Below are 227,711 nucleotides of genomic sequence, written 5' to 3'. Positions count from 1 at the left end.
CTCTGAACCCACCCTTCGATCGCCCGGCGCACCGCGATCACGCGCAGGGCCATCCTTGTCGGTCAGCCTCTCGCCGAGCTCCCGCCGACGTCGCGGCCGACTTCAGAGAAGGATCTGTGCGATGAGCCAGCTGGTGAATGTGCGGCCCAACGAGGCCGGCGCGGGCGATCGCAAGGCGCAGAGCAGTGCAGCCGATCACGGCATGCGGCTGCTTGGTGCTATCGGCGCGGCGGCCCTGGAGCCGCAGTCGCCGACCGACGCCTGGGCGTTCTCGACGAGCGAAGCGCTCGGCACGGGATCGGTGGTCGAGCCGTTGCAGGACGTGCTCGGCAGTCTGACCGAGATCATTCGGGCCGAGGGCTCCCCGGCGGAGCGGCAGCCGGATCATCCATTCGCCGACGATCATGGCTTCGCGCTCGACCAGGAGGAGCTGGCGGGTCTGCCGGGCGTGGTGCTCAATACCTTCGATGTTGACGGCCCGGTGTGGCTCGCCGTCGAGGCGCTTGCTGCGACGCAGCCCCCCGCCATCGACTACGATCTCAAGATCTGGGTCGAGCCGTCGTCCGAGCCCGACCGTCGTCCATCGCCGTACGAGAGCATCGTGGTGACGGTCGATGAGATCGAGAAGAACCGCCTCACCTTCGCCCGCCACGCACGGCCCGAGGATTTTTCGCCCGCCCCGGCGCTGGGCGCCTGGACCGGACGGCTGCGTCTGGAGCAGCGTCCTGACCTCGTGCAGCGGATCGAGCGCTATATCAGCGGGCCATGGACCGCCTGGGCCGACACCGAGCGCATGCGCCGCCGGACCATGGCGATCCATCAGCGGCTGCGCGACATGGCGGCCACGGCCCGCGACGATCAGGCGATCGAGGTCATGTGGGGCATCGCGCTGTCATCGTGGCGGCAGGGCGGGCGCGAATTCGAGTTGCCGCTGTTCGAGCGCGCGGTCGAGATCGAGATCATTGCGCGTCCGGATGCCGAGGTCAGGGTCCGGCCGCGCTTCGTCGGCGCAACCGTCAATTTGAGGGCGCTCGATGCCGTGGCGCCGGACGTGGCGCTTGCTGTGCGCGACAAGCCGGATCGCCTGGTCGAGGCGCTCGAGCAGCGCGCAGAGCTGTCGCCGTTCACGCCGATCGGCCTCGATCAGATCCTGAGCGCCGCAGGCGCGCAATCCGGTTACAAGACGTCGCGCAAATTCGCGTCTTCGGACGATGCGCCGGCCATGGAGGCCTCGGAGGCCGCGCTCACGTCGGGACGCTGGGTCATATCCGCGCGGCGGCGGCCGGAGAGCCTCGCCCTGCGCGACATCGACCGTCTCAAGAACGCGATCGAGCATGCGCCGCAGAGTGAGTGCTGCCTGTCGGGAGCCGTGAGCGCGCTGCTCTCGCAGCCGGATGGACGTGGCCACGCCAATGCGCGCCGGCACCTGTCCGGCATCGTCGGCGGCCCGATCGACCTTGCGCCTGCGCCCAAGCCTGCTGCGGTCGAGCAGGGCGATCTGTTCTTCCCGCTGCCCGCTGTCGCGGAGGATGTCGAGGTCGTACGCGAACTGTCGCGGTCGGATGGCCTGATGGTCCAGTCTGTCGAACGCGACGATCGGATTACGGCGCTCGTCAACGTCGTCTGCCATCACCTCGCGCTCGGCTCGCGCGTCCTCGTCGTGTCCAGGGACGAGGCTGCACTTTCGCTGCTGCATCAGAAGCTGCCGCCGGCCATTCGCGAGCTGACCGTCAGCTCGACCGGCTCCGACAAGGACGTGCTCAGGAAGGCCGAAGCCCTGGCGGGCCGGCTGCAATCGATCCTGGATACGCCAAATCTGCGCGATCAGGTCGGTCAGATCGGCCGGCTCGAACGCGACATCATCTCGAAGCGCACGCAGATCGCATCGCTCGACGACGAGATCGCCGAGATCGTCCGGCGCAATCTGCGGCTCGCCGGCGGCTTGCCGGAGCTGCCGTTCGATCTGTTCAAGGCGCTGATCGGCGAGCAGGACGCGCATGCCTGGTTCACCGACCGGCCGAAGCACCTGCTCGCGGCCACCGACTCGCTCGTGACGGCGATCGACAAGGCACGCGAGGCGCGGCTGCGGCTTGCCGCTGATCTCAAGCACATCGATGTCGAGTTGCCGGAGCTCGCGGCGCTTCCCGACACCGCCGCTATCCTGCGTCTGCACGCGGAGCTGCAGCACCAGGCAGGGCTGACGTCGGACGCTGGCCGCGACGAGGATCTCGCGCTCGACGCCATCGCGACCTTCGGGCTCGACGCAACCAACCGTCTGGCGGCCGATCTCGATGCGCTGGTGGCTGGCCATCGCGCCATCGCCGAGGAGACCTGGCTTGCACGGCTGTCGCCGCTCGGCACCGCCAAGGCCGACGCTCCCGCGGGTCTCGACAAGGTCGTGGGGTGGGCGCGTGATGCGTCGTTCCAGCTGTCCCGAAGCGCCGAATTCACGAGGCGCCAGGTGCAGGCGCCGGCCGAGGCGTTCACCAGGAGGGACGCGATCCGCGTGGTCGAGCGGCTTGCGGCCGGCGAGAAGCCGTTCGCGCGGTTCTCGCCTTCGCGCCGCGCGCTGAAGGCCGCCGTCGAGGCCATCACGGTGGAGGGGGCCGAGCCGTCGAAGCCGGCGGATTGGCAATATGTCGGGCGCTTCCTGCTGTGGCGTCACGACCTGCATGCATTGCGCGCGCGCTGGACGTCGATCGCAACGCAGATCGATGCACCCGCGCTTCCATTGGAATCGGCGCGGGCGTTCGATGACCTCGAGCACATCGTCAAGAGCGTCGAGGCCGCCATCGTGACGGCCGCGCTCGCCGTCCGCAACGTGGCCGATGCCTGCTCCAAGCTGTCCATGCCGGACGGTGACGTCAGGGCGATGCTGGCCGATGCACAGCGGCTGGCCGCGTTCGGCGCGGCGATTCGGACCGTCATGACGCGCGTATCGGGACCGCTGATCGAACTCGCTCGCCTCGGCGAATTGTTCGCCCGGGCGGGAGAACTCGCCGTCTCCGTTCAGGATGACGTGCTGTCGCGGGTCGGTGACGCCGAGACGGAGCCGCAGGAGCTCGAAACGCGGTGGACAGGCATTCTCGCGACCATGGAGAAGATCCGCGAGGCCAGCCCGGACTACGAACTCGTCAGGACCGCCTGCCGGATGGCGACTGCGGCGGGCGCGCCGAGTCTGGCGCAGCGGCTGCGGTCCGCGCCGGGCGCGGGCGAGGCGAAGGATGCGGCGACGCTCGCGGAATGGGTGGCGGCCTGGAATTGGGCCGTGCTGATGCGGATCGAAAGTCCGGAGGAGCGGCAGCTGCTGCATGACCTTGCGGCTCAGCGCGCGCGGCTGGAGACGCGGTCGCTGGCCTTGTTCGAAGCGGTGATCGGCGCCCGCATGTCGCTGGGCATCGCGCAGAATGCGGGCGTCGCCGTCAGGCAAGCGGTGAAGCGGTTCAGGGACTCGATGCAGAAGATGGCGTCGGCCTGCTCCGGTCCGACCGCACGCCGACTTCGGCTTGCTGCGCGCAGGTCTCTCGACGGCTGGCTCGAGGAGATTCCCTGTCACGTGATGCCGGCCTGGCGTGTCGCCGAGTTGCTGCCGGCCCGGATCGGCACCTTCGATCTTCTGGTCGTCGACCACGCCTCGCGCTCCGATCTGCGCGAACTGACGGCGATGCTGCGGGCCCGCAAGGTTCTGATCAGCGACGAGCGTCACGACGACGGAGCCTTGGTCGAAGCCGGCCGCAACGATCCTGTTGTCAAACGCACCGAGACGAACACGCTGCGCCGCGTTCCACCAGCGCTGCGGCGGCTGCTGATGCCGGGTGCCTCGCTGCGCGATCTCGCCGCGATCCTGTTTCCCGATCGCATGATCGAGCTGCGCGCGCGCCCTGCCGGCGTCGAGACAGCCTCGGTCACAGCTGCGCTGCTGCCCGCCGATACGTCCAGACCGGCCGATGCACCAGCCGCCGACCTGCCGCGGCCGGCCCGCGCGGCAGCGCCCGCGCCGAAGCAGCGGCCGCAGCCACGGCAGGTCTTCACGACGCACTCGCTCGAAGAGGAGATCGCCACCGTCGCGAAATATCTCTCGATGGCTCGCCGCTCGGGGACGGACATCGTCACGGCTGCCGCCGGCAAGCCGGGCGCGCCCGCTATAGCGCAGCGTGCCGAGAGCCGCGCGGCTGCGCCCAAGCCCTCGCCGGAGATTCGCGTGCTGCGCCGGCGTCCGCCGCGCGATCCGGCCGCGGACATCGTGACGCCGGTTGTGACTCCGGCTCCGCCTGCGCTGCCGACCGTCGCGCAGCCAGCCACGGTCGAGCCGACCCAGCCGAGCGCGGCCGCCGTCGCTGAAGCGCCGGTCATCGTCGCCGATCGGGCTGCGGTGCCGCAGCGCCCCGCCGAAAAAAAGGTGGTTACGGCGGAGATCGAGGCGGAGTCCACGGGCGCCGCGCCGGCAGAGCCCGTGAAGCCTGCCGTCGTTGCGACACCCGCTGCGGCAGCGGCTTCTGCCACCACTGAGCCCGCTGCCGCTGCTGCGGCTACAGCCTCTGCTGCGACTTCTGCAGCGCCGGCGACCGAGATCAAGATTCATCCCTCCCTCGTCGCGATGGCGTTCAAGGCGACGGAGAACGCCGCGGCACCGCACCGCCGCCGGCCGAGCCGGCGGGTGATGGCGTTTGCCGCGGCCGGATTGCTGGCAGTCGTCGGTGCGGCAGTGTCCTGGGAGCGCGCGTCGGAATGGATCCAGCTGTCCCTGAGCGGCGCGACGGCAGCGTCGGCTCTGCCGAGCGAACCGGGCGCCCATAAGGTCAGTGCAGAGCGGATCACGCCCGAGGCCAAGCCGGTGGTTGAGGCCAAGCCGGTGGTTGTCGCCGCGGCAGAGGAGCATGCCACGGTCGGCATGAGCGTGCCGGTCAGCACGCCGGCGCAGGCGTTCCTCTATCATGAGGATCCGCAGGATCCGAAGGGCAAGCGTTATCCTGGCAAGGTCACCTGGTCGATCGAGCAGACCAAGGGGCCGCGACTCGATACGGCGCCGGCGATCAAGGGTGAGATCGAGATCGAGAACGGCACCAAGGCCACGATCTCGCTGCGGCGGAACGCCGACATGGAGATGCCGGCGAGTCACATCATGGAGCTCAAGTTCGACTGGCCGGATCAGTCGGTCAGCGGCCTGACCAGCCTGAGGGGCATCGGCCTGAAGGGCGAGGAGGCCGAGCGCGGGACGGCGCTGGTGACCCAGACCGCCCGGGTGACACCGAAATACTTCATGGTCGCGCTGTCGGCCAACGAGGTCGATACCAAGCGCAACCTGATGCTTCTCAAGGGCAAGCAGTGGTTCGACATTCCGATCGTCTACGAGGGCGGCAACCGGGCGCTGCTGTCGATCGAGAAGGGATCCGACGGCGACCGCGTGTTCAAGGACGTGTTCGCCAGCTGGGGTCAGTGACGGGGTTGGCGGGCATCACGAGCGAGGACAGCATGAGCGAGAGTTCAGCGTTGCAATGGCTGCGGGCTCCCAAGCTCGCCGAGGATGCGCTGCCGGAGGATTCCCGCGCGGTGGCCTGCCGGCGCTGCGGCCGCACGGTGCAGGTCTCGCTCAGCCCGATGCGTCCGCCAAGCTTCCTGCGCGTCGAGGATCAGGTCGAGTGTCCCGAGGTGCAGGAGCGCTGGACCGGCAAGAGCGAAGGCGGGCTGTTGCTGATGATGTGCGGCGCGCTCGAGCAGTCGCTCGATGCCGAATGGGAGATCGCAGAGCCGGAGAGTGCGGCTCGACGAGAACCTGCACCAGTCTCTCCGGTGCGCCCGTCACCCGCGCCGGCGGCGTCCCTTCCAGACAGATGGGACGACGGCAGCGACGGTGATCAGGAGGAGGCGGGTGAGGGCGGCCGGCTGAAGGCCGTGTTCGCACCGGCGGCAGGTGCGCGCAAGAAGCTGATCCGCGGAGCGCTCGGCGTCGTGGTCCTCGGCATCGTCTTCCTCGGCGGCGTGCTGTTGCCGTTACGCGAGATCAGGCTGCTGATTCAGGCGCCGCCTGGGTCGGCCGGATCGTCGAGCTCGCAGCAGGAGGCGCAGTCCGCCGCGCCGCTGCCTCCGCCGCGCCGGATCCTGCTGGAAGCCGCCGGCGCGCGCCAGGACGCCGCGCGATCGCCGTCCAGCGCCTTCATCGCGCCGCGCCAGGATGCTCCGGCACTCGAGGCGACGCTGGCGCGATCATCCGACACGGCAGCCATTCCGCGGCCCGCGCCGGCGCCGGAAGCCGGGCCGAAGCTACGCTTGCCTGAGCTGGTTGCGATCGCCGGTGGCAGTTTTGCGATGGGCGGCGACGACGAGTCCGAGCAGCCGGCGCATCAGGTCAGCGTGCGACCGTTCTCGCTCGGCAAGCATCCCGTGACGATCGGCGAGTGGAAGCAGTGTGTCGCCGCGGCAAGCTGCGCCGACATCGCGGCCGGTGCGGATGATCGTCCGGTCACCAACCTGAGCTACGACGACACGCAGGCCTATCTCGCCTGGCTGTCGAAGGCGACCGGCAAGTCGTTCCGGCTGCCGACCGAGGCCGAGTGGGAATATGCCGCGCGCGGCGGCCAGCGCACCCGCTATTGGTGGGGCGATCGCATGCGCCCCGGCATGGCCAGTTGCAAGGGCTGCAACGGCACGGGCGACGCCGAGACCGACCAGCCGCCGAAGATCGGCAGCGTCCAGGCCAATCCTTACGGCCTGTTCGACATGGGCGGCGGCGTCGGCCAGTGGGTCGCCGACAGCTGGCACAAGAACTACAAGGGCGCGCCGGCGGATGGATCGGCCTGGCTCGAGGAAGGCAGCTATGCCCGTGTCATCCGCTCGGGATCGTGGAAGAACGGCGCCGCCGATGCGCGGGCCGGCAGCCGCGACCGCTATGACGGCCGCATCCGGCATCCGACCCTGGGTTTCCGCATCGCGCTCTCACCATAGGGGATTTGCATGCTGCCGAGGTCTGCGCGACTCTGCCTCATCCTGACCGCATCGCTCGTGCTCGCGCCGTCATTGGCGCCGGCCAAGGGAACGAAGGCTGCGAAGGATGCCCGCGTCTATTTCATCTCTCCTGCGGACGGGGAGACGGTGACCGGGCCCTTCATCGCTCGCTTCGGACTGCGCAACATGGGCGTTACCCATGCGGGCGACGATTTCGCCGGCAGTGGCCATCATCATCTTCTGGTCGACGTCGACGAGACGATGCAGGCCGGCGAGGAGATTCCGCGCGACAAGAAACACGTTCATTACGCAGCGGGGGAGACGGAGGCGCGGATCGAATTGTCGCCCGGCAAGCACACGCTGCAGCTCGTGCTGGGCGACACCAGGCATCTCAACTTCGATCCGCCCTTGATCTCCGAGAAGATCATGATCACGGTGAGCAAGCCGAACGGAGGCGAGCAGGAGGCGCGCGCGACGCGCAGCGTCACCGTCCGAAGCCGACCGCAGATCCGATCCGTACCAACCGAGCCGCCGGCCCAGCCCGAGCCGTCGCCGGAGATGACGAAGTCGCCCGAGAGCTCCGACTTCATCAGCCGCGTCTTCTCCGGAACGAAGTGACGAGCCTTCCATTCCCGACGGCCGGGCGCGTGATGCGCGTCGCCTTGCGCGCGACCGTGGGACGCAAGCTCGCTCGCTCCTCGCGGATCCATCGCTGAGGGCGGCGCTTGTCGCTTGATGGCGGCAAGGACGATCCACCATCGTCCTGCCCCTGCCGCAGCGATGGAATGATGCATGTCGAAATCCGCGCCAGGGCTCGCGAGGCATGCGCCGCACTGGGCGGCGCAAGCGCAGCTCACCCGGCAATGGCCGCTCGTCCTGGCGCGCGTCCATGGCAGATCCCGACGCAAGCGGGGACGTCGTTGCCGAGGCATCCGACACGTCGTTTTCCTGCAACGACTCGCCATCCTGGTCGGCAGTCAGTGTCGGCAAGGGCATCGCCCGCGCCCAGGATCAGGATGGCTGCGCCGCTGTCCGCACGGATGTGCGTTTGACGGCCGGACGATGCGTGCGCAAGCAGCCGCATCGTCATCATCCACCATCGATCTCGATCCGGTCGTGCGAACGATGGCGACGCTCAAAAAAAAATTTCTGAGGCTTAAGGTCGCAGCCTTGTAGCTGTCGGTTCCTTTCTCGCCTCACCATGGTCACAGCGGCAATCGGGCAGGAGTGTGGTCCCGCACACAGCGCCGTCCACGCCTTGTGCGGGAGCAAAGCGCATGCGCCTCGCGATGATGCTGCTACATCCTTGCGAATCAATATCAGTTGCAATGCGCGGGGAACCGCGCGCGTTGTCGAGTCCTGAAAAGATCAGCGGCCTGCCGACACGGTTCAATCCTGACGGGACCGCATGTGAGTTCGCATCTCAGCGACATTGCGGCCGGATGCGGAACGTTTCGAGCCGCGCCTGCGTGATCGAGGCCATCCGCCGCGGATGATGATGTCCAAGTTTCGTTGAAATCTCCTCCCCTTTGTAGCCTGCGCATCGAGCGCTGTTGGCGCCGATGGCGCAGTCTTCGAGGAGGGATTTGATTATGAAGGTCATCAAGCTGATGGGCGTGGTCTTGGCGGCGGGTCTGGCGTCGGGCTCCGCAGCGCTCGCCGACGGCTACAAGGATTGCACCAAGCTCGACAAGGCGTCGTGGAAGACCACCGCCGAGGCCGAGGCAAAGGCGAAGGCCGCGGGCTACGAGGTTCGACAGACCAAGATCGAGGGCACCTGCTACGAGGTCTACGGCGTCAAGGGCGGTAAGCTCTATGAGCTGTTCTACAGCCCCGAAGACCTCGCGCTGAAGCACACCAAGGCGAAGTGATCTGATGGTCATGCGTGACGCAGGCCAGGCACAGCGGAGCGTCTTCTCCGAGACGCCGGCGAACTCGGGTTCGGGGACCGTAGCGGTCTGGGATTTTCCGCTGCGCGTCTGGCACTGGTCGCTCGCGGCCTTCGTGCTCGTCGCCTGCGTCACGCCCAACACGTTCGATCGCCTGCATCGCCTGGCGGGCTATGCCGTCATCGGTCTTCTCGCCTTCAGGCTGATCTGGGGACTGATCGGCAGCCGTCATTCGCTGTTTGCGCGGATCAGCCTCAAGCTGCGGGCGGCGCCTCAGTACATCGTGGGCATGTTGCGCGGAGAGACGGGACGCTATCTGGGCCTGAACCCGGCAGGGGCCGCGATGCTGGTCGTGATGCTTGCGCTTCTGATCGTCTCGACCATCAGCGGCGTCATGCAGGTCTCGATCCGGTTCTTCGGCGTCGGCTGGATCGAGCAGGCGCATGCGCTGTCGTCCAATGCCATCATCGCCCTGATCGCCGTGCATGTGCTCGGCACGGTGTGGATGAGCGTGCTGCAGCGGGAGAATTTGATGCGCGCGATGGTGACGGGACGCAAGCGCGTGCCTGGCATCATGCGCGCCGCGCCTGCGGTGGCGCGCAGCGTCGCACGCCAGAGCCCGGAGCCCGAGCCGATGGCGGACGAGGAGCACGTATCCGTTGTACCCGATCTGCCGCCCCTGCGCGTGAATCCGGCCCCCGGCGCCGCGAAGCCTGCGCGTATGCCGCGATCCCTCAGCATTCACGACAGGCGGCTGGGGGTCGGCAGGTGAGACGGCGGGCATCGGTCGTGTGCGCTCGCCGGCGATATGTGCGTGCAGGCCCGCGCCTGATTTCATTTCTAGTGCGCGCAAGGCTTGTCCGCGCACGGCTCGAGCTGGATGGACGCACACGCATATTGCGGTCCATGCCGCGTGAGACCAGCACGAGCGTGTCCCTTCGTGCATCTCGCTCGCACTCGTCTCGATGAGCGGGCGCATGAGGATCATGCATGTGCTGTGCGCAGCGTAGGCGGTCGATCGTGAGTCTCGTGTGGTTCGCGGCGCGCGACGGCGCTGCATGACCTGTCGTGTCTCATATCAGCACAGATGCGAACTAAGGCGATTGTGCTGCTACCGACCGCAGTGACCGCTGATTTTCGTCGTTGTCATTCGGCGACGCGCATCGGCGATGCTCGAGCCCACGCGTCTGCGCGGCGACTTGACGCCGTACAACTAATAAATTCGCGCGCTTTGTCGCACACACAGATGTTGTCAAATTTCGACACGGCAAATTGCCGCATTCGGGACTTTATAGTCGTTCTATGAAGTGTCGAAGACTCGTCGAAACAGGCGAGCGCGGGAAGACGTTCGGCACATTCGGGTGAATTCGGGACAGGGACATACAGCATGAATCTCTTTGGGAAGGTACAGGCAGCAGGAGCCGCCGTGTTGATCGCGGCGTTCGCGCTGCCGGCAGGGGCGGCTGAGACGACCATCGAGATATCGGTCAAGGACAACAAGTTTCAGCCGGCGGAGATGAAGGCGCCGGCCAACACGCCGATCGTGTTCAAGGTCAAGAATCTGGATGGCGCGCCGGTCGAGTTCGAGAGCGAGCCCCTGGAGTTCGAGACGGTGATCAAGCCCAACATGGAAGGCGTCGTGAAGGTCAAGGCGCAGAAGCCGGGACGCTACGAATTCTTCGACGACTTCCATCAGGGCAACAAGGGCGCGCTGATCATCGAGTGATCCGACCTTCGACGCCGTGATGCCGGGATGCGTCACGCCGCGGGCGCCGCGCTTCGCGGGTTGCCGAACTCGACGGAGACGAGGCTCTTTGGAACGGGCAGCACGAGAGACGGTCGCTTCCAGACGTGGCATCGGTCGCGACGTCTCACGGTGCCAGGAGGAGACGGTTGCGATCACCGTGCTGCTCGTGACGCTGTTCGGAGTCGCGCCGTCCTACGGTCAGACCGTCACGCCGGGGAGCCAGGTCAGGGCCTATGCAGATCCGGCGACCACCGACGCCGGACCGGTGGTGGTCGTACCCAATCGCCGCCGCCAGCCGGTGAGGCCGGCGAACAGCAATGGACCGCTGGTCATTCCGCAGGTGATCGTTTCGCCGGGCGGGGTCGAGCCGGAGCCGAAGGCGGCCACGCAGGTGGACGAGGCTCCACCGCCGCGGCCGCGGTCTCCGATCGATGCGGGCGCGGGCGCGCTCCCGCAGGCCGCGCGCCGCGAGCCGGCGCCGCGTCTGGCTCCGGTTCGAAACGGCTTTTTCGGTGCACCGTCCGCCGGTCTCCTGGTCGGCGGCTGCCTGTCGACGCCGGGCCGGCTGTCGGTCACGAACGTGCCCAATCGCTGCCTGGACGCGCTGGCGTTCGCCGTCAGTCCGCCGCCGGCGACGCGTGGCGTGCTGCCGCGCAACCTGCCGCCGATTCCGCGACAGGATGCGCAGCCGATTCCGCCCGTTCTGGCGGACAAGCCCAAGATGCGGCTGCCGCCGGTGAACAAGGGGCAGAAGCCGCAGGAGCAGCCGCAGCCGCCGATGATGGCGGAAGACCCCTATGAGCCCAAGGGCATCACGGTGGGAAACTTCATCCTGAAGCCTGCGTTCGAAATGTCCTCAGGCTTCGACAGCAATCCCGGCCGTGTGCCGCAAGGCAAGGGCTCGGCCTTCGTCAGCGTTGCGCCGGTCCTGCTCGTGCGCTCTCAGTTCGAGCGGCATCTGCTCAACGCCGATGTGCGCGTCGGCTACATCGACTATGCGAAGCTCCGGCAGCTCAGCAGGCCTACCGTCGACGCCAAGGTGAATGGGCGCTACGACATCACCGATACGTTTGCGCTCAACGGCGAGGGCCACGTTGCCGTCGATGCCGATGATCCCGGCACGCCGCGCTTCGCCGGCCGGTTCGCCAGGATTCCGCTCGCCTCCACCGTCGGCGGCTCGGCGGGCGTCACCAAGCGGTTCGAGGAGGTCGAGGTCTCGACCAAGGCCGCCATCGACCGCGTCGCGTTCCAGAACGCGCCGCTCGTCGACGGCCAGATCGTCAGCAATGCCGATCGCAACTTCGTCCAATACGGCTCGCAGAGCCGCATCACCTACAATCTGACGCCGGAGATCCGTCCCTTCGTCGACGTCGCCGTCGATCGCCGCGTTCACGACATCGCGGTCGATGCCGAAGGCTTCCGCCGCGACTCCACCGGGACGGCGGTCGAGGCCGGCGTGACCTTCAACTACGCCGACAAGCTGACAGGCGACGTCGCCGTCGGCTATCTGACGCGCCGCTATCAGGATCCGATGCTCAAGCCGGTCAACGGCTTCATTGCCGACGCCAATCTGACATGGCAGTTCGCCAAGGAGACGGCGATCGCGCTGGGGGCCAAGTCGCAGGTGGTGGAGATCACCGAGCCCGGCATTTCCGGCGTGCTCAAGCGCGACGTCACCGTCGGCATCGAGCATCAGTTCGAGCCCTGGCTCGTCGGCACGTTCCTCGCCGGCTATGGCGAGGACGCGTTCACCGGCACGACGCGGGTCGACAACCGCTATCTGGTCGAGCTCGGCATGCTCTACAAGTTCTCACGCCTGCTGCAGCTCAGGGCCAGCGTCCGGCGCGAGGAGACGCGCTCCAACTTCCGCGAAAACAATCTGTCGGCGACCGTGGTGCAGGTCGGCGCGCGGGTACAGTACTAGACGAACGTTTCCATCCAATCGGCATGCGTGGTGGGCTGAGCCCCCCGCAGTCTCCAACGCTGTCGTGCCTCGCGAAAGCGGGGCATCCAGTACTTCCGTGGCGGCAGATGCCGAACCGAAACGTCACGGCGTACTGGATCGTCCGCCTTCGGACGATGACAGCGAGGGATACCCATCTCCGTAGGAATATGAGAGGGGACTTTGGAAAAGGTCGTCTCGCGGGGATTCCGGCCGGATACGGAAAGGTCTCGCGTTCCTTCGTCCGCGCGACCTAGGCCCAGCAGACGCAAAAAGCAGCGCTCGCGCCATTGCGAACGCTGCCAAGTCTTCAAGATACACGCGTCGAACGACGCACGGTCTACTTCTTCTGGTTGAAGTTCACGTCGAGGCTGAAGCTGAACTGATCGTCCGTCAGTCCGGACGGCGGCGCAGGCACAGGGTCGGAGCGGCGGATCATCGCCAGCGCGGCATCGTCGAACATCGAGTCGCCGGACGACTGCATGACGGACGCAGACACCACCTTGCCGGCCCGGCTCAGCACGAGCGCCACCTTGACCGTGCCATTGTGCTTCTTGCCTTCCGGATAGCGCTTGTGCAGCTCGAAATAGGCGCTGATCTTTCGGCCCCAATCGTTGGTCAGCTTCTGCTTGTCCTTGCCCATTCCCGGATTGGGGGCCTTGGCCGTCTCGGCCGGCGGCGCGGCCTCGTCCAGCGCCTTGCGGGCCGATTCTTCCTGCGCAGCAGATGCGACCGACGCCTCGGCCTGCTGGGTTGCCTGCTGCTGTTCCTCCTTCTCCGGCTTCTTGGGATCGTTCTGCGTGACGACCCGATCGGCCTCCTCCTCTGTCTCGGTCGGCTTGTCCTTGACGGCGTCGGACTCCTTGACTTCGGCGGTCTGCTGCATCTGCTCCGGCGCAGCTTCGGCCGCGTCGCTGTCGGGACCCGGCGGAAGATCGTTGTCCTCGACCTGGGGCGAGGCGATCTCGAGCGCGAATTCGGCGCCGGCCGCGCCGAGACCGCCGTCCGCGTCATTGCCGCTGAGATGGACGACCGCGAGCGCGGCGCCGCCACCGTGCAGCATGAGGGCGCCGATCGCGGCTGAGATCCACAAGCGGCGCGACGCTCCCTGATACTTGTGTTCGACCATTCTTCAGTTCCGTCGTTTCACTGGTTTCAATGTGCAGCCTGGGCGGCGGCCTGTGAGACGCCTTCGACAGTCACGAGCTTGATCTTCGGATAGCCGCCGGTCCGCAGCAGCTCCATCACGTCCATCAGCTCTCCATACGCCACGCCCCGGTCGGCGCGCAGGAAGATGAACTTGTCCTTCGCCGCCTCGGGGATGTGCTCGAGCGTGCTCACCAGGCTCGCCCGTTTCACCGGCTCCTCGCCGACGAACAGCGTCAGATCCGGCTTGATGCTGACATAGATCGGCTTGTCCGGCTTCTTCTGCGGCGTGGCCGTCGATGTCGGGAGATCGACCGGCACGTCGACCGTCGACAGCGGTGCCGCCACCATGAAGATGATCAGCAGCACCAGGATCACGTCGATGAAGGGCGTGACGTTGATGTCGCTCGTCTCGCCGAGATCATCGTCGCCATCGCCTTCCGAGAGAGAGACGGCCATGGAGCTACTCCGCCGCCAGCGCCATCGGAGGCGCAGAGTGGACGTGGATGGGCTCGAAGCGCTCGCCGTGATGGCTGCTGTGGTGGCTCTGGCCGCGATCCAGATCGCGCGACAACATCCGGGCGGTGGCGCCGGAGGACCGGTTCACGAGCTCCATGTAGCCCTTCGTCACCCGTGTGAAGTGATTGTAGATGATCACGGCCGGGATCGCGGCGACGAGGCCGATGGCGGTTGCGAGAAGCGCTTCGGCGATGCCGGGCGCGACGACGGCGAGGTTCGTGGTCTGCGACTTCGAGATGCCGATGAAGCTGTTCATGATGCCCCAGACCGTGCCGAACAGGCCGACGAAGGGCGAGATCGAGCCGATCGTGGCGAGCAGGCCCATGCCGGTCCGGCAACGCCTGCCCTCGGCACGTACGATCTCGGAGAAGCTCGACGCGGCGCGCTCGTTGACGCCGTGAGACGGCAGTTCGGACGACATTCTGATCTCGTGCATGGCGGCGTCGATCAGAGCCGTCAGCACGTTCTGGCGTGATCCCAGCGCGAGCTTGGCTTCCGACAGCCAGCGTACGTCGTCGACCTTGCGCAGCGCGCCGCTCAGCTTCCGGCGCAGGATGGAGAACTCGATGGTCTTGGCGATGAAGACGGTCCAGGTCGCAAGCGAGGCGAGCGCGAGCCCCATCATGACCGACTTCACGAGAATGTCGGCGGCCAGGAACATCGACCATGGCGACAGATCATGCGGCACGTGTGATGCCGCTTGCGCACCGCCTTGTGCCGCGCCCTGGGCCGGCTTCTCTGCCTGGTCCTTCGCCTTGTCGCCCGCTGCCGTGTCCGTGACGGCTTCGGTCGCGCTCGACGGCTGGGTGTCGTTCGTTGTGGCGGCCGGTGCCTGGTTCGTTGCACCAGCTTGCGGCGTGGTCGCGCCCGGAGCCGGCGAAGGCGCGGCCGTCGTCGCGACGCCGTTGGTCGTCGGAGCCGCTGCCGTGGGCGCGGGCTGGGCAACGGCGGGGGCTGTCTGCGCCTGTCCGACGGTCATCGGCTTCGGAGCCGCGCCCTGAGCTTGAGCTGCGTGCGCGACGGGAGCCGGCGCACTGGCCGCGGCGGCGTTGGCGGGCGCAGCTGCAGGCGCCTGCGTGGCGGCCGCCGTCGTCGGAGCCTGAACGGATTTCGCGCCGGTCGGAGTCGTCGGACTCGGTGCTGTGGTCTGCGGGGCGGTGGCAGCCTGGCCAGGTCTCGGCGACGTGGCCGGCTGCTCGGCATGCGCCATGGCGCCGGCCGAAACGGCTGCGATCACCGCTCCTACATGAAGAACGATCCTGAACATGTTGCTGCGTACCCCTTGGTAGTTATCTTCTCTGTAATGCTTCTAGTCGTAACCCGGCTGTTTTGAGACGGCGCGTTGACTCAAAGCGGGAACATCAATGTCGGCAGTCACTCCGGTGAGTGCGATGCCAGATGAAAAATCGAATCGTTTGATCTGCGTAAGAGCTCGCGATGCTGCCCATCGCGTCATAACTCCCTGAAAGTCCTGACCTGGGGCGCGACGAGCCGTGCACGGTTCCGCCAACGCGGCTGCCTGTCACGCAAATGCCGCCGTTCGGTCTTCCATCAATTCTAATTAGTCGGCGCCGGCGTGATGGTCCCGTTCGGTGGGCGCGAGGGCATCACGCGCGTTCTTCGAGACGTGATGCCGCCGGAAACGGCTCGAAAGCGTCGAGATCCGAATCAGGGGGCGGTGGAATCAGGTTTGTTTGAAAAACGGGCCCCGCGCGATCTGGTCAAGCCGCGAGCGGTGGCTGAAGTTCGCGAATCGCACACGCTTGCCGGCGTAGAAAGATCGTGCTGCTCGCAAGCGGCGGTCTGCCGGCAGTCAAGGACGTGTGACAGCTCAAGGAAGGACAGCCGGCCGCTTGTGAGATTGGACGGTGGTCCATCGCGAAGGCTGAGAACGGCTCCGCAGCGATGCGGTCATCGTCCGAACGAATGAGCCGGGCTGCATGTGTGCAACCCGGCTCGTAGACGATCGAACTCAACGTGAGCATGGCGACCGAAGGCGGATATTGAGACGCACGTTTCCTTGGAAACAGCGGTCGATGCCGGGTCTATCGCTTGCCATCTCGACCGCTGTCATGCTCCGCGAAGGCAGTGCATCCAGCAATCCGCGATGATGATGAACCGAGATGTCACGGCGTACCAGATCGTCCGCGTTCGCGGACGATGACAGTGAGGGTCTACATATCTGCATCAATAGGGCTGGAACGTTGAAAACGGTCGTCTAGTTCTCGGCCCAGTAGCGGATCAGGTTGTGATAGAGGCCGGTCAGCCGCACCATCTCCGGATCGTCGCGTCCCATCCGCTGCGACAATCCCTGGATCGTCGTGTCGAGATCGAAGATCATGCTGCGCGCGAGGGGATCGCGGATCATGCTCTGCAGCCAGAAGAACGAGGCGACGCGGACGCCGCGCGTCACCGGGGTGACCATGTGCAGGCTCGAGGCGGGATACAGCACGAGGTCGCCGGCCGGCAGCTTGACCTCGTGCGAGCCGTACAGATCCTCGATCACCAGCTCGCCGCCGTCGTAATCCTCCGGCTCGGACAGAAACAGCGTGACCGAAAGGTCGGTGCGAATGCGCAGGCCGGTGAGCTTGTCGCCGCGGACCGCGTTGTCGACGTGGATGCCGAAATGGTGGCCCGACTCCGCGCTGTAGCGGTTGAACAGCGGCGGGAAGATCTGCTGCGGGATGGCGGCGGCGAGAAAGCGCGGATTGGCGGTCATCGCCGAAATGATGCGGTGGCCGAGCTTGCGCGCCACCTCGCTGTCGGGCGGCAACTGCTCGTTGCGCTTGACCATGGCCGACTGGGCGCCGGCCGTCGAGCGACCGTCCTCCCAGTCGCTGTCGTCCATGATGTGGCGGAAGTCCGCCACATCGTCTTTGCTCAAAACTCCGGGGACACAGATCAGCATGAACTCATCACTTGATGTATGCCCAGGTTTGGGTGTGCGATCAGAACCGCCCGGACAGGACGATCGACGCGCTTCGTCCCGGACCGACGAGCACGAACGGGGTGGCACTCTGATAGAGAGCGTCGTAGTAGAGCTTGTCGAAGATGTTGGCAACAAACAGCTTCGCCGTCCAGTTCTTGTCGAGCTTGGCTTCCGCGAACGCATCGAAGCGCCAGTAGCTCGGCAGCTCCGTGCCCTGGTTCGCCGCCAGCCAGGTGCCGCCGAAGATCTTCGAGCGGTAAACCGCCTGGCCGCCGATCTCCCAGGTGTCGTTGATCTGGTACTTCGTCAGCAGGCTGAACGACTGGTGCGCGGTGTTGGCGAGCTGCAGCCCGACATTGCTGGTGAACAGCGCGGTGTTGGCTGGCGGGATGTTCGACTTCGTCACCTCGGACTGCATCAGCACGATGCCGCCGAAGATGCTCCATTTGTCGGTCAGCTTGCCGCCCGCCTGCAGGTCGATGCCGCGGATGCGGTAGGCGGCACCGGCCGAGAGACACGGCACGGAGCCGATGGTGCCTGCCGGATACGGGCAGTCCGCGGTGGCCTGCGCGGCGCTGGTGATGTTGCGTGACTCGCGGGCGTTCTCCTTCTCGGTCTGGAACAGCGCTCCGGTGACCAGCAGGCGACCGTCGAGCAGCTCCCACTTGGTGCCGATCTCGATCGAGGTGTTCTTCTCGGGCCCGAAGATCTGGTTGGCGCCGCCATTGGTGACCGCCGACAGGCCGCCATATTGCGGGCTGAGGCCGTCGAACTCCGCGCCGACCGGATTCGACGAGGTGGCGTAGGCCGCATAGAAGCTGGCGTAGGGCACCGGCTTCAAGGTCATGCCGACGTTGAAGTTCGGCATGCCGCTGGAGGCCGCCGTCGAACCCGGCGTGTTGGCGACGCCGTTGACGGTGCCGAAGCCGTCGACCCGGACGTCGTATTTGTCGTAGCGCACGCCGCCGTTGAGGATGACGAGATCGCGGTAGTTGACGCTGTCGAGCGCGTAGACGCTCGCCGAGTCGATCTTCACGTTCGTCGGGAATTGTCCCAGCGACGGAATGCCGAACGGTAGGTTGGTGAACTGCGGGTTGAACACGCTCACGCCCGAGAGCGAGCCGCTGCCCGCGAACGCCAGGCCCTGCTGCTCGGATGTCAACCCGGTGTAGCTGTTGATGCGCGCCTTTTCCTGCGAGACTTCGAGCCCCGCGAGCACGGTGTGCCTGAAGTTGCCGGTATCGAACTTGTAGGTCGCCTCGAGCTGGTTGGCGAGCACGTCGGTCTGCTGGAAGCGGCTCTGCGGATTGGCCCGGATCGTCGAATTCGACAGCGGGTTGGTGAGCGTCGGGCCTTCCGGCAGCGTGCCGATGTAGTTCAGGGTCGAGCGCGACACCCGGATCTTGTCGGAGATAGTCAGGTCTGGAGTGACCTTCACCTCGGCATTGAACGTACCGATGTCCTGTCCGACACGCGAGAAGTCGCGGTTGACGAAGCCATACCAGGCGTTGCGCGGCGAGCCGACCTCGGGGAATGGCGCGCCGGCGGTGAGCGTGCTCGGCCGATAGTAGGGAACGCCGAAGTCCGGACGGCCGGTCGCCTCGTTGTGGATGTAGTTGGCGGACAGGGTCACGGTGTCCAGCGGCGTCCACTTGGTGGCGATGAAGCCGCCGTTGCGGTTGTCGGTGACGTAGTCGCGGCCGGCCACGCCGGCATCCTGGAACAGGCCGCCGACGCGGGCAGCGAAGGTCGGCGTGATCTTCTGGTTGACGTCGATCACCACGCGCTTGGTCCTGTCGGTGCCGAGCGTGGTGTCCATGTTGTAGAAGCTGTTCTCGGTCGTGGCCTGCTTGGTCACGATGTTGATCGCGCCGCCGGTGGTGCCGCGGCCGGCGAAGGACGACGCCGGGCCGCGCAGGATCTCGACCTGCTCGGTGAAGAAGTTCTCGCGCACGGAGACGCCGGCGTCACGCACGCCGTCGATGAAGACGTCGTTGCGGGCGTCGAAGCCGCGGATGAAGAAGCGGTCGCCGAACGCGTTGCCGCCTTCGCCGGTGCCGAGCGTCACGCCGGCGGTGGAGAGCACCGCGGATTTGAGGCTGGTGGAGTTCTTGTCCGCCAGGATCTCCTTGCTCAGGACGGTGACGGTCTTCGGCGTGTTGAGCAGCTTCTCCGGAAACTTGCCGGAGGCCTGCAGCCGCTCGCCCTTGTAGTCGGAGGCGGGGCTGGAATAGGGGTTGCGGTCGGGCGGCAGATTGCTCTTCGGCGCCGCGGCCTGTTGTTGTTGTTGCTGGCGGGCGGCGCGGCGCATCGCGTCGCGGGCGCGGACCTGGTCCGCGGTCGGGCGCGAGGCGGCCGGCTTGGGGCGCGCCACCGGGGCTTCGACGGTGACGGACGGCAGCGGCGCCTGTTGGGCTTCGGCACCGGAGAACGAGGCAACCGCGATCAGGCTCGCGACTGCCGAGACTTTCACACCGGAAATCTCGGGAGATGGATCCCACTCGTGTCCGCTTGCCCCTCGCAAGCTCCTTGGAAAGATTGCCTTACCCATACTCGACCACCCCATTCGTTACGCAAAACTTTGACTTGGGTTCGCTTGAACGCCCGCAACCGGCGCGTGCTTGTTGCGAATGCAAGTCAAGAAGCGGGGGAAAGCGGCCCAAAGCTGGTTCCGCCGGTGGCCGGAATGCGAAAAGTTTCCATCCATTTCTGAGAATGAGAGTTGTTCGCAGACAGTTGCCCCGTAGCAACAGTTGAAACCTCCTGGTTGAACCGATCTCCGTCATTCAATTGCTGATGAGAGAATTGGTGGTCTTTCACGTCGTCTCGCGAGGTGGATCGTTCGCTTGACGATCACTTCGGTCGATCTTCGGTTCGAGCTGCTCCCCGCCGCGTCGCGAGATGCGGCGGGAATCTGGCAAATCTGTTGCCTGATCGGGGCGCGTGTGCGGCTCGGAACTTCGCCGTGGTGATCAGGTAGAACGCGGCGCCCGGAGCGATCTGGGTGAACGGGACGTTGCCGCGGTGGCAGGTGTCGGAATGGAGCGGTTGGTGAGGTTCCGAGCGTAGACCTTCATGCCGGGGGCCGGCATCTGCAGCGGTCTCGACCGTGAGATCAGCGGCGCTCGGCGATGATCGCGACCGGCCCGCCGCCGTCGGGACCCTGATGCTCGGCGCCGCCCGAGACGAACAGGTCGGTGAAGCCGAACAGCCCGGCCAGCGCGCCGCCGACGAAGGCGCGGGCATGGCGGGTGGAGGAGACGTCGCTGTCATCCAGCATGGTATGCCGCTGGCCGCGCAGCCGGCCGCTCTGCGCCGCCTCCGCCTTGGCGAGCACCGCGGCGATGCGGCTGCGATCGGCCGCCGCGACCTGGCCCGGCACGTTGAGGCCGAGCCGGGCGAGCGCCTGCCGGGCCGGCTCGATGTCGATGGCATCGCCCATGACGGCATGATCGATCGCGAGCGGCCCGCTCCAGGTGGCCGACATGCCGGCCACCATGATCTCGTGGTCGAGCAGCTCGACGCCGCCCGAGGTGGCCGCGCGCCCGCTGTAGCGCGAGACGTCGGCGCAGATCGTCGCGTCGGAGAGATCGGCGGCGGCGAGCTCGCCGAGCGCGATCGCGACACCCAGCGCCGAGGCGCCGCGCGAGAAGCCCATCGATTTCAGCGTATCGCGCACGGCGGTGCGCTGTCCCCGGGCCTCGACCGCCTCGATGCGCTCCATCGTCAGCAGCGGACATTTCACCTGCACATAATGGACGTCGGCGGGATCGCTGATGCCGGCGTCGGTCATTGCCGCGCGCACGCCGGCGGCCACGAGCTCGACCTGCGGCATGCGGCCGAGATGCTCGCCCGGCAGCGCCGGCGTGCGCGCGCGCCCCAGCGCCAGCGATGCCGGGAAAGCGCGCGGCGCCGCGGCGTCACCCCCGTCGCGTGCCTCGAACACGATCATGTGCGGCGACAGCGCGCCCTCGGTGCCGCCCGACATCACCATCGCGATCTGCCGCACGGCGTCGGCTGCGAGATAGCGGCCGAGCAGCGCCTCCAGCGAGCGCACGGCGAAGGCGCGGGTGAAGTCGTTGACGCAGCCATTGCCTTCGGTCTTGCCGAGAATGGCGACGATGCCGGCGGGATCGATCGCGCCTTGCGCGATTCCGGTCTCGAGCGCGCCGACATCGTCCGGGCTCCGCATCGGCAGGCGGTGAACGTAGGCGCGGCGCAGCGTGGTCGGCATGTCGAGAACTCCTGTCGTGCGGTCCGGCGACACTAGGCAATCGCAAAGCCGCGCGCGACGGTGTTCCGGGATGGTCCGCGTGCTATCCTTCGCAATCCCATCTCGACGACCGGTGATCCATGCCTCTCTGGACCTGCTTTCAATGCGGCGCGCAGTTTCCCGATACGGCAGCGCCGCCCGGCCATTGCGCCGTCTGCGAGGACGAGCGGCAATATGTGAACTGGAAGGGACAAAGCTTCCTCAGCCGCGACGACCTCGCCGAACGGCATCAGGTCGTTTGGCGCGACGATGACGGCCTGAGCGGGCTCGCTCTGGATCCCAGCTTTGCGATCGGCCAGCGCGCGCTGCTCGTTCCCGGGCCGGATGGCTGCGTGATGTGGGACTGCATTCCCCTGGCGACAGAGGCAGCCATTGCCCACGTGCGCTCGCTCGGCGGCCTGAAGGCCATCGCGGTATCGCATCCGCACTATTATGGCGCGGTCGCTGATTGGAGCGCCGCGTTCGGCAACGCGCCGGTCTATCTCCATGGCGACGACCGCGCCTTCGTCACCCGGCCGCATCCGGCGATCGTGCCATGGACGGGCGATCGCCTCGCCATCTCGGATGACGTCGTGCTGCTGCGGACCGGCGGGCATTTTGCCGGCGCCACCATCCTGCATTGGCGCAAAGGTGCCGGTGGCAAGGGCGCGCTGTTGACCGGTGACATCGCGATGGTGGCGATGGATCGCCGCCACGTCAGCTTCATGTATTCCTATCCGAACTACATCCCGCTCGGCGCGGCCGCCGTGCGCCGCATCGCCGATGCGGTCGCGCCGCTGGCCTTCGATCGCATCTACGGCGCCTGGTGGCAGAAGAACATCGCCGACGATGCGAAGGCGGCGTTCGATCGCTCGGTGCGGCGTTATCTTCAGGCGATCGCTTGAGCCGCCGGCTTTGCGGAATCCCCGTAAAGTAACGGGGCATTAGGCACAACCAGAAGGTTGTTTCAGGGCATCTTGCAGTCTTTGGTCGGATGGTATCGAAGTATCCCGGGCGGAATGGGGTACCTCAATGCATTTGCCATCGTGCTCGTCGGCGACCGGCGCCATCGTGCCGGCCGGGCTCCTCGTGCATTCAGACCTCCGATCAGCTCCCCATCATCCGGTGTCCGCCTCCAGCGCCGGCGACCTGTCCTGGCGCTGGATTCTGTTGGCGCTGGTGCTCGCCATCGTGCTCGCGGTGCCGTTCCTGCTGGTCGATGTCCCGCCGGTGCTCGACTATCCCAACCACCTCGCGCGGCTGTTCGTGCTGGCGCATCCCGACGATCCCGTGCTGTCGCAGATATACGCGCCGAATTGGCGCATCCTGCCCAATCTCGGCATGGACGTGATCGGCGTCGCGCTGCTGCGCGTCACCGACGTTCATGTCGGCGGCCGCATCCTGCTCGCGCTCAGCCTGTTCGCGCCGCTCGTCGGCGTCGTCACCTATCACCGCGCGGTGTTCGGCCGGCTGTCGTTGTGGCCGCTGGCGGCCGGCATCGTCGCCTATGACGGCGTCTTCCTGCTCGGCTTCATGAATTTCCAGCTCTCGCTCGGCCTGGCCCTCGGCGGCGCCGCCGGCTGGGTGGCGCTGCGCCGTCGGGGCGGCTGGCTGCCCGCGATCGCCTGGGGCGCCATCGCCGCGGCGGCCGCCTTCCTCTGCCACATCTTCGGCCTGCTGTTCTTCGCGGTCCTGATCGGCGCCGGAGAGGCCGACCGGCTGTGGCGGCTGCGCCGGTCGCCGGTCCTGGCGCGGGAGTTCGCTGTCGCTGCCTGTGCGCTCGGAGTCACGCTCAGCCCGGCCGTGCTGCTCTATGGGCTCTGTCCGCTGGGCGAGGGTGGATTGCAACTCGGCGACTGGGACGGACCGCCGAAGCTGTGGCGCATCATGACGCCGTTCCTGACAACCAGCGCCGAGCTGACGATCATCACGACGGTCGTGGTGATGTCTGTGTTGGTCCTCGTCCGGCGCCAGCTCGTCGTCGCGCCGGGCGTTCCGCTGGCGCTGGCGGCGCTGTTCGTCGCCTTCGTCGCCGCGCCGTGGACGGCGCTGGGAGGAACGTTGATCGACATGCGCTTTGCCGCGATGTGCGGCCTGCTGCTGTTCGCCGGCTTGCAGCCGGTCGTGTCCGGCAGGAAGGCGGTGCTCGTCGGCATCGTCCTCTCGGGGCTGATGTTGATTCGGACCGCGGATATCGCATCGGCATGGATCGATCACAGAGTGGACCTCGCCGAACTGCGCGCGGCGATCGCGCATGTGCAGCCCGGCGCGCGCGTCATCGCCGCGCATGGCCACGAGCAGCCCGTCTCCAGCCGGCGCGAGCGGATCCTGCCCGGATTCCGCTACGTCGATTCCCATATGGCGGCGCTGCTCGTGATCGAGCGGCGGGCGTTCTGGCCGCTGATGTTCGCCCATCCGAACCAGCAGCCCATCACGGTCCGTCCCTCTTTCGCTCGTCTTGCGCAGCCGCTGGCCGAGCCCGCCGCGTGGCGCTGGCTGCAACCTGACACGCCGCCCGCCGACGTGTTGCCGCTCGCGCGCTATCTGGCCGGCTGGCGGTCGAACTTCGATGCTGTCCTGCTGCTCGACCCGCCAGTCCCTGAGCAGCCGGTCGCCGGACTCACGCCGCTCTATCTCGGCAGCTACATCCAACTGTTCCGCATCGGGCAGGGCACCGGCACCACCGCTGTGCAGGAGCCTCAGCCCGCTCCGCCGGCGGCCTCACCTTCGTGAAGCCGGAACGACGGCCGCCGCTCCCCATCCGTCTCCGGTGATCCCTTGTCGCCGTTCGGCCGTTGCCTTGCGCTGGCCGGGCGCTAGGCGCGGTCGGTGGCGCCACAACGGAGAAGCGACATGCAACGCATCGTGCCGGGGCCGGGCCAGGAATCGGTGTGGGACTATCCGCGGCCGCCGCGGCTGGAGCGCTGCACGGCGCGGCTGCGCGTCGCATTTGCCGGCGTCACCATCGCCGACACGCAGGATGGCCATCGCGTGCTCGAGACCAGCCATCCTCCGGTCTACTACATCCCGCCGCAGCATGTCGCGATGCAGTGGCTGCGGCGCGCGCCCGGCCGGTCGTTCTGCGAGTTCAAGGGCGTCGCCGGCTACTGGACGCTGGAGGTCGGCGGCCGCGTGTCCGAGCAGGCCGCCTGGAGCTACGAGCAGCCGACGGCGCCATTCGCACCGATCGCGGGCCATCTGGCGTTCTATGCCTCGCGGGTCGAGGCCTGCTTCGTCGGCGACGAGCGCGTTGCCGCGCAACAGGGCGATTTCTACGGCGGCTGGATCACCTCTCGTGTCGTCGGACCGTTCAAGGGCGGGCCGGGTACGCGGCACTGGTAGACAGGCTCCCGTCCCGATGCATGATCCGGTCGCCGATCCTGATCGTAGGGATGAATGGTGACGGCAGCCTGCGCATGCAGCGCGGCCTGACTTGGCTGGGGCCGCAATCCCTGCCGGACCAGATCTCATCTTCACGACGCCGGGGGAATGCCATGCGACGGTTGATGAAGTTTCTGCACACGATGGGCGCGATCGGCATGATGGGCGCGATGGCCTGCCTCGTCGTGCTGCTCGGCCTCATCCCGCAGCCGTCGGTGTCGCTTGCGCACTATGCCGAGATGCGCGCGGCGATGGGCGCCATCGTGCGCTACGTGTTCTTCCCCTCGCTCGGCCTGACCCTGGTCGCCGGCCTGCTGGCGATCGCGATCAACCGCGCGCTGCACAGCGCCGGCTGGGCGCTCGCCAAGCTCGCTTCCGGCATCCTCGTCTTCGAATGGGGCTTTGCCGCCGTGCAGGGACCGATGCAGGAAGCCGCCGAGGAGGCCGCGCGCGCCGTCGCCGGCCAGATCGATCCGGCGACGCTTGCGCCCAACTTCGGCACCGAGCAGGGCGCCATCTGGGTCACGCTCGGCGTCGCCACCGTGAACGTCATCCTGGGCGTCTGGCGGCCGAAGTTTACGAATTTGCCGGATTGAACGGCGACGAGATTGTCCGACGTCGGTTGCGGTCAGCTTCCAGCATTCTGCGCCGCGAGTGCCGCTCTCGCGTCTCCCCTCCCCCTTGCGGGGAGGGGTCGGGGGTGGGGGTCCCCACGGGCGGTGTCTCGATAGCTCGGATCGATTGGCCGCTGTTGGGCTGACCAGCCCGAACGAAACTCCGCGCCCGCGGACCCCCACCCCCAACCCCTCCCCGCAAGGGGGAGGGGAGCGCACCGCCGCCGCCGCGTGATCTGCGGATTTTGCGAAATTGCTCTTGCTATTTTTCCGAAATCATGTTTTTCTCTCCCCATCCCGCCTCGTGCAGAGGGACGTACGCGTCGTCACGAACGTGGAGGTGGGCTGCGATGGACGTGACGGCTGCGCCAGACGAGCGCAGTTCGGCGCGGACGGCGAAGTCGTGTGGTCCTGGCCTCTCGACGCTGAGGTCAAGTTCGCTTTCGATGCTGTGACGGCTCGGGGCGGGCGATGGGGGCAAGAACGCCGATCCCCAGGGAGAGCGCGAAGGACACCGTTAAAACCGATCGCGCGGGGGAGGCCGGTTGTCAGGCCCGACCTGTGGTGACTGCCGCCTGCTTTCTTGTTGCAGGCGGGCCATGGGCCGCGGTCAGCACCCGGCCTTCCCCGCGCCCTCTCATTTTCAGAGGGACGACTGCCGCATCACTCGGGCACCGATCGTGCCGCGGGATCGCGAACACGCATGCAAGATCACATGTTCAGGATGTCATCAGGGGGCGGGCCCGCAGCCTCCGACGACGCGCATTGTCTTCAGCTGGTCATGCCCGACGCCAGCGCCGCCGCGGCGCTGACGCCGGCCATGTCGACGTTTTCAGAGCTGCGTCGCCCGCAGCTCGATCGTGAGCGGTACGGTCGTGCGCTTGGCGGCCGGATCGGCCGGCATCTGCAGCACGCGGGCGCGCTGGCCGGTGGCGAGGTCGGTGACCTTGACGATTCGGCCATTGGAGAATTCGAGCGCATCGTGATGTTCGGTCGGCTTGTTGGTGTCGACCTGCCGGAAGCGGGCGAGATGGGCGCCGACCTTGCGCCGGAAGAAGAAGCCCTTGATGCGGACATCGTCTTCGAAGGCGAGCTCCGTGCCCGGCCGCAGGCAGACGGCGGTCAACGGGTCGTCCTTGGTGCAGAAGCCGCGGGTCTCCGTGCCGGGAAATCGACAGGAGACCAGCACGTCGGCAGTTTTGGCATCGCGGGAAGCAACAGTATGGAGGCTGTAGTCACACATGGGGAGCTCCTGAAGGCCGCCAGCACTGAGGCCGCAACGGCGCAGCAGGAGAGTTGTTCCATGTTGTTGCAGCCCGTCTGCTCAAGGACTCCCGCCGCGGGACCGGCCGGCGGCGGGAACTCGCGATCAGGTGAGATGCGCAGCTTCTTCGGCCTCGTCCTCGGCGGCGCCCCAATGCGAGGCGTCCTTGATGGTCGGATCGATCAGCTCGCCGCGCAGCAGCGCCAGCGGCGACTTCCAATACAGCGCGATGTTGTGGAACGGGTCGGTCAGCACCTTGAAGGCCCAGATCAGGCCCGTCGAGACATCCTGCATTGCAAACAGCTGGATGACGCGAAACAGGCCGCCGCCGATGCCGACCGCGAGCCAGAGCAGGCCGACGTGGCGGACGAAGTCCATCCGGCCGGTCGGCTCGGCGAACAGGCCGAACAGCGTCGGAAACGCGAACAGCGCCACCGGCACCAGGCCCCACACCGTCAGCAGCACGATCTTGCGGGTCTGATTGTAGCCGACCTTGACCGCTTCCTTGTAGTCGTTGCTGACGCCGTTGACGTGGTCATAGCCGTTCGGTTCGAAGAAGAAGTGCCCGGTCTGCCGCGTCAGCATCGCGAGCCAGCCGACCAGGCCGGCCATCGCCGGATCCTTGAACAGGAGCGCATAGCACACGAGGAAGATCACGGCGCTGACCAGGTGCAGCGTCTGATTGATCCGGCTCTGATGATAGTAGCGATAGTCGTCGAAGCGCTGCGTCTGCAGCGTCTTGTAGTAGCGCGACATGCGAATCCCCGTGCCGTTGTGGAACGAGGCGAAGACGTAGAGGGCCTCGGTGAAGGTGGCGTGACATTATGATGTTGTCACAATGAAACCGACCGGGATCGGATCGGGAGCCGCAATGTGCGCAAGCGAGCGGACTCTGCGCCGGCGCACGACTCGCCGGCTGGTCTCTCTGTCTGCCGCAAAATGCGGAGAAACGGCTTTGATCCGGATCAAAGCCGGCTGCCGATGTGACGTGTTGCGGCCTGCGTCAGCCGGCGGGCGACCTTGCCAGCCGGATCGCCTCGCTCAGGATCGCCCGGTCACCGATATGGTTGGCGAGCAGCAGCACCAGCCTGGCGTTCATGCGCAGCGCCTCGTCCTCGCCGAGGTCGCGCTGGCCGCCGATCAGCTCGGCATAGAAGTCGTCGGGATCGCTGATGTTCGGGGTGAGGGTCAGGCTCATGCTGCAAGCTCCTGCTGGACCGCGCCGCGCCTGCCGCAGGCGCGCCGGACCGCGTCCGTGATCGCGTCCCCGTCGAACTGCGGCCAGCGGGCGGTGACATATTGATCGGGACGGAACAGATAGGTCGTGCCGGGCGAGGCGCCGTATCGTGCCGCGAGCAGGCCCGTGGCATCGGCGATGTCGCGACCGACGACGATCACCTGCGCCGTGATGCCGTCGATGGTGAGCTGCTCGGCCGTCACGGCGGGGTCGAACGTGACCACGGTGAAGCTGGAGCCGAGACAGTTCAGCAACCAGCCGGGCTCGCCCGCGATCGTCACCGGTGCATCGGCGGCATTGGTGCCAGGCGTCATCGCGCCGGGGACGTTGCCGCCGTCAGGCGTATTCAACGACGACGCGACATAGGGCGTCGGCGTCGACAGCCGGCCGCTGTTGACCAGCGGCCGCGCAAAGCTGTGGTTCTGTGCGAGGTCGAGCACGGCGTCGCGGTAAAGACGACTGGCTTGCGTCTTCGGCGTGATGAAGTCGGTCGCGCGCGTCGAGTTCAGGATGTTGTCGTCGGCGGCAAAGGCGCGCTCCTCGTGATAGCTGTCGATCAGGCTCTCCGGCGCCTCGCCGCGCAGCACCATTGCCAGCTTCCAGGCGAGGTTGTCGATGTCCTGCACGCCGGTGTTGGCGCCGCGGGCGCCGAACGGCGACACCTGGTGCGCCGCGTCGCCCGCGAAGAGGACGCGGCCGTGACGGAAATTGTCGATCCGGCGGCAGGCGAACTGATAGATCGACACCCATTCGAGCTCAAATTCGGTGCTCTCGCCGAGCATGGCCCGGATGCGTGGGATCACGCGCTCGGGCTTCTTCTCCTCGTCCGGATTGGCGTCCCAGCCGAGCTGGAAGTCGATGCGCCAGATGTTGTCGGACTGGCGATGCAGCAGCACCGACTGTCCCGGATGAAACGGCGGATCGAACCAGAACCAGCGCTCGGTCGGATACTCCGCCTTCATCCTGACGTCGGCGATCAGGAAGCGGTCCTGAAAGAACTGACCCGTGAACTCGGCGCCGACCATGCGCCGCGTATCGGAATTGGCGCCGTCGCAGGCGATCACCCACTGCGCCTCCATGGTGAAGATGCCGTCCGGCGTCTCCACCGCGAGCTGCGCGAAGTCGTCGGTCTGCTTGAGGCTGACGAGCCGATGCTTCCAGCGCAGATCGATCAGCGGAGTCCTGTTGCAGGCATCGACCAGAATCTCCTCGAGATAGTATTGTTGCAGGTTGATCATTGCCGGCCAGCGATGGTCGGGCTCGGGCAGCAAATCGAATTGATAAGAGAGCTGGTCGCGGAAGAACACCTTGCCGATGTTCCAGCTCACGCCCTTTTCCACCATCGGCGCGGCGCAGCCGAGCCGATCCAAGATCTCGAGCGGGCGCTTGGCGTAGCACACGGCGCGGGAGCCGATGCTGACGGTATCGTTGTCGTCGAGCACGACCACGGGCTGGCCGCGGGCGGCGAGATCGAGCGCCGCTGTCAGGCCGATCGGCCCGGCGCCGATCACGACGATCGGATGGCGGCGGGTCTCGCCGCTGCGCTGCTCCGCCGAGCAGACATAGGGAAATCGCGGATAGACATAGTTGCTCATGGCTGCCTCGCCTGGCGCGTTGCGGTCGGGACTGTCGGGACGAGCAATCGCTCAGTCGCTGCCTGCGAATTCCTTCTCGTGCATCCAGGCGGTGTGCCGCGGCGGCTTCTTGGTGGTCGCCCATTCGTCGACCATGGCGTGGGCGACCGACTTCATCCGCGCGATCTGCTCGGGCGTTGCAGTCCAGGCCGCGATCTCCAGCCGATGGCCGCTCGGATCATGGAAATAGATCGACTTGAAGATGGTGTGGTCGGTGATCCCGACGACGTCGAGGCCGGCGGCCTCGGCGCGCGCCTTGGCTTCTTCCAGCTCCTCCATGTCCTTGACCTGGAAGGCGATGTGCTGGGTCCATTCCGGGGTGTTCGGATCGCGCCCCATCGGCGGCGAGTTCGGCAGCTCGAAGAAGGCGAGGATGTTGCCGTTTCCCGCATCCAGGAAGATGTGCATGTACGGATCGGGCGCCTTGGTCGAGGGCACCTTGTCCTCGGCGATGGCGCCGAGCAGGTCCATGTTGAGGACCTTCTTGTAGAACTCGACCGTGGCCTTGGCGTCGACGCAGCGATAGGCGACGTGATGGATCTTCTCGATCTGCATGATTGTCCTCCCGTTGTTGCCAGGATAGTAACGAATGATACGATTGTGCGGCATTGATCCAGATCAACCCGACCGGGATCGGATCGAGGTCGCCAGGGGCTGGAAGGACGAGGACCGAGACGCAATGACGAAGCCGGCCACCGACATGCGCGACCGCAAGCAGGGCGAGGCGGCCACGGAGCGCGAGCTCAGATTGCAGCGCTATTTTCCCTACCGGCTGGCCCGGCTCGCCGAACAGGTGTCGCTGGCGGTGGCGGAGGTCTATGCCGACCGCTTCGCGCTGTCGCGCCAGGAATGGCGGATCCTCGCGGCGCTCGGCGAGCAGCCGCGGCTGCCGACCAAGGAGATCGGCCGGCTGACGACGCTCGACAAGATGAACGTCAGCCGCGCCATGCAGAGCCTGGAGGCACGCGGGATCGTCAGCCGCAGCCGCGATCCGGAGGACGGCCGCGAGCGGATCGTGGCGCTGACGGCCGCCGGGCGGGCGCTGTACCGCAGGATCGTGCCTCATGCGCTGGCGCGCGAGGCCGATCTGCTCAGCGTGCTTTCGGCCGCCGAGATCGCGACCCTCGACACGGTCATCGACAAGCTGCTCGCGGCCGCCGAACGATCGCTCGATGATCCCCCCGGCCGAAAGGCTTGATCGGTGCCGCCGCCGCGCTATATCGACGGTCTCTCTCCACCCCTGATAGCATGGGCCAACGTACGACGATGACCGACACCGCCACCGTTAGCCATTCCTTCCAGGCCGAAGTCTCCGAGCTGCTCCATCTGATGGTGCATTCGGTCTATTCCGAGACCGATATTTTCCTGCGCGAGCTGATTTCGAACGCCTCGGACGCCTGTGACAAGCTGCGTTACGAGGCGATCGCCAGACCCGATCTGATCGGCGACGGCGAGGCGCCGCAGATCCGCATCATCCCGAACAAGGCCGCTGATACGCTGACCATCGCCGACAGCGGCATCGGCATGGAGCGCCAGGAACTGATCGACCATCTCGGCACCATCGCCCGCTCCGGCACCAAGGCGTTCGTGCAGAAGTTGGCCGAGGCCAAGGACGGCACCGGCCTGATCGGCCAGTTCGGCGTCGGCTTCTACTCGGCCTTCATGGTCGCCGACCGCATCGTCGTGATCAGCCGCCGTGCCGGCGGCAGCGAGGTCTGGACCTGGACCTCGTCGGGCGGCGCGGGCTTCGAGGTGGCGCCCGCGTCCGAGGAGGATGCCAAGCGGGTGACGCGCGGCACCGAGATCGTGCTGCACCTCAAGGACGACGCCAAGAAATATCTCGAAACCTATGAGATCGAGCGCATTGTCACCGCCTATTCCGACAACATCCAGTTTCCGATCATGCTGGTGCCGGAGGAGGGCGAGCCGCGCCAGATCAACTCCGCCAGCGCGCTGTGGCAGCGCTCGAAGTCCGAGCTGACGTCCGACGACTACAGCAAGGCCTACAAGTCGATTGCGCACGCGTTCGACGAGCCGGCGATGACGCTGCACTACCGGGCCGAGGGCCGCTATTCCTACGCGGTGCTGCTGTTCGCGCCGTCGACCAAGCCGTTCGACCTGTTCGAGCCGGCGCGCAAGGGCAAGGTCAAGCTCTATGTCCGCCGCGTCTTCATCACCGATGACGCCGACCTGATGCCGGCCTATCTGCGCTTCATCCGCGGCGTGATCGACAGCGAGGACCTGCCGCTCAATTTGTCGCGCGAGATGCTGCAGAACAATCCGCAGCTGGCGCAGATCCGCAAGGCCGTGACCACGCGCGTGATCGGCGAGCTGGAGCAGCTCGCCGACAAGGATGCCGAAAACTTCGATAAGATCTGGGATTCGTTCGGCGCCGTGATCAAGGAAGGCCTGTACGAGGATTTCGAGCGCCGCGACAAGCTGCTGGCGCTGTCGCGCTTCACCACGACATCGGGCGAGCGGCGCTCGCTGAAGCAATATGTCGAAGGTCTCAAGGAGAACCAGACCGAGATCTATTTCCTGGTTGGTGACAGCATCGAGCGGCTGAAGTCCAATCCGCGGCTCGAGGCCGCCAAGGCGCGCGGCGTCGAGGTGCTGCTGCTCACCGATCCGGTCGATGCGTTCTGGACCTCGGCACGGCTGGAGTTCGACGGCAAGCCGCTGAAGTCGCTGAGCCAGGGCGACATCAACTTCGACCCGATCCCGGTGACCGAGCCGAAGCCCGAGGACGAGGCACAGCCGGCGGCCGACGAGGCCAATACGATCGCGCTGATCAAGGCAAGTCTCGGCGACCACGTCACCGACGTGAAGGTCTCGACCCGGCTTACCACCAGCGCGTCGTGCCTGGTGGCCGGCAGCCATGGTCCGGATCGCGAGCTGGAGCGCATCCTGTCGCAGCAGGCGCGCGGGGCGCGCACCAAGCCGATCCTCGAGATCAATCTGCGCCATCCGCTGGTCGTCGCGGTCGCCAAGGCCGCCGCCGACAAGGCCAAGGTCGACGATCTGTCGTTCCTGCTGCTCGAGCAGGCGCAGATCCTCGACGGCGAACTGCCGGAGGATCCGGCCGCCTTCGCGGCCCGTCTCAACCGGCTGGTGCTGCTGGGCGTCGCGGGGGCCTGAGGCAGGCGGGTCGCCGGGCGCGGAGGTCAGTTCTTCGCGCTCACCTGCGGGACCAGCTTGCGCCAGTGCATGATCTCGGCGCGGTAGGTCGCGGCATAGACGCCGACGTCGCCGGTGAGCGGCGTGGCGCCGACCTCGGCGAACTGCCTGCTGATGTCGGGATCGGCCAGCGCGGCGTTGATCTCGCGGTTGAGCAGCTCGACGATGGCTTTCGGCGTGCCGTGCGGCACCGCGACGCCATAGAAGCCGGAGGTTTCGAACGCCGGCAGCACGTCGGCGACCGGCGGCAGATCGGGGAAGGCGGCGGCATGCTCGCGCGTCGTGACGGCCAGCGCCCGGACCTTGCCGGTGCGCAGGAGGTCGGCGGCGGAAGCGGCGTTGTCGAACATCGCGTGGATATGGCCGGAGGCGAGGTCGGTCAGGGCCGGCCCCGAGCCACGATAATGCACGACGGACCAGGTGATGCCGCCGAGCGTCCGGAACAGCTCGGCCGACAGCAGCTGGACGGTGCCAGGACCGGCGGAGCCGACGCTGAGCTTGCCCGGGTTGGCCTTGGCATAGGCCAGGAATTCGGGCAGCGTCTCGACCGGCAGCTGCCGGCTGACCAGCAGCAGCAGCGGCATGCGCGCCATGCCGGCGACGGGGATGAGATCGCCCTCGGCGCCGGGCGAGCGGTCGGTCGAGGCCGTAATGACGTTGGCGGTCGAGGTCGCAAGGATCGTGTAGCCGTCCGGCGCGGCGCTCGCGACGCTCTTGGTGGCGGTCGCGCCGCCCGCACCCGGCCGGTGATCGAGCACGAAGGGCTGGCCCAGTCGGCGGGTCAGCCGATCGCAGATCAGGAGCGACAGCCGGCCGGTGGCTCCGCCCGGGGCAAACGGAATGACCCAGGTGACGGGCTGAGCCGGATAGGGCGCATCAACTCCGGCGAACGCCGTGGTCGAGGTCACGGCTGCAACGCTGCTCCAGGCGGCGCAGCGCAGCAATGCGCGTCGTGTCATCGTGTCCTTGGGCATGCCGGCCTTCGCGTTGGCATGTTCTGGGAGCGGTAGGATAACCGGCATTTCCGAGAACTTCGTAAAGGATCGCATTCGCATCAACAGCGACGCACTCTCGGCCGGTTAACCCTCCCGCTTAACGGCCGGTCAGGCCACCCGGCCTATAAGCACGCCGAATTGGGGTGAGGGCGTTCATGAACTCCGGGCAGTCGGATCGATCTGTGGAACTCAGCACGGCCCCTCGGAAGCCGTCGGCGGCGAAAATCTGGCTGAAGGCGATCGAGCTGACCTCGCGCATCGAGGCAGAGCCGGCGCGGCTGTTCGCCGACGTGGTGGACGACTGGGCCGCGAAGCAGCCCGAACGGCCGGCGCTGATCTCCGATCGCGAGACGCTGAGCTATTCCGCCCTGTCTGGGCGCATCAACCGATACGCCCGCTGGGCGCTGGCCAATGGCATCGGGCCTGGCCACACGATCGCTTTGATGATGCCGAGCCGGCCCGACTACCTGGCCGCCTGGCTCGGGATCAGTCGCGTCGGCGGTGTGGTTGCGCTCATCAATGCCAATCTCATCGGCCCGTCGCTTGCGCATTGCATCAATGTGGCTCGGCCAGTCCATGTGATCGTCTCCAAGGACTTCCATGAAGCCTATACGGAGGTTGCGCCGTTGATCGCGGGCGGGCCGCGTGTCTGGATTGCCGGCGGCGGCGATCTCGACGTCGCGATCGCCGCGATGGATACGCACGCGCTCGACGCGACTGAGCGCCGCGCCGTGACGATTAACGACCGCGCGCTGCTGATCTACACCTCCGGCACGACGGGCCTGCCCAAGGCCGCCAGTATCAGCCATCGCCGCATCATGAACTGGGGCGGCTGGTTTGCCGGCCTCACCGGCGCAGGTCCCGACGATCGCCTCTATGACTGTCTGCCGGTCTATCATTCCGTCGGCGGCATCGTCGCGCCCTGTAGCATGCTGCGCGCCGGCGGTGCGGCGGTGCTCGCGGAGAAATTCTCGGCGAGCAATTTCTGGCGCGACATCGTCCGTCACGATTGCACGCTGGTGCAATATATCGGCGAGCTCTGCCGCTATCTGCTGGCCGCCGCGCCATCCGATTTCGACCGCGCCCATCGGCTGCGGCTCGCCTGCGGCAACGGAATGCGCGGCGACGTCTGGGAGGCGTTCCAGGCGCGCTTCGCCATCCCCCAGGTGCTGGAATTCTATGCCGCGACCGAAGGCAACTTCTCACTCTACAATGTCGAGGGCAGGGTGGGATCGATCGGGCGCGTGCCGTCGCTGCTTGCGCATCGCTTTCCCGCCGAAATCATCAAGCTGGATGCCGACCAGCGCGCACCCTTGCGCGGACCCGACGGGCGGTGCCTGGTCTGCGCGCGCGGCGAGATCGGCGAGGCCATTGGCCGCATCGGTACGGCGGACCAGGGAGGCGGCCGCTTCGAAGGCTATACCGATACGGGCGAGACCGAGAAGAAGATCCTGCGCGACGTCTTCGCCAAGGGCGATGCCTGGTTCCGCACCGGTGACCTGATGCGCCAGGACGACCAGGGCTTCTTCTATTTCGTCGATCGTCTCGGCGACACCTTCCGCTGGAAGGGCGAGAACGTCGCGACCAGCGAGGTGAACGAGGCGATCCTGCAATGTCCCGGCGTGTTGGAAGCATCGACCTATGGTGTCGTCGTGCCCGGCAGGGACGGACGCGCCGGCATGGCTGCGCTCGTCGTCGGCGACAGCTTCGATCTCGATCGCCTCTCTCTAGAACTTGCCCGCCGATTGCCGCCCTATGCTCGGCCGGTGGCGCTCCGCATCACGTCGTCGCTGCAGTCGACCGAAACATTCAAGCAGAAGAAGCAGGCGCTGATGCGCGACGGCTTCGATCCGTCGATCGTGCATGAGCCGCTCTACGTGCGCGACGCCGGGACGGGTGCCTATTGCCTGCTCGATCGGGATCTCCATGCGCGGATCCTCGCCGGCGAGGTTCGTTTGTAGATGATTTTAATCATAGGCCATGATGGGTATTTACCAACGGTCCCGAAAGATGGCTGGCAAGTCCGGCTTCCTTCACCTTCTCGTCCTATGGTCGGTTTCATCGTTTGAACAGTGAGCGGATTGGCCCATGTCGGTACGGTTAAGAATCATTGCAGCGATCAAGCAGATTGCGGACGAGCAGAAGGTCAAGCTGCCGCCGCTGACCGACGAGCTGACGTTGCACGAGACCGGCTTCGACTCGCTCGCTTTCGCCATCCTGGTCGCCCGTCTCGAGGACGATCTCGGCGTCGATCCGTTCACCCTGTCCGAGGATGTGACGTTCCCCAACACGATAGGCGACTTCATCGGGGCCTATGAGAATGTCCCCGCGTGAGATCTTCGCCCTTCGCGACCATCTCGGGGCGGCGCTGACCGAACGGACGATCTCCGATCCGCGTCACGTCATATCGCTCGCCGAGCTGTCGCGCGGAAGCTGCCTCGGCGGCCGCGCCGCAGAGCTCAACGGACGTTCGGTGCTGCTGGCGACCTCCGGCCAGCTCCTCGCCGGCCTCGCGCTGATCGAGATCGACGGCGTCGCACGACGCATCCTGTTGTGTCCGCCGGATCTCAAGGGCGAGCATCTCGCCAGCATCATCGCCGATGCTGAAATCGACGTCATCGTGACCGATGAGGTCCAGCGTTTCGGCGCTTGCGGCGTCGATCTCGTGATCGAGGTCGCCCTGCCGCGGCCTTCTGCCGTGGTCGTGCAGACGGTGTGCGCCACCGAATGGCTGATGCTGACATCAGGCACGTCGGGCGTGCCGAAGATTGTCGGGCATACTCTGGATGGCCTGTGCGGCGCGATCATCGGCGACCGTCCGGGTCCTGGCGAAGCCATGCCGGTGTGGGCGACCTTCTACGACATCCGCCGCTATGGCGGCCTGCAGATCTTCCTGCGCGCCATCGTCGGCGGCGGCTCGATGGTGCTGTCGGATCCCGGCGAGGGGCTCGCGGACCAGATCGCGCGTCTCAACGCGCGCGGCGTCACTCACATGTCCGGAACGCCGTCGCATTGGCGCAAGCTGCTGATGAGCGGATCGGTCGAAGGCTTTGCGCCGCGCTATGTGCGTCTCTCCGGCGAGATCGCCGACCAGGCCGTGCTCGACGGATTGAAGCAGGCATTTCCCGACGCTTCGATCGGTCATGCCTACGCCTCGACGGAGGCCGGCGTCGGCTTCGCGGTCAATGATGGGCTGGAGGGTTTTCCTGCGACGCTGCTCGGCGAGGGCCGCGGGGCCGTCGACATGAAGGTCGTCGACGGCTCGCTGCGCATCCGCTCCAAGCGTGCCGCGCACGCCTATGTCGGACGCTCTGCCGCCGCCCTGACCGACACGGATGGCTATGTCGACACCGGTGACATGGTCGAGCTGCGCGGCGATCGCTACTACTTCGTCGGACGCCGCAACGGCATCATCAATGTCGGCGGGCTCAAGGTCCATCCCGAAGAGATCGAAGCCGTGATCAATGGCCATCCCGAGGTGCGGATGTCGCGCGCCAAGTCGCGGCGCAGCCCGATCACCGGGGGCATCGTCGTCGCCGAGGTCGTGCTGACGGCGGATGCCGATCCGGTACGGAGTGAGACGGTCCGCAATGAGATCCTGGCCGCGTGTCGCGCGCGTCTCGCGGCCCACAAGGTGCCGGCGATGATCCGCGTCGTGCCAGCGCTCGACGTCACTCCGGCCGGCAAGCTGGCGCGCGCCGATGCATAATGTTCTCGTCACCGGCGGCAGCCGTGGCATCGGGCTCGCCATCGCGCGCAGGCTCGCGGGAGCGGGCTATGACGTCATCGCGGTGGCCCGCCGGGAGAGCGACGAGCTGCGCGCCGCGATGGCCGAGTTCAGCGCCAGCAGCGCCGGCATTCATTTCCGCGCCTGCGACCTCAGCATCGTTGATGAACTACCGGCCTTCGTGAAGTCGGTGCGCGACGAGTTCGGTCCGCTCTATGGTCTCGTCAACAATGCCGGTCTCGGCACCGAGGGCCTGCTCGCGACCATGCATAATTCGGAGATCGAGGCACTGGTGCGGCTGAACGTGCTGGCGCCGATGATCCTGACGAAATACGTCGTTCGTCACATGATGGCCGCGGGCGAAGGCCGGGTGATCAACATCTCCTCGATCATCGCCTCTACCGGCTACAAGGGCCTGTCCGTCTACGGAGCGACCAAGGCGGCCGCCAACGGCTTCACGCGCTCGCTGGCGCGCGAGGTCGGCAAGGTCGGCATCACCGTGAACGCGATCGCGCCGGGCTTCATCGCCACCGAGCTGACGCAGAGCATGGACGAGGAGCAGCAGCGACGCATCGCCGGCCGCAGCGCGTTGCGGCGGCTGCCGGAAACGGATGACGTGGCCGCGATGGTTGAATTCCTGCTCAGCGACGGCGGGCGCAATGTCACCGGTACCGTGCTGACGGTCGACGCAGGCAATACCGCCTGAGGCCATTTGCGGCGATCGGTCGCTCTCGCCGTTGATTTCGCTCAAGCGTCCGACGCGCGGCAGCAGCGATAGTGCCGGCGCAATCCGGAACCGGTATCCATGTTCGAGCGCATTCTGCGGTGGACCCTCGTCGTGATCGCAATCGCGGGCCTCGCCGCGGGCGGCCTCGCGCATGTGCTCGGTCGCCCCGATCTTGCCGGGATCGCGTTCACGGCCTCGACCGTTCCTGTCATCCTGGGGCTGATCGTCTCGATCGTCCGCGATTTCCTGGCCGGCCGCATCGGCGTCGACGCGATCGCGCTGGTGTCGATGAGCGCGGCGATCATCCTCGGCGAGCCGCTGGCCGGCGCTGTCGTGGCGCTGATGTATTCCGGAGGCAACGTGCTGGAGGACATTGCCGTCGCCCGCGCCGAGCACGATCTGCGCGCGTTGGTCGATCGCGCGCCGCGTGAGGCGCATCGCCGCCGTGGCGACGAGATCGACAACGTTCCGATCGCCAGCGTCGCGGTCGGTGATCGCCTGATGGTCCGCGCCGGCGAGATCGTCCCGGTCGACGGCATGGTCGAAACAACCATCGCCGTCGTCGACGAGTCGGCGCTCACGGGCGAGCCCATCCCGGTGATGAAGACGCGCGGGATGGCGATCCTGTCGGGATCGGTGAACGCCGGCGACACGTTCGAAATGGCGGTCACGGCGACCGCGGGCGAAAGCACCTATGCCGGCATCGTCAAGCTGGTGACGACGGCCCAGACCGCGAAAGCGCCGTTCGTGCGGCTTGCCGACCGCTACGCGCTGATCTTCCTGCCCGTAAGCCTCGCTATTGCGGGGGCCGCCTATTTGGCCTCGGGCGATCTGATCCGGAGTCTTGCCGTGCTGGTGGCGGCAACGCCGTGCCCGCTGATTCTCGCCGCACCCGTCGCTTTCATTGCGGGCGTGGCGCAGGCGGCCCGAAGCGGCATTCTGGTCAAAGGCGGCGGCAAGCTCGAGGCGCTCGCGCGTGCCCATACCGTGCTGTTCGACAAGACGGGCACGCTGACCGTCGGCGGCGCGCGGCTGCTCTCGGTCGACGCCGCACCGGGCGAGGACGCCGATGCGGTCCTGCTGCTCTGCGCATCGCTCGAGCAGGCCTCGCACCACGTGGTGGCGCACGCGATCGTTCAGGCCGGCCAGGCCCGCGGGCTGAAGCTGAAGGTGCCCGAACAGGTCAGGGAAACCATGGGCTCGGGCCTCGAAGGTCTGATCGATGGCCGCCCTGTGATGGCCGGCTCGCGCGACCTCGTGCTCGGCAGCCGCACGCCGCCGGCTTGGGCGGCGCGCGCGATCCGCCGGGCGTCGTGGCGTTCGGCCCTGATCGTCTTCGTTGCCGTCGAGGGGCGCCCGATCGGGGCGCTGCTGCTGGCCGACGAGTTGCGCGCGGATACGCCGCGGGCGATCCGCTGGCTGCGCGAGGCCGGCATCGCGCGCATGGTCATGGTGACCGGGGATCGCGCCGCGGCCGCCCAGGCGATCGGCGCGGCGCTCGACCTCGACGCCGTGCTGGCGGACCGTGTCCCCTCCGACAAGGTGGAGGCGGTCAAGAGCGAGCAGCGGCTGCATCCCACCATCATGGTCGGCGACGGCATCAACGATGCCCCGGCGCTGGCCTCTGCCGACGTCGGCATCGCGCTCGGCGCCCGTGGTGCCAGCGCCTCGTCGGAAGCCGCCGACGTGGTTATTCTCGCCGATCGGCTCGATCGCGTCGGCGAGGCGATCGTGATCGCGCAGCGCGCCCGACGCATCGCCCTGGAGAGCATCTTCGTCGGCATGGGCCTGTCGTTCGTGGCGATGGGCGCAGCGGCCTTCGGCCTGCTGCAGCCGGTGCCTGCGGCCCTGGTCCAGGAGGCCATCGACGTCGCCGTCATCCTGAACGCGCTCCGCGCTCTGTTCCCGGCCAGGCGCGGCAAGGCCGGCCGGATCACGGCCGAAGACGGCCGAGGGCTCAGGCATGATCACCAGGCGCTGCTGCGCGGCCTCGACCGCCTGCGCTCGATCGTCGATGCGCTCGACGAAGCCTCGCCGGACGGCGCCGTGGCGCTGATCATGGAGGCAAACGGCTTGGTGCAGGACAAGGTCGTGGCGCATGAGCGCGACGACGAAGGATCGGTCTATCCGAAGCTCGCGCGGCTCCTGCAGGAGAGCCATGGCCTGTCGGCGATGAGCCGGGCGCATCGCGAGATCCTGCATCTGGCGCGCCTGCTCGGCCGGCTGGTCGAGGATCTGCCGTCCGAGCATGTGGACCGCTATCTGATCCGCGATGCGCAACGGGTGATCGAGGCGATCGAGACGCTGGTGCGCATGCACACGGCGCAGGAGGACGACATCTATGAGGCCGTGGTGGCGCGCTCGGCCGCCTGAACCGTTCGCGTCAGCCCGGATGCCGCGGCAGGTCGATCCGTTCGTTGGCGAATTCCGCAGGACCTTCGATCAGGCGGCGGATCCGCCGCTGGCGCTCCTCGGCCGACAGACTCGGATCGAGCATCCGATCGATCAGCCGGATCGCATTCTGCTCGATGGCGACGGGATCCCGCGACGTGGGCTGCCCGGCTGCTGCCGGCCGCGATGCATGCAGGCCGATCGTGAGCAACTGGCCGATGGCGTCGGAGCGTGTCATCTGGTGAGCCTCCGCCCAGGCGTCGATCTCGGCGGTGAGCTCCTGGGACAGCTTCACCGCACTCACCGCATCATGTCCCAGCCGGACGGCCGGGCTGTGATCCCTGCGGACGTCGGAGAATGGCGTCATGTGTTTGCCGGACGTCATCTGCCTGTTGATCATATCAGCCTAAAGTATGCGGGAGGGACTGGGATTTGATTTCGATCAAGGACGTCCTAAGAAAGCGGCCTCTCGCGGCGGTTCCGCCGCCGGATGCCACGCGTGTCGCTGCTGCCAGGCAGGCCACGGAGCTTAATACTGCAGACAGTCAGCAAGCCCATGCGATTCCTCCACACTTTCCAAGTCTATGATTTCCTCGACACGCTCGTCAGCCTGTTCGCAGCTTTCGTGCTGGGGACGCTGATCGGCGCCGAGCGGCAATACCGGCAGCGCAGCGCCGGCCTGCGCACCAACGTGCTGGTCGCCGTCGGCGCGGCCGCCTTCGTCGATCTCGGCAACCGCCTGACCGGCGCCGACGGCGCGGTGCGGATCATCGCCTATGTGGTGTCGGGCATCGGCTTCCTCGGCGCCGGCACGATCATGAAGGAGGGCATGAACGTCCGCGGGCTCAACACCGCGGCGACGCTGTGGGCGTCCGCCGCGGTCGGCGCCTGCGCCGGCGCCGACCTGATCGCGCAATCGGTGGCGCTGACCGTGTTCGTGCTGGCCGGCAACACGCTGCTGCGGCCGCTGGTCAACGCGATCGATCGCATCCCGCTCAATGCGCAGACGTCGGAGGCGCACTACGAGATCGTCCTGACCACCGACGGGCTGCGCGCCGCCGAGCTGCGCGAGGCGCTCGACGAGCGGCTGGAGGCGGCCAAATACCCGGTGCGGGAGACCGAGGTCGTCTATCGCTCCGAGGACATCGTCGAGATCGTCGCGACGCTGGTGCCGCTCGCGGTCGATACGGTCGATCTCGACCGCGTCGTGTCCGAGCTGGCGAAGCTCGCCGGGGTCCGTCATGCGACCTGGAACGTCAGGGCGCTGGTGTGACGGCATTGCCCGACCAGCATCGCCGCACCGGCGGCGGGGCGCTCGCCACACCTCGTGGCTGCCGGCCGCCGGCGGCCGTGGCAAGCTCCCCACCCACGTCATGGTTCGATATCCCCTGCATCGCTCATCGCGCCCATGCGAAAGTTCCATGTCGCGCCTGAACCATCGCTGAATGCAGCGCCGTCAGTCGTCAGGCGTGCGGCAGCTCCATCGTCAGTGCCCGCCGCGGGCGAAGATCTCATAGAAGCCGAGCACGATCTCGCAGGCGATCAGGATGACGACGATGACCTCGAGCCGCAGCGAGCGCTTGGTGTCGATGATGTCGGCGAGCGTGGTCGCCGTCTCGGCGATCACCGCGAGCTTGCGGTTGAGGGTGTCCTCGCGCTCTTTCAGCTCATACTCGTCCTCGAGCCGCGCATAGAGCCGCTCCAGATCTGGCCGGTCCCACAACACGTCCGGCTTTTCGCCGACGGCCACGCGGCCGGAGACGCGGTGCTGCACCAGCAGCGCCTCGCCGAGCAGCTTGAGCATCGCCACCCGGCTCTTCGATGTTCGTCCCAGCATCGCCAGCTCGCGCGCGAACGGCTCGATGGTGTCGAACACGTTGGCGATCTCGCGCTCGCTGCGGCCGAGCACGACGCTCTTCGCCAGCGCATCGGCGACGATGAGCAGTCGCTCCAGCGACAATTCCTTGACCAGGACCGGGCCGCCGACCGGGATCGGCTCGTCGGATTCGCGCGCGACCTGGACCTTGGCCGTCTCTTCCTCGTGGGGCGCGATCGGGCCGAACAGCCGCGCGCTCAGCCGGTCGAGGAAGTTGATCTCCTCGGCCACCGACAGGCCGATGAAGACGACGACGCCGTAGCGGAAGACCACGGCAACTCCCGTCTCGCCGATGCGGACCGCAAGCGGCGTCGCCGACAGCACCTGGCCTTCGAAGCCGGCGGTATTGATGCGGTCCGCGATCTGGAGCGCGCGGGCGGCGAGTTGTGGAACGGGGGAGGAGTCGGCCATGATGGTGAAAGGCTAGCACGTCGAGCCCGACAGAACGATAACGCGGCGCAAGCCTGGCGACACGTCCGTTGCCGAATATCGCTGCCTGAACCCGCTTGACAGGAAGGAACGTAGCTCCTCATTGGACGCGCACCCCGGATGGATGCCTCTCGATGTCGAAGACCAGTGCTGCGGACTACTATGCCTCGATCCCGGTGTTTCGCGGCTTCGCGCGCCTGATGGAGCCGCAGCTCTACCAGCCGGTGCCGGACGACTGGCTGATCGGCACGGCCGACATCGTCGAGTCGACCAAGGCGATCGCCGACAGGCGCTACAAGGCGGTCAACATGGCCGGGGCGGCGGTCATCGCCGCGGTCACCAATGCCTTGGAGGGGCGCGAATTCCCGTTCGTGTTCGGCGGTGACGGCGCCAGCTTCGCCGTCAGCCCGGATGACGAAGCGGCCGCGCGCGAAGCCCTTGCCGCCACCGCGACCTGGGTCAGGGAGGATCTCGCTCTCGCGATGCGCGTCGCGCTGGTGCCCGTGACGGCGATCCGCGCGCAGGGGCTCGATGTCCGCGTGGCGCGCTACGGTCCGTCGGCCAATCTGTCCTATGCGATGTTCGCGGGCGGCGGAGTGGGCTGGGCCGAGGCCGCGATGAAGCGGGGCGAGTTCGCGATTCCCCCGGCGCCGTCCGGTGCGCAGCCCGATCTGTCCGGACTCTCGTGCCGCTTCGAGGAGATTCCGGCGGCGCGCGGGGTCATCCTGTCGGTGCTGGTGCTGCCGGCTCCCGGCGCTGATGCGCAGGCCTATCGCAAGGTGATCGAGGAGATCATCACCCTCACCGAGCGCAGCCCCGATGCCGGGCGGCCGGTGCCGGCCGGCGCGCCGGCGTTGCGATGGCCGCCGCAGGGATTTGGCTACGAGGTCCGCGCCGCGCGCGGACCGCTGTTGTCGCGCTGGGCCCGCGTGCTCGGACGTACGCTGTTCGTCTATGCCGTGATGCGGTTCAACATCAGCATCGGCGGCTTCGTGCCGGATCTCTACAAGCAGCAGGTGGTCGAGAATTCCGACTTCCGCAAATATGACGATGCGCTGCGCATGATCCTCGACTGCACCGACGAGCTCGCGCAGGAGCTGGAGCGCCGGCTCGGCGCGGCGGCTTCGCGCGGCATCGTCCGCTACGGGCTGCATCGGCAAGATGCCGCGATGATGACCTGCTTCACGCCGTCCGCGATCCGGCCGGATCACGTCCACTTCATCGACGGCGCGCGAGGCGGCTACGCATCGGCTGCGACCGCGCTGAAGGCCGCGGTCGCCTGAGAGTGATCAGCGCGCGCGGGTCCAGGTCTCGCCGCCGCACAGCGATCCGACGCAGCCTTCCACCTTCAGCGTATCCGGGCCGGAGACGGAGATGTGGCTGGTGTAGCTCTGGCCGTCATCGGCGTTGTAGATCTTGCCGGACCATTTGTTCGGCCCCTCCGAGTGAACGCCTTCGAACAATTGCAGGCCGATGATCGGGCGGTTGGCCAGCGCGCGATTGGGATTCTTGTTGTCGACGGCCGGCTTGCCGGTGTCGGTGTCCATCGGCTCCTTCAGCCACACGACGGTGCCGCAGAGATTGGCGCCGCATTTGGCGACCTTGATCCTGGCGTCGCCCGCCTGGGTCAGCCAGGTGCCGGTCGGATCATCGGCGGCCAAAGCGGGCTGCGCCATCACGACGGTCGCCAGCGCAAGACCAGCCAAACGCAATTTCCAAATCATCTTACCCCCCGTTGAAGCCGCGTTTCCATAACAGCAAACGGCGCAGTTGCAATCGCAGAGGAGCGGTTGTCCAAAGCGGGATCATCACGATCAGGTGCATGGCTGCCGAGCCGTCTCAATTCCTTGTTCGGTTGTCTCATGCATGTGCCGGGAAATGGTTTTGATTGCGGCAACAAACTCGGCTGTCGTCCCGGCCCTTGAGCCGGAATCCATACCCCCAGGGAGCGGTTCGAGACGCGCCGGCGATTGGCTTTTCGCATCTCGCGTCGCCGCCGCGTATGGGTCCTGGATCGGCGCCATGCCGCGCTGGCGCGCGTCACGGCTTGTCCGGGACGACGACGGCGGGTGAGGCGGTTTCACGGTTCAAACAGCGATGGACATGGCTTTGCAGTCTCGCGGCGCATCGCGCCCGAGGTCTGCGATCAGTTCGTCCCTCTCGAAATGCAGAGGGCGCAGGGAATGCCGGGTGAAGGCCTCACCCATGGCCCGCCTGCGAAAAGAATGCAGGCGGCAGGTACCACAGGCAAAGCCGATTCAACCGGCATTCCCTGCGCGACGGTCTTCACGCTTATACGCAGTCTCCCTGGTGCGCCGGGCTTGTTGGCCACCATCCCCAGCGCCATGCGTGAGCATTGCGCCAGGTTGACACCAGCTTCGGGGTGTCAGGACGCTGCGACTTCACGTCCGCGTGCTACCGTTCGTCCGCACGCCGATAAGCATGCTGCGGCAGCAACGCGGCCATCGCATCCCCACCTCGCGTGTCGTGACGATCGCGCGCTACGCCCCTCTGCGGTGAGGCGGGATGCCGGGATACAAGCATGATTTCTTGAAAAACGCAAGCGAATTATTTTTTTCGGAATACGGGCCATGTGCTCCGCTGTCGTCCCGGCCTCGAGCGGGGACCCATCCTCCGCAGCGGACATCATGGGCAAAGTGCCATGACCAGCGTGCCTCAAACGTCTGCCTGGGGGTAGGTCGTCCCGGATCTGCGCGCGCGTACCGCGCGCTTGTCCGGGACGACAGGGGAGAGCGGCCTCACCACGGCAATCCGCAGAGGTCGATGGTGCCGCGGGTCGGCGCAGTGCGCTTGACGTCGTGCACGAGCGCAGACAGCGTGTCGAAGCGGATGCGGCCCTGGTCGGGCTGCTCGGCGTAGACGTCGCCGTCGAACGGGATGAAGCCCCTTGCGCCGTAGAAGGCGATGCGATCCGGCGCGCAGAACAGCACGGCGTAGTTGATCGAGTCTTCGTGCCGCAGGGTCTGGATCGCGGCGTTGAGTCCCACGGTGGCCAGGCCACGATTGCGCACGTCCGCGCGCGTCAAAACGCCGCCGATGCCGCCGATGTTGACGTTCTGCCCGTTCCATTTCACCAGGCGGCGATAGATGCCGACGTGGCAGAGCAGGTCGCCGCTCTCGTCTTGCACCAGCACGCGCAGATCGGCATGCGCAAAAGTGATACCTGCCCAGGGTAGGCTCGCGACCACCTCGGGCGGCCAGATCGCGTCATACAGCGGCTTCGCCAGCGGCCAGGACGTGTCTCCATTCAGGACCTCGATCTCGATGCTCATCAAATCGGCTCGCTTTTTCCAGAATCACGGTGTTTTACGGCGTCGGAACCTTCTATAAGGAGGTCCCGTTAAATCCCGTCTTCTCACAAGTTGCGGAACCGATCCCATGACCTTTACGCTCCCCCCTCTGCCCTACGCCTACGAAGCCCTCGGCCCCTACATGTCCAAGGAGACGCTCGAGTACCACCACGACAAGCATCACCAGGCCTATGTGACCAACGGCAACAATGCGATCAAGGGGACCGAATTCGAAGGCAAGTCCCTCGAGGAGATCGTCAAGGGCTCGTTCGGCAAGAACCCCGCCGTGTTCAACAATGCCGGCCAGCATTTCAACCACATCCATTTCTGGTCCTGGATGAAGCCGAACGGCGGCGGCTCCAAGCTGCCCGGCCGGCTCGAGAAGAAGATCGACGAGGATCTCGGCGGCTTCGAGAAGTTCAAGGCCGACTTCGCGGCCGCCGGCGTCGGCCAGTTCGGCTCTGGCTGGTGCTGGCTCTCGGTCAAGAACGGCAAGCTCGAAATCTCCAAGACCCCGAACGGCGAGAACCCGCTGGTGCACGGCGCGACCCCGATCCTCGGCTGCGACGTCTGGGAGCACTCCTACTACATCGACTATCGCAACCGCCGTCCCGACTATCTGAAGGCGTTCGTCGAGAACCTGATCAACTGGGATTACGTCGACGAGCTCTACGGCAAGGCGATCTGATCGCTGACGCAAGCAAGTGACCAGGGCGGCGGCTTCGGCTCGCCGCCCTTTTTCATGGCAAGGCTTTTGACGAGGGCGATCCTTGCAAGAGCGGCGCCCTTGCGGCAAGAGTTTTGCTCCATTCGCGACGAGGGCAGGGCATTCCGTCTCTCGATGCGGTCTGCAGGTAAGGTCCCGTGAATCAACTGATCGGATTCTTTCTCGTCTTCTTTGGCGGCGGCTGCGGCGCCTCGCTACGGCACGCGATCAACATGGCCAGCGCCAAGGCATTCGGGACGGACTTCCCGTACGGCACCTTCATCATCAACATCACCGGCTCCACCGTGATGGGTCTGATCGCCGGGTATCTCGCCTTCAAGGGCGGCGCGCCCCAGCATTGGCGGCTGTTCCTGATGACCGGCATTCTTGGCGGCTACACCACGTTCTCGGCGTTTTCGCTCGACACCGCGCTGCTGTATGAGCGGGGCGCGTTGGGACTGGCTGCGGTCTACGTGCTGGGGTCGGTGGGGATCTCGATCGCCGGCCTGTTCGCCGGCCTGGCGCTGGTGCGGTATTTCAGCTGACGCGCTGGTTGACGGGAGGCGGTCTGTCTCCGCCGTCATTGCGAGCGCAGCGAAGCAATCCAGAATCCCTCCGCTTGGGCAGCCTGGATTGCTTCGCTGCGCTCGCAATGACGGGGTGAGAACCACGACCTCCGATGCCACAAACGCCCCGCCTGCGGTGGACAGCGGTGATGTTATAATGTAACATCATGACGAAATGACGCAGTCTGCCCTCGATAGCCACGGCCATTCGCATGCGCACGCGCACGGGCATGGTCACGGCCATGCCCACAGCCACGGTCCCGCGGCGCCGCATCCGGCGCAGCCCGCGCCGTGGTCGATCCTGCGCATGCCGGTGACGACGCGGCTCGGCGCGGCGCTCGCGGCGAGCGCGGTGCTCTGGCTGATCGTCTGGCTGGCGATGCGGTGATGACGGTCATGGCCCAGCTGCAATTCCGCGACGTGACCCTGGGCTACGACCGCCACCCCGCCGTGCATCACCTTACCGGTGAGGTCGCGACAGGGGCGCTGCTCGCCGTGGTCGGCCCCAACGGCGCCGGCAAGTCGACGCTGTTTCGCGGCATCGTCGGGCTGTTGAAGCCGCTCGCCGGCACCATCGCCGCGGCCGGCCTGAAGCCGCGCGAAATCGCCTATCTGCCGCAGATCGCCGATATCGACCGCTCCTTCCCGATCTCGGTGTTCGATTTCGTCAGCACCGGACTGTGGCGCAGCACCGGCATGTTCGGCGGCATCGGCGCGGCCGCGCGCGAGAAGATCGCGCAGGCGATCGCGGCCGTCGGCCTCACCGGCTTCGAGGGTCGCGGCATTGGCACGCTCTCGGGCGGCCAGATGCAGCGCATGCTGTTCGCGCGCGTGCTGCTGCAGGATGCCCGCGTGATCGTGCTCGACGAGCCGTTCAATGCGATGGACACGAAGACCTCGGCCGACCTTCTGCAACTGATCGAGCACTGGCATGGCGAGCGGCGCACCGTGCTGGCGGCGCTGCACGACATGGACATGGTGCGCGCGCATTTCCCGCAGACCCTGCTGCTGGCGCGCGAGGCCGTGGCCTGGGGACCGACGGCGGAGGTGCTGACCGCCGACAATCTGTCGCAGGCGCGTCGGATGTGCGAGGCGTTCGACGATGCCGCCGCGCCCTGCGTGCCGGCGCAAGCCTCCAAGGCGGCATGATGCTGCGCGAGGTGCTGTTCGCTCCATTCTCGGATTTCGAGTTCATGCGCCGCGCGCTCGCCGCGGTCATCGCGCTGTCGCTCGGCTCCGGACCGATCGGCGTCTTCCTGATGCTCAGGCGCATGAGCCTGGTCGGCGACGCCATGGCACATGCGATTCTTCCCGGCGCGGCGATCGGTTTCCTGCTGTCGGGTCTCAATTTGTTTGCGATGACGACCGGCGGCCTGATCGCCGGCTTTGCCGTGGCGCTGCTATCGGGCCTCGTCTCGCGCTCGACCGGGTTGAAGGAGGACGCGTCGCTCGCGACCTTCTATCTGGCGTCACTGGCGATCGGCGTCACCATCGTCTCGGTCAAGGGCACCAACGTCGATCTCTTGCACGTGCTGTTCGGCAACATCCTGGCGATGGACGACCCGACCTTGCTGATGGTCGCGACCAACGCCACCATCACGCTCGTCGTGCTCGCCGTGATCTACCGCCCGCTGGTCGTCGAGAGCGTCGATCCCTTGTTCCTGCGCACCGTGAGCCGCGCCGGTGCGCCGGCGCATCTGATCTTCCTCGCCCTGATCGTCGTCAACCTCGTCAACGGCTTCCAGGCGCTCGGCACCTTGCTTGCGGTCGGCCTGATGATCCTGCCGGCGGGGATCGCCCGGTTCTGGTCGCGCGACGTCACGCCGATGATCTGCATCGCGGTCGCCTCTGCGATCGTCTCCGGCTATGTCGGGCTGGTGCTGTCGTTCCAGACCCGCATTCCCTCGGGGCCTGCGATCATCCTGGTCGCGTCCTTGCTCTATCTCGCCTCGGTGCTGTTCGGACGCGTGGGCGGCGTGCTTCCGCAACTGTTTCCGGGACGCCACCTCGAAGCCTGAAGTCGATGCCCATGAAACGCCTGTTGTCCGCGCTGAGCCTGTTGTTTGGCCTTGTTCTGATTGTCCCCGCATCGGCCGAGACCCGGCTGAACGTCGTCACCAGCTTCTCGATCCTCGCTGACTTCGTCCGCCAGGTCGGCGGCGACAAGGTCAATGTCGCCTCGCTGGTCGGGCCGGACAGCGACGTGCACGTCTACACGCCGACGCCGCACGATGCGAAGGATGTCGGCGCCGCGCAGCTCCTGATCGTCAACGGCCTCGGGCTGGAGGGCTGGCTGCCGCGGCTGCAGCAGGCCTCCGGCAGCAAGGCGCCGATCGTCGTCGCCACTCAGGGCATTACCCCACGCAAGCGCGGCTCGGATGCCGATCCGCATGCCTGGCAGTCGGTCGGCAATGCCAAGGTCTATGTGAAGAACATCCGCGATGCGCTGGTCGCGGCCGCCCCCGCAGACGCGGAGGTCTTCAAGGCCAATGCGGAGCGCTATCTCGGCGAGCTCGATGCACTCGACCGCGAGGTCCGCGCCGAGATCGACAAGATCCCGGTCGAGCGGCGCAAGGTGATCTCGACCCATGACGCCTTCGGTTATTTCGCCGATGCCTATGGCGTCGCCTTCATCGCCCCGCTCGGCGTCTCCACCGAGACCGAGCCGTCGGCCCGCGACGTCGCCGAGATCATCCGCCAAGTGAAAAAAGCGGGGATTCCGGCCGTCTTCCTGGAGAATTTCAACGACGACCGGCTGGTCGGCCGGATCGCCGCCGAGACCGGCGCGAAGATCGGCGGCACGCTGTATTCCGATGCCCTGAGCGAGGAAAAGGGCCCCGTTCCCACTTACATTGCCATGGTCCGGCACAATATAAGGGCTCTGACGAGCGCGCTGGTCCGTTAGGGTTCTCGAGCCCTCGCGGTAGTGCGCTTTTGAGCCATTTTCGACGCGATCTGAGGTTTTCGGAGTGAGCATGTCCGACGCGAGCAAGACACCAGTGACGGTCCTGACCGGCTATCTCGGGGCCGGCAAGACCACGCTTCTGAACCGCATCCTCTCGGAAGACCACGGCAAGAAGTACGCCGTCATCGTCAACGAATTCGGCGAGATCGGCATCGACAACGACCTCATCGTCGGCGCCGACGAGGAAGTGTTCGAGATGAACAATGGCTGCATCTGCTGCACCGTGCGCGGCGATCTCGTGCGCATCATCTCCGGCCTGATGCGCCGCAAGGGCAAGTTCGACGCGATCATCGTCGAGACCACGGGGCTCGCCGATCCGGCGCCGGTGGCGCAGACCTTCTTCGTCGACGAGGACGTGCAGAAGAACGCGCGGCTCGACGCGGTCGTGACGGTGGCCGACGCGAAGTGGCTCTCGGACCGGCTCAAGGATGCGCCGGAGGCGAAGAACCAGATCGCGTTTGCCGACGTCATCGTGCTCAACAAGACAGACCTCGTCACCAAGCCGGAGCTCGCCGAGGTCGAGGCGCGCATCCGCGCCATCAACCCCTACGCAAAGCTGCATCGCACCGAGCGCTGCCAGATCGCGATCGCGGATGTGCTGGAGCGCGGCGCGTTCGATCTCGACCGCATTCTCGAGATCGAGCCGCAATTCCTCGAAGCGGGCGACGATCACGATCATCACCACCATGATCACGACCACGGCCATGATCACCATCATCATCACGATCACGGCCTGAAGCACTATCACGACGAGGAGATGCAGTCGCTGTCGCTGCGCTCCGACAAGCCGCTCGATCCGTCGAAATTCATGCCGTGGCTGCAGAACCTGGTGCAGACCGAGGGCGGCAAGATCCTGCGCTCCAAGGGCATCCTGTCGTTCCAGGACGATGACGACCGCTACGTCTTCCAGGGCGTGCACATGATGCTCGAAGGCGATCATCAGCGGAAGTGGAAGCCCGACGAGGCGCGCCAGAGCCGCGTCGTCTTCATCGGCCGCGAGCTGCCGGAAGACGCCATCCGCGAAGGCTTCGAACGCTGCATCGTGACCTGATGACGTCGTTCGACCAGGGCGGCGAGGCCGCATCGATCGTCTCCGTCACCGACAAGGTGAAGCCGGTCTCGCTCGGCATGGCCGTCACGGCCGTGCACTATCTCGGCGATCGCGCCGCCTTCGTCGGCACCGAGGAGAGTGTCGCTGTCGTCGACGGCGACGGCGAGATCAGCAAGGTGGATGTCACCGGCGGCGGCATCCTGTCGGCGGTGTCGGACGGATCGCGCATCCTGATCGGCGGCGATGACGGCAAGGTCTCGTCGCTCGACAAGGCGGGCAGCGTCAGCGTGCTCGTGACCGATCCGAAGCGGCGCTGGATCGACAACGTCGCGCTTCATCCGGATGGTGCGATCGCCTGGTCGGTGGGCAAGACCGCGTTCGTGCGTCAGCCCAAGGGCGAGGAGAAGTCGCTCGAGGTGCCCTCGACCGCGGGCGGACTTGCGTTCGCGCCGAAGGGCCTGCGGCTTGCGATCGCGCACTACAACGGCGCCACCTTGTGGTTTCCCAACATGGCGGGCGAGCCGGAATTTTTAGGCTGGGCCGGCTCGCATCACGCCGTCACCTTCAGCCCGGACAACAAGTTCCTGGTCACCGCGATGCACGAGCCGGCGCTGCATGGCTGGCGGCTCGCTGATAGCAGGCACATGCGGATGACCGGCTACCCCTCGCGGGTGAAGTCGATGTCCTGGGGCAGCGGCGGCCGTTTCCTGGCGACCTCGGGTGCCGACATGGTCATCCTCTGGCCGTTCGTCGGCAAGGACGGCCCGATGGGCAAGGAGCCGGCGATGCTGGCGCCGATGAAGGCCAAGGTCACCGCGGTCGCCTGCCATCCCAAGCAGGACATCCTGGCCTGCGGCTACGAGGACGGCACCGTGCTGATGGTGCGGATGCAGGACGGCGCCGAGATCCTGGTGCGGCGGAACGAGACGCCGCCGATCGTGGCGCTGGGCTGGAATGCTGCGGGAACGTGGCTCGCTTTCTCCGATGAAAGCGGCGAGGCCGGGCTGCTGCGGCTCTGATGAGGCACTGGGGCGCAGACCCCGATGGAACCTCGCAGGCGCGTGACCGTTGTTCCGCACACATAGGATGCGGATGACAAGCCATGGCCTCGATCAACAGTAAACAGACGTTGCGCCGGGACATGCTGCTGGCGGCGGGCCTGTTCGTCCTCGGCGTGCTCGTGGCCGTGGTCTCGCTGACCGAGATCAAGGCCAATCACCTCGACCAGGTTGCGCAGGCGACGCCCTCGGCCTCGCCTGAACCGTCAGCGACCCCGGCCGAGTCCAAGCCCGGCGGCACGCGCCCGACGACGCCGGCGCCAGAGCCCGCGCGCCCTGACGTGGAAGCTCAAAAGGAAGGCGCCAAGCCGGCGCTGCCGCCGGCCCCGGCCGAGAAGATCGCGCCGACGATGGAGCGGAAGTAGCTCGCTGTAGCAACGGCAGAGCGCGAGAGAGTTCGCGTGCTGCTTCCACGTCGTCATGCCCGGGCTTGTCCCGGGCATCCACGTCGTTCAACTGCGCGGCTTCGTGGATGGCCGGGTCAAGCCCGGCCATGACGGAGGAGAGAGTGCGGCCCAGCCAGTCATCGCACCAGGATGTTCCGGAACTGCCACGGATCGGACGTGTCGATATCCTCCGGGAAAAGCCCCGGGCGGTCGTTCAGCGGGGTCCAATCCGTGTAGTAGCCCTTCACCGGGCCGAGATAGGGCGACTGGATCTCGAGGCAGCGGCGGAAGTCCATCTCGTCGGCCTCGACGATGCCGGCGGTCGGGTTTTCCAGCGCCCACACCATGCCGGCGAGCACGGCGGATGACACCTGCATGCCGGTCGCGTTCTGGTACGGCGCGATGCGGCGGGTCTCCTCGATCGAGAGCTGCGAGCCGTACCAATAGGCGTTCTTGCCGTGGCCGTAGAGCAGCACGCCGAGCTCGTCGATGCCGTCGACGATCTCGTTCTCGTCGAGGATGTGCCACTTCCCCTGCATCTTGCCGGTGGCGCCGAAGATCTCGTGCAGCGACAGCACCGCGTCATTGGCCGGGTGATAGGCGTAGTGGCAGGTCGGGCGGTACACCACCTTGTCGCCGTCGCGCACGGTGTAGTAGTCGGCGATCGAGATCGACTCGTTGTGGGTCACCAGGAAGCCGTATTGCGCGCCCGGCGTCGGACACCACGAGCGCACGCGGGTGTTGGCGCCCGGCTGCAGCAGATAGATCGCGGCACCGCAGCCTTCGCTGTGGCGGCGGCCGTTCTCCGGCATCCATGTCTCGTGCGTGCCCCAGCCGAGCTCGGCCGGCTGCATACCCTCCGAGACGAAGCCCTCGACCGACCAGGTGTTGACGAACACGTCCATCGGCTTCGGATTCCTGGAGCGCTGCGTGTCACGCTCCGCGATGTGGACGCCCTTGACGCCGAGCTTCTGCATCAGCTGCGCCCAGCCCTCGCGGCTCTTCGGCTCGACGATCTCGGTCTTGGTGTCCTTGGCGATGTCGAGCAGCGCCTGCTTGACGAACCAGGACACCATGCCGGGATTGGCGCCGCAGGTCGAGACGGCGGTGGTGCCGCCGGGGCTCTTGCGGCGGGCGGCGAGCAGCGTCTCGCGCAGCGCGTAGTTGGAGCGCTGCTCGACCCCCATCTGCTTGTCGAAATAGAAGCCGGCCCACGGCTCGACGACGGTGTCGATGTAGAGCGCGCCGATCTCGCGGCACATCGTCATGAGGTCGACCGAGGAGGTGTCGACCGACAGGTTCACGCAGAAGCCCTGGCCGCCGCCTTCGGTGAGCAGCGGCACCAGCAGCTCGCGGTAATTGTCGCGGGTCACGCCCTGCTGGATGAAGCGGACGCCGTGCTTCTTCGCCAGCGCGCCGTCGTCATGCGGATCGATGATGACGAAGCGGCTCTTGTCGTAGTCGAAATGGCGTTCGATCAGGGGCAGGGTGCCCTTGCCGATCGAGCCGAAGCCGATCATCACGATGGGGCCGGTGATCTTCGCGTGGATCTGCGAGCTCATGAATGGTTCTCCGCGAAAGGTGCGTGGGATGGATGGATTCAGGCGGCGCGCCGCCCTCGGATGCCGCGCCGCGTTAGCGGCTGCGGCGCTTGGCGGTGACTTCGATTTCCACCTTCATCTCCGGCTTGAGCAGCGCCGCGACGACCAGCAGCGTTGCGGCGGGGCGGATGTCGCCGAGGACTTCGCCGCAGACCGCAAAATGGGCATCGGCGTCGTTGACGTCGGTCAGGTAGTAGGTCGCGCGGACGATATCGGCCATCTCGAAGCCGCCCTCCTGCAGGGCAGCGGCGATGGTCTTGAAGCAGTTGCGTGACTGGCTCGTGACATCGGCCGGCATCGTCATGGTGGTGTAGTCATAGCCGGTGGTGCCGGCGACGAAGGCGAAGTCGCCATCGATGACGGCGCGGCTGTAGCCGGCGGTCTTCTCGAACGGTGATCCGGTAGAGATCAGGCGGCGGGACATGGCGGACCTCGTGGGGGGATTTTCGGGGGTTAAAGAGCTTTTGCTGCACCTGCGCAACCCCTGGCGGGGCGGGCAGGATGCGGCCTGCCGGCATGCCTAACGCGGGCGGGTGACGTCAGGTCCGGCGGGCGGCGTGCTGGACCAGCGCCTGACCACGATGTCGCGGACGATCATGATCCCGAGCAGGATCAGCAGGAGCGTCGGCAGCAGTGTCCGCCGCTGCGGCGCCGTCGCCCTGGCCTTCACGCTGCGCATCGCAGCGGCCGCTCGCGACGCGAGCGGCGGGCCTTGCGTTCGGCAGCGCCGGTCGCGACGATCATGCCCGACGCGCCGTCCAGCGCGCCTTCGACCAGCTCGAGCCCGAGCAGGCGCTCGCGCGCGAACGCGCCGGGCAGCTCCAGCGCGGCGGTCTGCGCGACCGAGAAGCCGAAGCGGGCGTAATAGGGCGCATCGCCGAGCAGGATCACGGCGCCATGGCCGCGCGACGCCGCGATCATCAGCGCGGCATTCATCAGTGCAGCGCCAACGCCGAGACGGCGCGCCTCGGCCGCGACCGCCAGCGGCCCCAGCATCAGCGCGTCGCGTCCGCCGGCGCTGACGTGCCACAACCGCAGCGTTCCTACCAGCGCGCCGCCGCGCACCGCCGACAAAGCGAGGCCCGCGGCGGGCGCGCGTCCGTCGCGCAGGCGCTGGCAGGTGCGCTCATGGCGATTCTCGCCAAAGCACAGGTCGAGCAGCGTCTCGCGCGCTGCGACGTCGGAGGCCCGTTCGCTGCGGATCACGAACGGAGCGGCAGTCCGAGAGGGCGCAGTCGAAGGGATGCGAAAAGCGGTCATGGCACGTCAGTCCTCGGCCTGCGCGGCAAGCCTTCGCCCGCGCGCAAACACGTGATGTCAGGTTGAAGGTGACGGTCTATCGCTCCCTCCCCCGCTTGCGGGGGAGGGTCGGGGTGGGGGAACGCCCCACCCGAGCCTCTTGCCGGTCTCACCCGCGCTCGGGTGGCGAGGGCAGCCAGGTCAGATGTGATAGGTCTTCAGTGGGGGGATGCCGTTGAAGGCCACCGACGCGTAGGTCGACGTATAGGCCCCGGTCCCCTCGATCAGCACCTTGTCGCCGATCGAGAGCGTCACCGGCAGCGGATACGGCAGCTTCTCGTACATCACGTCGGCCGAATCGCAGGTCGGGCCGGCGAGCACGCACGGGGTCATCTCCGCGCCCTCATGCGGGGTGCGGATCGCGTAGCGGATCGACTCGTCCATCGTCTCGGCGAGGCCGCCGAACTTGCCGATGTCGAGATAGACCCAGCGCAGCTCGTCCTCGTCGCTCTTCTTCGAGATCAGCACCACTTCCGACTCGATGATCCCGGCATTGCCGACCATGCCGCGGCCCGGCTCGATGATCGTCTCGGGGATCTGGTTGCCGAAATGCTTGCGCAGCGCGCGGAAGATCGAGCGGCCGTACTGCACGACCGGCGGCACGTCCTTGAGGTACTTGGTCGGGAAGCCCCCGCCCATGTTGACCATGGTCAGGTTGATGCCGCGCTCGGCGCAGTCGCGGAACACCGTCGAGGCCATCGCCAGCGCGCGGTCCCACGCCTTCACCTTGCGCTGCTGCGAGCCGACATGGAACGAGATGCCGCACGGCTCCAGGCCCAGCCGCTTGGCCAGGTCCAGCACTTCCACAGCCATCTCCGGATCGCAGCCGAACTTGCGCGACAGGGGCCATTCGGCGCCGGCGCAATCGTACAGGATGCGGCAGAACACCTTGGCGCCGGGCGCTGCGCGCGCGATCTTCTCGACCTCGGCGGCGCAGTCGACCGCGAACAGGCGGATGCCGAGCGCATAGGCGCGCGCGATGTCCCGCTCCTTCTTGATCGTGTTGCCATAGGAGATGCGGTCCGGCGTCGCGCCGGCGGCCAGCGCCATCTCGATCTCGGCGACCGTCGCCGTGTCGAAGGACGAGCCGAGCGAGGCGAGCAGCGACAGCACTTCCGGCGCCGGGTTGGCCTTGACCGCATAGAACACGCGGCTGTCCGGCAGCGCGCGAGCGAAGCTCATGTAGTTGTCGCGCACGATCTCGAGGTCGACGACGAGACAGGGCTCGTGGTCCAGACCTTCCTCGCGGCGGTTGCGCAGGAATTCCCGGATACGTTCGGTCATAGCACCCTCCAAACGGCCCCAGCGACGGAGACCCGTTCAAAATGATCCCGACACGGGTGCCTTGGCGTTGCCGCCCGATGGAAAGGCGACAAAACCTCGAACCCGTAGCCGAATTGTGCTGCCGTGGATTGGTTGGGAATTTCCCGCCCGCACACCTGGCAATGAAGGACAAGCCTTTTCAGTAGCCCGCGCCGGCTTTGGACTGCCGGTAGAGACCAAAAAAGCCCGATCCGTCGTTGCTTTAAGTCGCGTCCCCCGTTGAGAGCGGGGTGCGCCGGTTCGCCTCCGGCTGCCAGTCACGGTTGCAAAAGACGAGGTGACCTTCAGCGGCATCTCTTGAGAGAGATGCTGGGCTCTGGAGCATGACGATCTCGATCATGGTGATCTTGATCGCAACGATCCGAGGGCCCCTCGGTTCCTCATCCCTTGGCGGCTGTCCGGCCTCTTGTCCGGATACCTACCGACTGACACACGACCACAGGCACGTGCGAAATTGGGCAGAAGCGGAAATAAGCGTTTTGAATTTCGTTCGCAAGGAATTTTTGGGCGCCGGGAAAGATTTCCCTAATCTGTGCTTACGCGACACACATGCTGCGCTGATCTCTGAACGAACGTTAAGCGAGCTTAAACTTTCGTAACGCGCTCACGCTTGCAGGACAGTGTTTTTACGCTGTTCACGCGCGCCTGGTGAACGGCTCGATGCGCTGCGCGCCGCGGATGAAGCCGATCATCACGAACACGCCGATCGCGAACAGCACGGCCTGAACGATGTGCGCGCCGCCGTCGCCGAGCCCGAACAGAATCGCGAGCGCCCAGCCGCCGGCGAAGGCCGCACCGAACACTTCGGCACCGATCAGGATCGCCGCCGAGATGACGGTGATCACGGTCGGCCAGGCGATCTGGCGGCCGGCTTTGGAGGTGGTCTCTGCGTTCATGGTCCAGGGTCCTGTTGCGGGCCGCAATCTCTCCGAAAAGGCCCGGCCCTTCAAGGGGAAATGACCCAAAAAGAGCCAGCTCCATGATATGAGGGGCGCATCGAACTTCCGGGAGAGGACGGACCCCAGCCGATGTCAGACACCACCGCTGTGATCGACGCCCAGACCAATCCGCTGCTCGTGGCCTGGGAGACCCCGCACCAGACACCGCCCTTCGACGCGATCAAACCCGAGCACTTCCTGCCGGCCTTCGAGCGCGCTTTCGCCGACCACGCCGCCGAAATCACCGCGATTACCCATGATCCGGCCGAGCCGGACTTCGCCAACACCATCACGGCGCTGGAGCGCTCGGGCAAGCTGCTGTCGAAGGTCGCGGCTGTCTTCTACGATCTGGTGTCGGCGCATTCGAACCCGGCGATTCTGGAGATCGACAAGGACGTGTCGCTGCGGATGGCGCGGCACTGGAACCCGATCATGATGAATGCCGTGCTGTTTGGCCGCATCGCGCTGCTCTACGACAACCGCAAGGACCTCAAGCTCACCGGTGAGGAGCAGCGGCTGCTGGAGCGCACCTACACCCGCTTCCGCCGTGCCGGCGCCGGCCTGTCCGACGACGACAAGGTGCGGATGGCCGAGATCAACGAGAAGCTCGCCCAGCTCGGCACCACCTTCAGCCACCACGTGCTCGGCGACGAGCAGGACTGGTACCTCGAGCTCGGCGAGGACGACCGCGCCGGCCTGTCCGAGAGCTTCGTGGCTGCCGCCAAGGCTGCGGCGGATGAGCGCGGCATGCCCGGCAAGGCGATCGTGACCCTGTCGCGCTCGTCGGTCGAGCCGTTCCTGCAGAGCTCAGGCAGGCGCGACCTGCGCGAGAAGGTGTTCAAGGCCTTCACCGCGCGGGGCGACAATGGCAATTCCAACGACAACAACGCCGTCATCGGCGAGATCCTGTCCCTGCGCGAGCAGGCCGCCAGGATCATGGGCTTTCCCAACTTCGCCGCCTATCGCCTCGAGGATTCCATGGCGAAGACGCCGGAGGCCGTGCGCGGGCTGCTGGAGCGCGTCTGGAAGCCGGCGCGCGCCAAGGCGCTGGCCGACCGCGATCAACTGCAGGAGATGATCACGGCAGAGGGCGGCAACTTCAAGCTCGCGGCCTGGGACTGGCGCTATTACGCCGAGAAGCTGCGCCAGGCGAAGGCGAACTTCGACGACGCCGCGATCAAGCCGTATCTCTCGCTCGACAACATGATCGCGGCCGCCTTCGATTGCGCGACCCGGCTGTTCGGCATCACCTTCGCCGAACGCAAGGACATCCCGGTCTGGCATCCAGACGTCCGGGTCTGGGAGATCAAGGACGCGCAAGGCCGCCACAAGGCGCTGTTCTATGGCGACTACTTTGCCCGCTCGTCGAAGCGCTCCGGCGCCTGGATGACCTCGCTGCGCGACCAGCAGAAGCTCGACGGCGATACCGCGCCCTTGATCATCAACGTCTGCAACTTCGCCAAGGGGGCCGACGGACAGCCGTCGCTGCTGTCGCCGGACGATGCCCGCACGCTGTTCCACGAGTTCGGCCACGGCCTGCACGGCATCCTGTCCAACGTGACCTATCCGTCGCTGTCGGGCACTGCGGTGTTCACCGACTTCGTCGAGCTGCCGTCGCAGCTCTACGAGCACTGGCAGGAGCGTCCCGAGGTGCTGCAGACCTTCGCGCGCCACTACCAGACGGGCGAGCCGCTGCCGCAAGACCTGCTCGACCGCTTCCTGGCCGCGCGCCGCTTCAACCAGGGCTTTGCCACCGTCGAGTTCGTCTCCTCGGCGCTGATCGATCTCGAGTTCCACACCCAGCCGGCGGCGGCCTCCAAGGATGTCCGCGCTTTCGAAAAGGCCGAGATGGAGAAGATCGGCATGCCGCCGGAGATCGCGCTGCGCCACCGGCCGACCCAATTCGGCCACATCTTCTCGGGAGACCATTATGCGGCGGGCTATTACAGCTACATGTGGTCGGAGGTGATGGATGCGGATGCCTTCGGCGCCTTCGAGGAAGCCGGCAACATCTTCGACCCCGCGGTCGCCAAGCGGCTTCACGACAACGTCTATGCGTCGGGCGGCTCGGTCGATCCGGAAGCGGCCTACATCGCGTTCCGCGGCCGCGAGCCCGAGCCCGACGCGCTGTTGCGCCGGCGCGGCCTGCTCGACGTTGCCAAGGCGGCTTGAGATGAAGGGGATGGCGCTGGTCCGGTTCGTCCTCGCTGCGCTGACGCTCGTGCTCGGCGCGAGCGTGGCGAGCGCCCATCCGCATGTCTGGGTCACCGCGACCAGCCAGCTGCTCTATGCGGCCGATGGCTCGGTGACCGGCGTGCGGCACGCCTGGACCTTCGACGACATGTTCGCGACCTATGCGCTGCAGGGGCTCGAGACCAAGCAGAAGGGCGTCTACACCCGCGAGGAGCTGGCGCCGCTGGCGCAGACCAACGCCGAGTCGCTGAAGGAATATGCCTACTTCACCTTCCTCAAGGCCGACGGGCGCAAGCAGAAGCTCGAGGACCCCGTCGACTATTACCTCGAATACAAGGACACCAAGCTGACCCTGCACTTCACCCTGCCGCTGAAGGCGCCGGTGAAGACGAAGCAGCTCCAAGTCGAGGTCTACGATCCCAGCTATTTCATCGATTTCCAGATGGCGGAGAAGGATCCCGTCACGCTGGTCAGCGCTCCCTCGGGCTGCAAGTTCGGCCTGGTGAGACCGAGCGACGGCGGCTCCGTCGCGCAGACCATGAACGAACAGACATTCCTGAGCGGCGGGGCGAACGCCAATTTCGGAATGAATTTCGCCAACAAGATCTCAGTGGAATGTCCATGACGCCTCGCCCCAGCTCTGCCCGACCGCTCCTCACCTGCGCCGCGATCGTCGCCGCGCTCGTTTCCGCGCTCTTGGCCGGCGACGCCGCCTCGCATGCGCTGTTCGCCAAATCGCCATTCGGCGCGCCGGCGGAGCCGCAGGTCGGCGGCATCGTCGGCTGGCTGCTCGCCAAGCAGTCGGAGTTCTACCGGCAGATGTCGGGGGCGATCCGCTCGGCCAAGCAAGATGGCTCGGCGGTGTGGTGGCTGCTGGCGATCTCGTTCGCCTACGGCATCTTTCATGCTGCGGGCCCCGGCCACGGCAAGGCGGTGATCGCGTCCTATCTCGTCGCCAACCAGGAGACGGCGAAGCGCGGCATCGTGCTGTCGTTCGCCTCGGGCCTGATGCAGGCGCTGGTCGCGGTCGTCATCGTCGGCATCGGCGCCGTGGTGCTCAATGCCACCGCGGCCACGATGTGCAGCGCCGAGAAGGTGGTGGAGATCGCGAGCTACGGGCTGATCGCGCTGCTCGGCGCGCGCCTGGTCTGGGTCAAGGGCGCGGCGTTCCTGCGCACCTGGCAGCCGGCGGCGCCGGCATTGGCGCTGGCCGGTGCGCCCGCGGCCGCGGTGGCGCCGTCGACCCATGATCATAGCCATGCGCATGATCACCAGCATCGCGCGCCTCATCATGATCATCACGGTCATGACCATCATGGTCACGACCACCACGGCCACGATCATCATCACCACGATCATGCGCACGCCCATGCTGCGGCGGCGCATGGTTCCGCCGCTCACGATCACGTCCACCACGATCACGTTCACGGCGATGATTGCGGTTGCGGCCATTCCCACGGGCCCGCGCCGAGCGAGCTCGCCGGTCCCGGCGGCTGGCAGCGCGGCTTTCAGGCGATCTTCGCCGCCGGCATCCGCCCGTGCTCGGGCGCAATCCTCGTGCTGGTGTTCGCCTTGGCCCAGGGCATGTTCTGGGCCGGCGTCGCCGCGACCTTCGTGATGGGCATGGGCACGGCGGTGACCGTCGCGACCATCGCGGTGCTCGCCGTCGCCGCCAAGGACGTCGCCCGCCGGCTCAGCGCCGGCCGCGAGGGCGGCGGCGCCCTGATCATGCGCGGCCTGGAATTCGGCGCCGCCGGTCTGGTGCTGCTGTTCGGCGCGGGCTTGTTGCTGGGCTACATCGCGGCGGAACGCACGACCTGCTTCTGAGCGGGCGCGGCTGAGCTGTTCGCTTCCGTCCCCTATGTTTACCCTATGCCGCGGCCAGTCCCTGCAGCGCGCTGTCCTACATGCCCTCGCCCACAAGGGGGGAGGGCGCATTCACGGGCACGCGCGGAGGCGATGAGTTGTTAGTGCCCCTGCGGCCGCAGCGCGCGGCCCAAGGCCATCAGCGGGAAGTAGTGGCGGTACATGCCGTAGCGGAGCATGAAGGCGCGGGACAGCTCCGGGCCCTGCATCAGCCGCTCCTGCAAAGAGGGATCGGTCAGCTTGATGGTCTGGCCGACGCCATAGCCGGGGAAGCCGGTGCCGGTGAATTCCGGCTCGTCCCAGGTGCCGGCCGACTGGCGCTCGACCAGCCACATGCAGCCGCGCTCGATCGCCTCCTTGTCCTGCGGACGGTTGGCGGCGAGCAGGGCCATCAGCGCCCACGCCGTCTGTGACGCCGTGGTGGTGCCGCGGCCGACCGCGCTGACATCCATGTAGGAGGCGCAGCTCTCGCCCCAGCCGCCGTCCGGCTGCTGATGCGCGACGAGCCAGTCGCAGGCGCGGCCGATATAGGGTTGCGTCATGTCCTCGCCGATCGCGGCCAGCGCCGGCAGCACCGCGCCGGTGCCGTAGACGTAGTTGACACCCCAGCGGCCGAACCACGGGCCGCTCGGCTCCTGCTCCCGTCGGATGTAGTCGAGCGCGCGCACCATGGCCGGATGATTGCGCGAGATGCCGAGCTTGCCGAACGCCTCGACGATGTGGGCGGTGACGTCGACCGACGGCGGATCGAGCGCCTCGCCGTAGTCGCAGAACGGAATCTTGGTCAGGATCTGCTGGTTGTTGTCCTTGTCGAACGCGCCCCAGCCGCCGCCCTGGCTCTGCATGCCGATCAGCCAGTCGACGCCGAGCTGAATGGCCTCGTCGATGCCCTTGGCCTGCCACTTCGGATCATGCCGCAGCGGCGCCAGCGCGATCAACGCCACGGCGGTGTCGTCCGTGTCGGGATAATAGTTGTTGGCGTATTCGAACGCCCAGCCGCCGGGCTTGACGTGCGGCAGCTTCATCGACCAGTCGCCGGGCACGCGGACCTGGCGGTCGAGCACCCAGTCGACCGCCTTGTCGACGGCCTCGGGGTAATCGCCGAGCACGCCGGCATCGTCGAAGGCGAGCAGCGTCAGGATCGTGTCCCACACTGGACTGTTGGTCGCCTGGATGTAGGTGGCGTCGCCGACATCGACTCGCCAGCCGGGATCGTTCAGGGCATCGAGGCCCTTGGCGAGAACGGGATGATTGAGCGGATAGCCCTCGGCGTAGAGCGCCATCAGGCCGTAGATCCAGGGCGGCTGGATGCCGCCCCAGGCGCCGTCGAAATCCTGGTGGCGGATCATCCATTCCAGCACGCGGCTGGTCGCCGCCGGGCGGAACAGGCCGAGATTGAGCTTGTTGCCGAGGTTCTGCAGGGCATGCAGCACCTTGTCGGCGCCGCGGAAGAACCTGTCCCAGCCGCCGGCATTGGCCTTGACCGGCAGGTCATAATCGAACGCGTTGCGCCCATGTGGAAACAGCGCGTCCAGCCGGTTCTCGGGCGGCAGCGGCCGGCTCGGCCGCCGCGCCGACAGCACCGCGATCGGCATCAGGGTTGCGCGTGCCCATTGCGCAAAATTGTAGATCGAGAACGGAAACCAGAGCGGAAACCAGATCACCTCGGGCGGGATGTTGGGGGTCTTCTCCCACGGCCATTCGCCGATCAGCGCCAGCCAATAGCGCGTGAACACGCGAATGTTGCGCAGGCCCCCCTTGGCTTCGATCCATTCGCGGGCGCGCCGCACCGGCGGCTCGTCGTCGCGGAAGCCGAGCGAGCGCAGCGCGGCATAGGCCTCGACGGTCGCGTTGATGTCGCCATTGGGGGCGCCGAAATAGACCTGCCAGGCGCCGTCCGGGCGCTGGCTGTCGAGCAGCGACTGGCCCAGGCGCTTGCGCAGCGGATGCTCCTCGAGCCCCATGAACCACAGCGCCAGGCACCATTGCGCCTCCATGCAGGCGTTGGATTCGGCGCGGCCGACCCAATGACCGTCGGGCTTCTGGTTGGCGATCAGCCAGTCCGCGGCCGCCCGCATCGTCGATTGCAGGGCGGTCTGGTAATTTCCCGGGTCGCGCGGCGCGCGCGCGGGGGCCGAGCTGGTCAAAGTCATCACGATCCCTCTGGCGGCCTCACAGTGCCGCTGCGGCAGTCCAATTCACTCCGCCTATAGGGAATTTCGCCGTCAAATCCAATCAACTGGCCGCAGCAGACCGGATCAAAGGAGAAACGAATGGCGTACAGACGGAGGCCACATGGCCGTTTTGGTTAGCATCCGGATGGGCATGGAGATGTGACGCTTCTCACGCCCGGAAACTGGGCCCACTCAAACCGGCAGGTATTGGCGCAGCAGGGGCAGGAAGAAGATCGCGACGGTGATCAGGAACCCGATCGCCCACAGGATCGAGCGCAGCGACGGCCGGTTGCCCACGTAGGTCAGCACATAGGCGGTGCGCACGATCACGAACAGCACCGACAGCTCGTTGATCAGGTTCTGCGGCGCGCCGCGGAACTCGGCCAGCAGCACCGCCGCGGCAAAGAACGGGAACGCCTCGATGCCGTTCTGATGGGCGCCCAGCGCCCGCTCGCGGATGCCGCCGGCGTAGAAGGCGGGATCTCGCGGCCGGGCGTTGTCATAGCGCCCGCCACCGTCGACGCTGATCCATTTCGCCGGCACGATCGTTAAGAGATAGAGCATTACGCTGGCGAAAATGCACAATTCGGCAATCGTCATGGCTCCTCCAGCCCGATGACAACAGTGAAATGGCCCTTATCTTGACAATGTCGAAACAAGCCGCCAAGCCACGCCCTTCAGCAGTCACGGGCATCATGACCGCCGCCATCTCTCTGGACAATGCCAGGCCTGTCGACGTCAGGCCGTTGCCGGCCGCGAGCACGTCCCGCGTCGGCGTGCTGCTGGTCAATCTCGGGACGCCGGATACGGCGGACGCCGCCGGCGTGCGGGTGTATCTGAAGGAGTTCCTGTCCGACCGCCGCGTCATCGAGGACCAGGGCCTGTTGTGGAAGATCATCCTCAACGGGATCATCCTCAATGTCCGGCCGCGCAAGAAGGCGAAAGACTACCAGTCGATCTGGAACACCGAGAAGAACGAATCGCCACTGAAGACGATCACCCGCGCGCAGAGCGAGAAGCTGGCCGCGAGCCTGGCCGACCGCAGCCACGTCATCGTCGACTGGGCGATGCGCTACGGCAATCCGTCGATCAAGGCTGGCGTCGATGGTCTCATGGCCCAGGGCTGCGACCGCATCCTGGTGGTGCCGCTCTATCCGCAATATTCAGCCGCGACCTCGGCGACCGTGTGCGACGAGGCGTTCCGCGTGCTGACCGAGCTGCGCGCGCAGCCGACGCTGCGGGTGACGCCGCCTTATTACACCGACGACTTCTACATCGAGGCGCTGGCCGTCTCGATCGAGGATCATCTGAAGACGCTGGCGTACAAGCCCGAGCTGATCGTGGCCTCGTTCCACGGCATGCCCAAGGAATATGTCGACAAGGGCGATCCCTATCGCGAGCAGTGCGTCGCCACCACGGAGCTCCTGCGCAAGCGGCTCGGCATGGACGACACCAAGCTGCTGCTGACCTTCCAGTCGCGCTTCGGCTTCTCGGAGTGGCTGCAGCCCTATACCGACAAGACCATCGAGAAGCTCGCCAAGGACGGCGTCAAGCGCATCGCCGTGGTGATGCCCGGCTTTGCCGCCGACTGCCTGGAGACGCTGGAGGAGATCTCCGGCGAGAACTGCGAGATCTTCAAGCACAATGGCGGCGAGGAGTTCTCCGCCGTGCCGTGCCTGAACGACAGCGCGCCCGGCATGGAGGTGCTGCGGCAGCTCGTGCTGCGCGAGCTGCAGGGCTGGTTGTAAAAGGCTGGCTCTGAGCCGTCGGCGGTATTGCCGGCCCGCTAGGTGAGCCGCCCGCCGGCGCAAGGCGGACGGCCGTCCGCCCGTAGAAAATACTTTCCTGAACCGCGCCTAGCGGACCCCCGACCAAATCATGCAGTAATCCCTAGATTGTGATGGCTGCAGAGGCTGGTGAGGGGACGATCGTCTCCTCCCTTGGAGGATCCATGAGCGGTTTCGACATTTTCGCCATAGCGCTGGTGCTGCTGGTCATCTTCACGCTGTATTCCGGCGTGAAGACCGTGCCACAGGGGTTCGACTGGACCGTCGAACGGTTCGGCAAATACACCCGCACCTTGTCGCCGGGCCTCAACATCATCGTGCCCTTCTTCGATCGCATCGGGCGCAAGATCAACATGATGGAGCAGGTGATCGACATCCCCGAGCAGGAGGTCATCACCAAGGACAACGCCACCGTGACGGTCGACGGCGTCGCCTTCTACCAGGTGTTCGACGCCGCCAAGGCGAGCTACGAGGTGTCGAACCTCAACCAGGCGATCGTCACGCTGACCATGACCAACATCCGCTCGGTGATGGGCGCGATGGATCTCGACCAGGTGCTGTCGCATCGCGACGAGATCAACGAGCGGCTGCTGCGCGTCGTCGACGCCGCGGTGTCGCCATGGGGCCTCAAGGTCAACCGCATCGAGATCAAGGACATCGTGCCGCCGGCCGATCTGGTCGAGGCGATGGGCCGGCAGATGAAGGCCGAGCGCGTCAAGCGCGCCGACATCCTGCAGGCCGAGGGCCAGCGGCAGTCGGAGATCCTGCGCGCGGAAGGCGCCAAGCAGAGCCAGATCCTGCAGGCCGAGGGCCGCCGCGAATCGGCCTTTCTCGATGCCCAGGCGCGCGAGCGCGCCGCGGAGGCCGAGGCCAAGGCGACGCAGATGGTGTCGGACGCGATCTCCAAGGGCGACGTCGCCGCGCTCAACTACTTCATCGCCGACAAGTACATCAAGGCGTTCGGCCAGCTCGCCGACTCGCCGAACCAGAAGGTGATCATGCTGCCGCTGGAGGCGACGGGCATGCTGGCCTCGCTCGCCGGCATCGGCGAGATTGCCAAGGCGACGTTCGGCGAGAGCGCGGCTTCGGCCGTGGCAGCCGCGCGCCGCGGCGGCTCGGTGCCGTCAGCGGGGACGGCGCCGAAACCGCCGACGCCGCCGCAGGCTTGACGCAGGGGAGGACACTGATGAGCGACATGTTCGTGACGCTCGGCACCTGGAACTGGCTGATCTTCGGCATCATCCTGATGGCGTTGGAGCTGCTCGCGCCGGGCATCTTCCTGTTCTGGCTGGGCCTCGCGGCGCTGCTGGTCGGGCTGCTGTCGTTTGCGTTAGCGCCGGGATGGCAACTGCAGATCCTGCTGTTCGCGCTGTTCGCGCTCGCCGCCGTGCCGCTGTGGCGGCGCCTCGCGCGGGCGAGCGCGGCGCCGTCGCAGGACAATCCGTTCCTCAACCGCCGCTCGGCGGCCCTGGTCGGTCGCGAGTTCACCCTGGAGAAGCCGATCGTCGGTGGCAACGGCACCGTGCGTATCGACGACACGGTGTGGCGCGTGGCGGGCCCGGACACGCCGGCCGGCAGCCGCGTCCGCATCGTGCAGGCGAACGGCGCGCAGCTCACGGTGGCCGCCGCGTAGTCCTGCGGGCGAGTTGACCGCTTTGAGCGACAGCCCCACCGCGTCATTGCGAGCGCAGCGAAGCAATCCAGAGTCGTTTCCAAAACCCTGGATTGCTTCGTCGCTGCGCTCCTCGCAATGACGGGGCGAGAGCTGGGTTCAATTCTGCAGCCTCACGCCGAGCATCACCACCGTGCCGGAAGAACCGGCGCCGGTGATGTTCGAATCCAGCTTGTCGTAGCGCAGCGTGCCCTTGACCCAGACGTTCCGCGACATCTTGTAGACGAGGTTGCCTTCGGCCGAATAGGTGCGGTCGCTGCGGCCGTAGCCCTGATAGTCGAGCGTGCCGAAGCTGAACTTGCCGATGCCGGTCAGCCAGCGGCGGAAATCGTGGTCGACCTGCACCGTGTAGGTGCGCACCAGCACGCCGGAGGCGCCGGCCACCGTCGTTTCTGCGAGCTGCGTGTCGGAGAGAAACCGCGCGGTGGTCAGCGGCGTCGCCGACCACACCAGCGAGGCCGTGGTGAGGAAGCCCTGCAGCCGGTTGAGCCGCGGGTCGACATAGCTGCGCGTGGCATAGCCCATCGAGACCTCGCCGGTCAGGAGCCGGGTGAACTCGAACGAGGTGCCGGCCTTGGCATAGCCGCCCGAGGAGTCGCGCTGATAGCCCGAACGATCGACCCGCTGGTCGTGCACGCGGCTGTCGCCCAGGATCTCGGCGAACGGCTTCAGGCCGGGCATGACCTCGTAGGACACCCGGCCGATGCCGCCGAACTGGTTGTAGTTGCGGTCGTCGTTCGACGTCATCGTGCCGTCGGTCAGCTTGCTCTGCTGATAGCTGGTGCGATCGGCGGTGGCGCCGGCCGAGACCTGCAGCCGGTTGAAGCGCTGGTCGATGCCGACGGTGGTGCCGAGCGTGGTGTAGACCGGATAGCGCGCCAATCCAGCTTGCACGCTGGGACTGCCGGGATTGTCGGTCGCGGCACGCAGCCGGAGCTGGGCGCCGACCGAGGTGTCGCGGCTGACGTCGAGGCGGCCGTCGACATGGCCGGTGAAGTCGGGGCGGTCGAGCGTGGTCGGCGCCGAATTGATGCCGCCATCCATGATAGCCGGCAGGGTGCTGCCATAGCCGGTGAAGGAGCCCCGCAGGTCGGCGACGAGGGCGTGACGCTCCCAGTTCGACACCGCCAGGAATTCCGGCGCGATCACCCAGGCCGGCATGCCGCGCGGCTTGGCGAGGCGGGCCGGGTTGCTGTCATAGCCGGCCGAGAGCTCCACCGCGCCCTTGATCAGGAACGGCCCGGCGTAGTCGCCGACCGCGCCGAACGGGTCGTCGTCGATTCTGAGGCGCTTGCGCGGCGGCTGGCCGGGCACGGTGCCGGCCATGGCAGGCGGGAGCGGCTGCCGGTTGGCGGAGGCCGAGGGCGGCAGGGTCGGGCGCAACTGGCCGGTGAGCTCGCCGGACGGCCGCGTGCCGGGGCCCGGCGCCGGCTTGGGCCGCGCCTGGGCGGGATAGTATCTCGGCTTCTTGCGGGTGCGATTCAGCGAATCATAGCCGACATCGGATGCGCCGCTGGCCGCGGGTACACCGGGCAGGGGGACCAGATTTCGTCGTGCGGCCGAGCTGGTCGGCGCAGGCGTCGCGGGCAGCCCTGGCGTCGGGACGGCATCGGTCAGGCCGCTGACCACGGTCCGCCGCAACGGGGAGTCCTGCGGAGCCAGGAAGCCGTCGCGCACCGGCCGGAACACGTCGATGGTCTGCGAGTGCGCCGCATCGGGGCCGAGCGCGCCGAGCAGCAGGCATGCGGCGGAGGCGCCGCGCCACACCGCGCGCCTTCGCGCGCGCCTCGCGCGGCCGCTGTCAGGCCTCCACCCCACGATGAAAATACTCCAACAAAATCAATTGCGTCGTCGGGACACCCGCGCCGCCCGGCAAACCGCGTCGTTAAGGGAGTAAAAACAAATATGGTTAATGGGCTGTTGATGGCGCCTTGCTGCCTTACCCATGCTAAAGAGCGGCGCCTGACTGTTCAGCCTTGGAAGTCCGCATGCCGAGATCGAAGCCGTTGCCCGACACCGCTCCCGCCAACGCAGATATCCAGTCGGCACTGCGCACGCTCGATGCCGGCAGCAACGGCATTGCCGCGATCTCCGCGGCGCTGTCGGGACCTCTGGGAGCGGCCTTCGCCGCCGCCGTCGAACTGATCCGCCAGGCGAAGGGCCGGGCGATCCTCACCGGTCTCGGCAAGTCCGGCCACGTCGCCCGCAAGATGGCCGCCACGCTCGCCTCGACCGGCACGCCCGCGTTCTTCGTGCATTCCGCCGAGGCCGGCCATGGCGATCTCGGCATGATCACCTCGGACGACGTCGTCATCGCGCTGTCGTGGTCCGGCGAGCAGCCGGAGATGAAGACGCTGGTCAACTATACCAAGCGCTTCGCCATCCCGCTGATCGCGGTCACCTCCAATGCGCAATCGTCGCTGGGGCAGGCGGCGCGCATCGTGCTGGAGCTGCCGAAGGCGCGCGAGGCCTGCCCGCACAATCTGGCGCCGACCACCTCGACCCTGATGCAGGCCGCGATCGGCGATGCGCTCGCGATCGCGCTGCTCGAAGGCCGCGGCTTCACCGCGCTGGAATTCGCCAATTTCCATCCGGGCGGCAAGCTCGGCGCCATGCTCAAGCACATCTCGGACCTGATGCGCTCGGGCGACGCGGTGCCGCTGAAGCCGCTCGGCACCGGCATGCCGGATGCGCTGGCCGAGATGTCGGCCAAGGGGCTCGGCTGCGTGGTCATCGTCGATGCTCGTGGTCACGTCGCCGGCATCATCACCGACGGCGACCTCCGCCGGAAGATGCGCGCCGATCTGTTGTCCGCATCGGTCGAGGAGATCATGACGGCGAACCCGCGCACCGTGCGCCGCGAGGCGCTGGCCTCCGAGGCGCTGGAGATCCTGAACTCCGCCAAGATCACCACGCTGATCGTCACCGACGGCGCCAGGCCGGTCGGCATCCTGCACATGCACGATCTGTTGCGGGCCGGGGTGGCCTAGCTCGAAGCGTCGTTTGCGGGCGCCCGGCTGCCGCGCGCTTGGGAAGACCGGTCAGCCTGCGTTGAATCGTGCCGCATCGGCCTCCAGCGGCAGCTGCAGTGCGTTCGCGACATACGACACGGTGCGATAGAAGCCGCACAGCAGGATGATTTCCAGCACCTGATCCTCATCATGATGCAGGCGGAGGCGGGCGAATTCGTCGTCGCTCAAGGTCGACCGTTGGTGCAAGGCATCGACCGCAGCGATCAGGGCCTGTTCGGGGGCCGACCAGCACGCCGCTTCGGCCGGTGCATTCACGGTGGCGTCGATCTGTTGCGCCGTCAGGCCGGCGTCTGAGCCGAAGATGCGGACGTGCACGCCCCATTCGTACTCGCACGCATTCAGCGCGCAGGTCCGATCGATGACGATCTCGCGCTGACGCAGGGACAGCGGGCCGCGGTCGAGCAGGCTGCCGCCGCGAAATTTGGTCCAGGCGCGCGCATGGCCGGCCATCACCCGGAACAGCATCAAGGGCGGCGCCCCGCGCATGATCTGGTCGAATTGCGCCTGGATGTCGGCCGGGTAGGGCGGCTGCAGCGGGGCGATCCGAGGCATGGCGGTTCCTCCTGTGCGGTGCTACATTTACTGTAGCAGTATGCTACGCTTTCCGTAGCGCTTGGCAAGCTGTTGGAGAGTTTTCGTGCCGAAAGACGTTCAACCGCGCCGGGTGCGCGGCTCGCGCTCGGGCCGGCCGGTCATGGCGCTGCTCGATCTGTTGGGCCGGCGCTGGTGCCTGCGCATCGTCTGGGAGCTGCGCGACGACGCCCTGACCTCCCGGGCGCTGCGCGCGGCCTGCGACGAGGCCTCGCCGACCGTGTTGCAGGCGCGGCTGGACGAGCTGCGCGAGGCGGGCTTCATCGTGCTGGGCGACAGCGGCTACGAGCTGACGCCATTGGGGCGCGAGCTGTTGGAGACCTTCCTGCCGCTGCATCGCTTTGCCGAGCGCTGGAGCCGGCAGACGGGATGAGCCGAGCTTGGGCACGTGCGCGGTCCCGTTCTGGCCGGGCACGGCGGCGTCGTGCTATGGGCTCGTCCGAGACAGGGAGCAGAGCCGATGCCGGGCGCATTCGATCTGGATAAATATCTCGTGCGCATCGGCTATCGCGGGCCGCTGGCGCCGACGCTCGAGACGCTGGCCGGATTGCAGGCCGCCCATGTCGATGCGATCGCCTTCGAAGGCATCGATCCGCTGCTCGGCCGGCCCGTGAACATCGATCTCGCCTCGGTCCAGGCCAAGATCGTCGACGGCCGCCGCGGCGGCTATTGCTTCGAACAGAATGCGCTGCTGAAAGCGGCGCTGGAGGCGATCGGCTTTGCGGTGACGCCGCTCTCGGCGCGGGTGCGGTGGCGGCTCGATGCCGATGCGCCGCTGACGCCGCGCACGCACATGATGCTGAAGGTGGACCTGCCGGAGGGGCCTCATCTCGCCGATGTCGGTTTCGGCTCCTGCCTGCTCGATACGCCGCTGCAGATGGTTGCCGACATCGAGCAGCCGACCGCGATGGGTACGTTCCGTCTGACGCTGTCTGATGGGCTGTATTGGCTCGCGGCGAAGCAGCCGGCCGGCTGGCGCACGATGTATGTGTTTGATCTGGTGCCGCAGATTCATGCCGACTATGTGCTCGGCAACTGGTTCACCTCGACCAGCCCGTTGACGCCGTTCACCTCGATGCTGATCCTGGAGCGGTTGACGCGTGAGGCGCGCTACAAGCTGGTCAATCGCCGCCTGGTCATCGAAGCGCGCGATGGCGAGGTGAGGAGCGAACAGATCATCGAGACGCCCGAGACGCTGCGCAGCGTCATCGAGGAGGTGTTCGGGCTCACGCTGCCGGTGCCCGTCGATGTGATCTGGAAGCGCATCGAGAGCTGACGGGAAAGCGTTGCGATGGCCGGTGAGCTTCAGCTGGATTCCTATCTCGCCCGCATCGACTATCGCGGGCCGCTCGCGCCCGACCTGTCGACGCTCGCAGCGCTGCAGGCCGCGCATGTCGACGCGCTGCCGTTCGAGGCGCTCGATCCGCTGATGGGCCGTCCCGTCCATGTCGACCTGCGGTCCGTGCAACAGAAGCTCGTGCTCGGCCGCCGCGGCGGCTACTGCTTCGAGCAGAACGTGCTGTTCCAGGCGGTGCTTGAGGCGATCGGATTCAAGACCACCGGCCTGGCCGGCCGGGTGCGCTGGCGCTCGGCGCCGACCGATCCGCTCGGGCCGCGCCAGCACATGATGCTGCTGGTCGAGGTCGATGGCCGCCCGTATCTCGTCGATGTCGGCTTCGGCATCTGCATGATGGATGCGCCCATTCGTCTCGAGCTCGGACCCGAGCAGCAGACGCCGATGGGAACGTTCCGCGTCGGCACGTGGGACGGGCTCTATACGGTCAGCGCGAAGCAGCCGACGGGCTGGCGCATGATGTATGCGTTCGACCTCGCGCCGCAGATCCATGCCGATTATGTGCTCGGCAGCTGGTACACCTCGACCAGCCCGAACGTGCCGGCCACGCATACGCTGATGATGGAGCGTGTCGAGCCCGGCATACGTCACAAGCTGGTCACCCGCCGCTATCAGCGGCAGGCGCGCGATGGCGAAGTCGTCGAGGAGCGTGTGATCGAGAGCGCTGCCGAACTCGGCCGCGTCATCGACGAGATCTTCCGGGTGACGCCGCCGGTGCCGGTCGAAGACATCTGGGCAAGGACCAAGGCCTGATCACTCTCCGATGGCGCGAGTCAAAACGCGTATTCGCGTGATCAGCGCGGACATGATCACGCGCGAACTGCATTTGAATGGAATGCCGCCGCGGCCATTGTGCTTATCTTAAGAGTCGCAGCTTTAGGTTGCGGGAACCAAGGGGGCTCGCGGCGTCCTGCCGTCGAACAGTGGGGACCGTCCACATGGCTGACATCGTGATGCTCGCGGTGCGCGCAATCCTCGAAGGCACGCCTGCTGCCGAGCCGGGCCGCTGTCGCTGCACGCGGCCTCATCCCGCCTGACACCGGAGCCGCGCGAGGCGCGGCTCATCCGAGCTGGCCCGATGGCCAGGACGGGTGGGGGCTTCACGGTGACACGTCGACCCTGACGCTTCGACGCTCATCCGATCGATCATGGACCGTCGACCTGACCTGCCACTTCAGGCCGTGCGGAGATTCATGTCGAGGAAGCCCCCACCCCTTTTTTGTTTCACGTTCTGCTGACTGGACGCGATCTTGACCCAACAGTCGGTGCAAGCCCGTCCAGTTAGCGAAACAGGGTGTTCACGCCACGGCTCAGCGCGGCAGCTCGGTCTTGCCCATCAGGAACTTGTCGACGGCCTGGGCGCACAGGCGGCCCTCGCGGATCGCCCACACCACCAGGGACTGGCCGCGGCGCATGTCGCCGGCGGAGAAGACCTTCGGCAGCGAGGTCTGGTAGTCCGTCAGGTTGGCCTTGACGTTGCCGCGCGGGTCGAGATCGACGCCGAGGCTCTTGAGCAGGCCCTCATGCACCGGATGGACGAAGCCCATCGCCAGCAGCACCAGATCGGCCGCGAGCACGAACTCGGTGCCGGGAATCGGCTTGAACTGCGCGTCGACGCGGACGCAATGCAGCTTCTTGACCGCGCCGTTCTCGCCTTCGAACTTCTGGGTCAGCACCGCGAACTCGCGCGCCGCGCCTTCGGCCTGGCTCGACGACGTCCGCATCTTCAGCGGCCAGTTCGGCCAGGTCAGCGCCTTGTTCTCACGCTCCGGCGGTGCCGGCATGATCTCGAGCTGGGTCACCGACAGCGCGCCCTGGCGCAGCGAGGTGCCGATGCAGTCGCTGCCGGTGTCGCCGCCGCCGATCACGACGACATGCTTGCCGCCGGCCAGGATGTCGGTCGCGTTCACGGGCTCGTTGCCGACTCGGCGGTTCTGCTGCGGCAGGAAGTCCATCGCGTAATGGATACCGGTGAGATCGCGGCCGGGAATCGGCAGGTCGCGCGGGGCTTCCGCACCGCCGGTCAGCGCCACCGCGTCGTAATCCTTCAGCAGCGACGTCGCATCGAGGCCGTCCTTGCCGCCGACATTGACGCCATAGTGGAAGGTAACGCCTTCGCCTTCCATCTGGGTGATGCGGCGGTCGATGATGCCCTTCTCCATCTTGAAGTCGGGAATGCCATAGCGCAGCAGGCCGCCGGCCTTGGCGTGCTTCTCAAAGACATGGACGTCGTGACCGGCGCGCGCCAGTTGCTGGGCGCAGGCCATGCCCGCGGGGCCGGCGCCGACGACCGCAATCTTCTTGCCGGTTTTCACAGCGGCGGGCTCCGGCTTCAGCCAGCCGTTCTCCCAGGCCTTGTCGACGATGGCGCATTCGATCGTCTTGATGGTCACCGGATTGTCGTCGATGTTCAGCGTGCACGACGCCTCGCACGGGGCCGGGCAGATGCGGCCCGTGAACTCGGGGAAGTTGTTGGTCGAGTGCAGATTTCGCGACGCCTCTTCCCAATTGCCGTTGTAGACGAGGTCGTTCCAGTCCGGGATCTGGTTGTTGACCGGGCAGCCGGTGGTGCCCGGCGCGGCCGAGCCGGTGCCGTGGCAATAGGGAATGCCGCAATTCATGCAGCGCGCCGCCTGGTCGCGCAGCTCCTTCTCGGAGAGCGGCACCACGAACTCGTTGAAGTTCTTCAGACGCTCGGCAACCGGCGCGTACTTGCGATCGTGCCGCTCGATTTCGAGAAAACCTGTGACCTTGCCCATGACCTACGACGTCCCTTGTCATCGTTTCCGTCATTCCGGGACGGCGCGTTAGCGCCGGCCCCGGAATCTCGAAGTTGTGGGGCGAGATCCCGGGTTCGCGCTTCGCGCGCCCCGGAATGACGCCGTCTCTCATTCGCTCCGTCATTGCGAGGAGTGTCAGCGACGAAGCAATCCAGACTTTCTCCTGGGCCCTGGATTGCTTCCGCCTACGCCCCAAGGGGCTTCGGCGGACAAGTCGCTGCGCTCGCAATGACGCCTTGGTTGTGGCCTGCGCCTCAGGCCCCGATCGCGATCTTGGGCTCGGCGTCGGCGTTGGCGGCGAGCTCCTTCAGGGCACGGCGGTATTCGACCGGCATCACCTTGCGGAACTTCGGCGCGGAGTCCTTCCAGTTCGCCAGGATGTCGGCGGCGCGCTTGGAGCCGGTGGCCTTGGCGTGACGCGAGATCAGGACGTGCAGGCGCTCGACGTCGGACGCCAGCAGGTTCTTGAACACGTCGACACGGCCATGCGCCTCGAGGTCGCCCATCTGGTGATAGGTGTCCTCGGCGATCATCTCCTCCGACAGCACCGGCTCGAGCTCGACCATCGCCATGTTGCAATGCTTGTCGAAGTCGCCGGCCTCATCGAGCACATAGGCGACGCCGCCCGACATGCCGGCCGCGAAGTTGCGCCCGGTCTTGCCGAGCACGACGACGATGCCGCCGGTCATGTATTCGCAGCAATGATCGCCCGCGCCCTCGACCACGGCGACCGCGCCGGAGTTGCGGACCGCGAAGCGCTCGCCGGCGATGCCGCGGAAGAAGCACTCGCCGGAGATCGCGCCGTACATCACGGTGTTGCCGACGATGATCGATTCCTCCGGCACGATGCCGGAGTTGCGCGGCGGCTTGACGATGATGCGGCCGCCCGACAGCCCCTTGCCGACGTAGTCGTTGCCTTCGCCTTCGAGCTCGAAGGTGACGCCTTGGGCGAGCCAGGCGCCGAAGGCCTGGCCGGCGGTGCCCTTCAGGCTGACATGGATCGTGTCCTGCGGCAGGCCGGCATGGCCGTAGATCTTGGCCACCGCGCCCGAGAGCATCGCGCCCGCCGAACGGTCGGTGTTGTTGATCTCGGCCTCGATCTTGACCGGCGCGCCACGGTCGAGCGCGGGCTTGGCCTGCTCGATCAGCTTGCGGTCGAGCACGGCCTCGAGGTGATGGTCCTGCGCCTCGGCGTGATGGATCTTCTGGCCCGGCGCCTCCTTCTGCTTGACGAACAGCTTGGAGAAGTCGAGGCCCTTGGCTTTCCAATGCGCCACCAGGCGGGACTGGTCGAGCATCTGGGTCTGGCCGACCATCTCGTTGAACGAGCGGTAGCCGAGGCTCGCCATGATCTCGCGGACTTCCTCGGCGACGAAGAAGAAGAAGTTGATCACGTGCTCGGGCTGGCCGGTGAAGCGCTTGCGCAGCACCGGGTCCTGGGTGGCGACGCCGACCGGGCAGGTGTTGAGATGGCACTTGCGCATCATGATGCAGCCGGCGGCGATCAAGGGGGCGGTGGCGAAGCCGAATTCGTCGGCGCCGAGCAGGGCGCCGATGACGACGTCACGACCGGTGCGGAAGCCGCCGTCGACCTGGACCACGATGCGGCTGCGCAGCCGCTCGCGCACCAGCGTCTGGTGCGTTTCGGCAAGGCCGATCTCCCACGGCGAGCCCGCATGCTTGATCGAGGTGAGGGGAGAGGCACCGGTGCCGCCCTCGAAGCCCGCGATCGTGACATGGTCGGCGCGCGCCTTGGCAACGCCGGCGGCAACCGTGCCGACGCCGACTTCGGAGACGAGCTTGACCGAGACCTGGCCGTCGGGATTGACGTTCTTCAGGTCGTAGATCAGCTGCGCGAGATCCTCGATCGAGTAGATGTCGTGGTGCGGCGGCGGCGAGATCAGGCCGACACCCGGCGTCGAGTGACGCACCTTGGCGATGGTGGCGTCGACCTTGTGGCCGGGCAACTGGCCGCCTTCGCCGGGCTTGGCACCCTGCGCCATCTTGATCTGCATCATGTCGGAGTTGACGAGATATTCCGTCGTCACGCCGAACCGGCCCGAGGCGACCTGCTTGATCGCCGAGCGCATGGAATCGCCGTTCGGCATCGGCTTGAAACGGTCGGCTTCCTCGCCGCCCTCGCCGGTGTTCGACTTGCCGCCGATCCGGTTCATGGCGATCGCGAGCGTGGTGTGCGCCTCGCGCGAGATCGAGCCGAACGACATCGCACCCGTGGCGAAGCGCTTGACGATCTCCTTCGCCGGCTCGACCTCGTCGAGCGGGACCGGCTTGCGCTTGTCGTCCTCGGCCGACTTGATCCGGAACAGACCGCGCAGGGTCAGAAGCCGCTCGGACTGCTCGTTGAGCAGCCTGGCGAACGCCTGGTAGCGCTCCCTGGAATTGCCGCGCACGGCATGCTGCAGCGTCGCGACCGATTCCGCGGTCCAGGCATGGTCCTCGCCACGGGTGCGGAAGGCGTATTCGCCGCCGACGTCGAGCGCGGTCTTGTAGACCAGCGCGTCGCCGAACGCGTCGCGGTGACGGCGCGTGGTCTCCTCGGCGATCTCGGCCAGACCGACGCCTTCGATACGGGTGTGGGTGCCGTAGAAGAACTTCTGCACGAACTCGGCCTTCAGGCCGACCGCGTCGAAGATCTGCGCGCCGCAATAGGACTGGTAGGTCGAGATGCCCATCTTGGACATGACCTTGAGCAAGCCCTTGCCGATCGACTTGATGTAGCGCTTGACGACCTCGTAGTCGCTCAGCGCGCCCGGCAGCTTGTCCTTGAGCGCGATGATGGTCTCGAAGGCGAGATAAGGATTGATCGCCTCTGCGCCGTAGCCGGCCAGACAGGCGAAGTGATGCACCTCGCGCGGCTCGCCCGACTCCACCACGAGACCGACCGACGTGCGCAGGCCGGTGCGGATCAGGTGATGATGCACGGCGGCGCAGGCGAGCAGCGACGGGATCGGAATCCGGTCGGCCGAGACCATGCGGTCGGACAGGATGATGATGTTGACGCCCTCGCGCACCGCGGCTTCGGCGCGGCCGCAGAGATCGTCGAGCACCTGCTCGAAGCCGGCCGCGCCCAGGCTCGCATCGAAGGTGGTGTCGAGCGTGCGCGAGACGAAGTGGCTGTCGGACACTTGCGAGATCGAGCGGATCTTCTCGAGGTCCGCATCGGTCAGGATCGGCTGATGCACCTCGAGCCGCTTGGTCGAAGCGACGCCTTCGAGGTCGAACAGGTTCGGCCGCGGACCGATGATCGAGACCAGGCTCATCACCAGCTCCTCGCGGATCGGGTCGATCGGCGGGTTGGTGACCTGGGCGAAGTTCTGCTTGAAGTAGGTGAAAAGCAGCTTCGGCTTGTCCGACAGCGCCGAGATCGGCGTGTCGTTGCCCATCGAGCCCGTGGCCTCCTCGCCGGTCGCCGCCATCGGCGTCATCAGGATCGCGATGTCTTCCTGGCTGTAGCCGAACGCCTGCTGCCGGTCCAAGAGCGGCAGGTTGGTGCGCGCGCCCATGGTCGGCGCGTCCGGCAGCTTCTCGACCTGGATCTGTGTGCGCGCGAGCCACTCGGTGTAGGGATGGCTGGCGGCGAGCTGCGCCTTGATCTCGTCGTCCGGGATCAGGCGCCCCTCCTCGAGATCGACGAGCAGCATCTTGCCCGGCTGCAGCCGCCATTTGGTGACGATCTGCTCCTCCGGAATCTTCAAGACGCCCATCTCGGACGCCATCACGATGCGGTCGTCCTTGGTGACGAGATAGCGCGCCGGCCGCAGGCCGTTGCGGTCGAGCGTGGCGCCGATCTGGCGGCCGTCGGTGAAGGCGATCGCGGCCGGGCCGTCCCACGGCTCCATCAGCGCGGCGTGATATTCGTAGAACGAGCGGCGCTCCTCGCTCATCAACGGATTGCCGGCCCAGGCTTCCGGGATCATCATCATGACCGCGTGCGGCAGCGAGTAGCCGCCCTGCACCAGGAATTCGAGCGCGTTGTCGAAGCAGGCGGTGTCGGACTGGCCTTCATAGGAGATCGGCCAGAGCCGGCTGATGTCCTTGCCGAACAGCTCGGAAGACACGGACGCCTGGCGCGCCGCCATCCAGTTGACGTTGCCGCGCAGCGTGTTGATCTCGCCATTATGCGCGATCATCCGGTACGGGTGAGCCAGCGACCAGGTCGGGAAGGTGTTGGTCGAGAAGCGCTGATGCACCAGCGCCAGCGCGCTCTCGAAGTCCGGCTCGTGCAGGTCGGCGTAGTACTTGCCGAGCTGGTCGGCCAGGAACATGCCCTTGTAGATCACGGTCCGGCACGACATCGAGCAGGGGTAATAGCCCGACATGCCGCGGTCGCGGCGCTGATAGATCGCCTGCGAGATCGACTTGCGGAGGATGTAGAGCTTGCGCTCGAACTCGTCCTCGGTCTTGGCGGCGCCGTTGCGGCCGATGAACACCTGCATGCTGCGCGGCTCGGTCGGCTTGACGGTCACCCCCAGCGAGGAGTTGTCGGTCGGCACGTCGCGCCAGCCGAGCAGCACCAGGCCTTCGTCCTCGATCTGGTCGGCGATGATGCTCTTGATGACGTTCCGCCACGCTTCGTCGCGCGGCATGAACAGCGCGCCGATGGCGTATTCTCCCGGAGCCGGCAGCGTGAAGCCGAGCTCCTTCGCCTTGCGCGAGAAGAAGGCGTGCGGGATCTGCACCAGGATGCCGGCGCCGTCGCCGAAGCGCGGGTCGGCGCCGACGGCGCCGCGGTGCTCCAGATTGCAGAGGATGCTGAGCGCGTCCGCGACGATCTGATGCGACTTCTGGCCCTTGATGTTGGCGATGAAGCCGACGCCGCAGGAATCCTTCTCCTGGCTCGGGTCGTACAGACCTTCGGCTTCAGGACGCCACGTATGCAGCTCGCGGGTGATTTCGGCCGGTTTCTCATGCGAATCCACAGCCAGCACCGCGCCGCCCAAAATTCCGTGCTCGACCTTCGATCCGCTCATATCCGTCCCCATAAATTATTGGTCAGGGCCTTCACCACAGTCCGGTACAGTCCGTCCGGCGCACCCCGGGCGCTGCGCGGGCCCCTCTCCGGAGCCAACGCTCGTCCTTCTCAGCGAGCCGCATTTGCAGAATTCAGGCCAGTGTCCGGGGGACCATGTCCCCGCTGGACGACCGCGGCCTGTTCATGTCGCAACGCCCTCAGGCGCCGTAACATCATTGCAAAGTCTCGGTCACCTTTGCAACGAAATTTTAGACAGCATTTCTGTCCTAAACCGCAAGATGCCAAACTTTAACCTATCACACAAGCACTGCGGAGTCCTGAGGTCCGGGCGCCGCACACGCTCATTCCCCGGCAAATCTTCCGCTTCTGCCACTGACCGATCGATCCGGCCGGGCCGGCGATCACGCGCCGCGCTCGATTTTGAAACCTAACGCCCCGATCCCGCCCTCTCGCCGACCCAGGACCGCCGGAATCACGGCAGAACTTCCGCGGCACTTGAGAAGAAGCGAACAGCTTCACGTGCGGGGGCATGCAGGAGCTTTGAGCCATGAAGTTGCTAGTTGGAGTCGTCTCGGCCGCGTTGATCGCGCCGTTTGCCGCGCAGGCCGAGCCGTTGCCGCCGCAGGGCGTCCGTGCGCCCTACACGGTGGTCTCCGATTTCGATACGCCTTATTCGGACCTGCCGCCGCCGGCCGTCGTGCCCGCACCGCCGCCGCGTTACGGCTATCGGCCGGGCCCTGACTACGGCTACCGCGACGAGCGCTATGTGCCGCCGGCGCCGGTCTACCGTCAGGACGGTTACCAGCAGGAGTATGGCTATGCACCGGCGTTCCTGCCGGTGCATGAGGTCTATGCGATTCTGCGCGACAACGGTTTCTCGCCGCTCGGCGCACCGCGCCAGCGCGGCAATGTCTGGGTCGTGGCGGTGCTCGATCGCCAGGGCGAGGACGGCAAGCTCGTGGTCGATGCTCGCTCCGGCCGCATCATCCGCTTCGTGCCGGCGTTCCAATGGGGCGAGGAGTACGAGCGGATGCGCTATGAGCCGAGCCCGCGCGGCGGCCTCGACCGCCTGCCGCCGCCGAGCGTGATCCGGGCCGATCCGCGCCTGGTGCCGCCGATGCCGGCTGCGCCGCGCGTTGCCACCGCGGTGCCGGTCCAGCCGAAGGTGCCGACGCCTGCCGCACGGCCGAGTGCTCCGGCGCCGCAGACCGCCGCGCTCAATCCGAAGCCGGCCGAGGCGGTCAAGCCGGTCGCGCCCGGCCCCGCGGACATCAAGCCGGCCGAGGCGAGGCCCGCTGAGGTGAAGCCGGCCGAAACGAAGCCGGTCGCCAAGGCCGACGAGCCGAAGGCCGGTGAGAGCAGGCCCGCCGAGGCCAAGGCACCGGAGGCGACGCCTGCAGATGCCAAGCCCGTCCAGTCGGCAGCGGCGGCGCCGCCGACGACCGGCTCCGTCGCCGCGCCTGCGGCCAAGCCGGCGCCGCAGATCCTGCCGACGGCAAAGATGCCGCCGGTCCAGGGGCTGGATTGAAGGCAACGGGATGGGGCGTCGGCCATCGGCGCCCTCGCCACACCCACAACTGGCGTCGCCCGGCTTGACCGGGCAATCGAGTCACCACCGGCATCTCGGCTGATCACGACCGTCTCGGCAGACTGCATGCCCGCCTTCGCGGGCATGACAGTGCGTCGCGGAGCGGCCAGCGCGAGCGTCGAGGGGGTGTGAGGCCAACCCCACACAAAAAAACGCCCCGGTTTCCCGGGGCGTCTGCATTCCTGGAGAGTATGCCGATTACGCGGCGGCCTTCTCGGCCGAGCCTTCGATCACCGGCTGCTCGGCGGCCTGCGCGCCGGTCGAGATCGGAATCGAGCGGGGCTTCTTCGCTTCCGGAATCTCGCGTACGAGGTCGACGTGGAGCAGGCCGTTTTCGAGGCTGGCGTTCTTCACCACCACGTGGTCAGCGAGCTGGAACGAGCGCTCGAAGGCCCGGGCGGCGATGCCGCGATACAGCACCTCGGCCTTTTTGCCGTTCTCGTTGGCGGCCTTCTCGCCCTTGATCGTCAGCGTGTTTTCCTTCGCGACGAGGGAGAGCTCATCCTTGCCAAAGCCGGAGACGGCGACGGTGATGCGGTAAGCGTTCTCACCGGTGCGCTCGATGTTGTAGGGCGGATAGCCGGGGGTGGGCTCGGCGGTGGCCTGGTCGAGCAGCGAGAACAGACGGTCGAAACCGACGGTGGAACGATAGAAGGGGGTGAGGTCGTAGGTACGCATGGTCAAAGTCCTCCATTGAGCGACTGTTGGCTAACCCGCCCGCCATCGGGCCGGGCTGTCGTGCAGCCTGACGCGGCCTGCACGATCTCGATATGGGCCGGACGTTTCGACCTTCAAGGGCGCCCAAGACCTGCTCTTTTTGCCGTTCCACCCCTTGATTCCCGCTGCCTTTCACCTATTCGATGGGCGCCTCATGACGCTCGTCTCGATTCCCGCCAATCCCGTTCCCGAAAACGTCACTGCCGGCACCATCAAGACCCCTGATGGCGCCGAGCTGCGCTTTGCGCGCTGGGCGCCGCCGGCCGGGCGCAAGGGCACGGTGTGCGTGTTCACCGGCCGCAGCGAGATGATCGAGAAGTATTTCGAGACGGTGCGCGATCTGCGCGATCGCGGCTTTGCGGTCGCCATCATCGACTGGCGCGGCCAGGGCCATTCGTCGCGGCGCCTGCGCGATTCCCGCAAGGGCTATGTGCGCTCGTTCTCCGACTACGAGACCGACGTGGAGACCTTCGTCACGCAAGTCGTGCTGCCGGATTGTCCGCCGCCTTATTTCGCGCTGGCGCATTCGATGGGCGGCACGGTGCTGCTGCGGCTCGCGCATGCCGGCAAGCGCTGGTTCGATCGCGTCGTGCTGTCGGCGCCGATGATCGACCTTCCGGACAGCCGCACCGCGCTGCCGGCGCGGCTGTTGCTGCGGGCGATGCGCATCGCCGGACAGGGCGGCCGCTACGTGCCGGGCGGCAACGACGAGATCAGCGGGCTGGCGCCGTTCGTCAACAATCCTCTGACCTCCGATCCGGTCCGCTATGCCCGCAACGCCGCGATCCTCGAGGAGGATCCGACGCTCGGCATCGCCTCGCCCACGGTCGCCTGGGCCGACGCGGCGTTCTCGGCGATGATGACCTTCCGCGGCATGACCTATCCCTCCCAGATCCGCCAGCCGATCCTGATGCTGGCGGCCTCCAGCGACACCGTGGTGTCGACGGCTGCGATCGAGGAGTTCGCCTATCATCTGCGCGCCGGCTCGCATCTCGTCATCGCCGGTGCCAAGCACGAGATCCTGCAGGAGCAGGACCGCTACCGCTCGCAGTTCTGGGCCGCGTTCGATGCCTTCGTGCCGGGCACGCCGCTGTTCGGGTGAGTGTGCTGCTGGACACTCCCGGGGACGGCGAGCTAGCTAGACTCGACCTCTTCCTCGGAGCTTGGCTGCAGACGTGAGTGAACGGCGGAAAAATCAGCAGGCGCAGGCGCTGCAGGAAGCGGTCCACGCGCTGCGCGCGCGGCAGTTCGCGCGCGCCGAGCAGATCGCCGCCTCGATCCTGCGCACGGCCAGGACCGACCGCGCCGCGCTGCTCGTCCAGGCCCATGCGCTGCTCGGCCAGCAGCGCGCGAACGAAGCGATCGCGCCGCTCGAGAAGGCGGCGTTGCGCGGCAGCGATCCGGAACTCGAGACACTGCTCGGCGCTGCCTTGTGCGAATCCAGACGCGCCGCCGACGGCATCGCGCAGCTGCGCAAGACCGCGGCGCGGCGGCCACCTTTTCTGCCGGCGTTCCAGGAGCTGGCGGGGCGGCTTGCCAAGTCGGGACAGCTCGGTGACGCCATCGCCGTGATCGAGGAGGCGCTGACGCTGTCACCCGACAGCGTCGACCTCCAGCTCGATCTCGGACGCCTCTCTCTCCAGGCCAATGACCGCGTTCGTGCCCGCACGCACCTGTTGGCGGCGCGCGAGGCCGCGCCGGGACGGCCCGACATCCTGATCGAGCTCGCCTGGGTGCAGTTCCTCGACGGCGACTATGCCGAGGCCGCAGGCACCTACCGCCATGCGCTCGGCCTGCGGCCCGAGGACACCCAGACCCGCGCCAACCTCGCGATGTGCCTGATGGAGATGGGCGACCGCGCCGGGGCCGAGGCGGCGCTGCGCACGGTGGTGCGCGGCCGGCCGCATCTGTTGAGCCGCGCGGCCTATACGATGGTCGTCAGCTCGCATGGCCGCTTCTTTTTCCGGCCGAGCGATGCGGCGAAGTTCCTTCAGGTCGACGGCGCGGCCGCCCTCAAGCCCTGAACCGCTTGCGATAGACGCCGGTCTCGCGCTTCAGCGCCTCGCGCACCTCGTGAATCTCCGCGATTTCCTCTTCGGTGAAGGCCGAGATCTGCATCGTCCAGGCCTGCCGCTTCACCGGAATGCATTGCGCGACCGGCGTACCCTTTGGCAGCACGCCGCGGAACGACGTGTCGTGCCAATGCGCCGGAAAATGCACGAAGCTATCGTGAAAGCGGTCGCTGTCGACGAGGCCGGTCACGGTGGTGAAGGGCAGGTCGAAGCGGTTGACGGGATGCGTGAACAGCAATGCCCAGCCCTCCGGCGCCTCGATCGTCCAGAGATTGTGAAACTTGAGCAGGAAGCGGTCGGCCTCGAACAGCGGCGAGCCCGTGACCTGCGCGACGTCGTGGAAGCTGATCGGCGAGCGCGGAAAATCGATCGCACCGCCCGGCGGCAGCTCGTTGTCCCAACTGATCCCGCCATCCTCGACCGTGAGGTCACAGACCAGCGGAATGAGGAAGCCCGTCGTCATCGCGTCGATGAAGGGCGGGCAACGCTTGACGGTCTGCTCCTCGGCCTGGTTGAGCGCGCTGAACGCGGTGGCCGGCATCGTCTTGACCCAGTCGGGAACGCCCATCGGCGCCGGCACCGGCTGCGGAATGAGGCCTTCCAGCTCCTTCGGACAGCGAAATTTCAGCGTGAGCGGATCAGTCTCGGACATGGGCGCCGCGGCTCTTTCGTGGTCGACGGTAGAGGTCTACGCCTTCGGCGCCGAAAGTCCAACGGCCGAGCCTGGGCTTGTCTCTGCTCTATCTCGTCAGATGCGCCTCGGACACCGCATGATTGAACATCGCGTTCAGCGCCGACGTGATGTCGGCGGGCGTGTTCGCCGTATAGAAGAATCCCGGCGAGGCGCAGGCCTTCAGGCTCGGCGGAATCGAAGGAATGTTGCTGTTGGCATAGTCGTCTTCGTCACCGGCGAAGGATGCGTTCACCGGATTGATCACCTGATAGGGAATGTAGAGAACTGAGATGATGATGCCGCGGTTCTTCAGCGGTGTGCAGGAGGTGTTCGGATCGATCACGGTGGCATGATTGCTGCCGGACCATGAGCCATTGGGCACGCCCTTCACTTGCGGGTCTTGCGCGCCGTCGGTGACCAGGAACACGTAGGGCAGGGTATTGGTCGAGGCGCTGCCGTTCCCGACATTGACGATCAGGTTGTTGACGCTGGACAGGGCCGTGTCGATATGCGTTCCGCCCGAGCCGAGAGATGCGTTGGTGTTGGTGTCGAGCAGCGTCGCAAGGTTGGCCGCCGCATAGTTGATGGTGGTCGAATCCGTCGTCGAGCCGTTGATGCTGCTGGTGAGCGGAAAGTAGGAATAGAGATATCGGATGAAGGGGTAGAGGCCGATCCGGAACTGGTTGTTGACCTTCTTGGTGTTGTTCGCCGTGACAAACAGCTGGTTCACGGCATAGCCCACGGCATCCAGCCGCAGCTGGATGCATGCATCCGTCCCATCGGTCGGGCAGTTCGCAACGGTCGCCAGGTTCTTGTACAGTGAGTTCGGCAGGCCGGACACGATCGACGACGGCAGTTGAACGCCCATGGGGTAGTTCTTGTTGGTGGTCAGCAGGTTCTTGTAACCGCTCTGGCTGACGCGCGAGATCGCATAGCCCAGGCAATAATTGTTCGTGGGATATCCCTGGGTCCCTGAATCGGTGCAAGCGCTATTCTGCGGCGAAAAATGGCACGCCAGCGTGCATCCCGTGGGGTATTGCCTGTAGTTGTCCGGGCTGATGGCCTGCATGCGCTGTGCTTCGGACGATGTCGACGGGAGGCCCATCGAGCCCGAGACGTCCAGCGTCAAATAGAAGTCGAGATAGAGTGGCAACGTGACGGAGGAGGACGATTGGCCGCTGACCGTCAGATTCTGATAGCCGATCACCGTCAGGAACGTGGCCGGCACGTTGGCGGTGAATTGCACCTGCGACGTCAGTGTGGACCCGCTCTTGGTGACGGTGCTGGTCTCGGACGTCAATGTGTAGCCTTGAAAGGTAGAGGCGTTGCCCTTGAAGATGTTGTCCGCCTCCGAGACCCCGGCGGTAACGGTTCCGTCCGACGTCATCGCCATCGCCGCTGTATAGCCTGCCGAGTTGACCGAGATCGAGGCGATGCTCGCGGCATCGGCCGCAGACTGGAGCCTGATCTTCATGCGCATGGCCATGGAGTAGTCGGTCGCGCATCCGATCGCCGTGAGAATCGGCAACAGCGCCAGCGCGAATGTGACCGCGATATTGGCCTTGCTGTCGCGGGAGAAGCGCGCGATGGCGGCGATCGCCCGGCTCGCTGGTCGGCTGATATCCGTCATGCTCTTCCTCAAAAGATCCCGTTGGGGCGGTGAGGACCTGTATTCTTTTCCTTGTTGGCGGTTCCCCGCGGCGATCGTCTCCGCGACTGCTTCAAGGAGACCTGCGGTGAGAACCGGGCACGAGCCCGCCCTCCGCCCGCTCCCCCGGCCGTGAGCAGATGGTCACGCCGTCGCGCGCGGGACCACATGTGGATGTATGCGGACGCCGATTGCGAATTCGGTTGACCTGCGACGAAACATCGCAGGCGACTGTTGCGATTTTGTTTACGTGGCGAGAGAGAGGCGCCGTCCTCCAATACCGTGCCAGCCCATGCATGCGCCTGTCGTCAGCGCGGAGCCGCGCCGACGATCCACCGGAGCAGCCGCTGCTACTTGGTCGACAGCACCTCGCCGAACCGCTCCCACTGCTTGCCGGTGAAACGCATGAACTGCACCTGCTCGACCGGGAGGTGGTCGGTCTCTGACGTGTTGACCTTGATGCCCGGCAGCAGCATCGGCAGTTCGAGATCCTTGATCGACAGCGCCTGCCGCAAAATGTTCTCGCGCGACAGATCGTTGCCGGCCGCCTTCAGCACGTGCTCCAGCACCATGCCGTTGTTGTAGCCGTTGACGTAGTTGGAATCGCGGATGTCGCCGTCGGGCACGTATTTCGCCATATAGTCGCGCCAGCCCTTGACGCCGGCATCGTTGGCCCAGGCGGGATCCAACGGATCCTTGACGTAGGCCGTCGAGATGATTCCGGTGCCGGCCTCGAGGCCCGCCGGCTCCATGACCGATGACATCCACACCGAGACGTTGGTCAGGAACGTCAGCGGGCGCCAGTTGATCTCATGGGTCTTGCGGATCGCCTGCGCGGCGAATTTCGGCGTCGCGGCGATGATCAGCGCATCGGCGCCGGTCGATTTCAGCTTCACGATCTGCGAGTCGATGGTCGGCTCGGTCGACTCGTAGCTTGCGACGGTCACCGTGCTGTCGAAGCGCTCGCCGAGCACGTCCTTCAGCCCGGCGAGATAGTCGCGGCCGAAATCGTCGTTCTGCGCGAGAATGGCAAAGGTCGAATCCGGCTTCGTCTGCAGCGCGTAGCGCGCATACATCCGCGCTTCGTTGCGGAACGGCGCCATCACGCCCATCAAGGCCAGCGGAAATTGCGCAGGGTCGCCGAACTTCGAGGCGCCCGAGGCCACGAACAGCTGCGGCACCTTCTTGCCCTGGAGATACTTGGCGATCGCGGTGTTGTGCGCGGTGCCCATGGTCGAGAAGATGAACGACACCTCGTCGCTCTCGACCAGACGTCGCGTCTGCTCCACGGTCTTGGGCGGCACGTAGCTGTCGTCCAGCGAGATCAGGTTGACCTTGCGACCGTTGATGCCGCCGCGGTCGTTGATCATCTTGAAATAGGCCACCTCGCCCTTGCCGAGGATGCCGAAGGCGGACACCGGCCCGCTGTAGGGCATGGTCTGTCCAATGCGGATCTCGCTGGCGGTGACGCCCGGCTGATCCTCCGCCCGAGCGGGTACGGCGAGGACGGACGCGGCGACCAACAATCCTGCCGCTGCGATGGGGCTTCGCATGGATACCTCCCTGATGGCCGCGCTGCCGGCGGCGTTTTGGCGATGAGCATAGGGGCATGGCGGAGGCCGTGCAATTAAAATATATTTTTTGATGAAAATATACTTTTAGGCTTTGCTAGTGTGAATTGATTGTCCCGCGAGAGTGAGTCGATGTCCGGCAGCGCCACCCAGACCGTCTACGAGCAGTTGCGTGCCAGCCTGCTCGCCGGCCTCTATCGTCCGGAGGAGAAGCTGAAGATCAGCGAGCTCGGATCAGCCTTCTCGGTCAGCACCGGGGCGATCCGCGAGGCGCTGGCGCGGCTCACGGCGGAAGGGCTGGTGACGGCGACGCCGCAGCGCGGCTTCCGCGTGGCGCCGGTCTCGGTGGCCGATCTGCGCGATCTGACCGACATGCGCGTCGAGATCGAGACCAAGTGCCTGCGCCGCGCCATCGCCAACGGTGATCTCGCCTGGGAGTCCGCGGTCGTTGCCGCGCATCACCGTCTGGCCGCGACGCCGATCGCGGCCCATGACGGCAGCTTCTCGCCGGCCTGGATGCTGGCGCATGCCGATTTCCATGCCGCGTTGGCCCAGGCCTGTGGCAGCGCCTGGATGATGCGGGTGCGCGATCTCCTGTTTGCGCACAACGAGCGTTATCTCGATCTCGCCCGCAAGACCGATCGCGGCAACCGCGATGCCGCGCGTGAGCATCGCGAACTGATGGAGGCGGCGCTGGCGCGCGACACCGAGCGCGCGGTGACGCTCATGATGGCGCATCTCGACAAGACCCGGGACACGATCGAGGCGGCGCTGCTCGCAGCGACGGCGATGAATGAGGCGAAGTAGGATCATATCAGGACGCAGACCGCGAACGTCTTCGCGATCCGTTCCGAGCCGGATGTCGCCAGCCGAATGACCGAGGGTCGCCTGACGGCTGCGGCCACTTCATTCGGGGTGACGATGTACTTCCGCTGGGAAACGGGAAGCGTCGAATTGCTCGCGCCGCGTATAGATGCGATCGCTCAGCGCGACACGAACCACCGTGCCTCGCGTGCGGCCGTCGTCCATCCTTGTCGTCGACATCGTGCTCCGTTCAGGGCGAGCTAATACGAAGATTCAACTTCTTCGAGCGTCGGCGCTTCCCCCGTCTCGATGCAACTGCAAATCCGCCGTCAGTGTTAAGCGGCCTTCATGCCGGGCATGCTGTGCATTCAAGGATGCATTCACCACGCGCCGATCTCTCCAAATTTGGAAACGCCCCGGTAACGCACCGTCCCTCTAGTTAAGTCCACTAACGACATTCAGGAGGAGACATTGATGATGATGATTGTGCGGAAGCTGGTTGGTCCCCATGCGCTCAATTCCGGATTTGGTCTGGTGACCATGTTCTCATTGACGGGCGTGGTCGCTTCTCTCGTGCTGGTCCAGCACGGGGTGAATGTCAGTCCGCCCGCGATGTTCTGATCGGACGGCTCACGACTGCTGACCTTGCCCCAGTTCGGAACGAACTGGGAGTTGGTCCGCAAGACCGGTCCGTCCCGATGTCTTGCGGGCTGCCTGCAACCTATTTCAAGACAAAGTGCCACGGACAGGTCATTCAGGCCGTGAACCGCTCTTCCTGTCGCGTGATCCGATCAGCTCGGCGACGAGCGGATTGGGATAGCGGCGCTGCTGGCTCACGGCGAAGAACTGCTCCTTCAGCGCGCTCAGGCGGGCGCGTTCAACCAGCACGCCGGTACGCAGTTCGTCGATCACGACGATCGACGGCACCAACGTGACGGTGCCGCTCTCGCGGGCCATCAGGCGCAGCATCGCCATGTCGTCGACCTCGGCGGCGATGACCGGACGGATCCCGCTGGATCCGACCAGCGCATCGAAAGCCGAGCGCAGCGCGCTGCCTCGGCCGGGCAGGATCACCGGCGTCGTTGCCAGATCCTGCGGGAATCGGAATCGCGCGGGCTTGGCCGGCTTGCGGCTAACGAGGCTGACGCGCTGCTCATCGATCAGCGTGTTGTCGAAATTGCTGCGCATGTCTGGCGCCGCCGGATGGTTGGCGAGCACGAGATCGAGCTTGTGGGCGTCGAGCTGTTCCAACAGGTCGCTGAACTGACCGGTGTGGATGATCAGCTCGACGTCGCCGCGCCCGATCAAGGGCTTCAGGAACGCGATCTGGAAGTTGCGCGACAGGTTCGCCGCGGCGCCGACCCGCAGCAGCTGCCGTCCCGGCCGCAGGCCCGACAAGGTCTCGATCAGCTCATGGCCGGACTTGAACACGCTGCCGGCATAGTCGAGCGCGATGCGCCCGGCCTCGGTGAGCTGCAGGGTGCGTCCAATGCGCTCGAACAGCTTCTGCCCGAGCTGCTCCTCCAGCGCCTTCACCTGCACCGACAGCGAGGAGGGCGAGACGTTGAGGCGCTGCGCGGCGCGGCTCATGCTGCCTTCGCTGGCGATGATCCAGAAGTAGCGCAGGTGGTGGTAATTCAGATGCGGCACGCAATCATTCTATATTTTATAACGATCAGGTTCAATGATTGAAATTTTAGGAATGAACTGCAGCCCGTAAAGCAAGAGGGAGAGATCGTCCCCTGTGATCAAACGACCGGGCCGCCATGAACCAGCTCCTTCCCTGTCTTGCGGCGCTTGCGCCGCTCACGCTCGCGGTCGTCGCGCTCGCCGGCACCGGCGGCAGCGCCAGAACCGTCGCACGTAACGCGATCGCGACCGCCGCGCTCGCATTCGCCCTTGCCACTCTCGCGAGCCTCGGCGCAGCGGTCATGGGGGCAGGGCGGACGCCACTGCTCGGCGGCTACGGCCTAGGGCTGTCGCTGCAGCTCGATACGCTCGGCGCCATCCTCATCATGCTGGTCAGCTTCATCGGCTTCGTCGTCGTGCGCTACAGCCGCAACTATCTCGACGGCGATCCCGGCCAGGTCAGGTTCACGCGCTGGCTGCTGCTCACCCTGGCCGCGGTGCTGACCTTGCTGATCTCCGGAAACCTGGTGCTGCTGCTGGCGGCCTGGATCGGCACCAGCCTGGCGCTCGGCAAGCTGCTGCTGTTCTACGACACCCGTCCGGCCGCGGTCCGCGCCTCGCGCAAGAAGTTCGTGGCGAGCCGGCTCGGCGATGCCTTCCTCGCGGTCGCGGCGCTGCTTCTCTACCTCCGCTTCGGCACGCTGGAGCTCGCCAGCCTCGCTGCGCAGGCCCGCGGCGGAGAAGGGGCGGGATCGGCGATTGTCACGATCGCCGCGCTGCTGATCGTCGCGACCGCGATGCTGAAATCCGCGCAGCTGCCGCTGCATGGCTGGCTTATCGAGGTGATGGAGACGCCGACCCCGGTGTCGGCCCTGCTGCATGCCGGCATCATCAATGCCGGTGGCTTCCTGGTGCTCAGGCTCAGCGACGTGCTGCTGCTGGCCACGCCCGCGCTCGACGTCCTCGCGGTCGTCGGTGGCGCCACCGCGCTGTTCGGCTCGCTGGTGATGCTGACGCAGACCTCGGTCAAGGTTCAGCTCGCTTATTCGACGGTGGCGCAGATGGGCTTCATGCTGCTGCAATGCGGGCTCGGCGCCTTCTCCGCGGCGCTGCTGCACATCGTGGCGCATTCGCTCTACAAGGCGCACGCCTTCCTGTCGTCGGGCAGCATCATCGATCTCGCCCGCGCGTCATGGACGCCGAGCCCCGGCGGCCAGCCGCACGCGGCACGACTGATCCTGGCCTTGGTCGCGGTAATCGGCCTCGCGCTGCTCACGGGGCTCGCCTTCGGCATGACGCTCCGCAGCAACCCGGCGCAGATCGCGCTCGGCTCGGTGCTGCTGATGGGGCTGGTGCACCTGATGGCCAACGCGATCGACGAGCGGCCGAACGCCTTCGTCATCGCCCGCGCCGCGGTGACCGCAGCGGGCGTCGCGATCGTCTACTTCGCGCTGCAGGCCGGCACGGCCTGGCTGGTCGGCGGCAGCATTCCCGCATCGCGGCCGGTCGATGGTGTCGTGCCGATGCTGATCGCGGCGGCCGTGGTGGTCTCGTTCGCGGCGGTGACCGTGTTCCAGAACCAGATGATGCGCCGCGCCGACGCGCCGTTCTGGATCGCGGCCTACGTCCACCTGCGCAACGGCCTCTATCTCAACACGCTCGCCAACCGCCTCGTGCTGACGGTTTGGCCGCGAAGCGCGAGCTCGCACCTTCCGTCCAAGCCGTGAGCCGGAGATGAAGATGACCCAGGCTGCCCTTGCCATGTCCATGACCGACCCGATCGACACCACCGCCGATGCCGGGCTGATGGCCCGCATCGACAGCGCCTGCCAGCGGGTCGCGCCGTTGTGGCCGCTGAAGCACTTCGTCGCCGTCAATCCGTTCCTCGGCTTTACCTCGCAGAGCTTCGCCGCGACCGCCGCGACGTTCGAGCGCGTGGTGCGGACGCGGATGCTGATGCCGCGCGGCTACTACCGGCAGGCGCTCGACGACGGCCGGATCGACGATGAAGCGCTGGCGCAGGCGCTCGCGCTGCATCCCTCGACCGGGCTCGATGTCGACGCGCTCAAGCAGAAGGCGCGCGCCGAGGCCGGGCTGTCGTCGCCGCCCGCCGTCGTGGCGACGGTCGCCGAGGTGCTCGACCGGCTCGCCGAGGGCGATCGCTACGTCTCGCTGGTCGCCTTCATGATCGACGAGATCTCGGCGTTTTGCGCCACCTATTTCGACGAAGGCCAGGCGAGCTGGCCCAGCCCGGTGCGCAAGCTGAAGCCCTATGCCGCGTGGCGGACGATCGCGGCCTATGACCGCAATCCCGAGGTGATGGGGCTCACCGGCTTCCGCAAGGCGATCGCGGAGCTGCCGGCCGATCCGGTGCAGGCGATCGGTCTGATCGTCGACCGGCTCGGCATCCCCGCGCGGGCAGTCGAGGACTATCTGGTGCGGGCACTGTTCGATCTCGGCGGCTGGTCGGCCTATGCCCGCTACATCGGTTGGAACGCGCAGCTCGACGGTCGGCGCGACGAGACGCTGCTGGAGCTGCTGGCGATCCGGCTCGCCTGGGGCTACGCGCTCTATCAGGCGCGCACCGACGACGCCTTCAAGGCGGCCTGGGCGGAGGCCATGGCGGAAGCGGCGAAGCTGCCGGCCGATCAGCGGCTCGACGAGACGCCGGAGCTTGCGATCGATCTCGTGCTGCACGAGGCCTATGAGATCGCCTTCCGGGCGCGGCTGGTCGGGCAGCTTGCCGCGCATGGCGCAGAGGCGGCGATCCCGCGGCTGCCGGCGCGGCCGGCGTTGCAGGCCGCGTTCTGCATCGACGTGCGCTCGGAGATCTTCCGGCGCGCGCTGGAGACCGCTTATCCGGAAGCCGAGACGATCGGCTTCGCCGGATTCTTCGGCTTCCCGATCGAATACGTCCCGATCGGCCATACCAGGGGCGGCGCGCAATGCCCGGTGCTGCTCAAGCCCGCCTTTGTCGTTTGCGAGGCCGTCAAGCATGCCGATGACGTCGAGGCGGCCGAGGTGCTGGGTCTGCGGCTGCTGCGGCGGCGGGCGGCCAAGGCCTGGAAGTCGTTCAAGGTCTCGGCCGTCTCGTCGTTCTCCTTCGTCGAGACCGCCGGCCTCGGCTTCGCCGCCAAGATCGCAACCGACAGCGCAGGTGTCACGCGTCCCGTGCCGTCACCCGTCGTTGATGGTCTCGATCCCGAGATCGCGGCCCGCGTCCAGCCGCGGCTGACACCGGGCGAGCTCGGCGGGCGGGCCACCGGCTTCACCGATCCGCAGCGCGTCGCGATGGCCGAGGCGGTGCTCAAGGCGATGTCGCTGACCGGGCCGTTCGCGCGGCTCGTGCTGCTGGCCGGTCACGGCAGCACCACCGTCAACAATCCGCACGCGTCGGGGTTGGATTGCGGCGCCTGCGGGGGCCATACCGGCGAGGCCAATGCGCGGGTCGCCGCCGCCGTTCTCAACGACTGGCGTGTGCGAGAAGGTCTGCGCGCCAAGGGCATCGACATCCCCGCCGATTGCTGGTTCATCGGAGCGCTGCACGACACCACGACCGATGCCGTGACCTTGTTCGACGAGGACGACGTTCCGGCCGTGCTCGCGCAGGATCTGTCCCAGCTGAAGGCACGGCTCGCGGACGCTGCACGGCTGGCGCGGCAGGAGCGCAGCGCGCTGCTCGGCATCAAGGACGTATCCGACATCGATGACGCGGTGATCGCCCGGAGCCGCGACTGGTCGCAGGTGCGGCCCGAATGGGGGCTCGCCGGCAACGCCGCCTTCATCGCCGCGCCGCGCGCCTTCACCCGCGGCCTCGACCTCGGCGGCCGCGCCTTCCTGCACTCCTACGAGGCCGCCCGTGACGACGGCTATCGCACCCTCGAGCTGATCATGACGGCGCCGATGGTGGTCGCGAGCTGGATCAACCTGCAATATTACGGCTCGACCGTGAACAACGCTGCCTTCGGCAGCGGCAACAAGGTGTTGCACAACATCGTCGGCCAGCTCGGCGTGCTCGAGGGCAACGCCGGCGACTTGCGTGTCGGGCTGCCCTGGCAGTCGGTGCATGACGGCACGCGCTTCATCCACGAACCCATCAGGCTCAACGTCTTCATCGCCGCGCCGGAGAGCGCCATGGACGAGGTCCTGCAGCGTCACCAGGGCGTGCGCGATCTCGTCGTCAACGGCTGGGTGATCCTGCATTCCCTCGGAGAGCAGGGAGCGATCCGGCGTTGCGTGCGTCCGGGCGTCTGGACCGCGGCGTGAAGCCGGCGGTGCGCCCCATGATCAGCAGGCCGCACCGTCGCGTGACCTCACAGCGTCTTCAGGTACTCGATCAGGTCCCAGCGCTCGTCCTCCGAGAAGGCACCGCCGATGATGCCGTTCGGATAATCCTTGTTGGGCTTCGTCGGCCCTTCGAAGGAATGGCCGAGCGTGCTGTTGCCCTTGATCGGCTTGCCGCTGGAATCGCTGGTCACGAACAGCGTCTGTCCGACCTTGCACGTGCTCTCGCCGCCCTTCGGCACGGCGAAGCCGACCGGCTTCGGGTCATAGTCGCGCGCGCCCTGGCAGAACGATGTCGGCCGCTCGGCAGCCGGCGTCAGCAGCCAGTACAGCGACGGCACCGAGCCGTTGTGCAGATAGGGTGCGGTCGCCCACACGCCGTTGAGCGGGCGGGCGCGATAGCTCTTGCCGGCCGGGTTGGGGCAGTTCCTGCGATCGCCCCACAATGCGGCCCGCTCCGCCTCGGAGATCTTGCGGTCCTCCATCCATTTGTCGCTGGCCTTCTGCACGACGGCCATCAGCGCCAGCGCATAGGGCATCTCCGTGGTCGAGCCCTGCGGCAGGTTGCAGCCCTTCAGGTCCTTGGCCGGATCGACCTCGAGGAAGCCTGCCACGTTGACCTTGCGGTTGGCGAGAATGCTCGCCTGTCCGGGGTCGGTCTGCATCGCCTCGACGGGCTTCTGCACGAGGTCGAGGATCGGGCCCTTGGCGTTCCAGCCCTTGCTCTCCCAGTCATCGGCCGGCTTGATCTTCCAGAAGCTCTTGTCCGGATAGGTCTTGTCGAACACGGTGTCGGCGACCGGGCCGAGATGGCACTCGACACAGACAGCCGCATAGAGCTTACGGCCGCGTTCGACGCGGGCCGGATCGATCTTCCAGGCGTCGTCGCCGGCGAACAGCTTCTCCGGCCATTTCGGCGAGGTCAGCCCGCCGAACGCGGGCGTCGTGGTCGCGAACGGATCGGGACCGCGCAGCATGTTCTCGATGTAGAGCAGGTTATCGATCGCCATCGACGAGCGCCACAGTCTGTCGCTCGCGGTCTTCGGTGAGAAGTTGATCTGTGCGGAGACGCCGAGCGCCTCGCCGGCATTGCGGATCAGGGGCTGCGCGATCGATCCGTCATATTGCGCCCAGGAGAACCACGGCACGGTCCAGATCGGAGGGTAGGACACCGGCGCGTCGATGGCCTCCTGGTTGTCGAGCATGTTGGGCAGACCGCTCGAGGCCATGTCGAGGTAGAATACCTGGTTGCCGATGCGGTTCAGCGCGTCGAGCCGGCCGAAGCCTTCCTCCGTCTCGGTCTGGCCCTTGGCTTCGATCGTGGTCTTGTAGTTGTTGGCCTGCATGTTGAGCGCGAAATCGATCGCGGCCTTCAGGCCCTTCTTCAGGCTCGCGCGATCGGCGTCGGACGCATTCGGTCCGAGCACGCGATCGGCAAAGCGCGTGAAGCGGCCGGGCACGTATTGCGTGAAGATCATCGCAAAGCCCATGGCCTCTTCAAGCTTGCGCAGGTCGACCATGCCGGGGCCGCCGTCGAAGCGTACGCTCACACCCTTGTAGTGGATGCTGCCGGAGTGACAGGCCGCGCAGGTCAGGCCGATCTTGTCGGACTGCGCGGCGCCGGTGGCGGGATCGGTCGCGCCGGTTAGCCGGGCAAAGCCGACCGGCAGGCCGCCTTCGTTGCCGGCCGGGGTCGGCTTGAGGCCGGCGGGCAGTGGCGCTGCGGGCTCGGTCTTGGCAGCCGTCGCGGCGTAGCCGAACGGCCGGAGGACGCTTGGGTCGCCGTCGACGCTCTTCGGGCTCGGGATGAAGCCGAAACGTTCGAGATAGGCGCTGTCGGAGATCAGGCCGGGCGTGCCGAACGGCGCCAGATAAGGCTGCTCCATCGCCATGAACCAGGCGTAGGGAATCGGGAAGGTCGCGGTGCCCTGCGTCACGTGGTGAAACCAGTGCCGGTCCTGCGTGGTCCAGCCCTGATCGAGCCAATAGGCCGCCCTGGTCGGCTCGGTCTCGGGCAAAGCGGGCGGGATCAACGCCGCGACCTTCTTCGGCAGAACCTTGCCGAGCTTGTCGCTGACGGCGTCGGGCGCGGCCACCCAGGCGAGTAACACGGCGGCGCCGGCCAGCACTGCCGTGCCCACGAGCGCCTTGCCGATACGCCAGACGATGTTCGCGGGCTTGGGCTTGGCCATCAGCCGCGCGGCGATACGCTGCGGCAGGCGGCGGTCGACGAACAGCGTGCGGACCTCGGCAACGGAGAGATAGCGGCCGTCGCCCTCGCCCTTGCCGAGGATGTTGAGCAGCACCGGCCATTCGCCCTGCATCAGAATGGGGAAGTACCAGCGCGCTCGGTCGCCGTCGCGCGTCAGATTGGCCTTCATGAAAGTCTGGATCTGCGCCTCGTTGAGGCCGCGCTCGGTGCCCCCGTTGGGATCGGGATAGTCGCTGCCGAAGCTCGCGAACCGGTCGATCTCCTCGGGATGAACCTTGGCCTCGGCGTCGAGAATGCGCGATCCGCCGCCATGTTTGTCGAGCGGGCCGTTGCGCAACTGGTCGAGATCGGCGCCGGACCACAGGCTCTTCAGCAGCCGCAGCGGCGACAGGCCGTTCGCGATCAGCGCAACGCCAAAGGTCTCGATGCCGACGAGCCGCTTCTTGAAGCCGGTCTCGCCGCTCGCCGCCTCGACCCGGTCGCCGATGGTCTTCAAGGGGACGCTGTGGCCGTCGACGAAGCCGCCGGCGACGAGCGCGCGCAGGAAGGGACACGGGTTGTCGGACGAGACCGGAAGCTGTCCGGGCAGGGCGTCACGGGCGCGGGCGCTGTCTTCTTGCATCGAAGAACATCCTTGGAAAGCACCTGAGTGATGAAAACGAAATCACGCAAACAAACGAGGGCGACGCCGAATTGCGCCGAGGAACGGGCGGATCGGCCGCCGTCTGAACGCTACAATGCAATCGTGAATGATTGGCGCAACCCGCCCAAGTGTCAACCTCAAGTCGCGATCGCGCTATTCGCCCGCGAACTTGGCCTTGGTGTCCACCAGGGTGAGCTTGGTCAACGGGATGCCGGCCTTGGTGAGGCCGTCGCGATAATGCGCGATGTCGGCGGGATTGCGCCAGCGGATGTTGCTCAGGAGGCGCTCGATCGTCATCCACGGATGCTGGCTCAAAAGTGCCGCGACGGCCTCGCCCGCTTCGACCGAGCGTCCGAGCTGCGCCAGCGCGGCGGCGCGGATGGCGAGGCACTGCAGATGGTTCGGGTTCTGATAGTGCGACTCTCGCGCCCAGGACAGCGAGGCGTCGTACTGGCCGAGCATGTAATGGCTGAACGCGCTCAGCACCGACCATTGATAGCGCGGATCGCTGTTGCCGCGCTGGGCCGCCACCGAGAACAGCTCGATCGCCTGGCGGTGCTCGCCGGCGACGAGATGGCAGACGCCGAGCACGCCGCGCGCGCCCATGTCATAGGGATTGAGCTGCAGCGACTTGCGCGCCGCCTCCATCCCGGCCTCGACCCGGCCCTGCATGGCATGGACATAGGCCAGCAGCGAATAGGAGAAGGACGAGCGGGAATCGAGCCGGACGCCGGCCTCGGCCAGCGCCATTGCCTCGTCCCACAGCTCCCGTGAGTTCCTGATCCAGCCGAAATGGATGCCCTGCAGCAGGATGGTGCCGAGATAGGTGTGGGCGATCGCAAGACCTGGGTCGATCCTGATCGCCTCGCGGAACAGCGCGATCGAGCTCTCGTAGTCGGCCTTGGTCGGCTGGTAGTAGTGCGACAGCCCGCGCAGGAAGCGATCCCACGCCGTGAGGTCCGTGGTCTTGGACCGCACCGGCACCGCCGCCTCCGCGCGATAGATCTCGGGGATCAGCGCGGTGCAGAGGTTGGCGGTGATGTCATCCTGCACTGCGAACAGGTCGCCGATGTCGCGGTCGTAGCGGCCGGCCCACAGCTGCTCGCCGTTCTCCGGCGCGACCAGCTCGGCGGTGACCCTGATCTTGTCGCCGGAGCGCCGCACCGAGCCCTGGATGAGATAGGTCGCATCGATCTCGCGCGCGATCAGGCGGGCGCTCATGCCGGCATGCTTGAAGGCGAAGGTGGAGTTGCGGCTGAGCACCCGGAAGAACGACTGCAGCGACAGCGCATGGATGAGGTCTTCGGCCAGGCCGTCCGAGAAGTATTCGTCGGTCTCGCCGCTGAGATTGGCGAATGGCAGCACGCCGACGATGGCGGTGCGGTATTGCGCCGGCAGGGTCGTGGCGGACCGCTGCTCGCGGCTCTTCTCCGGCGAGGACGGATCCCAGGTCCAGACGTTGATGGTGTCTTCGATGTTCTTGAAGCGGAACGGCCCGCGGTCGACGAAGGTGACCGTGAGGTGCTTGCTGGCTTCCTGGTAGGCCTTGTGGGAGACGGCAATTCCGCCGGGCGGTGCTGCGGCTTCAAGCCGCACCGCGGTGTTGACGCCGTCGCCGAACACCTCGTCCTCATCGAAGATGACGTCGCCCATGTTGAGGCCGAGGCGAAACTGCATCACCCGGTCGGCCGGCAAATGAGCATTGCGCTCGGCCATCAGCTTCTGCACCTCGACCGAGGCCGCGATGGCGCCAACGACGCTCGGAAATTCCAGGAGAAACCCGTCCCCTGTGTATTTCACGATGCGGCCGCCGTGATTGAGGATGATCGGGTGGATGGCGCCGCGATGGGCCTTGAACGCGGCATGGGTTCCCGCCTCGTCGGCGCCCATCATCCGCGAGTAACCGACCACATCGGCACAGACAATCGCGGCCAGCCGTCTCTCCATTCCGTCTTTGCTCCTACTCAGGGCGATACCACGGCAACAGCGGTCGAATCCAATCAATTTGCGGAAGCAATGTGTAGGCCATGTGGCGGGCCGGCGACATTGGACCCGATTGGCTCAGGTCAGCCCGGCCTTGATCAGTCCGTCGCGGTAGTGGTCGATGTCGTCCCGGCGTTTCCATCGGATGTTCTTGATGTGGCGGTCGAGCGTGAGCCAGGGGTATTGCGCGTGCAGCACGTCGACGGCGTCGCCCGCCTGGTCGATCGCACCAAGCTGCGCCAGGGTCGCCGCGCGGATCGTCAGCGCCTGCAGATGGTTCGGGTAGAGAAACAGCTCCTCGCGGGCCCAGGACAACGCCGCCTCATAGCGGCCGAGCAGGTAGTGGCTGTAGGCATTCAGCGCCGGCCATTGGTAGCGCGGATCGCTGTTGCCGCGCTGGGCCGCGATCGAGAACAGATCGATCGCCTGCTGATGCTCGCCGTTGACCATATGGCAGAGCCCGAGCACGCCGCGTGCGCCCATGTCGTAGGCATTGAGCTCGGTCGCCTTGCGCGCCGCCTTCATGCCGTCGTCATGGTCGCCCTGCATGGCCTGCACGAAGGCCAGGATCGCATAGGCGAACGAGGAGCGCCCGTCGAGCCGCACGCTGTCCAAGGCCAGATTCTTCGCCTCCTGCCAGAGCTCGCGCGAGCCCTTGATCCAGCCGAAATTGATGCCCTGCATCAGAATGGTCGCGAGATAAGCGTGCGCGAGACCGAGCGTGGGATCGAGCGCAATGGCTTGCCGAAACAGCGAGATGGAGATCTCGTAGTCGGCCTTGGTCGGTCGGTAGTAGTGCGACAGACCGCGCAGGAAGCGGTCCCATCCGGTCGGGTCGGTCGCCGGCGCGCGGACTGGAATCGAGGCTTCGACACGATAGATCTCCGGCATCAGCGCCGCGCATAGGCTGGTGGTGATCTCGTCCTGCATCGCGAAGAGATCACCGACATCGCCGTCATAGCGACCGGTCCACAATTGAGCGCCGGTCTCGGGCGCGATCAGCTCCGCCGTCACGCGGAGCTTGTGACGAGAGCGCCGCACCGTTCCCTGAATCAGGTAGGTCGCGTCGATCTCGCGTGCGACCAGGCGGGGATTGAGGCCGCGGTCCCTGAAGCGAAACGTCGAGGTGCGGCTCAGGACACGAAAGAACGATTGCAGCGACAGCGCATGGATCAGGTCGTCCGCGAGCCCGTCGGCGAGATAGGCGTCGGCGTCGTCGGAGAGGTTGACGAATGGCAGCACGCCGACGATCGCGGTGCGATATTGCGGCGGCAGGCCGGTGACGCTCGTCCCGGCCCGGATCGCCGCCTCGCTACCCGGCTCCCATGTCCACGCCTGCACCGGCTCCCGCAGGTTCTTGAACTGAAAGCTTCCGGCGCTGGTCAGCTTGACGGGGAGTTGCAGGCCGGCCTCCTCATAAGCCTTGGCCGAGACGGCAACACCGCCCGGGACGGCGATCGATTCCAGATTGACGGCGACATTGATGCCGTCGCCGAAGGCCTCGCCGTCATCGACCGTAAACTCACCCTGATGGATTCCCAGCCGGAAGCGCATGTTGCGGTCGGACGGCAGATCGGCGTTGCGCTCCGCCATCAGGGACTGCATCTCGATCCCGAACTGGATGGCGCTGGCGGCGTTGGCGAATTCCAGCAGAAAGCCGTCGCCGGTGTGTTTGACGATGCGGCCGGCGTGGTTGAGGATGATCGGATGGATGGCGCCGCGATGAGCCTTGAAGGCGGCGTGCGTGCCGTCCTCGTCAATCCCCATCATGCGTGAATAGCCGGCGACGTCGGCGCAAAGGATGGCAGCGAGGCGTCTTTCCATCACATCGTGCTCCCGCCTCGCGCATACCACGGCCGAGGCGGCCAAATCCAACGCTTTTCCAGAACCCATCGCGGCACCTCGCCATGCGGCCCCGCGCCGGCCTCTGCGGCGCGAGACGGCAATGCCGAGGCCAGGTATGGTTAGACCGTTATTGTTAGGAAATGTTCAATCATGCTCGGCATTCACGATCTGCCTTTGTTTCTCGTCTCCGGGCTGCTGCTCAACATCACGCCGGGTCCCGACACCGCCTACATCGTTGGCCGCAGCGCGCAGATGGGCTGGCGCGGCGGGGCCGCTGCCGCCTTCGGCATCAGCACGGGCTGCCTGGTTCACGTGTTCGGAAGTGCGATCGGGCTGTCGGCGCTGCTCACGGCCTCCGCGACGGCCTTCGCGACGGTGAAATGGGCCGGTGCGGCCTATCTGGTCTATCTCGGCATCACGCAGCTTCTGGCGCGGCGGCCGGACGCCGCCAGGGCGAGTGATGCGACGTCGAAGCCGGTGGTGACGCTGCGCCAAGCGTTCTGGCAGGGCGCGCTCACCAACATCCTCAATCCGAAGGTCGCGATGTTCTTCCTCGCCTTCCTGCCGCAATTCGTCGCAGCCGAGGCGCCGCACAAGGCGATCGCCTTCCTGCTGCTCGGCACGATCTTCATCGTCAACAGCACGATCTGGTGTCTCGGCGTCGCCGTCGTCGCGGCCCGTGCAGCGCGCCGCGTGCGCGACTCGTCCGCCGCGCTGCTCTGGCTCAACCGCACGATCGGCGGGCTGCTGATCTATCTCGGCGTCCGGATCGCGATGCTCGAGGCGCGCTGACTTACCGGAGCAGCTCGACGACCGCCGTGCCGGCGAGATACAGGCCGAGCAGGATCATGGCGATCAGGAACACACGGCGGAACGCCTCGGCCGGCAGTCGGGATCGCGCCGCTTGGCCCGCGAACATGCCGACAAAGGCGCAGGCCATCGCGACCGCGCCGGGCAGGGCGGTGGCCGTGCTGAGCAGGCCGGAGCTCGTCAAGTTGAAGGCCAGCGTGACCGTGGCGACCGTGAAGAACACGCCGAGGGCCTGGACCAGCTCGTCCTTCTCGAGCCCGATCGCCTGCATGTACGGTACCGAGGGCACGACCTGCACGCCGGTGGCGGCCGAGATCAGCCCGGTGACGAGGCCGACGATGCCGCCGACCCATTTCTCGTGCGGCGGCGCGACCTTGAAGGCGAGCTTGGTGAGACCGAGCAGGGCATAGAGCATCAGTAAGACGCCGAGCGCGACGTTGCCCCAGCGGGTCGGGGCATGGCTGAGCGCGCCGGCGTTGAGGCAGATGCCGATCGCGGTCCCCAGCATCAGCGGCCACAGGCGCCTGGCGATATCACGCAGATAGGGGCCGGCGAAGGTCTGCCAGATGTTGGTGATCACGGCCGGTACGATGACGATGGCGAGCGCCCGGCCCGGCGGCATGGCGACCGCGAGCAGTCCGACCGAGATGGTCGGCAGGCCGAGGCCGAGCGCGCCCTTGACGAAGCCGGCCAAAGTGAGCGCGAAGGCGATGAAGATGAGGATGGGGTCGATCATGGTCGGCACATTGACCAGACTGCGCCGACGACACAATGTGGAGGTTACGGAGCAAGCCTTCGTCCAAGGCTGAGGCAGGATGACCATGCGTTTCGATCTGGTCGATCTCAGGCTGTTCATTGCCGTGGCCGAGGCCCGCAGCATCACCGGCGGCGCCGACCGGGCGCATCTGGCGCTGGCCTCGGCGAGCGCGCGGATCAAGGGTCTGGAGGACGCGTTTGGCGTCGAGCTGTTCAAGCGCGGCCGGCGCGGCGTGGAGCTGACCGCGGCGGGCGAGAGCCTGCTCGATCACGCCCGCATCATCATGGCCAATGTCGAGGCCATGCAGGGCGAGCTCTCGGGCTTCGCATCCGGCCGTCGCGCCAACGTGCAGCTGCTCGCCAACACGGTCGGCCTCGCCGAGCATCTGCCGAAGGCGCTGGCGGCCTTCCTGCGCGAGCATCCCGACATCAACGTCGATGTCGAGGAGCGCGAGAGCACCGAGATCGCCGAGGCGATCGTGTCCGGCAGAGCGGATCTCGGCTTTGCGGCGGAGCACGCGCTGCCCGAGACGATCGAGCGCTTCGCCTTCGGCGAGGACCGGCTGATCCTGGTGGCCGGACGGCGCAGCCCGCTCGCAGCGCGCCGACAGATCGACTTCAGCGAGACTGCGGGGGAGGATTTCATCGGCCTCACGCAGGGGACGGCGCTCAACGTCCATATCGGCCGGCACGCCGCGCGGCTCGGCATCCGCCAGCACGTGCGGGCCAGGCTGCGCGATTTCGACGCGATCTGCCAGATGGTGGCGGCCGGGATCGGCATTGCCGTGGTGCCGGAAGCGGCGGCGCGGCGTTGCGCGCGGTCGATGCCGATCAGCCTCGTCGCGCTGCGCGACGCCTGGGCCGATCGGCGGCTCGTGATCTGCGCCCGCAGCTTCAAGGCGCTGCCGCGTCCGGCGAAACTGCTCGTCGAGCATTTGCGCCGGGCCGCCGCGTGAGGCGCCCGACGACCGGCCGGATGTCTCCGTTCCGCGCGAGAGGCGGGGAGCCAAGCCGGTGGAGGCGGGCTCAGCCCGCTGCCAGCCGCTTCAGCGCCGCTTCGTGGACGCGCTTGTCGCCGGCGGCGACGATCCGGCCGCCGTTCTGCGCCGGGCCGCCTTCCCAGTCGGTGACGATGCCACCGGCGCCGTTGATGATCGGGATCAGGGCGGCGATGTCATAGGGCTTGAGCTCGGTCTCGATGACGAGATCGAGATGGCCGGCGGCCAGCATGCAATAGGAGTAGCAGTCACCGCCATAGCGCGACAGCCGCGTCTCGGCCTCGACCCGGCCAAAGGTGGCGCGATCGGCCTCGTTCATCAGCAGCGGGCTCGTCGTATAGCACACCGCATCCCCGAGACGCTCGCAGCGCCGGACCGAGAGCCGGCGCTCGCCGCCGCCGTTCTTGTAGTTGGCGGAGCCGTTGTCGCCGGCGAAGCGCTCGCCAATGAAGGGCTGGTGCATCATGCCGAACACCGGCGTGCCCTTGTGCAGCAACGCGATCAGCGTGCCCCAGGTCGGGAAACCGGCAATGAAGGATTTGGTGCCGTCGATCGGATCGAGCACCCAGACGTAGTCGGCGTCCTCGCGCTCATTGCCGAACTCCTCGCCGACGATGCCGTGCTGAGGAAAGTTCGCCTTGATCAGGCGGCGCATCACGGCCTCGGCGGCCCGGTCGGCCTCGGTCACCGGATCGAAATCGTGCCGGCTGCTCTTGTTGTCGACCAGCAGCGAGGTCCGGAAGAACGGCAGGATGGTTTCGCCCGACGCGGTCGCCAGACGACCGATGAAGGCGGAGAAATCAATGACCGTCACAACGCGTCCTTGGGTGAGGGAATCGGGTGGCTCTAAGCCCGGTTATGCCTAGCTCAAAGCGGTCGGGGGCGCATCCGGATATGGAACACCAGCGTGGCATCATGGATACCGTTTGGTGTCCGGCCGCGCTGGCCGGGCGCGGTTGAGCCGTCGTGGGCCCCTGATGTGAAAGTGAAAGCGAAACCGGCGTCCCTCTCCGATCGTTTGGATTCTCCAATCAAGCCATTGACTTCTATGATGAAAAGAAGGGCTGTTTCGCGCTGAACGCAACCCGGCCTATGTTTTTTTGCATGGAGAAAGGCGGAAAAACTCTTGCGCTTTGTGCAGCGCGATTGCATATTGTTGCGGTGCGGTAGCGCTTCGCGTTATCGCTGCCCTCCTTGGGCGTTTCCTCCCTAGACTTGGGCCGCTTGTCATTCAAGCGGCCCTTTTTTTGCGCCGACGCCACCGGCCGAAATCGCTCGGACCGAACGCGCAGTCCTCTATTCCGCCGCCGCCTGGAACGGCCCGAGGTCGCCGAGCGGCACCGTCGCCAGCACCTCGGCGAGCACGGCGAGATCGGAGGCGACCTGGGCGAAGCGCGGTCCGCGCTCCCTGCGGCGCTCGTCCATGTAGATCGCGCGGTTGAGCTCGATCTGGATCGCATGCAAGCCCGTGGCCGGATTGCCGTAATGCTCGGTGATGAAGCCGCCGGCATAGGGCTTGTTGCGGCCGACCGAATAGCCGAGCCGGCCGAGCACGTCCTCGACCAGGTCCGGCAGCAGCGACGCGCAGCTCGTGCCGTAGCGGTCGCCGATCACCATGTCGGGCCGGCGCGGCTCGTCGCGCGAGACGCCGACCGACGGCATCGAATGGCAGTCGACCAGCACCACGGTGCCGAACTGCTGGTGCACGCGGTTGATCAGCCGGCGCAGCGCGCGGTGATACGGCTTGTACAGCGTCTCGATCCGGTGCAGCGCCTCGTCGACGCTCAGCCGGTCGCGATAGATCTCCTGGCCGTCGCCGACCACGCGCGGGATCGTGCCGAGGCCGCCGGCCACCCGCATCGAGCGGGTGTTGGCAAAGCTCGGCAGCCGCCCGGTGAACATCCGCGGATCGAGCTCATAGGGCTCGCGATTGACGTCGACATAGCAGCGCGGGAAATGCACGCGAACGACCGGAAAGCCGCGCAACAGGAGATCGGCGATCAATTCGTCCATGAACGAATCTTCGGAGCGCCGCAGCGCCGGCAGATCGATTCGCGACGCCCTTAGGAAATCGTCGGGGTAGGCCGATCCGGAGTGAGGGGAATTGAAGATGATGGGCGCGCGCCATTCGGTCGGCTCCATGATCTCGAACGGCGGCAATTCGCCATCAAAGTCCGTCATCTCTGGGCGCCGTCCCCTTGGTCACGTGCGTCGATGTCACGTCCGTTGATGCGCCGGTATCCTCCGGCCGATTCGTTCTGGACAACGCAGGCACTGCTCTTGCCAACGCGCATCTTCGATAATCCGAGCCGGTCTGCCAAGCGAAAAGCAATGAAAAAGTTCATCTCGCGTTTGGAACAACTCTGAGCTGGCGTGCTGCTTCGGTCGAAGACCGCACCTTCAGCCCTCAAAATGCCTTGCCGATGTCGGATCAAAAGGCGCAATCTTTCACCCGAAATTTACCGCCCGTCAGGCTTAGTGGCGGCAACGCTCCGCCTCTCACCCGGACCAGACAACCCCTCGCCATGCACAAAATCCTGCTCGCCGAAGACGACAACGACATGCGCCGCTTCCTGGTCAAGGCATTGGAAAATGCCGGGTTCCAGGTCTCGCCCCACGACAACGGCATGTCGGCTTACCAGCGGCTGCGCGAGGAGCCGTTCGAGATGCTCTTGACCGACATCGTGATGCCGGAGATGGACGGCATCGAGCTGGCGCGCCGCGCCTCCGAGCTCGACCCGGACATCAAGATCATGTTCATCACCGGCTTCGCCGCGGTCGCCTTGAACTCCGATTCGGAGGCGCCCAAGAATGCCAAGGTGCTGTCCAAGCCGGTGCACCTGCGCGAACTCGTCAGCGAGGTCAACAAGATGCTGGCGGCCTGAGCCGCCAGGGACACACCTCCGGAACTGGCGGATTATTCCCAATTTCGGCATTTTGCGTCCTTGCCTGCCTGCGTGGGAGCCGATATAGGGACGCCCACCCGAACGGATATTGGATTAGGGCACGTAGCTCAGCGGGAGAGCACTACCTTGACATGGTAGGGGTCACAGGTTCGATCCCTGTCGTGCCCACCATCGGCCGATCCGGCCGGTGACCCAGCCTAGTTCGATCCCACGATCATTGAAGATCCTCTGACGTCGAAGCCAAGGATCAGCCGTGGCTCGCGTCGCGGGTCCGCCAGCCCCAGGGCAGGGCGACCATAGTCGTGAATTCATGCGTCTGTCCTTCTGTCGCCGCGTCGTCCTGGCCGGGCTCGTCCCGCTTGCGCGGCCGCTTCGGCGCGGCAAAGGCCCGGCCATCCACATCGCGGGGCTTGCCCAGACAAGGGTGGGATGCCCGGGCGCTTCATCGGCGGCCTGCTGATCGTCGGACGGCTGTGTCGGTGGATGCTGCGGTCTGGATTTTCAGACATGGCTTCGCTGTCTCGCGGCGCGCTTTGCGTCCGAGCTGTTCTGATCGACCACCCTCTTCGTCGAAGAGGGCACGGGGAATGCCGGGCGCTGGCCGCACCCGTGGCCCGCCTGCAGAAAAAAAGCAGGCGGCAGTCACCACAGGTTCAGCCGAGAACACCCGGCATTCCCCGCGCGATGGTTTTGACGGCTGCTTCGCGATCTCCCCGGTGCGCCGGGCTTTCTGGCCACCGTATCGCACAACGTGCTTGCGCACATTGCGCTGGGCATCAGCATCGGGATGCCAGGACCACGCGACTTGACCGTGCGCATCGACGTCGTTCGTCGGCGCGGCTCAGCCACGCTGCAACATCGACACGCCCACCGCATCCCGCCTCGACGTTCGTGACGACCGCGAAGCGCCCCTCTTGTGAGACGGGACGGGGAGATAGAAGCATGAATTCTGGAAAAAAGAAACAAGAATCTTCATGCTCGGGAGACTGGACAGAGACATGTGTTTGAGGCCGCAGTCAAAACGAGTTTTTCTGGCGTAGGCGATCTGGATGCGGATGAGGGGCAAAGAGACGACCGCGCGCCAATGCCGACAAGACCGGCTCCCCGATCTGAACCGGACGAAAGCACTTGGCGCACTCTATTGGAAGGTCGCCGTTGTCATGCGAACGACCTCCAGCAAGAGGGTTAGACGGAGTGTGCCGCAGGTACGACTTTTACCATCTCGTTTTTGAGATCAAGTCCCTTCCATATTTCGAGTTCATCAGAGTCTTCATAGGCAATGCAGAGGCAGACATCGTCTCGCCCACCGGTTCTACGGGCAAATTCGATGCTGTGAATGGGGGCAGAGATAGATAGCGAAGAGTTTAGCGGCACGCTGACGATCATGCCGGCCTGAATCTGCCCACCTGCCATCTCGCCAGCCAGAACAAACAACCGGCGACTTTCAAGGGCGAAGGTCTCGTTCACACGAAAGCTGAACATCAGGAAGACCTACATCATGATATCGTGCTTGTCTCTTCCTTGCTCGAAACAGACATTGATAGCAGTCCCCAACTTGCTTCAGAACACGTCGATCGTCGGAAACCGTGGCTCTCCGGTGATGCAATCCCAGAGGTAGGCGGCGAGGCCGACGTCGCCGGTCCATAACGAATAGCGTCCGCGGCCGGCGACCATCTGGCCGCCGCGAACCTGCACGATGGCGGTCATCGCGAACTGGCGCGCGCGGTCGAGCCAGACCGGGTCGTGGGTGCGGCGATAGAGCTTGAGGAAGGCGTAGCCGTTTCCGCCGGTGCCGTGGCAGAGGTTCGAGCCCTTGGTCAGTGGTCCGGCGGCCCAGGTGAAGCGTCCGCCGTCCAGCAGCAGCGCGTCGAAGTCCGGCGTCGCGAACGGCGCGTCGGCAAAGGTCGTGACCATGCCCGGGGCACCATGACAGTGCTGACAGAGGAACAGCCGCTTCTCACGCTTGCTTCGCGGTCCCCATGTGGTTCCGATGTCATAGCGCCATGCGTTGGCCGCGAGCGCCTTCGGGACGAAGGCGGCCACATGAGCCCGCTGGGCCGCCGTCAGCCAGTCCCATCCGAGCAACAGCGGGATGACGTTGCCGGCAAAGCCATGAACGGGTCCGAGAAAGCGGTCCTTGGCGCCATATAGATCCTGGGTCCAGAGCGGGCCCTGCGGTGTGTCCTCCAGCTCGGCCAACAGCCGTGCCGCCTGCCCCTCGAACAGGCGGCGCCAGCGCGCTTCCCCGGTCATCCCCGCCATGTGGACCGCCGCGACCATCGACCCCGGCAGGCCCCACATCAGCTCCCGGATCGGCAGCTCGTTGTTCTTCTCGGCGTGCCAATGAATGAGGTCGGCGAGGCTCGACAGTGGCGTGAGCCGCATGGCGAGCAGGGCGGCCCCCATCTCGCCACGGAGCAGCGAGCCATGTTTCTCGTAGTCGGCAGGCGAATTGGCTGCGTGGTCGATGACCGTCCGCTCCATCAGCCTGGACAGCACGGGGCGGAAATCCTTGGTCGCTCGGGTTGCGCCGACACGATGCAGGTAGTCGAGGGCCCAGATCACACCCGCGGCGCCCTTGTAGAAGCTGGGATCGCCGTCGGCGGTCCCGTCGTCGCTGGGGTGGGCCGGCCAGAAATGATCGGGATCGAATTGGGCGATCGCATCGGCCGCGATGTCTTCGATCGCGGCCAGGGCAATCGCTTCGTCCCAGGGAGTCTGGACCAGCGGCCGATGTCGTCCCAGGGTGATCATCGTGTCGGGCTCTCGGGTGCTGTCCGTCGGTCGCGTCAAGCAGGCAGGCCGCGGGGCGCATGATTGGCAACCAGCCTATCCAAAAGCCTGCCGTCGGTACACCATCGGTCCTATCGGATGATGGCTCGAGACGATGCCCAAGGTCCGCGGGGAATGAACATGCGCGAGACCCTTTCGATACGGTGCTACATCGCCGCGCCTCGGCCGGCGGTCTATCGAGCGCTGCTCGATCCGCGCGCGATCGCAAAATGGAAGGTGCCGGACGGGATGACCTGCGACGTGCATGCGTTCGACGCCCGTGAAGGCGGCGCGTTGCGGATTTCGCTTACCTATGACGTGCCGACCGGGACCGGCAAGACGACGGCGCACACGGATACGTATCGCGGTCGCTTTGTGAAGCTCGTCCCGAATGAGCAGGTTGTCGAAGTGGACGAGTTCGAGACCACGGATCCTGCGCTACGCGGCGAGATGACCATCACGATCACGCTCGCCGATGCGGATGGCGGGACCAAACTCCTTGCCACGCATGATGGACTGCCCCGTGGCGTATCGCCCGCCGACAACGAGGCCGGCTGGCGGATGGCGCTCGCGAAGCTCGCGGCGCTCGTCGAGGCGCGATAGGCCGGGCGTTCCGCTCATGCCCGCGGCAAACATGGGTATGCCGATCACCGGCCGCCGTTCACCGACGCGGAGCAAGAAAAGACCGATCAGAAAAAGCCGTGGCTCAGATCCGTCCCGTAGGTCAGCGCCATCGCCGACACCAGCAATATGGCGGCACAGAGCAGAAGGAACTGTTTGAGCAGTTCGTGTTTCGTACTGTCGGATGCTTCGGAAAATGCCTTATGAAATGCCTTGGTCAGAGCCGTCATTGCGACCTCGATCTCCTCCCGCCCTTGAGTAGGTCAAGGCAGCAGGCAGAAGGTTCATCTCGGCACAGATGCTGACCGGCATTGGACGCGAAAGTCCCGGCTGGACGAAGGCCGCCCGGTCTCCTAAGGCGCGGCGGCGGCAAGCCCGAGCAGGACGACGAAACCGCCGATCGGCGGCAAATGCTGGACATCGCAGTGGCGTAGGACGGTCGCTCCTGCCGCGGCAATGAGCGCCGTGCCAAGCGCCAGGCCGACGGTGGGACGGTCGCTCAGTGCTTGATCGCCATCCAACCGCCTTCTTGCGAGATCCGGAGCCGCACGCTTATTGAAACACCTTCACGGTGCGACGCTGTTTGGTGGAGACGGTCCAATTGACGTCGCAGGAGTCACCCGCGTTGATGCTGAGCGTCACGTTGAAGCAGACCTTGCTTTCGTCGGCGACCGCGCTCTTTCCGGTAAAGCACCCCGGACGTGTTTCGGAAAAGGAAAGAGCAGCGGTATCGGGTATCAGCTCCCAACCTGCGTCCGCCGCAGCGCATGTTTGCACCGGGCCTGCTGATTTGCCGACCGGCGCGCCTGTAGGATGATCGAGATGCATAGGTCCGCCATTGACCGATATGCTTTTTGTCTGCACGATCTCCTTCAAGACCGGTGGTGGAGGTAACGAAACATCATTTGCAGCGAGACTGAGCGACGGCATCTGTACGACGGCGACAAATTCCGAGTTTGGTACTCGCTTGAAGACGTAGATCCGCTCTCCGGGACCGACGCTAGCCTCGACGATCTTGTCTTTCTGGTCGCCGACAACGCCAAACGACTCTCCGCCAATGACCTGAATGATGAGGGGATTGGGGTTCGGGATCGCGCTCTTAGGCTCGAAGCGGATTCGTAAGCTGACGATCTGCTGGCTGGGGCTCTTGGTCACCACAGCGATCAGGGGCGATCTCGACTGAAGGCAGGCCGTGTAGGCGGCAAGGCCATTTTCATCGACGCCAGACGTCACCAGATGCTTCGCTTCGTCAACGCTATAGTTGAACCGCGTCTCTTGGTACATGCTGGCGCGCTTTGCCGCGAAGCTCTTGAAATCTCCAGCGAAATATTCGGGGATGATTGCGGAGGCAGACTTCTTTGCCTCTTCATAGTTCGCCTCATTGATCAACTTGAGTTGGGCGAGCATGACTGCAAGGGAAGAATCCTCGATGCGCATCGCCTTGAAAGCTTCGATATTGCAATCGCTCGCCTCACTGAAAGCCGCGCCCGAAGATCCCAACAGGGCCACGACAACAAAAATCGCAAGTCTCACGACAATTCTCCCTTTTCGAATGAGATTGAAGGGGCCAGAAAAGAATGTTTTGGTGAAATCGTGAGGCCAACGAAAAGTCGGCCATCCAGTGTCATCAGATTGCGCCTTGCCAACAGCCAAAGCAATATCAAAACGCGTCGCAATCTCTGCCGGCAGCCCCGCCGTCAGGCGTCTCGAAGCGAGCAAGTGCAAAGGAACGAATTCATCAGCTGCCCGGATCGGCAGTTCGTCGTTCTTCTCGGCGTGCCAATGAATGAGGTCGGCGAGGCTCGACAGTGGCGTGAGCCGCATGGCGAGAAGGGCGGCCCCCACCTCGCCACGGAGCAGCGAGCCGTGTTTCTCGTAGTCGGCAGGCGAGTTGGCTGCGTGATCGATGACCGTCCGCTCCATTAGCCTCGACAGCACGGGGCGGAAGTCCTTCGCACGGCCTGTCGCACCGATACGGAGCAAGTAGTCCAGCCCCCCAGATCACCCCCGCCGCGCCCTTGTAGAAGCTGGGGTCACCGTCTGCCGTCCCGTCGTCGCTGGGATGGGCCGGCCAGAAATTGTCGGGATCGAACTGGGCGATCGTGTCGGCTGCAATGTCGTCGATCGCGACCCGAACGGCCGCTTCGTCCCAGGGGGTCTGGATCAGCGGCCGGTGGCGTCCGAAGGTGATCGTGATGTCGGGCTCCCCTGTGCTGCGCGCATCTCATCAGCTCGTGACTGCGGCCCATGCCGCCATCGCCTTGAATGGGAGAACCGATCGATCCCAGCAGCTCGGTTGTCAGGTGCTGTCAGCCGCACGACTGAAGTCGAGCGCCATGTGCGCCTCGTCGTAGTATCGGCCGCCGTCCTTCGCGGCTTTCAGCTCCAGGCCAAATTCCACGAAGCCGATGCTTTCGTAGAGCCGTCGCGCCGGCACATTGTCCTGGACGACGATCAGCTGAACGATCTCGACCTGCTCGCGCGCGACATCCAGGATGTCATTCGCCAACAGGCGCGCGAGCCCGCTCCGTCGAAAGGCTGGCTTAACGTACATGCCGAACAGCCGGCCCTTATGGGCGTGCTTCGGCCCCTGCTGGACGACGAAGCCCAGCGTGCCGACAAGCTCGCCGTCTCGAAAGGCGCCGAGGGTGTGGGTGTCCTCGAGCCGCCTGGCGAACCATTCGACGCCAAGCCCGTTCTCCAGCTCGAAGGTGCTGCCCATCGATTCCGGGCTGATCGTCAGCGCCTCCAGACGAAGGGCCTTGAAGCATGCCGCATCGTCGGCCCGCAGGCGCCGGATCGTTGCAGCAGGGCTCATGGACCGGCTTTCCATCGTCCTCGCGTGAAAAAATCTTCGCGTGAAAGCGCCGCCCTTGGGCGGGCGCTTCGCCGCATGCGCGTGCTCGACTCCTCGGCCTACGGGCCTTCACAGGCCGACATGCCAGCCGGCCTGCAAACAATGCGGCCTGCCGCAAGCGCAGGCCGCCAGACGTCACCTCACAGGAGCTGACCTCAGATGAGGCCGAGAGGTGAAGCCATCAAACTACTGGGCGCGCTTCAACCGCTTGATCTCGGCGACCTGAAACTTGCCGCCGGCCAGCAGGCTGCTGCAATGCAGCCAGACCTTGTTGCGATCCCAGCCCAGGAACGCCTTGGTCTCCGCACAGTCCGCGTAGTGCTTGTACCTGAGGGTGTCGGAGCAGGTCGTATCGAAATGCGAAAATTCCTGACCGGACAAGCTGCATCCGACCCAAGGCGCATTGCCCGACTTGAAGCTGGTCTCGCAGCCGCCGTTGCAGCTGCTGGCGGCTCTCTCCAGCTTGGCGATCCTGGCTTCCACGGAGTCCGGCGCAACTGACGGCGCGCGCGCCGTCGACGACGCCGTCGACCGCGTGCGGCGCGAGATCCCGGTGTCGGCCGTGGTCTTCGACCTCTGGAGCTTTGTCGCCTGCTTCGGTGCGTCGACCGTTACGCCCGGAAGCGAGGGGGCGGAGCCTGGTGTGATTTGCGATGCGGCAGGACCGCACAGCAGGACGGTTGCCAGCACGGCGGCAGCCGAGGACACGACGACACTCGACGACAATCTCATAACAATATCCCTTCAGGGACGAACCTGCCGTCCCAATACATTGTGACCGCACTATATTACCTATCCGAAAATGGGAAACTTGGCTACTCAGCGCCGAAAAAATTTTGCGAATGATCGTCGTTTGCATCGCGATCGGGTGATGTGCCGACGACGCATCCAGAGACTGCCGTGTCGCGATGGGACGCGATTTTCGGATCGACAGAAATGCGCGCAGGCTGGGCCGGGGCGGTTGGCCTGATGTCACCCGCCGGGAGGCGGAGCTATCAACGCAGTGCGGCAATAGGCTTCCACGCGGCATTGAAAGCAGGCCGCGTCCCGCGCGGCAGGCTGCAAGTTCCTTGTGGAGCAGCTTCGCTGGAAACTGCTAGAAGCGATCACGCACTCACAGGGGATGACGAGCTCAATGACAGCCAAGCGCGTGGTGTTCACCGGGGGAACAGGCAAGGCGGGCAGGCATGTACTGCCGCATCTGCAGAACAAGGGCTACGCGCTCCTCAACGTCGATCTCAAGCCGTTCGATCACCCCGGGATCAACACCCTGATCGCGGATCTGACGGACAGCGGCCAGGCCTTCAACGCGCTGACCACGCATCATGGCTTCGGCGGCTTCAACGCCGGCCGGCCGCCACGGGCGCCGGATGCGGTGGTGCATTTCGCCGCGATCCCGCGGGTGCTGATCGAGCCCGACAATGAGACCTTTCGCGTGAATACGATCAGCACCTACAACGTCATCGAGGCCGCAGCGAAGCTCGGCGTGCGCAAGATCATCATCGCCTCCAGCGAGACCACCTATGGCGTCTGCTTTGCGGAAGGCGACAAGGACTTCAGGAGCTTTCCGCTCGATGAGGACTACGACACCGACCCGATGGATTCCTACGGGTTGTCCAAGGTCGTGAACGAGAAGACCGCGCGCGCCTTTGCGATGCGCTATGGCATCGACATCTACTGCTTGCGCATCGGCAACGTCATCGAGCCGCATGAGTACGACATGTTCCCGCGCTTCCTCGCCGACCCGCCGTCGCGCAAGCGCAATGCCTGGTCCTATATCGACGCCCGCGACCTCGGCGAGATCGTGCATCTGGCGATCCAGAAGGACGGGCTCGGCTTCCAGGTCTTCAACGCGGTCAACGACACCGTCACCGCAACGATGCCGACGCGCGAGCTGCTGCGCCGCTATTGTCCGAATGTGCCGGTGACCCGCGAGATGGGTGACGACGAGGCGCCGCTGTCGAACCGCAAGACGCGCGAGGTGCTCGGGTTCAAGGAAGCGCACAATTGGCGGAAATACGTGAAGGCGGGGTAGGGCAGCCGTAGGGCGGATGAGCGCAGCGTAATCCGCCATTCCGGCTGTTGTGCGCATAGCGGCTGTTCGCGCACGGGGCGGCGGATTACGCTGCGCTCATCCGCCCTACGGACCGGTGCCTTCCCTCACGCCATCCGCCGCCGGAGCGCGAGCATCGCCAGCGACAGCACGATCGTCCCGACGATGAACACGGCCGCCGCCGAGACGATCGCCGGGCTGATGTTCTCGCGGATGGTGGCGAACATCTGCCGCGCCAGGGTGCGCTGGTTGGGACCGGCGACGAACAGCGTCAGCACCACCTCGTCCAGCGACGTCGCGAAAGCGAACAATGCGCCGGAGATGATGCCGGGCAGCGCGATGGGAAACGTCACCGAGCGTAGCACCACGGCAGGCGAGGCGCCGAGACTCGCGGCGGCCCGCTCGAGCTGGATATCGACGCCCTGCAAGGCCGAGGAGACGTTGACCAGCACGAACGGCACGGCGACGACGGTGTGCGCGATGATGACGCCGAGATAGGTGTTGGTGAGCCCGTAGCGCGAGAACATCAGCTGCATGCCGACGCCGAGCACCACCGCCGGCACGACCATCGGCAGCAGGAACACGGTGCGAAGCGTCGCGAACAGCAGCGAGGCGGGCTTGCCGCGCAGGCCGAGCGCGGCGAGCGTGCCGAGCAACGTTGCAAGGGCTGTGGTCCCCGCGCCGATCAGCAGGCTGTTGACGATCGACAGCCGCCAGGAGTCGGCGGTGACCAGCTCGCGAAACCAGCGCGTCGAATAGCCGGGAATGGGATAGTTCAGGAACACGCTGTCGGTCAGCGATAGCGGCAGCACCGCGATCAACGGCCCGAGCAGGAACACGATGACGGCGATCGCGAACAGCAGCTTGACGAGCGGCAGCCATTTCATGCGCGCTGCTCCTCGGTCGAGGTCAGCCGGATGTAGGCGGCGTAGAGCAGGATCGTCATCGCGAGCAGGACGAGGCCGAGCGCGCCGGCCATGCCCCAGTTTGCGGCTCCCGTGGCGTAGTAGGCGATCACCGAGCTGATCATCTGATCGTTGGCGCCGCCGATCAGCGCCGGCGTGATGTAGTAGCCGAGCGCGGCCATGAACACGAGCAGGGCGCCGGAGACGACGCCGCGCATCGACAGCGGCAGCAGGACGTGGACGAAGGCGCGCAGCGGATGCGCGCCGAGCGAGGCCGCCGCCGGCATCAGATTGCGCGGGATCGCGATCAGCACGCTGAAGATCGGCAGCACCATGAACGGCAGCAGCACATGTGTCATGGCGATGACGACGCCGAGCCGGTTGAACATCAGCGGCACCGGCGCTGACGTCAGGCCGAGCCCCTTCAAGGTGGCGTTGATCAGGCCGTTGTCCTGCAGCACGACATACCAGGCCGCGGTGCGTACCAGGAGGGAGGTCCACAGCGGCAGCAGCACCGCGCCGAGCAGGATCTGCCGGCGCCAGCCGTCGACCGAGGCGGCCACCATCGCGAACGGCAGGCCGATGAGGATGCAGGCCAGCGTCACCAGCGCCGAGGTCACGAAGGTCCGGATCATGATCAGGCGGTTGGCCGAGGCGCCCTCCGGCATCGCAGCGATATTGCCGGCTGCGTTGCGCTCGAGGTCGACGGCGGCGAGCAGGTTCTTGTCGGTCCAGGGCGAGGCGACGGCCTCGGCGATGGTCGTCCAATAGGAGGTCTCGCTCCAGCGCGAGTCGATTGCGGCGAGGTCGACCGCGTCGGTGCCGTCGAGCGCGCGGCGGGTCTTGCCGAGCAGGCTGCGGAATCCGGACTGCGCGCTGTTGAGGCGGCGAACGAGATCGCCGAACTGCTCGTCATTGGTCAGCTTGCGGATGTCGTCGATGAACGCGGCCTGTGCGGTTGCAGGAGGCACGCTCGTGCGGTCCCAGCGCGCCAGCGCCTTGTGGGTGCGGGGCAGGGACTCGGTCGCGACTGGATCGGATACAGCCGACTTCATCATCGTCACCAGCGGCACGACGAAGAACGACAGCATGAACGCCAGAAGCGGCGCCAGCAGCAGAAATGCCGTCAACCGTTGGCGGAAGTCTGGTCGCATGATCCCACCACCCAGACATCCGACGCCGTGAACGACAGCGCGACCTCGCTGCCGACCTCCGCGGCCTGACCAGCACGATCGCCCTTGATGATCAGCCGCTGCGCGCCGGCCGTGGCGACCAGACGCACGTGATCGCCGAAATAAACCGCATCGAGGATGCGCGCGGTCAGGCGGTTCGCGGTCGCCGCTGCATGATCGTTGATCCGGATGGCCTCGGGACGGATCGAAACCTGCACCTTGCCGCCATCGATGCGGGCGGCGCCGGCATGCGCCGACAGCGTGAGGCCCGAGTCCGTCGTCAGCCGCATCACCTCGCCCGCGTGCTCGTCGAGCTTGCACGCCAGCAGGTTGGTCTCGCCGATGAACTCGGCGACGAATGACGTGCGCGGCAGCTCGTAGATCTCGCGCGGCGTGCCGATCTGCTCGATCCTGCCGTGGTTGAACACGGCGATGCGGTCGGACATCGTCAGCGCCTCGTCCTGGTCGTGGGTGACGAAGACGATGGTGAGGCCGAGCCGGCGGTGCAGGTCGCGGATATCGAGTTGCATCTGCTCGCGCAGCTTCTTGTCGAGCGCACCGAGCGGCTCGTCCATCAGCACCACCTGCGGCTCGAACACCAGGGCGCGGGCGAGTGCGACGCGCTGCTGCTGGCCGCCGGAGAGCTGCGCCGGTTTGCGCTCGGCCATGGCCGACAGCTTGACCATGTCGAGCACGCGGGCGACGCGCTGCGCGATCTCGGGCTTGGACGTGCCGCGCATCTTGAGCGGAAAGGCGATGTTGTCGCGCACGCTCATATGCGGGAACAGCGCGTAGTTCTGGAACACCACGCCCATGTTGCGCTTGTGCGGCGGCAGCCCGTCGACCCTGGCGCCGCCGACCTCGATCGTGCCGCTGGTCGGCTGCTCGAAGCCTGCGAGCATCATCAGGAGCGTGGTCTTGCCGGAGCCGGAGGGCCCGAGCAGGGCGACGAACTCACCGCGCGCGATATCGAGATCGAGATCGTCGACCACGGTCAGCGCAGCGAAGCGCTTGACCACATGCCGGAACGAGATGAAGGGGGTATCCATGACGGAGGCTTTCGGCGCGGACCTCGCCGGGACTCATGCACGAGGAGGGCAGGCGCGCGTCGCGACGACGATCATCGCGCGCCCGGTTTGCTGAAGCGGCGAGCCTCAGCGCGCGAGCCAGGCGTTGAAGCGCTTCGACAGCTCTTCCGAATTGTCGGTCCAGAAGCCGACGTCGAGCGCGATCGCCTGCTTCAGATTGTCCGGCGTGGTCGGCAGCTCGGCGGCGAATTTTTCCGGCACCAGCTTGGCGGCGGCGATGTTCGGCAGGCCATAGGCGATGTATTCCGGCAGCTTGGCCTGGTTCTCGGCCTGGCTCGCAAACGCGATGAAGTTCATCGCGGCGTCCTTGTTTGGCGAGCCCTTCAGCACCACCCAGCTGTCGACAGCGTAGATGCTGCCCGGAAACACGAAGCCGAAATGCTTGCCCTCGGTGCGGTTGATGGCGCTGATGCGGCCGTTATAGACCGAGGTCATCGCGACCTGGCCGGATGACAGGAGCTGCAGCGGCTGCGCGCCGGCCTCCCACCACACGATGTCGGCCTTGAGCGCGTCGAGCTTCTTGAAGGCGCGCTCGACGCCCTCCTTGGTCTTCAGCACCTTGTAGACGTCGCTGGCTGGCACGCCGTCGGCCATCAGCGCGAATTCGAGCGTGTATTTGGCGCCCTTGCGCAGGCCGCGCTTGCCCGGAAACTTCGCCGTGTCCCAGAAGTCCGCCCAGGTCTTTGGCCCATCCTTGATCTTGTCGCCGTCATAGGACATGCCCGTCGACCACACGATGGCGCCGACGCCGCAATCGCTCACGCCGGCCGGGATGAAGCCTTTCTTGTCGCCGATCTTGCTCCAGTCGATCTTCTCATAGATGCCGTCGCTGCAGCCGAGCTCGAGCTCCTCGGCCTCGACCTGCACCGCATCCCAGTTCGGCACCCCGGCCTTCACCTTGGCCTGCAGCACGCCATAGCCGCCGTCCCAGCTCTCGTCGAGCACGGTGGCGCCGAGCTTGGCGGCGAACGGCTGGAAGTAGATCTTGCGCTGCGCGTCCTGATAGTTGCCACCCCACGACACCACCGTGAGATCGCGCGCCTGCGCCGCCGCGGCGACGCTCAGCATGGCTGCCGCCGCCACCAGCACCGTCTTCGAGACGGTGAGGGCCGCGCGTGGCGTCCCGTTCGACACCTTCACACCCGTGGGGCTGGTCCGCCGTGAAAACATGCTCGATGATCCGTCGCGCTTTGAAAGGTTCAAAAAAGCTATCGGCTGTTCCCAGCCGTGGCAAGCGCGAGTTTTGATCGTGAGATGATGCCATTTTGGCGCTAGGTGCCGCGCCGGCCGCGTTGCGGCAGGGCGTGTTGAGATCGTCCGCTGCCGGCGCATGGTCTGGTCCGGCGGGGGTCACGCCCCCGGGGACGTGTTTGGAGCGTTGCGGTCCTACAATCCGGCGCTGCAGCCTTGATCGTCCGGGCAGGCAAGCGCCGGCACCGGTTCGCTCCCCGCCGAATTGTCGACGACGAGACCGAGCGCCGGTGTGCTCGTCGCCCGCGCACGGGTCGGAGCCGGCAGCCGCCGCGATGCACCGTGGGCGCCGATGCGTTCAAAACCCTCTGCCGTCTTCATCAGCCTGGCGGCGACAAGATGATTCAAAAAATCCATGTTGCAACTCCGTGTGGTCAAATGACCCGGCGGCCTGGTGCGGGACAGGCCGCCGGGTCGGCGCAACGTGCTGGAGTTGGCGTCCTCCATCTCGCTGCGCTGGTCTGTGATCCGTTTCACAGTCCTGCAGAATTGATCGTGAATCGGATCATCCATGGAGCGTGATCGGGACGCCGACTGCCATTTGTCTCTACGAATCAAGAGACGATCGCGTTTCCGGGCGCTCGACATCACGCGCGTTCACATTCTTGTTTACTCCGCGGGTTGAGCCGCCACGGTGCCGTGGCCGCCATGCTGGGTGAGGGGCTTCATGCCGGTCAGCGTCCGCAGCAGCACGTAGAACACGGGCGTCAGGAACAGGCCGAACACGGTGACGCCGATCATGCCGGAGAACACCGCGACGCCCATCGCGCGCCGCATCTCCGAGCCGGCGCCGGTCGAGAGCACCAGCGGCAGCACGCCCATGATGAACGCCATCGACGTCATCAGGATCGGCCGCAGCCGCAGGCGGCTGGCCTCGATCGCGGCGCGCAACGGCGTCCGCCCGGCGAATTCGAGCTCGCGCGCGAATTCGACGATCAGGATCGCGTTCTTGGCGGAGAGGCCGACGAGCACGATCAGGCCGATCTGGGTGAAGATGTTGTTGTCGCCCTTCGAGAGGTAGACACCGAACATCGCCGCCAGCAGGGCCATCGGCACGATCATCAGGATCGCCAGCGGCAGGGTCAGGCTCTCATACAGCGCGGCCAGCACCAGGAACACCAGCAGGATCGCGAGCGGAAACACCCACAGGCCGGAGTTGCCGGCGATGAACTCCTGGTAGGTCAGGTCGGTCCATTCGAAGGCGAAGCCGGGCGGCAGCACCTCGGCCGCGACCCGCTCGGCGGCCGCCTGCGCCTGGCCGGAGGAGAAGCCGGGCGCCGCTGCCGCGTTGATATCCGACGACAGGAAGCCGTTGTAGCGGATGGCGCGTTCGGGACCTGCGCTCTGTCGCACGTTGAGCAGCGCCGACAGCGGCACCATGTCGCCGGAGGCGGAGCGCACCTTGAGCTGGCGGATATCGTCGGCACGGGCGCGGAACGGCGCGTCGGCCTGCACGCGCACCGAATAGGTGCGGCCGAACTTGTTGAAGTCGTTCACGTAGTAGGAGCCGAGGTAGATCTGCAGGGTGTTGAACACCTCCGTCACGGGGACGCCGAGCTGCAACGCCTTGGTGCGGTCGATGTCGGCGAACAGTTGCGGGACGTTGACCTGGAAGCTCGAGAACACGCCGGCGATCTCCGGCGACTTCTGCAGGCCGGCCATGAACGCCTTGGTGACGTCGTTCAGAGCCTCGTAGCCGAGGCCGGCGCGGTCCTCGATCTGCAGCTTGAAGCCGCCGATGGTGCCCAAGCCGTTGACCGGTGGCGGCGGGAACATCGCGATGAAGGCGTCCTGGATGCCCGCATATTTCTTGTTGAGCTCCATCGCCAGCGCGCCGCCGGACAGCGATGGATCCTTACGCTCGTCGAACGGCTTCAAGGTCGAGAACACGATGCCGGCATTGGAGGAGTTGGTGAAGCCGGAGATCGACAGGCCGGGGAAGGCGACCGAGCTCTCGATCCCGGGCTGCGTCAGCGCGATGTCGCTCATCTTGCGGATCACCTCCTCGGAGCGGTCGAGCGTGGCGCCGTCCGGCAGCCGCGCGAAGCCGACCAGATACTGCTTGTCCTGGCCCGGCACGAAGCCGCCCGGCACCTGCTTGAACAGCACGGCGGTGGCGCCGACCAGCAGGACATAGAGGATCATCACCGCGGCCTTGCCGGTGATCACCTTGGACACGCTGCCGCTGTAATTGTTGGAGGCGCGGACGAAGGCGCGGTTGAAGCCGCGGAAGAACCAGCCGAGACTCTGGTCGAGGATGCGGGTGAGGCGATCCTTCGGCTCGTGGTGGCCCTTGAGCAGCAGCGCCGACAGGGCCGGCGACAAGGTCAGCGAGTTCACCGCCGAGATCACGGTGGAGATCGCGATCGTCAGCGCGAACTGCTTGTAGAACTGGCCCGTGAGGCCGGAGATGAAGGCGAGCGGCACGAACACGGCGACCAGCACCAGCGCGATCGCGATGATCGGCCCCGACACCTCGCGCATCGCTTGGTAGGTGGCGTCACGCGGCGACAGCCCGCTCTCGATGTTGCGCTCGACATTCTCGACCACGACGATGGCGTCGTCGACGACGATGCCGATCGCGAGCACCAGGCCGAACAGGCTGAGCGCGTTGATCGAGAAGCCGAACAGATGCATCACGGCGAAGGTGCCGACGATGGAGACGGGCACCGCCAGCAGCGGGATGATCGAGGCGCGCCAGGTCTGCAGGAACAGGATCACCACGATCACGACCAGCACGATCGCCTCGAACAGCGTGTGCACGACGGCCTCGATCGAGGAGCGCACGAACTGGGTCGGGTCGTAGACGATGTGATACTCGACGCCCTCCGGCATCGTCTTCGCGATCTCCGCCATGGTGGCGCGGACGTTGTCGGAGATCTGCAGCGCGTTGGAGCCCGGCGCCTGGAAGATCGGAATCGCCACCGCCTGCTTGTTGTCGAGCAGCGAGCGCAGGCCGTATTCGGAGGCGCCGAGCTCGATGCGGGCGACGTCGCGCAGCCGCGTGATCTCGCCGTGAGCGCCGGTCTTCACCACGATGTCGGCGAACTGGTCCTCGTTCGACAGCCGGCCCTCGGCATTGACCGAGAGCTGCAGGTCCAGCCCCTTCACGCTCGGCGAGGCGCCGACCACGCCGGCAGCGGCCTCGACGTTCTGCGCCTGGATCGCCTTGACGATGTCGCTAGCGGAGAGACCGTGCTCGGCCGCCTTCTGCGGATCGACCCAGACCCGCATCGAATAGTCGCCGGCGCCGAACAGCTGGACGTCGCCGACGCCGTCGATGCGCGCCAGCCGGTCCTTGACGTTGAGCACCGCGTAGTTGCGCAAATAGGTGGTGTCATAGCGGCCGTTGGGCGAGATCAGATGCACGACCATGGTGAGGTCGGGCGAGCTCTTCTTGGTGATCACCCCGAGCTGGCGCACCACGGCGGGCAGCCGCGGCTCGGCCTGCTGCACCCGGTTCTGCACCAGCTGCGTGGCCTTGTCCGGATCGGTGCCGAGCTTGAAGGTGACCGTGAGCGTCATCGCGCCGTCGGTGGTCGCCTGGCTGCTCATATAGAGCATGTTCTCGACGCCGTTGATCTGCTCCTCGATCGGCGTCGCCACCGTCTCGGCGATCACCTTCGGATTGGCGCCGGGATAGGTCGCACGCACCACCACGGAGGGCGGCACGACGTCGGGGTATTCGGAGATCGGCATGGAGAACAGCGCGATCAAGCCGCCGAGGAAGATCAGCGTCGACAGCACGCCTGCGAAGATCGGCCGATCGATGAAGAATTTGGAGAGGTTCATGGGAGGCCCCGTGGTCGGGAGAGGTCGGTCGTCGTTATCTGACTTGGTCTAAGGGCTGGCGCGGTGCCCACCCTCCCCTGGAGGGGGAGGGTCGGCTCGCATGAGCGTAGCGACATGCGAGACGGGGTGGGGTGGCGGCCCCTCCGCGCGTGCGGTGCTCGACTGAGACGAACCCGCGACGCACGGATGGCTGAGGAGGTGCGAGCAGGTTTTCACCAACTGAGACCGTCACCCCACCCCGCCGCGCGCTGTGCGCGCGTCGACCCTCCCCCTCCAGGGGAGGGTGGGCATCGCGTGTGTGGTGACCGCCATTGTCGATCATGATCAGCGCTGCGCCAGTCGCTTGTTGTCAGTGGCCGCCCCATCGCGTGCGCCCATCGCGGCCACCTGCGTCTTCAACAACGCACCTGGCCGCACCCGCTGGAGGCCGTTGACGACCACGCGCTCGCCGGGCTTGAGGCCGGCGGAGATGATGCGCAGGCCATCGACGCTGCCGCCGAGGCTGACCGGGCGATAGACAGCGCGCTCGTCGTCGCCGACCACCATCACGAATTTCTTGTCCTGGTCGGTGCCGATGGCGCGCTCGTCGAGCAGCACCAGCGATTGCTGCTGCGGCTGGCCCATGCGCACGCGCGCGAACTGGCCGGGGATCAGCCGGCCGTCCTCGTTCTTGAACACGGCGCGGACGCGGATCGTGCCGCTCTGCCCGTTGACCTGATTGTCGATCAACTGGATATGGCCGGATGCCGTGATGCCGCCCGAGGTCGTCATCTCGACCGGGATGCGGTCGAGATTGCCGCGTTTGCCCGAGCCGTCGGCAATCGCCGACAATGCGCGCAACACCAGCTCTTCGGTGGCGTCGAAGCTCGCATAGATCGGGTTGACGGACACCAGCGAGGTCAGCACCGGCGAGGCCGACCCGGCGGCGACGAGGTTGCCGACCGTGACCTCGATCCGGCCGACCCGGCCGTCGACCGGCGCGCGCACCTGCGTGTAGTCGAGATTGAGCTTGGCTGTCTGCAAGGTCGCTTCGGCGGCCTTGACGTTGGCGATGGCTTCGCGATTGCCGTTGTCGCGCTGGTCGTAATCGCGCTTGGTCACGATGGAATTGCCAACCAGCTGCGCGCCGCGCTCCAGTTCGTTGGCGGCGAAGGCGGCGCGGGCGCGCGCCGCTTCCAGTTGCGCCTGCGCCCGGTCGACCTCGGCGGCGTAGGGCGCCGGGTCGATCTTGAACAGGACGTCGCCAGCCTTGACCAGCGAGCCCTCGGTGAAATTGGTGCCGAGAATGGCACCGGCCACCCGCGGCCGGATCTCGACCCGCTCGACGGCTTCAAGCCGGCCGGAGAACTCGTCCCACAGGCTCGCCTGGCGCGGCTCGACGACGGCAACCGTAACGGGGACGGCCTGTTCGGGGGCCGCAGCGCGGGCCGCATTCGGCGCGGAACTGAAGTGGAAATATTGGGAGCCGGCGTAGGAGCCGGCGGCAATCACCAAGCCGGCGGCGGCGACGGTGCTCAGCCACCGCTTCAGGCGGCCGGAAGAACGAATTTCGGACGAAGGCATTGGCGCGCTCCAGATTTGTAGTGCTCGCTACAAATGTGGCGCTGGCAACCCGTTCGCAAGAGACTTATGTAACGGATACTACGAAAATAGTAGCCCGACTTTCGGCGGACTGCGCCAGATCAAAGAAATCGCGTTCAAGAACAACTAGATAAGAATCAGACGGGGCGGAGACGGAACAGGAGTTTTGCAGATGGGCATCGGACGGCCCCGGACTTTCGATCGCGACACCGCGTTGGACCAGGCGATGGAGGTGTTTTGGCGCCATGGCTATGAGGGCGCCACCATCGCCCAGCTCACCGACGCCATGGGCATCAACCCGCCCAGCCTCTATGCCGCGTTCGGCAGCAAGGAGGCCCTGCTCAGGGCCGCGCTCGACCGCTACACGGCGCGACGGGAGGCCTGGATGGACGAGGTGCTGAGCGCGCCGACCGCCCACGAGGTCACCGCGCGGATGCTGATGGGCGTCGCCGAGAAACAGACCGATCCTTCCAATCCGCCCGGCTGCCTGCTGGTGCAGGGCGGTCTCGCCTGCGGCTCCGGCTCTTCCAACGTGCCGTTCGAGCTCGCGGCCCGCCGCGCGCAGACCGAGGAGCAGCTCCGGCACCGTTTCGAGCGCGCCAAGCGCGAAGGCGATCTGGCTGAAGCCGCCGACCCCGCTGCGCTCGCGCGCTATGTTTCCGCCGTGATCACCGGCATGAGCGTGATGGCGTCGTCAGGCGCCGACCGCGAGGCATTATCCCAGGTCGCCGTCGTCGCGATCAAGGCGATCGAGGATCAGTCGGTGAGGGCGCCGGCGGCGGCGAACTGATCGACATCATGCGCTGAGCGACGGGTGCTCTGCCGTCGCAAAGTCTTGTGCTCGTGGGCGCGATGCGATCCCCTGCGGCCGCCTCATTGTCATCGCGCGAACCAAGAGCAATTCCTCCATGCGTGTCTTCTCCGCCGCCCTTGCCACCGAGACCAACACTTTTGCGCCGATGCCGACGGGGCTCGCGACCTTCCACGAGCGCGCCTACTTCCCGGCCGGAACGCATCCGGACAAGATGCAGATGCATGGCGGGCCACTATGGGCGGCGCGGCAGGTCGGGCCATCGAAAGGTTGGACCTTGATCGAGGGGCTGGTCGCCGCAGCGGTGCCGAACGGGCTCGTCACCCGCGCCGCGTTCGAAACCCTGCGCGACCAGATCCTCGCCGACCTCGAAGCCGCGCTGCCGGTCGACATGGCGTTGATCGGCCTGCACGGCGCGATGATCGCCGACGGCTATGATGATTGCGAGGGCGAGCTGCTCGCGCGCATCCGCGACATCGTCGGACCCGATGTGGTCATCGGTGCGACGCTCGACCCCCACGTTCACATGAGCGAGCTGATGGTCAGAAGCGCCGATCTTCTGATCTGCTGGAAGGAATATCCGCACACCGACATTCTCGAGCGGGCCCAGGATCTGGTGAAACATTGCACCGAGCTCGCCGAGAAGCGGCTGAAGCTGCAGAAGGCCCTGGTCGACACCGACATGATCGTGACCCTGCACACCACGCGCGAGCCGGTGCGCAGCTTCGTCGACCGCGTCACCGCGCTGGAAGGCAAGGACGGCATCGTCTCGGCCTCGATCGTTCACGGCTTCGGCTGGGGCGACACGCCGTCCATGGGCACCAAGGTGCTGGTCTATAGCGATGCCGCCGTCGATCCCGATGGCGCCAAGGCGCAGGCGCTGGCGCGCAAGCTCGCGGACGAGCTGATCGGCATGCGCGAGGCGGTGACCGAACGCATGCCCGGCGTCGATGCTGCGCTCGACCAGGCCTTGGCGAAGGACGGCACCATCGTGCTCGGCGATGCCAGCGACAATCCCGGCGGCGGTGCGCCCGGCGATTCCACGTTCATCCTGCGCCGGCTGCTCGACCGCAACATCGGCAATGCCTGCCTCGGTCCGCTCTGGGATCCGATCGCGGTGCGCATCGCCTTCGATGCCGGCGTCGGCGCCAAGCTGCCGCTGCGGATCGGCGGCAAGATCGGGCCGCTGTCGGGTGATCCCGTCGATGCGACCTGGGAGATCAAGGCGCTGAAGGAGAATATGGTGATGACGGGCCTTGCCGGCACGCCCGCCAAGCTCGGCGATTGCGCGTTGATCGGGAGCAATGGCGTCGAGGTCGTGATCACCACGTTCCGCTGCCAGGCGTTCGGCACCGACTTCTTCACGCAGCTCGGCTGCGATCCTGCCGCGCGCAAGCTCGTCGTGGTGAAATCCGCCCAGCATTTCCGCGCGGCATTTGCGCCGATCGCGGCCGACATCATCATGGTCGATGCGCCCGGCGTGGTCGCGCGCGACGTCACGACGTTGCCCTACAAGAAGATCAAGCGTCCGAAATGGCCGCTCGACGAGTTGCCGCAATCATCGCGAGCATGATGTCCCAGAATGCGACGATCATCGCACCGCCGTTAACGTTCGGAACGCGGCTGGAACGAACCGCGTCCGAATCGCTTGCGAATCACGGTTTGAGATCTGTTCACGGCTAGATGTCGTAGCTCTCGGAGATGGCGCGCAACATGCAGCGCTGGCGATTCTGATCGTGCGGCTCGGCTTTCGTCAGAAGGTTAAAGACGCAGAGGCGCGCCGGCGTTGTTGGAGAGAAGGCGACGACCCCGCATGCTGCGGGCGGGCCCGCTCACGTCGTCGACGTTCCGAACCGTCGCATCCACGCCGCCCTCAGACCGATCGGTGCTGGCGAGAACGGGCCCGAAGGCGCGCGCGTGATCAGGGCGACCAGCAGGAGCGCGGCGATCGCGAGCCAGAAGCACAGCCAGAACGCATCGAGATAAGCGAGCACGTTGGCCTCGCGCTGCACCTGCGCGGCCAAGGTCCCGACGGCGCGGGCCTTGGCCTGGCCGCCGCCATGCGCGGCGAAATAGCCGGTCAGTCGTTGCAGCGCGCGCGCGACGTCGAGATCGCCGCTCTGGATGTTGAGGCCGAGATAGGCCGAATGCACCTGCTCGCGCACCCGCAGCCACGTTCCCATCAGGGCGACGCCGATTTCGGCGCCGCCGAGCCGCATCACCTGGATATAGGCCGCAAAGGACGTCGCCCGCGCCGGATCGGAATTCGACAGCGCGACGATGATGATCGGAAGCAAGGTCAGGGCCTGTCCGATCGACTGCAGCACGACGATGACGATGAAATCCTCGCGCGCCCAGGCATGGGTGATCTGAGTGCCGAGCAGATTGGCCGCCGCGAAGGCACTGAGACCGAGCACGACGACGATGCGGGGATCGAGATGGCGAAGCAGGACGATCGACAGCGGCACCAGCACGACCATCGGCAGCGCGCCGTAGAACAACAGCAGCGAGCCGCTCTGCTCCGGCCGCAACTGCGTGATGGTGACGAGGAAGTTCGGCACCAGCGACGCATTCGAGAGGCTGGTCAGCGTGTAGAGCAGGATCACGACCAGCGACAGCCCGATGTTGCGCGAGAACAGCACGTTGAAATGCGCCCATGGCTGCGGGGCGAGCGCCTCGTTGACGAGGAACAGGACGAACAGCGCGGCGCCGCCGCACAGCAGCGCCATCACCGTGCCCGATTGCAGCCAGTCGAGTCGGTTGCCCTGGTCGAGACCGGCATAGATCATCGCCACGGCGCTGCCGAGCAGCAGCATCCCGCCCCAGTCGGCGTTCTCGAGCAGCGCGCGGTTGACGGGCTCGGCCGGGGTGCCGAGATAGACCATCAGCGCCATCAGCGGCGCCAGCACGACGCCCTGCCAGTACAGCCACTGCCAGCCGAGATGCTCGACATAGAAGCCGACCAGCGAGGTCGAGGTATCCAGCGCGAAGCCGACCCGGATCGCATAGATCGAGATCGCCGGCAGCCACCAGCGGATCGGCAGGTTGCGGAAGATGATCATGAGCGTGGCCGGCACGAAGGTGCCGAGCAGCATGCCGTGCAGGATCGCGAGCGCGATCAAGGTCGGATAGTCGCGCACGAACGGAATGATCAGGGACAGCACCGCATAGATCAGGCTGGGAATACCCAGCACACGGCGCAGACCGAACACGGTCGCGAGCCACGCCACGGCCGGCGCGATGACGATCTGCGAGCCGATCGCCGCGGTGGACAGCCAGGCGCCCTCGTCAAAACCGAGCGAGAACGCGCCGCGCAGATCGGGCAGGCCGACCGAGGTCAGCCGGCTGTCGAAATTCGCCAGGAACGAGCCGAGCAGGACGGCGCCGACGGCAAACAGCGGATGCGCCGCCTGGCCGCCGCGCGACAGCGGTCCGCGATCGGTCTCACTTGGCGCCATCGGCCTGGCCGGTGGTGCGGATGTGGGTCACGACCGACATGCCCGGCAGCAGCCGCGCGAGCAGCGGCTGGTCGCCGTCGAGGGCGATGCGGACCGGAATGCGCTGCACGACCTTGGTGAAGTTGCCGGTGGCATTGTCGGGCGGCAGCAGCGCGAATTGCGAGCCGGAGGCCGGCGCGATCCGCTCGACGCGGCCATGCAGCCTCTGGCCCGGGAACGAATCCACGGTGATCTCGACCGGCTGGCCGGGGGCGACATGGGTGAGCTGCGTTTCCTTGTAGTTGGCGATGACGAAGACATGCGGCAGCGGCACCACCGCGATCAGGCTGCTGCCGATATTGACGTAGTCGCCGACCTGCACCTGGCGCTGTCCGACGACGCCGTCGAATGGCGCGGTGATCCTGGTGTAGCCGAGCTTGAGCCGCGCGGCGGCGAGCGCGGCCTTGGCGCCGGCGAGATCGGCGCCGCGCTGCTTCTTGGTGCCGGTGAGCACCTCGAGCTGATGACGCTGCGCGGCGATCACCGCGCGGCTCGCGCGCACGTCCGCCTGTGCCTTGGCATAGGCGGCGGTGGCCTGTTCCAGCCGCTGCTTGGTACCTGCCTCGCTCTGTGACAGCGACTGCTGGCGCTCTTCCTCCTGCCTGGCCTGCACCTCGGCCGCGCCGGCCGAGACCTGCTGCGCTTCGGCCTGGGCGATGGTCGCGTATTGCAGCTCGACCTGGTTGCTGAGGTTGTCGAGCGCCGCCTGCGCCGCTTCGACATTGGCCTCGGCCTGCGACACCTGTGCCTCGTAGTCGGCCGGATCGATCTGGACCAGCAGGTCGCCGGCCTTGACCTGCTGGAAATCGCTGACCGCAACCTTCGTCACCTCGCCGGCCACGCGGCTCGAGAGCTGCGTCAGGTCGGCGCGCACATAGGCATCGTTGGTCGATTGGGTCGTTGCGTTGCCGGTCCAGGCGTTCCAGCGCGTGGTCGCGAGCGCCACGAAGGCGAGCGCTGCGATCACCGCAAGCAGTGGAATGCCGAGACGCGCCCAGAGCCCGGGCGCCGCGGCGGGCGGCGTCGATGCAGCGCGCGCCGCCGCGTCGACGTTGCTCGGTGTTTCACTCAAGGGACGCCTCCTGCATCGGCCGACGCTGATCAGTCCGACGACTCGTATCCCATTCTGCGCCGCGTGCCACCTGGACTCTGGGTCGTGAGCCATGCGTCGCGGGGCATGGACATCTGCGCGCCGAACGGAACCCGCGGGCGATCGGACCGTGATGAACCAGCTAACAGGCCAGCAGGTTGAGCACAGGCACAGCCCGCGATCGCCGCGCCGGGATCGCGCCAACGACATCGGCGCCGGATTCGCTGCCGCGACCAGCCCGCGCCTGATGTCCCAGAATGCGACGTCGCGCGCGCTCACGTTAACGTTCAGAACGTGACTTGAACGAACCGCGTCCGAATCAGCGGCGCAGCCCGGTACGAGGTCTGTTCACGGCTAGATGTCGTGCCGTCATCGCGTGACATCAGCTATTCGGCGTCACTTGACCGCAATTTGGACGACCGGCTGGGTGCGAGCGCGTTAAGAGCACGGAGCGGCCTGCCGCCCAGCGGTTGTCGGTGACGCCGGCCGGCGCGCGCTGCCCGGTTGCAGCGGTCGCCTCGCTGGGTCACATTTCTCATCCGCGACTTGGGTCCAGCCGTTTGCTGATCAGAAGGCTTTCATGCATGGGTCACAAGGGAGCGATCCTGGTTGCCGGCGGCGCCGGCTACATCGGGGCTCATTGCTGCAAGGCTGTCGCCGGGGCCGGCTACGTGCCGATCTGCTACGACAATCTGTCCACCGGCCATCGCCGCTTCGTGCGATGGGGACCGCTGGTGGTCGGCGACATTGCCGACAGCGCCAGGGTGGCTGACACCATCCGCGCCCACGCGGTCGACGCGGTGATGCACTTGGCCGGGCCGAGCACGATCGGCGAATCCGTCGCCGATCCGCACAAATATTATCTGAACAACGTCGTCGGCACCTTGGGCCTGCTGCAGGGCATGCGCGAGGCCGGCTGCGCGCGGCTGGTGTTCTCCTCGACCGGCGCGGTCTATGGCGACGCCGGGCGGGATACGATTCCCGAGAGCGCCGCGGGATCGGCCCTGAATCCATACGGCCGCTCGAAATACATGATCGAGCAGATCCTGGCGGACTATCAGGCAGCCTACGGCCTGTCGGCCATCGTGCTGCGCTACTTCAACGCCGGCGGCGCCGACGCGTCAGGCCTGATCGGTGAGTTGCGCGATCCTGAGACGCACCTGATCCCGCGCGCGCTGATGGCGATCCTCGGCCACGTGCCGGACTTTGCGATCTTCGGCACCGACTATGACACACCCGACGGGACCGCCGTGCGCGATTACGTTCACGTCGACGATCTCGCGGCAGCCCACATCGCGGCGATGGAGCGTCTGCTGCAGACCGGTTCGGGTGGCACCTACAATCTCGGGACCGGCCGCGGCCATTCGGTGCGCGAGATCGTCGATGCAATCGGCAGGGAGACCGGCGAACGGGTCCCGCTGGTGGTGCGCGCGCGCCGCGCCGGCGATCCTCCGGTCCTGGTCGCAGATCCCCATCTTGCCCAGCAGGAGCTCGGCTTCGCGGCGCATCGGTCCGATCTCGGCACGATCATCCGCTCGGCCTGGACCTGGCACCAGACCGCGCACCCCCGGATCGCATGAGGCCGATGCCGCGTGCCGGGGGCTCGTCGGGGAAGCTGTTACGCCGCGGCCGGCGGCGTGTGGGCGAACTCGTCCGCGAAGCTCATCTCCGCGCGCTCGTCGTCGACCGACCAGCAGCCGATCTCGGAAGCGCCCCGGAAGAAGTGGACGCTGTGGACCGGTGAGCGGAAGTCGTCGCCGCGAATGATCCGGAGCAGGGTCTGCGCCACGCGGCGGTGATCGCCGGGGAGCCTGAGGTCGAAGAATGCGTCGCCATAGCCCGGCAGGATGGTGCCGGCCGAATCGCGAACTTCCATGCGCAACTGTGCCATGCTCGCATTCAACGACAGCAACGGTTTCCGCCCGGTAAATGCCGCCGCGCCGGCGCAGGTGGTCTCACCATGGAGCGCGTCGCGCGCTGGTCGCCATCAGCGAAGCGTGGACGAGGTGCTCTGACAAGAGGCGCCGTTCGAGCAAGCGGCCAGCCTTGTCAGCAGCGGATCGCATCGGCCGCGGTGGCCGTTGGGATGATCGCGCAAGGGATCACCGGGCCTTCTCCAGCACCGGGCGCTCTGTGGTGACGAGGGCTGCCGGGACAACCGCTTCATTGCGGGGGAGGATCGGCAGTTCGAACAGGACACGCGTGCCAGTCGGCTGGTTGGCGCTGAGGGTGAGACGGCCGCGAAGCTGCTGGACCATCCCCTTGATCATCCGGAACCCCAGGCTTGTGCGCGGTTGATCGATGTCGAAACCATCGGGCAGACCGACGCCCTGATCGGACACGCTGAGCTGCAGGCAACCGTCGATGTCGCGGGCGGAGATGTCGATCGGTCCGTCCTGGCCAGGATAGGCATGTTTCACGGCGTTGCTGACCAACTCATTGAGCAGGAGACCGAGAGGCACGGCGTGATCGGCCGACAGCCGTATCGGATGGGCATCGCAGTTCAGGATATGCGCTCCCGCGACGCGTTGCAGCCTCTTGCAGAAGTCTATGAGGAAGACGTCGACGTCGATGAAGCCGATCTGTGATGCCCGCGAGAGATGATCATGAACCTGGGCAATGGCTGCTACGCGCGATCCGGCCTCGCCGAGGGCAAGCTTGGCCTCAACGGAATCCGTCCCGAATGCCTGCACCCGGAGCATGGCCACGACGGAAGACAGGCTGTTCTTGACGCGGTGACCCATTTCGCGCGTCAGCATGGCTTGATGGTCCAAGGCGTCCCGGAGCCGCGTCTCCTCATGCAGGCGCTCGATTGCAATCCCGACGATGTCGGCGAATTCGGTGAGGAAGGCAGCGTCCGCCTCGTCGAAGCGGCGGGGGGCCGGACTGTCGACCTGGAGCACGCCGAAATAGCCGCCGCCTCGTCCGCCGCGTTCGATCCGGACGCTGATCGACGTCTTGATGCCGCGGTCTACTGGAAGCCCCGGTATCTCGAAGCGACCATCCGGGGGGGGCGCGACCGGTGATGATGGCTTGACCCGTCTGGAAGGCGCGTCCGGCAGGCGAGGTACTGTCCACGACGAACGATGATTGTTCGACCGAGCTCGGCCATCCGTACCCCGCGCGGACCAGCTGTCTCTTTCCGTCCGCCACGAATTCCATCACCATCGCGAACGGTGCATTGAGGCCCTTGGCACCGAGCGCGGCGGCGCGCTGAAGAGCGACGTGGATGTCGCGGGTCTGCAATGCAGCACGACTGAATTCGGCGAGCGCAGATTGTTGGATGAGCCTGTAGCTGCGCATGTCATTCCGGACGCCCGCGCGCTCGAGAAGGATCGGAAAAGCGGTATCTTGGCTCTGATGTCCCAACACGCGGATTCTCCAAAACAGAACGCACCCCGACTACAAATTCCCCGCGGCTCTCTTCCTTACGATTTGATATTGTAGGGCTATTGTGTTGCCGTTCACCGGCCGGAGTCTGAGCAAAAGCGGACATGGTCCAGTTTGCCGCAGCGCAATTCGTCGCGAGCCGGATCGAGGCGAAAGGCGCCCCGGCTCGCGTCGAGGGGGCGCTTGGCAGTTGCACCTGACGCTTGCCGTGCCCGCGCGCTCATCCAGAGGACCTTCCACGGAGAGCGGGCACCGGCGCCGCGGCGCGACGCGCGCTCTTGCAGCCCGTCAGAGGGTGGGCGGCACCATCCTCACGGAAACCGCCATATGCGCGATCGGCCAGCCTTGAGCCGGGCGGCAGGCCGGGTTGGCGCGCCGGCCAGATCCGCTCATTCGGCGGCCATTCTTTTGGGCCGCTCGGTGGTGTGGCCCACCGACAGCGAGCCGTGGGGCGTGTGACAGATGGATCCCGTCGAAGGGGTGTGTCCTGTCCGAATCCGTCAACGACCTCAATTTCATCCGTGAATGCCTGCGTCTGGCGGCGGATTTCACGCAACTTGCGCGCGATGCCGTCGATCCGGACCTGCAGGCGCATTGCCTGCGGATGGCCGCCTTCTGGACCGATCGGGCCGCCGGAAATCCCGGCGCGGAATCGGACGATCCGAGTCAGTGAAATCGCCGGATGCGTGATGAGCGAGCAGGGCCGTTGTTGCGGCGCGGCGGGGGAGCCTTGCGTGCGGGAGCTCGTGAGCAATTTTGCTCAGACTTGCCGGTCGAGAGCGCCCAAGAAACGGGGGCGACGGCGCGGACAGCCGCCTCTGCGCCGTGGCCTCCGTCCCTCATCGTGGCTTATCAGTTTTGGAATGATCAAGGCGCAAACCGATCGCGATCTGCGGAGCAATCAGCTGCTCGATGCCCTGGCGCCGGACAGCCGCGGCCGGATCGAGCCGCACCTCGAGCCGGTTGATTTCAAGCTCGGCGCCGTGGTCTGCGAGGCGGGCGGCCATCTCCGGCATGCCTATTTCCCGAGAGGATCGGTGTTGTCGCTGTTGACCGTGCTGGAGAACGGCGACGCCATCGAGACGGCCAATATCGGTCGCGAGGGCGCCTTCGGCCTCTTCGCCGCCATGTACAGCCGGGCCTCCTTCAACCGCTGCATCGTTCAACTCGAAGGGCATACCGTCCGGTGTCCGATCGAGCTGCTGCAGCACGAGTTCGATTCCAGCGAACATGTGCGCAATCTTCTCGTCAGCTACTCGGAGACGCTGCTGTCCCAGGTTCAGCAGACGGTGGCCTGCAATGCGATGCATTCGACGGAAGAGCGCATCTGCCGATGGCTGCTGATGATGCACGACCGGGCCGAAGGGGCGGTGCTTCCGTATACGCACGAGTTCCTGTCGCAGATTCTCGGGGCCAATCGCAAGTCGGTGACGCTTGCCGCGCAATCCATGCAGGCGGCCGGCCTGATCAGCTATCGTCGCGGCACCATCCAGGTGCTCAACCGGCCCGGCCTCGAGAAAGCCTCGTGCGAATGCTACGCCATCGTCAAGCAGCGGTTCGATGCGTTTCTCCAGCCGCCTACGACGGCGGTGCGCAGTCAGCTGCAGTGATATGATGGTGGCAATGATGTGATGGTGGCGTGGATCGAGCCGAGCAGGGCGGCCCCAGCTCGATCTCGCGATGCCCGGTCACAAGCTCTTCAGCGGACCTTTGCCTCCGACCGACTTGTCGCCTGCGATATGCGGCTGATCGTGCAGGACGACGTTCAGCAGGGAGCTGTTGATCTCGAGGTGGCCGTTGTAGTCGATGAAGCCCAGCTTGCGGAACTTGTTCATGAAGTGACTGACGCGCGAGCGGGTGGTGCCGATCATGTCGGCCAGCATCTCCTGGCTGACCTTCGCGATGACCCGCTGCGGCTTGCCGTCATTGCCGAAATTGGCCAGCAGCAGTAGCGCCCGCGCAAGGCGCTTTTCGCTCGAATTGAACAGCTGATCGATGAGATCGGCCTCGACGCGGATCGTGCGGGCGAGAATGTGCGAAACGAAGATCTCGGAGAACGCCGGCTGCTCACGCAGGGCGCTCAGCGCGGCCGATTTGGTGATCCGCAGGATTTCGCTGTCCGTGATGGCCGACGCCGCCGACAGCCGATGAGACTGGCCGGCCAGGCAGCCTTCGCCGAAAAAGTCGTCCTGCCCGAGCAGCGCGATGACCGCCTCCTTGCCCTGCTCGGAATGGACGACGATCTTGACCGTGCCGGTGATGATATAGAACAGCACATCGGCGGGGCCGCCCTGGGAAAAGATCTGCTGGTCCTTTCGGTATTTCCCGATCGTCCGGCCTGGGCCTTCGGTCTTGAGGAACACCGCCGGATCGAAAGCCTGCTTCCTTGGCGGCGGCTTTGCGGCCGTCTGCGGCTTTACGATGGGTCGCTTCGCCATGTGTTCTCCCGGGTGAAACGCGAGTGCTGGATACTTCGAAGCCGGATCTCGGCATCACGGTTGGGCAGGCGCTAACACAGCATAGCGCCTTTCGCGGACGCTTGACAGCGCGGCGTCTATTTCAACGGGACACGCACAGCCGCTTCGTGTTCCAGTAACGCAGCGGAGCGAGAATTAGTTAATTCATGTTATCAAGCATTAGCATCGCACCGCTCATGCAGCGCGAACAGGCCCAGGGCCTCGCGGACGTCACGCAAGGTCGCATCGGTGACGGTGCGCGCCAGTTGGGTGCCGCGCCTGACGATCTCGAGAACGTGGCCGGGATCACGCGCAAACGCCGCCCGCCGGTCGCGGATCGGCGCGACCACGGCCTGCAGCACGTCATCAAGTCGCTGCTTCACGACGCTGTCGCCGAGGCCGCCGCGGACGTAGCGCGCCTTCAGGTCCGCGACCGCCGCAGGATCGTCGTCGAACGCGTCGAGATAGGTGAAGACGACATTGCCTTCGACGCGGCCCGGATCGGCGGCCCTGACGTGGCCGGGATCGGTGAACATGCGGCGGACGGCATCGCGAATCTGGTCCGCGGTGGCGGAGAGCGGAATCGTGTTGCCCTGTGATTTGCTCATCTTGGCCTTGCCGTCCACGCCAGGCAGGCGTCCGACGCTCGGGATCAGTGCGCGTGCCTCGGGGAGCACTTCCGTGCCCGCCTGGCGGTTGATGCGGCGGACGATCTCGTTGGTCTGCTCGATCAGCGGCGCCTGGTCGTCTCCGACCGGCACGATGGTCGCCTTGAAGGCGGTGATGTCGGCGGCCTGCGCAACGGGATAGCACAGGAAGCCGGCCGGAATATCGCGGCCGAAGCCGCGCGCCTGGATCTCGTCCTTGATGGTCGGGTTGCGCTCGAGCCGCGCCACCGTGACGAAGTTCATGTAGAGCAGCGTGAGATCGGCCAGCGCCGGCAGGTGCGATTGCAGGCAGATGGTCGTCATCTCCGGATCGATGCCGACGGCGAGATAGTTGGTCGCGATCTCCAGGACGTTCCGGCTCACCTTGGCCGGATCGTGGGCGTGGTCCGTGAGCGCCTGGGCATCGGCCAGCAGCAGGAATTGCCGATGCGTCGATTGCAGCGCGATGCGGTTTTGCAGCGAGCCGACATAGTGGCCGAGGTGCAGCGGGCCGGTGGTTCTGTCGCCGGTCAGGATGACGGGACGTTCTGGCATTGAGAGTGGCATCGTGGTTCTCCAGGAGTGAGAACCGCCGCTCGATCGAACTCTTCGATGCTGTTGATGACAAGAACCGCGTCGCAGGCCGATGAACGGCGGCGACGGGCGAATGAATGACGAGGCCGTGCCGCTCCTAGATGGAGCGCCACCACGTGTTCGCGTGCAAGGTCCCAGTCTTGATCATGCGACCGATATGGCCGAAACCGCCGATGAATGCAACCCGCTCAGGCACGCTGCGCAGAGCGCGGCCTCAGGCCAGTTCAGCCATTCCGCCTATTCGAGATCAATCGCATGATACTGGCCGGTCTTGTCGAGCTGCGTGCCCCAGACCTTGTGCAGCGCCTGGTGGTCGGAGGGGCCGAAGCTCACCTTCGATCCGACGCCCAGCTCGTAATTCTGCATCGATTCGAGGACATCGACCAGCGTTTCCGTGTCCACCGCGGGACCGGCGCGGCGCAGCCCTTCGATCAGGATGTTGGCCGTGAGATAGGCTTCCAGGGACGAGTAATCCGCCGGCTCTCCCGGAAAATATCTGTCGAGCGCCTTCTTGTAGTTCAGGGTGACGGACGCGTAGCCGTCGACCGCCGGCGTGACCTGGGTGCAGATGACGCCGTCCGCATAGCGCGGGCCGAGCACCATCAGCTCACTGGCGAGGCCGGTGCTGCCGACGCCGGAGATCGTCGCGTAGGTCATGTCCGGATAGAGATCGCGGGTCTTCTCGATGAACTTGGCCGCGGCGCGAAAGGTGGCGACCAGCACCACCGCCTTGATCGCATGCTTCTGCCGGCGCAGTTGCGCGATGGCCTCGTCGACATTGACGGTGTTGCGGCTGTAGCTCATGCGGAAGGCGTCGCCCGCGCCGCCGCGCAGCCCGTGCATCGCCCTGCTGACGCCCTCCCACCCCGCGTCGCCATAGGCATCCTGCTGGGTGAGAACTCCGATCTCCTGCGGACGCAGCTTGCGGATCTTGACGAGATAGTTCACGAGCGCATGGGCTTCCTCGGCGTAGCCGGCGCGGTAGTTGAAGACGTAGCGGTCCGGCGGATCGCGGCGAAGCGAAGGAGCCCCGGTGAAGGCGCCGAAATACAGCGCATGATGCTCGAGCGCGTACGGCACCGAGATCAGGGCCGTCGGACTGCCGTAGTTCTCGACGAATCCGAACACCTTGTGCTGCTCGTAAAGCTCCTTCATCGCGTTCAGCGTCCGCGTCGGCTCATAGGCATCGTCGGCCGTGTAGAGCTTGAGCTGCCGGCCATGCACACCGCCTTCCTCGTTGACCTGAGCGAATGCGAGGTCGATGCCGAGCTTGAGTTGACGGCCCATCTCCCTGGCCGGCCCTGAAAACGGCGCCGCCATTCCGAAGCTGATTTCGGTATCGGTCACGCCCTGGACCGGGGCGCGCGTGCTGGTCGGCTGCGCCGACGCGGCATTGGCCACTCGCGTGTCGAACTTCGGCACACGGTCGTCCTCCCTCAGCGGCACGTTCTGGTCCGGCGCGACCGCCGGAGCGGCGCTCGCGAGCGCTCCGGTCCGGAGAGTATCCTGGACTGGCGCAACGGTCTGCGCGGCTTGGACCGGCGGCGATGGGACTGTTGCCGTCGTTATCGCCGCCGCGCTGCTCTTGGCGGAGAGCGCAGCGGTCCACCGCGTCGGAAGTCTCGTCGCTGCAAAGCCGGCCACGCCCGCGGCAACAGCCACGAGCCCCATCACGCTCAACGCGCCGAGGAGACGCCGTTCCCGTGGCGGCGGAGGAACCTCCTGCACGCCGTAACGGGACGCGAATTCAGCAGGGGTAGGCCGATCGTGCTCGTCGCGCCACGGTTGTTCATACAGCGGACGCCGGCCGTCGTCGTAGCCGGACGGGAATGGCGGATCGCGGTCGTCATTGGGCGCACGCAGATGTCTCACGATTTTCCCCTTGGCTCGCGCGTCATGGACTCGTTGGAGTTTTTTCTGGATCGCGCGGCATACGCTGCAGGTTCTGCCGGCCGGATGAGCGTGGCCATGCGCCGAGATCTGCACATGTCACACGAACTAACACTCGTCGTCGAGCGTCGGTGGAACGGCAGTTCCAGACATGTTGTCTGGAACAAGTCCGAACGTCGGCATGATACTGCGAAGCAATGGGGCGGTTGTTTGTTCTCGCCGTCAATTCCAGCTGAACAAGGAGGGAGCCGCGCCGCCATGGCAGCAAATTGGCTCTGACAGCAAGCAGGAGAGAAGTGCCGTGAAGCAGTCGGACTGGTTGTTGGCATCAGCATCCGATGACGCTGCGCCCGACGCCGAGCTCCGCGTCACCGGCCGGTCGTCTCCTCCGCCACCAGTCCCGTCACCATCGCCTTCACCATGGTCGCGATCTGCGCGCGCAAGGCCGCGAGCGGCACAGCGATCAGCTTCTGCTCCAAGCCGAGCGCGACCATGCCGTGGACGGCCGAGAACAGGCTGCGCGCGGTGACGCTGATGTCGTCGAAAGAGCGCCGTGGAAACAACGCCGCCAGTGGCTGGTGGATGTGACGGAACAGGTGCATCTGGTCGGCGATCGCCCAGTCGGGCAGCGGCTTCTCGGGCGGCATGCGGTGCTCGAACAGCGCGCGCCAGAGCTCGAGATTGTGGGCGGCGAAGTCGCAATAGGCGATCGCGATGCGCACCAGCGCAGCCTCGGGGCCGGGAGGGCCCGCGCTCTCGGCTGCGGACAGGTCGGCGTCGAGCCGCGCCAAGGTGCGTGATCCGACCATCAGCACCAGTTCGTCGACGTCGGCGACGAGATTGTAGACCGCGCCATTGGCGACGCCGATCTCCTGGGCGAGATCGCGCGTCTTCAGACCCGCGAGACCCCGCGTCCGGATCATCCGCTCGGCGGCCTCGATCAAGGCTTCGCGCTGTTTCGCACGTCTTTCCAGTGTCTTGGACATTGTTAACCAAAATATTGAGCGATGCTCAAAATAATTCTTGAGCGCCGCTCATGATTGCGCTAGAAGAAACGTCATGAGCGATGCTCATAACAGGGAGTTCACAATGTTCAAGACCGTTCTCACGCTGTTTCGGGGCACCGTGGCCGTCGCGGAGGAGGAGCTGCAGGACCGGACCGCGCTGGTGATCCTGGATCAGCAGCTGCGTGACGCCGCCGCCGCCGTCGATCGCAGCAAGCGCGCGCTGGCGCTGGCCATTGCGCAGGACCAGCAGGAGGGCAAGCGGCTCGAGGCGACCTTGGCGCGGATCACCGATCTCGAGGTGCGCGCCACCGCAGCGCTCGACGGCGGCCGCGAGGATCTGGCCCGCGAGGCGGCGCAGGCGATCGCCGGCCTCGAGGCCGAGCGTGACGCGGCGCGGACGGCGCGGGCGCTGTTCGCGACCGAGATCACCAGGCTGAAGAAACATGTCGCCAACGCCGAGGCGCGCATTGCCGAGCTCGATCGCGGCCGGCGGATTGCGCGCGCCTCCGAGGCCGTGCGCAATCTGCGCCGCGGCGGCATCGAGGCGGCGCGTCCTTACGAGTGCACGCTGCCCGAGGCCGAAGCGACGCTGAAACGGCTGCGGGAGCGGCAGATCGAGGCGCAGGCCGCCGACGAGGCGCTCATGGAGCTCGATGCCGCGACGGGGCCGATCACCACGGCCGAGAAGCTCGCCGAGCAGGGCTTTGGCCCACGCATCAAGACCACTGCCGACGACGTGCTGGCGCGGCTGAAGGCCGGCCGCGCCGCACCGGCGAACTGATTTTCGTCACGACCGATCGAACGCATCAACAACCACGTCATCATAGGAGCCGACCATGAACCAGAACACCCAGCCGCACAGCAGCGCCTTCATCACCTTCTCCTACGCCTCGTTCGCCGCCTCCGCCTTCCTCGTCGCTCTCGGCGTCTTCTTCATGCCGATCGATCTCTGGATGAAGGGCTATCTGACGATGGGCATCGTCATGCTGGTGCAGACCTGCGTCACCCTCACCAAGACGCTGCGCGACCGCCACGAGAGCGGCAAGCTCGTCAACCGCATCGAGGACGCTCGCGCCGAGCGCCTGCTGATGGAGGTTTCGAAGGCAGCTTAGGGCGGCCGCAGTCGTCTCGCTCTCTTCGCCTCTCCCCGCTCTTGTCCACCGTAGCTCGACGAGCGAAGGCGGATGCGGGGAGAGGCCGGATTGCATCGAAGATGCAATCGGGGCGAGGGGAAGTTTGCGGGGCAAGCTCCGACTTCGGCGAGACAGCGCCGGCAGGCGGTGGGCGCGAAGGCGTCCGCCGCTCACGTCGTTCAACCTGCATTTACCCTCGCTCACGCTCCGTCCCGCGTCGTTATCGTGAATTAACAGCACCAGGGCATAAGGCGGCGAGGGCGGCCGCGATCCCGGCTGCGCCGCTTCTGATCACGCCGTGCTAGGTTGAGGCATGAACATCGTCGCAGCAGTGGGGCGTATCCGACGCAGCATCGGCTTCTGGCTGACCGCGCTCGGCCAGGAGGCGATGGACCTGTCGCTACGCACCCATGCGGAGTTGCGCACGCGCATCGTCGAGAGCCCGGGCACGACCCTGGACGATGCGGCGCTGGCGGCGCTCGTGGCCGATCTCCGCACCATTGCCGGCAAGACGCTGCCCGCCGGCGAGCTCACCTACGGCATCTTCTCCGGAGCGCGCGAGCCGCTCGCGCGCGCCATCATCACCGTGGTGTCGGAGGAGGCGGGCGGCCGGCCGATCGCCTTCAATGCGCTTGCGGTGATGCAGGTCGAGCGCGATGGCGACAGCCAGCAGGTGATCCATCTCGGATTGGTCATGGTCGATCCGGAAGCGCGTGGCAAAGGCCTGTCCGGCGTGCTCTACGGCCTCACGACGCTGCTGCTGTTCGTCCGCGACGGGCTGCGGCCGAAATGGATCTCCAACGTCACGCAGGTGCCGGCGGTGGCCGGCATGGTCTGCGAGACCTTTTCCGACGTCTATCCGTCGCCGCTGCCGCAGGCCCGACAGAGCTTTGCGCATCTTCAACTCGCGCGCGGCATCATGCGGGCGCATCGCGCGGTGTTCGGCGTCGGCGGCGAAGCCGGGTTCGACGAACAGCGCTTCGTCATCACCAACGCCTATACCGGCGGCTCGGATGCGCTGAAGAAGACGTATGACGATGCGCCGAAACATCGCGACGCCGTCTACAACGGCTTCTGCGCGCGCGAGCTGGACTACACCAGGGGCGACGACCTGCTGCAGCTCGGGCGCATCGATCTCGCTGCCGCCCGGCGCTATCTGCTGCGCGAGATCCCCTCCGGCTCGCTGCCGGCGCTGCTGGCGACCTCGGCCGTGCTGGCGCTGCAGCGGATGATCCTGCCGCTGGCGCATTGGCTCGACGACACCAGGACGTTCGGCACGCTGCGTCCGCGCCTGCCGACCGGCGAGCCCACGCCATGACGGCCGGCATCGTTGCCGACTCCGTCGTCAATCTCTGCGGCGCGATCGGTCTCGCGGTTGCCGCGGCGATGCTGCACCGGCGCGATTCCCATGGACCGCTGACGGCGCGGCTCGTCGCTCTGCTCGCGCTGGTCGCCTCGCTGTTCCTGTTGCGCGGCATCGCATGGTGGATGGACAGTGCTTTTCTCGACCGCATCTCGCTGATTCCGGCGGCGCTGATCCCGCTCGGCGCGCTGGTGGTGACGGAAGGTCTGCTGCGCCGACACGCGCATCGCGCGCTCAAGGCGATCGCGCTGGCCGGCGGCGTGGTGCTCGCGCTCGCCGGCGCGCTCGGTCCGGTCGAGTTCGAAAGCCACCACACGGTCGTGCTGTCAGCCTTTCAGCTCGCAGGCTTTGCGACCTGCGCCTGGCTGCTGCTTCGCCGCGACCGCGCGAGCCTGCTGGCCTGGGAGAACCGCGCCATCGATCGCGTCGCCTCCGGCGCCATCATGGTCATCCCCTTCATCATCACCGATTTCCGCGTGCTGGCGCCGAGCATGCCGGTGCGGCTCGGTGCATTGGGCGCGCTGCTGGCGGTGACCGCGATCCTGATCGCCGGCGCCAGCGCGGAGACGCAGCGTCAGGGCGGGCTGCTGACATTGTTGCGGATCCTCGGCGCCGCCCTGCTCGGCGCTGCCGCGGCCGCGCTGTCGCCGGACGTCGATGCGGCGCAACTGATGCGTTTCTGCGCGGTCGCGGTGGCCGGCGTGCTCACGATCGGGCTGATCGGCGATGCCTTGCGCGCGATGCTGCAAGCCCGCGAGCCGGGCGTGCTCGACTCGATCGGGGCGTCGATCGCGGCGACGCGCGACGAACTGATCGCCGAGCTCACGCGCCAGCCGGTCTTCGAAAGCGCACGCCGCTGTCGCGAGGTTGAGCTGACCGCCTATGATCCGCCGCTCCTGCGCGACTTTCTCGCGTCAAGCCGCGTGCTGCGCCGGGCCGATGCGCCGTGGCGGCGGGCGGCCACCGACCCCGCCGTCGAGCGCATGGTGGCGCTGATGGATGCGCGGCATGCGACGCATGTGATCGTGCTGTCGCACCAGCCGGTCGACCTCATCGTGCTCGCGGTCTCCGTGATCTCGGCCGATCCGGCCACGGAAACCGCGCTCGCGCTCGTCAGGCGCCTGCTGGTGCAGGCGCCCGAGCGACAGGTGATCACGCCCACATGTGATGATGCTGATGCTGTGACATCTCCATCATCGGCCCCTCCATCATCGGACCGTCCATGACCAGGGTTGGCGGAGCGGCGCTGGCCTGTGCTGCCGGCGCGGCGCTGGGAAGCATGATCACGTTCGAGGCGGGCGCGCTGGTGACCGCGGCCAGCAGCGCGGCGGCGTCGGCACTGTTGCCGCCGCCGGTGGTCGCCAGCACCTGGCCGATCGTGGTGCCGTCGACATTGTAGGCGCCGCCATTGACCGGGATGTTGTTGCCGCCGACATCGGCTGCGTTCTGGTGCATCTGGTCGGCGGCCGCGGCGACCAGCGCCTTGTTGCCGGCCTGGAAACCCTCCAGGATCTTGGCGATCTCGGCGCCGAGCGTGCTCTGGTCGCCGAGCAGCTCGTTGTCGAAGCGGGCCTGGAAGATGCCGCCCTGCGCCGCGTCGAAATCGGTGACGTCCTTCTTGAAGGTCATCAGGTCGGCGGTGACCTGCGCCATCGCGGCGGCGTCGCCGGAATTGACGGCCGCGATCGCAGCCTTGCCGAGCGCGTTCGACTGGGCGATGAACATGGCCCAGAAATCGGTCTGTGCCTGGTTGTCCTGATAGGCCGGCGTCGGGTTGAGGAAGCCGCCGAAGCCGCTCCAGCCGTTCAGGCCGTTCTGCTGCGCCATGTTGGCGAGATTGGTGTCGCCGGCGACGATGTCGATGATGTCGAGGAAGTCGTCGTTCAGCGCGCGGCCGATGTCGACATTGCCGGCCGCGCCGTTGATGTGGGTGTTGACGAGCGCGAGCTGGTCGATGATGGCGAGCGCGTGCACGCCGGTCAGGCCTCCGAACTGCAGCGGATTGGCGGCGACCAGCGCATTGAGGCCGGCGATCAGCGCGTCGACATCGTCCTGGATGACGTCGACGTTGCTTTCGTTCACGCCGCCGATCAGCCGGTTGGCGGCGTCGTTGAAGATCAGGCCGAGCTCGGCCAGCGTGCCCTTGGCGGCGGTTGCGGCCGTCACGCCTTCGGGCAGCAGCGCCGGCGCCTGCAGGAAGCCGGTGACGCCGTCGGCGTTGGTCGCATTGCCCGCAAGGTTCGGATCGTTGTTGACGACGTTGAGGATGTCGAGGTGCGCGTTGCGCAGCGCGGTCTCCGCGGCGGCGATGCTGCCGAACGCGCCGCCGCCGGTCACCGAAGCCATCGCGGCATCCTGCGCGACCGTGATGTCGGCGAGGATCTTGTTGATGTTGGTGAGCGTCTGCCCGGTGAACTGGCCGGCGGCAACCATCGCCTTCAGACCATCCTGAATCACGGTGAGATCGCCGGTGTAGTTGTAGACGCTGCCAAGCCCCTGGCCGCCTTCCTCGACCACGTTGCGCCACAGCCCGCCTTCGAGAAAGCGCGTCGCGTCGTTGAAGACGACGCCGAGATCGGCAAAGCCGAGCGCGGGCGTCGGCGGCGTGGGTGTGGGCGGCGTCGGAGGCATCGGAGGCATCGGCGCAGGAGCCGGCTGGCAGTGATGATCGTGATGATGATGGTGGTGGTGGTGGTCGCTGTGATGATGGTGACCGTGGTGACTGTCGTGATGGTGACGGTGATGGCGCGACATGTCCGACGTACTCCCCAAAGCTGCGCACCACTGCGGATGAGCCGAAGCAATGCGGCGCGGCTGACGCGGGTGCGGATGATGAGGGCCATCTGCTGCCTGCTTCGTGGCTGCTTCGCGCAGGGATTGTGGAATGCGTCTGCGTCAGATTGTCGTGCGGCGTACGGGTGGTGCTCCCGCAGAGCTGCGACATCTCACCGCTTGACGGTCGAGGCGCGCTTCGGGAGCCGGCTCTCAGCGACGATGTCGCGCCCGCGGCAAATCAGTGAGTTGCAAGAGCGTTCGACCGTAGCGATTCGGTCGATGGTAGACGTTCCGAGCGCACGCGGACCGCCTTGCGACGATCCGACGCGTCCGGGAACTTGTGATGAGACCGGGAGCAGCTACGCGCCGCCGCTCCGATGTGGCCGGATCATGGCGATTTCTTTACGAACGCGGCGAATGCGTCGGCGTAGTCGGCATGCCAGCGCGACAGCGGCGGCCGGTTCTCGACGATGTCGCCGGCCGCCCACAGGATGCGCCGCTCGTCCAGCGCGCGCGGCACGTCGTTGTCAGGGCACAGCACGTAGAAGTCGCCGGCCGCGACGCGCTCCAGCATGAAGTCGACCGTCTGCTCCGGCGTCCAGGCGGCGGCCGGCTTCTCGACGCGGCCATTCGCCGTCAGCGGCGTGAACACGAAGCCCGGAATGAACAGATGCGCCGTCACCTGGCAGCCGGGCGTGTTGCGCAGCTCGTGCTGCAGCGCCTCGGTGAACGCCTTCACGCCGGCCTTCGAGACGTTGTAGGCGGGATCGCCGGGCGGCGTGGTGATGCCCTGCTTGGAGCCGGTATTGATGATCAGCGCCGGCTTGCTCTGCGCGATCATGTTGGCTGCGAACACCTGCGCGCCGTGGATGATGCCCCACAGATTGACGTCGAGGATGCGCTGCCAATTGTCGTCGGCAAGCATCTTGCTGCCCGGCTGGATGCCGGCATTGTTCATCAGCACGTCGATCGCGCCGAAGCGCTGCCGCACCGCCGTTTCGAGCGCGACCACGCTGTCCCGGTGGCTCACATCGACCGTGGCGGTCATGACCGCAGCCTCGCCACGCTTGGCCGCAGCCGCAAGCCTGGCGGCGGCGTCGCGCAGCCGGGCCTCGTCGACATCGGCGATGCAGACGTTCATGCCGCGCTCTGCGAAGCGCGTGGCGGCGGCGAGCCCGATGCCGGAGGCGCCTCCGGTGACGACGGCGGTGTGGTCGGCGGACAAGGCAGGGTGAGACACGGCAGGTTCTCCGGCATGACGACGAGATGCTGGTGTATGACGTCTTGGCGCGGCCGCAAGATCATCCGGCTGACGGCAAGACGGTTTTTTGCGGCTGCAACGCGAGGCGCATCAGTCCGGTCGCGGATGCATCGCGTCGGCTGGAACCGGCTTACGACGCGGCCCTGGCCCCGCGGGTCTTCCTTGGCTTCTCGATGTCGCTGCGCAGCGCGGCGAGATCCTTCCTCACGGCGTCAGCTGCGTCACGCTCGATGCGCCGGTAACGTTCGACCAACTGCGTGCCGAACGCCGTCAGCGCCGCGCCACCGCCATTGCGGCCGCCGGTCTGGCGCGCCACCGCCGGCTGCCGGCACACCCGGTTGATCTCGTCGACGAGGTCCCAGGCCCGCTTGTAGGACATGTCCATCGCGCGCCCGGCCGCAGAGATCGAGCCGTGTCGCGCGATGTTCTCCAGCAGCGCGATCTTGCCCGGCCCGATCCGGCCGCCGTCATCGAGATCGATGCGCAGGCTGAGCGAGGGCAGGGCGTTCGCTTTCGGCATGGAGGGTCTGCTCGTACTGACGTGGGGCGGACATTGCCACCATCATGTTTTGCGAACAAGATGATCCAAATCGACAATCGCAACGACATCTGGGGACGAAATGCTGCCTGCGCTGTTTTCACCACTCACGATCGGTCCTTATCGCCTCAAGCACCGCGTCGTGATGGCGCCGTTGACCCGCATGCGCGCCGCAAGGGAGACGCTCGCGCCGCGGCCGCTCAACGTCGAGTATTATGCGCAGCGCGCGACGCCGGGCGGCCTGATCATCGCCGAGGCCTCGCCGGTGCTGCCGACCGGCACCGGCAGCCCGAACGTGCCGGGCATCTACAGCGCGGTGCAGATCGCCGGCTGGAAGCAGGTCGTCGACGCCGTGCATGCCAAGGGCGGATTCATCTTCCTGCAGCTCTGGCACGTCGGCCGCGTCTCGCACTCCTCGTTCCAGCCCGGCGGCGTGCTGCCGGTGGCGCCGTCGGCGATCGCGATCGGCGACGATCTCAAGGCGATGACGGCGGAGGGCAAAGGCGCAGCTTACGAGACGCCGCGTGCGCTCGACACCGACGAGATCCCCGCGCTTGTCGCCGCCTATGGCCAAGCCGCGCGCAATGCGATGGCCGCCGGCTTCGACGGCGTCGAGGTGCACGGTGCGAACGGTTACCTGATCGAGCAGTTCCTGCAGACCCGCAGCAACCAGCGCACCGACCGCTACGGCGGCGCAATCGCGAACCGCTGCCGCTTCCTGCTCGAGGTGACCGAGGCCGTGATCGCCGCCTGCGGCGCCGACAAGGTCGGCGTGCGGCTGTCGCCCTATGGCATCGCCAATGGCTCCGGCGAGGCCGAGCCGATGCCGCTCTATACCTACGCGATCGAGGCGCTCAACAAGCTCGGCATCGCCTATCTGCATCTGATCGAGCCGCGCTCCTCCGGCGCCGGCCGCGCCGACGTCAACTGGCAGAACGTGCCGTCGGCCATCGCTCTGTTCCGGCCGGTGTGGAAGGGCGTCCTGATCGGCGCCGGCGGCTTCACGGGCGAGCCGGCCGACGCCGCGATCCGGGCCGGCCTCGCCGACGCCATCGCCTTCGGCCGCACCTTCATCTCCAACCCGGACCTGCCCGCCCGGCTGCAGCACGGCTGGCCGCTGACGCCCTATCACCGCCCGACCTTCTACGGCGGCGAGGAGAAGGGCTACACGGACTATCCGGTGTATCAGGAGATGGCGAAGGTGTAGTCCGCGCTCTCTCCACCGTCATTGCGAGGAGCGCAGCGACGAAGCAATCCAGAGTCGCGTACGCCGCCCTGGATTGCTTCGCTTCGCTCGCAATGACGGAGAGAGAGCTCGCCCGCATACTGAGGCCGCGTTGCTCGGAGGAAACCTGAATGAAGAACCGCATCACCGGACGCTCGGCCTTCCTCACGCTGCTCAAGGACGAGGGCATCACTCATCTGTTCGGCAATCCCGGCACCACCGAATTACCGATCATGCATGCGCTGAAGGATCATCCCGATCTCACCTACGTCATGGCGATGCAGGAGAGCCTGGTGGTGGCGATCGCCGACGGCTTCAGTCGCGCCTCGGGACGCCTCGTCGCCTGCAACGTCCACGTCGCGCCGGGTCTCGGCAACGCCATGGGCGCGCTCTACAATGCGCAGTTCACCGGGACGCCGATGATCCTCACCGCCGGCCAGCAGGAGCAGGGCCACGGCCTGATGGAGCCATTGCTCTACGGCCCGCTGGTGCGGATGGCCGAGCCGCTGGTGAAATGGGCGGTCGAGGCGACGAGGCTGGAGGACCTGCCGCGCATCATCAGGCGCGCCGCCAAGGTGGCGACCACGCCGCCGACCGGTCCCGTCTTCATCTCGCTGCCCGGCGATATCCTCAATGCCGAAGCCGGCATCGAGCTCGGCCGTTCCACCCGGGTCGATGCGCGCGTGTTGCCGGCCGCGGACGCTTTGCAGGGGCTGGCGCAGCGCATTCTCAAGGCGCAGCGGCCGGTGGTCATCACCGGCGACGAGGTCGTCAAGAGCGATGCGCTGCGGGAGGCGGCCGAGTTCGCGTCGGCGATCGGCGCTCCCGTGCATCAGCAGTCCGCGCCCTATGGCGCGCATTTTCTGTCCGAGCATCCCTGCTACATCGGCTCATTGTCGCGCGCGCAGCAGCAGGTCCGCGACCTGCTCGCGCCACACGATCTTCTCATCGTGCTCGGCGCCGATCCCTTGCGGATGTCCGTGCACAGCGAGATCGAGCCGCTGCCCGAGGGCTTGCCGATCGTGCAGATCGGCCTCGTCGATTGGGAGCTGGGAAAGAATTTCGGTGCCGAGATCGCGCTGAAGGCCGACGTTCGCGAGACGCTGCTTCAGCTCACGCCGCTCTTGCGCGAGCTCGGCGGCGCGGCCCTGCAGGCGCGTGCGCAGGAGCGCGTGGCCGAATTGTCCTCGAAGAACTGGAGCGCGCGGCGGCGCAAGCTGGCCGCGCAGATCGAAGCGGCGCGCGAGCGGACGCCGATCGATCCGGACTACCTGGCGCTGCAGGTCGCCGAGGCCATGCCGGAGCACGGCATCATGGTCGACGAGGGCCTGACCTCGGCGCGCTACATGACGGCGCTGTGGCCGTATCGCGACCGCTACAACTATCACGCGCTCGCCTCGGGGGGCATCGGCTGGGGCCTGCCGGCCTCGGTCGGCGTCAGCCTCGCCAATCCCGATCGCCCCGTGGTCTGCTACTCCGGTGACGGCAGCGCGATGTATTCGATCCAGGCGCTGTGGACCGCGGCGCATCACAAGCTGCCGCTGTCGGTCGTCATCGTCAACAATGGCGGCTACCGCATCATCAAGCAGCGGCTGCTGTCGTTCCACGGTGACGACAACTATATCGGCATGGATTTTGTCGATCCGCAGGTGGATTTTGCGGGATTGGCCAAGTCGCTCGGCTGTGAGTCGCTGCGTGTCAGTGATCCGCGCGAGCTGAAGTCGGTGTTATCGGAGGCCTTCCGGCGGCCGGGCGCGAAGCTGATCGAGGTGATGGTGAGCAACGCGGTGAACTGAGCAGGCGTCAAGCTCAGAGGGGCGGTCCATCCACGACCACAGTCGTCATTCCGGGGCACGCGGGTCTACGACCCGCGTGAGCCCGGAATCCATAGCCACAGGCGGATGTTGTGACGCGAACTGGTCATGACCATCCGTTTCTCCTCACAATAGCTTGTGGTTATGGATTCCGGGCTCATCCGAGTTGCAGGGCGGCTGCGCCACCCCGCACTCGGATGCCCCGGAATGACGACTTCATGAGCAGCCGCTAAAGAAATCGCTTTACGAATACCCGAAGATATGCTTTATTTCCGAAATCCCGCCTCATACGGAGGGGCGCATCGCGATCGTCACGACACGCGAGGTGGGGGCGACGGCTGTCGGCATGCCGCAGCGTGGGGAAGCCCGCGCCGACGAACGGCATCTGGCGGACGCAAAGGCGTGTGGTCCTAGCACCCCGACGCTGGTGCCAAGTCGCGGGTGATGATCCCGCCGATGACGGTGGCTATCAAGCCGGACACCGGGGAGAGCACGCTATACACGTGAAAACCGTCGCGCGGGGAATGCCGGATGCTCGGCTGAACCTGTGGTGACTGCCGCCTGCTTTTCTTTCTGCAGGCGGGCCATGGGTGAGGCCTTCACCCGGCATTCCCCGCGCCCTCCGTCTTTCGAGGGTGTTCACGCCAATAGCTCGGGTGCGCGACCGCACCGCGAGAACGAGAGCGCGTAGGTCGGGACAATGCAGCCGGTCGGGGCAGGTCCCGGGCATGCAGTTCCAAAATCCGAGACGCGTGCGCTTGCCCACTGAATTCAAACCCAGCCCCTTCCGCTCGTCGCGCGATCCCGATATGACGCCGCCTTCGTTGTGACTGGAAAAGCGCCATGACCAGGATTGATGCAATCGCCCGTGCCCGTCAGAGCCTGACGAGCGGTGACTTCTTGGTCGAGCTCGGCCGCCGGGTCGCCTATCGCACCGAGAGCCTCAATCCCGAGCGCAAGGACGACCTCGCGGCGTATCTGACCAACGAGCTGACGCCGTCCTTTGCTGCGCTCGGCTTTTCCTCCGAGATCGTGCCCTCGCCGAGCGGCAAGTCGCCGTTCCTGATCGCGACCTACCACGAGAGCGACAGCGCCCCGACGATGCTCAGCTATGGCCACGGCGACACCGTCGACGGCATGGCCGGCGAATGGCGCGACGGCCGCGATCCCTGGGCGGTGACGCCAGCGGGCAATCGTCTCTATGGCCGCGGCACCGCCGACAACAAGGGCCAGCACAGCATCAACATGGCGGCGCTGCGCGCGGTGCGCGAGGCCCGCGGCGGCAAGCTCGGCTTCAATGCCAAGTTCATCATGGAGATGGGCGAGGAGATCGGCTCGCCCGATCTCGCCAGGGTGGCCGATCTGCATCGCGACGCCTTGAAGGCCGACGTCTTCATCGGCTCGGACGGCCCGCGGCTATCGACCGCACGCCCCACCATCTTTCTCGGCTGCCGTGGCGGCATCCGGTTGCATCTCGACGTCAACCTGCGCGAGGGCGGCAACCATTCCGGCAATTGGGGCGGCGTGCTCGCCAATCCCGCGACCATCCTTGCCAATGCCATTTCCACGCTGGTCGACGGCCATGGCCGTATCAAGCTCGATACCTTGAAGCCGCCGCGCCTCACCAATGCCATCCGCGCCATCCTCGCCGACGTGAAGGTGGAGCCGACCGCCGACGAGCCGGCGCTGTCGGACCATTGGGGCGAGGAGGGGCTGACGCCGGCGGAGCGGCTCTATGCCTGGAATACGCTCGAGGTGCTCGCGATCTCCTCCGGCAATATCGACAAGCCGGCGAATGCGATCCCCGGCCGCGCCCGCGCCGTGCTGCAGCTGCGCTTCGTGGTCGGCACCAAGGTCGACAGCATCGTGGAGGACGTGAGGAGCCATCTCGTCGCGCACGGCTTCCCGATGGTCGAGGTCAGCATGACGCAAGGCTTCGCGGCCTCGCGCGCCGACATCGACAGCCCCTGGATCAAATGGGCCGCGGAGTCCATCAAGATGAGCACCGGCAAGGCGCCCGCGGTGCTGCCGAACTTCGGCGGCTCGCTGCCCAATGACGTGTTTGCCGACGTGTTGAAGATGCCGACCATGTGGGTGCCGCATTCCTACCCGGGCTGCTCGCAGCACGCGCCGGATGAGCACATCCTGCTGGATGTCACGGACGAGGCGCTCGGCCTGATGGCCGGGCTGTTCTGGGATCTTGGTGAATTGCGGAAGCCGCTGTGAGCCGAGAAGGAGGCATGAGCACACATCGCCTGGCGTCTGGTGAGGAGCGCGCGCCGGCCAGGAAGACGGAAGGTGGGCGCGGCGCGTCTCGAACCATGAGGTCCGTGTGCCGTGCGGTTGCATTGCCGCGTGCGGGAACCCGCCTGCAACTTTCGTCTGGTCGCGGGGCCTGCGAGCCCCTCGTAGTTTACCATCCCAACGTTCGGCGCTGCCGTTTCAGCCCGGACGTCTTGTCGAAGGGGACGCGGGACAGGCAATTTGTCGCAATCGTCCGAGGACGTCCCGCCGCGGGGCGGTCTATGGTGCCCGCGCTCGTCCGGCCGGAGATCGTCCGGGGGCGGGGGCCATTTTGAGTTCGCTGTGGTTTATGCAAGCATCCGGCGATCAGCCGGATTGAGGAGATCAGTTATGAAGCAGCTTCGCCTATTCGGTCTTGCCGTCGCCGCCGCGCTCTGCGCCGGCCAGGTGCAGGCCGAGGACCTGACGGGGACCCTGAAGAACATCAAGGAGACCGGCACCATTACGCTCGGCGTCCGCGACTCCTCGATCCCGTTCTCCTATCTCGACGACAATCAGAAGCCGATCGGCTTTGCCATCGACATCTGCATGGGCATCGTCGATGCCGTGAAGAAGGAGCTCAAGCTCGACAAGCTCGATGTGAAGCTCAACCCGGTGACGTCGTCGACCCGCATCCCGCTGCTCGCCAACGGCACCATCGATCTGGAATGCGGCTCGACCACCAACAATGCCGAGCGCCAGAAGCAGATCTCCTTCACCAACACCCACTTCCTGACGGCGAGCCGCTACGTCTCGAAGAAGGCGAGCAAGATCAACTCGATCGACGATCTGAAGGGGAAATCGGTCGTGTCGACCGCCGGCACCACCAACATCAAGCAGTTGACCGAGGCCAATGCCGCGCGCAACCTCGGCATCAACATTATTCCGGCCAAGGATCATGCCGAGGCCTTCCTGATGGTGGAGACCGATCGCGCCGTCGCCTTCGTGATGGACGACATTCTTCTGGCGAGCCTCGTCGCCGGCTCCAAGGATCCGGCCGCCTATGTCGTCTCCAAGGACGCGTTCTCGAAGCCCGAGCCCTACGGCATCATGCTGCGCAAGGACGATCCGCAGTTCAAGAAGGTGGTCGATGCGGCGACCGCCAAGATCTACACCAGCGGCGAGGGCGCCAAGCTGTATGACAAATGGTTCATGCAGAAGATCCCGCCGAAGGGCCTGAACCTCAACACCCCGCTGTCGGCCGAACTGAAGGCCGAGTTCGCCAAGCCGTCGGACTCGCCGGATCCGGATTCGTACAAGCCGTAACGTGAGGCCGCAGCTCTCGCGCCGAATTCGATGCGCCCCCCTCCCCCTTGCGGGGAGGGGTCGGGGGTGGGGGTCTCAGGAAAGACTGCCCGTGTGGACCCCCCACCCCGACCCTCCCCCGCAAGGGGGGAGGGAGCGCAGCGAGTTTTTGGCAAAGACTGTGTAATGCGACTTGCGAGCTAATTCCCTCTCAGGATGTCCCCGTGAACTACACCTGGAACTGGCACATCTTCCTGGAGCCGAACCCGACCGGGGCCGGCACCTATTTCGACATGCTGCTGGCGGGGCTGAAGGTCACCATCGTGACCTCGCTGTCGGCCTGGGTGATCGCGCTGATCTGCGGCACGATCGTCGGCATCCTGCGCAGCTTGCCGTCCAAGCTGGCGACCTGGATCGCCTTCGCCTATGTCGAGTTCTTCCGCAACATGCCGCTTTTGGTGCAGCTGTTCCTGTGGTTCTTCGTGCTGCCGGAGCTGTTGCCGCCCACGATCGGCCTGTGGCTGAAGCAGATGCCCAATGCGCCATTCTATACGGCGGCCATCGGCATCGGCCTGTTCATGTCGGCGCGTGTCGCCGTGCAATTGGCGGCCGGCATCGGCTCGCTGCCGCGCGGCCAGAAGCTGGCGGCGACCGCGCTCGGCCTCACCACCTTGCAGGCCTACCGCTACGTGCTGCTGCCGATGGCTTTCCGCATCATCCTGCCGCCGCTGACGTCCGAATTTCTCAACACGGTCAAGAACAGCGCCGTCGCAATCACGATCGGTCTGATCGAACTGACGGGCGCTGCGCGCGCCATGCAGGAATTCTCGTTCCAGGTGTTCGAGGCCTTCAGCGCCGCCACCTTGATGTATCTCGTCATCAACGTCATCGTCGTGATCGGCATGCGGCTCCTGGAGCGCGCGGTGGCGGTCCCTGGCTACATCACGGGCAAATGAGATGCTGGCCAATTTCGATTTCGACGTCATCCGCCGCTCGCTGAGCTATCTTTTCATCGACGGCATGACCTTCACGCTGACCTTGACGGCGCTGTCGGCGACGGGCGGTCTTGTGTTCGGCACCCTGATCGCGCTGATGCGGCTGTCCGGCTATCGGGTGATGGGCTTTATCGCCGGGCTCTATGTCGACTTCATGCGCTCGCTGCCGCTGGTTCTGGTGATCTTCTGGTTCTACTTCTTGGTGCCCTATATCGGGCAGTGGATCACCGGCTCGTCGCGGCCGATCAAGGTCGGCGCGTTCGCGTCCTCCCTGATCACCTTCATCCTGTTCGAGGCGGCCTATTTCTCCGAGATCATGCGCGCCGGCATCCAGTCGATCTCGCGCGGCCAGCCGGCCGCGGCCTCGGCGCTCGGCCTGACCTATGCGCAGACCATGCGCTACGTCGTGTTGCCGCAGGCGTTCCGCAACATGCTGCCGGTGCTGCTGACCCAGACCATCGTGCTGTTCCAGGACACGTCGCTGGTCTACGTGCTCTCGATTCCGGACTTCCTCGGCGCTGCTTCGAAAGTCGCCCAGCGCGACGGCCGCCTGGTCGAGATGTACCTGTTCGCGGCCCTGGTCTACTTCACCATCTCCTGTGTCGCGTCCTACGGCGTCCGCCGCCTGCAGTCGCGCATCTCCATCATCAGATAGTCGGCTCCCATGATCGAAATCAGCCACGTCAACAAATGGTACAGCCCGAGCTTCCAGGTGCTGAAGGACTGCACGACCTCGGTCGCCAAGGGCGAGGTGGTGGTGGTCTGCGGCCCCTCCGGCTCCGGCAAGTCGACCCTGATCAAATGCGTCAACGCGCTGGAGCCGTTCCAAGACGGCGTGATCACGATCGACGGCCTCAAGGTCAATGATTCCAAGACCAACCTGCCGAAGCTGCGCTCGCGGGTCGGCATGGTGTTCCAGCACTTCGAGCTGTTTCCGCATCTCAAGATCATCGACAACCTCTGCCTCGCCCAGCAGAAGGTGCTGGGTCGTGGCCATGAGGAAGCGACCGCGAAGGGCATGAAGCTCCTGGATCGCGTCGGTCTCAAGGAGCAGGCGCAGAAGTTTCCGGCGCAGCTCTCCGGCGGCCAGCAGCAGCGCGTGGCGATCGCACGTGCGCTCGCCATGGATCCGATCGCGATGCTGTTCGACGAGCCGACTTCGGCGCTCGATCCGGAGATGATCAGCGAGGTGCTCGATGTCATGGTTGATCTCGCCCGCGAGGGCATGACCATGATGGTCGTGACCCACGAGATGGGCTTCGCCAGGAAGGTCGCCCACCGCGTCATCTTCATGGACCGCGGCGAGATCGTCGAGGACGCCAAGAAGGAGGAGTTCTTCGGCCAGCCGCGCAGCGAGCGCGCGCAGCAGTTCCTGTCGAAAATCCTGTCGCATTAGTCCGGTGAGTAATTCCGGGGCGCCCGCAGGGCGAACCCGGAATCTCGAGATTCCGGGTTCGATGCTGCGCATCGCCCCCGAATGACGGCGAGAGTAACAATTGGTGTACGCAGATGGCTTTGCGTGCGCAGATGAGAATGGAGACACATCCTTGGACCCGATCGCTTACGTCAACGGCGCCTTCGTGCCCCTGTCCGAGGCCAAGGTCTCGGTCCTCGATCGCGGCTTCCTGTTTGCCGACGGCATCTACGAAGTGGCGGCGGTGCTCGATGGCAAGCTGGTCGACAGTGCCCCGCATCTTGCCCGCCTGGAGCGCTCGGTCGGCGAGATCGGGCTGGCGCTGCCGGAGAGCGTGGCGCGGATCGAGGAGTTGCAGAAGGAGCTGGTCGCACGCAACCGGCTCGACCAGGGTATGGTCTATCTGCAGGTGACGCGCGGCGCCGACAAGGGCCGCGACTTCCCGTTTCCCAAGGGCGACGTCAAGCCGACCTTGGTGATGTTCGTCACCGCCAAGGACATCATCAATGCGCCCTCGGCGAAGACGGGAATTGGCGTCATCACCGTGCCCGACATCCGCTGGGCGCGCCGCGACATCAAGAGCGTGGCGCTGCTGGCGCAGGTGCTCGCGAAGCAGGCGGCCGCCGCGGCCGGGGCCGGCGAGGCGTGGATGGTCGAGGACGGTCATGTCACCGAGGGCGGCTCGTCCTCGGCCTTCATCCTGACCAAGGACGACGTCATCGTGACGCGGCCGAACTCGAACGCGATCCTGCCGGGCTGCACCCGCAAGGCCGTGGTGAAGCTCGCCGAGGAGCGCCAGCTCAAGGTCGAGGAGCGGCTGTTCACGGTGGAGGAGGCGCTCGCGGCGAAGGAAGCCTTCATCACCAGCGCGAGCTCGTTCGTGCAGCCGGTGGTCACGATCGACGGCAAGCCCGTCGGCGACGGCAAGCCGGGACCGGTGGCGGCGCGGCTGCGCGAGATCTATGTCGATTTTGCGCGCGCCACGGCGGTGTAGTTGGAGGAGACGATAGAGCAGGTGCAGCATCGAAACCCGTTTGCATTGTCCGGCGCTTTGCTATCGTGGCGACGAACGAAACAGAAATCAGGGAGGAGTTTCGATGCGGTATCGCTTGAGAGGGCTCGCGGCCGGACTATTGATTGCGGGCGCAGGCATGACGGGAGCGGCATTGGCCGATGACGGCTGGGTGACCCTGGTCGACTCCACGACCAAGGCCGACTTCACCGAGGTCGGCAAGGCCAATTGGGAGATGAAGGACGGCGCGCTGTCGGCCGACAAGCTCGATGGCAAGGATCCATCGTATCTGGTGACCAAGGAGAGCTACAAGGACTTCCAGATCAAGGCCGAGTTCTGGGTCGATGACGCCGCCAACAGCGGCATCTTCATCCGCTGCGACCAGTCGGCGAAGATCGACTCCAACATCTGCTACGAGGTCAACATCTTCGACAAGCGGCCCGATCCGAAATACGGCACCGGCGCGATCGTCGACGTGTCCAAGGTCGATCCGATGCCGAAGGCCGGCGGCAAGTGGAATACCTATGAGATCACCGCCAAGGGCACGCGGCTGACCGTGATCCTCAACGGCGAGAAGACCGCCGATGTCGACGACAGCAAGCACGCGGCGGGACCGATCGCCCTGCAGTACGGCTCGGGCGTCGTGAAGTTCAGGAAGGTGCAGATCAAGCCGCTGTAGCGGCCGTGCATTCCGGGCAGCGGCGCTGGCCGCGGCTGGCGCGGTAGAGGCTCTTGCAGTACCAGCGGCGCGCTATCATCTGCAGGGGATGGCGGGCCAACCGGGCCAGCGTCACCAGTTCGAGCATGGCGGGCATTGCAGACTCCTTGGCATCCTTCCGACTTTTGCGAGATGGGGCGGCACTTCGTTTACGGAAGTGCCGCCCCAGTCGCATCAGCCATGCAGCTTCTTTGCGGTCTCGGCGATGACGCGGCCCTGATAGCGCGCCCCCGCCAGCTCGTTCGCGCTCGGCTGCCGGCTGCCGTCACCGCCGGTGATGGTGGTGGCGCCATAGGGCGAGCCGCCGGTCACCTCGTCGAGCTTCATCTGGCCGGCGAAGCCGTAGTTGAGGCCGACGATGGTCATGCCGAAATGCAAGAGGTTGGTGATGATCGAGAACAGCGTGACCTCCTGGCCGCCGTGCTGGGTCGCGGTCGAGGTGAAGGCGCCGCCGACCTTGCCGTGGAGCGCGCCCTTGGCCCACAGGCCGCCGGCCTGATCGAGGAAGTTGGCCATCTGCGAGGCCATGCGGCCGAAGCGGGTGCCGGTGCCGACGATGATCGCGTCGTAATCGGCGAGCTCCTCGACCTTGGCGATCGGGGCAGTCTGGTCGAGCTTGTAGTAGGAGGCCTTGGCGACGTCGGCCGGCACCAGTTCGGGCACGCGCTTGACGTCGACGGTGGCGCCGGTCTCGCGGGCGCCTTCGGCCACCGCGTTGGCCATCGCTTCGATGTGGCCGTATGCGGAGTAGTAGAGAACGAGAACCTTGGTCATGGCAGTCTCCGTGGGGACGAGGATGATCGGGGAGAGCGTCCCGGCCGGATGCCCGGCCGGGATCGCGTGAGAGGTCAGGCGGCGTCGACGAGCACCAGCTCGGAATCTTCGAGCGCGGTGATCTTGAGCGTGGCCTCGTCGCGGATGGCGGCGCCGTCACGGGCGTTGACTCGGACGCCGTTCACTTCGACGCTGCCGGCTGCGGGCACCAGATAGATGTGGCGGGCCTTGTCGGCGCTGTACTCGGCGGTCTCGCCGGCCTTCAGCGTGGTGCCGAGTACGCGCGCCTTGGCACGGATCGGCAACGCGTCGCCGTCATCTGCGAAGCCGCTCGCCAGTGTGACAAGCTTGCCGGAACGGTCGGACTTCGGGAACGGCTTGGCGCCCCAGGTCGGTTGGCCGCCATCGGTGGTCGGCTCGATCCAGATCTGGAAGATCCGCGTCGTGGTCGGCTCCAGATTGTACTCGGAGTGGCGGATGCCGCTGCCCGCACTCATCACCTGGACGTCGCCGGCCTCGGTGCGGCCCTTGTTGCCGAGGCTGTCCTGATGGGTGATCGCCCCCTCGCGGACATAGGTGATGATCTCCATGTTCCGGTGCGGATGCGCCGGGAAGCCGGTGTTCGGCGCGATCTCGTCATCGTTCCAGACGCGCAGGGCGCCGTGGCCCATGTTGCTGGGGTCGTAATAGCTCGCGAACGAGAAATGGTGCTTTGCCTTTAGCCAGCCGTGGTCGGCGCCGCCCAGCGCCGCAAAGGGCTTCAATTCGATCATGGGTCTGCTCCTGTGGTTGAAACGGCCGGCCGGGGCCGCCGTGCTGTTGGGCATTGGAATAAGGGAGCGACCGGGGTATAGAAATAGAAACTATTGAAACCTATTGTTTCCAAAAACGAGATTTGAGGGCGATGGCGCGACTTCCGGATTTCGAGGCGATGGCGATCTTCGCCAAGGTCGTCGAGCTGCGCTCCTTCGCCGGCGCCGCGCAGGAGCTGAGCCTCTCCAAGGCCTCCGTCTCCAAGGCGGTGAGCCGGCTCGAGGAGCGTCTGGGCACGCGGCTGTTCAACCGCACCTCGCGGCGCTTGGCGCTGACGGACGCCGGCCAGCGCCTGTCCGAGCGTGCCGCGCAGCTGCTCGCCGATGGCGAGGCTGCCGAGACTGAGGCGCTCGCGCAGTCGCTGACGCCGCGCGGCCTGGTGCGCTTCGCGGTGCCGATGACGTTCGGCGTCAAGAAGATCGCGCCGCTGCTGCCGGCGTTCCTAGAGCAATATCCGGAGGTCTCGATCGACCTCCACATGAGCGACGCCACCGTCGATCTGATCGGCGAAGGGTTCGACCTCGCGCTGCGGATCGCGCGGCTTCCGGACTCGTCGCTGGTCGCGCGCCGCCTTTGCCCCATGCCGCGCTACACGGTGGCGGCGCCGTCCTATCTGAAGCGCCACGGACGGCCGACGCATCCGATGCATCTCGCCGAGCACAAATGCTTCGGCTACGCCTATCTCTCCACCGCCGGCGTCTGGCACTACACCAATGCGGCCGGCGAGCAGGCCAGCGTACGGCCGGCGGGACAGCTGCGCGTCAACAATGGCGAAGCGCTGTTGCCGGCGGTGCTCGCCGGGCTCGGCATCGCGGACCTGCCGGATTTCATCGTTGGCGACGCGATCGCGTCAGGCGAGGTCGAGGTGGTGCTGAAGGGCTGGAGCCAGCCCGAAGGCGCAATGCATCTGGTGATGCCGCCCGGCGGCCCGCGCCCCGCGCGGGTCGAGGTGCTGACGGAGTTTCTGGTGAAGGAACTCGCGAAGGGGAAGAAGCGATGATCGCGGCCGCCGATCCCAGCCGATCAGGACTGCACCTCGCACACATCGACCCATGCGGCTCCCGTCAGCTCGGCCAAGCGATCCGGCGTGATCTTCACCGCGCTGTGGGTCGAGCCCGCGGCGGGCACCACGATGTCGAAGGCCTTCAGCGAGACGTCGCAATACACCGGTAGCGGCGACTTCAAGCCGAACGGGCAGACGCCGCCGACCTCGTGTCCGGTGATGTCGGCGACCTCGTCGAGGCCGAGCATCTTCGGCTTGCCGCCGAACAGCGCCTTCACCTTCTTGTTGTCCATGCGCGCGTGGCCCGCGGCGACGATCAGGATGACGCGCTCGCCGACGCGCAACGACAGCGTCTTGGCGATGCGGGCCGGCTCCACGCCATAGGCTTCCGCCGCGAGCGCCACGGTTGCGGAGCTCTGGCTGGAGACGAGAACGTCGATGTCGGGGGCTTTTTCGGCGAAGAAGGCGCGGACGGATTCAAGGCTCATGCGTGTTGACGATCTCAGGCAATTCGGAAAGCGCAGCAATACGATGATCGGGCGCAAAACCCAACTCGTCCATCTGGGTCCGCAGCGCCTTGAACATCGTGAGCGGGGACACGAGATCGGTCTTGATGCAGGCGGCCGCCATGGCTTCGGGAGTGACGCGCTCGATCCAGGCAACGTTGAGACCGAAGGCCTTGGCGCCGCAGACGTCCCAGGGATTGGAGGACACGAACAGCACCTCGTCGGGCGCAAGCCCGAGTGTCTCCTCGATCAGCGCATAGGCTTGCGAGCTCGGCTTGAAGATCTTGTGGGCATCGACGCTGATGACGGCATCGAGCAGCGTGTCGAAGGCGCTGGCTTTCACAAGGCCGTCGAGCATCGCTGGGCTGCCGTTGGAGAGGATCGCGAGCCGGCGGTCCTTCATCGCGGCGAGCGCGGCACGTGCATCAGGGTAGGGATCGAGATCGAGATATTTGGCGATGATGCGATCGCGTGTGATCGCATCCGCCTGCAGGCCGAGAACGCGCAGCGTATAGAGCAGCGACTCGCGGGTAACGACCGAAAAATCCTCGTAGCGCTGCATCAGCGAGCGCAGCCAGGTGTATTCGAGCTGCTTGATGCGCCAGATCTGGGTGATGATGTCGCCGTGGCCGGGAAAAGCCTGCTCGGTGACCGCCGCTACTGACTGGATGTCGTACAGCGTGCCATAGGCATCGAAGACCACGGCTTTGAAGGGCACGGCGCTCACCTCATCGAGAGAGGCAGGCGCGATGGCCGACGGCCACCGCGCCTGCGGACGATAGCACGATCCTCGACGATACGAGCCGTCGGACGGCCTCAGATCCCGAGCAGCCTGCGCGCGTTGGCCTTCAGCACCTTCGGCCGGATCTCCTCGCGGATGTCGAGCTTGGCGAAATCGGCGAGCCAGCGGTCGGGCGTGATCACCGGCCAGTCGGAGCCGAACAGCATCTTGTCCTGCAGGATCGAGTTGATGTAGCGCACCAGGATCGGCGGGAAGTACTTTGGCGACCAGCCGGAGAGGTCGATGTACACGTTCGGCTTGTGGGTCGCGACCGACAGCGCCTCCTCCTGCCAGGGGAAGGAGGGGTGGGCGAGAATGATCTTGAGGTCGGGGAAGTCGGCCGCGACGTCATCCATGTACATCGGGTTCGAGTACTTCAGCCGCATCCCCATGCCGCCCGGCATGCCCGAGCCGACGCCGGTCTGGCCGGTGTGGAACAGCGCGATCGCGCCGCCGTCGTTGATCGCCTCATACAGCGGATAGGCCAGCCGGTCGTTGGCGTAGAAGCCCTGCATGGTCGGGTGGAACTTGAAGCCGCGGACGCCATACTCCTCGATCAGCTTGCGCGCCTCGCGGACGCCGAGCTTGCCCTTGTGCGGATCGATGCTGACGAAGGGGATCAGCACATCGAGATGGTCGGAGGCGACCTCGAGCATCTCGTAATTGTTGTAGCGGCGGAAGCCGGTCTCGCGCTCGGCGTCGACCGGGAAGATCACGGCGGCGATGTTCTTGGAGCGGTAATAGGCCGCCGTCTCCGGCACCGTCGGCGGGTGCTTGTGCGGCGACTTGAAGTAGTCGGCCATCTGGGCCTGGAAATCGTCGTAGCCGTCATCCGCATGCATGCCGCAGGGCTCCTCGGCATGGGTGTGGATGTCGATGGCGACGACATCGTCGATCTTGGGCAGAGCGAGCTTGGGCATGGGCGTTCCCGGCGGTTGGTTCTTGGCTTTGGAAAATTGATTATAGGATATAACAAATTTGGCAATCGCCAAGTTGGATCGAGGGGCCCGTCGCCGGCCGGTTCTGTTGAAGCCGGGGCCCGCCATGATTGACATCCGGCGGGCTGGTGGTTAGAAACCGGCCAATCCGGGCGACTTGGTCGCTTGCGGAACTCCCTTTGTATTTGCCACTTCCGGCCTGTCCAACACGGCCTTTCAACGTATCAGGATGTCCCATGAAGGTCCGTAACTCGCTGAAGTCGCTGCGTGGCCGCCATCGCGCCAACCGTCTGGTCCGCCGCAAGGGCCGCGTCTACGTGATCAACAAGGTCCAGCGCCGCTTCAAGGCTCGCCAGGGCTGATCCCGTAGATCTCCCCTCGAGAAGAGGGGCCTTCTCACAGGTCTTTGAGGCGCGTGCTGCTTTGCAGGACGCGCCGACTGCGTTTAGACTTGGGGCATGGCCAAGCGATCCTTGCGGGCGATTCTTCTCGCCGTTGTCGTCATTTCGGTACCGCACCTTGCCTTTGCGCAGGGGGAGCCGCGGGCCGGCGTCAAGCCAAAGCCGCCCGAGGCTCCGGCCAAGCTGCCCAAGGTCGGCGCCGACAAGACCAAGGGCCTGGATTTCCTGTTCGGCGCCCTGAAGGCGGCGCCCGACGAGATCAGCGCCAAGCATGTCGAGGCCCGCATCTGGGCGATCTGGCTGCAGACCCCCAGTGACACCGTCGCCCTGCTGATGGCGCGGTCCAAGGCGGCGATGGACGCGAAGCAGAACGAGGTTGCGCTCAAGCTGCTCGATTCGGTCATCAAGCTCCGGCCGGACTACGTCGAGGCCTGGAACCGTCGCGCGACGATCTATTACCTCCAGAACGATTACGGTCGCTCGCTTGCCGACATCCAGCAGGTCCTGCTGCGTGAGCCGCGGCACTTCGGCGCGCTCGCGGGCCTCGGCATGATTATGCAGGACCTCGGCGAGGAGAAGCGGGCCCTGGACGCGTTCCGCAAGGCGCTCGAGGTCAATCCGCACCTGGACAAGGTGCCGGAGCTGGTCAAGACGCTGACCGAGAAGGTCGAAGGCCGCGACATCTAGCCTTGGCGGTCGATTAACCATGTCAGGACGGCCGTCCTTGCCGGCCGATCTGCGCCATCCCACCTGCCGTTGATCGGAGGACATCCGGCGAGGAGGTGGCGCAATGAGGCGTGCAGTGCTGACGGCAGCGCTCATCGGAATGACGGCGACGGCCGCCTGGGCCGAGGATCCGGATCTGTTCTGGGTGGTCGGCAACCGCGCCACCAATCGCTGCGAGATCGTGACCAGCAATCCGATCGTCACCCCCACCATGGGCGACATCTGGTTCGCGTCCGGGCCGTTCAAGTCGAAAGACGACGCCAAGCTGGCGCGATCGACGATCAACGCGTGCCCGAACAAGGACATCACGTCCGAGGACTGATCGGCGCAATCCGGCCCGGTCAGCCGACTCAGTGAAATGCGGTGCTGCGGCGGTCCGGCATGCCGTACTGCGCGGCTGCGGCATACAGCTGCGCGATCTCGGCCTCGAGATGCTCGTTGACCAGCAGCAGGGCCTTCAGCGCGCCGCGGAGATCGCCATTGCAACTTGCGACGATCTCGTCGATCGCAGCCTCGCTCGAACGAAAACTCATCGGTAACCCCCTCCCAAAACACCAAACAAAACGCAGGGCCGGTCATCGTGTTCAAACGACGCAATGATCTGACCGCAAGTAATTCACGGCCATCAGCCGATTGCGAGGAAATGTCCCGACCATGGTTATAAAATGGCCGACGACGCCATGATGACAGGATTGGCTTGACGGGACGTGGAATTGCGCGCTTTCCCGCGCAACCGCCTTCGTTCTGCTCCGTATCTGTCAGCGTGACACGTAGAAAAATATCAATGATTTCAATCACTATTGCTGTGGTCCTCGGTGGGCTCGCGCTGGCCACGCGGGCCGGTATCGCGATCGTCGAAAAGCGCTATCCGCAGCAGGGGCAGGCGATCCCGGTGGCCGGTGCGACCATCAATCTTGTGGATATCGGGCCGCGCAACGCGTCTGGACCGCCGCTCCTGCTGCTCCATGGGGCGAGCTCGAACCTCGAAGCCATGCGCCGTCCGCTGGGTGATCTCCTGGCGCAGCGCCACCGGGTGCTGCTGGTCGACCGTCCCGGCCACGGCTGGAGCCCGCGCGCGCGGCCTGAGGATTCCACGCCCGCGGCCCAGGCCCGGATGCTGGACGAGGTGCTGGCGCGGCTCGGCGTCGGCCAGGTCGTCCTGGTGGTGCATTCCTGGAGCGGCGCGCTCGGCCTGCGCATGGCGCTCGACTTCCCCGACCGGGTTGCGGGCCTCGTGATGCTGGCGCCGGTCGCCTATCCCTGGCGGGGCGGGGTCGGGCGCTACAACGAGGCCGTCACGACGCCGGTGGTCGGGCCGTTGCTGGCGCACACGATCACGCTGCCGCTCGGCCTGGCGCTGATGGCGCCCGGCGCCCGCGGCGTGTTCGCGCCGCAGGCGATGCCGGACGATTTCGTCGACCGGACCGCGACGCCGCTGCTGCTGCGCCCGCGCGAGTTCATGGCCAATGCCCGCGATCTCGTCACCCTGAAGCAGGCGGTGATCGAGCAGGCGCCGCGCTATGGCGAGATCAAGGTCCCGGTCACGATCGTGGCGGGCGGGGCCGACCGGACGGTCTATACCGACATCCATTCCCGCCCGCTCGCGCGGGTCGTGCCACAGAGCCGCCTGATCGTGCTGCCCGACCTCGGGCACATGGTCCAGAACGCGGTGCCGGAGCTGGTGGCCGGCGAGGTCGACCGGATCGTCGCCGCGGTGACCCCGGCCGCCGCCCTGGCGCCGTGATGTGAAAAAGCCCCGGCGGTCCGCCGGGGCTTTGCAGTCGAGGTGACGTGTCGGCCGGCGGCCGCTTACTGCTTCTGCTTGCCGTCCTTGTCGAACGACGAGACATAGGCCCAGAGGTTGTTGATCTCGGTCTCGTTCTTGATGCCGGCGAAGGTCATCTTGGTGCCGGGGATCTTGGCCTTCGGGTCCTTGATGTATTCCTTGAAAACCGCCTCGTTCCAGGTGATGCCCGAGTTCTTGTTGGCTTCCGAATAGTTGTAGTCCGGCGCGCTGCCCGACTTGCGGCCGTCGAGGCCGTTGAGTTCCGGGCCGACCTTGTTCTTCGCGCCCTCGCCGATCGCGTGGCAGGGCAGGCACTTGTTGAAGGACGTCTTGCCGGCGGCGGCATCCTGCGCCAGCGCGGCAGATGCCAGCGACGACGAGGCGAGGACGACGAGCGCGCTCAAAGTCATTTTCTTCATGGATCAGGCTCTGTGGGTTACGAGACGAGTTTGCGCGCAGGTTGTGGCATGGCCTCAGGCGACGCACAAGCGGGGAAGCACTGAGGCAAATCAGCATAATGGCGGAGCTTGTTGCTCTGCCGCAAACTTCGATGCGGATCCGCTGCCTATCCAAACCGTTTCCGTTGTGATTGATATGCCAGCACAAATCGAGGGCCGGAGGAACGCGATGGCGATCATGATGCCGGAAGCTGATCGGGCGGTGCTGGCGCGCCGCGACGAGATCGTTGCTGCACTGCGTGCGATCGTGCCGGGCGAAGGCGTCATCGACAGCGCCGCCGAGATGCTGCCCTACGAGTCCGACGGGTTGATGGCCTACCGCCAGCCGCCGATGGTCGTGGTGCTGCCGGAGACCACCGCGCAGGTCTCGCAGGTCCTGAAATATTGCCACGGGCAGGGCATCAAGGTGGTTCCCCGCGGCTCGGGCACCTCGCTGTCCGGCGGCGCGCTGCCGCTGGCCGACGGCGTGCTGCTCGGGCTCGGCAAGTTCAAGCGCATCCGCGACATCGATTTCGACAACCGCGTCGTCGTCACCGAGCCAGGGGTCACCAACCTCGCCATCAGCCAGGCGGTGGCGCATGCCGGCTTCTACTATGCGCCGGACCCGTCGTCGCAGATCGCCTGCTCGATCGGCGGCAATGTCGCGGAGAATTCCGGCGGCGTGCACTGCCTGAAATACGGCATGACCACCAACAACGTGCTCGGCTGCGAGTTCGTGCTGATGACCGGCGAGGTCCTGCGCATCGGAGGAAAGTGCGCCGAGAACGCCGGCTACGACCTGATGGGCCTGATCACCGGCTCGGAGGGCCTGCTCGGCGTGGTCACCGAGGTCACCGTGCGCATCCTGCAGAAGCCGGAGACGGCGCGCGCGCTGATGGTCGGCTTCGCCGAGGTCGAGGCCGCCGGCGAATGCGTCGCCCGCATCATCGGCGCCGGCATCATTCCCGGCGGCATGGAGATGATGGACAAGCCGGCCATTCATGCCGCCGAGGCCTTCGTCCATGCCGGCTATCCGCTCGACGTCGAGGCGCTCTTGATCATCGAGCTCGACGGCCCCGGCGTCGAGGTCGACGAGCTGATCGGCCGCGTCGAGGCGATCGCGAACGGCTGCGGCTCGACCACCTGTCGCATCTCCACCTCGGAGGCCGAGCGCAACCTGTTCTGGGCCGGCCGCAAGGCGGCGTTCCCCGCCGTGGGGCGCATCTCGCCGGACTATCTCTGCATGGACGGCACCATCCCGCGCGGCGCGCTGCCGAAGGCGCTGGCGCGCATCCGCGAGCTCTCGGAGAAGTACCAGCTCGGCTGCGCCAACGTGTTCCATGCCGGCGACGGCAATCTGCATCCGCTGATCCTCTACGACGCCAACAAGCCGGGCGAGATGGAGCGCGCGGAAGCCTTCGGCGCCGACATCCTGCGCTGCTGCGTCGAGCTCGGCGGCGTCCTGACCGGCGAGCACGGCGTCGGCATCGAGAAGCGCGACCTGATGCCGGAGATGTTCACCGAGATCGACCTCAACCAGCAGCAGCGGGTGAAGTGCGCCTTTGACAGCCAGGGCCTGCTCAATCCCGGCAAGGTGTTTCCGACCTTGCACCGCTGCGCCGAGCTCGGCCGCATGCACGTCCACGGCGGCAAGCTGGCGTTTCCCGATCTGCCGAGATTCTGAGGCGCGGACGGGAGAGCAGGGCGGCGTCATCCGATGTCTGCCCGATCAACTACGTCTGCTGGATCTGACGCGAACCTCTCTCCCCGCGTCATTCCGGGGCGCCCGCAGGGCGAGCCCGGAATCCATAACCACAGGCCGCTGTGGGGGGGGGGCGCGCGGTTCGCTCCATCTCGCTCCGACAACGCCCGCTCGTGGTTATGGATTCCGGGCTCATCGCTGCGCGATGCCCCGGAATGACGTGGAGAGAGCTGACCTCATCGCATCCACCTCCGTCCGCAGGCACACGTCCACATTCCCGCGACGTCCTCCGCCCAAGTGATGCCATCGACACCGCCCTCCAAAACCATCGAGAGGGCGCAGGGAATGCCGGGTGAAGGCCTCACCCATGGCCCGCCTGCGAAAAAAATGCAGGCGGCAGGTACCACAGGTTCAGCCGAGCATCCGGCATTCCCTGCGCGGCGGTCTTAACGCTTATACGTGCTCGCCCCGGGGATCGGCGTTCTTGTCCCCGTCGCCTGTCAGCCCCGCAAGGGGCATGACAGGATTGGCCTCAGCACCGGGAGGCCAGGCCCACACGATTTCACGTCCGCGTCGACATCGTTCGTCGGCACGGCCAAAGCCACGCTGCGACCCGACACGGCCACCGCATCCCCACCCCACGTATCGTGACGACCGCGCGTACGTCCCTCTCGGAGGGGCAGGATGGGTGGAGTTATACATGATTTCTGTAAAAGCGAAAGAGGAGATTTTCGTCAATCGGGTGAATCTTGCTGCAGCAGCACCTTGAAATGCTTGCGAGATAATTTTCCTCACGTGGGTGCCCAGTTGTAGGGCTCAAACATGGTAGTCTCCAGCGCACCGCTTCGGCGAGTCGGTCTACCCGCGACTAACTTCAATTTCCCGGTCCATTGCCGTCATGAACCGCACCGTTCGCCAACTCAATCTCAAGCCGGATCAACCACAGGAAGCTGCGGCCCGGCCCTTCGAGGACTTTGCCGATAGGCCCAACCTCGTTCTCCTGGGCGATCCCGGCGCCGGCAAAACGCACGTCTTCGACCAGGCGGCCAAGCGCGAAGGCGCGCACTTTATTAAGGCGCGCGCCTTTCTCACCGTGCCGGCCGATCGGCTTCGGGGGCAGGCTCTCTTTATCGATGGTCTTGACGAGAAACGCGCGGGGCGCACCGACCGCGACACGGTCGATGCGCTCGTCGAAAAGCTCTTTGCGGTCAGTCCCGCGAAGGTGCGGATTTCTTGCCGCGTCGCCGATTGGTTGGGCGAGAGCGACCTTGCCGGGTTCCAGCCTTACTTCGAACAGCACGGCGACACGCCGGTTCTCTTGCTGCAAAGCCTGTCGCGCGCCGAACAGATCGCCGTTCTTGCTGGGCAAAGTGTCGATGCAGTTGCTGCCGCTGCGTTTCTCGATGACGCAACCGAACGTGGCCTCGACGATTTTCTTGAGAACCCGCAAAACCTCATCATGCTGTGGCGCGCAGTTCAGACCGGAAGCTGGCCCTCGACGCGCAAGCAGTTGTTCGAGTTATCGACGCAACTCATGCTGCAAGAGTTCGATAAGGAACGCGCGCGTTCGGGCACCGGGTCCTTCTCCGTCGCCGATTTGCGTCCGGCTGCGGGTGCGGTCTGCGCAGCTCGGCTAATCAGCGACGTCGAGGCCGTGAGCCTTACCGATCAGGAAGGCACAGAAGATATTCCGGGGTATCGGTCGGTGACGTTTTTCCCGCCCGAACGCGTGCTAGCAGCACTCGGACGCCGGATATTCGACGCCGGACCTGAAAGCGAAACCGTCGATTACGCGCACCGCACCACCGCCGAATTTCTTGCTGCCGAATTTCTTGCCGTACGCATTCGCCAGGGTCTTCCATTTAACCGGGTGACGGCGCTCATGGGCGTCGACGGGCACCCGGCCGCAGAGCTGCGCGGCCTTCATGCCTGGCTCGCTGTTCATCTTCCCGAACGCGCAAATGAATTAATCGACGCTGACCCTTACGGCGTGCTGACCTATGGCGATGCCGCTTCGTTGTCGCCCTCCGCGTGCGCCTGCCTTGTTAGAGCTCTTGATCGTCTCTCCACCGAGAATCCCTGGTTTCGTTCGGGGAATTGGCAGGCCAAACCGATCGGTGGCCTCGCAAGACAAGATATGGTGCCGGAGTTCCGCACCATATTGAGCAATCCCGCTTCGGGCTTCGGCGTTCGCTCGGTCGTTGTAGATGCGCTTGCAATGGGACCGCCCTTACCCGACATGCTGCCGGACCTCGCCGCGGTCGTGGCGCGAGAGGCTTCTCCTTATGCCGAACGCGCGCATGCGCTCGCCGCGCTGGGGCGCCTGGGCGAGCCGGGTCGAGCCGCATTGCGCACCTTGTATCCGCAGCTCGGCAAAAATTTGAACGCTATTCGTCTCCGAGCTGAAGCGGTGATTGCGCTTTACGGTGATCCCTACGATGCAACGGACGCCGTAGCTCTCATCAACGACTGCTTCGAAACTGGCGACATGGTCGGGTCGGGCGCGCTCTGGGCACTGCGCGATCACCTGCCTTTGTCCGATCTGCCGCAGGTGCTTGACGGCGTTGTCGTGCCGGACCCCGATCGCATCGGGTTGGATCGTCCCCACTGGGAAGTCGGTTCGCTCTATGCCCACCTTCTTGTGCGCGCGTGGGAAGCGCCCGGCACGTACGATCCCGAACAGGCGCTGGGATGGTTGCGCAAGCGCGCCCTCTTCAAGGGCGGTGAAGGGCGCGCCCGCGGATTGCGCGCCGCAATACAGCACCGACGGGAGCGGCTCGCGGATATCGCGCGACATTTTTTCCGCACGGTGCCCTTCGATGAGCAACGCTGGCCCGCCTTTTTTCAATTCCGCGAAGCTATCCTCTTCGAACTCGATACCGATGCGATCCTTGAACTAGTGCTGGCCGAACTGAATGCCGCCGCGGTCAGCAGCGATCGCCAGCTCCTGCTCTTTGAATTTGCCATCGCTCTCTGCCTCCATGCGACGCATCCGCGCGCCGACGAGGTTTTCCTGGTGCTTTGGTCGCTGGCCGATGGCGATGCGCGTCTCAAGGACGTTCGATCCAAAACCCTTGAGACAAAGCTTCCGGACAATTATCTCCGGCGGCTCCCAAAGCACGCTCCTGACGACGGCACCGCACGCGATCGTCAGCGGGAGGAATTCGATCAGGAGATCGAGAGCATCCGAAGCGGAAGCCACCTCGGCTGGCTTGCACACATTGCTCAGATTTATTTTGGCTTGTACAACGACTGTGATGAAGAATTATCGCCGCGAGACCGTCTTACGGCCTGGCTCGGCGAAGAGCGCGTCGTCGCCGCTCTTGAAGGTCTGGCTGCGTCCGTCTCCCGCGAAGACGTACCGACATCTGACGCCGTCATGTCACTTACTGCCGAACACCAGCACTATGATTGGTGGTACGCCCTGACGGCGGGCCTGACTGAACGCTGTGCAACAGGACAAGGTCTCTCCGGGCTCTCCAATGATTTTCTCAGAGGCATGCTTGCGTTCGATATTACTAACCCCGTGATGGAATACCATGATGGCAGTCAGCAGTGGTGGAGCCAGCCATGGCGCAACGCGCTCATCGAGGCTCGGCCGGAACTGATCCGCGATGCCTATCTTTCGGTCGCGCGCCTCCGCTTGTCGCGGAATGATCAGTTCGTCTCGGGCCTCCACGAACTTCTGACCGAAGCGCCATTCGAGCCCTACCGCGCCGATCTCACGCTTGCACTGCTAGCCGATTACCCGAACGCCGATCCCTACCGTCTCGACGATATGCTGACTGCCGCTGCCAAACTGCCGGCGGCGCACGACCGTCTATTGACCTTGGCGCGAACCGTGCTGGCCGGGACAACATTGAGCGAGCGGCAGCGGGACCTGTGGCTCGCGACCGCCTACGTCCTTGCGCCGGCTGAGTTTGAAAGCGCCGTTACGCAACGTGTGAGTGTGCGCAAACAGTTCATTTTCGATCTTCGCAACAAGGCGGGCTTTGTGCGCATGGGGCAACCTTCGCAGCCGTTGCCGGTGCCGATCGCCGAATTTCTGGTGGTATTGAGTGCCAGCGCTTACCCGGACACCCCGCATCCCACAGGCGGCGGGTGGGGCGACACGAACGCCTGGGACGCATCGGAGTGGATTCGTACGCTGGTCAACATGATCTCCGCCGTACCGAGCAAGGCCGCGACCGAGGCCTTGGAGAGGTTGAGCACCCATACCGCGCTTGCCTCATACCGTGCTTCGATCCTCCACGCGCTCGCCAATCAACGGCAGCGAAGGCGAGACGTGGAATACGACCGGCCGGATTGGCGGCAGACCATCGCCGCCCTGGAGAATGGACGTCCGGCCACCGCGGCTGACCTGCATGCGCTTTTGGTCACTCATCTCCTCGATCTCAGCCATCGCATCGCACGCGCGAACACCGATACTTACAAAGGGTTTTGGAATATCGACTCTTATTCACGCCCGGAAGAGCCTAGGCCCGAAGAAGCATGCCGGGATCACCTCATCGATTTGATGCGGTCATCGTTTCAGCCGCTTGGCATCATGGTCGAGCCGGAAGGGCATATGGTTGCCGATAAGCGGGCCGACATCGTGGTGGCCGTTCCATCGGTGAAGATCCTTGTCGAGCTCAAGCGCGATTATCACGGCGAGGTCTGGACAGCCATTCAAGGTCAACTGGAGCGCTTCTATACGCCCGATCCCGAAGCCAAGGGGTTTGGCATCTACGGCGTGTTCTGGTTCGGCGACAAGCGAAAGCCGCACACCATCCCGGCGCCGCCCGGTGGGAAGGCCCGGCCGCAATCTGCCGGCGAGATGAAGCAGATGTTGGAGGACCTTGTGCCAACGGATATGCGCAAGCGCATCGCCGTCATTGTCTTCGATGTCTCGGGCGATGTGTAGTGCAATTGCAACGCACTTATTGTGGCGCGCCCTCCGCGCTGAATAGCGCCCTCTAACGCCGGTCTGCCCGCTACCTCGCAAGAAACGGACAGGCCGCTGTTCACCAATCTCGGTCTTGATAGGCTCGCGACCTAAATCAGCGCGTACTGCATCCGCTCGCGCCGCGCGAGCAGCGGCAGGGCCTGGCCGGCGATGTAGGTCTTGAAGTGATCGCTCTCCTGGTGGGCCTTGAACGCGGCTTCGTCGCGGAACAGCTCGTAGAACAGGAACTGCGCCGGGTTGTCCTTGGCGCGGGAGATCAGGAACAGTTTTGCGCCGGGCTCGCGCTGCGCCTCGGGCAGGAAGCGCGACAGGATCTCGGCGACGCGGTCGGCTTCGCCGTCCCTGGCCTCCCATTGCGCCACCACCAGCAGGCCGCCGCCGCTGACGGCCTCGTTCACGGTTTTCGTTGAGATGGCATATCCGGTCATTGTGATCGGTCCTTTCGTTGAAGTGCTGCAAGGGCAACGATACCGCAGTTCCTGCATCTGATCCTTCGATGGCGGACGAAGGATGGATGTGCACATGAGGGCGTAGGGCGCATTAGCCGAAGGCGTCATCCGCCATGTGTCTCGGAAGGCGGCGGGTTACGCTTCGCTAACCCGCCCTACGGGCTGGGGAGTACGCGATGCCCGGGCTTGTTCCACCTGCGCGGCCCGGCGCCTCGCGGGGCGAAGGCCCGGCATCGACGTCTTTCCTTCTCCGGGTTCGACGACGTGGATGGCCGGGCCTTCGCCGCGTCGAAGCGGCTTCGGCCGCGCAGGCCGGGACAAGCCCGGCCATGACGACGTTGAAACAGCTCGGCCGGACTCTGACGGCGTCATATGCGATGGTCCTGCAGGGCAGCGAGGCCTCGATGCCGCAGAGCACGACGGCGGGGCCATGCAGATCGCGCGTGAACGTTCCGTCGTGGCCGCCCTTGTGTCCGGCCCGCAACGCTTTAGAAGGGCTGCAACGCCGGTGGCCGCGCGTTGCGCGGGGCCGCCGGTCATCATCAACGAGCAAGGCGAGCAGTGGTGGACGCCCTGAAAGTACGCAACGCAGCCGACGTGGAGGAGGTGGTTCGCGCCGCGATCGCGAGCGAGCAGCCGCTCGATGTCATCGGCCACGGCTCGAAGCGCCAGATCGGCCAGATCACGGCGACCAATGCCGTGCTCGATCTGTCGGCCCTGAGCGCGGTCGTCGCCTACGAGCCGAACGAGCTGATCATCACCGCGCAGGCCGGGGCGCCGCTCGCCGACCTCTTGTCGCTGATCGATTCGAAGAGCCAGCAATTCGCGTTCGAGCCGATGGATACGGGTCCGCTGCTCGGGACGACGGGCCGAGGCACGCTGGGCGGCATGATCGCGGCGGGGCTGGCCGGTCCGCGGCGCATCCGCGCCGGCGGGGTGCGCGACCATCTGCTCGGGGCGCATGCCGTCTCCGGGTTCGGCGAGAGCTTCAAGACCGGCGGCAAGGTGGTCAAGAACGTCACCGGCTACGATCTCTGCAAGCTGCTGGCGGGCTCCTGGGGCACGCTCGCGGTCATGACCGAGGCGACCCTGAAGGTGATGCCGCGGCCGGAGTCGGAGCGCAGCCTGGTGCTGCGCGGGCTCGACGACCTCAAGGCCAACCGGGCCATGACGGCCGCTCTCGGCTCGCCGTTCGATGTGTCCGGAGCCGCGCATCTGCCGGCCTCGACCTTGCGGCCGGAGGTCGAAGGCCTGAGCCCGACCGGCTCGCCGCGCGAGGCGGTCACGGTGATCAGGCTGGAGGGCATCACGGCGTCCGCCGCGCATCGGGCGGCGTCGCTTGCCCGGCAGCTCGCGACCTTCGGTGCGGCCGAGATCATCGCGGACGACGCCTCCGCCGATGTCTGGAGCGCCGTCCGCGACGTGCTGCCGTTCGCCGCCAACGGGCCGCTCGGGGCCTGGACGGTCTGGCGGATCGTCTGCCCGCCGGTGTCGGGCGGCGCCATCGGGCAGGCCTTGACGCGCCAGACCGGCGGCGAGGTGATCTATGACTGGGGCGGGGGGCTGATCTGGGCCGCGCTGCCGCCGCAGCCCGATGCGTCCGCGGGGCTGGTGCGCAAGCAGGTGGAGGCCGTCGGCGGTCACGCCACCCTGCTGCGCGCGTGGGACGAGATGCGTCTGGCGGTCGACGTCTTCCACCCGCAGCCGCCGGGTGTCGCCGCGCTGGAGGAGCGGGTTCGCGTCTCCTTCGATCCCAAGACCATTCTCAACCGCGGCCGTATCCGGCGGAGCGTTGCGCCATGAAGACCGAGTTCACCTTGGCGCAGCTCGCCGATCCCGACATCGCGGTCGCCGACAAGATCCTGCGCGCCTGCGTGCATTGCGGCTTCTGCACCGCGACCTGCCCGACCTACGTGCTGCTCGGCGACGAGCTCGACAGCCCGCGCGGGCGCATCTACCTGATCAAGCAGATGCTCGAGAAGGATCAGGCACCGACCGCCGACGTGGTCAAGCACATCGACCGCTGCCTGTCGTGCCTGTCCTGCATGACGACCTGCCCGTCGGGCGTCCACTACATGCATCTGGTCGATCAGGCGCGGGTGCGAATCGAGCAGCGCTACCAGCGCCCGCTGACCGACCGGTGGCTCCGCGCCGTGCTCGCCTATGTGCTGCCGCGGCCGCGCGAGTTTCGGCTGGCGATGACCCTGGCGCGGCTCGGCCGGCCGTTGAAGGCGCTGCTGCCGGCGTCCTCCGCGACGCGAACACCTGCGCCGGGCCTGCTGCGGCGCGTCAGGGCGATGCTCGACCTGGCGCCGGCCGTGGCGCTGCCGCCGCCAGGGCCGGCGGGCGGCAGCGTGTTTGCCGCGCAGGGCGCGCGGCGCGGCCGCGTGGCGCTGCTGCAGGGCTGTGCGCAAGCGGCGCTGGCGCCGCGCATCAACCAGGCCGCGATCAGCGTCCTGACGCGGCACGGCGTCGAGGTCGTGCTGGTCAGGGACGAGCAATGCTGCGGTGCGCTGACCCACCACATGGGGCAGGATGCCGACGCGCTGGCGCGGGCGCGCGCCAATGTCGACGCGTGGACCGCGGAGATGAAACGCGGCGGTCTCGACGCCATCCTGGTGACGACCTCGGGCTGCGGCACCGTCATCAAGGACTACGGACACATGCTGCGCGAAGACCCGCAATATGCGGCGGCCGCGGCCGCCGTGTCGGCGATGGCGAAGGACATCACCGAGTATCTCGCCGGTCTCGAACTGGCCTCCGCCTCTCGGCGCGACGACATCGTCGTCGCCTATCACTCGGCCTGCTCACTGCAACATGGGCAGAAAATCACGAGCATTCCGAAAGAATTGCTTTCCAAGTCCGGATTCGTGGTGAAAGATATACCGGAGAGTCATTTGTGTTGCGGTTCGGCGGGGACCTACAACATTCTCCAGCCTGACATCGCGATGAAGCTGCGCGATCGCAAGGTCGCCAACATCGCGACCGTCAAGCCGAATGTGATCGCGGCGGGCAATATCGGCTGCATGATGCAGATTGCCAGCGGCACCTCTGTCCCCGTCGTGCACACCGTTGAGCTTCTCGACTGGGCGACGGGCGGTCCGCGGCCAGGAATGATTTGACGGATGGGCGCGTGCTGACTGCCGGCCCGTCCCGCCGGACGAGCTGATCGAACGGCGGCAACTGGAGGGTTTCTGATGGCGAAGGACAAGAAGGCGAAGAAGGACAAGAAAGAAAAGAAGAAGCTGATGGCGCAGGCCAAGTCAGCGAAGAAGGCGACGAAGAAGTCCGCCAAGAAGGCTGCGAAGAAGTCTGCACCGAAGTCCGCGAAAAAGGCCGCCAAGAAGGCTGCCAAGGCGCCCGCCAAGAAGGCGAAGAAGACCGTGAAGGCCGCGGCGAAGAAGGCGGCCAAGGCGCCTGCCAAGAAGGCTGCTGCGAAGAAGGCTCCCGCCAAGAAGGCCAAGACGTCGGCCGCAAAGGCTCCTGCCGCGCCGAAGAAGAAGGCCGCCAAGAAGCGGGCTCCCAAGATGGCTCCGCTGGTCGAGACCCCGGCAGTGAACGAGACCGAATCGGCTGCCGAGACCAGCTGGGCGATGCCGAGCGCGGCACCCGAGGAGCACGAAGACGGCGAGGGGACCGCCTCCGGAAACTGATCTTTCCGGTCCGGATCGTTCTCACCACCAGACGAATTCACATCGGGAGGCCGCGGCGGCAACGCTGCGGCCTTCTCGTTTGTTGCCGGCGCCTGTCGTCTGGCTTCTGTCGTCTGCGTCGGCTGTCCTAATTGCCGATGGATCTGTTCGTCGGAGCCGTCGCCCCGCAGATCTACGGCCGGGCGAATCCGACCTCGTTACGCCGTGTCGTTTTGCTTGGGACACCACGATTCCAGCGCGTCGGCACAACCGAATGTGCGTCCTGGCGCGCGTTTGGACACGGAGATTTGTTGTTCAAATGCAACACGCGCTGACTACCTGCCGTAGAATTGTCAAAACGCCCAAAAAGGCGGCAGATGCCGCGCTTTTTTGCTTCACGTGCGGCGAGACCCTGGCACAAATTGTGTCTGGATGACGCAGCCGGTCTTGTTTGCGCCCTGGGGGGCCAAGGTGGGGCAGGCTTTTCGAAATAGGTAATGGGGATCGTCATGAAGAAGTGGGCTTTGCTGGCAACGGCGCTGGCAATGGTTTCGGGATCGGCTTCGGCGGCGGACATGGCGGTCAAGGCCTATAAGGCTCCGCCTCCGGTCACGTTCGATCCCTGGGATATCGCGTTCGGCGCGGCGATCATGAACGACTACGTGTTCCGTGGCGTCACCCAGTCGAACCACAAGCCGTCGGTGGCCGCCTATTTCGAGCCGCGCTTCAACGTCAACAAGGACCTGCAGTTCTACGTCGGCGTCGCCGGCGAGAGCATTTCCTTCCCGAACCGCGCTGCTGCCGAGATCGACATCTACGGCGGTGTCCGCCCGACCTTCGGCGCCTTCGCCTTCGACATCGGCGTCTGGGGCTATCTGTATCCGGGCGGGACCTGCTATTACGGCGGTGGCGCCACGACGGACTTCGCCGGCCGCGCCCTGAGCGCCGAGTGTCAGGCCAACACCTTGACGAACTTCAACACCATGAAGAAGGACGTCAGCTTCTTCGAAGTCTACGGCAAGATGAACTACACGGTGAACGACAACTGGACGTTCGGCGTCACCGAATTCTACACCCCGAGCTTCCTGAACTCCGGCGCCTGGGGCAACTATACCTCGGTCACCGGCAAGTGGACCGCGCCCAGCACCACCTTCGGCTCCAGCGGCGTCGGCATGTATGTGTCGGGTGAGTTCGGCCGCCAGTGGTTCGGCACCACCGACAGCTTCTACGGCACCGCGGCCTTCCCGAACGGCATCAAGTACGCCGACTACAACACCTGGAACCTCGGCGTCGGCTTCACCTACAAGGTGTTCACGCTGGATCTGCGCTACTCCGACACCAACCTGTCGAAGGGCAATTGCAACGCCTTCACCGGCGACTTCACCGCCAGCGGCACCACCAACGTCACCCCGATCAACCCGGGTGGCCTGGGCTCGAAGTGGTGCGGCGCCACCGGCATCGCCAAGCTCTCGGTCGACCTGACGGCGATGACCAACCTGAAGTAATCACCGCAAGGCGGATCGAACTTATCACGAAGGGCGGCGGAGCAATCTGCCGCCCTTCTGCTTTTGCTGGCGCAGCGGCGCTCGCGTCAGCTGCCTCCATCCGCGGTCGCTTCGGCCGCCTGTCCGGCCGGCCGCAGCGAGAACCGGTCGCCATCCCGAATCAGCTCGACCTTCCGATCATGGAACTCGTGCAGGGTCGAGCGGTGGCCGATCGAGACGACGGTGGTCTGCGGCAGCCGTTCGGCGATGACCCGATAGAGCCTGGCTTCGCTCGGCTCGTCGAGCGAGGCCGTGGCCTCATCGAGGAAGAGATATTGGGGCGCATGCAGCAGCGCGCGGGCAATTCCGAGCCGCTGCTGCTCGCCGAGCGACAGCATCCGGTTCCAGTGCGAGTCCTCGTCCAGGCGGTCCGCCAGTTGCGGCAGACCGACGGCCACCAGCGCCTCCCTGACCTGCTCGACGCTGAAAGCGTCCGCCGCCGCGGGATAGACGATCGCCGCCTTGAGCGCGCCGATCGGGAAGTAGGGCCGCTGCGGCAGCATCATCAGCTTGGCATGCGAGGGCACGCTGATGGCGCCGCTGCCGAACGGCCAGACGCCGGCGATGGCGCGGAACAGCGTCGACTTGCCGGCGCCGGAGGGGCCGGTCAGCAGCGTGCGCTCGTTGTTGCCGATGCTGAAGCCGTCGGCCGCGACCAGCGGCAGGCCATTGGGCAGCTTCAGCAGCAGCTGGGCGAGATCGATGCTGTCGCCGGCATGGTCGACGACATCGATCGTCTGCGGCTCGCCCGAGAGCTTGTGCGCGCTCTCGATGGACATGTCGAAGCCGTCGAGGCGGGCGACGGTCGAGCGCCAGTCGGCAAGCGTCCGGTAAGTCGTCACGAAGAACGACAGCGCGCCCTGCACCGTCGAGAACGCGGACGCCGTCTGCATGATGCCGCCCATCTGGATCGACTTGGCGAAGTAGGCAGGCGCAACGAGCACATAGGGAAAGATCACCGCCGCCTGCGAATAGCCCGCCGTGAAGGCCGTCAGCCGCTTGGTCCGGCTCATGATCTGGTACCAGTTCTGCACGACCCGGCCGAAGCGGGTTCCGAGCTGACCTTGCTCGGCGCCTTCGCCGCGCAGCAGCGCGATCTGCTCGGAGCTTTCGCGCACCCGCACCAGGTTGAAGCGGAAGTCGGCCTCGTAGCGCTGCTGCTCGAAGTTGAGATTGACGAGCGGCGAGCCGATCCAATGCGTCAGGATGGTCCCGAAGATCGCATAGATCAGCGCGATCCAGACCAGGTAGCCGGGGATCGCGATGTCGGTGCCGAACAGCTGCAGCGGGGCATCGGTCGACAGCCCCCAAAGCACCACCATGAACGATGCGAGCGAGACGATCGAGCTGAGCAGGCCGATGGTGATGTTCAGCGTCTTGTCGACGAACAGCTGCACGTCGTCGGCAATGCGCTGGTCCGGGTTGTCGGCGATGTCGCCCTTGAGCTGCATGCGATAGTGCGTGGCGTTGTCCAGCCAGCGGCGCAGGTAGACGTCGGTCATCCACCGCCGCCAGCGGATCTGCAGCCATTGATTGAGATAGAGCTGGTAGACGGCCAGGATGATGAAGATGGTCGCCAGTACGGCGAACACGCCGATTTCCCAGATGAAGCTGTTCCAATCATACTGCTGCAGCGCGTTGAAGAACCTGTTCTGCCACTGGTTCACCAGCACCTGGATCGCAACGAGCGACAGTTCGATCGCAATGACGGCGGCGAGGAGGATGCGGCCGGCGACCTTGTCCTCGGAGCGGAAGTAGGGAATGGCGATCCGCCAGACGGTGGCGACGGTCGAGCGCAGATTGTTCACAGAGGGGCTGCTCCTGAGAAAATGTCTTAACAGGCTGACGAAAAACGAGAAAATCGTCGTTGGCACCGCCTGCCTAGACTAAAGTCGTAATCTGGCGGGTGGCGGCCGGCTTGTCGGTCGCGTGTGACAAACCGTAGCATGGGGCAGGGGAGAGGGACTGCGACCGCCGCCAGATTTCGCGAGAATTTGAGCAGAGTTGGGCGTTGCCGGTTTTGTGATCTGCTTTTCCGACCTTTGCCAGGCTTGGGGGCCTGGGCGAGCAGACCTGATCCGTCCCGCCGGCCTCAGGTCCAACAACAAGAACGTGGGGGGAGAAGTCACGATGTGGAATCAAATCTACGACCCGTTGGGGAGCCCGGCGCTGTCGACGCTGGCCGCCGCCGTCCCGGTGGTGACGCTGCTGGTGCTGATCGCCAGCGGCAAGGTCAAGGCACACATCGCGGCGATCATCGCCGTGATCCTGACCAACCTGATCACGATCTTCGTCTTTACGATGCCGGCCAACATGTCGCTGCGCGCGACGTTTCTGGGCGTCATCACCGGGTTCTTTCCGATCGGCTGGATCGTCCTGAACGTCATCTTCCTCTACCAGGTCACGGTTTCCACCGGACGGTTCGAGCTTCTGAAGCGCGCCATCGGCGGCGTCACGGAGGACCGGCGGCTGCAACTGTTGCTGGTCGCCTTCTCCTTCGGCGCGTTCTTCGAAGGCGCGTCCGGCTTCGGCACCCCGGTGGCGATCACCGGTGCCGTGCTGATCGGTCTCGGCTTCTCGCCGCTCGCGGCCTCCGGCCTGTCGCTGATCGCCAACACCGCCCCGGTCGCCTATGGCGCGCTGGGCACGCCGATCCAGGGCCTCGCCTCGGTCACCGGTCTCGACCCTTACATCCTCGGCGCGATGGTCGGCCGGCAGCTGCCGGTGTTCTCGCTGATCGTGCCGTTCTGGGTGATCTGGGCGTTCGCGGGCTGGAAGGGCATGAAGGACATCTGGCCGGCGATCCTGGTCACCGGCGTCTCCTTCGCGGTGCCGCAATTCCTGATCTCGAACTACATCAATCCGTGGATCGTCGACATCGGCGCCTCGCTGATCTCGATGGGCGCGCTGATCCTGTTCCTGAAGGTCTGGCAGCCCAAGCAGCTGTGGCTGTCGCCGGCGCTGCGCGGGCGTGACGAATCGGCCGCCACGATGACGGCGGCGAAGCCGCTGGACCGCACGCCGCTGACGCAAGCCGAGCTCTGGGGCGCGCTGCTGCCCTGGATCATCGTCTGCGTCATCATGCTGATCTGGGGCAACGGCGCCTTCAAGGCCTGGGCGAACTCGATCTTCACCTGGAACTATCCGGTGCCCGAGCTCGACAAGCTGATCAACAAGATGCCGCCGGTGGCTGCGAAGCCGACGCCGGAAGGCGCGGTGTTCTCGTTCACCTACCTGACCTTCACCGGCACCGGCATGCTGATCGCCGCGATCATCTCCGGCTTCCTGATGGGTGTCGGACCGGGCAGACTGATCGCGGAATACGGCCGCACCATCCGTCTCTGCGCGATCTCGCTGATCACGATCTCGGCGATGCTCGCGATCGGCACGCTGACCCGGCTGTCCGGCGTCGATGCCACGCTCGGCTTGGCCTTCGCCGCGACAGGCGTGCTCTATCCGTTCTTCGGCACCTTGCTCGGCTGGTTGGGCGTGGCGCTGACGGGATCGGATACGGCCTCGAACGTGCTGTTCGGAAACCTGCAGAAGATCACCTCCGAGCAGCTCGGCCTGTCCCCTGTCCTGATGGCGGCCGCCAACTCCTCCGGCGGTGTCATGGGCAAGATGATCGATGCGCAGTCGATCGTCGTCGCCTCGACCGCCACCAACTGGTACGGCCACGAGAGCTCGATCCTGCGCTACGTCTTCCTGCATTCGATCGTGCTGGCCTGTCTGGTCGGCCTGTTCGTCACCTTGCAGGCCTATGTCTATCCGTTCACGGCGATGGTGCTGAAGTAGCAACACCGGCAGCGACAAACGCCCCGCGCCGTAGCTGCGGCGCGGGGCTTGCTATGTTTGGAACACATTTGTGCGGGAGCCGTGCTGGCGGTCGCCGGGCCGATCGCTTAAGAGGCGAGCCCTGCACGTGATGATGTGTCGAGAGGAACGATGCGAGTAGTGAAGCGAGCTTGCGCCAAACTGGCTGCGGCCCTGTTGATGTCGGCCGTGCCCCTTGCCGCCGCCTCGGCGGAGGAATTTCCCTTCGGCATGGAGATGACGCTGGATGCGCTGCCGCAGCCGGGCTCGAAGCGGGTGCCGGATCTCGACATCGGCGACAACGGTGATGCTGTGCTCGAGCTGTGGTGCAAGGGCGGCAAGGGGCAGTTCTCGGTCGCCGGCAACACCATCGTGTTCATCGCCGGCAAGATCGAGGACCGCAACTGCCCGGCGGCGCGCGCGCAGGCCGACGACGAACTGATCGCGGCGCTGAGCGCGGTGACGAACTGGAAGCGTCAGGGCGACCTGATCATCTTCATCGGACCGAAGACGCTGCGCTTCCGGCTCAACACCAATTGAGCCGAGACGGCCGTTTCCAAAGTCCTGGTGGGGACTGTCGAGGGCTCAAGCTCGAGCATGATGCGTTCCACTTTCCGCATCATGATTTGAGCAAACAGCCTTGCGCACGCTCGCGCTTCCGCAGTGTGCACCCTTGAGGTCTGCCCCGCGGTCACCCTCCCCTGGAGGGGGAGGGTCGCCTCTCATGAGCGCAGCGAATGGGAGGCGGGGTGGGGTGATCTCTCCACGTGCACCGGTGCCCGCGGCGTCACCCCGCTCGCCCGCTTCGCGCGCGATCGACCCTCCCCCTCCAGGGGAGGGTGGCATCTGAGATCGCGGCGCCATGCCGTCATGGCTCGCCTTACTTCCAGACCGAGTTGTCCGCATCCCAGCGCTTGGCCTTGAAGGCCTTCGCCAGCTCGTCGATGGCGCCGCCATCATCCCGCGTGTCGCCTTCCTCGTCGCCCGAGGATTCGTCCGACAGGATCAGCTTGGCGCTCGAGGCCTCATCGATGGTGGTCGTCGTCGGGCTGCTGATCCAGAGCATCAGCGCGTCGGCGCCGCCCGGCTTGTCCGCCGAGACGAGGCCGGTGACCTCGATGACGTCGGTCAGCTCGAGCGCCGGCATCAGCTGGCTCGGCCGCTTCAACGTCAGCTTCAGCTTGCCGCTGACCGGATTCCACGCCGCACTCGTCGGCTTGGCATTGTAGGTCTTGGCCAGCACGTCGGAGATGGCGCCCGCCAGCTTGTCCTTGTTGATCTTGTCACCGTCGCGCCAGTCGGCCGCCGCAAAGCGGATGGTGCGGTCCATCTCGACCGTGCCGGCGGTCCAGCCGGCAGTGACGACGCCGTTCATGGTCCGCGCCTTCGCGATCAGCGCGCCGGCTCGTTCGGGGTCGACGGTCATGCTGATGGTCTGCTCGCCCGCGCGCAGTGCGTCGCAGCTCACGATGAGGCTCGACAGCGAAACTTCGACGTTCTCGCCCTTCAGGCTCTTGAGGAAGTCGGTCACCGCGTCTAGCTTGAGCCGGACCGAGATCGCCTCGGGCGAGACGTCAGTGAAGTCCTTCGGCTGGGCGCTGATGCCGTCGTCGCTCGACTGGCTCTCCTGGAACTCCTTCTCGCTGACGTCGGAATTGTCGGTCGACGCCACCTCGGTGACGGTCTTGCCGATCGCGATCTGTCCGCGGAACTCGAACGTGTCGCCGGTCGGCTTGCGATTCAGCTTCACCGTGACCGGCTCCTTGGCGCCGTTGCTCTGGGTCGCACCGGTCAAGGTCTGGCCATTGACGGTGAGGCTGACCACGAAGCGGTCCTTGCGATCCGAATTCTTTGCGACGGGATAGCAGACGTCGAGCGTGGCGGCGGTGACGGTTTTGCCCTGGCGCGTCTCCTTCAGGATCACGTCGGCATTGCCGTCCATCAGGCCGTCGATCGCGGTGAAATACCGAGTCTCGTTGGCGGGGGCCTTGGTCCCGCTCTTGCTCTGGGCCCAACCGAGTTCCGGCGCGGCCGCTGCAATCACGGCCAGCGCAAGCAAAATCGCGTGCATCTGAAAATCCTTGTGGGGGCAGAATCGGCCTTAAGCTGTAGCGCCGATTTGCGGTCGCTGCACCCCCGGTGCGGACACTCGGCCAAAAAGAAGGCCGCCCGGAGGCGGCCTTCCTGAATGTGAGATGTCGAAAGCAGGGCTCAGAAGCCCATGCCGCCCATGCCACCCATGCCGCCGCCGGCCGGCATCGCCGGAGCAGCATCCTTCGGCAGCTCGGCGACCATGGCCTCGGTGGTGACCAGGAGGCCTGCGACCGACGAGGCGTCCTGCAGCGCGGTGCGGACCACCTTGGCCGGGTCGATGATGCCCTTGGCGACCATATCGACATAATCCTCGGTCTGCGCGTCGAAGCCGAACGTCTCGGACTTCTCGTCCAGGATCTTGCCGACCACGATCGAGCCTTCGACGCCGGCGTTCTCGGAGATCTGGCGAATCGGAGCCTCGAGCGCCTTCAGCACGATGTTGATGCCGGCCTGGACGTCCGAATTGGCGTTGGTGATGCGGCCGACGGCCTTCTTGGCGCGCAGCAGCGCCACGCCGCCACCAGGGACGATGCCTTCCTGCACCGCAGCGCGGGTCGCGTTGAGGGCGTCCTCGACGCGGTCCTTCTTCTCCTTGACCTCGATCTCGGTCGCGCCGCCGACGCGGATCACCGCGACGCCGCCGGCGAGCTTGGCCAGACGCTCCTGCAGCTTCTCACGGTCGTAGTCCGAGGTGGTCTCCTCGATCTGCGCCTTGATCTGGCCGACGCGCGACTCGATGTCGGCCTTCTTGCCGGCGCCGTTGACGATCGTGGTGTTCTCCTTGTCGATCACGACCTTCTTGGCGCGGCCGAGCATCTTGATCGTGACGTTCTCGAGCTTCATGCCGAGATCTTCCGAGATCAGCTGACCACCGGTCAGGATCGCGATGTCCTCGAGCATGGCCTTGCGGCGATCACCGAAGCCCGGCGCCTTGACGGCGGCGACCTTGAGTCCGCCGCGCAGGCGGTTGACGACCAGCGTCGCCAGCGCTTCGCCCTCGACGTCCTCGGCGATGATCAGCAGCGGGCGGCCCGACTGCACCACGGCTTCGAGCACCGGCAGCATGGCCTGCAGGCCCGACAGCTTCTTCTCGTGCAGGAGCACGTAGACGTCGTCCAGCTCGGCGGTCATCTTCTCGGCATTGGTGACGAAGTAGGGCGAGAGATAGCCCCGGTCGAACTTCATGCCTTCGACGATGTCGACCTCGGTATCGAGCGACTTGTTCTCCTCGACCGTGATGACGCCCTCGTTGCCGACCTTCTGCATCGCCTGGGCGATCATCTTGCCGATCGCGGCGTCGCCGTTGGCGGAGATGGTGCCGACCTGGGCGACCTCGGAGGACGAGGCGACCGGCTTGGCGCGCTTCTCGATGTCCTTGATCACGGCGGCCACCGCGATGTCGATGCCGCGCTTGAGGTCCATCGGGTTCATGCCGGCGGCAACCGCCTTGGCGCCCTCGCGCACGATGGCCTGGGCCAGCACGGTCGCGGTGGTGGTGCCGTCACCGGCGGTGTCGTTGGTCTTGGAGGCGACCTCGCGCAGCATCTGCGCGCCCATGTTCTCGAACTTGTCCTCCAGCTCGATCTCCTTGGCGACGGTGACGCCGTCCTTGGTGATGCGCGGAGCGCCGAAGCTCTTCTCGATGACGACATTGCGGCCCTTCGGGCCGAGCGTCACCTTGACGGCGTTGGCGAGAATGTCGACGCCGCGCAGCATGCGGTCGCGTGCGTCGCCGGCGAATTTGACGTCCTTGGCTGCCATTTCAGAATTCTCCTGGAGTAGACCTCGACGGCGAGGGGCGTGATCGCCCGTCTGTCGCCGGAACGAGGTTGCAGAGCATTTTCGCCCGGGGCGGCTGATCGCCGCCCCCGACAGGTCGGGATCAGGCGACGACGCCCATGATGTCGGACTCCTTCATGATCAGGAGTTCCTCGCCGTCCAGCTTGACCTCGGTGCCGGACCACTTGCCGAACAGCACGCGGTCGCCGACCTTGACGTCGATCGGGATCAGCTTGCCGCTCTCGTCGCGGCCGCCCGGGCCGACGGCGACGACTTCGCCCTGCGAGGGCTTTTCCTTGGCGCTGTCGGGAATGATGATGCCGCCCTTGGTCTTCTCTTCGGCGTCGATGCGCTTAACCACGACGCGGTCGTGCAGGGGACGAAACTTCGATTTGGCCATGACGGATCCCTTTTGGGGTGCTTGGATAAGTGTTGCTGTCGGAGGAAATCTGAATGCGGCCACATTGAACGCCCACTTGGCGCCAACTGGCTCGCAGCCTTAGCAATCCCGCCCTCCGAGTGCTAAAGACCGCTCGGGGAAATATGGCTTGCGGCTGTTCCTGTCAAGCAACGGCCAGCCGTTAAGCCGTTCTTGAGGCTGTTAGGGGATGTTGTCCCGGGCCAGACATGTTAGTGGAGCGGCGTCGTCATCCGACGTCATTGCTCTGACGAGCGTTTTGCGCTTGGTTGCCGGACGGGGCAGCCATGATCTTGTTCCTAAGGGGATGCCATGACGAGTTCACGGTGCGCGCGGCCGGTTGCCAATCTCGCGATCGCGTCGGCGCTCACGATGCTTCTGGGAGCGTGCACGGGCTTCAGCCTGTCGCCGTCGACCCCCATGCAGCAGACCGAGGCGCCGGTCGAGCCCGAGGTGCCGGCCACGATTCGCGCCGAGGATCTCGTGGGCAAATGGGGGCTTGCCGCCTACAACAACCCGAATGACCGCCCGCGCACCGAAAAGATGGCTTTGGCGCAGTGCAAACAGCCCTACGTCATCGGGGCAGGCACGTCCGGTGGTGTCGTGATGCACCTGGCCGACCAGGCGACTCCCCAGGAACTGCGCTTGAAGGGATCGGCCAGCGGCAAGAACTACATCGGCCCGGCCGGACCGCCCGGCGGCGAGCAGGACCGCGAGGTCGTCTCCTTCGACGGCCGTGTGCTGATCACCCGCTTCGTCGACAAGGATGCGGCGACCCGTTACCAGACGATGGTCTACGTCCGCTGCGGACCGCGCGCCTGAGATCCGGGCGAACATCCCGCAAAGGTCGAGAGTCGAACGAAAAACGCCGGCGATAGCGCCGGCGTTCCTGTATGGTGACGTTGCCTGGAGCGGTCGCTGGGACTGGCCGAGGTCAGTTGAACATCGCGTCGATGTCGTCCTGCGAAGCGTGGCCGACGTCGCCTTCCGCCTTCGGGCCGTTCAGCAGCCGGGCGTCGCCCTCGCGGTGGTCGACGATCGGCGGCGTATGCGCCTTGATGGCGTCGACGCCGCCCCAGATGTCCATCATCACCACGATGTGGTGCTCGATGAACTTCATCGTGGTCATGACCTTGTTGATGCGCTGGCCGGTCAGGTCCTGGAAGTTGCAGGCCTCGAAGATCGAGACCACGCGCTCCTGGATCTCTTCGCTCAGGATCTTCTGCTGGTCGGCCGAGTCCACCTTGGACAGCGCGCTGGCGGCCTGGTCGATCGCCTCCGCGGCTTCCAGGATCTGCTGCGTCGCCTGCTCGGTGCCGCCGACGACCGCGCCGAGCTCGCCGTTGACCTTGGCCATCTCCTCGCCGTTGAAGCTCTTGGCATGGAGGGTCGCGATCTCGCCCTTGGTGCGGTTGATCGCGTCGTGGATCAGGTCGAGCTCGACCTTGAGCTTTTCGCACTGCTCGATCTGGGCGCGATAGGTCTCGAGCAGCGCGCGCGCTTCGGCGACCTCGCGTGCGGCGGACTCTTCGATGGCGGCGTTCGCCGTGTTGCTGCCGCCGCTTCGGATCGCATTGGCCATCTGGGAGCGGATCGCGCGCAGCTCGTCCATGATTTCCTTGTGGTTGGGGCCGATCTCGCCGCCCACGAATTCAGGCTCCGGCATATGGCCGACGATTGCTTCTTCGATACGGAAACGCTTGCGAACAGCCATGATAGTATCCCTGACCTTTTGCTCGGATCAGTTCTACGCAGAGGCTATTTAACATCGCGTTCACGCCAGGAACCGCCGTTGGGCAACGCTGGCGTGCATCGTGCGTCAACTATTAACCATGCTCCGCCGGCCTTCACGCAAAATAAACGCTAGCGATCAAAACCGCCGACGTATGCAGCGATGGTGAATCCCGGCGCCTCCCGCGTTTACCAAAGCGATCGGGTTTTGCTCTTTATTGACGATACGCGGCGGCGTTGCCGCCTCGCGCGACGAACAGTCTCCAGACGAAACAGTACAGAGTACGTCGATGTTCAAATCATTCTCCATAGCGCTGCTGGCCGGCGCATGCGCATTCCATTCAGGTCTGGATCGGGCTGCGGCCCAGGGATTTCAGCAGCCGACCGTGATTTACAGCGGGCCGCCGCAGCAGTCCGCGCCGGTGCGCGCCGCTTATGTCGAACGCTCGCGCATGGGTGGTGGCTTCATCGAATTCCTGTTCGGCGATCCGCAAGGCGGCCGCGGCATGCCTCGGCCGGGACAGCCGATGTACCAGCAGCAGCCGTCCTACTACGAGCCGCAGCGGCTGGCGCCGGGCATGGTCCCGCAGCAGGGAGTACCGGATGAGGAGGCCTATGAGCAGACGCAGCGGCCGCTCGATCCGAAATACGAGAAACAGATCGTTGACTACGACGGCAAAGAACGGCCGGGCACGATCGTCATCGATACGCCGAACAAGTTCCTCTATCTGGTTCAGGGCGAGGGCAGGGCGCTCCGCTATGGCATCGGCGTCGGCCGCCCCGGCTTCACCTGGTCGGGCGTGAAGACGATCTCGGCCAAGCGCGAATGGCCGGACTGGACGCCGCCGCCGGAAATGCTCGCGCGCCGGCCCGACCTGCCGCGGCACATGGAGGGCGGACCGCAGAACCCGCTCGGCGCACGCGCGATGTATCTCGGCTCGTCGCTGTATCGGATCCACGGTTCGAACGAGCCATGGACGATCGGCACCAACGTTTCGTCAGGCTGTATCCGGATGCGCAACGAGGATGTCATCGACCTCTATGGCCGCGTGAACGTCGGGGCTCGGGTCATCGTGCTCTGACGACCGCCGCTGCACGACATCCGCAACTGAAAAAGGCCGCCCGTGGGGGCGGCCTTTCGCATTCTTCAGTTCGCTGCGACCCGGGAGCATCAAGCGTAGTCGCTGCCACCGTCGTCGTCGCCATAGCCGTCATCGGCATCGAAGTCGGCCGCGTCGTTGTCATTGCCGCTGTCGTCATAGTTCGCCTGGTCGAACAGGCCGGCACGCCCGCCGTCGCCGCCCGAGCGGCCGATGTCGTCGAGACCGGCGTCGCGCGCCAGCGAGCCGCTGGACTGGTCGCCGCTCCACGGGCCGGCACCACCGCCGCGCTCCTCGATGATCGTGGTGTCACCGAACGCCTGATGCGACCCGCCGCCCATCATCGAGCGGATGCCGCCGAGCAGCAGCGAGCCGCCGACCATGCCCGCCGCAGCGGCCGCCGCCGTGCCGAGGAACGAGCCGCCTCCACCGCCGAACATGCCGCCACGCGGCTGGCCGAAGCCGCCCTGATCGTAAGGGCCGGGCTGACCGGGATAGCCGGGCTGGCCCTGGTAGCCCGGGGGCATCGCCTGACCGCTGTTCCAGACCGGTCGGCTCTGCGACGGCGGCGGCACGTTGGGGACCGAACCGCGGCTGCCCGAGCCGAAGATGCTGTCGCGCATCGAATCGAGGAAGCCGCCGGACTGGGCCTGCTGCGGGGCCTGGGCGTGCTGCAGCTCCTCGATGCGGGCATTGGCGCGCTTCAAGGCTTCGTCCTGCACCAGCACCGTCTGCACCAGCGCGTAGACGGCATTGGGAGCCCGCTGCAGCGCCTGGGCGATGGCGGCGGCGGCCTCCGGATCACGCGGTGCACTCTCCAACTTGGCAAGCCGGTCGAACAGATCGTCGATGAGTTGGCGTTCTTGCGGTGTCATGTCGTTCTCCTGCCGCTTGCCTTGTTCCGGCCAAGCGCGGCCAAGATTTAGGGGGACTTTGTGGCCCGGCCAGCCGGGGCGCGGATTAAATTTCCGTATGCGACACAGCGTCTCTCGGGCTTGCGCAGCGTTTTGGACCTCGATGTTGCCCGCACTACAGGAGGAACGCAGCCGGGCGGCCTTTTGTTCGTCGCAGACCCGCAAGATCCGTTCAGGCCAGCGTCATCCGCCGGCGGTCGAGCAGCGCTGGAAAATGCTCGCCGGCGAGATAGGCGTGCTCGTGCTCGCGCTGGACGGTCAAAGGATCGAGCTCGATCAGGACGTCGTCGACGAAGCCGGGGTGGCACATCACCAGCCCGTCCTCGGGCAGCTCGTCCAGGAAGCCGTCCATCAACGTGGCGAAATCCGAGGTCTTGCTGAAGTCGTAGGCGCCGGCGAAGGCAGGATTGAAGGCGATCTCGGCCCGCTTGGCATGACGGCGGAATTGTGCGCTCAGGACGTCCAGCAGCAGCGCCTTCGGTGCCGTCAGCCGCTGCATCAGCGGCACGTTCCGCCCCCCCTGACGCACCCAGGCCGCCGGCGCGGCTTCCTTGACCGCGGCGAGGAAGCCCTCGCGCACCTGCGGATAGAGCTGGGCATGCTGATGGCCGTCGACGAAATCCGGGGCGCGGCCGAACAGCTCGCCGAACGCCGCAAGCTGGACCAGCACCTCGGCGCGGATCAGCTCGGGATCGAGCCGGCGGGACATTCCGGCGCGCAGCAGCTTGGGAAAGGGCAGGAACATGCCGCCCTCCGACGGGCGGAAGTGCATTGTGAGGGGCCGGAACGGCGCGGTCAGCGTGACATGCAGGCCGATGGCGCAGCGCGGGCTGTCGGACGCGACCTTGGTCAACTCCGTCACCTCGTCGCGCCCGATCGCGGCGCCCACGGTCATCACCGAGGTGGCGTTCAGCCGACCGCGCGCGATCAGGTCGCGGATGGCGCTGTTGACCCCGGGGCTGATGCCATAGTCATCGGCGCACAGCCAGATGCGCCGGTGCGGCGTGGCGCTCATTCGGCGGCGTTCCTCTCGGCGCCGTCGCTCCGCGCATCGAGCGCTGCACGCTTCTCGCTGTGCTCGGCGACGAAGTAGATCGGACGCGCCTTCAGCTCGGACAGGATCTTGCCGATATACTCGCCCATGATGCCGATCATGATCAGCTGCACGCCGCCGATCGTCATCAGGCCGACCATCAGCGAGGGATAGCCAGGCACCGATTTGCCGGTTGTGAAGGTCTCCCAGAGGATCGAGAGGCCGAACAGGAACGCGGCCGAGGCCAGCAGGATTCCGAGCAGACTGGCGAAGCGCAAGGGCGCGACCGAGAACGAGGTGAGACCTTCGATCGACAGGCCTAGCAGGCCGGTCAGGTTGAAGGTTGTGACGCCATGGGCGCGGGCCGCTGGCTCATAGTCGACGCGGATCTGACGGAAGCCGATCCAGCTCGCCAGGCCCTTGAAGAAGCGGTTGCGCTCGGGCAGCTGCCGTAGCGCGGCCACCGCGCGCGGCGAGAGCAGGCGGAAGTCGCCGGCATCCTCCGGAATCTTCTGCCGCGCCCCCCAGTTGATGAGCGCGTAGAAGCCGTGAACGGCGACCCGGCGCAGGAACGGCTCGTTGTCGCGATGCGCCTTGGCGGTATAGACGACGTCGTAGCCGTCCTTGATCCAGTGCGTGACGAGTTGCTCGACCAGGGCCGGCGGATGCTGGCCGTCGCCGTCCATGAACAGCACCGCGCCGCGCCGGGCATGATCGAGGCCGGCCATCAGCGCGGCCTCCTTGCCGAAATTGCGCGACAGCGACACGACCTGCACATCGAGCGCATCGGCCTGCAGGGTGCGGGCAATCGCGAGCGTGTTGTCGCGGCTGCCATCGTCGACATAAACGAGCTCACAGGCGAGACCGAAGCGCTGACGCAGGGTGCGTGCGAGATTATTCAGCCGCTCGTGCAGCGCCGTCAGTCCCGCGCCCTCGTTATAGACGGGGATAACGATCGACAGTCCCTGCGACGCGGCGTCGGCCGCGGTCGTGGTCAGGTCGGACACGTCAGTTCCCAGCATCGCTCAGAGTCCTCGTTCTCCTACCAACATATGGTAGTCGCGCTCACCTGTCGCTACGATGAACGGCGATTTATGATCGCAGGAAGGCCTCGAGGCGGGCAAACAGCGGATTCTCGCGGTCGAGCACGTAGTCGAGCGAGGCGACCGAGACGGTCTCGGCACCATGCGCGCGCAGAAAGCTGCCGAGCGCGTAGATCTGCGCCGGCGGGCAGTGCAGGGTGAGCATGCCGGACGAGGTCGGGCCGCCGAACGGCGCCACGACGCCGAAGCGGTTGTGCGCCTCGGTCAGCATTGCTGCGTCGCACCCTTTGAAGCGGGTGCGGACCTCGCGGTATTTGCTGGCGCGGGCGCGGGCATGGATGTGGTCGAGAATGATCCGGGCGCTCTCGCGCGGACCCTCCGACCAGTCGGCGTCGCGCGAGGCGACCAGGTTGGCCTGGCTGCGCAGGATCACGCCGTCGTCCAGCACCTTCAGCCCGTTGGCGGCGAGCGTCGAGCCGGTGCTGGTGATGTCGACGATCAGCTCGGCGGTGCCGACCGCGGGCGCGCCCTCGGTGGCGCCGGCGCTCTCGACGATGCGGTAATCGACGATGCCGTGGGCGGCGAAGAAGCTGCGCGTCAGGTTGATGTACTTGGTGGCGACGCGCATCCGGCGATTGTGCTGGGCACGAAAACCGGTGGTGACGTCGTCGAGATCGGCCATGGTCCGGACGTCGATCCAGGCCTGCGGCACCGCGACGACGACGTTGGCGCCGCCGAAGCCGAGCGTGTCGATCAGCAGCACGCGCTTGTCGGCATCGGTGATGCTCTCGCGCACGAGATCCTCGCCGGTGACGCCGAGATGCACGCTGCCGCGCGCCAGTTGCGAGGCGATCTCACTCGCAGAGAGATAGGCGATCTCGACATTGTCGAGACCTGCGATGGTGCCGCGATAGTCGCGCGCGCCGCCGGGCTTGGACAGGTTCAGCCCGGCGCGGCCGAAGAAGGCTTCGGCATTCTCCTGCAGACGTCCCTTGGAGGGAACGGCGAGGACGAGGGGGCCGCTCATGATGCTCTCCCGACCGGGGACTTGCCCACGGCGCTGCTCTGGGCCAGGCGCTCGATCCAGATCGAGAAGCCGACGGCCGGAATCGACTCGGCGGCGCCGAGCTGGCTCAGCAGGCCGTCATAACGGCCGCCGGCGACCAGCGGCTCGTCGCCATTGTCAGGATGATGCAGCTCGAACTCGAAACCGGTGTAGTAGTCGAGGCCGCGGCCGAACGACGTGGCGAAGCGCACCTTGGCGATGTCGATGCCGCGCTGGGCCATGAAGCCCGCGCGGGCCTCCAGCGCGTCGATCGCGGCCGAGATGTCGAGCTTGGCATCGGCGGCGAGGGCGCGAAGCTGCTGGACGGCTTCGGTCGGGCTGCCGCTGATGGCCAGGAAGCGCTTGATGCGGTCCAGCGCGTCACGCGGCAGCGCCCCGCTCTTGAGGGTGGACTGCTCGAGGAAGCGGTCGGCGATCTCCGCCACCGTGCGGCCGCCGACGGCGGTTGCGCCGGCAATCGACATCAGGTCGGTGACCAAAGCGAGCGCCGCCTTGCGGTCGGAGCCGGCCAGAGCGGCGAGCACGCCCTCATACTCGTTGCGCGGCGCCACCGAGGCGATCGCCAGCCGCTCGAGGTCCTGCGCCAGGGTGCGCTTGCGGTTGAAGTCCTTGATCAGCCGCCGCCGCCAGACCGGATAGAGATCGAGGGCGTCGATCAAGGCCGTGAACAGCGCGACGTCGCCGGTGCGGATATCCACCGCGGCAAGGCCGGCGGCGGCGGTCGCCTCGATCGCCAGCGCCAGCATCTCGGCATCGGCAGCGGGCCGGTCCTGGCGGCCGAACGATTCGATCCCGGCCTGCAGGAACTCGCTCGGGCGGCCCTCGCGGTAGCGAAATACTGGACCAAGGTAGCTGAAGCCGGCCGGCTGCCCGGCGCGGGCCGAGGCGAGGTAGTCACGGGCGACGGGAATGGTCAGGTCGGGGCGCAGGCACAGCTCTTCGCCAGCGGCGTCGCTGGTCAGATAGAGGCTCTTGCGGATGTCCTCCCCGGAGAGGTCGAGGAACGGCTCGGCCGGCTGCAGGATCGCCGGCTCGGCCCGCTCATAGCCGGCCTGGGCGAAGGATTGCAGCAGCGTGTCCGCCCACGCGGCGGGTCCGGTCGGAGCGGGTCCGGTCATGTCGATTCGAGTTCCAAAGTGGCTTGGGCGCCCGCTGGAAGCGGCGGCTGCCCCTTAGCATGGCCGTTTGACGGTTTCGACTGGGAATGGCCGCGGCGCGCCACAATTGGTCGGATGCCTTAACCGCGGGCTCCGGCCCAGTCTCCGAGCGTCGCCTGAATCACGGCGAGGGCGGCGACGCCGGCCGTATCCGCGCGCAGGATGCGCGGGCCCAGGGCCAGCCTGATCGCATGCGGCTGGCGCAGCAGCAGCGTCCGTTCATCGTCGGCGAAACCGCCCTCCGGTCCGATCAGCAGGTCGATGCCGGCCGCATTCTGGCCGCCGCGCAGGGCCTGCAGCGGATCGGCCAGTTCGGCCGCCTCGTCGCAGAACACCAGCAGCCGCTCGGGTTGCCGCTGCGCGAGGAAGCGCTCCAGCGGCACCGGGTCCTTGACGTCGGCGAGGCTGAGGATGCCGCATTGTTCGGCGGCCTCGACCACGTTGGCGCGCATGCGCTCGCTATTCACGCGCGACACCTGGGTGCGACGGGTGATCACCGGCTCCAGCCGCGCGGCGCCCATCTCGACCGCCTTCTGCACCATGTAGTCCAGCCGCGCGTGCTTGAGCGGTGCGAAGACGTAGGCGATGTCCGGCAGCTGATCCTGCGGCCGGCTCTGCTCCTGGATCGTCAGGCCATCCGGCCGCTTGCGGCCCTCGATCACGGCCAGCCATTCGCCGTCGCGGCCGTTGAAGGCCAGCACGTGATCGCCGGCGCCAAGGCGCAGGACGTTGCCGAGATAATTTCCCTGGTTGCGGTCGAGCGCGACCGAGCCTCCCTCCTGCAGGGGCGCGTCGACGAACAGGCGCGGGGCGTTGAAGTCGTATGCGGGCATGGAGCGAAGCGGAGCCGATGATGGACGTTGCTTACCGGACCCACGCGCCAGCCGCAAAGCCGGAAGGGCCGTCACGTGGTGTTGTATCGGATATCGGCGATGGCGCCTTTCGGCCGTGCTGTCGACAGATTTTACCGTTTCGATCCCGCCGGTCGTCCCCCGGGACGGACATCCGACGATTCCGTAAGCCTCGATGCGGAGAACGGCCTTGATCTTGAGACATTCGACTTCGGCGCTTGCGATCTGGGCGCTGGTCGCGATCATCGCGGTGATGGTCGCCGCGCCGTCCCGGGCCGATGACAAGGCGGTCGCCGCGCCGCCGCAACGGGCGGCCCCCGCGGTTCCGGGCGGTGCCGGCGTGGCTGGCTTCCGCCCGCCCGAGACCTGCCTGAAGGAGTTTACCCCGCTGCGGGACGAGACCGCCCGCCGGGCCAAGCTGCTCAAGGCGGCGACTGAGCGGCGCTTTGCGCCCGGCGAGGCCTGTCAGCTGGTGCATGACTACGAGCTCGCCCAGACCAAGATGATCGACTACGCCGTCGCGCATGCCTCGCTATGTGGAATCCCCGCCAAGATCACCGATCAGCTGAAGGCGAATCACGAAAACACCCTGGCCGTGATGCGCAAGGTGTGCACGGCGACGTGAACCGTCCCGCCGGCCGCTGAACTGGCGACTCCGGCTTGACCAGGTGGGCGAGGGCGCGGAGTGAACGGATTTTTGGGCTCCGACGTTCGGGAAGGGCCTCGTTTTGGGCCTCCGCGCCGGTTGGAACCCGGCTGCGTCTCTGCGCCGCGGATGTGATCAAATCCGCGGTTGTGCTGGACGGGCGAGAATCGTAAAAGCCCCGGATCGGATCGTGCTTTCATCCGGAAGTGTTGAGGATTCTTGGTCTTGCCGGAGAACCAGCCTTGATCGTCCGCCAGTCTTTCATGCCGCTCGCCGTTGCCGCCCTGGTGCTCTCCACAGGGCAGGTCTTCGCGCAGAGCTCGTTTCCCGCGCCGATGCCTGGCCAGGCCCAGACCAGCAATTCGCCGTTTCCACCCATCAACGGTGCGGCGCCGACCCGGGCTGCTGCCCCGGCAAGTCCGTTCCCCAGTCCAGGCGCCTCGGCGTTCGGCGGCGGTGGCGGTGGCGGCTTCCAGCCGGCCCCGATGGGAGCCGCGCCGCAGGGTGGCCCGCCGGAGAGCTGCATGAAGGAGTTCATGCCGCTGCGCGAGGAAGCCGAGCGTCGCGGCAAGCTGATCAAGGCCGCGAGCGACCGCAAGGCCTCGCCTGACGAGGCCTGCAAGCTGATCGCCAATTTCGGCAAGGCCGAAGTGAAGATGATCAAATATGTCGAGGCGCATGCGGCGAGCTGCGGCATTCCCCAGCAGATCTCCGATCAGCTGAAGGCCGGTCACAAGAACACCGACGCGCTGGAAAAGAAGGTCTGTGCCGTGGCGGCGCAGATGCAGTCGGGGGCCGGAAGGCCCGCGGCTCCGAGCCTGAGCGACGTGCTGGGCTCGTCGGCTGCGCTGCCTGAGGCCAACACGACGAAGAAGGGCGGTTCCGCCTTCGACACCATGACTGGCAACGTTCTCACCCGATGAGCACGACCGCCGTCCGCGTTGCTGACGCGACCGGCAACTGGGTCGACACGCTGGCGCCAGTGTGGAGCCGGCCTTACCTGCGGCTCGCCCGCTTCGATCGCCCGATCGGATCCTGGCTGCTGCTGATGCCGTGCTGGTGGTCGGCCGCTCTGGCGGCCGGGATCGGCGGGGATCTGTCCATGCTGCCGGCGTGGATCGGGCTCTATTTCGTCGGCGCGTTCGTCATGCGTGGCGCCGGCTGCACCTGGAACGACATCACCGACCGCGATCTCGACGCCAAGGTGGAGCGCACTCGTTCGCGACCGATTCCGGCCGGGCAGGTCGGCGTGAAGCAGGCGCTCGCCTTCCTGGTGGCGCAGGCCCTGATCGGCTTGGTGGTACTGCTACAGTTCAACCGGTTCGCAATCGCCACCGGCATCGCCTCGTTGCTGATCGTCGCGATCTATCCGTTCATGAAGCGTGTCACCTGGTGGCCGCAGGTCGTGCTGGGTCTCGCCTTCTCGTGGGGCGCGCTGATGGGATTTGCGGTTGCGTTCGGCCGCATCGATGCAACCGCGCTGCTGCTCTACGCCGGGTCGATCTCGTGGGTGATCGCCTATGACACGATCTACGCACATCAGGACGCTGAGGATGACGCGCTGATCGGCATCAAGTCGACCGCGCGCCTGTTTGCCGAGCGGACACATCTGGCGCTGGTCGTCTTCTACAGTTTGGCCGTGATGCTGATAGGGGCCGCCTTCGCGACTGCCCATGTGCATGTCGCGGCGTGGCTCGGACTCGCGGGTTTTGCCGCGCATCTCGGCTGGCAGATATGGCGTCTGGATATCGCCGATCCGGCGCTGTGCCTGCGGGTGTTCAAGTCGAACCGCGATGCTGGGCTGCTGCTGTTCGCAGGGCTGCTGGTCGATGCCGTGCTACGCGCAACCTGATCAGTTGCGCGCGATGATCTCGCGCTCGCCGCGATGGACCGAGGCCGGATTGAGCTGGTAGCCGACACGGCGGCGCATCAGGAAGCGCGGGCGGCGCGAGCGGATCGCGTTGCGGCGACGGCGGCGCGGCGTCGCCTCGCGGCGCGCGTCCTGCAACTGCGGCAGCGCGAACGTCTCGCTCCACATCGCCCACGCAGCAACGATCTCGTTCTGGTCGTCGCTGACGCAGAGCGGGATGGTCAGGGAGGGGTCGCGGTGGACGAGCACCAGCATCACCTGCGTGGCGTCGATTTCGCGCACGCCGATGCCGAGGAAGTCGCTGACGCGGAGGTTCAGGGCCATGCGCATGCCGCTGACGGCACGCCGCAGGACCACGCGCTCCCGGTGCAATTCGATCTGCCGGATCCCGCCATCGGCACGGGTATCGTGCGCGCTGTACGAGACGGGCAGGGAAAGAGGGTCGAGCCGCAGGACGCGGCCCGACCCAGCGGAATTGCTTCCGCCTGTTGCTGTTTGACGCCTCACGGCTTGGTCTCCCCGCCGGGATTATGCTCCCGGTCGATGCGTGTGACCTTGCCACGCGGATCGCCCGTATCGGCTTAACAAGCCTGGTTAATCAGATCTCACGCATGATCCTCTCACCGTCATGATTGACAAGCGCTTGCCCCGCATGATTGACGAGACCTTGCCGATTTGCCGACAATCCGATGTGCCGTCTGCCGTCCTGCTTGAAGTCGGCGTGAACAGGCCACATTTCGTTTGGATTGAGCCGTCTTCGCCGCCCACCTGACATCGATCGGATCGTGTTCGTGACCTCTTCCCCAGCCTCATCGTCGACATCAGCCCAATCAGATCTGCTCGACCAGTCCGCCCTGCGAACGCTCGCCGAGCGGCTGGTGGAAGCCGCGAGGAAGGCCGGCGCCGATGCCGCCGACGCCATCGCGGTGCGCGGCATCTCGCAGGGCGTCGAGGTCCGTGACGGGCGCGTCGAGGAATCCGAGCGCTCGGAAGGCGACGATGTCGGCCTGCGCGTTCTCGTCGGCAAGCGCCAGGCCGTGGTGTCGACCAACGACGTCAGCGGCGACGGCGTGGCGCGGCTGGCCGAGCGGGCCGTGGCGATGGCGCGGGTGGCGCCTGACGACCAATATGTCGGCCTCGCCGATCCGGCGCTGCTGGCGCGCGATATTCCCGAGCTCGACCTGCTCGATCCGCAGATTCCCTCGACCGCAGAGCTGGAACGCCGTGCCCAGGAGGCGGAGGCCGCCGCGCTCGGCGTGAAGGGCGTGACGAAGTCCGGTGGTGCGTCGGCCTCGACCGGCATCGGCGGCATGGTGCTGGTCACGAGCGACGGTTTTCACGGCGCCTATCTGCGTTCGAGCCAGAGCATCTCGACGACCGCCATTTCCGGCGAAGGCACCGGGATGGAGCGCGACTACGACTACACGGCGGCTCCGCACGGCGCCGACCTGCTGGCGCCCGCGGCCGTCGGGCGCAGCGCTGGCGAACGCGCGGTGGCGCGCGCCAATCCGCGCAAGGTTGCGACGTGCCAGGTGCCGGTGGTGTTCGATCCCCGCGTGTCCGGCTCGCTGGTCGGACATCTGGTCGGCGCCATCAACGGCGCCTCGATCGCGCGCAAGACCAGCTTCCTCAAGGACAAGCTCGGCGCGCAGCTCTTCGCCAAGGGCATCCGCATCATCGATGATCCGCTGCGCAAGCGCGGACTGCGGTCGCAACCGTTCGACGCCGAGGGCGTGAAGGTGAAGCAGACGGCGCTGGTTGACGATGGCGTGCTGACGACGTGGCTGCTGGACTCGGGCACCGCGCGCGAGCTCGGCATGGTGACGACCGGCCACGCCCATCGCGGCGTGTCGTCGTCGCCTTCGCCCGGTCCGTTCAATCTGCATCTCGAAGCCGGCGTCGTGACAGCCAAGGAGCTGATCTCGGACATCAAGCAGGGCTTCTACGTCACCGACCTGATCGGCTCGGGCGTCAACGGCGTCACCGGGGACTACAGCCGCGGCGCGTCCGGCTTCTGGATCGAGAATGGCGAGATCGGCTATGCCGTGAGCGAGGTGACGATCGCCGGGCATCTGTTCGAGATCTTCAAGTCGATGACGCCCGCCAGCGATCTGGAATTCCGCTATGGCGTCAATGCGCCGACGGTGCGCATCGAAGGATTGACGCTTGGCGGACGATGAGATCGAGAAACCGAACGAGACCAGCCTCGCGGCAGACGCCAGGCTCCTGAAGGAGGCGGTCCGCGAAGCCGGCGAGCTCGCACGTTCGATGTTCGGAACGGAGCTGCGCAAATGGACCAAGGGGGCGTCGTCGCCCGTCTCCGAAGCCGACATGGCGGTCAATGCACTGCTCGAACGCAGGCTGCGATCCGCAACGCCAGATTACGGTTGGCTGTCCGAGGAGAGCGCGGATGATCGGGAAAGACTCGGCCGGTCGCGGGTCTGGATCGTCGATCCGATCGACGGCACGCGGTCCTATCTCGGCGGCCGCAACGACTGGTGCGTGAGCGTTGCGCTGATCGAGCACGGTGCGCCGATACTCGCCGCCGTGCATGTCCCGGTCAGCGAGGAGTTCTTCTTCGCCGCCCGCGGTAGTGGCACCACGTTGAACGAACAGCCGGTTCGGGTGGCGCCCGGACGAGAGCTCGAATTCTCGCGCGTGGCCGGTCCAAAACCGTTGGTTGAGCGGCTGGCTCCGGATTCGGCGCGAATTGAACTCCATCCGCGAATCGGATCATTGGCGCTGCGCCTTTGCCGTGTCGCGCATGGCGGGCTCGATGCCGCTTTTGCAGGCGGGCAAAGCCGCGATTGGGATCTTGCGGCGGCTCATTTGATCGTGCAGGAAGCGGGGGGTAAAATGACCGCGTTGTCCGGCGAGGCGATCCTCTATAATCGTCCGGAGGTGGTGCACGGGGTGCTGGTGGCAGCGGGCCGCGACCGACATGCCGACATCGTCGCGCAGTATCGCAGGTTACCGCCGGACTGAACGCCCTGGATCGCACCCTCCACGTCGCCTGCAAGGCGTTGACTAGGAAACGATACCGATGACAGATAGCGCCTCGCAGCAGCTCCTTCACCTCGTGATCGGCGGCGAGCTCATCAATCTCGACAAGAACGAATTCAAGGATCTCGACAAGGTCGATATCGTCGGCGTCTATCCGAACTACGCGGCGGCCCACGCCGCCTGGCGAGCCAAGGCGCAGATGACGGTCGACAACGCCCACATGCGCTATTTCATCGTTCACCTGCACCGGCTGCTCGATCCCGGTCAGGATGCGAAGTAAGACGCAAAGCTCGCGACTTGAAACATCTGATCCGTAATACGCTGCGTAGCGGCTGGTTCCAGCGTGCCGTCGGGTTCCTCGCGGCCGAGTACCTGCGGCTGGTGTGGCTGACCAACCGCTTCACCTATGAGCCGCCGGAGGTCTACGACATCGTCGAGCCGCAGATGCCGGCGATCTTCGCGTTCTGGCACGGCCAGCATCTGCTGACCCCCTTCATCAAGAACAAGCCGAGCTATCGCGCCAAGGTGCTGATCTCCCGGCATCGCGACGGCGAGTTCAACGCGATCGCCGCCGAGCGGCTCGGCATCGGAACCATCCGCGGCTCCGGCGATCATGGCTCCTCCTTCCACCGGAAAGGCGGGGTGGGGGCGTTCAAGGAGATGGTGCGGGCGCTCGAAGACAACTATAATGTTGCATCGACCGCCGATGTGCCGAAGCGGGCGCGGATTGCGGGTCTCGGCATCATCATGCTCGCGCGCGAATCAGGACGTCCGATCATGCCGTTCGCAATGGTCACGAGCCGCTTCATCCGCCTGAAGAACTGGGACAGCACCACCATCAATTTGCCATTCGGCCGCGGCGCATTGGTGGGAATCAAGGAAATCAACGTGCCGCGCGATGCCGACGCCGCGATGATGGAAGAGGCACGTCTCGACCTCGAGGCGACGCTGAACGAATGCATGCGCCGCGCCTATGAGATCGTCGGCCGTCCCGAGGCCTGTCCTCGGCCGGTCGCGTCGGGAGCATCGAGTGCCTAGCCCCCTGCCGATGGCCCTGCGTGTCTACCGCGGGTTGTCCTCGGCGGCGGTGCCGCTTGCGCCGGCACTGATCAGACAGCGGCTCAAGCATGGCAAGGAGGATCCCGAGCGGACCGACGAGCGGCGCGGCCTGAGCCATGACACGCGCCCGCTGGGTCCGCTGGTCTGGATTCACGGTGCCAGCGTCGGCGAGGTGCTGGCGGCGGCGGCGCTGATCGAGCGGCTGCGTGAGCTCAACATCCGCATCCTCATCACGTCCGGCACCGTGACGTCGGCCGCCATCGTGGCCAAGCGCTTCCCGCCCGACGTGATCCACCAATACGTGCCCTATGACACGCCGCGCTTCGTGGAGCGGTTTCTCGATCATTGGCGTCCCTCGCTCGGGCTGTTCATCGAGTCGGACCTCTGGCCGAATCTCATCCTCGCTGGCGCCTCGCGGCGGGTGCCGATGGTGGTGATCAACGGCCGCATGTCGCCGCGCTCGTTCCCGCGCTGGCGCCGCATGTCCGGCACCATCTCCGCCTTGCTCGGACGCTTTGATCTCTTCCTGACGCAGTCGCAGGCGGATGCCGACCGGTTCGCCGCGCTCGGCGCGCGCAACGTCATCACCACCGGCAATCTCAAGCTCGACGTGCCGGCGCCGCCCGCCGATCCGGCGAAGCTCGATCGGCTCACGGCGATGACGCGCGGCCGTCCGGTCGTCGTCGCCGCCTCCACGCATCCCGGCGAGGACGAGATCCTGATTGCGGCCCACAGGGCCTTGTCGGTGTCCTATCCGTCGCTGCTCACCGTGATCGTGCCGCGCCATCCGCATCGTGGCCCGGCGGTCGCCGAGCTCGTCGCAAGTGCCGGCCTGCGGGGCGCCTTGCGGTCGCGGGAGGACCAGCCGCTCGCCGGCACCGACATCTACGTCGCCGACACGATGGGTGAGCTCGGCCTGTTCTACCGGCTGGCGCCGGTCGTGTTCATGGGCGGCTCGCTGGTCGAGCATGGCGGCCAGAATCCGATCGAGGCCGTCAAGCTGGGTGCGGCCATCGTGCACGGGCCGCACGTGTTCAACTTCACCGACGTCTATGAGTCGCTGGACAAAGCCGGGGGAGCCAGGCTCGCCCACGATCAGGAGGCGCTGATCCGCCAACTCCGGCAACTGCTCGCTGATCCCGCAGCCGGCAACAGCCTGGTTGCGGCAGGAACGCGGGTGGTCGATCAGCTCGGTGGCGCGCTGGAGCGGACGCTGTCAGCGCTCGAGCCGTATCTGTTGCAGGTCAGGCTCGAGATGGGGGCCGCCGGCGATGCGTGAGCCGGCCTTCTGGCATCGGCCGGCCTCCTGGCAATCGCGTCTGCTGTCTCCGCTCTCGACACTCTACGGCGCCGTTGCCGCACGTCGGATGGCGCAAGGCGGCGTCGATGCCGGCCTGCCGGTGATCTGCGTCGGTAATTTCCACGTCGGCGGAGCCGGCAAGACGCCGACCGTGCTGGCGCTGACGGATATTCTGCGTGACCTCGGCGAGCGGCCGGTGGTGCTGAGCCGTGGCTATGGCGGCCGGCTGGGCGGTCCCGTCGTCGTCGATCCTGCGGTCCATGAGGCTGCCGATGTCGGCGACGAGCCGCTGATGATGGCCGCGCGGGTGCCGGTCGTCGTGGCGCGCAATCGCGCCGACGGCATCGGTCTCGTCAAGGCGCAAGGCGCCACCGTCATCCTGATGGACGATGGCTTCCAGAATCCGTCGATCACGAAGGATCTCGCGCTGATCGTGATCGACGGCGCGCGCGGCCTCGGCAATGCCGAGGTGTTTCCCGCCGGACCATTGCGCGCGCCGCTGCCGCCGCAACTGGCGCGCACCGACGCATTGGTCGTGATCGGCAGCGGCCGAGCCAGCGAGGCGGTCGCCTCACATGTGTTGGCGGCCGGCAAGCCGGTGTTTTCAGCCGCGTTGCAGCCAGATCCGCAGATCGTTGCGGCGCTGCGGGGCAGGCCGTTGCTGGCGTTTGCCGGGATCGGCGACCCCGCCCGCTTCTTCCGCACCCTTCGCGGCGCTGGTCTCGACGTCAGGCGCGAGCGTGCCTTTCCGGATCACCACCCGTTCACGGCGGGCGACGTCGTGGCCCTCGCCAACGAAGCCAGGCGTGATGGATTTGCCCTGGTGACCACGGAAAAGGATCTCGTGCGGTTCCGCGGCCACGAGGCCGCGCCCGATGTCATGGCATTCCCGGTCACACTGCAGTTCGACGATCTCGCCGCGTTGCGCGCGCTGGTTGTGCAACGGCTGTCAGCGAAGCGCAAAGATCAGCCGTTGGCCTTCAACGCGCCCGGATAATGCCGCTGCAGCACGGCGCTCGGCAGGGCGTAGGCTTCCTGCAGATCGACACTCCAATACTTCAGCTCGTCCAGCGGAATCCGCACATCGGTGACCGCGCAGCGCACATAGCTTCCCGGTGAGATCACCCGGAAATCGCCATCCAGATACTGCACCTGCGCCTCGCCCTGGCCCGAGGGACCAAACTTGTTGAGCACGTCCGCGATCTCCAATTCCTTGACGTGAAGTCCCCCTACGCGGGCGCCGCGCGCACACGACAGGCCGAATTTCGATGATTTCCTAGCATAGATGGGGGACGCTGTCCCCCCGCGCAAACCCACTGATTTGTGATGCTTCTGCTCGAAACTCCGTGCTAGCTAGATTGCGATATCCGCCGCTTGTCCCGCCCGGCTGGTTTGATGCGCTCCCTCGTCGCCATCGTCGTCTCACTGCTCTGCGCCACGGCGTTTCCAGCCTTGGCAGAGCCGTTGCCAGCGCCCGTCGCGGTCGAGATCCCCTCGGGAAGCTATGTGCTGCACGCCCAGCTCTACCGGCCGAAGGGGGCCGGCCCATTTCCGGTCGTCGTCGCGCTCCACGGCTGCGGCGGGCTTTCCGGCCGCTCGGAGCCGGTGCTGCCGCGCTATCGCGACTGGGCCGAGGAACTCGTCAGGGACGGCAAGGCCGTCCTGCTGCCGGACAGCTACGGCTCGCGCGGGTTGGGCCCGCAATGCCGCGTCAAGGAGCGTCGTATCAGCGGCCGGCGCGAGCGTGTCGCCGACATCGTGATCGCGCAGAAATGGTTGGCCGAGCAAGCCTGGGCGATGCCCGACCGGGTCAGCCTGGTCGGCTGGGCGGCCGGCGCGAGCGCGCTGTTGTGGGCGGTGCGCCCGCAATTGCCCGAGCATGTCTCGCCGGATTTTCGCTCGGCGGTGGCGTTCTATCCGGATTGCCGCGCCTCGTCCGGCCTCGGCTGGAGCACGCGCGTCCCGACATTGGTGCTGATCGGCGGCCTGGACGACGTCTATTCGCCGCCCGCGTGCCGGCAGATGATCGATGGCGCGCGCGGCCGCAGCGCGCTGACCCGCATCGTCATCTATCCCGGCGCCTATCACGATTTCGATCGTGTGAACCTGCCGCTGCATCAGGTCGCGGGATCCGACGCCGGGGCGCCCGAGCGCGGCCATGTCGGCTCGGATCCCGAGGCGCGCGCCGATGCGCAGAAGCTCGTGGCCGATTGGCTGGCGCGCTGAAGGCCACTCAGAAGAGGCTGCCTTGGTCGGCGGGATCGGGCGTGCGCTTCGGTGCCGGAGGCTTGGCCTCGCGCGCAGGTTTCGGCGATGACGGCGCTGCCGGCGGAAGTGGGCGGTCCGCGCCCGCCGTGGCCGCGACCTTGCCGTCCGCAAATTCGATCGAGAGCGCATCGCCCGGACCGATGCTCGCGGCATGGTGCAGCGGGTGGCCGGCCTCGTCACGCACCAGGGCAAATCCACGGGCCAGCACGCTGCGATAGGACAGCGCGGTGAGGAGCTTCTCGTTCTGGCCGACGCGGGCCGACAGGCGCTGAAGCTGGGTCAGCAACGCGCGCCGGGCCCGCTCGGCAAGACGTTCGGTCCGGTCGCGCTCGCGACCGATGGCCTGGCGCTTGGCCTGGGCATAGGCCTGGCGCGAGGCCTTGAAGCGGGCGTCGAGCGCCTCGAATCGCTCGCGCCGCCGGTGCAGCTGGCCGCGCGACGACAGCGACAGCCGCTCGGACGACGCGACGAGCCGATGGCGTGATTGCGCGATCTGCGCGTGCAGCACGCGCAGAGTGAGCTTGGCGCTCGCCGCCGCGAATTGGCGAAAGTGAACATGCGTGTTGGTCTTCAGCGCGCGTGGCAGGTTGGCGGCCGCCGAATCCAGCCGCTGCCTGGGAATGGCGAGCAGATCGCTAGGGCCGGGCAGGGCGCGCGCGGCGGCGCGCAGCTCGTTGCGGCGGCTCTCCTGGCTGCGCTGCCAGCAGACGCCGACACGGCGCGCGAGGCTTGCGACCTCCTGCATCAGCTCGCTGCGCACCGGCACCGCCATTTCCGCGGCTGCGGTCGGCGTTGGCGCACGTTTGTCGGCGGCGAAATCGATCAAGGTCACGTCGGTCTCGTGGCCGACCGCCGAGATCAGCGGGATCATGCTCTCGGCCGCGGCGCGGACCACGATCTCCTCGTTGAACGACCACAGGTCCTCCAGCGAGCCGCCGCCGCGCGCGACGATCAGCACGTCGGGCCGCGGGATCGGGCCATCCTGCGGCAAATCGTTGAAGCCGCGGATCGCGGCGGCAACCTGCTCGGCCGAGCCTTCGCCCTGCACCTTCACGGGCCAGACCAGCACGCGGCGAGGAAAGCGGTCCTCGAGCCGGTGCAGGATGTCACGAATGACGGCCCCGGTCGGCGAGGTGACGACGCCGATCACCTCGGGCAGCCATGGCAGCAGTTGCTTGCGTGCGGGATCGAACAGTCCTTCGGCCCCGAGCTTCCGCTTGCGCTCCTCCATCAGCGCCATCAGCGCGCCGATCCCGGCCGGCTCCAGCGCCTCGATGACGATCTGGTATTTCGACGAGTTCGGATAGGTGGTGAGCTTGCCGGTGGCGATCACCTCGAGCCCCTCCTGGGGCTTGAAGCGCATGCGGCCATGCACGCCCTTCCAGATCACCGCCTCGATCTTGGCGCTCTCGTCCTTGAGCGCGAAATAGCAATGCCCCGAGGAATGCGGCCCGCGAAAGCCGGTGATCTCGCCGCGCACCCGGACGTGGCCGAACTGGTCCTCGACCGTGCGCTTCAGCGCCGAGGACAGCTCGGTGACGGTGAATTCGGGCGCGTTGGGCAAGGCTTCCGCAGGCGGCATCGCTGTTTGATTCGGTTCGGGGAGCAGCAGCCAAGGTAGGGGCTTTCCGCGTCCGCCGCCAATCAAGCCGTTGCCTTTTCGATAGCTCTGTAGTATAGAGTACTCTGTAAAATGCAGAAGGGCTGGAGGAGAGCGTGCGACGCGGCGCGAAGTTCCTGTTTCGGGTCCTAGGATGGGGGCTCTGCCTCCTGGGCATGCTCGCTTTGGCCCTGGCTGCGATGATCGCGACGCCACTGGTGCGCCCGCCCGAGCTCAAGTCGATCTCGGAGACCGCCGGCCAGGTCGACCGCAGCACCATGCCCGGCCTGCAGCGCTTCAGTGCCCGCGATGGCACCGAGCTCGCCTATCGCCACTACCCGGCGCGCGGAACGGCTGTCGGCAAGGTCGCGATCGTGGTCCACGGCTCCTCCGGCTCCAGCGTCGCCGTGCATGCCCTTGCCGATGCGTTGGCGGCGCGCGGCATCGATACCTTCGCGCCCGACATTCGCGGCCATGGCGGCTCCGGCACCCGCGGCGACATCGGCCATCTCGGACAGCTCGAAGACGATCTCGCCGACCTCGTCGCCGAGGTCAGGAGGTCGATTCCGGCCCAACCGATCGTGTTGCTCGGCCATTCGGCTGGCGGCGGCTTCGCGCTGCGCGCGGCGAGCGCCCCGATCCAGGATCTGTTCACGCGCACCGTGCTGCTCGCGCCCTATCTGGGTTACGACGCGCCGACCAACCGGGAGAATTCGGGCGGCTGGGCCGGTCCCGACATTCCGCGCATCCTGGCGCTCGGCGTGCTCAGGCGCATCGGCATGCCGTGTTGCGAGGCACTGCCTGTGCTGGCCTTTGCTGTCAGGCCGAACTCGGAGAAATTCCTGGCGCCGACCTACAGCTACCGGCTGTTCCGCAATTTCGCGACCCGTGGCTACAAGGCCGATTTCACTGCGGCGAAGCACCCGGTGACCGTCATCGCCGGCGCCGATGACGAGCTGATGCTCGCCGACAAATATGCAGATGCGGCGCACGCCGTCGTGCCGGGCGTTGACGTGAAGCTGATCGCTGGCGTCAATCACATGGAGATCGTGTCGGCGCCGCAGGCGGTGAGCGCGATCGCCGAGGACGTGGCGACGCACTAGAGGTCCAAACCGCATGATCGACAGCCTGGAAGCCGCGCGGGCGCTCAGCGACATCGAGGATGTGACGAAGCGCGTGCGGCAGTCGCAGATCTATCGGCTGTCGAGCCTGCTGATGATCCTCTGGGGCGTTCTCGTCTTCGCCGGCAATCTCGTGACCTATCTCGCGCCCAACTACGCCGACAAGGCCTGGCTATCGGTCTATGTCCTCGGTCTGGCCGGGTCGCTGGGGTTGGGCGCGACGGAGAAGGCGCGTTCCGGCGTACGCAGCTTCGATCTCCGGGCGCTGCTCGCCTTCGTCATGTTCTTTGCGTTCGGCTTCTTCGTCGAAGCGATCGGCCATTTCGGACCGCGCGAGATGGGCGCATTCTGGCCGATCTATTTCATGCTGTTCTACGGCCTCGCCGGCTTGTGGTTCGGCGCGGCGTTCACGGTGTTCGGCCTTTGCGTCACCGCGTTGACCCTGGTCGGCTACCTCTTCATCGGCAAGGCTTTCCCGTTGTGGATGGCGTTCGTCAATGGCGGTGGCCTGGTTCTCGGCGGCTTGTGGATGCGGCGGAGCTGACGGTTTGGCGGAGCTCGACGAGATCATCCACCAACCGCTGCGGCTGAAGATCATGGCGGCGCTGAATGCCCTGCCTGCCGTGGCCGGGCTGGAATTCGTCCGGCTGAAGAAGCTGACCGGCGCCACCGACGGCAATCTCGGCGCGCATATCGACACGCTGGCGCGGGCCGGCTACGTCGCCGTGGACAAGGCCTTCGTCGGCAAGAAGCCGCAGACCACGGTCACGGCGACCGCGGCCGGCCGTGCGGCCTTCGCCCGCTATGTCGCGAACCTGCAGGGCATCATTGCCGGCGCTGCCGCGAAGCCGCCGGAGCCATGATTTGACTCCGTTGCGAGGGCCGGGCAATTGGGGCGTCCAAATTGGCCCACCCCTCTGCGACGGCATCGACGATGAACATTCTGCTCCTTGGTTCCGGCGGCCGCGAGCACGCGCTCGCCTGGAAGATTGCCGGCTCGCCGCTGCTCACCAAGCTGTGGTGCGCGCCCGGCAATGCCGGGATCGCCAAGGAGGCCGAATGTGTCGCGCTCGACGTCGCCGATCATGCGGCGGTGATCGCCTTCTGCCGGGCGAACAAGGTGGATCTGGTGGTGGTCGGCCCCGAGACGCCGCTCGCCGCCGGCATCGTCGATGATCTCGAGGCTGCCGGCATCAAGGCGTTCGGCCCATCCAGGCTCGCCGCCAAGCTCGAGGGCTCCAAGGGATACACCAAGGATCTCTGCGCCGAATACGACATCCCGACCGGCGCCTACTGCCGCTTCGACAATGCCCCCGAGGCGCTCGCTTATGTCCGCGAGCACGGGGCGCCGATCGTCGTCAAGGCGGACGGGCTCGCGGCCGGCAAGGGTGTCGTCGTGGCCAAGACGGTTGCCGAGGCCGAGGACGCCATCAAGATGATGTTCGAGGGCGGCTTTGGCGTCGCTGGCGCCGAGGTCGTCATCGAGGAGTTTCTCGAAGGGCGGGAGGTGTCGTTCTTCGCGCTGTGCGACGGTGAGACCGCGATACCGCTGGCGTCTGCCCAGGACCACAAGCGGGTGTTCGATCACGACCAGGGACCGAACACCGGCGGCATGGGAGCGTATTCGCCGACGCCGTTCGTGACGCAGGAGATTCATGACGAGATCATGAATCAGATCATTCAGCCGACCATTGCCGGGATGAGCGCCCGGGGCACACCCTTCAAGGGCATTCTCTATGCCGGCCTGATGCTGACGGCTCAGGGGCCGAAGCTGTTCGAATACAACGTGCGCTTCGGCGATCCGGAATGTCAGGTGCTGATGCTGCGGATGATGTCGGATCTCGTGCCCGCCATGCTGGCCGCCTGCGATGGGCAGTTGAAGAATTTCGACCTGCGCTGGTTTCCCGACGCCGCCGTCACCGTGGTCATGGCCGCGAAGGGCTATCCCGGCGACTACGCGAAGGGTGGTGTCATCGAGGGACTCGACGATGCCGCGAGGATCGAGGGCGTGGAGATCTTCCACGCCGGCACGGTGGCGAAGGACGGCGCCATTCTCGCCAATGGTGGGCGCGTCCTCAATGTCTGCGCGTCGGGAAAGAGCGTCGCCGAGGCTCAGGCGCGGGCCTATCAGGCCGTCGACCGCATCAAATGGGCTGACGGCTTCTGCCGGCGCGACATTGCCTGGCAGGCGGTGGCGCAGGAAAGCGGCCGGGGCTGAGCATCGTGATCGCCGCACTCGGCCCCGCAAGGCTATTTTTCCCGCGAGAATTGTGGCAGTTCCATAGACTCATGCCGTGATGGGATGAATCAGTTCCGCCGTGGAACGGAGGGGCCATGGAATGCGCGCGGTGCGGCAGGCAGAATCAGCCCGGGAGAGCCTCGTGCGACCGGTGCGGCGAGCCGCTCAGCCTCAGATGTGAGGCGTGCAACCAGACCAACAGCCCGTCGAATCGCTTCTGCGGCCAATGCGGCGCGCCGTTGCCGGGCCGGCTGGCTCAGCCGGATCAGAACGCCCAGCGGGTGCTACGGACCCTGAGCAGCAAGGGCGGTGAGCGCAAGCGACTCACCATCCTGTTTGCCGACATTCGTGACTCGACCCAGCTGATCGATAGTCTCGGCGATCCCGAACTCGCGATGCAACGGCTCGATCCGGTCCTCAACCTCATGAAAGAGGCCGTCCACCGCTATGACGGCGTCGTCAACAAGACACAGGGCGACGGCGTCATGGCCCTGTTCGGCGCGCCGGTGCCGCACGAGGATCACGCCGTGCGCGGCTGTCTCGGCGCGCTCGCGATGCAGGACTCGATCGCCCGCCTGGCGGATCCGCATCTGCAGGTCCGCGTCGGACTGCACACCGGCGAGGTGATCGTCCAGGTCGTCGAGAACAGCATGTACCAGACCTACGATGCGGCCGGCGCCAACGTGCATCTGGCCAATCGTCTGGAGCACATGGCCGAGCCAGGGACCATCCTCATCAGCAAGGAGACCTACACCGGCGCCAGGCAGTTCGTCGAAGCCGAGCCGCTCGGCACCCGCACGCTGCGCGGCATTGCCTCGCCGGTGTCGATCTACAAGCTGATCGGCCGCCTGAACGCGCCGGCGAGCGACGTCTTCCGCAGCGGCCAACGCCTGTTGCCGCTGATCGGGCGCAACGCTCAGCTTGCGGTGCTCGAACGCGAGCTCGACGACGTCCTGGCGGCGCGTGGCGCTGTGGTCGGCATCGTCGGCGAGGCCGGCATCGGCAAGAGCCGGCTGTGCTTCGAGTTCGCCGAGCACTGTCGCCGCCAGGGCATTCGCGTCTACGAGGCGCGCGTGCTGGCACATGGCCGCGCCACCCCGTTCCAGCCGGTGCTCGAATTGTTGCGCGACTTCTTCGGCATCCGGGCGAAGGAGCCCGTCGAGGTGTCGCGACAGCGCGTGGTCGACAGACTCGAGGCCCTCGGCATTCCCGATACGGCGCTGGTGCTGCTGCTGGACTTCATGAGCCTTGCCGATCCGTCTCGTCCTGCGCTTCGGCTCGATCCGGGCGTGTTCAAGACGCGTCTCCTCAACGTGTTCAAGACGTTGTTCCGCTCGGCGCCGGCGGATGGCGCCGTGGTGATCATGATCGAGGACCTGCATTGGCTCGACGAGGCCAGCGAGGAGTTCGTCGAGGCGCTCGCGGAGGCCTCGATCGGCACCAAGACGCTGCTGGTCGTGAACTACAGGCCTGGTTTTGCCGCGTCCTTCATGCAGCGGGCTCCGTTTCACGAGCTGTACATCGTGCCGCTCGCATCCGCCGAGGCGCGCAAACTGCTGCGCGGCGTCTTCGGCGACGACGCATCGCTCGAGGCGCTGGTCGGCGACATCATCGAGCGCGCGCAGGGCAATCCCTTCTTCCTCGAGGAGCTGGCGAGCGCGGTCTCCGAGAGCGGCGGGTTCGAGGGTGAGCGCGGCGCCTATCGGCTGAAGGGCGGGATCGGCCCGATTCCGCTGCCGCCGACGGTGCATGCCGTGGTAGCGGCCCGCATCGACCGTCTGAGCGAGACCGCCAAGAGCGTCCTGGAAACAGCGGCTGTGATCGGCCGCTCGGTCGCGCTCGCCGTGCTCAAGCCGGTCGTCGGGCTCAGCGAGGCGGACCTGTTCGACGCGCTCGCACAACTGAGGCATGCCGACCTTCTCTATGATCTGCCGCCGTTCGACATGGGCGTGCTCGCCTTCCGCCATCCGCTGATCCAGGAGGTGGCCTATGCCATGCAGCTGCGCTCGCGCCTGAGCAGTGTGCACGTGGCCGTGGCCAAGGCGATCGAGGCGCTGGATTGGGGCACGCAGGACGAGTTCGCCGCCCTGATCGCCTCGCATTACGAATTCGCCGGCCAGACCATGCAGGCCGTCGAGCATCTGCAGCGCGCGGCGCGCTGGATCGGCCGCACCAATACGGCCGAGGCACTGCGGCTTTGGAAAAAGATCCGCTCCATGCTGCAGACGGTGCCGCCATCCGAGCACGTCGATCGCCTCAGGGCGCTTGCCAGCGGCCAGATCCTCAATTGCGGATGGCGGGAGGGCATCTCAGCCGAGGAGGTGAGGCCTTTCGCCGAGGAGGCGCTGCGCTATGCGCGCTCCTCGGATAAGATGCACGAGCCGATCCTGCTCGGCGCTTACGGCCGCGTCCTCGCCTCGACCGGCGCAGCCGACGACTACGTCAACCTCGTGCAGAATGCGGTCAAGCTGACCTCGGAGGAGGGCGATGTCGGCCGCTATGCGACCGTCAACGCCATGCTGGCGCAGGCGCTTCTGCTGTCGGGGAGAGCACGAGACGCGCTAGCAGCGGCGAACACGGCGCACGCGACGATCGCTAACCAAGGTGGTTTTGACAGTAGTGTGACTCTGGGGCTGACGCCAAATCAGATCCTGGGATTCGATGTTGAATATTGGATCAAGTGCCTCAGGACGCGAATCCTGGTCCAGCTCGGCTGTTTCGCTGAGCTCGAAATTCAGCTTTTCGAATTGTTGAATACCCCTCCCGAACAGTTGGCTCCGGTGGTCCGTTTTATCCCGCACTTTGCCGCTGTTGAATTTGCTCGATGGCAAGGTCGTGCTGAGGCCGCGGCTCTGCACTCGGCCGAGCTGCTTCAGATCGCTGAAGCGTCGGGCATGCCGTACATTCGGGTGCAGGCGTTGGCAGGGGCTGGTCTTGCTCGGGCGGCTGCAGGCGATTTCACTCACGCCGCGTATGATCTCAGGGAAGCGATCGAGTACTCGAGGCGCGCCAGGGCAGGCCTCGAGTTCGAAGCGCGCATGATGAGCGATCTGGCTGACGTCCTTTATCGCGCAGGAGACCTCCGTGGTGCACTCGACGTTGCTGAGGAAGCCAGCGTCATCGCCCGACGCAGGACGGATAGGATCGGTGAACTCCACGCGGTGCTGCTGCGATGTTTGATCAGTTCGTCCGACTCCGATTTTCGGAACGACGCAGAAGCTGTCGGATCGCTGCTCGACGCCGAGCGCCTGCTGGAAGTCTCGGGTGCCGAGGTCTACAAACCCATGTTGATAGCGTGCCGATCCTCCCTTGAAGGTACTAGATGACCCGTGCAGTATGCCCGCTTTCCATGAAGCATTATTAGGAGGCTGGGCACATGGGGATGATGATTAAAGACAGTACGACGCTCGATATTCTCGTGCAGTTGAATAGGCGTTTCGAGGCTGAAGCTTTGCCGGAAATGGTCGAGCTGCAGCGCGAGTTTGGAGTTTTTTCATTGCAGCATGGCTTGCAGCAATCGTTCGCTTTGCTGGGGATCGTGCCGCAGGATTGGACTGAGCGTCGCCGGTGGTACCGTTTCTTGGAACACCTCAGGACCTATCCCTCCGATCTAGATGGTGTGAATGGTCACGACCGTGTCATCCGGGCGTTCAAGGACGACCTGGAATCCGAGAAGCCGCTTCCTGTTTCGATTGTCTGCCATTCGGCAGCGGACGATCCTCGGGTGACGGTTACGCAAGGCCGTCCGGTCGTGTTCTCGCTCGAAACGCATGTGATCGTTTCGATCCCGACCACTCCCGGACGAGAGGCGCGTCAGAATCTGGCGGAAGTTGCTCGCACTAGGCGTGTTCAGAAGCGCGGCAAGAAATGAGCCTGACCGCAGGCGACGGCGCCGGACAAAAGGCTCCTTCTATTCAGGCCATTTGCTCCGACGTCGATGCCTACTACACCGCATGCGTCGCGCGTCATGGCGCGACGCCGCGGGGCGTCGACTGGTCATGCGAGGCGACGCAGGGCCTGCGCTTCGTGCAGCTGATGAAGCTGTGCGATGCGTCGGCGCCGTTCAGCCTCAACGACATCGGCTGTGGCTATGGCGCGCTGGTGCCCTTTCTGGCTGCGCGCTATCCGACCTGCGAGATCGACTATCTCGGCATCGATCTGTCGCGCGCCATGATCAGCCGCGCCCGTCGGCGCTTTGCTGGCCCGCAGCGGCGTTTCGTCGTTGCCGCGGAGAGCCCGCGCATCGCCGACTACTCGGTCGCGTCCGGCATCATGAACGTCAATGTCGGCTATCCGCGCCAGGCCTGGGAGAGTTACATCAAGGGCCTGTTGCGGCAGATGTTCGCCACCAGCCGCCGCGGCTTCGGCGTCAACTTCATGCGGGCCCACGGTGACGATGACGACGAGGCCTCCGATGCCGCGACGGCGCGGCTGTACCGGACCACGCCCGAGATCTGGGTGGCCCATTGTGAGCGCGAGTTTGCCGCGCCGGTCGAGGTCATCGGCGGTTACGGCATGAAGGAGTTCACCCTGCTGGTGCGCCGCAGACCCGAGGCGGCCGTCTCGGACGGCGATCCGTCGCACTGATGTCCGCAGCTCCGTTGCTCTCATCCAAGCCCGGTGGACACGCTGCCGCGATCGCGCGCGCGGTGGATGTGCTGATCTCCTCGAAAGGTCACGCCAGCCCCTTGCGGCTTGAACGGGCCTGCGCACTGCTGCGCCAGCATGCGCCGCTGCACTGGGTCGAGCGCCCGGGCGTGCGTCCGTTCTGGGCCGTCACGCGCTACGCCGACATCGTCGCGATCGAGACGCGGAGCAGGGATTTCGCTGCGGGACCCCGCACCTATCTTGCCAGCGAAGCCTCGGAGGCCGTGCTGCAGCGGGTCACCGGCAAGCCGCAGGCCGTCCGCAGCCTCACCGAGATGGATGCCCCGGATCACGCTGCCTATCGCGCGGTCATCCAGGGCGCCTTCGCGCCGCCGGCTCTGCGCGCGATGGAGAGCTGGCTGACGCAATGGGCCGCCGAGATCCTCGACCGGGTTGCTGCGCGTGGTGATGCTTGCGATTTCGCACGCGACGTCGCGCTGCCTTTCACCTTCCGCGTCATCGGTCGCATGCTGGGCACGCCCGAAGCCGATGACGCACGGCTTGCCCGGCTCGCCCAGGCGTTCGTGGCCGCCGAGGATCCGCAGCGGCGTTTTGCCGAGGCGCCCGGCGACACCATGCGCATGGCCATGCTGGCGCTGCGCGACTACTTCGAAGCCGTGGTCGCCGACCGCCGCGCCAGCCCGCGCGACGATCTCGCCAGCCTCATCGCGGAGAGCGCGCCGCATGGCGCCGCAATGCCGCATTACGAGCTGATCTCCTATTTCATCCTGCTGGTTACGGCCGGCCACGACACCACCTCGCTCGCTTTGGCCGGCGGGCTCGAGGCGCTGCTCGCGGACCCGGGCCAGCTCGAGCGGTTGCGCGCCGAGCCGGAGCTGCTCGATCCGGCGATCGAGGAGATGCTGCGCTGGACCACGCCGGTGCGCCATTTCATGCGGACGGCAGTCGGCGACACCGAGGTCGCCGGCCAGGTCATTCGCGAGGGCGAGGCGCTGGCCTTGTTCTTCCATTCCGGCAACCGCGACGAAGCCATGTTCGACGACGCCGGCACGTTCCGGATCGATCGCAGTCCGAATCCGCATATCGCCTTCGGCCGCGGCCCGCATGTCTGCATGGGGCTGCAGCTGGCGCGGATGCAGATGCGCGCGATGTTCGCGGAGCTGCTCCGTCGTACGTCGCATATCGCGCTCGCCGGACGGGTGCGCCGGGTCGAGTCGCCGTTCATGAGCGGGGTCAGCGGCCTTCCCATCCACATCCGCTTTCGCGAATGATGCGGCCGGGGCGAGGTCTCGTCAGCGCCGCGCCTTGAAGAACTCCTTCAGCATCTGGGACGCCTGCTGCTCGCCGACGGCCGAATAGACCTCCGGCGCGTGGTGACAGGTCGGTGAGGCGAAGAAGCGGACGCCGGATTCGACGGCGCCGCCCTTGGGATCGGCGGCCCCATAATACAGCCGGCGGATGCGGGCGAAGGAGATGGCGCCGGCGCACATCGTGCACGGTTCCAGCGTGACGTAGAGGTCGCAATCGACCAGCCGCTCGCTGCCGATCGCCTGCGCGGCCTGGCGCAGCGCCAGGACCTCGGCATGGGCGGTGGGGTCGCGGTCGGTCAGCGTACGGTTGGCGGCGGTGGCGATGACCACATTGTCCCGCACCACGACGCAGCCGATCGGCACCTCACCGGAAATTGCGGCCGATTCGGCCGCTTTCAGCGCCAGATCCATGAAAGAAGGAGCGTTCATGGCTCGTAATGCCCGGATAAGTCTGGTACTGCATCGCCCTTCAGCAAAACCGGACCTCGATTTCCCGCGTGACAGGCGCTGCTCAGAGCGCGCGTACCACGCGATGTCCCGCACCTCAAAGTGAGACCTTCATGCCCCGCGACACCGACAAAGACAACGATTCCCGCGGCCGCCGCGGCGCCGCCCCGCGGGGGCGGTCCGAAGGGGCGAAGGGACGCTCGGGCGCCGCGCGCGGCCCGGAGAAGAAGTTCGGCAAACGCGGCTTCGGCGACAAGGCGGCGGGGGCCAAGGGCAAGCGCTCGTTCGACGAGGGCCGTGCGCCGCGCCGCCGCGACGACGGCGATGCGCCGCGCAAATCCTTTGGCGAAAAGCCGCGCTTCAACCGCGATGAGCGTCCGCGCGGCGACCGTCCGTTTGCCGCGCGTCCGCCGCGGGGCGAGGACGGCGAGAAGCGCGCCTTCCAGCCGCGCGGCGACCGGCCGAAATTCGACCGCGACGCGGGTGGCGGCGGCAAGCGTCCCTACACGCCGCGCACCGATCGCGACGAGGCCCGTCCGGCGGCGCGATCCTCCGAGCGCAAGTTCGGCGAACGCAAGCCCTACGCGCCACGCGAGCGTGACGGTGAGAAGCGCCCCTATACGCCGCGCAGCGGGGGCGCCCGCGATCGCGGCGACCGTCCGCGCGCCGAGCGCAGCTTCGGTGACCGGCCGCCGCGTGGCGATCGGCCGGAGCGGAAGTTTGGGGGCGAGAAGACATTTTCCCGCGGCGCCGACGGTGATCGCGGCGAGCGCAAATTCGGCGCCGGCCCGCGCGGTCCGCGCAAGGAATTCGGCGACCGTCCGGCCCGCGGCGAGTCCAAGCCCTGGCAGAAGCGTGAGGGCGGCGATCGTCCGGAGCGCAGCGCCCGCCCGCCCCGCGATGGTGCGCGCAGCTTCGACCGTCCCAAGTTCGACCGTCCCAAGTCCGATCGCCCACGCGAGGATCGCCCCAAATTCGATCGTCCGAAGTTCGACCGTTCTGCCTCCGATCGGCCGCGCGGGGACCGTTCCAAGTTCGACCGGCCCACATCCGACCGTCCGAAATTCGACCGGCCGCGCGATCGCGGCGACGACCGCAAGTTCGATCGCCCGCGTCAACGCCCCGAAGGCCGCAGCGAGTGGCAGGAGCATCCGCGTGGCGAAGGTCGGGGTGGTGATTTCGCCGACCGGCCGCGCCGCGACAATGAGGACGAGAGCCGGGTCTTCGCCAAGCGCCCGGCGTTCGGCGGCCGCGGTCCGTATCGCGAGCGCAAGCCCGAGACCGACAAGCGCACCAAGCGCGTCGTGCCCGACGAGGCGCCGAAGCCCGGCAAGGCTGGCGAGCGCATCGCCAAGGTGCTGGCGCGTGCTGGCCTCGCCTCGCGCCGTGATGCCGAGGAGATGGTGACGCAGGGCCGCGTCACCGTGAACGGCCGCATCATCAACTCGCCGGCGCTCGACGTCACCGAGAACGACGTGATCCAGGTCGACGGCGCGCCGTTGCCGGAGCGTGAGCGCACACGGCTGTTTTTGTACCACAAGCCGCGCGGGCTGATGACGACGCACAGCGACCCCGAGGGGCGCCCGACCGTGTTCGACAATCTGCCGGAAGGGCTGCCGCGCCTGATCTCGATCGGCCGGCTCGATTTCAATACCGAGGGGCTGCTGCTGCTCACCAATGACGGCGGGCTGGCGCGCGTGCTCGAACTGCCGGACACCGGCTGGACACGCCGCTATCGTGTCCGCGCCCATGGCGAGATTACGCAGGCGCAGCTCGACCAGCTCGCTGCAGGCGTCGAGGTCGACGGCGTGAAATACGGCCCGATCGAAGCGACGCTGGAGCGCGACCAGGGCGCCAATGTCTGGCTGGTCGTTGCGATCCGCGAAGGGAAGAACCGCGAGGTGCGCAACGTGCTCGCCCATCTCGGCCTCGAGGTGAACCGCCTGATCCGCGTCTCCTACGGTCCGTTCCAGCTCCTGGAGCTGCCCGAGGGCGAGGTGCAGGAGGTTAAGACGCGGGTGCTGCGCGAGCAGCTCGGCGAGAAGGTCATCGCGCAGTCGGGCGCCGATCTCGGTCCGGCCGGCAAGGGTAATCGCGAGCCGTTGCCGGATCCGAAGCCCAAGCCGAAGCGCGAGGTGGTTGCCGACCGCAAGGGCCGGCGCGTGCTGGTCCAGCGCACAGGCAGCGAAGAGGCACGCGAGCGCCACGAGGCCGAGGCGCGCTTTCCCGGGCCGCCGCGGCGGCCGAAGCGCGGCTATCACGGCAAGCGCGATATCACGCCGCAGGACGAGTAGGGTGGTGCGATGCGTGTCGTCGGTGGACGGCTGAAGGGCCGCAACATCGCCTCGCCCGCCTCGCGCGACATACGGCCGACGCAGGACCGGCTGCGCGAGGCGCTGTTCAACATCCTCGTGCACGCCTACGAGGATCCGATCGAGGGCGCACGCGTGCTCGATCTGTTTGCCGGCACCGGTGCGCTCGGCATCGAGGCTGTCTCGCGCGGCGCGGCGTTCACGCTGTTCGTCGACAACGGCGCCGAGGCAAGGGCGCTGCTGCGCAACAATGTCGAGGCGCTCGGCCTCGGCGGTGTCACCAAGGTCTACCGCCGCGATGCCACCAATCTCGGTCCGGCGCGCCCGGTCGAGCCGTTCTCGCTGGTGTTTCTCGATCCGCCCTATGGCAAGGGTCTGGCCGAGAAGGCGTTGGCCTCGTTGCGCGACGGCGGCTGGCTGGTGCCATCGGCGCTGCTCGTGGTGGAAGAGTCCAAGGCCGCCGCGTTCAAGGCGCCCGAGGGGTTCGAAGAGCTCGAGCGTCGCGCCTATGACGACACGGAGTTCGCGTTCTTGCGTGGCTCTTGATCCTTGCGAATGGCTCGTTGCGGAGGGCGTCGGCGCTATCTCCTCCCGAACAGCTTCTCGACATCCGCCAGCTTGAGCTCGACATAGGTCGGGCGGCCGTGATTGCACTGGCCGGAGTTGGGCGTGTTCTCCATCTCGCGCAGCAACGCATTCATCTCTTCCGGCTTGAGGCGGCGGCCGGCGCGCACCGAGCCGTGGCAGGCCATGGTAGCGGCGACGTGCATCAGGCGGCGCTCCAGCGGCAGCGCCTCGCCCCATTCCTCCATGTGCTCGGCGAGATCGCGCAGCAGCCCCGCCGCATCGATCTTGCCGAGCAGCGACGGCGTCTCGCGCACCGCGACCGCGCCGGGACCGAACGATTCGATCGCGAGGCCGAATGAGGCAAGCTCATCAGTCCGCGCGAGCAGCGTCTCGACGGTGGCTTCATCGAGCTCGACGATGTCCGGGATCAGCAGGATCTGCCGCTGCACACCATGCGCCGCGAGCGAGGCCTTGAGCCGCTCATAGACGATGCGCTCATGGGCGGCGTGCTGGTCGACGATGACGAGGCCGTCGCGGGTCTGCGCCACGATGTAGGTGTCGTGGATCTGGGTGCGCGCAGCGCCGAGCGGACGGTCGAGCAGGTCGGGCGCGGCCGGCTGCTCGTGCAGACGAAGATCGGCGCGGGGCGTGCCGACGTCGAAGGCCGCTTGAGAGGATTCCGCAAGCCCGAACGACCCGAGATCTGGTGAGGGCGCCGCCGCAGGGACGGAGCCGCCGAAATGCGGCATCACCGGCGCCGACGGCGAGCGCTGCCAGTCCCAATTCATCGGACCGACGTTGGGCCGCGGTGGCGCGAAGGCCGGGCGGAACGCGGCGATGGTCGCGCCGCCGTCATTGGCCGCGGTGCGGCGGCCTTCGCGGGCGAGACCTTCCTTCAACGCGTGGATGATCAGCGCGCGCACCAGGCCGGCATTGCGAAAGCGCACCTCGGTCTTGGCCGGATGCACGTTGGCGTCGACCTCGCGCGGATCGAGTGTGACGAACAGCGCCACGACAGGATGGCGGTCGCGCGGCAGATAGTCGGCGTAGGCTGCGCGCACGGCGCCGAGGATCAGCTTGTCGCGCACCGGGCGGCCGTTGACGAACAGATACTGCCCAAGCGCATTGGCGCGCGTCAGCGCCGGGGCCGCTGCGAAGCCTTCGACCACGACATGATCGCGCTCGCTGCGCACGGCGATCGCATGGCTGCGGAAGTCGGCGCCGAGGATGTCGCCGAGCCGCGTCAGCTGGCCCGGCGCGCCGGGCAGCGCGGCGGCCCAGGTCACCGGCGCGCGCTCCTCGCCGGCGAGCGTGAAGGCGATGTCGGGCCGCGCCATCGCCAGCCGCCGCACCACCTCGCGGATCGCCTCGGCCTCGGTGCGGTCGGTCTTGAGGAACTTCAGCCGGGCCGGCGTGGCGTGGAAGAGATCGGCGACCTCGACGCGGGTGCCCTGGTTCAGCGCGGCCGGCACGATCGGCGACTTGTCGCCGCAATCGACCGCGAGCGCCCAGGCATGCGGCTCGCTCCTGTGCCGCGTCGTGATCGACAGCCGCGCCACCGAGCCGATCGAGGGCAGCGCCTCGCCGCGGAACCCGAGGGTGCGGATCTGCAGCAGGTCCTCGTCGTCGAGCTTCGATGTCGCGTGGCGCTCGACCGCGAGCGCAAGATCGGCCGCCGTCATGCCGCCACCGTCGTCGGTGATCGCGATCTTTCGCCGGCCGCCACCGTCGGTGAAGATGTCGATGCGGCTCGCGCCGGCATCGATCGCGTTCTCGACCAGCTCCTTGACGACGCTCGCCGGCCGCTCAACCACCTCGCCGGCGGCGATGCGGTTGACGATCTGTTCGGGAAGCTGGCGGACGGGCATGGTGCGAACGAACTTGAAAGCTGGCTGGCTTGGATATTGAAGGCGCGCGGCGCTGCGGCGGTCACGTTGCAAATGTGGGGTGAGAATAGCTTTTTTCATGCGCTGCGGCAGAGAAAAGCAACCTTCTCCAACGGGATTGTGAGGCGGGCGGGGCCAGTATATCGTTTCGCAAAAATAACGATCAGCCGGAGGAAGCCCATGTGCCATCTGTTCGCACACCAGCCTCAGCGCGATTATGAGTCGCAGACCCGCTCGTTGCGGATCGGCGGCCATAGCACGTCGATCCGGCTCGAAATGGCGTTCTGGGACACGCTCGAGGAGATCGCCGCCAAGGAAGGCATGGGCCTCGCCAAGTTCGTGACCACGCTGTACGCCGAGGTGCTCGACCATCACGGCGAGGTGAAGAATTTTGCGTCGCTGCTGCGCTGCTCCTGTCTGATCTATCGGGCAAAGGCGACTGCGACGCTGCCGGAATTTACCGCGGCGGCGATCATGGACGCGGCCGAGTAGCCACTCGGGCGGTCTCGCGTCTCCCTCCCCCGCTTGCGGGGGAGGGCGGGGTGGGGGCGCCACAGCGGCAGTCCCGCCGCAGCGTTCCCCCACCCGTATCGCATCTTCGATGCGATACGACCTCCCCCGCAAGCGGGGGAGGCGCTGACCGAGATCGCCGCAAGAGTTTTGCGTCACCATACCGATCGTAATCAAATCTCCTTCTTCTGCATCGCGCCAGCAATGTAGTCCGCCTGGCGGATCGCCAGCGCCACGATGGTGAGTGTCGGATTGCATGCCGCTCCCGTAGTGAACTGGCTGCCGTCGGAGACGAACAGGTTCTTGACGTCGTGGGTCTGGCCGAACTTGTTGACGACGCCGTCCTTGGCCTTCTCGCTCATCCGGTTGGTGCCGAGATTGTGCGTCGAGGGGTAGGGCGTGGTCGGGTAGGTCACGGTGGCGCCGACCGCCTCGTAGATCGCCGAGCCCTGCTTGTAGGCGTGGGCGCGCATCGCGACGTCGTTGGGATGATCGTCGAAATGCACTGAGGCGACCGGCATGCCGAACTTGTCCTTGGCGACAGGATCGAGCGTGATGCGGTTGGTCTCCTGCGGCATGTCCTCGCCGACCAGCCACATGCCGGCCATGCGCGGATAGGTCTCCATCGCCGCCGTGAAGCTGCGGCCCCAGGCGCCGGGATTGAGGAACGCGGCCATGAACGGCAGGCCGAGCGAGAGCGTCTCCATCTCGTAGCCGCCGACGAAGCCGCGCTTCGGATTGAACGCCGCCTCGTCGCGGACGATGCCGGCCATGGTGGTCCCGCGATACATGTGCACCGGGTTCTCGAACGTCGCATAGACGCTGCCGGTCATGTGCCGCATGTAGTTGCGCCCCACCTGGCCGGAGGAGTTGGCAAGTCCATCCGGGAACATGTTCGAGGCGCTGTTGAGCAGAAGCCGCGGGCTCTCGATCGAGTTGCCGGCGACGGCGACGATACGGGCCTTCTGCAACTGCATCTTGCCCTGACCGTCGGCATAGACCACGCCGGTGACCTTGCCCGAGGCGTCATGCTCGATCTTGATCGCCATGCTGTTGGGCCGCACCTCGAGATTGCCGGTGGCCTCGCCCTTCGGGATCTCGGTGTACAGGGTCGACCATTTCGCACCGGACTTGCAGCCCTGGAAGCAGAAGCCGATCTGCTGGCAGGCGCCGCGGCCGTCGCGCGGCTGCGAGTTGATCGCCATGTTGCCGGTGTGCACGGTCTTGTAGCCGATCTTCCGGGCGCCGGCTTCGAGCACCTTGAAATTGTTGTTGCCGGGTAGGCCCGGAATGTCGTTGGTGCGGGTGACGCCCATCTTGAACTCGGCCTTGGCGTACCACGGTTCCATTTCGGCGAGCGTCACCGGCCAGTCCAACAGGCTCGCGCCGGGCAGCGCGCCATAGGTGGTGCGCGCCTTGAACTCGTGCTCATCGAAGCGCAGCGAGGCGCCGGCCCAGTGCACGGTCGAGCCGCCGACCGCCTTCACGATCCAGGCCGGCAGGTTGGCAAAGTCCTTTGCCACCCGCCAGGTGCCGGACGTGGTGCGCATGTCGGTCCAGGCGAGCTGGGTGAAGCTCTCCCATTCGTCGTTGATGAAGTCGGGAATCTCGTAGCGATTGCCGGCTTCGAGAATGACGACCTTGATGCCTTTCTGCGCGAGCTCGTTGCCGAGCGTGCCGCCGCCGGCGCCCGAGCCGATGATGACGACGACGCTCGAATCGTTCTGATCGAATTTTGCCATGGTGGTTTCCTCCGTGTTTTCTGTTGTTCGCCGGCGTCAGGCTTTCGGCAGCCAGTCGATGTCGGAGAAGCCACGGTTGATGTAGCCGCCATGCTCGGCGGAGGAGCCCTCGTAGCCGAACTTCGGCCAGAGCTCCTTCTGATTGTAGAGCGACACCACGAGGTCGCCGCGGAGCGTCTTGAAGAAGGTCGTCTGCTCGATGGCCTGGAGCAGCGCGACGCGGTCGGCCTCCCACGGCACCTGGGCGTAAGGCACCTTGTGGCGGTCACGCGCGTCCTGGTCGAGCCGGGCGACGCCGTCATTGATCATTGCCTTCACGGCGGCATCCTCCGCGGCCTTGCCGTCCCACGGCTTGACCGCGGTGATGTAGTAGCGGTCGGCGAGGAAGTCGTGCGGATAGATGTCGCGCGCGACCTTCACCAGCGTCTTCAGGGTGGCCGGCGTCAGCGCCTTGGCATCCTCCGCCCAGGCATCGGCAATGCCGAGGCCGGTCGCGGAAGCCACGGCTGCGGCCGGCACGGTCGAGGCCGCGCCCTTGAGAAAGACGCGGCGGTCGTATTTGTTGCGGCGATCGACTTCTCTCATGGGTATCCTCCGTTGGTTTTTTGTTTGGTGTATTTTCGTGGTCAGCGGCTCATCCGAAGCGGCCGCCGCGCTGGATGACCTCGATCTTGTAGCCGTCGGGATCGGTGACGAAGAAGAAGCGCGCGAGTGTCGCACCATTGTGCTTGAAATCGCGCAACGGGCCTGGTGCCAGGTTCTCGCGCTCGAAACGGGCATGCTCGGCATCGAGATCGTCGACCACGACAGCAAGATGGCCGTAGCCGTCACCGAGCGTATACGGCTCCTTGCGGTCGTAGTTGACGGTGAGCTCGACCTCGAACGGCGACGACGGATGGCGCAGATAGATCAGCGCGAAGCCGTCGAAGCGTAGATTGTCGGCGATCTCCAGGCCGAAGGCGCGCTTGTAGAAGTCGAGCGCCTTGGCCTCGTCCAGCACGCGGATCATGGAATGCACGGGTTTGGCCATCTCAATTGTCCTTCAGGTAGTTGATGATCGCGGCGCGCACGTCGGGCTTGGCCTGGCGATACGCCATCACGGCGCCGGGGATCAGCTCTTGCGGGTTGGTCAGCCAAGCATCGAGCTTGGTCTCGTCCCAGGTGAAATCAGCTTTCGCGAAGCCGGCCGAATAGCGGAAGCCTTCGACGGAGCCGACGCGGCGGCCGACGACCTTCGAGAGCGGCGGCCCCTGGCGCATCGGCTCGGCGCTGCTCAGCGTGTGGCAGACGCCGCATTGCTGCTTGAACAAGGTCGCGCCGTCGGCAGGCTTGGGCGACGGCAAGGCCATCTGCGCCGATGCGATCGTGGTGCTCAGGACTGCGCCGCACCATCCTAGTCCTAAAACAAGCAGCAGCTCTTGCGCCGTACGCCGTCCCGACATCGATCCTCTCTCATCATTTTTGATGAGACTAGGTCGCAGCGAGAGCGCCGTGGTAGTAGCGGGCTGTTTCGGCCGGAACAAAGCGTGCGCAGGACTCGTCCAGCCGCAGGATATGTCAGCGTTGCGGACTAATCGTCGAAGCGGCGCCCACCGCGTCCCGCCTTGACGTCGCTGCGGATCTTCTTGCCTTCGAGCCGGCGCTGCTTGGAGCCGAAGGTCGGCTTGGTCGGGCGCCGCACCTTCGGCCGGATCATCGCCTCCTTCAACAGCGTGACGAGACGCTCGATCGCATCGGCCTTGTTGCGCTCCTGGGTGCGGAAACGTTCGGCCTGGATGACGATGACGCCGTTCTTGGTCATGCGCTGTCCAGCGAGCCGCGCCAGCCGTGCGGCGGCGTCCTCGGGCAGGGTGATCCGGGTCGTGTCGAAGCGCAGCTGCGCCGAGGTCGACAGCTTGTTGACGTTCTGGCCGCCGGGGCCGGAGGCGCGGACGAACGAGATCTCGATGTCGTCTTCGTTGATGGCGAGGTCGCGGGAGATCCGCAGCATGGGGCACCAGTGGAATCGAGGTTTTCGCGTCCACCATAGCGGGTTTAGGGGAGGTGTGCGCGGGGCGTCATGGCGAGGCGCGGTTGGCGGCCCGAGACCGCCGCCAGAATCTCCACTGTCATCCCGGCGAACGCCGGGATCCATAACCCCAGGGAGCAGTTTGGGGCAGGCTGGCCGCTGACACCTCCCGCCTCACGTCGGCTGCGGCGTATGGGTGCCGGATCTGCGCCGCGCTGGCGCGCGTCGCAGCTTGTCCGGGACGACAGCGGTGTGCGAGGCGGATTCACGGTTCAAACAGCGGCCGCAGGCGACGACATGTCAGCGCGTTCTCGCGGCATCTGATGCCCGAGGTCTGCGATCAGTTCGTCCCTCGCGAGCATGCAGAGGGCGCGGGGAATGCCGGGCGCTGGCCGCACCCATGGCCCGCCTGCGAAAAAAATGCAGGCGGCAGGAACCACAGGTTCAGCCGAGACATCCCGGCATTCCCCGCGCGATGGGCTTCACGCTTATACGCAGTCTCCCTGGTGCGCCGGCTTGTTGGCCACCATGGTCCGTGCGGCGCGAGCGCCGTCACGAACGTGACACCAGCTTCGGGGTATCAGGACGCTGCGACTTCACGTCCGCAAGACATCGTTCGTCCGCGTCCTCGTGAGAAGACGCTGCGATCTCTCGCGGCCACCGCTCCCCGCCTCGCGTGTCGTGACGATCGCGCGCAACGCCCCTCCGCAGTGAGGCGGGATGGGCGGATTAAATCATGAATTCCGAAAAATAGCAAGACGATTATTTTTATCGGAAGTCGACGCGCGGTCCTCCGCTGTCGTCCCGGGCAAGCCGTCAGCGACGCGGAGCGTGGCTGACGGCGCCGACCCGGCAACTGTTATGTTGATGGAGTGATCGCATAAGGTTTTCGGTCGCGCATCATGGCATTCAGGATGGTTAGAAGC

The 227,711-nt window shown here is 66.2% G+C and carries 200 protein-coding genes and 1 tRNA gene; 108 read left to right on the top strand and 93 right to left on the bottom strand.

Annotation, left to right across the window (positions count from 1 at the left end):
- The first annotated feature begins 121 nt into the window (after positions 1–121).
- From ACQR03_RS26125 to ACQR03_RS26090, 8 genes are all read left to right on the top strand, one after another.
- Entirely contained in the window at positions 122–5,440 is a 5,319-nt protein-coding gene (locus tag ACQR03_RS26125) for an AAA family ATPase (protein WP_434841636.1), read from the top strand.
- Positions 5,441–5,472: 32 nt separating this feature from the next.
- Positions 5,473–6,942: a formylglycine-generating enzyme family protein gene (locus ACQR03_RS26120; protein WP_434841637.1), complete on the top strand. Its 1,470-nt coding sequence runs from the start codon at positions 5,473–5,475 to the stop codon at positions 6,940–6,942.
- A gap of 9 nt (positions 6,943–6,951) precedes the next feature.
- On the top strand, positions 6,952–7,560 hold the full coding sequence (locus tag ACQR03_RS26115) for a DUF4399 domain-containing protein (protein ID WP_316167914.1): 609 nt from the start codon (positions 6,952–6,954) through the stop codon (positions 7,558–7,560).
- Between the two features lie 271 nt (positions 7,561–7,831).
- Positions 7,832–8,095 (top strand): hypothetical protein, encoded by a 264-nt coding sequence (locus ACQR03_RS26110; protein WP_315716491.1) that lies wholly within the window; start codon positions 7,832–7,834, stop codon positions 8,093–8,095.
- A gap of 439 nt (positions 8,096–8,534) precedes the next feature.
- The gene (locus ACQR03_RS26105; RefSeq protein ID WP_315716492.1) at positions 8,535–8,813 is read left to right on the top strand and encodes a PepSY domain-containing protein; all 279 of its coding nucleotides are present in this window, start codon (positions 8,535–8,537) and stop codon (positions 8,811–8,813) included.
- 10 nt (positions 8,814–8,823) lie between these two features.
- On the top strand, positions 8,824–9,603 hold the full coding sequence (locus tag ACQR03_RS26100) for a cytochrome b/b6 domain-containing protein (protein WP_315716493.1): 780 nt from the start codon (positions 8,824–8,826) through the stop codon (positions 9,601–9,603).
- A gap of 615 nt (positions 9,604–10,218) precedes the next feature.
- Positions 10,219–10,557 (top strand): cupredoxin domain-containing protein, encoded by a 339-nt coding sequence (locus tag ACQR03_RS26095; protein WP_434841638.1) that lies wholly within the window; start codon positions 10,219–10,221, stop codon positions 10,555–10,557.
- An 88-nt stretch (positions 10,558–10,645) separates the two neighbouring features.
- Positions 10,646–12,502 (top strand): outer membrane beta-barrel protein, encoded by a 1,857-nt coding sequence (locus ACQR03_RS26090; RefSeq protein ID WP_315716495.1) that lies wholly within the window; start codon positions 10,646–10,648, stop codon positions 12,500–12,502.
- Between the two features lie 358 nt (positions 12,503–12,860).
- Here the strand turns inward: ACQR03_RS26090 and ACQR03_RS26085 are convergent, their stop codons facing one another.
- From ACQR03_RS26085 to ACQR03_RS26060, 6 genes are all read right to left on the bottom strand, one after another.
- Entirely contained in the window at positions 12,861–13,649 is a 789-nt protein-coding gene (locus ACQR03_RS26085) for an energy transducer TonB (RefSeq protein WP_315753745.1), read from the bottom strand.
- Between the two features lie 26 nt (positions 13,650–13,675).
- Complete coding sequence (exbD, locus tag ACQR03_RS26080; protein ID WP_315716497.1) at positions 13,676–14,125, bottom strand: TonB system transport protein ExbD; 450 nt, start codon at positions 14,123–14,125, stop codon at positions 13,676–13,678.
- Positions 14,126–14,129: 4 nt separating this feature from the next.
- Positions 14,130–15,452, bottom strand: coding sequence for a tonB-system energizer ExbB (gene exbB / locus ACQR03_RS26075; RefSeq protein WP_434841639.1), 1,323 nt, complete (start codon positions 15,450–15,452; stop codon positions 14,130–14,132).
- 951 nt (positions 15,453–16,403) lie between these two features.
- The gene (locus tag ACQR03_RS26070; RefSeq protein WP_315716500.1) at positions 16,404–17,093 is read right to left on the bottom strand and encodes a Fe2+-dependent dioxygenase; all 690 of its coding nucleotides are present in this window, start codon (positions 17,091–17,093) and stop codon (positions 16,404–16,406) included.
- A 40-nt stretch (positions 17,094–17,133) separates the two neighbouring features.
- Complete coding sequence (locus tag ACQR03_RS26065; RefSeq protein ID WP_434841640.1) at positions 17,134–19,665, bottom strand: TonB-dependent receptor; 2,532 nt, start codon at positions 19,663–19,665, stop codon at positions 17,134–17,136.
- A gap of 564 nt (positions 19,666–20,229) precedes the next feature.
- Positions 20,230–21,348 (bottom strand): ring-opening amidohydrolase, encoded by a 1,119-nt coding sequence (locus tag ACQR03_RS26060; protein ID WP_434841641.1) that lies wholly within the window; start codon positions 21,346–21,348, stop codon positions 20,230–20,232.
- A gap of 119 nt (positions 21,349–21,467) precedes the next feature.
- Between ACQR03_RS26060 and ACQR03_RS26055 the strand changes: the two genes are divergently transcribed.
- The 4 genes from ACQR03_RS26055 to ACQR03_RS26040 all read left to right on the top strand — a co-directional run bounded on the left by ACQR03_RS26055 (position 21,468) and on the right by ACQR03_RS26040 (position 25,343).
- Entirely contained in the window at positions 21,468–22,271 is an 804-nt protein-coding gene (locus ACQR03_RS26055) for an MBL fold metallo-hydrolase (RefSeq protein ID WP_315716503.1), read from the top strand.
- 220 nt (positions 22,272–22,491) lie between these two features.
- Positions 22,492–24,099: a hypothetical protein gene (locus ACQR03_RS26050; RefSeq protein ID WP_434841642.1), complete on the top strand. Its 1,608-nt coding sequence runs from the start codon at positions 22,492–22,494 to the stop codon at positions 24,097–24,099.
- A gap of 120 nt (positions 24,100–24,219) precedes the next feature.
- Positions 24,220–24,708: a DUF427 domain-containing protein gene (locus ACQR03_RS26045; RefSeq protein WP_315753732.1), complete on the top strand. Its 489-nt coding sequence runs from the start codon at positions 24,220–24,222 to the stop codon at positions 24,706–24,708.
- 152 nt (positions 24,709–24,860) lie between these two features.
- Positions 24,861–25,343 (top strand): hypothetical protein, encoded by a 483-nt coding sequence (locus ACQR03_RS26040; protein ID WP_315753730.1) that lies wholly within the window; start codon positions 24,861–24,863, stop codon positions 25,341–25,343.
- Between the two features lie 850 nt (positions 25,344–26,193).
- Here ACQR03_RS26040 and ACQR03_RS26035 read toward each other — a convergent pair.
- The 5 genes from ACQR03_RS26035 to ACQR03_RS26015 all read right to left on the bottom strand — a co-directional run bounded on the left by ACQR03_RS26035 (position 26,194) and on the right by ACQR03_RS26015 (position 30,051).
- Entirely contained in the window at positions 26,194–26,604 is a 411-nt protein-coding gene (locus ACQR03_RS26035; protein ID WP_315753724.1) for a hypothetical protein, read from the bottom strand.
- A gap of 126 nt (positions 26,605–26,730) precedes the next feature.
- Positions 26,731–27,381, bottom strand: coding sequence for an Mpo1-like protein (locus ACQR03_RS26030; protein WP_316171297.1), 651 nt, complete (start codon positions 27,379–27,381; stop codon positions 26,731–26,733).
- Positions 27,382–27,628: 247 nt separating this feature from the next.
- Complete coding sequence (locus ACQR03_RS26025; protein ID WP_315716512.1) at positions 27,629–27,823, bottom strand: DUF2783 domain-containing protein; 195 nt, start codon at positions 27,821–27,823, stop codon at positions 27,629–27,631.
- On the bottom strand, positions 27,820–29,457 hold the full coding sequence (locus ACQR03_RS26020; protein WP_434841643.1) for an FAD-dependent oxidoreductase: 1,638 nt from the start codon (positions 29,455–29,457) through the stop codon (positions 27,820–27,822). The genes ACQR03_RS26025 and ACQR03_RS26020 overlap by 4 nt, the downstream gene beginning before the upstream one ends.
- A gap of 51 nt (positions 29,458–29,508) precedes the next feature.
- The gene (locus ACQR03_RS26015; RefSeq protein WP_315716514.1) at positions 29,509–30,051 is read right to left on the bottom strand and encodes a VOC family protein; all 543 of its coding nucleotides are present in this window, start codon (positions 30,049–30,051) and stop codon (positions 29,509–29,511) included.
- A 124-nt stretch (positions 30,052–30,175) separates the two neighbouring features.
- On the opposite strand from ACQR03_RS26015, the gene ACQR03_RS26010 reads away from it, so the two are divergent.
- Positions 30,176–30,694 (top strand): MarR family winged helix-turn-helix transcriptional regulator, encoded by a 519-nt coding sequence (locus ACQR03_RS26010; protein ID WP_316175003.1) that lies wholly within the window; start codon positions 30,176–30,178, stop codon positions 30,692–30,694.
- Positions 30,695–30,762: 68 nt separating this feature from the next.
- Positions 30,763–32,634, top strand: a complete 1,872-nt coding sequence (gene htpG / locus ACQR03_RS26005) for a molecular chaperone HtpG (RefSeq protein ID WP_434841644.1) — start codon at positions 30,763–30,765, stop codon at positions 32,632–32,634.
- A 26-nt stretch (positions 32,635–32,660) separates the two neighbouring features.
- Here the strand turns inward: htpG and ACQR03_RS26000 are convergent, their stop codons facing one another.
- Positions 32,661–33,647, bottom strand: coding sequence for a Bug family tripartite tricarboxylate transporter substrate binding protein (locus tag ACQR03_RS26000; protein ID WP_315753713.1), 987 nt, complete (start codon positions 33,645–33,647; stop codon positions 32,661–32,663).
- A 176-nt stretch (positions 33,648–33,823) separates the two neighbouring features.
- Between ACQR03_RS26000 and ACQR03_RS25995 the strand changes: the two genes are divergently transcribed.
- From ACQR03_RS25995 to ACQR03_RS25975, 5 genes are all read left to right on the top strand, one after another.
- Entirely contained in the window at positions 33,824–35,629 is a 1,806-nt protein-coding gene (locus tag ACQR03_RS25995) for a long-chain-acyl-CoA synthetase (protein ID WP_315753711.1), read from the top strand.
- Positions 35,630–35,756: 127 nt separating this feature from the next.
- On the top strand, positions 35,757–36,002 hold the full coding sequence (locus tag ACQR03_RS25990) for an acyl carrier protein (protein ID WP_315716519.1): 246 nt from the start codon (positions 35,757–35,759) through the stop codon (positions 36,000–36,002).
- Positions 35,989–37,377, top strand: coding sequence for an AMP-binding protein (locus ACQR03_RS25985; RefSeq protein WP_315753709.1), 1,389 nt, complete (start codon positions 35,989–35,991; stop codon positions 37,375–37,377). Before ACQR03_RS25990 ends, ACQR03_RS25985 begins: the two co-directional genes overlap by 14 nt.
- The gene (locus tag ACQR03_RS25980) at positions 37,370–38,101 is read left to right on the top strand and encodes an SDR family NAD(P)-dependent oxidoreductase (RefSeq protein ID WP_315753707.1); all 732 of its coding nucleotides are present in this window, start codon (positions 37,370–37,372) and stop codon (positions 38,099–38,101) included. Before ACQR03_RS25985 ends, ACQR03_RS25980 begins: the two co-directional genes overlap by 8 nt.
- Positions 38,102–38,200: 99 nt before the next feature.
- Entirely contained in the window at positions 38,201–40,495 is a 2,295-nt protein-coding gene (locus ACQR03_RS25975; RefSeq protein ID WP_315753705.1) for a heavy metal translocating P-type ATPase, read from the top strand.
- Positions 40,496–40,505: 10 nt separating this feature from the next.
- On the opposite strand, the gene ACQR03_RS25970 is transcribed toward ACQR03_RS25975, so the two are convergent.
- On the bottom strand, positions 40,506–40,913 hold the full coding sequence (locus ACQR03_RS25970; RefSeq protein WP_315716524.1) for a hypothetical protein: 408 nt from the start codon (positions 40,911–40,913) through the stop codon (positions 40,506–40,508).
- Positions 40,914–41,069: 156 nt separating this feature from the next.
- Between ACQR03_RS25970 and ACQR03_RS25965 the strand changes: the two genes are divergently transcribed.
- Positions 41,070–41,786, top strand: coding sequence for an MgtC/SapB family protein (locus ACQR03_RS25965; RefSeq protein WP_315772367.1), 717 nt, complete (start codon positions 41,070–41,072; stop codon positions 41,784–41,786).
- 213 nt (positions 41,787–41,999) lie between these two features.
- Here ACQR03_RS25965 and ACQR03_RS25960 read toward each other — a convergent pair whose 3' ends face one another.
- Positions 42,000–42,800 carry an RMD1 family protein gene (locus ACQR03_RS25960; protein WP_409977997.1) on the bottom strand — a complete coding sequence of 267 codons (801 nt, stop codon included), beginning with the start codon at positions 42,798–42,800 and terminating at the stop codon, positions 42,000–42,002.
- 152 nt (positions 42,801–42,952) lie between these two features.
- Between ACQR03_RS25960 and ACQR03_RS25955 the strand changes: the two genes are divergently transcribed.
- Positions 42,953–44,101 (top strand): DUF3095 domain-containing protein, encoded by a 1,149-nt coding sequence (locus ACQR03_RS25955; protein ID WP_315716526.1) that lies wholly within the window; start codon positions 42,953–42,955, stop codon positions 44,099–44,101.
- Between the two features lie 6 nt (positions 44,102–44,107).
- On the opposite strand, the gene ACQR03_RS25950 is transcribed toward ACQR03_RS25955, so the two are convergent.
- Both ACQR03_RS25950 and ACQR03_RS25945 read right to left on the bottom strand, forming a co-directional pair.
- Entirely contained in the window at positions 44,108–44,542 is a 435-nt protein-coding gene (locus tag ACQR03_RS25950; protein ID WP_315716527.1) for a DUF2147 domain-containing protein, read from the bottom strand.
- Positions 44,543–45,577: 1,035 nt separating this feature from the next.
- Positions 45,578–46,111, bottom strand: a complete 534-nt coding sequence (locus ACQR03_RS25945) for a GNAT family N-acetyltransferase (RefSeq protein ID WP_315753701.1) — start codon at positions 46,109–46,111, stop codon at positions 45,578–45,580.
- Between the two features lie 106 nt (positions 46,112–46,217).
- Between ACQR03_RS25945 and ACQR03_RS25940 the strand changes: the two genes are divergently transcribed.
- The 9 genes from ACQR03_RS25940 to ACQR03_RS25900 all read left to right on the top strand — a co-directional run bounded on the left by ACQR03_RS25940 (position 46,218) and on the right by ACQR03_RS25900 (position 52,840).
- Complete coding sequence (locus ACQR03_RS25940) at positions 46,218–46,817, top strand: superoxide dismutase (RefSeq protein ID WP_315753699.1); 600 nt, start codon at positions 46,218–46,220, stop codon at positions 46,815–46,817.
- A 176-nt stretch (positions 46,818–46,993) separates the two neighbouring features.
- Complete coding sequence (gene crcB, locus ACQR03_RS25935) at positions 46,994–47,380, top strand: fluoride efflux transporter CrcB (RefSeq protein WP_315825456.1); 387 nt, start codon at positions 46,994–46,996, stop codon at positions 47,378–47,380.
- Between the two features lie 196 nt (positions 47,381–47,576).
- Positions 47,577–47,789, top strand: a complete 213-nt coding sequence (locus ACQR03_RS25930; RefSeq protein ID WP_315825455.1) for a hypothetical protein — start codon at positions 47,577–47,579, stop codon at positions 47,787–47,789.
- On the top strand, positions 47,789–48,550 hold the full coding sequence (locus tag ACQR03_RS25925) for a metal ABC transporter ATP-binding protein (protein WP_316171305.1): 762 nt from the start codon (positions 47,789–47,791) through the stop codon (positions 48,548–48,550). Before ACQR03_RS25930 ends, ACQR03_RS25925 begins: the two co-directional genes overlap by 1 nt.
- On the top strand, positions 48,547–49,419 hold the full coding sequence (locus ACQR03_RS25920; RefSeq protein ID WP_409977973.1) for a metal ABC transporter permease: 873 nt from the start codon (positions 48,547–48,549) through the stop codon (positions 49,417–49,419). Before ACQR03_RS25925 ends, ACQR03_RS25920 begins: the two co-directional genes overlap by 4 nt.
- Positions 49,420–49,430: 11 nt before the next feature.
- Positions 49,431–50,306 (top strand): metal ABC transporter substrate-binding protein, encoded by an 876-nt coding sequence (locus ACQR03_RS25915; protein ID WP_315716533.1) that lies wholly within the window; start codon positions 49,431–49,433, stop codon positions 50,304–50,306.
- A 70-nt stretch (positions 50,307–50,376) separates the two neighbouring features.
- Complete coding sequence (locus tag ACQR03_RS25910; protein WP_409977974.1) at positions 50,377–51,417, top strand: CobW family GTP-binding protein; 1,041 nt, start codon at positions 50,377–50,379, stop codon at positions 51,415–51,417.
- Positions 51,417–52,436: a WD40 repeat domain-containing protein gene (locus ACQR03_RS25905; protein WP_315716535.1), complete on the top strand. Its 1,020-nt coding sequence runs from the start codon at positions 51,417–51,419 to the stop codon at positions 52,434–52,436. Before ACQR03_RS25910 ends, ACQR03_RS25905 begins: the two co-directional genes overlap by 1 nt.
- Positions 52,437–52,519: 83 nt before the next feature.
- On the top strand, positions 52,520–52,840 hold the full coding sequence (locus ACQR03_RS25900) for a hypothetical protein (RefSeq protein ID WP_315716536.1): 321 nt from the start codon (positions 52,520–52,522) through the stop codon (positions 52,838–52,840).
- Positions 52,841–52,998: 158 nt separating this feature from the next.
- Here the strand turns inward: ACQR03_RS25900 and ACQR03_RS25895 are convergent, their stop codons facing one another.
- From ACQR03_RS25895 to ACQR03_RS25870, 6 genes are all read right to left on the bottom strand, one after another.
- Positions 52,999–54,423, bottom strand: coding sequence for a homospermidine synthase (locus ACQR03_RS25895; RefSeq protein WP_316174997.1), 1,425 nt, complete (start codon positions 54,421–54,423; stop codon positions 52,999–53,001).
- A 73-nt stretch (positions 54,424–54,496) separates the two neighbouring features.
- Positions 54,497–54,886, bottom strand: coding sequence for a RidA family protein (locus ACQR03_RS25890; protein WP_315716538.1), 390 nt, complete (start codon positions 54,884–54,886; stop codon positions 54,497–54,499).
- A 96-nt stretch (positions 54,887–54,982) separates the two neighbouring features.
- Positions 54,983–55,141, bottom strand: a complete 159-nt coding sequence (locus ACQR03_RS25885; protein ID WP_434841645.1) for a hypothetical protein — start codon at positions 55,139–55,141, stop codon at positions 54,983–54,985.
- Positions 55,129–55,722: a GNAT family N-acetyltransferase gene (locus ACQR03_RS25880; RefSeq protein ID WP_434841646.1), complete on the bottom strand. Its 594-nt coding sequence runs from the start codon at positions 55,720–55,722 to the stop codon at positions 55,129–55,131. Before ACQR03_RS25880 ends, ACQR03_RS25885 begins: the two co-directional genes overlap by 13 nt.
- Before the next feature lie 180 nt (positions 55,723–55,902).
- Positions 55,903–57,045 (bottom strand): type III PLP-dependent enzyme, encoded by a 1,143-nt coding sequence (locus ACQR03_RS25875; protein ID WP_315716540.1) that lies wholly within the window; start codon positions 57,043–57,045, stop codon positions 55,903–55,905.
- 674 nt (positions 57,046–57,719) lie between these two features.
- A complete protein-coding gene (locus ACQR03_RS25870) occupies positions 57,720–57,980 on the bottom strand; it encodes a hypothetical protein (RefSeq protein WP_315716541.1) in 261 nt (86 codons plus the stop codon).
- 132 nt (positions 57,981–58,112) lie between these two features.
- Between ACQR03_RS25870 and ACQR03_RS25865 the strand changes: the two genes are divergently transcribed.
- From ACQR03_RS25865 to ACQR03_RS25855, 3 genes are read left to right on the top strand one after another with little or no spacing between them, the layout of a single operon-like run.
- Positions 58,113–60,194, top strand: coding sequence for a M3 family metallopeptidase (locus tag ACQR03_RS25865; protein ID WP_434841647.1), 2,082 nt, complete (start codon positions 58,113–58,115; stop codon positions 60,192–60,194).
- Positions 60,195–60,204: 10 nt separating this feature from the next.
- Positions 60,205–60,840: a DUF1007 family protein gene (locus ACQR03_RS25860; RefSeq protein WP_315753765.1), complete on the top strand. Its 636-nt coding sequence runs from the start codon at positions 60,205–60,207 to the stop codon at positions 60,838–60,840.
- Entirely contained in the window at positions 60,837–62,042 is a 1,206-nt protein-coding gene (locus ACQR03_RS25855; protein WP_316202672.1) for a nickel/cobalt transporter, read from the top strand. The genes ACQR03_RS25860 and ACQR03_RS25855 overlap by 4 nt, the downstream gene beginning before the upstream one ends.
- Before the next feature lie 140 nt (positions 62,043–62,182).
- On the opposite strand, the gene shc is transcribed toward ACQR03_RS25855, so the two are convergent.
- Both shc and ACQR03_RS25845 read right to left on the bottom strand, forming a co-directional pair.
- Positions 62,183–64,234: a squalene--hopene cyclase gene (gene shc, locus ACQR03_RS25850; RefSeq protein WP_434841648.1), complete on the bottom strand. Its 2,052-nt coding sequence runs from the start codon at positions 64,232–64,234 to the stop codon at positions 62,183–62,185.
- A gap of 213 nt (positions 64,235–64,447) precedes the next feature.
- The gene (locus ACQR03_RS25845; RefSeq protein ID WP_315716545.1) at positions 64,448–64,855 is read right to left on the bottom strand and encodes an MAPEG family protein; all 408 of its coding nucleotides are present in this window, start codon (positions 64,853–64,855) and stop codon (positions 64,448–64,450) included.
- A 95-nt stretch (positions 64,856–64,950) separates the two neighbouring features.
- Here ACQR03_RS25845 and hemH point away from each other — a divergent pair, with 95 nt between their 5' ends.
- The 3 genes from hemH (at position 64,951) to ACQR03_RS25830 (ending at position 67,675) form a co-directional block, all read left to right on the top strand.
- Positions 64,951–66,003 (top strand): ferrochelatase, encoded by a 1,053-nt coding sequence (gene hemH, locus ACQR03_RS25840; protein WP_434841649.1) that lies wholly within the window; start codon positions 64,951–64,953, stop codon positions 66,001–66,003.
- Positions 66,004–66,206: 203 nt separating this feature from the next.
- Positions 66,207–67,211, top strand: coding sequence for an SPFH domain-containing protein (locus ACQR03_RS25835; RefSeq protein ID WP_315716547.1), 1,005 nt, complete (start codon positions 66,207–66,209; stop codon positions 67,209–67,211).
- A gap of 17 nt (positions 67,212–67,228) precedes the next feature.
- On the top strand, positions 67,229–67,675 hold the full coding sequence (locus ACQR03_RS25830) for an NfeD family protein (protein ID WP_434841650.1): 447 nt from the start codon (positions 67,229–67,231) through the stop codon (positions 67,673–67,675).
- 138 nt (positions 67,676–67,813) lie between these two features.
- Here ACQR03_RS25830 and ACQR03_RS25825 read toward each other — a convergent pair whose 3' ends face one another.
- The gene (locus ACQR03_RS25825; protein WP_434841651.1) at positions 67,814–69,532 is read right to left on the bottom strand and encodes an outer membrane beta-barrel protein; all 1,719 of its coding nucleotides are present in this window, start codon (positions 69,530–69,532) and stop codon (positions 67,814–67,816) included.
- 170 nt (positions 69,533–69,702) lie between these two features.
- Here ACQR03_RS25825 and ACQR03_RS25820 point away from each other — a divergent pair, with 170 nt between their 5' ends.
- Positions 69,703–70,704, top strand: coding sequence for a KpsF/GutQ family sugar-phosphate isomerase (locus ACQR03_RS25820; protein WP_316174985.1), 1,002 nt, complete (start codon positions 69,703–69,705; stop codon positions 70,702–70,704).
- Positions 70,705–70,755: 51 nt separating this feature from the next.
- On the opposite strand, the gene ACQR03_RS25815 is transcribed toward ACQR03_RS25820, so the two are convergent.
- Positions 70,756–71,298, bottom strand: coding sequence for a carboxymuconolactone decarboxylase family protein (locus ACQR03_RS25815; protein ID WP_315716551.1), 543 nt, complete (start codon positions 71,296–71,298; stop codon positions 70,756–70,758).
- A 142-nt stretch (positions 71,299–71,440) separates the two neighbouring features.
- Between ACQR03_RS25815 and ACQR03_RS25810 the strand changes: the two genes are divergently transcribed.
- The 3 genes from ACQR03_RS25810 (at position 71,441) to ACQR03_RS25800 (ending at position 73,444) form a co-directional block, all read left to right on the top strand.
- Positions 71,441–71,710: a winged helix-turn-helix transcriptional regulator gene (locus ACQR03_RS25810; protein WP_315716709.1), complete on the top strand. Its 270-nt coding sequence runs from the start codon at positions 71,441–71,443 to the stop codon at positions 71,708–71,710.
- Positions 71,711–71,797: 87 nt separating this feature from the next.
- Positions 71,798–72,613: an arylamine N-acetyltransferase family protein gene (locus tag ACQR03_RS25805; protein WP_315716552.1), complete on the top strand. Its 816-nt coding sequence runs from the start codon at positions 71,798–71,800 to the stop codon at positions 72,611–72,613.
- A 15-nt stretch (positions 72,614–72,628) separates the two neighbouring features.
- Entirely contained in the window at positions 72,629–73,444 is an 816-nt protein-coding gene (locus ACQR03_RS25800) for an arylamine N-acetyltransferase family protein (protein ID WP_316171313.1), read from the top strand.
- Positions 73,445–74,001: 557 nt separating this feature from the next.
- Here ACQR03_RS25800 and ACQR03_RS25795 read toward each other — a convergent pair.
- On the bottom strand, positions 74,002–75,450 hold the full coding sequence (locus ACQR03_RS25795) for a glutamate synthase subunit beta (RefSeq protein WP_315716554.1): 1,449 nt from the start codon (positions 75,448–75,450) through the stop codon (positions 74,002–74,004).
- 275 nt (positions 75,451–75,725) lie between these two features.
- A complete protein-coding gene (gene gltB, locus ACQR03_RS25790) occupies positions 75,726–80,462 on the bottom strand; it encodes a glutamate synthase large subunit (protein ID WP_434841652.1) in 4,737 nt (1,578 codons plus the stop codon).
- A gap of 549 nt (positions 80,463–81,011) precedes the next feature.
- Between gltB and ACQR03_RS25785 the strand changes: the two genes are divergently transcribed.
- Positions 81,012–81,992, top strand: coding sequence for a hypothetical protein (locus ACQR03_RS25785; protein ID WP_434841653.1), 981 nt, complete (start codon positions 81,012–81,014; stop codon positions 81,990–81,992).
- Positions 81,993–82,250: 258 nt separating this feature from the next.
- On the opposite strand, the gene ACQR03_RS25780 is transcribed toward ACQR03_RS25785, so the two are convergent.
- Positions 82,251–82,730 (bottom strand): Hsp20 family protein, encoded by a 480-nt coding sequence (locus ACQR03_RS25780; RefSeq protein WP_315716558.1) that lies wholly within the window; start codon positions 82,728–82,730, stop codon positions 82,251–82,253.
- A 193-nt stretch (positions 82,731–82,923) separates the two neighbouring features.
- On the opposite strand from ACQR03_RS25780, the gene ACQR03_RS25775 reads away from it, so the two are divergent.
- Together ACQR03_RS25775 and ACQR03_RS25770 are read left to right on the top strand one after the other, a co-directional pair.
- Complete coding sequence (locus tag ACQR03_RS25775; protein WP_315769296.1) at positions 82,924–83,871, top strand: alpha/beta hydrolase; 948 nt, start codon at positions 82,924–82,926, stop codon at positions 83,869–83,871.
- A gap of 73 nt (positions 83,872–83,944) precedes the next feature.
- Positions 83,945–84,793 carry a tetratricopeptide repeat protein gene (locus tag ACQR03_RS25770; protein ID WP_434841654.1) on the top strand — a complete coding sequence of 283 codons (849 nt, stop codon included), beginning with the start codon at positions 83,945–83,947 and terminating at the stop codon, positions 84,791–84,793.
- On the opposite strand, the gene ACQR03_RS25765 is transcribed toward ACQR03_RS25770, so the two are convergent.
- The 3 genes from ACQR03_RS25765 to ACQR03_RS25755 all read right to left on the bottom strand — a co-directional run bounded on the left by ACQR03_RS25765 (position 84,783) and on the right by ACQR03_RS25755 (position 88,715).
- Positions 84,783–85,493: a hypothetical protein gene (locus tag ACQR03_RS25765; RefSeq protein ID WP_434841655.1), complete on the bottom strand. Its 711-nt coding sequence runs from the start codon at positions 85,491–85,493 to the stop codon at positions 84,783–84,785. The two genes, ACQR03_RS25770 and ACQR03_RS25765, sit on opposite strands and share 11 nt — an antisense overlap.
- Positions 85,494–85,581: 88 nt before the next feature.
- Positions 85,582–87,144: a TadE/TadG family type IV pilus assembly protein gene (locus ACQR03_RS25760; RefSeq protein WP_315716710.1), complete on the bottom strand. Its 1,563-nt coding sequence runs from the start codon at positions 87,142–87,144 to the stop codon at positions 85,582–85,584.
- A 368-nt stretch (positions 87,145–87,512) separates the two neighbouring features.
- Positions 87,513–88,715, bottom strand: a complete 1,203-nt coding sequence (locus tag ACQR03_RS25755; RefSeq protein ID WP_316193592.1) for an ABC transporter substrate-binding protein — start codon at positions 88,713–88,715, stop codon at positions 87,513–87,515.
- Positions 88,716–88,865: 150 nt separating this feature from the next.
- Here ACQR03_RS25755 and ACQR03_RS25750 point away from each other — a divergent pair, with 150 nt between their 5' ends.
- Positions 88,866–89,540 (top strand): GntR family transcriptional regulator, encoded by a 675-nt coding sequence (locus tag ACQR03_RS25750; protein ID WP_316193593.1) that lies wholly within the window; start codon positions 88,866–88,868, stop codon positions 89,538–89,540.
- Between the two features lie 471 nt (positions 89,541–90,011).
- Positions 90,012–90,158, top strand: coding sequence for a hypothetical protein (locus tag ACQR03_RS25745; RefSeq protein WP_315716719.1), 147 nt, complete (start codon positions 90,012–90,014; stop codon positions 90,156–90,158).
- Between the two features lie 129 nt (positions 90,159–90,287).
- On the opposite strand, the gene ACQR03_RS25740 is transcribed toward ACQR03_RS25745, so the two are convergent.
- On the bottom strand, positions 90,288–91,187 hold the full coding sequence (locus tag ACQR03_RS25740; protein ID WP_315716565.1) for a LysR family transcriptional regulator: 900 nt from the start codon (positions 91,185–91,187) through the stop codon (positions 90,288–90,290).
- Positions 91,188–91,303: 116 nt separating this feature from the next.
- Here ACQR03_RS25740 and ACQR03_RS25735 point away from each other — a divergent pair, with 116 nt between their 5' ends.
- On the top strand, positions 91,304–92,893 hold the full coding sequence (locus ACQR03_RS25735) for an NADH-quinone oxidoreductase subunit L (protein ID WP_315825437.1): 1,590 nt from the start codon (positions 91,304–91,306) through the stop codon (positions 92,891–92,893).
- Positions 92,894–92,906: 13 nt separating this feature from the next.
- Entirely contained in the window at positions 92,907–95,432 is a 2,526-nt protein-coding gene (locus ACQR03_RS25730; protein ID WP_434841656.1) for a YbcC family protein, read from the top strand.
- A gap of 47 nt (positions 95,433–95,479) precedes the next feature.
- On the opposite strand, the gene ACQR03_RS25725 is transcribed toward ACQR03_RS25730, so the two are convergent.
- The 3 genes from ACQR03_RS25725 to ACQR03_RS25715 form a co-directional block, all read right to left on the bottom strand.
- Positions 95,480–98,284, bottom strand: coding sequence for a di-heme-cytochrome C peroxidase (locus tag ACQR03_RS25725; protein ID WP_434841657.1), 2,805 nt, complete (start codon positions 98,282–98,284; stop codon positions 95,480–95,482).
- A gap of 174 nt (positions 98,285–98,458) precedes the next feature.
- The gene (locus ACQR03_RS25720; RefSeq protein ID WP_315716569.1) at positions 98,459–100,252 is read right to left on the bottom strand and encodes an adenylate/guanylate cyclase domain-containing protein; all 1,794 of its coding nucleotides are present in this window, start codon (positions 100,250–100,252) and stop codon (positions 98,459–98,461) included.
- 114 nt (positions 100,253–100,366) lie between these two features.
- Positions 100,367–102,112, bottom strand: a complete 1,746-nt coding sequence (locus ACQR03_RS25715) for an adenylate/guanylate cyclase domain-containing protein (protein WP_316201637.1) — start codon at positions 102,110–102,112, stop codon at positions 100,367–100,369.
- Between the two features lie 171 nt (positions 102,113–102,283).
- Here ACQR03_RS25715 and ACQR03_RS25710 point away from each other — a divergent pair, with 171 nt between their 5' ends.
- Positions 102,284–102,925, top strand: coding sequence for a LysE family translocator (locus ACQR03_RS25710; protein WP_316193598.1), 642 nt, complete (start codon positions 102,284–102,286; stop codon positions 102,923–102,925).
- A 1-nt stretch (position 102,926) separates the two neighbouring features.
- Here ACQR03_RS25710 and ACQR03_RS25705 read toward each other — a convergent pair whose 3' ends face one another.
- Positions 102,927–103,679 carry a sulfite exporter TauE/SafE family protein gene (locus ACQR03_RS25705; protein WP_316193599.1) on the bottom strand — a complete coding sequence of 251 codons (753 nt, stop codon included), beginning with the start codon at positions 103,677–103,679 and terminating at the stop codon, positions 102,927–102,929.
- An 85-nt stretch (positions 103,680–103,764) separates the two neighbouring features.
- On the opposite strand from ACQR03_RS25705, the gene ACQR03_RS25700 reads away from it, so the two are divergent.
- On the top strand, positions 103,765–104,655 hold the full coding sequence (locus ACQR03_RS25700; protein WP_316171344.1) for a LysR substrate-binding domain-containing protein: 891 nt from the start codon (positions 103,765–103,767) through the stop codon (positions 104,653–104,655).
- Positions 104,656–104,725: 70 nt separating this feature from the next.
- On the opposite strand, the gene hisN is transcribed toward ACQR03_RS25700, so the two are convergent.
- Both hisN and ACQR03_RS25690 read right to left on the bottom strand, forming a co-directional pair.
- Positions 104,726–105,511 (bottom strand): histidinol-phosphatase, encoded by a 786-nt coding sequence (gene hisN, locus ACQR03_RS25695; protein WP_315716573.1) that lies wholly within the window; start codon positions 105,509–105,511, stop codon positions 104,726–104,728.
- A gap of 482 nt (positions 105,512–105,993) precedes the next feature.
- Positions 105,994–106,878 carry an N-formylglutamate amidohydrolase gene (locus tag ACQR03_RS25690; RefSeq protein ID WP_315716574.1) on the bottom strand — a complete coding sequence of 295 codons (885 nt, stop codon included), beginning with the start codon at positions 106,876–106,878 and terminating at the stop codon, positions 105,994–105,996.
- A gap of 344 nt (positions 106,879–107,222) precedes the next feature.
- Between ACQR03_RS25690 and cpdR the strand changes: the two genes are divergently transcribed.
- Together cpdR and ACQR03_RS25680 are read left to right on the top strand one after the other, a co-directional pair.
- Entirely contained in the window at positions 107,223–107,582 is a 360-nt protein-coding gene (gene cpdR, locus ACQR03_RS25685) for a cell cycle two-component system response regulator CpdR (protein ID WP_006610087.1), read from the top strand.
- Between the two features lie 117 nt (positions 107,583–107,699).
- Positions 107,700–107,774, top strand: a tRNA-Val gene (locus tag ACQR03_RS25680).
- A gap of 1,014 nt (positions 107,775–108,788) precedes the next feature.
- Here the strand turns inward: ACQR03_RS25680 and ACQR03_RS25675 are convergent.
- Positions 108,789–109,085 carry a hypothetical protein gene (locus tag ACQR03_RS25675; protein WP_316173110.1) on the bottom strand — a complete coding sequence of 99 codons (297 nt, stop codon included), beginning with the start codon at positions 109,083–109,085 and terminating at the stop codon, positions 108,789–108,791.
- A gap of 78 nt (positions 109,086–109,163) precedes the next feature.
- A complete protein-coding gene (locus ACQR03_RS25670) occupies positions 109,164–110,357 on the bottom strand; it encodes a lanthionine synthetase C family protein (protein WP_315753326.1) in 1,194 nt (397 codons plus the stop codon).
- Between the two features lie 159 nt (positions 110,358–110,516).
- Here ACQR03_RS25670 and ACQR03_RS25665 point away from each other — a divergent pair, with 159 nt between their 5' ends.
- Positions 110,517–110,978: an SRPBCC family protein gene (locus ACQR03_RS25665; protein ID WP_315716594.1), complete on the top strand. Its 462-nt coding sequence runs from the start codon at positions 110,517–110,519 to the stop codon at positions 110,976–110,978.
- 86 nt (positions 110,979–111,064) lie between these two features.
- Here ACQR03_RS25665 and ACQR03_RS25660 read toward each other — a convergent pair whose 3' ends face one another.
- From ACQR03_RS25660 to ACQR03_RS25645, 4 genes are all read right to left on the bottom strand, one after another.
- Complete coding sequence (locus ACQR03_RS25660; protein WP_315716595.1) at positions 111,065–111,226, bottom strand: hypothetical protein; 162 nt, start codon at positions 111,224–111,226, stop codon at positions 111,065–111,067.
- 322 nt (positions 111,227–111,548) lie between these two features.
- The gene (locus ACQR03_RS25655; protein ID WP_434841658.1) at positions 111,549–112,919 is read right to left on the bottom strand and encodes a hypothetical protein; all 1,371 of its coding nucleotides are present in this window, start codon (positions 112,917–112,919) and stop codon (positions 111,549–111,551) included.
- Between the two features lie 376 nt (positions 112,920–113,295).
- Positions 113,296–113,814, bottom strand: a complete 519-nt coding sequence (locus ACQR03_RS25650; protein WP_315825432.1) for a GNAT family N-acetyltransferase — start codon at positions 113,812–113,814, stop codon at positions 113,296–113,298.
- A gap of 225 nt (positions 113,815–114,039) precedes the next feature.
- A complete protein-coding gene (locus ACQR03_RS25645) occupies positions 114,040–114,234 on the bottom strand; it encodes a hypothetical protein (RefSeq protein ID WP_315716598.1) in 195 nt (64 codons plus the stop codon).
- A 55-nt stretch (positions 114,235–114,289) separates the two neighbouring features.
- Here ACQR03_RS25645 and ACQR03_RS25640 point away from each other — a divergent pair, with 55 nt between their 5' ends.
- Complete coding sequence (locus ACQR03_RS25640; protein WP_434841659.1) at positions 114,290–114,631, top strand: hypothetical protein; 342 nt, start codon at positions 114,290–114,292, stop codon at positions 114,629–114,631.
- 357 nt (positions 114,632–114,988) lie between these two features.
- Positions 114,989–115,888, top strand: coding sequence for an NAD-dependent epimerase/dehydratase family protein (locus ACQR03_RS25635; RefSeq protein WP_434841660.1), 900 nt, complete (start codon positions 114,989–114,991; stop codon positions 115,886–115,888).
- A gap of 125 nt (positions 115,889–116,013) precedes the next feature.
- Here the strand turns inward: ACQR03_RS25635 and ACQR03_RS25630 are convergent, their stop codons facing one another.
- From ACQR03_RS25630 to ACQR03_RS25600, 7 genes are all read right to left on the bottom strand, one after another.
- Positions 116,014–116,793, bottom strand: coding sequence for an ABC transporter permease (locus ACQR03_RS25630; RefSeq protein WP_315716602.1), 780 nt, complete (start codon positions 116,791–116,793; stop codon positions 116,014–116,016).
- Positions 116,790–117,902, bottom strand: a complete 1,113-nt coding sequence (locus ACQR03_RS25625) for an ABC transporter permease (protein WP_315716712.1) — start codon at positions 117,900–117,902, stop codon at positions 116,790–116,792. The genes ACQR03_RS25630 and ACQR03_RS25625 overlap by 4 nt, the downstream gene beginning before the upstream one ends.
- A 35-nt stretch (positions 117,903–117,937) precedes the next feature.
- Complete coding sequence (locus tag ACQR03_RS25620) at positions 117,938–119,032, bottom strand: ABC transporter ATP-binding protein (RefSeq protein WP_434841661.1); 1,095 nt, start codon at positions 119,030–119,032, stop codon at positions 117,938–117,940.
- A gap of 105 nt (positions 119,033–119,137) precedes the next feature.
- Positions 119,138–120,139 carry an ABC transporter substrate-binding protein gene (locus ACQR03_RS25615; RefSeq protein WP_316168077.1) on the bottom strand — a complete coding sequence of 334 codons (1,002 nt, stop codon included), beginning with the start codon at positions 120,137–120,139 and terminating at the stop codon, positions 119,138–119,140.
- A gap of 318 nt (positions 120,140–120,457) precedes the next feature.
- Positions 120,458–120,835, bottom strand: a complete 378-nt coding sequence (locus tag ACQR03_RS25610) for a hypothetical protein (RefSeq protein ID WP_434841662.1) — start codon at positions 120,833–120,835, stop codon at positions 120,458–120,460.
- A gap of 96 nt (positions 120,836–120,931) precedes the next feature.
- The gene (locus ACQR03_RS25605) at positions 120,932–124,114 is read right to left on the bottom strand and encodes an efflux RND transporter permease subunit (RefSeq protein WP_315825428.1); all 3,183 of its coding nucleotides are present in this window, start codon (positions 124,112–124,114) and stop codon (positions 120,932–120,934) included.
- A 324-nt stretch (positions 124,115–124,438) separates the two neighbouring features.
- The gene (locus tag ACQR03_RS25600) at positions 124,439–125,677 is read right to left on the bottom strand and encodes an efflux RND transporter periplasmic adaptor subunit (RefSeq protein WP_315753346.1); all 1,239 of its coding nucleotides are present in this window, start codon (positions 125,675–125,677) and stop codon (positions 124,439–124,441) included.
- A gap of 190 nt (positions 125,678–125,867) precedes the next feature.
- Here ACQR03_RS25600 and ACQR03_RS25595 point away from each other — a divergent pair, with 190 nt between their 5' ends.
- Both ACQR03_RS25595 and ACQR03_RS25590 read left to right on the top strand, forming a co-directional pair.
- The gene (locus ACQR03_RS25595) at positions 125,868–126,485 is read left to right on the top strand and encodes a TetR/AcrR family transcriptional regulator (protein ID WP_315716607.1); all 618 of its coding nucleotides are present in this window, start codon (positions 125,868–125,870) and stop codon (positions 126,483–126,485) included.
- Between the two features lie 118 nt (positions 126,486–126,603).
- A complete protein-coding gene (locus ACQR03_RS25590) occupies positions 126,604–128,079 on the top strand; it encodes a M81 family metallopeptidase (RefSeq protein ID WP_316193603.1) in 1,476 nt (491 codons plus the stop codon).
- Between the two features lie 259 nt (positions 128,080–128,338).
- Here ACQR03_RS25590 and ACQR03_RS25585 read toward each other — a convergent pair whose 3' ends face one another.
- Both ACQR03_RS25585 and ACQR03_RS25580 read right to left on the bottom strand, forming a co-directional pair.
- The gene (locus ACQR03_RS25585; RefSeq protein WP_316193605.1) at positions 128,339–129,964 is read right to left on the bottom strand and encodes an MFS transporter; all 1,626 of its coding nucleotides are present in this window, start codon (positions 129,962–129,964) and stop codon (positions 128,339–128,341) included.
- Positions 129,951–131,075 (bottom strand): HlyD family secretion protein, encoded by a 1,125-nt coding sequence (locus tag ACQR03_RS25580; protein ID WP_315810741.1) that lies wholly within the window; start codon positions 131,073–131,075, stop codon positions 129,951–129,953. The genes ACQR03_RS25585 and ACQR03_RS25580 overlap by 14 nt, the downstream gene beginning before the upstream one ends.
- 602 nt (positions 131,076–131,677) lie before the next feature.
- Between ACQR03_RS25580 and galE the strand changes: the two genes are divergently transcribed.
- Positions 131,678–132,673 carry a UDP-glucose 4-epimerase GalE gene (gene galE, locus ACQR03_RS25575; protein ID WP_316201646.1) on the top strand — a complete coding sequence of 332 codons (996 nt, stop codon included), beginning with the start codon at positions 131,678–131,680 and terminating at the stop codon, positions 132,671–132,673.
- Positions 132,674–132,711: 38 nt separating this feature from the next.
- Here the strand turns inward: galE and ACQR03_RS25570 are convergent, their stop codons facing one another.
- Positions 132,712–132,984, bottom strand: coding sequence for a hypothetical protein (locus ACQR03_RS25570; RefSeq protein WP_316201648.1), 273 nt, complete (start codon positions 132,982–132,984; stop codon positions 132,712–132,714).
- Between the two features lie 211 nt (positions 132,985–133,195).
- Positions 133,196–134,083 (bottom strand): sensor histidine kinase, encoded by an 888-nt coding sequence (locus ACQR03_RS25565; protein WP_316205639.1) that lies wholly within the window; start codon positions 134,081–134,083, stop codon positions 133,196–133,198.
- A gap of 100 nt (positions 134,084–134,183) precedes the next feature.
- Between ACQR03_RS25565 and ACQR03_RS25560 the strand changes: the two genes are divergently transcribed.
- Complete coding sequence (locus ACQR03_RS25560; RefSeq protein WP_316201650.1) at positions 134,184–134,540, top strand: hypothetical protein; 357 nt, start codon at positions 134,184–134,186, stop codon at positions 134,538–134,540.
- 632 nt (positions 134,541–135,172) lie between these two features.
- Positions 135,173–136,093, top strand: coding sequence for a Crp/Fnr family transcriptional regulator (locus tag ACQR03_RS25555; RefSeq protein ID WP_316201652.1), 921 nt, complete (start codon positions 135,173–135,175; stop codon positions 136,091–136,093).
- A 78-nt stretch (positions 136,094–136,171) separates the two neighbouring features.
- Here ACQR03_RS25555 and ACQR03_RS25550 read toward each other — a convergent pair whose 3' ends face one another.
- The 4 genes from ACQR03_RS25550 to ACQR03_RS25535 form a co-directional block, all read right to left on the bottom strand.
- Positions 136,172–136,921, bottom strand: a complete 750-nt coding sequence (locus ACQR03_RS25550; protein WP_315810740.1) for a Crp/Fnr family transcriptional regulator — start codon at positions 136,919–136,921, stop codon at positions 136,172–136,174.
- 191 nt (positions 136,922–137,112) lie between these two features.
- Positions 137,113–138,153 carry a tryptophan--tRNA ligase gene (gene trpS, locus ACQR03_RS25545; protein ID WP_316201655.1) on the bottom strand — a complete coding sequence of 347 codons (1,041 nt, stop codon included), beginning with the start codon at positions 138,151–138,153 and terminating at the stop codon, positions 137,113–137,115.
- Between the two features lie 264 nt (positions 138,154–138,417).
- Positions 138,418–140,052, bottom strand: a complete 1,635-nt coding sequence (locus ACQR03_RS25540) for an ABC transporter substrate-binding protein (protein WP_434841663.1) — start codon at positions 140,050–140,052, stop codon at positions 138,418–138,420.
- A gap of 386 nt (positions 140,053–140,438) precedes the next feature.
- A complete protein-coding gene (locus ACQR03_RS25535) occupies positions 140,439–141,056 on the bottom strand; it encodes a TetR/AcrR family transcriptional regulator (RefSeq protein ID WP_315716620.1) in 618 nt (205 codons plus the stop codon).
- A 103-nt stretch (positions 141,057–141,159) separates the two neighbouring features.
- On the opposite strand from ACQR03_RS25535, the gene ACQR03_RS25530 reads away from it, so the two are divergent.
- The 4 genes from ACQR03_RS25530 (at position 141,160) to ACQR03_RS25515 (ending at position 144,799) form a co-directional block, all read left to right on the top strand.
- Positions 141,160–141,858: a PspA/IM30 family protein gene (locus tag ACQR03_RS25530; protein WP_316184235.1), complete on the top strand. Its 699-nt coding sequence runs from the start codon at positions 141,160–141,162 to the stop codon at positions 141,856–141,858.
- Positions 141,859–141,913: 55 nt separating this feature from the next.
- The gene (locus tag ACQR03_RS25525; protein ID WP_315716622.1) at positions 141,914–142,189 is read left to right on the top strand and encodes a YiaA/YiaB family inner membrane protein; all 276 of its coding nucleotides are present in this window, start codon (positions 141,914–141,916) and stop codon (positions 142,187–142,189) included.
- Positions 142,190–142,523: 334 nt separating this feature from the next.
- A complete protein-coding gene (locus ACQR03_RS25520) occupies positions 142,524–143,528 on the top strand; it encodes a hypothetical protein (RefSeq protein WP_315825420.1) in 1,005 nt (334 codons plus the stop codon).
- Complete coding sequence (locus ACQR03_RS25515; RefSeq protein WP_315825419.1) at positions 143,525–144,799, top strand: hypothetical protein; 1,275 nt, start codon at positions 143,525–143,527, stop codon at positions 144,797–144,799. The genes ACQR03_RS25520 and ACQR03_RS25515 overlap by 4 nt, the downstream gene beginning before the upstream one ends.
- On the opposite strand, the gene ACQR03_RS25510 is transcribed toward ACQR03_RS25515, so the two are convergent.
- The 3 genes from ACQR03_RS25510 to ACQR03_RS25500 form a co-directional block, all read right to left on the bottom strand.
- Positions 144,726–146,204 (bottom strand): hypothetical protein, encoded by a 1,479-nt coding sequence (locus ACQR03_RS25510; RefSeq protein ID WP_316184231.1) that lies wholly within the window; start codon positions 146,202–146,204, stop codon positions 144,726–144,728. The two genes, ACQR03_RS25515 and ACQR03_RS25510, sit on opposite strands and share 74 nt — an antisense overlap.
- Positions 146,205–146,736: 532 nt before the next feature.
- Positions 146,737–147,588, bottom strand: a complete 852-nt coding sequence (locus ACQR03_RS25505) for an SDR family NAD(P)-dependent oxidoreductase (RefSeq protein WP_316171333.1) — start codon at positions 147,586–147,588, stop codon at positions 146,737–146,739.
- Between the two features lie 151 nt (positions 147,589–147,739).
- Positions 147,740–148,129 carry a winged helix-turn-helix domain-containing protein gene (locus ACQR03_RS25500; RefSeq protein WP_316171334.1) on the bottom strand — a complete coding sequence of 130 codons (390 nt, stop codon included), beginning with the start codon at positions 148,127–148,129 and terminating at the stop codon, positions 147,740–147,742.
- 100 nt (positions 148,130–148,229) lie between these two features.
- On the opposite strand from ACQR03_RS25500, the gene ACQR03_RS25495 reads away from it, so the two are divergent.
- The 9 genes from ACQR03_RS25495 (at position 148,230) to ACQR03_RS25455 (ending at position 158,814) form a co-directional block, all read left to right on the top strand.
- Positions 148,230–149,354, top strand: a complete 1,125-nt coding sequence (locus ACQR03_RS25495; RefSeq protein WP_316171335.1) for an alkene reductase — start codon at positions 148,230–148,232, stop codon at positions 149,352–149,354.
- 149 nt (positions 149,355–149,503) lie between these two features.
- On the top strand, positions 149,504–151,168 hold the full coding sequence (locus ACQR03_RS25490) for a thiamine pyrophosphate-binding protein (RefSeq protein WP_316193614.1): 1,665 nt from the start codon (positions 149,504–149,506) through the stop codon (positions 151,166–151,168).
- 861 nt (positions 151,169–152,029) lie between these two features.
- Positions 152,030–153,412: a M20 family metallopeptidase gene (locus ACQR03_RS25485; protein ID WP_316193616.1), complete on the top strand. Its 1,383-nt coding sequence runs from the start codon at positions 152,030–152,032 to the stop codon at positions 153,410–153,412.
- Between the two features lie 408 nt (positions 153,413–153,820).
- Complete coding sequence (locus ACQR03_RS25480; RefSeq protein ID WP_315753374.1) at positions 153,821–154,735, top strand: amino acid ABC transporter substrate-binding protein; 915 nt, start codon at positions 153,821–153,823, stop codon at positions 154,733–154,735.
- 203 nt (positions 154,736–154,938) lie between these two features.
- Positions 154,939–155,670, top strand: a complete 732-nt coding sequence (locus ACQR03_RS25475) for an amino acid ABC transporter permease (RefSeq protein WP_434841664.1) — start codon at positions 154,939–154,941, stop codon at positions 155,668–155,670.
- A 1-nt stretch (position 155,671) separates the two neighbouring features.
- Positions 155,672–156,364 carry an amino acid ABC transporter permease gene (locus ACQR03_RS25470; RefSeq protein ID WP_315736525.1) on the top strand — a complete coding sequence of 231 codons (693 nt, stop codon included), beginning with the start codon at positions 155,672–155,674 and terminating at the stop codon, positions 156,362–156,364.
- Positions 156,365–156,373: 9 nt separating this feature from the next.
- Complete coding sequence (locus ACQR03_RS25465) at positions 156,374–157,105, top strand: amino acid ABC transporter ATP-binding protein (protein WP_315753377.1); 732 nt, start codon at positions 156,374–156,376, stop codon at positions 157,103–157,105.
- A gap of 151 nt (positions 157,106–157,256) precedes the next feature.
- A complete protein-coding gene (locus ACQR03_RS25460) occupies positions 157,257–158,117 on the top strand; it encodes a D-amino-acid transaminase (RefSeq protein WP_315753379.1) in 861 nt (286 codons plus the stop codon).
- 103 nt (positions 158,118–158,220) lie between these two features.
- On the top strand, positions 158,221–158,814 hold the full coding sequence (locus ACQR03_RS25455) for a 3-keto-disaccharide hydrolase (RefSeq protein ID WP_315753381.1): 594 nt from the start codon (positions 158,221–158,223) through the stop codon (positions 158,812–158,814).
- On the opposite strand, the gene ACQR03_RS25450 is transcribed toward ACQR03_RS25455, so the two are convergent.
- The 3 genes from ACQR03_RS25450 to ACQR03_RS25440 all read right to left on the bottom strand — a co-directional run bounded on the left by ACQR03_RS25450 (position 158,801) and on the right by ACQR03_RS25440 (position 160,400).
- Positions 158,801–158,950, bottom strand: a complete 150-nt coding sequence (locus ACQR03_RS25450) for a hypothetical protein (protein WP_315753383.1) — start codon at positions 158,948–158,950, stop codon at positions 158,801–158,803. The two genes, ACQR03_RS25455 and ACQR03_RS25450, sit on opposite strands and share 14 nt — an antisense overlap.
- Positions 158,951–159,027: 77 nt before the next feature.
- On the bottom strand, positions 159,028–159,627 hold the full coding sequence (wrbA, locus tag ACQR03_RS25445; RefSeq protein WP_315716638.1) for an NAD(P)H:quinone oxidoreductase: 600 nt from the start codon (positions 159,625–159,627) through the stop codon (positions 159,028–159,030).
- Positions 159,628–159,701: 74 nt separating this feature from the next.
- Positions 159,702–160,400: a pirin family protein gene (locus ACQR03_RS25440; protein WP_315753387.1), complete on the bottom strand. Its 699-nt coding sequence runs from the start codon at positions 160,398–160,400 to the stop codon at positions 159,702–159,704.
- A 131-nt stretch (positions 160,401–160,531) separates the two neighbouring features.
- Between ACQR03_RS25440 and ACQR03_RS25435 the strand changes: the two genes are divergently transcribed.
- Positions 160,532–161,440, top strand: a complete 909-nt coding sequence (locus ACQR03_RS25435) for a LysR family transcriptional regulator (RefSeq protein WP_315810724.1) — start codon at positions 160,532–160,534, stop codon at positions 161,438–161,440.
- A gap of 23 nt (positions 161,441–161,463) precedes the next feature.
- Here the strand turns inward: ACQR03_RS25435 and ACQR03_RS25430 are convergent, their stop codons facing one another.
- From ACQR03_RS25430 to ACQR03_RS25420, 3 genes are all read right to left on the bottom strand, one after another.
- Complete coding sequence (locus tag ACQR03_RS25430; RefSeq protein ID WP_315716641.1) at positions 161,464–161,931, bottom strand: YbaK/EbsC family protein; 468 nt, start codon at positions 161,929–161,931, stop codon at positions 161,464–161,466.
- Positions 161,921–162,667 carry a haloacid dehalogenase type II gene (locus ACQR03_RS25425; RefSeq protein WP_316174947.1) on the bottom strand — a complete coding sequence of 249 codons (747 nt, stop codon included), beginning with the start codon at positions 162,665–162,667 and terminating at the stop codon, positions 161,921–161,923. Before ACQR03_RS25425 ends, ACQR03_RS25430 begins: the two co-directional genes overlap by 11 nt.
- Before the next feature lie 98 nt (positions 162,668–162,765).
- The gene (locus ACQR03_RS25420; protein ID WP_315716643.1) at positions 162,766–163,650 is read right to left on the bottom strand and encodes an amidohydrolase family protein; all 885 of its coding nucleotides are present in this window, start codon (positions 163,648–163,650) and stop codon (positions 162,766–162,768) included.
- A gap of 254 nt (positions 163,651–163,904) precedes the next feature.
- On the opposite strand from ACQR03_RS25420, the gene ykgO reads away from it, so the two are divergent.
- The 3 genes from ykgO (at position 163,905) to ACQR03_RS25405 (ending at position 165,117) form a co-directional block, all read left to right on the top strand.
- Positions 163,905–164,030 (top strand): type B 50S ribosomal protein L36, encoded by a 126-nt coding sequence (gene ykgO / locus ACQR03_RS25415; protein WP_006611362.1) that lies wholly within the window; start codon positions 163,905–163,907, stop codon positions 164,028–164,030.
- A gap of 96 nt (positions 164,031–164,126) precedes the next feature.
- Positions 164,127–164,756: a tetratricopeptide repeat protein gene (locus tag ACQR03_RS25410; RefSeq protein WP_315716644.1), complete on the top strand. Its 630-nt coding sequence runs from the start codon at positions 164,127–164,129 to the stop codon at positions 164,754–164,756.
- A gap of 103 nt (positions 164,757–164,859) precedes the next feature.
- Positions 164,860–165,117, top strand: coding sequence for a hypothetical protein (locus ACQR03_RS25405; RefSeq protein ID WP_315716645.1), 258 nt, complete (start codon positions 164,860–164,862; stop codon positions 165,115–165,117).
- A gap of 28 nt (positions 165,118–165,145) precedes the next feature.
- On the opposite strand, the gene ACQR03_RS25400 is transcribed toward ACQR03_RS25405, so the two are convergent.
- Entirely contained in the window at positions 165,146–165,328 is a 183-nt protein-coding gene (locus ACQR03_RS25400; protein ID WP_315716646.1) for a hypothetical protein, read from the bottom strand.
- Positions 165,329–165,579: 251 nt separating this feature from the next.
- Between ACQR03_RS25400 and ACQR03_RS25395 the strand changes: the two genes are divergently transcribed.
- Positions 165,580–166,539, top strand: coding sequence for an alpha/beta fold hydrolase (locus tag ACQR03_RS25395; RefSeq protein WP_316184220.1), 960 nt, complete (start codon positions 165,580–165,582; stop codon positions 166,537–166,539).
- Positions 166,540–166,604: 65 nt separating this feature from the next.
- On the opposite strand, the gene cycA is transcribed toward ACQR03_RS25395, so the two are convergent.
- Positions 166,605–167,000, bottom strand: coding sequence for a cytochrome c-550 CycA (gene cycA / locus ACQR03_RS25390; RefSeq protein ID WP_315716648.1), 396 nt, complete (start codon positions 166,998–167,000; stop codon positions 166,605–166,607).
- Positions 167,001–167,208: 208 nt separating this feature from the next.
- On the opposite strand from cycA, the gene ACQR03_RS25385 reads away from it, so the two are divergent.
- Both ACQR03_RS25385 and ACQR03_RS25380 read left to right on the top strand, forming a co-directional pair.
- Positions 167,209–168,702 carry an FAD-linked oxidase C-terminal domain-containing protein gene (locus ACQR03_RS25385; RefSeq protein ID WP_434841665.1) on the top strand — a complete coding sequence of 498 codons (1,494 nt, stop codon included), beginning with the start codon at positions 167,209–167,211 and terminating at the stop codon, positions 168,700–168,702.
- Between the two features lie 916 nt (positions 168,703–169,618).
- Positions 169,619–173,623 (top strand): hypothetical protein, encoded by a 4,005-nt coding sequence (locus ACQR03_RS25380; protein WP_434841666.1) that lies wholly within the window; start codon positions 169,619–169,621, stop codon positions 173,621–173,623.
- 131 nt (positions 173,624–173,754) lie between these two features.
- Here ACQR03_RS25380 and ACQR03_RS25375 read toward each other — a convergent pair whose 3' ends face one another.
- Complete coding sequence (locus tag ACQR03_RS25375) at positions 173,755–174,093, bottom strand: putative quinol monooxygenase (RefSeq protein ID WP_434841667.1); 339 nt, start codon at positions 174,091–174,093, stop codon at positions 173,755–173,757.
- A 585-nt stretch (positions 174,094–174,678) separates the two neighbouring features.
- Between ACQR03_RS25375 and ACQR03_RS25370 the strand changes: the two genes are divergently transcribed.
- From ACQR03_RS25370 to ACQR03_RS25355, 4 genes are all read left to right on the top strand, one after another.
- Positions 174,679–175,917 carry an FAD-binding protein gene (locus ACQR03_RS25370; RefSeq protein ID WP_434841668.1) on the top strand — a complete coding sequence of 413 codons (1,239 nt, stop codon included), beginning with the start codon at positions 174,679–174,681 and terminating at the stop codon, positions 175,915–175,917.
- Complete coding sequence (glcF, locus tag ACQR03_RS25365; RefSeq protein ID WP_434841669.1) at positions 175,914–177,236, top strand: glycolate oxidase subunit GlcF; 1,323 nt, start codon at positions 175,914–175,916, stop codon at positions 177,234–177,236. Before ACQR03_RS25370 ends, glcF begins: the two co-directional genes overlap by 4 nt.
- Before the next feature lie 75 nt (positions 177,237–177,311).
- Positions 177,312–177,767 (top strand): hypothetical protein, encoded by a 456-nt coding sequence (locus ACQR03_RS25360; RefSeq protein ID WP_315753410.1) that lies wholly within the window; start codon positions 177,312–177,314, stop codon positions 177,765–177,767.
- 488 nt (positions 177,768–178,255) lie between these two features.
- Positions 178,256–179,251 (top strand): TorF family putative porin, encoded by a 996-nt coding sequence (locus ACQR03_RS25355; RefSeq protein WP_434841670.1) that lies wholly within the window; start codon positions 178,256–178,258, stop codon positions 179,249–179,251.
- 86 nt (positions 179,252–179,337) lie between these two features.
- Here ACQR03_RS25355 and ACQR03_RS25350 read toward each other — a convergent pair whose 3' ends face one another.
- Entirely contained in the window at positions 179,338–181,098 is a 1,761-nt protein-coding gene (locus ACQR03_RS25350) for an ABC transporter ATP-binding protein/permease (protein WP_434841671.1), read from the bottom strand.
- Between the two features lie 322 nt (positions 181,099–181,420).
- Between ACQR03_RS25350 and ACQR03_RS25345 the strand changes: the two genes are divergently transcribed.
- Positions 181,421–183,085: an L-lactate permease gene (locus tag ACQR03_RS25345; RefSeq protein WP_316174939.1), complete on the top strand. Its 1,665-nt coding sequence runs from the start codon at positions 181,421–181,423 to the stop codon at positions 183,083–183,085.
- Positions 183,086–183,235: 150 nt separating this feature from the next.
- Complete coding sequence (locus ACQR03_RS25340; RefSeq protein ID WP_409977975.1) at positions 183,236–183,643, top strand: META domain-containing protein; 408 nt, start codon at positions 183,236–183,238, stop codon at positions 183,641–183,643.
- A gap of 340 nt (positions 183,644–183,983) precedes the next feature.
- On the opposite strand, the gene ACQR03_RS25335 is transcribed toward ACQR03_RS25340, so the two are convergent.
- The 3 genes from ACQR03_RS25335 to groES all read right to left on the bottom strand — a co-directional run bounded on the left by ACQR03_RS25335 (position 183,984) and on the right by groES (position 187,376).
- Entirely contained in the window at positions 183,984–185,174 is a 1,191-nt protein-coding gene (locus tag ACQR03_RS25335) for a hypothetical protein (RefSeq protein ID WP_434841672.1), read from the bottom strand.
- Between the two features lie 140 nt (positions 185,175–185,314).
- Positions 185,315–186,958 carry a chaperonin GroEL gene (gene groL / locus ACQR03_RS25330; RefSeq protein ID WP_315716666.1) on the bottom strand — a complete coding sequence of 548 codons (1,644 nt, stop codon included), beginning with the start codon at positions 186,956–186,958 and terminating at the stop codon, positions 185,315–185,317.
- Positions 186,959–187,079: 121 nt separating this feature from the next.
- On the bottom strand, positions 187,080–187,376 hold the full coding sequence (groES, locus tag ACQR03_RS25325; RefSeq protein WP_008961387.1) for a co-chaperone GroES: 297 nt from the start codon (positions 187,374–187,376) through the stop codon (positions 187,080–187,082).
- A 330-nt stretch (positions 187,377–187,706) separates the two neighbouring features.
- Between groES and ACQR03_RS25320 the strand changes: the two genes are divergently transcribed.
- On the top strand, positions 187,707–188,216 hold the full coding sequence (locus ACQR03_RS25320) for a hypothetical protein (RefSeq protein WP_315716667.1): 510 nt from the start codon (positions 187,707–187,709) through the stop codon (positions 188,214–188,216).
- Positions 188,217–188,328: 112 nt separating this feature from the next.
- Here the strand turns inward: ACQR03_RS25320 and ACQR03_RS25315 are convergent, their stop codons facing one another.
- Positions 188,329–189,108: a protein phosphatase CheZ gene (locus ACQR03_RS25315; RefSeq protein WP_315716668.1), complete on the bottom strand. Its 780-nt coding sequence runs from the start codon at positions 189,106–189,108 to the stop codon at positions 188,329–188,331.
- A 307-nt stretch (positions 189,109–189,415) separates the two neighbouring features.
- On the opposite strand from ACQR03_RS25315, the gene ACQR03_RS25310 reads away from it, so the two are divergent.
- Positions 189,416–190,207: a L,D-transpeptidase gene (locus ACQR03_RS25310; RefSeq protein ID WP_316193626.1), complete on the top strand. Its 792-nt coding sequence runs from the start codon at positions 189,416–189,418 to the stop codon at positions 190,205–190,207.
- Positions 190,208–190,296: 89 nt separating this feature from the next.
- Here ACQR03_RS25310 and ACQR03_RS25305 read toward each other — a convergent pair whose 3' ends face one another.
- The 6 genes from ACQR03_RS25305 to ACQR03_RS25280 form a co-directional block, all read right to left on the bottom strand.
- A complete protein-coding gene (locus ACQR03_RS25305; protein WP_315716671.1) occupies positions 190,297–191,100 on the bottom strand; it encodes a DUF2076 domain-containing protein in 804 nt (267 codons plus the stop codon).
- A 211-nt stretch (positions 191,101–191,311) separates the two neighbouring features.
- Positions 191,312–192,154: a ChbG/HpnK family deacetylase gene (locus ACQR03_RS25300; protein ID WP_315753418.1), complete on the bottom strand. Its 843-nt coding sequence runs from the start codon at positions 192,152–192,154 to the stop codon at positions 191,312–191,314.
- Positions 192,151–193,194, bottom strand: a complete 1,044-nt coding sequence (locus ACQR03_RS25295; RefSeq protein WP_315716673.1) for a glycosyltransferase family 2 protein — start codon at positions 193,192–193,194, stop codon at positions 192,151–192,153. The genes ACQR03_RS25300 and ACQR03_RS25295 overlap by 4 nt, the downstream gene beginning before the upstream one ends.
- A gap of 70 nt (positions 193,195–193,264) precedes the next feature.
- Positions 193,265–194,242 carry an ATP phosphoribosyltransferase gene (hisG, locus tag ACQR03_RS25290; protein WP_316184194.1) on the bottom strand — a complete coding sequence of 326 codons (978 nt, stop codon included), beginning with the start codon at positions 194,240–194,242 and terminating at the stop codon, positions 193,265–193,267.
- Positions 194,239–195,399 (bottom strand): ATP phosphoribosyltransferase regulatory subunit, encoded by a 1,161-nt coding sequence (locus ACQR03_RS25285; protein ID WP_315716675.1) that lies wholly within the window; start codon positions 195,397–195,399, stop codon positions 194,239–194,241. Before ACQR03_RS25285 ends, hisG begins: the two co-directional genes overlap by 4 nt.
- A 119-nt stretch (positions 195,400–195,518) precedes the next feature.
- Positions 195,519–196,271, bottom strand: a complete 753-nt coding sequence (locus ACQR03_RS25280) for a 16S rRNA (uracil(1498)-N(3))-methyltransferase (protein WP_434841673.1) — start codon at positions 196,269–196,271, stop codon at positions 195,519–195,521.
- Positions 196,272–196,479: 208 nt separating this feature from the next.
- Between ACQR03_RS25280 and ACQR03_RS25275 the strand changes: the two genes are divergently transcribed.
- The 3 genes from ACQR03_RS25275 (at position 196,480) to ubiA (ending at position 198,787) form a co-directional block, all read left to right on the top strand.
- Positions 196,480–196,914, top strand: a complete 435-nt coding sequence (locus ACQR03_RS25275; RefSeq protein ID WP_315716677.1) for a hypothetical protein — start codon at positions 196,480–196,482, stop codon at positions 196,912–196,914.
- A 266-nt stretch (positions 196,915–197,180) separates the two neighbouring features.
- A complete protein-coding gene (locus ACQR03_RS25270; protein ID WP_409977977.1) occupies positions 197,181–197,858 on the top strand; it encodes a hypothetical protein in 678 nt (225 codons plus the stop codon).
- Entirely contained in the window at positions 197,855–198,787 is a 933-nt protein-coding gene (ubiA, locus tag ACQR03_RS25265) for a 4-hydroxybenzoate octaprenyltransferase (RefSeq protein ID WP_316168033.1), read from the top strand. The genes ACQR03_RS25270 and ubiA overlap by 4 nt, the downstream gene beginning before the upstream one ends.
- Here the strand turns inward: ubiA and ACQR03_RS25260 are convergent, their stop codons facing one another.
- On the bottom strand, positions 198,788–199,312 hold the full coding sequence (locus tag ACQR03_RS25260; RefSeq protein WP_315753424.1) for a DUF6101 family protein: 525 nt from the start codon (positions 199,310–199,312) through the stop codon (positions 198,788–198,790).
- A gap of 284 nt (positions 199,313–199,596) precedes the next feature.
- On the opposite strand from ACQR03_RS25260, the gene ACQR03_RS25255 reads away from it, so the two are divergent.
- The 6 genes from ACQR03_RS25255 to lpxK are packed head-to-tail and all read left to right on the top strand — an operon-like array spanning position 199,597 to position 205,164.
- Entirely contained in the window at positions 199,597–200,985 is a 1,389-nt protein-coding gene (locus ACQR03_RS25255; protein ID WP_409998678.1) for a TldD/PmbA family protein, read from the top strand.
- 1 nt (position 200,986) lies between these two features.
- Complete coding sequence (locus tag ACQR03_RS25250; protein ID WP_316168076.1) at positions 200,987–201,790, top strand: 3'(2'),5'-bisphosphate nucleotidase CysQ; 804 nt, start codon at positions 200,987–200,989, stop codon at positions 201,788–201,790.
- A 58-nt stretch (positions 201,791–201,848) separates the two neighbouring features.
- On the top strand, positions 201,849–202,088 hold the full coding sequence (locus tag ACQR03_RS25245; protein ID WP_009031572.1) for a DUF4170 domain-containing protein: 240 nt from the start codon (positions 201,849–201,851) through the stop codon (positions 202,086–202,088).
- 17 nt (positions 202,089–202,105) lie between these two features.
- The gene (locus ACQR03_RS25240) at positions 202,106–202,846 is read left to right on the top strand and encodes a lysophospholipid acyltransferase family protein (RefSeq protein ID WP_316168032.1); all 741 of its coding nucleotides are present in this window, start codon (positions 202,106–202,108) and stop codon (positions 202,844–202,846) included.
- On the top strand, positions 202,782–204,146 hold the full coding sequence (locus tag ACQR03_RS25235) for a 3-deoxy-D-manno-octulosonic acid transferase (RefSeq protein WP_410051907.1): 1,365 nt from the start codon (positions 202,782–202,784) through the stop codon (positions 204,144–204,146). Before ACQR03_RS25240 ends, ACQR03_RS25235 begins: the two co-directional genes overlap by 65 nt.
- Positions 204,139–205,164: a tetraacyldisaccharide 4'-kinase gene (lpxK, locus tag ACQR03_RS25230; RefSeq protein WP_434841674.1), complete on the top strand. Its 1,026-nt coding sequence runs from the start codon at positions 204,139–204,141 to the stop codon at positions 205,162–205,164. The genes ACQR03_RS25235 and lpxK overlap by 8 nt, the downstream gene beginning before the upstream one ends.
- Here lpxK and ACQR03_RS25225 read toward each other — a convergent pair.
- The gene (locus tag ACQR03_RS25225; protein ID WP_315716685.1) at positions 205,134–205,361 is read right to left on the bottom strand and encodes a DUF2093 domain-containing protein; all 228 of its coding nucleotides are present in this window, start codon (positions 205,359–205,361) and stop codon (positions 205,134–205,136) included. The genes lpxK and ACQR03_RS25225 overlap by 31 nt on opposite strands.
- 201 nt (positions 205,362–205,562) lie before the next feature.
- Between ACQR03_RS25225 and ACQR03_RS25220 the strand changes: the two genes are divergently transcribed.
- Positions 205,563–206,393, top strand: a complete 831-nt coding sequence (locus ACQR03_RS25220) for a dienelactone hydrolase family protein (protein WP_315716686.1) — start codon at positions 205,563–205,565, stop codon at positions 206,391–206,393.
- Positions 206,394–206,400: 7 nt separating this feature from the next.
- Here the strand turns inward: ACQR03_RS25220 and xseA are convergent, their stop codons facing one another.
- Positions 206,401–208,017: an exodeoxyribonuclease VII large subunit gene (xseA, locus tag ACQR03_RS25215; RefSeq protein WP_316201678.1), complete on the bottom strand. Its 1,617-nt coding sequence runs from the start codon at positions 208,015–208,017 to the stop codon at positions 206,401–206,403.
- 194 nt (positions 208,018–208,211) lie between these two features.
- On the opposite strand from xseA, the gene ACQR03_RS25210 reads away from it, so the two are divergent.
- The 8 genes from ACQR03_RS25210 (at position 208,212) to ACQR03_RS25175 (ending at position 217,274) form a co-directional block, all read left to right on the top strand.
- Positions 208,212–209,138, top strand: coding sequence for an alpha/beta hydrolase (locus tag ACQR03_RS25210; RefSeq protein WP_316201858.1), 927 nt, complete (start codon positions 208,212–208,214; stop codon positions 209,136–209,138).
- 13 nt (positions 209,139–209,151) lie between these two features.
- Entirely contained in the window at positions 209,152–209,700 is a 549-nt protein-coding gene (locus ACQR03_RS25205; RefSeq protein ID WP_315753434.1) for a hypothetical protein, read from the top strand.
- Between the two features lie 4 nt (positions 209,701–209,704).
- Positions 209,705–210,019, top strand: a complete 315-nt coding sequence (locus ACQR03_RS25200; protein WP_315716689.1) for a transcriptional regulator — start codon at positions 209,705–209,707, stop codon at positions 210,017–210,019.
- 71 nt (positions 210,020–210,090) lie between these two features.
- Positions 210,091–211,374, top strand: coding sequence for a phosphoribosylamine--glycine ligase (gene purD / locus ACQR03_RS25195; protein WP_315716690.1), 1,284 nt, complete (start codon positions 210,091–210,093; stop codon positions 211,372–211,374).
- 116 nt (positions 211,375–211,490) lie between these two features.
- Entirely contained in the window at positions 211,491–214,721 is a 3,231-nt protein-coding gene (locus ACQR03_RS25190) for an AAA family ATPase (protein WP_434841675.1), read from the top strand.
- A 50-nt stretch (positions 214,722–214,771) separates the two neighbouring features.
- Positions 214,772–215,266, top strand: a complete 495-nt coding sequence (locus ACQR03_RS25185) for a hypothetical protein (RefSeq protein ID WP_315716692.1) — start codon at positions 214,772–214,774, stop codon at positions 215,264–215,266.
- The gene (locus tag ACQR03_RS25180) at positions 215,263–215,982 is read left to right on the top strand and encodes a class I SAM-dependent methyltransferase (protein WP_434841676.1); all 720 of its coding nucleotides are present in this window, start codon (positions 215,263–215,265) and stop codon (positions 215,980–215,982) included. The genes ACQR03_RS25185 and ACQR03_RS25180 overlap by 4 nt, the downstream gene beginning before the upstream one ends.
- Complete coding sequence (locus ACQR03_RS25175; protein ID WP_434841677.1) at positions 215,982–217,274, top strand: cytochrome P450; 1,293 nt, start codon at positions 215,982–215,984, stop codon at positions 217,272–217,274. The genes ACQR03_RS25180 and ACQR03_RS25175 overlap by 1 nt, the downstream gene beginning before the upstream one ends.
- Before the next feature lie 21 nt (positions 217,275–217,295).
- On the opposite strand, the gene ACQR03_RS25170 is transcribed toward ACQR03_RS25175, so the two are convergent.
- A complete protein-coding gene (locus ACQR03_RS25170; protein ID WP_315753444.1) occupies positions 217,296–217,742 on the bottom strand; it encodes a nucleoside deaminase in 447 nt (148 codons plus the stop codon).
- A gap of 131 nt (positions 217,743–217,873) precedes the next feature.
- Here ACQR03_RS25170 and ACQR03_RS25165 point away from each other — a divergent pair, with 131 nt between their 5' ends.
- Together ACQR03_RS25165 and rsmD are read left to right on the top strand one after the other, a co-directional pair.
- Positions 217,874–220,054, top strand: coding sequence for a pseudouridine synthase (locus tag ACQR03_RS25165; protein ID WP_434841678.1), 2,181 nt, complete (start codon positions 217,874–217,876; stop codon positions 220,052–220,054).
- Positions 220,055–220,063: 9 nt separating this feature from the next.
- Positions 220,064–220,618 (top strand): 16S rRNA (guanine(966)-N(2))-methyltransferase RsmD, encoded by a 555-nt coding sequence (rsmD, locus tag ACQR03_RS25160; protein ID WP_434841679.1) that lies wholly within the window; start codon positions 220,064–220,066, stop codon positions 220,616–220,618.
- A 35-nt stretch (positions 220,619–220,653) separates the two neighbouring features.
- Here the strand turns inward: rsmD and mutL are convergent, their stop codons facing one another.
- Positions 220,654–222,507, bottom strand: a complete 1,854-nt coding sequence (mutL, locus tag ACQR03_RS25155) for a DNA mismatch repair endonuclease MutL (RefSeq protein ID WP_434841680.1) — start codon at positions 222,505–222,507, stop codon at positions 220,654–220,656.
- A gap of 198 nt (positions 222,508–222,705) precedes the next feature.
- Here mutL and ACQR03_RS25150 point away from each other — a divergent pair, with 198 nt between their 5' ends.
- A complete protein-coding gene (locus tag ACQR03_RS25150) occupies positions 222,706–223,017 on the top strand; it encodes a ribbon-helix-helix domain-containing protein (RefSeq protein ID WP_434841681.1) in 312 nt (103 codons plus the stop codon).
- 191 nt (positions 223,018–223,208) lie between these two features.
- Here the strand turns inward: ACQR03_RS25150 and ACQR03_RS25145 are convergent, their stop codons facing one another.
- The 5 genes from ACQR03_RS25145 to arfB form a co-directional block, all read right to left on the bottom strand.
- On the bottom strand, positions 223,209–224,777 hold the full coding sequence (locus ACQR03_RS25145) for a GMC family oxidoreductase (RefSeq protein WP_315716700.1): 1,569 nt from the start codon (positions 224,775–224,777) through the stop codon (positions 223,209–223,211).
- Between the two features lie 36 nt (positions 224,778–224,813).
- Positions 224,814–225,362 (bottom strand): gluconate 2-dehydrogenase subunit 3 family protein, encoded by a 549-nt coding sequence (locus ACQR03_RS25140; RefSeq protein WP_434841682.1) that lies wholly within the window; start codon positions 225,360–225,362, stop codon positions 224,814–224,816.
- A 49-nt stretch (positions 225,363–225,411) separates the two neighbouring features.
- Positions 225,412–225,807, bottom strand: coding sequence for a VOC family protein (locus ACQR03_RS25135; protein ID WP_315753454.1), 396 nt, complete (start codon positions 225,805–225,807; stop codon positions 225,412–225,414).
- 1 nt (position 225,808) lies between these two features.
- Positions 225,809–226,126 carry a c-type cytochrome gene (locus ACQR03_RS25130; protein WP_434841688.1) on the bottom strand — a complete coding sequence of 106 codons (318 nt, stop codon included), beginning with the start codon at positions 226,124–226,126 and terminating at the stop codon, positions 225,809–225,811.
- Between the two features lie 221 nt (positions 226,127–226,347).
- Positions 226,348–226,767 carry an alternative ribosome rescue aminoacyl-tRNA hydrolase ArfB gene (gene arfB / locus ACQR03_RS25125; protein WP_315716703.1) on the bottom strand — a complete coding sequence of 140 codons (420 nt, stop codon included), beginning with the start codon at positions 226,765–226,767 and terminating at the stop codon, positions 226,348–226,350.
- Positions 226,768–227,711 lie beyond the last annotated feature (944 nt).

The sequence above is a fragment of the Bradyrhizobium sp. HKCCYLS3070 genome, assembly GCF_051167575.1.
Lineage (GTDB): Bacteria > Pseudomonadota > Alphaproteobacteria > Rhizobiales > Xanthobacteraceae > Bradyrhizobium.
Note: the sequence above shows the minus strand (reverse complement) of the source record. Positions and strands in the feature narration are given on the sequence as shown.

Coding starts and splice junctions, on each gene's coding strand:
- ACQR03_RS26035 (WP_315753724.1), bottom strand. CDS start 26,604: ATGTGTGACTACAGCCTCCATACTGTTGCTTCCCGCGATGCCAAAACT.
- ACQR03_RS25520 (WP_315825420.1), top strand. CDS start 142,524: ATGAACATCGTCGCAGCAGTGGGGCGTATCCGACGCAGCATCGGCTTC.
- ACQR03_RS25890 (WP_315716538.1), bottom strand. CDS start 54,886: ATGTCCCGCCGCCTGATCTCTACCGGATCACCGTTCGAGAAGACCGCC.
- ACQR03_RS25595 (WP_315716607.1), top strand. CDS start 125,868: ATGGGCATCGGACGGCCCCGGACTTTCGATCGCGACACCGCGTTGGAC.
- ACQR03_RS25950 (WP_315716527.1), bottom strand. CDS start 44,542: ATGATTTGGAAATTGCGTTTGGCTGGTCTTGCGCTGGCGACCGTCGTG.
- purD (WP_315716690.1), top strand. CDS start 210,091: ATGAACATTCTGCTCCTTGGTTCCGGCGGCCGCGAGCACGCGCTCGCC.
- ACQR03_RS25735 (WP_315825437.1), top strand. CDS start 91,304: ATGAACCAGCTCCTTCCCTGTCTTGCGGCGCTTGCGCCGCTCACGCTC.
- ykgO (WP_006611362.1), top strand. CDS start 163,905: ATGAAGGTCCGTAACTCGCTGAAGTCGCTGCGTGGCCGCCATCGCGCC.
- ACQR03_RS25785 (WP_434841653.1), top strand. CDS start 81,012: ATGAAGTTGCTAGTTGGAGTCGTCTCGGCCGCGTTGATCGCGCCGTTT.
- ACQR03_RS26100 (WP_315716493.1), top strand. CDS start 8,824: ATGCGTGACGCAGGCCAGGCACAGCGGAGCGTCTTCTCCGAGACGCCG.
- arfB (WP_315716703.1), bottom strand. CDS start 226,767: ATGCTGCGGATCTCCCGCGACCTCGCCATCAACGAAGACGACATCGAG.
- ACQR03_RS26020 (WP_434841643.1), bottom strand. CDS start 29,457: ATGAGCAACTATGTCTATCCGCGATTTCCCTATGTCTGCTCGGCGGAG.
- ACQR03_RS25150 (WP_434841681.1), top strand. CDS start 222,706: ATGTGCCATCTGTTCGCACACCAGCCTCAGCGCGATTATGAGTCGCAG.
- ACQR03_RS25675 (WP_316173110.1), bottom strand. CDS start 109,085: ATGTTCAGCTTTCGTGTGAACGAGACCTTCGCCCTTGAAAGTCGCCGG.
- ACQR03_RS26040 (WP_315753730.1), top strand. CDS start 24,861: ATGCGACGGTTGATGAAGTTTCTGCACACGATGGGCGCGATCGGCATG.
- ACQR03_RS25145 (WP_315716700.1), bottom strand. CDS start 224,777: ATGGCAAAATTCGATCAGAACGATTCGAGCGTCGTCGTCATCATCGGC.
- ACQR03_RS25340 (WP_409977975.1), top strand. CDS start 183,236: ATGCGAGTAGTGAAGCGAGCTTGCGCCAAACTGGCTGCGGCCCTGTTG.
- ACQR03_RS25845 (WP_315716545.1), bottom strand. CDS start 64,855: ATGACGATTGCCGAATTGTGCATTTTCGCCAGCGTAATGCTCTATCTC.
- ACQR03_RS26065 (WP_434841640.1), bottom strand. CDS start 19,665: ATGGGTAAGGCAATCTTTCCAAGGAGCTTGCGAGGGGCAAGCGGACAC.
- ACQR03_RS25500 (WP_316171334.1), bottom strand. CDS start 148,129: ATGCCGAAAGCGAACGCCCTGCCCTCGCTCAGCCTGCGCATCGATCTC.
- ACQR03_RS25385 (WP_434841665.1), top strand. CDS start 167,209: ATGGCGATCATGATGCCGGAAGCTGATCGGGCGGTGCTGGCGCGCCGC.
- ACQR03_RS26025 (WP_315716512.1), bottom strand. CDS start 27,823: ATGAGCCTGACCCTCACCCCGAACATCAGCGATCCCGACGACTTCTAT.
- ACQR03_RS25895 (WP_316174997.1), bottom strand. CDS start 54,423: ATGAGCTCGCAGATCCACGCGAAGATCACCGGCCCCATCGTGATGATC.
- ACQR03_RS25485 (WP_316193616.1), top strand. CDS start 152,030: ATGACCAGGATTGATGCAATCGCCCGTGCCCGTCAGAGCCTGACGAGC.
- ACQR03_RS25530 (WP_316184235.1), top strand. CDS start 141,160: ATGTTCAAGACCGTTCTCACGCTGTTTCGGGGCACCGTGGCCGTCGCG.
- ACQR03_RS25885 (WP_434841645.1), bottom strand. CDS start 55,141: ATGCGCAGCGTGAAGGCCAGGGCGACGGCGCCGCAGCGGCGGACACTG.
- ACQR03_RS25955 (WP_315716526.1), top strand. CDS start 42,953: ATGTCGAAGACCAGTGCTGCGGACTACTATGCCTCGATCCCGGTGTTT.
- ACQR03_RS25635 (WP_434841660.1), top strand. CDS start 114,989: ATGACAGCCAAGCGCGTGGTGTTCACCGGGGGAACAGGCAAGGCGGGC.
- ACQR03_RS25490 (WP_316193614.1), top strand. CDS start 149,504: ATGAAGAACCGCATCACCGGACGCTCGGCCTTCCTCACGCTGCTCAAG.
- ACQR03_RS25810 (WP_315716709.1), top strand. CDS start 71,441: ATGGCGCTGCTCGATCTGTTGGGCCGGCGCTGGTGCCTGCGCATCGTC.
- ACQR03_RS25185 (WP_315716692.1), top strand. CDS start 214,772: ATGGGGATGATGATTAAAGACAGTACGACGCTCGATATTCTCGTGCAG.
- ACQR03_RS25910 (WP_409977974.1), top strand. CDS start 50,377: ATGTCCGACGCGAGCAAGACACCAGTGACGGTCCTGACCGGCTATCTC.
- ACQR03_RS25700 (WP_316171344.1), top strand. CDS start 103,765: ATGCGTTTCGATCTGGTCGATCTCAGGCTGTTCATTGCCGTGGCCGAG.
- ACQR03_RS25725 (WP_434841657.1), bottom strand. CDS start 98,284: ATGCAAGAAGACAGCGCCCGCGCCCGTGACGCCCTGCCCGGACAGCTT.
- ACQR03_RS25375 (WP_434841667.1), bottom strand. CDS start 174,093: ATGACCGGATATGCCATCTCAACGAAAACCGTGAACGAGGCCGTCAGC.
- ACQR03_RS25780 (WP_315716558.1), bottom strand. CDS start 82,730: ATGCGTACCTACGACCTCACCCCCTTCTATCGTTCCACCGTCGGTTTC.
- glcF (WP_434841669.1), top strand. CDS start 175,914: ATGAAGACCGAGTTCACCTTGGCGCAGCTCGCCGATCCCGACATCGCG.
- ACQR03_RS25550 (WP_315810740.1), bottom strand. CDS start 136,921: ATGGCGAAGCGACCCATCGTAAAGCCGCAGACGGCCGCAAAGCCGCCG.
- cycA (WP_315716648.1), bottom strand. CDS start 167,000: ATGAAGAAAATGACTTTGAGCGCGCTCGTCGTCCTCGCCTCGTCGTCG.
- ACQR03_RS25720 (WP_315716569.1), bottom strand. CDS start 100,252: ATGGAGAGACGGCTGGCCGCGATTGTCTGTGCCGATGTGGTCGGTTAC.
- ACQR03_RS26095 (WP_434841638.1), top strand. CDS start 10,219: ATGAATCTCTTTGGGAAGGTACAGGCAGCAGGAGCCGCCGTGTTGATC.
- xseA (WP_316201678.1), bottom strand. CDS start 208,017: ATGCCGCCTGCGGAAGCCTTGCCCAACGCGCCCGAATTCACCGTCACC.
- ACQR03_RS25600 (WP_315753346.1), bottom strand. CDS start 125,677: ATGCCTTCGTCCGAAATTCGTTCTTCCGGCCGCCTGAAGCGGTGGCTG.
- groES (WP_008961387.1), bottom strand. CDS start 187,376: ATGGCCAAATCGAAGTTTCGTCCCCTGCACGACCGCGTCGTGGTTAAG.
- ACQR03_RS26070 (WP_315716500.1), bottom strand. CDS start 17,093: ATGCTGATCTGTGTCCCCGGAGTTTTGAGCAAAGACGATGTGGCGGAC.
- ACQR03_RS25730 (WP_434841656.1), top strand. CDS start 92,907: ATGACCCAGGCTGCCCTTGCCATGTCCATGACCGACCCGATCGACACC.
- ACQR03_RS25870 (WP_315716541.1), bottom strand. CDS start 57,980: ATGAACGCAGAGACCACCTCCAAAGCCGGCCGCCAGATCGCCTGGCCG.
- ACQR03_RS25360 (WP_315753410.1), top strand. CDS start 177,312: ATGGCGAAGGACAAGAAGGCGAAGAAGGACAAGAAAGAAAAGAAGAAG.
- ACQR03_RS25430 (WP_315716641.1), bottom strand. CDS start 161,931: ATGAGCCTTGAATCCGTCCGCGCCTTCTTCGCCGAAAAAGCCCCCGAC.
- ACQR03_RS25190 (WP_434841675.1), top strand. CDS start 211,491: ATGGAATGCGCGCGGTGCGGCAGGCAGAATCAGCCCGGGAGAGCCTCG.
- ACQR03_RS25205 (WP_315753434.1), top strand. CDS start 209,152: ATGATCGACAGCCTGGAAGCCGCGCGGGCGCTCAGCGACATCGAGGAT.
- ACQR03_RS26115 (WP_316167914.1), top strand. CDS start 6,952: ATGCTGCCGAGGTCTGCGCGACTCTGCCTCATCCTGACCGCATCGCTC.
- ACQR03_RS25525 (WP_315716622.1), top strand. CDS start 141,914: ATGAACCAGAACACCCAGCCGCACAGCAGCGCCTTCATCACCTTCTCC.
- ACQR03_RS25355 (WP_434841670.1), top strand. CDS start 178,256: ATGAAGAAGTGGGCTTTGCTGGCAACGGCGCTGGCAATGGTTTCGGGA.
- ACQR03_RS25860 (WP_315753765.1), top strand. CDS start 60,205: ATGGCGCTGGTCCGGTTCGTCCTCGCTGCGCTGACGCTCGTGCTCGGC.
- exbB (WP_434841639.1), bottom strand. CDS start 15,452: ATGTTCAGGATCGTTCTTCATGTAGGAGCGGTGATCGCAGCCGTTTCG.
- ACQR03_RS25940 (WP_315753699.1), top strand. CDS start 46,218: ATGACCTTTACGCTCCCCCCTCTGCCCTACGCCTACGAAGCCCTCGGC.
- ACQR03_RS25135 (WP_315753454.1), bottom strand. CDS start 225,807: ATGGCCAAACCCGTGCATTCCATGATCCGCGTGCTGGACGAGGCCAAG.
- ACQR03_RS25795 (WP_315716554.1), bottom strand. CDS start 75,450: ATGGGCAAGGTCACAGGTTTTCTCGAAATCGAGCGGCACGATCGCAAG.
- wrbA (WP_315716638.1), bottom strand. CDS start 159,627: ATGACCAAGGTTCTCGTTCTCTACTACTCCGCATACGGCCACATCGAA.
- ACQR03_RS26085 (WP_315753745.1), bottom strand. CDS start 13,649: ATGGTCGAACACAAGTATCAGGGAGCGTCGCGCCGCTTGTGGATCTCA.
- ACQR03_RS25610 (WP_434841662.1), bottom strand. CDS start 120,835: ATGGATGATCCGATTCACGATCAATTCTGCAGGACTGTGAAACGGATC.
- ACQR03_RS25980 (WP_315753707.1), top strand. CDS start 37,370: ATGCATAATGTTCTCGTCACCGGCGGCAGCCGTGGCATCGGGCTCGCC.
- ACQR03_RS25300 (WP_315753418.1), bottom strand. CDS start 192,154: ATGAGCGCCACGCCGCACCGGCGCATCTGGCTGTGCGCCGATGACTAT.
- ACQR03_RS25555 (WP_316201652.1), top strand. CDS start 135,173: ATGAGCGAGCAGGGCCGTTGTTGCGGCGCGGCGGGGGAGCCTTGCGTG.
- ACQR03_RS25855 (WP_316202672.1), top strand. CDS start 60,837: ATGACGCCTCGCCCCAGCTCTGCCCGACCGCTCCTCACCTGCGCCGCG.
- ACQR03_RS26015 (WP_315716514.1), bottom strand. CDS start 30,051: ATGCAGATCGAGAAGATCCATCACGTCGCCTATCGCTGCGTCGACGCC.
- ACQR03_RS25710 (WP_316193598.1), top strand. CDS start 102,284: ATGCTCGGCATTCACGATCTGCCTTTGTTTCTCGTCTCCGGGCTGCTG.
- ACQR03_RS26125 (WP_434841636.1), top strand. CDS start 122: ATGAGCCAGCTGGTGAATGTGCGGCCCAACGAGGCCGGCGCGGGCGAT.
- ACQR03_RS25995 (WP_315753711.1), top strand. CDS start 33,824: ATGAACTCCGGGCAGTCGGATCGATCTGTGGAACTCAGCACGGCCCCT.
- ACQR03_RS26110 (WP_315716491.1), top strand. CDS start 7,832: ATGGCAGATCCCGACGCAAGCGGGGACGTCGTTGCCGAGGCATCCGAC.
- ACQR03_RS25975 (WP_315753705.1), top strand. CDS start 38,201: ATGTTCGAGCGCATTCTGCGGTGGACCCTCGTCGTGATCGCAATCGCG.
- ACQR03_RS26120 (WP_434841637.1), top strand. CDS start 5,473: ATGAGCGAGAGTTCAGCGTTGCAATGGCTGCGGGCTCCCAAGCTCGCC.
- ACQR03_RS25470 (WP_315736525.1), top strand. CDS start 155,672: ATGCTGGCCAATTTCGATTTCGACGTCATCCGCCGCTCGCTGAGCTAT.
- trpS (WP_316201655.1), bottom strand. CDS start 138,153: ATGCCACTCTCAATGCCAGAACGTCCCGTCATCCTGACCGGCGACAGA.
- ACQR03_RS25830 (WP_434841650.1), top strand. CDS start 67,229: ATGAGCGACATGTTCGTGACGCTCGGCACCTGGAACTGGCTGATCTTC.
- ACQR03_RS26060 (WP_434841641.1), bottom strand. CDS start 21,348: ATGCCGACCACGCTGCGCCGCGCCTACGTTCACCGCCTGCCGATGCGG.
- shc (WP_434841648.1), bottom strand. CDS start 64,234: ATGACTTTGACCAGCTCGGCCCCCGCGCGCGCGCCGCGCGACCCGGGA.
- ACQR03_RS25805 (WP_315716552.1), top strand. CDS start 71,798: ATGCCGGGCGCATTCGATCTGGATAAATATCTCGTGCGCATCGGCTAT.
- ACQR03_RS25175 (WP_434841677.1), top strand. CDS start 215,982: ATGTCCGCAGCTCCGTTGCTCTCATCCAAGCCCGGTGGACACGCTGCC.
- ACQR03_RS25345 (WP_316174939.1), top strand. CDS start 181,421: ATGTGGAATCAAATCTACGACCCGTTGGGGAGCCCGGCGCTGTCGACG.
- ACQR03_RS25900 (WP_315716536.1), top strand. CDS start 52,520: ATGGCCTCGATCAACAGTAAACAGACGTTGCGCCGGGACATGCTGCTG.
- ACQR03_RS25630 (WP_315716602.1), bottom strand. CDS start 116,793: ATGAAATGGCTGCCGCTCGTCAAGCTGCTGTTCGCGATCGCCGTCATC.
- ACQR03_RS25915 (WP_315716533.1), top strand. CDS start 49,431: ATGAAACGCCTGTTGTCCGCGCTGAGCCTGTTGTTTGGCCTTGTTCTG.
- ACQR03_RS25315 (WP_315716668.1), bottom strand. CDS start 189,108: ATGGCTGTTCGCAAGCGTTTCCGTATCGAAGAAGCAATCGTCGGCCAT.
- ACQR03_RS25235 (WP_410051907.1), top strand. CDS start 202,782: ATGAGATCGTCGGCCGTCCCGAGGCCTGTCCTCGGCCGGTCGCGTCGG.
- ACQR03_RS26045 (WP_315753732.1), top strand. CDS start 24,220: ATGCAACGCATCGTGCCGGGGCCGGGCCAGGAATCGGTGTGGGACTAT.
- hemH (WP_434841649.1), top strand. CDS start 64,951: ATGACCGCCGCCATCTCTCTGGACAATGCCAGGCCTGTCGACGTCAGG.
- ACQR03_RS25620 (WP_434841661.1), bottom strand. CDS start 119,032: ATGGATACCCCCTTCATCTCGTTCCGGCATGTGGTCAAGCGCTTCGCT.
- ACQR03_RS25970 (WP_315716524.1), bottom strand. CDS start 40,913: ATGATCAACAGGCAGATGACGTCCGGCAAACACATGACGCCATTCTCC.
- ACQR03_RS25465 (WP_315753377.1), top strand. CDS start 156,374: ATGATCGAAATCAGCCACGTCAACAAATGGTACAGCCCGAGCTTCCAG.
- ACQR03_RS25905 (WP_315716535.1), top strand. CDS start 51,417: ATGACGTCGTTCGACCAGGGCGGCGAGGCCGCATCGATCGTCTCCGTC.
- ACQR03_RS25820 (WP_316174985.1), top strand. CDS start 69,703: ATGCCGAGATCGAAGCCGTTGCCCGACACCGCTCCCGCCAACGCAGAT.
- ACQR03_RS26055 (WP_315716503.1), top strand. CDS start 21,468: ATGCCTCTCTGGACCTGCTTTCAATGCGGCGCGCAGTTTCCCGATACG.
- ACQR03_RS25765 (WP_434841655.1), bottom strand. CDS start 85,493: ATGTCCGAGACTGATCCGCTCACGCTGAAATTTCGCTGTCCGAAGGAG.
- ACQR03_RS25690 (WP_315716574.1), bottom strand. CDS start 106,878: ATGACGGACTTTGATGGCGAATTGCCGCCGTTCGAGATCATGGAGCCG.
- ACQR03_RS25745 (WP_315716719.1), top strand. CDS start 90,012: ATGATGATGATTGTGCGGAAGCTGGTTGGTCCCCATGCGCTCAATTCC.
- ACQR03_RS25670 (WP_315753326.1), bottom strand. CDS start 110,357: ATGATCACCCTGGGACGACATCGGCCGCTGGTCCAGACTCCCTGGGAC.
- ACQR03_RS25930 (WP_315825455.1), top strand. CDS start 47,577: ATGACGCAGTCTGCCCTCGATAGCCACGGCCATTCGCATGCGCACGCG.
- ACQR03_RS25450 (WP_315753383.1), bottom strand. CDS start 158,950: ATGCCCGCCATGCTCGAACTGGTGACGCTGGCCCGGTTGGCCCGCCAT.
- ACQR03_RS25400 (WP_315716646.1), bottom strand. CDS start 165,328: ATGAGTTTTCGTTCGAGCGAGGCTGCGATCGACGAGATCGTCGCAAGT.
- galE (WP_316201646.1), top strand. CDS start 131,678: ATGGGTCACAAGGGAGCGATCCTGGTTGCCGGCGGCGCCGGCTACATC.
- mutL (WP_434841680.1), bottom strand. CDS start 222,507: ATGCCCGTCCGCCAGCTTCCCGAACAGATCGTCAACCGCATCGCCGCC.
- ACQR03_RS25665 (WP_315716594.1), top strand. CDS start 110,517: ATGCGCGAGACCCTTTCGATACGGTGCTACATCGCCGCGCCTCGGCCG.
- lpxK (WP_434841674.1), top strand. CDS start 204,139: ATGCGTGAGCCGGCCTTCTGGCATCGGCCGGCCTCCTGGCAATCGCGT.
- ACQR03_RS25210 (WP_316201858.1), top strand. CDS start 208,212: ATGCTCGCTTTGGCCCTGGCTGCGATGATCGCGACGCCACTGGTGCGC.
- ACQR03_RS26000 (WP_315753713.1), bottom strand. CDS start 33,647: ATGCCCAAGGACACGATGACACGACGCGCATTGCTGCGCTGCGCCGCC.
- ACQR03_RS25590 (WP_316193603.1), top strand. CDS start 126,604: ATGCGTGTCTTCTCCGCCGCCCTTGCCACCGAGACCAACACTTTTGCG.
- ACQR03_RS25510 (WP_316184231.1), bottom strand. CDS start 146,204: ATGCCTCCGACGCCGCCCACACCCACGCCGCCGACGCCCGCGCTCGGC.
- ACQR03_RS25335 (WP_434841672.1), bottom strand. CDS start 185,174: ATGCACGCGATTTTGCTTGCGCTGGCCGTGATTGCAGCGGCCGCGCCG.
- gltB (WP_434841652.1), bottom strand. CDS start 80,462: ATGAGCGGATCGAAGGTCGAGCACGGAATTTTGGGCGGCGCGGTGCTG.
- ACQR03_RS25625 (WP_315716712.1), bottom strand. CDS start 117,902: ATGCTGTCGTTCTTCGTCGTGCCGCTGGTGACGATGATGAAGTCGGCT.
- ACQR03_RS25285 (WP_315716675.1), bottom strand. CDS start 195,399: ATGACCGGACCCGCTCCGACCGGACCCGCCGCGTGGGCGGACACGCTG.
- ACQR03_RS25800 (WP_316171313.1), top strand. CDS start 72,629: ATGGCCGGTGAGCTTCAGCTGGATTCCTATCTCGCCCGCATCGACTAT.
- htpG (WP_434841644.1), top strand. CDS start 30,763: ATGACCGACACCGCCACCGTTAGCCATTCCTTCCAGGCCGAAGTCTCC.
- ACQR03_RS25405 (WP_315716645.1), top strand. CDS start 164,860: ATGAGGCGTGCAGTGCTGACGGCAGCGCTCATCGGAATGACGGCGACG.
- cpdR (WP_006610087.1), top strand. CDS start 107,223: ATGCACAAAATCCTGCTCGCCGAAGACGACAACGACATGCGCCGCTTC.
- ACQR03_RS25605 (WP_315825428.1), bottom strand. CDS start 124,114: ATGAACCTCTCCAAATTCTTCATCGATCGGCCGATCTTCGCAGGCGTG.
- ACQR03_RS25440 (WP_315753387.1), bottom strand. CDS start 160,400: ATGATCGAATTGAAGCCCTTTGCGGCGCTGGGCGGCGCCGACCACGGC.
- ACQR03_RS25535 (WP_315716620.1), bottom strand. CDS start 141,056: ATGTCCAAGACACTGGAAAGACGTGCGAAACAGCGCGAAGCCTTGATC.
- ACQR03_RS25865 (WP_434841647.1), top strand. CDS start 58,113: ATGTCAGACACCACCGCTGTGATCGACGCCCAGACCAATCCGCTGCTC.
- ubiA (WP_316168033.1), top strand. CDS start 197,855: ATGAGCACGACCGCCGTCCGCGTTGCTGACGCGACCGGCAACTGGGTC.
- ACQR03_RS25655 (WP_434841658.1), bottom strand. CDS start 112,919: ATGGAGCGGACGGTCATCGATCACGCAGCCAACTCGCCTGCCGACTAC.
- ACQR03_RS25990 (WP_315716519.1), top strand. CDS start 35,757: ATGTCGGTACGGTTAAGAATCATTGCAGCGATCAAGCAGATTGCGGAC.
- ACQR03_RS25320 (WP_315716667.1), top strand. CDS start 187,707: ATGACGAGTTCACGGTGCGCGCGGCCGGTTGCCAATCTCGCGATCGCG.
- ACQR03_RS25420 (WP_315716643.1), bottom strand. CDS start 163,650: ATGCCCAAGCTCGCTCTGCCCAAGATCGACGATGTCGTCGCCATCGAC.
- ACQR03_RS26030 (WP_316171297.1), bottom strand. CDS start 27,381: ATGTCGCGCTACTACAAGACGCTGCAGACGCAGCGCTTCGACGACTAT.
- groL (WP_315716666.1), bottom strand. CDS start 186,958: ATGGCAGCCAAGGACGTCAAATTCGCCGGCGACGCACGCGACCGCATG.
- ACQR03_RS25395 (WP_316184220.1), top strand. CDS start 165,580: ATGATTTCAATCACTATTGCTGTGGTCCTCGGTGGGCTCGCGCTGGCC.
- ACQR03_RS25925 (WP_316171305.1), top strand. CDS start 47,789: ATGACGGTCATGGCCCAGCTGCAATTCCGCGACGTGACCCTGGGCTAC.
- ACQR03_RS25570 (WP_316201648.1), bottom strand. CDS start 132,984: ATGGCACAGTTGCGCATGGAAGTTCGCGATTCGGCCGGCACCATCCTG.
- ACQR03_RS25305 (WP_315716671.1), bottom strand. CDS start 191,100: ATGACACCGCAAGAACGCCAACTCATCGACGATCTGTTCGACCGGCTT.
- ACQR03_RS25435 (WP_315810724.1), top strand. CDS start 160,532: ATGGCGCGACTTCCGGATTTCGAGGCGATGGCGATCTTCGCCAAGGTC.
- ACQR03_RS26105 (WP_315716492.1), top strand. CDS start 8,535: ATGAAGGTCATCAAGCTGATGGGCGTGGTCTTGGCGGCGGGTCTGGCG.
- ACQR03_RS25835 (WP_315716547.1), top strand. CDS start 66,207: ATGAGCGGTTTCGACATTTTCGCCATAGCGCTGGTGCTGCTGGTCATC.
- ACQR03_RS25585 (WP_316193605.1), bottom strand. CDS start 129,964: ATGGCGCCAAGTGAGACCGATCGCGGACCGCTGTCGCGCGGCGGCCAG.
- ACQR03_RS25750 (WP_316193593.1), top strand. CDS start 88,866: ATGTCCGGCAGCGCCACCCAGACCGTCTACGAGCAGTTGCGTGCCAGC.
- ACQR03_RS25310 (WP_316193626.1), top strand. CDS start 189,416: ATGTTCAAATCATTCTCCATAGCGCTGCTGGCCGGCGCATGCGCATTC.
- ACQR03_RS25480 (WP_315753374.1), top strand. CDS start 153,821: ATGAAGCAGCTTCGCCTATTCGGTCTTGCCGTCGCCGCCGCGCTCTGC.
- ACQR03_RS25245 (WP_009031572.1), top strand. CDS start 201,849: ATGACAGATAGCGCCTCGCAGCAGCTCCTTCACCTCGTGATCGGCGGC.
- ACQR03_RS25495 (WP_316171335.1), top strand. CDS start 148,230: ATGCTGCCTGCGCTGTTTTCACCACTCACGATCGGTCCTTATCGCCTC.
- ACQR03_RS25815 (WP_315716551.1), bottom strand. CDS start 71,298: ATGCCTCGGATCGCCCCGCTGCAGCCGCCCTACCCGGCCGACATCCAG.
- exbD (WP_315716497.1), bottom strand. CDS start 14,125: ATGGCCGTCTCTCTCTCGGAAGGCGATGGCGACGATGATCTCGGCGAG.
- ACQR03_RS25140 (WP_434841682.1), bottom strand. CDS start 225,362: ATGAGAGAAGTCGATCGCCGCAACAAATACGACCGCCGCGTCTTTCTC.
- ACQR03_RS25660 (WP_315716595.1), bottom strand. CDS start 111,226: ATGACGGCTCTGACCAAGGCATTTCATAAGGCATTTTCCGAAGCATCC.
- ACQR03_RS25755 (WP_316193592.1), bottom strand. CDS start 88,715: ATGCGAAGCCCCATCGCAGCGGCAGGATTGTTGGTCGCCGCGTCCGTC.
- ACQR03_RS26010 (WP_316175003.1), top strand. CDS start 30,176: ATGACGAAGCCGGCCACCGACATGCGCGACCGCAAGCAGGGCGAGGCG.
- ACQR03_RS25220 (WP_315716686.1), top strand. CDS start 205,563: ATGCGCTCCCTCGTCGCCATCGTCGTCTCACTGCTCTGCGCCACGGCG.
- ACQR03_RS25455 (WP_315753381.1), top strand. CDS start 158,221: ATGCGGTATCGCTTGAGAGGGCTCGCGGCCGGACTATTGATTGCGGGC.
- ACQR03_RS25615 (WP_316168077.1), bottom strand. CDS start 120,139: ATGCTGAGCGTCGCCGCGGCGGCGCAGGCGCGCGATCTCACGGTGGTG.
- ACQR03_RS25920 (WP_409977973.1), top strand. CDS start 48,547: ATGATGCTGCGCGAGGTGCTGTTCGCTCCATTCTCGGATTTCGAGTTC.
- rsmD (WP_434841679.1), top strand. CDS start 220,064: ATGCGTGTCGTCGGTGGACGGCTGAAGGGCCGCAACATCGCCTCGCCC.
- ACQR03_RS25985 (WP_315753709.1), top strand. CDS start 35,989: ATGTCCCCGCGTGAGATCTTCGCCCTTCGCGACCATCTCGGGGCGGCG.
- ACQR03_RS25760 (WP_315716710.1), bottom strand. CDS start 87,144: ATGACGGATATCAGCCGACCAGCGAGCCGGGCGATCGCCGCCATCGCG.
- ACQR03_RS25880 (WP_434841646.1), bottom strand. CDS start 55,722: ATGACCGCTTTTCGCATCCCTTCGACTGCGCCCTCTCGGACTGCCGCT.
- ACQR03_RS25960 (WP_409977997.1), bottom strand. CDS start 42,800: ATGGCCGACTCCTCCCCCGTTCCACAACTCGCCGCCCGCGCGCTCCAG.
- hisG (WP_316184194.1), bottom strand. CDS start 194,242: ATGAGCGGCCCCCTCGTCCTCGCCGTTCCCTCCAAGGGACGTCTGCAG.
- ACQR03_RS25650 (WP_315825432.1), bottom strand. CDS start 113,814: ATGAGCCCTGCTGCAACGATCCGGCGCCTGCGGGCCGACGATGCGGCA.
- ACQR03_RS25945 (WP_315753701.1), bottom strand. CDS start 46,111: ATGAGCATCGAGATCGAGGTCCTGAATGGAGACACGTCCTGGCCGCTG.
- ACQR03_RS25380 (WP_434841666.1), top strand. CDS start 169,619: ATGAACCGCACCGTTCGCCAACTCAATCTCAAGCCGGATCAACCACAG.
- ACQR03_RS25965 (WP_315772367.1), top strand. CDS start 41,070: ATGCGATTCCTCCACACTTTCCAAGTCTATGATTTCCTCGACACGCTC.
- ACQR03_RS25170 (WP_315753444.1), bottom strand. CDS start 217,742: ATGAACGCTCCTTCTTTCATGGATCTGGCGCTGAAAGCGGCCGAATCG.
- ACQR03_RS25280 (WP_434841673.1), bottom strand. CDS start 196,271: ATGCCCGCATACGACTTCAACGCCCCGCGCCTGTTCGTCGACGCGCCC.
- ACQR03_RS25875 (WP_315716540.1), bottom strand. CDS start 57,045: ATGACCGAACGTATCCGGGAATTCCTGCGCAACCGCCGCGAGGAAGGT.
- ACQR03_RS25130 (WP_434841688.1), bottom strand. CDS start 226,126: ATGGCCTTGCCGTCGCCCAAGCCTGCCGACGGCGCGACCTTGTTCAAG.
- ACQR03_RS25180 (WP_434841676.1), top strand. CDS start 215,263: ATGAGCCTGACCGCAGGCGACGGCGCCGGACAAAAGGCTCCTTCTATT.
- ACQR03_RS25410 (WP_315716644.1), top strand. CDS start 164,127: ATGGCCAAGCGATCCTTGCGGGCGATTCTTCTCGCCGTTGTCGTCATT.
- ACQR03_RS25715 (WP_316201637.1), bottom strand. CDS start 102,112: ATGGAAAGACGCCTCGCTGCCATCCTTTGCGCCGACGTCGCCGGCTAT.
- ACQR03_RS25165 (WP_434841678.1), top strand. CDS start 217,874: ATGCCCCGCGACACCGACAAAGACAACGATTCCCGCGGCCGCCGCGGC.
- ACQR03_RS25775 (WP_315769296.1), top strand. CDS start 82,924: ATGACGCTCGTCTCGATTCCCGCCAATCCCGTTCCCGAAAACGTCACT.
- ACQR03_RS25295 (WP_315716673.1), bottom strand. CDS start 193,194: ATGCTGGGAACTGACGTGTCCGACCTGACCACGACCGCGGCCGACGCC.
- ACQR03_RS25515 (WP_315825419.1), top strand. CDS start 143,525: ATGACGGCCGGCATCGTTGCCGACTCCGTCGTCAATCTCTGCGGCGCG.
- ACQR03_RS25705 (WP_316193599.1), bottom strand. CDS start 103,679: ATGATCGACCCCATCCTCATCTTCATCGCCTTCGCGCTCACTTTGGCC.